Source organism: Psychrobacter sp. SC65A.3, assembly GCF_025642195.1.
Classification (GTDB): Bacteria; Pseudomonadota; Gammaproteobacteria; order Pseudomonadales; family Moraxellaceae; genus Psychrobacter; species Psychrobacter cryohalolentis.
This window is the reverse complement of sequence record NZ_CP106752.1, coordinates 2,249,188-2,479,873: the sequence shown is the minus strand read 5'-3', so window position 1 is coordinate 2,479,873 and position 230,686 is coordinate 2,249,188. Positions and strand designations below refer to the sequence as shown.

Annotated in this window: 203 protein-coding genes, 10 tRNA genes and 3 rRNA genes (2 of these 216 running past the window's edge); 150 read left to right on the top strand and 66 right to left on the bottom strand. The window is 42.1% G+C overall.

Features of this window, described 5'->3' with window-relative positions; all coding sequences use genetic code 11:
• The 7 genes from OEG80_RS10525 to rimI form a co-directional block, all read left to right on the top strand.
• On the top strand, nucleotides 1–836 hold the 3' portion of the coding sequence (locus OEG80_RS10525; RefSeq protein WP_263240733.1) for an FHA domain-containing protein. It extends 298 nt beyond the left edge of the window; the window shows 836 of its 1,134 coding nt (coding positions 299–1,134); its start codon lies beyond the left edge, outside the window; it ends in the stop codon at nucleotides 834–836.
• A 491-nt stretch (nucleotides 837–1,327) separates the two neighbouring features.
• Nucleotides 1,328–1,403, top strand: a tRNA-Thr gene (locus OEG80_RS10520).
• 67 nt (nucleotides 1,404–1,470) lie between these two features.
• A tRNA-Tyr gene (locus OEG80_RS10515) sits at nucleotides 1,471–1,554 on the top strand.
• An 85-nt stretch (nucleotides 1,555–1,639) separates the two neighbouring features.
• Nucleotides 1,640–1,713, top strand: a tRNA-Gly gene (locus OEG80_RS10510).
• A gap of 117 nt (nucleotides 1,714–1,830) precedes the next feature.
• Nucleotides 1,831–1,905: transfer RNA gene (locus tag OEG80_RS10505), tRNA-Thr, on the top strand.
• Between the two features lie 483 nt (nucleotides 1,906–2,388).
• On the top strand, nucleotides 2,389–3,579 hold the full coding sequence (gene tuf, locus OEG80_RS10500; protein ID WP_011512793.1) for an elongation factor Tu: 1,191 nt from the start codon (nucleotides 2,389–2,391) through the stop codon (nucleotides 3,577–3,579).
• Nucleotides 3,580–3,741: 162 nt separating this feature from the next.
• Complete coding sequence (gene rimI / locus OEG80_RS10495; RefSeq protein ID WP_149492851.1) at nucleotides 3,742–4,218, top strand: ribosomal protein S18-alanine N-acetyltransferase; 477 nt, start codon at nucleotides 3,742–3,744, stop codon at nucleotides 4,216–4,218.
• An 85-nt stretch (nucleotides 4,219–4,303) separates the two neighbouring features.
• Here rimI and OEG80_RS10490 read toward each other — a convergent pair whose 3' ends face one another.
• The 3 genes from OEG80_RS10490 to trxB all read right to left on the bottom strand — a co-directional run bounded on the left by OEG80_RS10490 (nucleotide 4,304) and on the right by trxB (nucleotide 6,738).
• On the bottom strand, nucleotides 4,304–4,738 hold the full coding sequence (locus OEG80_RS10490) for a MerR family transcriptional regulator (protein WP_149492852.1): 435 nt from the start codon (nucleotides 4,736–4,738) through the stop codon (nucleotides 4,304–4,306).
• Nucleotides 4,739–4,890: 152 nt separating this feature from the next.
• Nucleotides 4,891–5,715: a leucyl/phenylalanyl-tRNA--protein transferase gene (gene aat / locus OEG80_RS10485; protein ID WP_263240732.1), complete on the bottom strand. Its 825-nt coding sequence runs from the start codon at nucleotides 5,713–5,715 to the stop codon at nucleotides 4,891–4,893.
• On the bottom strand, nucleotides 5,716–6,738 hold the full coding sequence (gene trxB, locus OEG80_RS10480; protein ID WP_011512797.1) for a thioredoxin-disulfide reductase: 1,023 nt from the start codon (nucleotides 6,736–6,738) through the stop codon (nucleotides 5,716–5,718).
• Between the two features lie 715 nt (nucleotides 6,739–7,453).
• Here trxB and OEG80_RS10475 point away from each other — a divergent pair.
• Together OEG80_RS10475 and OEG80_RS10470 are read left to right on the top strand one after the other, a co-directional pair.
• Nucleotides 7,454–10,753, top strand: a complete 3,300-nt coding sequence (locus OEG80_RS10475) for a DNA translocase FtsK (RefSeq protein ID WP_263240731.1) — start codon at nucleotides 7,454–7,456, stop codon at nucleotides 10,751–10,753.
• 284 nt (nucleotides 10,754–11,037) lie between these two features.
• Nucleotides 11,038–12,531, top strand: coding sequence for an amidase (locus OEG80_RS10470; protein WP_263240730.1), 1,494 nt, complete (start codon nucleotides 11,038–11,040; stop codon nucleotides 12,529–12,531).
• Between the two features lie 42 nt (nucleotides 12,532–12,573).
• Here OEG80_RS10470 and OEG80_RS10465 read toward each other — a convergent pair whose 3' ends face one another.
• From OEG80_RS10465 to dapC, 8 genes are all read right to left on the bottom strand, one after another.
• Nucleotides 12,574–13,488: a DODA-type extradiol aromatic ring-opening family dioxygenase gene (locus OEG80_RS10465; protein WP_263240729.1), complete on the bottom strand. Its 915-nt coding sequence runs from the start codon at nucleotides 13,486–13,488 to the stop codon at nucleotides 12,574–12,576.
• A gap of 92 nt (nucleotides 13,489–13,580) precedes the next feature.
• On the bottom strand, nucleotides 13,581–14,069 hold the full coding sequence (gene rlmH / locus OEG80_RS10460) for a 23S rRNA (pseudouridine(1915)-N(3))-methyltransferase RlmH (RefSeq protein ID WP_263240728.1): 489 nt from the start codon (nucleotides 14,067–14,069) through the stop codon (nucleotides 13,581–13,583).
• 246 nt (nucleotides 14,070–14,315) lie between these two features.
• Entirely contained in the window at nucleotides 14,316–14,858 is a 543-nt protein-coding gene (locus OEG80_RS10455; RefSeq protein WP_263240727.1) for a DUF421 domain-containing protein, read from the bottom strand.
• 122 nt (nucleotides 14,859–14,980) lie between these two features.
• Nucleotides 14,981–15,496, bottom strand: coding sequence for an ABZJ_00895 family protein (locus OEG80_RS10450; protein ID WP_149409948.1), 516 nt, complete (start codon nucleotides 15,494–15,496; stop codon nucleotides 14,981–14,983).
• A 39-nt stretch (nucleotides 15,497–15,535) separates the two neighbouring features.
• Nucleotides 15,536–17,587 carry a D-alanyl-D-alanine carboxypeptidase/D-alanyl-D-alanine-endopeptidase gene (locus tag OEG80_RS10445; RefSeq protein WP_263240726.1) on the bottom strand — a complete coding sequence of 684 codons (2,052 nt, stop codon included), beginning with the start codon at nucleotides 17,585–17,587 and terminating at the stop codon, nucleotides 15,536–15,538.
• Nucleotides 17,588–17,720: 133 nt separating this feature from the next.
• Complete coding sequence (locus OEG80_RS10440; RefSeq protein ID WP_263240725.1) at nucleotides 17,721–18,332, bottom strand: 3'-5' exonuclease; 612 nt, start codon at nucleotides 18,330–18,332, stop codon at nucleotides 17,721–17,723.
• Nucleotides 18,333–18,358: 26 nt separating this feature from the next.
• The gene (locus OEG80_RS10435; protein ID WP_263242513.1) at nucleotides 18,359–20,302 is read right to left on the bottom strand and encodes a DUF294 nucleotidyltransferase-like domain-containing protein; all 1,944 of its coding nucleotides are present in this window, start codon (nucleotides 20,300–20,302) and stop codon (nucleotides 18,359–18,361) included.
• A 324-nt stretch (nucleotides 20,303–20,626) separates the two neighbouring features.
• On the bottom strand, nucleotides 20,627–21,865 hold the full coding sequence (gene dapC / locus OEG80_RS10430; RefSeq protein ID WP_263240724.1) for a succinyldiaminopimelate transaminase: 1,239 nt from the start codon (nucleotides 21,863–21,865) through the stop codon (nucleotides 20,627–20,629).
• 294 nt (nucleotides 21,866–22,159) lie between these two features.
• Here dapC and OEG80_RS10425 point away from each other — a divergent pair, with 294 nt between their 5' ends.
• Entirely contained in the window at nucleotides 22,160–22,828 is a 669-nt protein-coding gene (locus tag OEG80_RS10425) for a hypothetical protein (protein WP_263240722.1), read from the top strand.
• An 8-nt stretch (nucleotides 22,829–22,836) separates the two neighbouring features.
• On the opposite strand, the gene glnD is transcribed toward OEG80_RS10425, so the two are convergent.
• On the bottom strand, nucleotides 22,837–25,578 hold the full coding sequence (gene glnD / locus OEG80_RS10420; protein WP_133105457.1) for a [protein-PII] uridylyltransferase: 2,742 nt from the start codon (nucleotides 25,576–25,578) through the stop codon (nucleotides 22,837–22,839).
• Between the two features lie 173 nt (nucleotides 25,579–25,751).
• Nucleotides 25,752–26,543 carry a type I methionyl aminopeptidase gene (gene map, locus OEG80_RS10415; protein ID WP_379607884.1) on the bottom strand — a complete coding sequence of 264 codons (792 nt, stop codon included), beginning with the start codon at nucleotides 26,541–26,543 and terminating at the stop codon, nucleotides 25,752–25,754.
• 311 nt (nucleotides 26,544–26,854) lie between these two features.
• Here map and OEG80_RS10410 point away from each other — a divergent pair, with 311 nt between their 5' ends.
• The 6 genes from OEG80_RS10410 (at nucleotide 26,855) to OEG80_RS10385 (ending at nucleotide 31,678) form a co-directional block, all read left to right on the top strand.
• Nucleotides 26,855–27,910, top strand: a complete 1,056-nt coding sequence (locus tag OEG80_RS10410) for a lipase family alpha/beta hydrolase (protein WP_263240721.1) — start codon at nucleotides 26,855–26,857, stop codon at nucleotides 27,908–27,910.
• Nucleotides 27,911–28,061: 151 nt separating this feature from the next.
• Nucleotides 28,062–29,174, top strand: a complete 1,113-nt coding sequence (locus tag OEG80_RS10405) for a lipase secretion chaperone (protein ID WP_263240720.1) — start codon at nucleotides 28,062–28,064, stop codon at nucleotides 29,172–29,174.
• A gap of 350 nt (nucleotides 29,175–29,524) precedes the next feature.
• The gene (locus OEG80_RS10400; RefSeq protein ID WP_263240719.1) at nucleotides 29,525–30,013 is read left to right on the top strand and encodes an META domain-containing protein; all 489 of its coding nucleotides are present in this window, start codon (nucleotides 29,525–29,527) and stop codon (nucleotides 30,011–30,013) included.
• A gap of 241 nt (nucleotides 30,014–30,254) precedes the next feature.
• Entirely contained in the window at nucleotides 30,255–31,277 is a 1,023-nt protein-coding gene (locus OEG80_RS10395; RefSeq protein ID WP_263240718.1) for a Xaa-Pro aminopeptidase, read from the top strand.
• 29 nt (nucleotides 31,278–31,306) lie between these two features.
• Nucleotides 31,307–31,477 (top strand): DUF2256 domain-containing protein, encoded by a 171-nt coding sequence (locus tag OEG80_RS10390; protein WP_010196547.1) that lies wholly within the window; start codon nucleotides 31,307–31,309, stop codon nucleotides 31,475–31,477.
• Between the two features lie 51 nt (nucleotides 31,478–31,528).
• Nucleotides 31,529–31,678 (top strand): DUF2256 domain-containing protein, encoded by a 150-nt coding sequence (locus OEG80_RS10385; RefSeq protein WP_263240717.1) that lies wholly within the window; start codon nucleotides 31,529–31,531, stop codon nucleotides 31,676–31,678.
• A 24-nt stretch (nucleotides 31,679–31,702) separates the two neighbouring features.
• Here the strand turns inward: OEG80_RS10385 and OEG80_RS10380 are convergent, their stop codons facing one another.
• Together OEG80_RS10380 and metH are read right to left on the bottom strand one after the other, a co-directional pair.
• Nucleotides 31,703–35,431: a PIN domain-containing protein gene (locus OEG80_RS10380; RefSeq protein WP_263240716.1), complete on the bottom strand. Its 3,729-nt coding sequence runs from the start codon at nucleotides 35,429–35,431 to the stop codon at nucleotides 31,703–31,705.
• 24 nt (nucleotides 35,432–35,455) lie between these two features.
• Nucleotides 35,456–39,268, bottom strand: coding sequence for a methionine synthase (gene metH, locus OEG80_RS10375; RefSeq protein WP_263240715.1), 3,813 nt, complete (start codon nucleotides 39,266–39,268; stop codon nucleotides 35,456–35,458).
• Nucleotides 39,269–39,822: 554 nt separating this feature from the next.
• Here metH and OEG80_RS10370 point away from each other — a divergent pair.
• Both OEG80_RS10370 and OEG80_RS10365 read left to right on the top strand, forming a co-directional pair.
• Nucleotides 39,823–40,377: a fasciclin domain-containing protein gene (locus OEG80_RS10370; protein WP_020442781.1), complete on the top strand. Its 555-nt coding sequence runs from the start codon at nucleotides 39,823–39,825 to the stop codon at nucleotides 40,375–40,377.
• Between the two features lie 338 nt (nucleotides 40,378–40,715).
• A complete protein-coding gene (locus tag OEG80_RS10365; RefSeq protein WP_149492873.1) occupies nucleotides 40,716–41,318 on the top strand; it encodes a fasciclin domain-containing protein in 603 nt (200 codons plus the stop codon).
• Between the two features lie 286 nt (nucleotides 41,319–41,604).
• On the opposite strand, the gene OEG80_RS10360 is transcribed toward OEG80_RS10365, so the two are convergent.
• Complete coding sequence (locus tag OEG80_RS10360) at nucleotides 41,605–43,155, bottom strand: alanine/glycine:cation symporter family protein (RefSeq protein ID WP_020442782.1); 1,551 nt, start codon at nucleotides 43,153–43,155, stop codon at nucleotides 41,605–41,607.
• Between the two features lie 968 nt (nucleotides 43,156–44,123).
• Between OEG80_RS10360 and OEG80_RS10355 the strand changes: the two genes are divergently transcribed.
• The 4 genes from OEG80_RS10355 to OEG80_RS10340 all read left to right on the top strand — a co-directional run bounded on the left by OEG80_RS10355 (nucleotide 44,124) and on the right by OEG80_RS10340 (nucleotide 47,886).
• Nucleotides 44,124–44,756 (top strand): LemA family protein, encoded by a 633-nt coding sequence (locus tag OEG80_RS10355; protein ID WP_263240714.1) that lies wholly within the window; start codon nucleotides 44,124–44,126, stop codon nucleotides 44,754–44,756.
• Nucleotides 44,757–45,016: 260 nt separating this feature from the next.
• Nucleotides 45,017–46,180, top strand: a complete 1,164-nt coding sequence (locus OEG80_RS10350) for a TPM domain-containing protein (protein WP_263240713.1) — start codon at nucleotides 45,017–45,019, stop codon at nucleotides 46,178–46,180.
• Nucleotides 46,181–46,271: 91 nt separating this feature from the next.
• Nucleotides 46,272–46,796 carry a TPM domain-containing protein gene (locus tag OEG80_RS10345; RefSeq protein ID WP_020442785.1) on the top strand — a complete coding sequence of 175 codons (525 nt, stop codon included), beginning with the start codon at nucleotides 46,272–46,274 and terminating at the stop codon, nucleotides 46,794–46,796.
• Between the two features lie 91 nt (nucleotides 46,797–46,887).
• Nucleotides 46,888–47,886: an adenosine deaminase gene (locus tag OEG80_RS10340; protein WP_263240712.1), complete on the top strand. Its 999-nt coding sequence runs from the start codon at nucleotides 46,888–46,890 to the stop codon at nucleotides 47,884–47,886.
• An 11-nt stretch (nucleotides 47,887–47,897) separates the two neighbouring features.
• On the opposite strand, the gene OEG80_RS10335 is transcribed toward OEG80_RS10340, so the two are convergent.
• Nucleotides 47,898–48,698 carry an NAD-dependent deacylase gene (locus tag OEG80_RS10335; RefSeq protein WP_263240711.1) on the bottom strand — a complete coding sequence of 267 codons (801 nt, stop codon included), beginning with the start codon at nucleotides 48,696–48,698 and terminating at the stop codon, nucleotides 47,898–47,900.
• A 35-nt stretch (nucleotides 48,699–48,733) separates the two neighbouring features.
• Here OEG80_RS10335 and OEG80_RS10330 point away from each other — a divergent pair, with 35 nt between their 5' ends.
• Nucleotides 48,734–49,093 (top strand): hypothetical protein, encoded by a 360-nt coding sequence (locus tag OEG80_RS10330; protein ID WP_020442788.1) that lies wholly within the window; start codon nucleotides 48,734–48,736, stop codon nucleotides 49,091–49,093.
• A 191-nt stretch (nucleotides 49,094–49,284) separates the two neighbouring features.
• Here the strand turns inward: OEG80_RS10330 and OEG80_RS10325 are convergent.
• A tRNA-Arg gene (locus OEG80_RS10325) sits at nucleotides 49,285–49,361 on the bottom strand.
• Nucleotides 49,362–49,659: 298 nt separating this feature from the next.
• On the opposite strand from OEG80_RS10325, the gene OEG80_RS10320 reads away from it, so the two are divergent.
• The 4 genes from OEG80_RS10320 to queF all read left to right on the top strand — a co-directional run bounded on the left by OEG80_RS10320 (nucleotide 49,660) and on the right by queF (nucleotide 53,440).
• A complete protein-coding gene (locus OEG80_RS10320; protein ID WP_263240710.1) occupies nucleotides 49,660–50,328 on the top strand; it encodes a c-type cytochrome in 669 nt (222 codons plus the stop codon).
• A gap of 239 nt (nucleotides 50,329–50,567) precedes the next feature.
• Nucleotides 50,568–51,515, top strand: a complete 948-nt coding sequence (locus tag OEG80_RS10315; RefSeq protein ID WP_149492904.1) for an ABC transporter ATP-binding protein — start codon at nucleotides 50,568–50,570, stop codon at nucleotides 51,513–51,515.
• Nucleotides 51,516–51,694: 179 nt separating this feature from the next.
• The gene (locus OEG80_RS10310; RefSeq protein WP_011512829.1) at nucleotides 51,695–52,468 is read left to right on the top strand and encodes an ABC transporter permease; all 774 of its coding nucleotides are present in this window, start codon (nucleotides 51,695–51,697) and stop codon (nucleotides 52,466–52,468) included.
• Between the two features lie 114 nt (nucleotides 52,469–52,582).
• Complete coding sequence (queF, locus tag OEG80_RS10305; RefSeq protein ID WP_263240709.1) at nucleotides 52,583–53,440, top strand: NADPH-dependent 7-cyano-7-deazaguanine reductase QueF; 858 nt, start codon at nucleotides 52,583–52,585, stop codon at nucleotides 53,438–53,440.
• A 103-nt stretch (nucleotides 53,441–53,543) separates the two neighbouring features.
• On the opposite strand, the gene OEG80_RS10300 is transcribed toward queF, so the two are convergent.
• Nucleotides 53,544–55,262 (bottom strand): proline--tRNA ligase, encoded by a 1,719-nt coding sequence (locus OEG80_RS10300; protein WP_263240708.1) that lies wholly within the window; start codon nucleotides 55,260–55,262, stop codon nucleotides 53,544–53,546.
• Between the two features lie 749 nt (nucleotides 55,263–56,011).
• On the opposite strand from OEG80_RS10300, the gene OEG80_RS10295 reads away from it, so the two are divergent.
• Nucleotides 56,012–56,779, top strand: coding sequence for a DUF4230 domain-containing protein (locus tag OEG80_RS10295; protein ID WP_263240707.1), 768 nt, complete (start codon nucleotides 56,012–56,014; stop codon nucleotides 56,777–56,779).
• A 172-nt stretch (nucleotides 56,780–56,951) separates the two neighbouring features.
• On the opposite strand, the gene OEG80_RS10290 is transcribed toward OEG80_RS10295, so the two are convergent.
• On the bottom strand, nucleotides 56,952–58,577 hold the full coding sequence (locus tag OEG80_RS10290; RefSeq protein WP_263240706.1) for a cryptochrome/photolyase family protein: 1,626 nt from the start codon (nucleotides 58,575–58,577) through the stop codon (nucleotides 56,952–56,954).
• 137 nt (nucleotides 58,578–58,714) lie between these two features.
• Here OEG80_RS10290 and OEG80_RS10285 point away from each other — a divergent pair, with 137 nt between their 5' ends.
• The 8 genes from OEG80_RS10285 to OEG80_RS10250 all read left to right on the top strand — a co-directional run bounded on the left by OEG80_RS10285 (nucleotide 58,715) and on the right by OEG80_RS10250 (nucleotide 67,364).
• Nucleotides 58,715–59,398: a phosphoribosylanthranilate isomerase gene (locus tag OEG80_RS10285; protein ID WP_263240705.1), complete on the top strand. Its 684-nt coding sequence runs from the start codon at nucleotides 58,715–58,717 to the stop codon at nucleotides 59,396–59,398.
• Nucleotides 59,399–59,578: 180 nt separating this feature from the next.
• On the top strand, nucleotides 59,579–60,781 hold the full coding sequence (trpB, locus tag OEG80_RS10280) for a tryptophan synthase subunit beta (RefSeq protein ID WP_173936725.1): 1,203 nt from the start codon (nucleotides 59,579–59,581) through the stop codon (nucleotides 60,779–60,781).
• A gap of 184 nt (nucleotides 60,782–60,965) precedes the next feature.
• Complete coding sequence (locus OEG80_RS10275) at nucleotides 60,966–61,454, top strand: HNH endonuclease (protein WP_181210824.1); 489 nt, start codon at nucleotides 60,966–60,968, stop codon at nucleotides 61,452–61,454.
• A gap of 23 nt (nucleotides 61,455–61,477) precedes the next feature.
• Entirely contained in the window at nucleotides 61,478–62,296 is an 819-nt protein-coding gene (gene trpA / locus OEG80_RS10270) for a tryptophan synthase subunit alpha (protein WP_263240704.1), read from the top strand.
• Between the two features lie 262 nt (nucleotides 62,297–62,558).
• Nucleotides 62,559–63,512, top strand: a complete 954-nt coding sequence (accD, locus tag OEG80_RS10265; RefSeq protein ID WP_263240703.1) for an acetyl-CoA carboxylase, carboxyltransferase subunit beta — start codon at nucleotides 62,559–62,561, stop codon at nucleotides 63,510–63,512.
• 226 nt (nucleotides 63,513–63,738) lie between these two features.
• Nucleotides 63,739–65,112 carry a bifunctional folylpolyglutamate synthase/dihydrofolate synthase gene (locus OEG80_RS10260; RefSeq protein WP_263240702.1) on the top strand — a complete coding sequence of 458 codons (1,374 nt, stop codon included), beginning with the start codon at nucleotides 63,739–63,741 and terminating at the stop codon, nucleotides 65,110–65,112.
• A 230-nt stretch (nucleotides 65,113–65,342) separates the two neighbouring features.
• On the top strand, nucleotides 65,343–66,530 hold the full coding sequence (locus tag OEG80_RS10255; protein ID WP_263240701.1) for an SPOR domain-containing protein: 1,188 nt from the start codon (nucleotides 65,343–65,345) through the stop codon (nucleotides 66,528–66,530).
• Nucleotides 66,531–66,833: 303 nt separating this feature from the next.
• Nucleotides 66,834–67,364, top strand: a complete 531-nt coding sequence (locus OEG80_RS10250; protein WP_263240700.1) for a DUF2726 domain-containing protein — start codon at nucleotides 66,834–66,836, stop codon at nucleotides 67,362–67,364.
• Between the two features lie 25 nt (nucleotides 67,365–67,389).
• Here OEG80_RS10250 and OEG80_RS10245 read toward each other — a convergent pair whose 3' ends face one another.
• The 7 genes from OEG80_RS10245 to gatC form a co-directional block, all read right to left on the bottom strand.
• Nucleotides 67,390–68,346, bottom strand: a complete 957-nt coding sequence (locus OEG80_RS10245; RefSeq protein WP_263240699.1) for a DUF1853 family protein — start codon at nucleotides 68,344–68,346, stop codon at nucleotides 67,390–67,392.
• Nucleotides 68,347–68,448: 102 nt separating this feature from the next.
• Complete coding sequence (locus tag OEG80_RS10240; protein ID WP_181210831.1) at nucleotides 68,449–68,628, bottom strand: hypothetical protein; 180 nt, start codon at nucleotides 68,626–68,628, stop codon at nucleotides 68,449–68,451.
• Nucleotides 68,629–68,761: 133 nt separating this feature from the next.
• Complete coding sequence (locus tag OEG80_RS10235) at nucleotides 68,762–69,469, bottom strand: hypothetical protein (protein WP_263240698.1); 708 nt, start codon at nucleotides 69,467–69,469, stop codon at nucleotides 68,762–68,764.
• 203 nt (nucleotides 69,470–69,672) lie between these two features.
• A tRNA-Pro gene (locus OEG80_RS10230) sits at nucleotides 69,673–69,749 on the bottom strand.
• Between the two features lie 114 nt (nucleotides 69,750–69,863).
• Entirely contained in the window at nucleotides 69,864–71,393 is a 1,530-nt protein-coding gene (gene gatB, locus OEG80_RS10225) for an Asp-tRNA(Asn)/Glu-tRNA(Gln) amidotransferase subunit GatB (RefSeq protein WP_263240697.1), read from the bottom strand.
• Entirely contained in the window at nucleotides 71,393–72,889 is a 1,497-nt protein-coding gene (gene gatA, locus OEG80_RS10220) for an Asp-tRNA(Asn)/Glu-tRNA(Gln) amidotransferase subunit GatA (RefSeq protein WP_263240696.1), read from the bottom strand. The genes gatB and gatA overlap by 1 nt, the downstream gene beginning before the upstream one ends.
• A 65-nt stretch (nucleotides 72,890–72,954) precedes the next feature.
• Nucleotides 72,955–73,269 (bottom strand): Asp-tRNA(Asn)/Glu-tRNA(Gln) amidotransferase subunit GatC, encoded by a 315-nt coding sequence (gatC, locus tag OEG80_RS10215; protein ID WP_011512845.1) that lies wholly within the window; start codon nucleotides 73,267–73,269, stop codon nucleotides 72,955–72,957.
• 683 nt (nucleotides 73,270–73,952) lie between these two features.
• Here gatC and OEG80_RS10210 point away from each other — a divergent pair.
• From OEG80_RS10210 to rplQ, 33 genes are all read left to right on the top strand, one after another.
• Nucleotides 73,953–74,990 carry a rod shape-determining protein gene (locus OEG80_RS10210; RefSeq protein WP_041752960.1) on the top strand — a complete coding sequence of 346 codons (1,038 nt, stop codon included), beginning with the start codon at nucleotides 73,953–73,955 and terminating at the stop codon, nucleotides 74,988–74,990.
• A gap of 245 nt (nucleotides 74,991–75,235) precedes the next feature.
• Complete coding sequence (mreC, locus tag OEG80_RS10205) at nucleotides 75,236–76,096, top strand: rod shape-determining protein MreC (protein ID WP_263240695.1); 861 nt, start codon at nucleotides 75,236–75,238, stop codon at nucleotides 76,094–76,096.
• A 142-nt stretch (nucleotides 76,097–76,238) separates the two neighbouring features.
• Nucleotides 76,239–76,724 (top strand): rod shape-determining protein MreD, encoded by a 486-nt coding sequence (gene mreD / locus OEG80_RS10200; protein WP_263240694.1) that lies wholly within the window; start codon nucleotides 76,239–76,241, stop codon nucleotides 76,722–76,724.
• Nucleotides 76,725–76,864: 140 nt separating this feature from the next.
• Nucleotides 76,865–77,545, top strand: coding sequence for a Maf family protein (locus tag OEG80_RS10195; RefSeq protein WP_263240692.1), 681 nt, complete (start codon nucleotides 76,865–76,867; stop codon nucleotides 77,543–77,545).
• Nucleotides 77,546–77,769: 224 nt separating this feature from the next.
• Complete coding sequence (locus tag OEG80_RS10190; protein ID WP_263240690.1) at nucleotides 77,770–79,356, top strand: Rne/Rng family ribonuclease; 1,587 nt, start codon at nucleotides 77,770–77,772, stop codon at nucleotides 79,354–79,356.
• A gap of 487 nt (nucleotides 79,357–79,843) precedes the next feature.
• Complete coding sequence (gene rpsJ / locus OEG80_RS10185; RefSeq protein ID WP_010196670.1) at nucleotides 79,844–80,155, top strand: 30S ribosomal protein S10; 312 nt, start codon at nucleotides 79,844–79,846, stop codon at nucleotides 80,153–80,155.
• Nucleotides 80,156–80,203: 48 nt separating this feature from the next.
• Complete coding sequence (gene rplC / locus OEG80_RS10180) at nucleotides 80,204–80,842, top strand: 50S ribosomal protein L3 (RefSeq protein WP_011512851.1); 639 nt, start codon at nucleotides 80,204–80,206, stop codon at nucleotides 80,840–80,842.
• Nucleotides 80,843–80,856: 14 nt separating this feature from the next.
• On the top strand, nucleotides 80,857–81,459 hold the full coding sequence (gene rplD, locus OEG80_RS10175) for a 50S ribosomal protein L4 (protein WP_011512852.1): 603 nt from the start codon (nucleotides 80,857–80,859) through the stop codon (nucleotides 81,457–81,459).
• Complete coding sequence (gene rplW / locus OEG80_RS10170) at nucleotides 81,456–81,806, top strand: 50S ribosomal protein L23 (protein ID WP_011279789.1); 351 nt, start codon at nucleotides 81,456–81,458, stop codon at nucleotides 81,804–81,806. The genes rplD and rplW overlap by 4 nt, the downstream gene beginning before the upstream one ends.
• Before the next feature lie 11 nt (nucleotides 81,807–81,817).
• Nucleotides 81,818–82,645: a 50S ribosomal protein L2 gene (rplB, locus tag OEG80_RS10165; RefSeq protein WP_011512853.1), complete on the top strand. Its 828-nt coding sequence runs from the start codon at nucleotides 81,818–81,820 to the stop codon at nucleotides 82,643–82,645.
• A 12-nt stretch (nucleotides 82,646–82,657) separates the two neighbouring features.
• Nucleotides 82,658–82,933 carry a 30S ribosomal protein S19 gene (gene rpsS / locus OEG80_RS10160; RefSeq protein ID WP_011279791.1) on the top strand — a complete coding sequence of 92 codons (276 nt, stop codon included), beginning with the start codon at nucleotides 82,658–82,660 and terminating at the stop codon, nucleotides 82,931–82,933.
• Nucleotides 82,934–82,943: 10 nt separating this feature from the next.
• A complete protein-coding gene (gene rplV, locus OEG80_RS10155) occupies nucleotides 82,944–83,273 on the top strand; it encodes a 50S ribosomal protein L22 (protein ID WP_010196689.1) in 330 nt (109 codons plus the stop codon).
• Nucleotides 83,274–83,276: 3 nt separating this feature from the next.
• Entirely contained in the window at nucleotides 83,277–84,005 is a 729-nt protein-coding gene (gene rpsC, locus OEG80_RS10150) for a 30S ribosomal protein S3 (protein WP_011512854.1), read from the top strand.
• A 3-nt stretch (nucleotides 84,006–84,008) separates the two neighbouring features.
• Entirely contained in the window at nucleotides 84,009–84,422 is a 414-nt protein-coding gene (gene rplP, locus OEG80_RS10145) for a 50S ribosomal protein L16 (RefSeq protein ID WP_011512855.1), read from the top strand.
• Nucleotides 84,422–84,619 carry a 50S ribosomal protein L29 gene (rpmC, locus tag OEG80_RS10140; protein WP_011279794.1) on the top strand — a complete coding sequence of 66 codons (198 nt, stop codon included), beginning with the start codon at nucleotides 84,422–84,424 and terminating at the stop codon, nucleotides 84,617–84,619. The genes rplP and rpmC overlap by 1 nt, the downstream gene beginning before the upstream one ends.
• On the top strand, nucleotides 84,616–84,891 hold the full coding sequence (gene rpsQ / locus OEG80_RS10135; RefSeq protein WP_011512856.1) for a 30S ribosomal protein S17: 276 nt from the start codon (nucleotides 84,616–84,618) through the stop codon (nucleotides 84,889–84,891). Before rpmC ends, rpsQ begins: the two co-directional genes overlap by 4 nt.
• A 181-nt stretch (nucleotides 84,892–85,072) precedes the next feature.
• Nucleotides 85,073–85,441: a 50S ribosomal protein L14 gene (gene rplN / locus OEG80_RS10130; RefSeq protein ID WP_010196702.1), complete on the top strand. Its 369-nt coding sequence runs from the start codon at nucleotides 85,073–85,075 to the stop codon at nucleotides 85,439–85,441.
• Between the two features lie 8 nt (nucleotides 85,442–85,449).
• On the top strand, nucleotides 85,450–85,767 hold the full coding sequence (gene rplX / locus OEG80_RS10125; RefSeq protein ID WP_011512857.1) for a 50S ribosomal protein L24: 318 nt from the start codon (nucleotides 85,450–85,452) through the stop codon (nucleotides 85,765–85,767).
• A 21-nt stretch (nucleotides 85,768–85,788) separates the two neighbouring features.
• On the top strand, nucleotides 85,789–86,325 hold the full coding sequence (gene rplE / locus OEG80_RS10120; RefSeq protein ID WP_011512858.1) for a 50S ribosomal protein L5: 537 nt from the start codon (nucleotides 85,789–85,791) through the stop codon (nucleotides 86,323–86,325).
• A gap of 12 nt (nucleotides 86,326–86,337) precedes the next feature.
• Entirely contained in the window at nucleotides 86,338–86,643 is a 306-nt protein-coding gene (gene rpsN, locus OEG80_RS10115) for a 30S ribosomal protein S14 (RefSeq protein ID WP_011279798.1), read from the top strand.
• Between the two features lie 11 nt (nucleotides 86,644–86,654).
• Nucleotides 86,655–87,053 carry a 30S ribosomal protein S8 gene (gene rpsH / locus OEG80_RS10110; RefSeq protein ID WP_011512859.1) on the top strand — a complete coding sequence of 133 codons (399 nt, stop codon included), beginning with the start codon at nucleotides 86,655–86,657 and terminating at the stop codon, nucleotides 87,051–87,053.
• Nucleotides 87,054–87,227: 174 nt separating this feature from the next.
• The gene (gene rplF, locus OEG80_RS10105; protein ID WP_011512860.1) at nucleotides 87,228–87,761 is read left to right on the top strand and encodes a 50S ribosomal protein L6; all 534 of its coding nucleotides are present in this window, start codon (nucleotides 87,228–87,230) and stop codon (nucleotides 87,759–87,761) included.
• Nucleotides 87,762–87,772: 11 nt separating this feature from the next.
• On the top strand, nucleotides 87,773–88,123 hold the full coding sequence (gene rplR / locus OEG80_RS10100) for a 50S ribosomal protein L18 (protein WP_011279801.1): 351 nt from the start codon (nucleotides 87,773–87,775) through the stop codon (nucleotides 88,121–88,123).
• Nucleotides 88,124–88,125: 2 nt separating this feature from the next.
• Nucleotides 88,126–88,641, top strand: coding sequence for a 30S ribosomal protein S5 (gene rpsE / locus OEG80_RS10095; RefSeq protein WP_010196711.1), 516 nt, complete (start codon nucleotides 88,126–88,128; stop codon nucleotides 88,639–88,641).
• A gap of 20 nt (nucleotides 88,642–88,661) precedes the next feature.
• Nucleotides 88,662–88,841 (top strand): 50S ribosomal protein L30, encoded by a 180-nt coding sequence (gene rpmD / locus OEG80_RS10090; protein WP_011512861.1) that lies wholly within the window; start codon nucleotides 88,662–88,664, stop codon nucleotides 88,839–88,841.
• A complete protein-coding gene (gene rplO, locus OEG80_RS10085; RefSeq protein ID WP_011512862.1) occupies nucleotides 88,841–89,281 on the top strand; it encodes a 50S ribosomal protein L15 in 441 nt (146 codons plus the stop codon). The genes rpmD and rplO overlap by 1 nt, the downstream gene beginning before the upstream one ends.
• Nucleotides 89,282–89,300: 19 nt before the next feature.
• Complete coding sequence (gene secY / locus OEG80_RS10080) at nucleotides 89,301–90,632, top strand: preprotein translocase subunit SecY (protein ID WP_011512863.1); 1,332 nt, start codon at nucleotides 89,301–89,303, stop codon at nucleotides 90,630–90,632.
• A gap of 32 nt (nucleotides 90,633–90,664) precedes the next feature.
• The gene (gene rpmJ / locus OEG80_RS10075; RefSeq protein ID WP_010196721.1) at nucleotides 90,665–90,781 is read left to right on the top strand and encodes a 50S ribosomal protein L36; all 117 of its coding nucleotides are present in this window, start codon (nucleotides 90,665–90,667) and stop codon (nucleotides 90,779–90,781) included.
• 257 nt (nucleotides 90,782–91,038) lie between these two features.
• Complete coding sequence (rpsM, locus tag OEG80_RS10070; protein ID WP_011512864.1) at nucleotides 91,039–91,395, top strand: 30S ribosomal protein S13; 357 nt, start codon at nucleotides 91,039–91,041, stop codon at nucleotides 91,393–91,395.
• A gap of 20 nt (nucleotides 91,396–91,415) precedes the next feature.
• Entirely contained in the window at nucleotides 91,416–91,805 is a 390-nt protein-coding gene (gene rpsK, locus OEG80_RS10065) for a 30S ribosomal protein S11 (RefSeq protein WP_010196728.1), read from the top strand.
• 48 nt (nucleotides 91,806–91,853) lie between these two features.
• On the top strand, nucleotides 91,854–92,495 hold the full coding sequence (rpsD, locus tag OEG80_RS10060) for a 30S ribosomal protein S4 (RefSeq protein WP_011512865.1): 642 nt from the start codon (nucleotides 91,854–91,856) through the stop codon (nucleotides 92,493–92,495).
• Nucleotides 92,496–92,576: 81 nt separating this feature from the next.
• Nucleotides 92,577–93,584 (top strand): DNA-directed RNA polymerase subunit alpha, encoded by a 1,008-nt coding sequence (locus OEG80_RS10055; protein WP_011279808.1) that lies wholly within the window; start codon nucleotides 92,577–92,579, stop codon nucleotides 93,582–93,584.
• A 19-nt stretch (nucleotides 93,585–93,603) separates the two neighbouring features.
• Nucleotides 93,604–93,963: a 50S ribosomal protein L17 gene (gene rplQ / locus OEG80_RS10050; protein WP_011279809.1), complete on the top strand. Its 360-nt coding sequence runs from the start codon at nucleotides 93,604–93,606 to the stop codon at nucleotides 93,961–93,963.
• Between the two features lie 121 nt (nucleotides 93,964–94,084).
• Here the strand turns inward: rplQ and OEG80_RS10045 are convergent, their stop codons facing one another.
• Nucleotides 94,085–94,702 (bottom strand): L-threonylcarbamoyladenylate synthase, encoded by a 618-nt coding sequence (locus OEG80_RS10045; protein WP_263240686.1) that lies wholly within the window; start codon nucleotides 94,700–94,702, stop codon nucleotides 94,085–94,087.
• Between the two features lie 210 nt (nucleotides 94,703–94,912).
• Nucleotides 94,913–95,710 (bottom strand): elongation factor P hydroxylase, encoded by a 798-nt coding sequence (locus tag OEG80_RS10040; protein ID WP_263240685.1) that lies wholly within the window; start codon nucleotides 95,708–95,710, stop codon nucleotides 94,913–94,915.
• Nucleotides 95,711–95,884: 174 nt separating this feature from the next.
• Here OEG80_RS10040 and OEG80_RS10035 point away from each other — a divergent pair, with 174 nt between their 5' ends.
• The 6 genes from OEG80_RS10035 (at nucleotide 95,885) to lysM (ending at nucleotide 100,505) form a co-directional block, all read left to right on the top strand.
• Nucleotides 95,885–96,478, top strand: a complete 594-nt coding sequence (locus OEG80_RS10035; RefSeq protein ID WP_020442816.1) for a YceD family protein — start codon at nucleotides 95,885–95,887, stop codon at nucleotides 96,476–96,478.
• A 321-nt stretch (nucleotides 96,479–96,799) separates the two neighbouring features.
• Nucleotides 96,800–96,982 (top strand): 50S ribosomal protein L32, encoded by a 183-nt coding sequence (gene rpmF / locus OEG80_RS10030; RefSeq protein ID WP_011512869.1) that lies wholly within the window; start codon nucleotides 96,800–96,802, stop codon nucleotides 96,980–96,982.
• A 484-nt stretch (nucleotides 96,983–97,466) separates the two neighbouring features.
• Nucleotides 97,467–98,435, top strand: coding sequence for an ACP S-malonyltransferase (gene fabD, locus OEG80_RS10025; RefSeq protein ID WP_011512870.1), 969 nt, complete (start codon nucleotides 97,467–97,469; stop codon nucleotides 98,433–98,435).
• Nucleotides 98,426–99,160: a 3-oxoacyl-ACP reductase FabG gene (fabG, locus tag OEG80_RS10020; RefSeq protein ID WP_226939375.1), complete on the top strand. Its 735-nt coding sequence runs from the start codon at nucleotides 98,426–98,428 to the stop codon at nucleotides 99,158–99,160. Before fabD ends, fabG begins: the two co-directional genes overlap by 10 nt.
• 313 nt (nucleotides 99,161–99,473) lie before the next feature.
• Nucleotides 99,474–99,710, top strand: coding sequence for an acyl carrier protein (gene acpP / locus OEG80_RS10015; protein ID WP_011279816.1), 237 nt, complete (start codon nucleotides 99,474–99,476; stop codon nucleotides 99,708–99,710).
• Between the two features lie 288 nt (nucleotides 99,711–99,998).
• Entirely contained in the window at nucleotides 99,999–100,505 is a 507-nt protein-coding gene (lysM, locus tag OEG80_RS10010) for a peptidoglycan-binding protein LysM (protein WP_011512872.1), read from the top strand.
• A gap of 134 nt (nucleotides 100,506–100,639) precedes the next feature.
• Here the strand turns inward: lysM and queG are convergent, their stop codons facing one another.
• The gene (gene queG / locus OEG80_RS10005; protein ID WP_263240683.1) at nucleotides 100,640–101,857 is read right to left on the bottom strand and encodes a tRNA epoxyqueuosine(34) reductase QueG; all 1,218 of its coding nucleotides are present in this window, start codon (nucleotides 101,855–101,857) and stop codon (nucleotides 100,640–100,642) included.
• 222 nt (nucleotides 101,858–102,079) lie between these two features.
• Here queG and OEG80_RS10000 point away from each other — a divergent pair, with 222 nt between their 5' ends.
• The gene (locus tag OEG80_RS10000) at nucleotides 102,080–103,840 is read left to right on the top strand and encodes an NAD(P)H-hydrate dehydratase (protein WP_263240682.1); all 1,761 of its coding nucleotides are present in this window, start codon (nucleotides 102,080–102,082) and stop codon (nucleotides 103,838–103,840) included.
• Nucleotides 103,841–103,888: 48 nt separating this feature from the next.
• Here OEG80_RS10000 and OEG80_RS09995 read toward each other — a convergent pair whose 3' ends face one another.
• Nucleotides 103,889–104,377, bottom strand: a complete 489-nt coding sequence (locus OEG80_RS09995; protein WP_263240680.1) for a DUF4124 domain-containing protein — start codon at nucleotides 104,375–104,377, stop codon at nucleotides 103,889–103,891.
• A gap of 889 nt (nucleotides 104,378–105,266) precedes the next feature.
• Between OEG80_RS09995 and OEG80_RS09990 the strand changes: the two genes are divergently transcribed.
• The 7 genes from OEG80_RS09990 (at nucleotide 105,267) to OEG80_RS09960 (ending at nucleotide 112,336) form a co-directional block, all read left to right on the top strand.
• The gene (locus tag OEG80_RS09990) at nucleotides 105,267–106,979 is read left to right on the top strand and encodes an acetolactate synthase 3 large subunit (protein ID WP_011512876.1); all 1,713 of its coding nucleotides are present in this window, start codon (nucleotides 105,267–105,269) and stop codon (nucleotides 106,977–106,979) included.
• The gene (ilvN, locus tag OEG80_RS09985) at nucleotides 106,979–107,476 is read left to right on the top strand and encodes an acetolactate synthase small subunit (RefSeq protein ID WP_020442822.1); all 498 of its coding nucleotides are present in this window, start codon (nucleotides 106,979–106,981) and stop codon (nucleotides 107,474–107,476) included. The genes OEG80_RS09990 and ilvN overlap by 1 nt, the downstream gene beginning before the upstream one ends.
• A gap of 152 nt (nucleotides 107,477–107,628) precedes the next feature.
• Nucleotides 107,629–108,645, top strand: coding sequence for a ketol-acid reductoisomerase (gene ilvC, locus OEG80_RS09980; protein ID WP_011279823.1), 1,017 nt, complete (start codon nucleotides 107,629–107,631; stop codon nucleotides 108,643–108,645).
• A gap of 272 nt (nucleotides 108,646–108,917) precedes the next feature.
• Nucleotides 108,918–109,343 carry a hypothetical protein gene (locus tag OEG80_RS09975; RefSeq protein ID WP_133105423.1) on the top strand — a complete coding sequence of 142 codons (426 nt, stop codon included), beginning with the start codon at nucleotides 108,918–108,920 and terminating at the stop codon, nucleotides 109,341–109,343.
• A 377-nt stretch (nucleotides 109,344–109,720) separates the two neighbouring features.
• Nucleotides 109,721–109,933 carry a cold-shock protein gene (locus tag OEG80_RS09970; RefSeq protein WP_010196799.1) on the top strand — a complete coding sequence of 71 codons (213 nt, stop codon included), beginning with the start codon at nucleotides 109,721–109,723 and terminating at the stop codon, nucleotides 109,931–109,933.
• A 589-nt stretch (nucleotides 109,934–110,522) separates the two neighbouring features.
• On the top strand, nucleotides 110,523–111,272 hold the full coding sequence (locus OEG80_RS09965; protein WP_263240679.1) for an electron transfer flavoprotein subunit beta/FixA family protein: 750 nt from the start codon (nucleotides 110,523–110,525) through the stop codon (nucleotides 111,270–111,272).
• Nucleotides 111,273–111,403: 131 nt separating this feature from the next.
• Nucleotides 111,404–112,336: an electron transfer flavoprotein subunit alpha/FixB family protein gene (locus OEG80_RS09960; RefSeq protein ID WP_263240678.1), complete on the top strand. Its 933-nt coding sequence runs from the start codon at nucleotides 111,404–111,406 to the stop codon at nucleotides 112,334–112,336.
• 100 nt (nucleotides 112,337–112,436) lie between these two features.
• On the opposite strand, the gene OEG80_RS09955 is transcribed toward OEG80_RS09960, so the two are convergent.
• The gene (locus OEG80_RS09955) at nucleotides 112,437–113,231 is read right to left on the bottom strand and encodes a TrmH family RNA methyltransferase (RefSeq protein ID WP_263240676.1); all 795 of its coding nucleotides are present in this window, start codon (nucleotides 113,229–113,231) and stop codon (nucleotides 112,437–112,439) included.
• Nucleotides 113,232–113,329: 98 nt separating this feature from the next.
• Nucleotides 113,330–114,313: a class 1 fructose-bisphosphatase gene (locus OEG80_RS09950; protein WP_263240675.1), complete on the bottom strand. Its 984-nt coding sequence runs from the start codon at nucleotides 114,311–114,313 to the stop codon at nucleotides 113,330–113,332.
• A 404-nt stretch (nucleotides 114,314–114,717) separates the two neighbouring features.
• On the opposite strand from OEG80_RS09950, the gene OEG80_RS09945 reads away from it, so the two are divergent.
• The 3 genes from OEG80_RS09945 (at nucleotide 114,718) to OEG80_RS09935 (ending at nucleotide 117,619) form a co-directional block, all read left to right on the top strand.
• The gene (locus OEG80_RS09945; RefSeq protein WP_263240674.1) at nucleotides 114,718–115,791 is read left to right on the top strand and encodes an aspartate carbamoyltransferase catalytic subunit; all 1,074 of its coding nucleotides are present in this window, start codon (nucleotides 114,718–114,720) and stop codon (nucleotides 115,789–115,791) included.
• 90 nt (nucleotides 115,792–115,881) lie between these two features.
• Nucleotides 115,882–117,063: a dihydroorotase gene (locus OEG80_RS09940; protein WP_263240673.1), complete on the top strand. Its 1,182-nt coding sequence runs from the start codon at nucleotides 115,882–115,884 to the stop codon at nucleotides 117,061–117,063.
• A complete protein-coding gene (locus OEG80_RS09935; protein ID WP_263240672.1) occupies nucleotides 117,056–117,619 on the top strand; it encodes a DUF2127 domain-containing protein in 564 nt (187 codons plus the stop codon). The genes OEG80_RS09940 and OEG80_RS09935 overlap by 8 nt, the downstream gene beginning before the upstream one ends.
• A 92-nt stretch (nucleotides 117,620–117,711) precedes the next feature.
• On the opposite strand, the gene OEG80_RS09930 is transcribed toward OEG80_RS09935, so the two are convergent.
• The 4 genes from OEG80_RS09930 to OEG80_RS09915 form a co-directional block, all read right to left on the bottom strand.
• A complete protein-coding gene (locus OEG80_RS09930; protein WP_263240671.1) occupies nucleotides 117,712–118,986 on the bottom strand; it encodes a cation:proton antiporter in 1,275 nt (424 codons plus the stop codon).
• A 34-nt stretch (nucleotides 118,987–119,020) separates the two neighbouring features.
• Nucleotides 119,021–120,643 carry a DUF2254 domain-containing protein gene (locus OEG80_RS09925; protein ID WP_263240670.1) on the bottom strand — a complete coding sequence of 541 codons (1,623 nt, stop codon included), beginning with the start codon at nucleotides 120,641–120,643 and terminating at the stop codon, nucleotides 119,021–119,023.
• A 330-nt stretch (nucleotides 120,644–120,973) separates the two neighbouring features.
• Nucleotides 120,974–124,042, bottom strand: coding sequence for a M66 family metalloprotease (locus tag OEG80_RS09920; protein WP_442792466.1), 3,069 nt, complete (start codon nucleotides 124,040–124,042; stop codon nucleotides 120,974–120,976).
• 173 nt (nucleotides 124,043–124,215) lie between these two features.
• Entirely contained in the window at nucleotides 124,216–125,784 is a 1,569-nt protein-coding gene (locus tag OEG80_RS09915; protein ID WP_041752973.1) for a YihY family inner membrane protein, read from the bottom strand.
• A 252-nt stretch (nucleotides 125,785–126,036) separates the two neighbouring features.
• Here OEG80_RS09915 and wrbA point away from each other — a divergent pair, with 252 nt between their 5' ends.
• Both wrbA and OEG80_RS09905 read left to right on the top strand, forming a co-directional pair.
• Nucleotides 126,037–126,654, top strand: a complete 618-nt coding sequence (wrbA, locus tag OEG80_RS09910; protein WP_020442831.1) for an NAD(P)H:quinone oxidoreductase — start codon at nucleotides 126,037–126,039, stop codon at nucleotides 126,652–126,654.
• Nucleotides 126,655–126,706: 52 nt separating this feature from the next.
• Entirely contained in the window at nucleotides 126,707–127,189 is a 483-nt protein-coding gene (locus OEG80_RS09905; protein ID WP_020442832.1) for a hypothetical protein, read from the top strand.
• Nucleotides 127,190–127,311: 122 nt separating this feature from the next.
• On the opposite strand, the gene OEG80_RS09900 is transcribed toward OEG80_RS09905, so the two are convergent.
• Nucleotides 127,312–128,082 (bottom strand): DUF3108 domain-containing protein, encoded by a 771-nt coding sequence (locus tag OEG80_RS09900; RefSeq protein WP_263240666.1) that lies wholly within the window; start codon nucleotides 128,080–128,082, stop codon nucleotides 127,312–127,314.
• 506 nt (nucleotides 128,083–128,588) lie between these two features.
• Between OEG80_RS09900 and OEG80_RS09895 the strand changes: the two genes are divergently transcribed.
• On the top strand, nucleotides 128,589–128,882 hold the full coding sequence (locus OEG80_RS09895) for a co-chaperone GroES (protein WP_025652227.1): 294 nt from the start codon (nucleotides 128,589–128,591) through the stop codon (nucleotides 128,880–128,882).
• A gap of 94 nt (nucleotides 128,883–128,976) precedes the next feature.
• Nucleotides 128,977–130,626, top strand: coding sequence for a chaperonin GroEL (gene groL / locus OEG80_RS09890; RefSeq protein ID WP_011512893.1), 1,650 nt, complete (start codon nucleotides 128,977–128,979; stop codon nucleotides 130,624–130,626).
• A gap of 204 nt (nucleotides 130,627–130,830) precedes the next feature.
• Here the strand turns inward: groL and yaaA are convergent, their stop codons facing one another.
• The gene (gene yaaA, locus OEG80_RS09885; RefSeq protein WP_263240664.1) at nucleotides 130,831–131,631 is read right to left on the bottom strand and encodes a peroxide stress protein YaaA; all 801 of its coding nucleotides are present in this window, start codon (nucleotides 131,629–131,631) and stop codon (nucleotides 130,831–130,833) included.
• 474 nt (nucleotides 131,632–132,105) lie between these two features.
• Here yaaA and OEG80_RS09880 point away from each other — a divergent pair, with 474 nt between their 5' ends.
• The 6 genes from OEG80_RS09880 to OEG80_RS09855 all read left to right on the top strand — a co-directional run bounded on the left by OEG80_RS09880 (nucleotide 132,106) and on the right by OEG80_RS09855 (nucleotide 136,761).
• Nucleotides 132,106–133,263, top strand: a complete 1,158-nt coding sequence (locus OEG80_RS09880) for a Re/Si-specific NAD(P)(+) transhydrogenase subunit alpha (protein WP_263240662.1) — start codon at nucleotides 132,106–132,108, stop codon at nucleotides 133,261–133,263.
• A gap of 115 nt (nucleotides 133,264–133,378) precedes the next feature.
• Nucleotides 133,379–133,714 carry a proton-translocating transhydrogenase family protein gene (locus OEG80_RS09875; protein WP_263242510.1) on the top strand — a complete coding sequence of 112 codons (336 nt, stop codon included), beginning with the start codon at nucleotides 133,379–133,381 and terminating at the stop codon, nucleotides 133,712–133,714.
• Nucleotides 133,711–135,111, top strand: a complete 1,401-nt coding sequence (locus OEG80_RS09870; protein WP_413786612.1) for an NAD(P)(+) transhydrogenase (Re/Si-specific) subunit beta — start codon at nucleotides 133,711–133,713, stop codon at nucleotides 135,109–135,111. The genes OEG80_RS09875 and OEG80_RS09870 overlap by 4 nt, the downstream gene beginning before the upstream one ends.
• 154 nt (nucleotides 135,112–135,265) lie before the next feature.
• The gene (locus OEG80_RS09865) at nucleotides 135,266–135,829 is read left to right on the top strand and encodes an acyl-CoA thioesterase (RefSeq protein WP_263240661.1); all 564 of its coding nucleotides are present in this window, start codon (nucleotides 135,266–135,268) and stop codon (nucleotides 135,827–135,829) included.
• Nucleotides 135,830–135,928: 99 nt separating this feature from the next.
• Entirely contained in the window at nucleotides 135,929–136,138 is a 210-nt protein-coding gene (gene iscX / locus OEG80_RS09860; protein WP_011279849.1) for a Fe-S cluster assembly protein IscX, read from the top strand.
• 98 nt (nucleotides 136,139–136,236) lie between these two features.
• Nucleotides 136,237–136,761, top strand: a complete 525-nt coding sequence (locus OEG80_RS09855) for a GyrI-like domain-containing protein (RefSeq protein WP_263240659.1) — start codon at nucleotides 136,237–136,239, stop codon at nucleotides 136,759–136,761.
• A 65-nt stretch (nucleotides 136,762–136,826) separates the two neighbouring features.
• Here the strand turns inward: OEG80_RS09855 and dapE are convergent, their stop codons facing one another.
• Complete coding sequence (dapE, locus tag OEG80_RS09850) at nucleotides 136,827–138,050, bottom strand: succinyl-diaminopimelate desuccinylase (RefSeq protein WP_263240658.1); 1,224 nt, start codon at nucleotides 138,048–138,050, stop codon at nucleotides 136,827–136,829.
• Between the two features lie 81 nt (nucleotides 138,051–138,131).
• The gene (locus OEG80_RS09845) at nucleotides 138,132–138,890 is read right to left on the bottom strand and encodes a 2OG-Fe(II) oxygenase (RefSeq protein WP_263240657.1); all 759 of its coding nucleotides are present in this window, start codon (nucleotides 138,888–138,890) and stop codon (nucleotides 138,132–138,134) included.
• A gap of 150 nt (nucleotides 138,891–139,040) precedes the next feature.
• Here OEG80_RS09845 and OEG80_RS09840 point away from each other — a divergent pair, with 150 nt between their 5' ends.
• The 12 genes from OEG80_RS09840 to OEG80_RS09785 all read left to right on the top strand — a co-directional run bounded on the left by OEG80_RS09840 (nucleotide 139,041) and on the right by OEG80_RS09785 (nucleotide 151,084).
• Nucleotides 139,041–139,916, top strand: coding sequence for a 23S rRNA (adenine(2030)-N(6))-methyltransferase RlmJ (locus OEG80_RS09840; RefSeq protein ID WP_011512902.1), 876 nt, complete (start codon nucleotides 139,041–139,043; stop codon nucleotides 139,914–139,916).
• Nucleotides 139,917–139,926: 10 nt separating this feature from the next.
• Nucleotides 139,927–140,874 (top strand): CDP-diacylglycerol--serine O-phosphatidyltransferase, encoded by a 948-nt coding sequence (gene pssA / locus OEG80_RS09835; RefSeq protein WP_263240656.1) that lies wholly within the window; start codon nucleotides 139,927–139,929, stop codon nucleotides 140,872–140,874.
• Between the two features lie 360 nt (nucleotides 140,875–141,234).
• Nucleotides 141,235–141,714, top strand: coding sequence for a hypothetical protein (locus OEG80_RS09830; RefSeq protein ID WP_263240655.1), 480 nt, complete (start codon nucleotides 141,235–141,237; stop codon nucleotides 141,712–141,714).
• Nucleotides 141,715–142,372: 658 nt separating this feature from the next.
• Nucleotides 142,373–143,911, top strand: a 16S ribosomal RNA gene (locus OEG80_RS09825).
• A gap of 85 nt (nucleotides 143,912–143,996) precedes the next feature.
• Nucleotides 143,997–144,073, top strand: a tRNA-Ile gene (locus OEG80_RS09820).
• Nucleotides 144,074–144,079: 6 nt separating this feature from the next.
• Nucleotides 144,080–144,155, top strand: a tRNA-Ala gene (locus OEG80_RS09815).
• A 380-nt stretch (nucleotides 144,156–144,535) separates the two neighbouring features.
• Nucleotides 144,536–147,397: ribosomal RNA gene (locus OEG80_RS09810) — 23S ribosomal RNA — on the top strand.
• A 180-nt stretch (nucleotides 147,398–147,577) separates the two neighbouring features.
• Nucleotides 147,578–147,691, top strand: a 5S ribosomal RNA gene (gene rrf, locus OEG80_RS09805).
• The 16S, 23S and 5S rRNA genes sit together here with 2 tRNA genes alongside, the layout of an rRNA operon.
• Nucleotides 147,692–147,995: 304 nt before the next feature.
• Nucleotides 147,996–149,225: a DUF262 domain-containing protein gene (locus tag OEG80_RS09800; RefSeq protein ID WP_263240654.1), complete on the top strand. Its 1,230-nt coding sequence runs from the start codon at nucleotides 147,996–147,998 to the stop codon at nucleotides 149,223–149,225.
• Nucleotides 149,226–149,428: 203 nt separating this feature from the next.
• Entirely contained in the window at nucleotides 149,429–149,839 is a 411-nt protein-coding gene (locus tag OEG80_RS09795) for an OsmC family protein (protein WP_263240652.1), read from the top strand.
• Nucleotides 149,840–149,891: 52 nt separating this feature from the next.
• On the top strand, nucleotides 149,892–150,356 hold the full coding sequence (locus OEG80_RS09790; RefSeq protein ID WP_263240651.1) for a flavodoxin family protein: 465 nt from the start codon (nucleotides 149,892–149,894) through the stop codon (nucleotides 150,354–150,356).
• A gap of 74 nt (nucleotides 150,357–150,430) precedes the next feature.
• Entirely contained in the window at nucleotides 150,431–151,084 is a 654-nt protein-coding gene (locus tag OEG80_RS09785; protein WP_442792433.1) for a DUF938 domain-containing protein, read from the top strand.
• 240 nt (nucleotides 151,085–151,324) lie between these two features.
• On the opposite strand, the gene OEG80_RS09780 is transcribed toward OEG80_RS09785, so the two are convergent.
• Nucleotides 151,325–152,128, bottom strand: coding sequence for a dienelactone hydrolase family protein (locus tag OEG80_RS09780; protein ID WP_263240650.1), 804 nt, complete (start codon nucleotides 152,126–152,128; stop codon nucleotides 151,325–151,327).
• A gap of 445 nt (nucleotides 152,129–152,573) precedes the next feature.
• Here OEG80_RS09780 and OEG80_RS09775 point away from each other — a divergent pair, with 445 nt between their 5' ends.
• The gene (locus OEG80_RS09775) at nucleotides 152,574–154,661 is read left to right on the top strand and encodes a catalase (RefSeq protein ID WP_263240649.1); all 2,088 of its coding nucleotides are present in this window, start codon (nucleotides 152,574–152,576) and stop codon (nucleotides 154,659–154,661) included.
• A gap of 280 nt (nucleotides 154,662–154,941) precedes the next feature.
• Entirely contained in the window at nucleotides 154,942–155,724 is a 783-nt protein-coding gene (locus OEG80_RS09770) for an MBL fold metallo-hydrolase (protein WP_263240648.1), read from the top strand.
• Nucleotides 155,725–155,781: 57 nt separating this feature from the next.
• On the opposite strand, the gene OEG80_RS09765 is transcribed toward OEG80_RS09770, so the two are convergent.
• The 7 genes from OEG80_RS09765 to leuS form a co-directional block, all read right to left on the bottom strand.
• A tRNA-Lys gene (locus tag OEG80_RS09765) sits at nucleotides 155,782–155,857 on the bottom strand.
• Nucleotides 155,858–156,013: 156 nt separating this feature from the next.
• Nucleotides 156,014–156,089, bottom strand: a tRNA-Lys gene (locus OEG80_RS09760).
• Nucleotides 156,090–156,427: 338 nt separating this feature from the next.
• The gene (locus tag OEG80_RS09755; protein WP_020442854.1) at nucleotides 156,428–158,425 is read right to left on the bottom strand and encodes a MacB family efflux pump subunit; all 1,998 of its coding nucleotides are present in this window, start codon (nucleotides 158,423–158,425) and stop codon (nucleotides 156,428–156,430) included.
• Nucleotides 158,426–158,519: 94 nt separating this feature from the next.
• The gene (locus tag OEG80_RS09750; RefSeq protein ID WP_263240647.1) at nucleotides 158,520–159,896 is read right to left on the bottom strand and encodes an efflux RND transporter periplasmic adaptor subunit; all 1,377 of its coding nucleotides are present in this window, start codon (nucleotides 159,894–159,896) and stop codon (nucleotides 158,520–158,522) included.
• Between the two features lie 247 nt (nucleotides 159,897–160,143).
• Entirely contained in the window at nucleotides 160,144–161,220 is a 1,077-nt protein-coding gene (gene holA / locus OEG80_RS09745) for a DNA polymerase III subunit delta (protein ID WP_263240645.1), read from the bottom strand.
• A 73-nt stretch (nucleotides 161,221–161,293) separates the two neighbouring features.
• Nucleotides 161,294–161,953: an LPS-assembly lipoprotein LptE gene (locus tag OEG80_RS09740; RefSeq protein ID WP_263240644.1), complete on the bottom strand. Its 660-nt coding sequence runs from the start codon at nucleotides 161,951–161,953 to the stop codon at nucleotides 161,294–161,296.
• 113 nt (nucleotides 161,954–162,066) lie between these two features.
• A complete protein-coding gene (gene leuS, locus OEG80_RS09735) occupies nucleotides 162,067–164,766 on the bottom strand; it encodes a leucine--tRNA ligase (protein WP_442792432.1) in 2,700 nt (899 codons plus the stop codon).
• Between the two features lie 226 nt (nucleotides 164,767–164,992).
• On the opposite strand from leuS, the gene OEG80_RS09730 reads away from it, so the two are divergent.
• Complete coding sequence (locus tag OEG80_RS09730; RefSeq protein WP_263240642.1) at nucleotides 164,993–165,364, top strand: arsenate reductase; 372 nt, start codon at nucleotides 164,993–164,995, stop codon at nucleotides 165,362–165,364.
• Nucleotides 165,365–165,395: 31 nt separating this feature from the next.
• Here OEG80_RS09730 and OEG80_RS09725 read toward each other — a convergent pair whose 3' ends face one another.
• The 6 genes from OEG80_RS09725 to OEG80_RS09700 form a co-directional block, all read right to left on the bottom strand.
• Nucleotides 165,396–165,629: a hypothetical protein gene (locus OEG80_RS09725; RefSeq protein WP_055124538.1), complete on the bottom strand. Its 234-nt coding sequence runs from the start codon at nucleotides 165,627–165,629 to the stop codon at nucleotides 165,396–165,398.
• Between the two features lie 27 nt (nucleotides 165,630–165,656).
• On the bottom strand, nucleotides 165,657–166,556 hold the full coding sequence (gene argB / locus OEG80_RS09720) for an acetylglutamate kinase (protein WP_263240639.1): 900 nt from the start codon (nucleotides 166,554–166,556) through the stop codon (nucleotides 165,657–165,659).
• Between the two features lie 100 nt (nucleotides 166,557–166,656).
• Nucleotides 166,657–168,471, bottom strand: coding sequence for a phosphomannomutase (locus OEG80_RS09715; RefSeq protein WP_263240638.1), 1,815 nt, complete (start codon nucleotides 168,469–168,471; stop codon nucleotides 166,657–166,659).
• Between the two features lie 114 nt (nucleotides 168,472–168,585).
• Entirely contained in the window at nucleotides 168,586–169,050 is a 465-nt protein-coding gene (gene dut / locus OEG80_RS09710; RefSeq protein WP_020442863.1) for a dUTP diphosphatase, read from the bottom strand.
• 150 nt (nucleotides 169,051–169,200) lie between these two features.
• Nucleotides 169,201–170,604, bottom strand: a complete 1,404-nt coding sequence (gene mgtE / locus OEG80_RS09705; RefSeq protein ID WP_149493050.1) for a magnesium transporter — start codon at nucleotides 170,602–170,604, stop codon at nucleotides 169,201–169,203.
• 102 nt (nucleotides 170,605–170,706) lie between these two features.
• A complete protein-coding gene (locus OEG80_RS09700) occupies nucleotides 170,707–172,740 on the bottom strand; it encodes a UvrD-helicase domain-containing protein (RefSeq protein ID WP_011512923.1) in 2,034 nt (677 codons plus the stop codon).
• Between the two features lie 995 nt (nucleotides 172,741–173,735).
• On the opposite strand from OEG80_RS09700, the gene ndhC reads away from it, so the two are divergent.
• The 14 genes from ndhC to OEG80_RS09630 all read left to right on the top strand — a co-directional run bounded on the left by ndhC (nucleotide 173,736) and on the right by OEG80_RS09630 (nucleotide 191,065).
• Nucleotides 173,736–174,359 (top strand): NADH-quinone oxidoreductase subunit A, encoded by a 624-nt coding sequence (gene ndhC / locus OEG80_RS09695; protein WP_263240635.1) that lies wholly within the window; start codon nucleotides 173,736–173,738, stop codon nucleotides 174,357–174,359.
• A 112-nt stretch (nucleotides 174,360–174,471) separates the two neighbouring features.
• Complete coding sequence (locus tag OEG80_RS09690) at nucleotides 174,472–175,140, top strand: NuoB/complex I 20 kDa subunit family protein (protein ID WP_011512925.1); 669 nt, start codon at nucleotides 174,472–174,474, stop codon at nucleotides 175,138–175,140.
• A 130-nt stretch (nucleotides 175,141–175,270) separates the two neighbouring features.
• A complete protein-coding gene (nuoC, locus tag OEG80_RS09685) occupies nucleotides 175,271–177,046 on the top strand; it encodes an NADH-quinone oxidoreductase subunit C/D (protein ID WP_011512926.1) in 1,776 nt (591 codons plus the stop codon).
• Between the two features lie 153 nt (nucleotides 177,047–177,199).
• On the top strand, nucleotides 177,200–177,709 hold the full coding sequence (gene nuoE, locus OEG80_RS09680; RefSeq protein WP_149493047.1) for an NADH-quinone oxidoreductase subunit NuoE: 510 nt from the start codon (nucleotides 177,200–177,202) through the stop codon (nucleotides 177,707–177,709).
• Nucleotides 177,706–179,130 carry an NADH-quinone oxidoreductase subunit NuoF gene (gene nuoF, locus OEG80_RS09675; RefSeq protein ID WP_263240631.1) on the top strand — a complete coding sequence of 475 codons (1,425 nt, stop codon included), beginning with the start codon at nucleotides 177,706–177,708 and terminating at the stop codon, nucleotides 179,128–179,130. The genes nuoE and nuoF overlap by 4 nt, the downstream gene beginning before the upstream one ends.
• A 10-nt stretch (nucleotides 179,131–179,140) precedes the next feature.
• Nucleotides 179,141–182,260 (top strand): NADH-quinone oxidoreductase subunit NuoG, encoded by a 3,120-nt coding sequence (gene nuoG, locus OEG80_RS09670; protein WP_263240629.1) that lies wholly within the window; start codon nucleotides 179,141–179,143, stop codon nucleotides 182,258–182,260.
• A 58-nt stretch (nucleotides 182,261–182,318) separates the two neighbouring features.
• A complete protein-coding gene (gene nuoH, locus OEG80_RS09665; RefSeq protein ID WP_041753375.1) occupies nucleotides 182,319–183,314 on the top strand; it encodes an NADH-quinone oxidoreductase subunit NuoH in 996 nt (331 codons plus the stop codon).
• A 55-nt stretch (nucleotides 183,315–183,369) separates the two neighbouring features.
• Nucleotides 183,370–183,918 carry an NADH-quinone oxidoreductase subunit NuoI gene (gene nuoI, locus OEG80_RS09660; RefSeq protein ID WP_011512931.1) on the top strand — a complete coding sequence of 183 codons (549 nt, stop codon included), beginning with the start codon at nucleotides 183,370–183,372 and terminating at the stop codon, nucleotides 183,916–183,918.
• Nucleotides 183,915–184,658 (top strand): NADH-quinone oxidoreductase subunit J, encoded by a 744-nt coding sequence (nuoJ, locus tag OEG80_RS09655; protein ID WP_263240627.1) that lies wholly within the window; start codon nucleotides 183,915–183,917, stop codon nucleotides 184,656–184,658. Before nuoI ends, nuoJ begins: the two co-directional genes overlap by 4 nt.
• A 98-nt stretch (nucleotides 184,659–184,756) precedes the next feature.
• On the top strand, nucleotides 184,757–185,065 hold the full coding sequence (gene nuoK / locus OEG80_RS09650) for an NADH-quinone oxidoreductase subunit NuoK (RefSeq protein WP_041753378.1): 309 nt from the start codon (nucleotides 184,757–184,759) through the stop codon (nucleotides 185,063–185,065).
• A 4-nt stretch (nucleotides 185,066–185,069) separates the two neighbouring features.
• Complete coding sequence (gene nuoL / locus OEG80_RS09645) at nucleotides 185,070–186,944, top strand: NADH-quinone oxidoreductase subunit L (protein WP_263240624.1); 1,875 nt, start codon at nucleotides 185,070–185,072, stop codon at nucleotides 186,942–186,944.
• Between the two features lies 1 nt (nucleotide 186,945).
• Nucleotides 186,946–188,571, top strand: a complete 1,626-nt coding sequence (gene nuoM / locus OEG80_RS09640; RefSeq protein WP_149409791.1) for an NADH-quinone oxidoreductase subunit M — start codon at nucleotides 186,946–186,948, stop codon at nucleotides 188,569–188,571.
• 3 nt (nucleotides 188,572–188,574) lie between these two features.
• Nucleotides 188,575–190,053: an NADH-quinone oxidoreductase subunit N gene (locus tag OEG80_RS09635; RefSeq protein WP_263240622.1), complete on the top strand. Its 1,479-nt coding sequence runs from the start codon at nucleotides 188,575–188,577 to the stop codon at nucleotides 190,051–190,053.
• A 181-nt stretch (nucleotides 190,054–190,234) separates the two neighbouring features.
• Complete coding sequence (locus OEG80_RS09630) at nucleotides 190,235–191,065, top strand: ferredoxin--NADP reductase (RefSeq protein ID WP_263240620.1); 831 nt, start codon at nucleotides 190,235–190,237, stop codon at nucleotides 191,063–191,065.
• 161 nt (nucleotides 191,066–191,226) lie between these two features.
• Here the strand turns inward: OEG80_RS09630 and OEG80_RS09625 are convergent, their stop codons facing one another.
• On the bottom strand, nucleotides 191,227–192,036 hold the full coding sequence (locus OEG80_RS09625; RefSeq protein WP_263240618.1) for a hypothetical protein: 810 nt from the start codon (nucleotides 192,034–192,036) through the stop codon (nucleotides 191,227–191,229).
• A 254-nt stretch (nucleotides 192,037–192,290) separates the two neighbouring features.
• Between OEG80_RS09625 and OEG80_RS09620 the strand changes: the two genes are divergently transcribed.
• Both OEG80_RS09620 and OEG80_RS09615 read left to right on the top strand, forming a co-directional pair.
• A complete protein-coding gene (locus OEG80_RS09620; RefSeq protein ID WP_263240616.1) occupies nucleotides 192,291–193,235 on the top strand; it encodes an energy transducer TonB in 945 nt (314 codons plus the stop codon).
• Nucleotides 193,236–193,300: 65 nt separating this feature from the next.
• Entirely contained in the window at nucleotides 193,301–194,176 is an 876-nt protein-coding gene (locus OEG80_RS09615; RefSeq protein ID WP_263240615.1) for a mechanosensitive ion channel family protein, read from the top strand.
• On the opposite strand, the gene ybeY is transcribed toward OEG80_RS09615, so the two are convergent.
• Together ybeY and OEG80_RS09605 are read right to left on the bottom strand one after the other, a co-directional pair.
• Nucleotides 194,173–194,781: an rRNA maturation RNase YbeY gene (gene ybeY, locus OEG80_RS09610; protein ID WP_263240612.1), complete on the bottom strand. Its 609-nt coding sequence runs from the start codon at nucleotides 194,779–194,781 to the stop codon at nucleotides 194,173–194,175. The two genes, OEG80_RS09615 and ybeY, sit on opposite strands and share 4 nt — an antisense overlap.
• A gap of 95 nt (nucleotides 194,782–194,876) precedes the next feature.
• Entirely contained in the window at nucleotides 194,877–195,962 is a 1,086-nt protein-coding gene (locus OEG80_RS09605) for a PhoH family protein (RefSeq protein WP_263242503.1), read from the bottom strand.
• A 678-nt stretch (nucleotides 195,963–196,640) separates the two neighbouring features.
• On the opposite strand from OEG80_RS09605, the gene OEG80_RS09600 reads away from it, so the two are divergent.
• From OEG80_RS09600 to OEG80_RS09580, 5 genes are all read left to right on the top strand, one after another.
• Complete coding sequence (locus tag OEG80_RS09600) at nucleotides 196,641–197,942, top strand: UbiH/UbiF/VisC/COQ6 family ubiquinone biosynthesis hydroxylase (protein WP_263242501.1); 1,302 nt, start codon at nucleotides 196,641–196,643, stop codon at nucleotides 197,940–197,942.
• 95 nt (nucleotides 197,943–198,037) lie between these two features.
• Complete coding sequence (locus OEG80_RS09595) at nucleotides 198,038–199,315, top strand: FAD-dependent monooxygenase (protein WP_263240610.1); 1,278 nt, start codon at nucleotides 198,038–198,040, stop codon at nucleotides 199,313–199,315.
• Nucleotides 199,316–199,342: 27 nt separating this feature from the next.
• The gene (locus OEG80_RS09590; RefSeq protein ID WP_263240607.1) at nucleotides 199,343–199,849 is read left to right on the top strand and encodes an OmpA family protein; all 507 of its coding nucleotides are present in this window, start codon (nucleotides 199,343–199,345) and stop codon (nucleotides 199,847–199,849) included.
• 126 nt (nucleotides 199,850–199,975) lie between these two features.
• The gene (locus tag OEG80_RS09585; protein ID WP_111034557.1) at nucleotides 199,976–200,971 is read left to right on the top strand and encodes an IS4 family transposase; all 996 of its coding nucleotides are present in this window, start codon (nucleotides 199,976–199,978) and stop codon (nucleotides 200,969–200,971) included.
• A 230-nt stretch (nucleotides 200,972–201,201) separates the two neighbouring features.
• The gene (locus tag OEG80_RS09580; RefSeq protein WP_263240605.1) at nucleotides 201,202–201,849 is read left to right on the top strand and encodes an OmpA family protein; all 648 of its coding nucleotides are present in this window, start codon (nucleotides 201,202–201,204) and stop codon (nucleotides 201,847–201,849) included.
• A 29-nt stretch (nucleotides 201,850–201,878) separates the two neighbouring features.
• Here OEG80_RS09580 and OEG80_RS09575 read toward each other — a convergent pair whose 3' ends face one another.
• The 4 genes from OEG80_RS09575 to tnpA all read right to left on the bottom strand — a co-directional run bounded on the left by OEG80_RS09575 (nucleotide 201,879) and on the right by tnpA (nucleotide 206,688).
• Entirely contained in the window at nucleotides 201,879–202,790 is a 912-nt protein-coding gene (locus OEG80_RS09575) for a lysine exporter LysO family protein (RefSeq protein WP_263240602.1), read from the bottom strand.
• Nucleotides 202,791–202,997: 207 nt separating this feature from the next.
• Entirely contained in the window at nucleotides 202,998–204,896 is a 1,899-nt protein-coding gene (nadB, locus tag OEG80_RS09570) for an L-aspartate oxidase (protein ID WP_263240599.1), read from the bottom strand.
• Between the two features lies 1 nt (nucleotide 204,897).
• Nucleotides 204,898–206,037, bottom strand: coding sequence for a quinolinate synthase NadA (gene nadA / locus OEG80_RS09565; protein ID WP_442792431.1), 1,140 nt, complete (start codon nucleotides 206,035–206,037; stop codon nucleotides 204,898–204,900).
• Between the two features lie 252 nt (nucleotides 206,038–206,289).
• On the bottom strand, nucleotides 206,290–206,688 hold the full coding sequence (gene tnpA, locus OEG80_RS09560; RefSeq protein WP_263240597.1) for an IS200/IS605 family transposase: 399 nt from the start codon (nucleotides 206,686–206,688) through the stop codon (nucleotides 206,290–206,292).
• Between the two features lie 74 nt (nucleotides 206,689–206,762).
• Between tnpA and OEG80_RS09555 the strand changes: the two genes are divergently transcribed.
• The 4 genes from OEG80_RS09555 (at nucleotide 206,763) to OEG80_RS09540 (ending at nucleotide 211,337) form a co-directional block, all read left to right on the top strand.
• Nucleotides 206,763–208,067, top strand: a complete 1,305-nt coding sequence (locus OEG80_RS09555) for an RNA-guided endonuclease InsQ/TnpB family protein (RefSeq protein ID WP_263240595.1) — start codon at nucleotides 206,763–206,765, stop codon at nucleotides 208,065–208,067.
• Between the two features lie 132 nt (nucleotides 208,068–208,199).
• Nucleotides 208,200–209,276, top strand: a complete 1,077-nt coding sequence (locus OEG80_RS09550) for an NUDIX hydrolase (RefSeq protein WP_263240593.1) — start codon at nucleotides 208,200–208,202, stop codon at nucleotides 209,274–209,276.
• A 164-nt stretch (nucleotides 209,277–209,440) separates the two neighbouring features.
• Nucleotides 209,441–210,301: a carboxylating nicotinate-nucleotide diphosphorylase gene (gene nadC / locus OEG80_RS09545; protein ID WP_263240591.1), complete on the top strand. Its 861-nt coding sequence runs from the start codon at nucleotides 209,441–209,443 to the stop codon at nucleotides 210,299–210,301.
• Nucleotides 210,302–210,695: 394 nt separating this feature from the next.
• On the top strand, nucleotides 210,696–211,337 hold the full coding sequence (locus tag OEG80_RS09540) for a MarC family protein (RefSeq protein WP_083759462.1): 642 nt from the start codon (nucleotides 210,696–210,698) through the stop codon (nucleotides 211,335–211,337).
• A 127-nt stretch (nucleotides 211,338–211,464) separates the two neighbouring features.
• On the opposite strand, the gene OEG80_RS09535 is transcribed toward OEG80_RS09540, so the two are convergent.
• Nucleotides 211,465–212,067 carry a LysE/ArgO family amino acid transporter gene (locus tag OEG80_RS09535; RefSeq protein ID WP_263240563.1) on the bottom strand — a complete coding sequence of 201 codons (603 nt, stop codon included), beginning with the start codon at nucleotides 212,065–212,067 and terminating at the stop codon, nucleotides 211,465–211,467.
• A 144-nt stretch (nucleotides 212,068–212,211) separates the two neighbouring features.
• Here OEG80_RS09535 and OEG80_RS09530 point away from each other — a divergent pair, with 144 nt between their 5' ends.
• From OEG80_RS09530 to OEG80_RS09520, 3 genes are all read left to right on the top strand, one after another.
• Nucleotides 212,212–212,985, top strand: a complete 774-nt coding sequence (locus OEG80_RS09530; RefSeq protein WP_263242497.1) for a hypothetical protein — start codon at nucleotides 212,212–212,214, stop codon at nucleotides 212,983–212,985.
• A 315-nt stretch (nucleotides 212,986–213,300) separates the two neighbouring features.
• Entirely contained in the window at nucleotides 213,301–213,945 is a 645-nt protein-coding gene (locus tag OEG80_RS09525; protein WP_263240560.1) for a hypothetical protein, read from the top strand.
• A gap of 57 nt (nucleotides 213,946–214,002) precedes the next feature.
• The gene (locus OEG80_RS09520) at nucleotides 214,003–214,560 is read left to right on the top strand and encodes a hypothetical protein (protein WP_263240557.1); all 558 of its coding nucleotides are present in this window, start codon (nucleotides 214,003–214,005) and stop codon (nucleotides 214,558–214,560) included.
• 105 nt (nucleotides 214,561–214,665) lie between these two features.
• On the opposite strand, the gene rluB is transcribed toward OEG80_RS09520, so the two are convergent.
• Nucleotides 214,666–215,598 (bottom strand): 23S rRNA pseudouridine(2605) synthase RluB, encoded by a 933-nt coding sequence (gene rluB, locus OEG80_RS09515; protein ID WP_263240553.1) that lies wholly within the window; start codon nucleotides 215,596–215,598, stop codon nucleotides 214,666–214,668.
• A gap of 428 nt (nucleotides 215,599–216,026) precedes the next feature.
• Here rluB and OEG80_RS09510 point away from each other — a divergent pair, with 428 nt between their 5' ends.
• From OEG80_RS09510 to OEG80_RS09465, 10 genes are all read left to right on the top strand, one after another.
• On the top strand, nucleotides 216,027–217,127 hold the full coding sequence (locus OEG80_RS09510; protein WP_263240552.1) for a polysaccharide biosynthesis/export family protein: 1,101 nt from the start codon (nucleotides 216,027–216,029) through the stop codon (nucleotides 217,125–217,127).
• 19 nt (nucleotides 217,128–217,146) lie between these two features.
• Nucleotides 217,147–217,578, top strand: a complete 432-nt coding sequence (locus tag OEG80_RS09505; protein ID WP_149409809.1) for a low molecular weight protein-tyrosine-phosphatase — start codon at nucleotides 217,147–217,149, stop codon at nucleotides 217,576–217,578.
• A gap of 74 nt (nucleotides 217,579–217,652) precedes the next feature.
• Nucleotides 217,653–219,914, top strand: coding sequence for a polysaccharide biosynthesis tyrosine autokinase (locus OEG80_RS09500; protein ID WP_263240549.1), 2,262 nt, complete (start codon nucleotides 217,653–217,655; stop codon nucleotides 219,912–219,914).
• 61 nt (nucleotides 219,915–219,975) lie between these two features.
• Nucleotides 219,976–221,928 carry a polysaccharide biosynthesis protein gene (locus OEG80_RS09495; protein WP_263240546.1) on the top strand — a complete coding sequence of 651 codons (1,953 nt, stop codon included), beginning with the start codon at nucleotides 219,976–219,978 and terminating at the stop codon, nucleotides 221,926–221,928.
• A gap of 101 nt (nucleotides 221,929–222,029) precedes the next feature.
• Nucleotides 222,030–223,088 carry a dTDP-glucose 4,6-dehydratase gene (gene rfbB / locus OEG80_RS09490; RefSeq protein WP_263240544.1) on the top strand — a complete coding sequence of 353 codons (1,059 nt, stop codon included), beginning with the start codon at nucleotides 222,030–222,032 and terminating at the stop codon, nucleotides 223,086–223,088.
• A complete protein-coding gene (rfbA, locus tag OEG80_RS09485; protein ID WP_263240541.1) occupies nucleotides 223,088–223,963 on the top strand; it encodes a glucose-1-phosphate thymidylyltransferase RfbA in 876 nt (291 codons plus the stop codon). The genes rfbB and rfbA overlap by 1 nt, the downstream gene beginning before the upstream one ends.
• A complete protein-coding gene (locus OEG80_RS09480) occupies nucleotides 223,963–224,817 on the top strand; it encodes a WxcM-like domain-containing protein (protein WP_263240540.1) in 855 nt (284 codons plus the stop codon). The genes rfbA and OEG80_RS09480 overlap by 1 nt, the downstream gene beginning before the upstream one ends.
• Nucleotides 224,818–225,921 (top strand): DegT/DnrJ/EryC1/StrS family aminotransferase, encoded by a 1,104-nt coding sequence (locus tag OEG80_RS09475; protein ID WP_263240538.1) that lies wholly within the window; start codon nucleotides 224,818–224,820, stop codon nucleotides 225,919–225,921.
• Entirely contained in the window at nucleotides 225,922–227,172 is a 1,251-nt protein-coding gene (locus OEG80_RS09470) for an O-antigen translocase (protein WP_263240535.1), read from the top strand.
• Nucleotides 227,173–227,295: 123 nt separating this feature from the next.
• On the top strand, nucleotides 227,296–228,240 hold the full coding sequence (locus OEG80_RS09465) for a glycosyltransferase family 2 protein (RefSeq protein ID WP_263240533.1): 945 nt from the start codon (nucleotides 227,296–227,298) through the stop codon (nucleotides 228,238–228,240).
• Nucleotides 228,241–229,452: 1,212 nt separating this feature from the next.
• On the opposite strand, the gene OEG80_RS09460 is transcribed toward OEG80_RS09465, so the two are convergent.
• Both OEG80_RS09460 and OEG80_RS09455 read right to left on the bottom strand, forming a co-directional pair.
• Nucleotides 229,453–229,617 carry a hypothetical protein gene (locus OEG80_RS09460; protein WP_263240530.1) on the bottom strand — a complete coding sequence of 55 codons (165 nt, stop codon included), beginning with the start codon at nucleotides 229,615–229,617 and terminating at the stop codon, nucleotides 229,453–229,455.
• A 33-nt stretch (nucleotides 229,618–229,650) separates the two neighbouring features.
• Entirely contained in the window at nucleotides 229,651–229,833 is a 183-nt protein-coding gene (locus OEG80_RS09455) for a helix-turn-helix domain-containing protein (protein WP_263240528.1), read from the bottom strand.
• A 711-nt stretch (nucleotides 229,834–230,544) separates the two neighbouring features.
• Here OEG80_RS09455 and OEG80_RS09450 point away from each other — a divergent pair.
• Nucleotides 230,545–230,686: the beginning of a glycosyltransferase family 4 protein gene (locus OEG80_RS09450; protein WP_263240526.1), read on the top strand. Its footprint extends 974 nt past the window's final position; the window shows 142 of its 1,116 coding nt (coding positions 1–142); the start codon lies at nucleotides 230,545–230,547; its stop codon lies off the right edge, out of view.

The window sequence follows — 230,686 nt, the reverse complement described above, 5'->3', positions numbered from 1 at the left end:
GGTTTGCAAGCTTTATTTTTCAGGTAAGTGCGCCAGTGTCTGCTACCGTTATTCATGAGCAAGCAGTTGCAGATAAACCAACGTTAATGTTGAGTCCTGATACTGAAATAGCACCTATCGTTGAAGCAGAGCCAGTGGTTAAAGAAACGATAATCGAAGAGATATTACCTGTCGAAAATTCTTTAGAAGCAATGCCTATTGCTGCTGTGCAAGCAGAGCCGATTGTTAGCGCTGCTCAAACAGATGAGCCAGTGATTAAAGAAACAGGCATCACTGATATCTTAGCCGCCGCAGATAAAGCTGAACCTGTATTGAGCGAAGTAGAATATAGTCCTACTGAAACTTCAAGTGTCCCTAGCGTGGCTGCTGAGCCCGAAGTAATAGAGTCTACCCCAACCGAAACTACATCAATGCCTTCTGCTCATCAAGAATCACTTGTAGAGCAGCCCGTCTTATCTGATGAGCCTTTGCTACATAAAGACGCTGTATCCGAAACCCTTTCAGAAACGTCTCCTGTAAGTGAGGCGCCAGTCATTGAAGCAGCTATTGAGCCAGAGCATGACAAAACCACTAAGACGGCCTTGCAAGAAGAAGCAGATCCAGATGTACTGCGTGCTAAACAGGCAGCCACTTCACAGTTTTCGGGCACAGCCAATCTAGGTCAATCTCGCGATTTGGGTACTACAGGCAATAATGCGATGGATCAAGCACTGGATAACCCTGCCACTACTGGAGCAGTTGAAAAGAAACCGAGTGGTAGTTGGTTTATATGGGTGTTTGTCGCAATTATTATTATTGGCTTAGCACTATGGTTGTTTAATACAGGCATGGTATAGCCAATTTTTAACAAGAGAGCTATCTTTGTTTATTTAAATAATAAATTGGTCAACTGGTAAAAGTTGTAGTTGATTGGCTTTAAGATATTTTTGCTTTAAGAGATTAGTGCTATGTTAGGATAAATTTTGCATCGCTTTAAATAGTAATTTTATAGCGAACAAGTTTTGTCTTAGCATCGTAGGAATCACAAGTTTTAACGGTATCTTTTCAAAATTCTGCCGCTGATAAGTATTAGCGCTTGGCAGGTTTACATAATTATTGAAGGTTTCTAGCAATGAATAACCAATCCACAGAAGTTAAGTGACTAGGTTTTTTGGCTAAAAGATAGACCGTTGAAGTAAGAGCAGTAAAAGTAGCTATTTTCAAAAAATAAAAACCCTTTTATAATCAGTTGTTTGAGATTTTTTATTAAAATAAAGTCAAAAATACTAAAAAAGGGCTTGCGCATCTCAAAATATTTGATAGAATAGCCACCACTTTGAGAGAACAAGCCGACTTAGCTCAGTTGGTAGAGCAACTGACTTGTAATCAGTAGGTCGCCAGTTCGATCCCGGCAGTCGGCACCATCTCTCTCAAAGTAGCTTTTTATGAATATGTCTTAAACTAAAGCCATTTTTGTTTAAAGCAACCTAAGGTGGGATTGGGGAGCGGTCAAACCCAACAGACTGTAAATCTGTCGCGAAAGCTTCGAAGGTTCGAATCCTTCTCCCACCACCATATTTTTCTAAGTTCGTCTTAGCGCCAAGCATACTCTATATCAATCCATGATTCTTTATCAGAGTCAACCCAGATAAGAGTAAATGCGGGTGTGGTATAATGGTAACACCTTAGCCTTCCAAGCTAATGACGCGGGTTCGATTCCCGCCACCCGCTCCATATATGTACCATTGCACAAATCATCAATACTCATCACGACAGTCAGTTATTATTGCTGTATCGTGATATTTTTTTTAGTGCAACTTAGTGGTTGGCTACTGTAGTTGTTAAAAACATGCTCATATAGCTCAGCGGTAGAGCACTCCCTTGGTAAGGGAGAGGTCTTGAGTTCAATTCTCAATATGAGCTCCATTTATTGTTCCATTATTTATATTCGCTTTGCTAGTGCTTGTCCATAGCTCAGTATTGGTATCAAAATTATAAAATATCGAAAATTATACATACAGTGTGGCAGAGAATAATTCAAAGGTGACACTGAGGTGTTGCCTTTTTGCGCTGTCAGTTTATTAGTAGGTGTTATCTTTACCTAATAAATGAGCTGTATAAAGAATTAAATGAATAAGAGTTAGATAAAGTAGTGCAATAGCAGTACTGTATATTAACTTGTCATGTTCAACAGATTGAAAAGCACGTATAATGCCCCTATTTATACGCTTAACAGCTAAAATATCGAATATAAAGATAGTATAGCGTTATAGCTAGTATTTTAATAAATATTGGTTTAATAGAAAAAACACAGTGTCAACGGTTTGATGGTCATACATCATAAGCCGTCAAACAGTTATTTACCGATCTTTGATTGATAAATATTCACCAAAAAAAGAGGAAATACCCATGGCAAAGGCCAAGTTTGAACGTCTAAAACCACATGTTAACGTCGGTACCATCGGACACGTTGACCACGGTAAAACCACCCTTACCGCTGCAATCGCAACCGTAGCTGCAATCACCTCTGGTGGCGAAGCCAAAGACTACGCGTCTATTGACTCAGCACCAGAAGAAAAAGCACGTGGCATCACCATCAACACCTCACACGTAGAATATGACACCCCATCACGTCATTACGCTCACGTTGATTGCCCAGGTCACGCCGATTATGTTAAAAACATGATCACTGGTGCGGCTCAGATGGATGGCGCAATCCTAGTTGTATCAGCAACTGACGGCCCTATGCCACAAACCCGTGAGCACATCCTGCTTTCACGTCAGGTTGGCGTACCGTACATCGTTGTATTCATGAACAAATGTGACGTTGTTGATGACGAAGAATTGCTTGAACTCGTAGAAATGGAAGTTCGTGAATTATTAAGCGACTATGACTTCCCAGGTGATGACACCCCAATCATCCATGGTTCTGCAACTGAAGCCCTAAAAGGCTCACAAGAAAAATATGGTCAACCAGCCGTTGTAGAACTATTAAACGTTCTTGACACCTACATCCCAGAGCCAGAGCGTGACATCGACAAAGCATTCCTAATGCCAATCGAAGACGTATTCTCAATCTCAGGTCGTGGTACTGTTGTAACTGGCCGTGTTGAATCTGGTATCGTACGCGTTGGCGACGAAATCGAAATCGTCGGTATCCGTGACACTCAAAAAACTACCTGTACTGGTGTAGAGATGTTCCGTAAACTGCTTGACGAAGGTCGTGCAGGCGAAAACTGTGGCGTACTATTACGTGGTACTAAGCGTGAAGACGTACAACGTGGCCAAGTACTAGCTAAGCCAGGTTCAATCACGCCTCACACCAAGTTTGACGCTGAAGTATATGTATTGTCAAAAGAAGAGGGTGGTCGTCACACACCATTCCTAAACGGCTATCGTCCACAGTTCTATTTCCGTACCACTGACGTAACTGGCGCAATCCAATTACAAGACGGTACTGAAATGGTTATGCCTGGTGATAACGTTGAGATGGGCGTAGAGCTTATCCACCCAATCGCTATGGACAAAGGTCTTCGCTTTGCAATTCGTGAAGGCGGCCGTACTGTAGGCGCTGGTGTTGTTGCTAACGTATTGAACTAATACTTAATGCTGTCAGAGTAATCTGATCTTCGTTAATCATTAGTCAAAAGCCATCCTCGAAAGAGGGTGGCTTTTTTTGGGTATGGTTTGCTAATAGAATGACAGTGTCGACAATCAACGATAATATAACTGATATTAAAGCCAGCAAATAAAGAGGCACTGATGTTCGATATAAAGATGCTATTAGATGAACCAGATAAGCGTAAAGAAATGGTCGAAGCAGTTGCTACTATTGAAGTCATGGTTCAGCTACAAGACCCTTGGACATCTCAAGCAATAGGTGACCTGCTCGAACAGGATAGTATCAGTCTGATGGTTGTTACTGATAATTCTGCAAACGAATTGATTGGCTACTGCTTATACCAATTATTGTTTGAGCAAGCAGAGATTTTACGCATTGGCACTCATCCTGATTATCAGCGACAAGGTATAGCATCACGAGTTTTTATTAGACTAGATGAGGCGTTAGAGGCCAATCAAGTAGAGAGTCTTTTATTAGAAGTGCGAGCAGACAATACTGCTGCGATCGCGTTATATGAGCAGCAAGGATTTACTGTGATTCATACACGTAAAAGCTACTATCAAGCAGCGCATCAACCGGCAGTCGACGCGCTAATCATGCAGCGTATTTATAATTAATCTTAAAAAATATTAGCAGCTTTTATTATTTGAGATTTAAAACAATAACAAATAATAAATGCAGTGTGGTATCGAGGTTTCCTTATCAGGATAAAGGCAGTGTCTTTTTACACACATCAATGTCGAGTTTATAATCACTATCAGCCTTCATATGCTCAAGAATATCAATGCGTTCGGTCAACATTTCTATCATCAAACTGATGGTCGTTTGTTGTTTTCTGATTTGAATCAGTTTTTGCTGGGTAATGTTCAGCTGTAAGTCAATATCGAGCTGCCCATCGTAATAATCATTGAGGCTGTCTTTGATTTCAGTCAGAGTAAAGCCAATTGCTTGCGCGCTTTTAATTAATTCGATACGTTCAACACATTCTGGATGAAACTCAGTATATAGCCGCGAACCTGCCTGACGCTTACGAGACTTCAGCAGCCCCAATTGATCATAGTGACGAACTGTATCTTTGGTGGTGTTGGCTTTGGTTGCCAGCTTACCTATTAATAAAAAAGAGGTATCAGGTGCCATAATGTACTCATGATCGTGATAAGTAAGTTACTGATTTATGAAAACATTGCCGATTAAACGTAACAGTAATAATCATACGTGCTCAATCGAGTCGCGCTATTTTAACTATCGATTAGCCAGATCAACTTTAGATTTTAAAATAAAGTAATAAACTAGAGGTTTAATTGCCAAGGTTGCAAACTCCCTAGCAGCGATACCGCCAGAGGATTATGCGAATTTTTGTGCCAATTATCTGAACTATTAGATATTAATATATCTAGTTGAGTCAAAAACTCAGGACGTGACAAGGTGATAGCACCTAAACTCGTGAGATGATCGTTAGGGAGTTGACAGTCGACAAGATTAACATTGCTTTGCTCACATAAGCGCATCAAGCCCCAAAATGCTAGCTTTGATGCATTAGAAGCGATATGGAACATCGATTCACCAAAATAAATACCGCCTATTTTTAAGCCATATAAACCGCCAACGAGCGTGCCTTTATCATCCCAAACTTCAATACTATGCGCAAAGCCTTGAGCATGTAGCTCAGTATAGGCTTCAATCATCTCATCATGAATCCAAGTATGTTCGCCTTCAGGCTGACTTTCATTAAGATCGTTATTAACGCCATTACTACGCGGTAAACTACAAGCGTGTATGACTTCATCAAAAGCTTGATTCAGTGTCAACTGCCAACGACTACGGTTTGCTAGCTTACGTAGCGATTTACTGGGCTGATAGTCTGTCGGCTGCATCACACATCTGGGTTCAGGGCACCACCAAGCAATTGGCTCATCGTCATTAAACCAAGGAAATAGACCCTGTGCGTAAGCAGAAATCAGCGTCTCAGGAGCTAAATCTCCCCCGATAGCCACAATACCCATACCTTCAGGATCTACTATCGCTGGCTCTGGAAAGTCATAACGCCCAAGACTTTTGATATGTTGAACAAAAGCCTTAGGCGTTGTATGACCATCGTTAACAAAATCGCTCATTTACGCTTCTTTGTCAGCTGTCAACGTTGAAGCATAAGTATGATCTTGAGCGACCGTTTCGCCTATTGCATCTAGGTACTTTTCAGCATCAAGTGCTGCCATACAGCCCGTACCAGCAGAGGTGATCGCTTGACGATAGACGTGATCTGCGACGTCACCTGCGGCAAAGACACCTTCGATACTGGTTTGGGTAGCGTTACCATTGAGACCGCTGTTGACGATCAGATAACCGTCTTTCATCTCTAGCTGACCTTTAAATAAGTCAGTATTCGGCTTATGACCAATGGCAACAAACATACCAAACACGTCCAGTTGCTTGGTGCTGCCATCAATCATAGATTCAATGACCACGCCATTAACGCCCATATCATCACCAACCACTTCTTTTACGCTGTGGTTCCACTCGATTTTGACATTACCATTTTTGGCTTTTTCAAATAGTTTATCTTGTAGGATTTTTTCTGAGCGTAAGCTATCACGGCGATGGACTAAAGTGACTTCAGCGGCGATATTTGATAAATACAGCGCTTCTTCAACGGCCGTGTTACCACCACCGATAACTGCCACTTTTTGGTCTTTATAAAAGAAGCCATCACAAGTTGCACAAGCAGAAACGCCAAGACCACGGAATTTGGTTTCTGACTCTAGACCTAGATACTGTGCTGATGCGCCGGTTGAGATAATAAGAGCATCACAGGTGTAATTGCCGTTATTACCAGTCAGCTCAAAAGGACGCACATTTAAATTCACAGCATTGACATGATCATAAACCAGTTCAGTACCAAAGCGTTCGGCATGGGCTTTCATACGCTCCATCAATGCAGGACCAGTCAAATCATGTGCATCACCCGGCCAGTTATCAACTTCGGTCGTCGTCGTGAGCTGTCCGCCGACTTCCATACCGGTGACCATAACAGGCTTTAGGTTGGCGCGTGCTGCATACACAGCGGCAGAATAACCAGCAGGACCTGAACCTAAAATAATGAGTTTTTCGTGGCGTGGAGCAGTATTGTCAGTTGCCATAAGATTTCCTTGCTAGAGCAATAAAAGTGAAAGGGTTCAACGTTAAAATAATAAGTAGATATTATAAAAGATAAGCGTAAAAATGACGACGTATCTGGTTATTATGGTTGCTATGTGATAATAACATAAGGGCTAAGAGCAAAAAGTGCAAGTTTGCTAAAACAAATATGGGTATCATTAGAACTAAAGTATCTGAAGCTTGAAGTTTTAGTACCAAAAATGAGCCCATATTCAAATATAGTCAGTGAAAAGTGATATATAAACATCACGTACTGCTGGTATTAATTTGTCTTGCTTCCTGTGCCTACGCAGACAGAGGCTATAAAAAATTTATACCAGCAGTAACGTAGAGCTTTAATATATTTTGGTTAGATGCTAATGCAAAAAGAACAGGCATCATTTTTCACTAGCTGCATTTTTGGCTAAATCACTACTGGATTGATTTTCTTATGCGCTTTATTGATAACACGGTCGCCATGGCAGCTATGTATTTGTTATTATAAGAAGTTGTATGCCGCGCACAAAACAAAAACAGCAATGCGGTCAATATTTTGCCGTAGTATTTTAGATAAAGTTTTTGTGTTATTACGCCACATCAGTCGTAACCTATTACAGCAGTTTCTATCAAGAATTTATGTCAGCATGATTAAGCTTAATCATGGTTTGACGACTATTGAGTATTCATGACGAGTATTAACAACAAGGCAGATCTTACGTGATATCAGCACCAATTATTGATTACTTAAAAAAGGGCATATTTACCCTACTGGGATTACTCCTCGCGGTTTATTTGTTTGTTATTTTGATGACTTATACCGGTAATGATCCTAGCTGGTCGCACATCAGTAGTGATATGACGACCATTAATAATATGGGCGGCGAGATGGGCGCATGGCTCTCAGATTTGCTGTATAGCTTCTTTGGTTTTGGTGCATGGTGGTTACTGGCGTTTCTGGTTTATGAGTCAGTACTGATTTGGTGGGATAATAAACCGACGTTTTGGTTATTACGCTTGGTTGCTTACGTGTTTTTAATATTGAGCAGTAGTGCATTATTTGCCCAACTGATCGCATTGGTACAGCAGGTAGCAGATCCAATATCATCAGGGCTCAAAGGAGTTGCGGGCGGTATTATTGGTCTTGAGCTACAAGCGAGGCTAGCACAGCTATTATCGCAGTGGGGGAGTGTGACGTTTTTGGCAGTGTTTGTCGCTATTACGACCACCTTTGCCTTTAATATTCATTGGATGAGTATTTACGAAAAAATTAAAACTTTGTCTTGGTTTGGGTCAGGTGTCAAAAACCTTGATAGCAGCCTTGATGCTAGTCAAATAACACAAGAAGACAATGCTAATAGTGCTGCCGATAAACAAGGTCGTGATATAGCAATAAGTGATACTAATACTCCAGAATATGAGCAATTGCCTCTTGAGTTGCAAGTGGATGAACAGGCTAAAAATAAACAGCAAGACAATAGAAGTGGTCGTTTTAATAGCGCATTGACAGACTTTTTATCGTCTTCAGGATTGGGTGCCAGTGTAAAAGCTTCTATGGCAGCCGCTGCGCAAGTCGCCAGTGAAAGTACCAAACGAGAAGAGCAGTTGCAAACTGCAGCCGCCACAACGATTAGCAATAGCGCTTTTAATCTGAATAAAACATCAGTACCTGCTACCAATGCTACGCCAATGCCTATTAGAAAGGTTGAGCCAAGCTTTGCATGGAACGATGCAAATACTGTCGCTGATTTATTAGCAAACCAGATAGAAAATGAGCAAGATACGATACCTTACGATGTCGTAAATGTTCCCTATTCAGAGGCACCAGCTGCTGCTTCTGTTGACAGCTTAAATACTGACATTTCTTCTGCTAGCCCTGTTCTTAATATCACTCAAGAGGATACTCAACAAGTAACTCAGCAACAAGCAACACATTCGTTAGATGATTTTGCTGCAACCCTTCCGACAGATCAGATAGATGTTCCTGAATCAGCGCCTAGTGTCGATAGCTTAGTGGATGCGTGGTTGGCAGAACATGCGGCAGTGCCGGAAGCGACTGATTTTAGCCATGAACAAGAATTATCTGCCATAGAGACATTAACAGAAACTGCAGCTGCACCTGTTCAGCAGCAAACTACTATCTCACCAAACGACACTACTGACGACATTCCTAATAATGCTGCAAATGACTTGTTGAACGATTTGGAGTCTTTTTCTGATGCTGATGTAGAGAATACATCAGAAATAATAGATATGACACCGACCAATACCCCGCCTGCAAATCCAAAAGCGTCACCAATGGCAGAAAGTATGTCTGCCATATCAACTATCGAGTCAGCCACAGTAACCAAACCAACTATGAGTTTTGCAGTCCCAGAAGGTGATAGTAGCAATCATATTACGGATATGATGCCAGAAGACGACAATGTTTATGATAGCACTGACGAGATTGATGCTCCCGTTATGCCTCATATTAGTGATGATGTTGCATTCAGTCAAAAATCACGCTCGATGCAAACGGCTGCCTATCGTAGTAGTCTGTCGCCGATTCCAGAGATGTCGATCTTAGATAAGCCAGACCCCAATCGCCAGCCAAGCTATACGCTTGCTGAGCTTGAGCAATTATCAGAGCTACTGGAAATCAAATTACAAGAGTTCAATGTCAAAGCAAATGTTGTTAATGCGATTCCAGGACCTGTCGTCACTCGCTTTGAAGTAGACTTAGCGCCTGGGATAAAAGCCAGTAAAGTCACAGGGATTTCACGCGATTTGGCACGCTCATTATCAATGGCATCTTTACGTGTGGTTGAGGTCATTCCTGGCAAGCCGTACATTGGCATTGAAGTGCCCAACAAACAGCGCGAAATGGTACGCTTAATTGAACTATTGGATACGGAAAAATTTAAAGATCCTAAAGCGCAAATCAGTATGGCGATGGGTAAAGATATTGGCGGTAAAGCTATTATTACTGATCTTGCACGAGCGCCGCATATGTTGGTCGCTGGTACGACGGGTTCTGGTAAATCAGTCTTGGTCAACGCGATGTTATTATCGATGCTGCTCAAATATACGCCGAACGAGCTGCGAATGATTCTTATCGATCCTAAGCAGCTTGAGCTTGCCAACTATAATGATATTCCGCATTTACTGACCCCAGTCGTTACCGATATGACTGAGGCGGCAAGTGCCTTGTCATGGTGCGTCGCAGAAATGGAACGTCGTTATCAGCTTATGAGCTTGCTAAAGGTGCGTAAACTAAATGAGTTTAACAAAAAAGTGATCTCTGCTGAAAAATCAGGCAATCCAATGCTTGACCCATTATGGCGACCCAATGACAGTGTAAGTATTAGCCAAGCACCAAAGCTAAAAACCTTACCGATGATTGTCATCGTTGCCGACGAATTTGCCGATATGATTATGCAGGTCGGTAAGCAGGCAGAAGAGTTAATTACACGCTTGGCGCAAAAATCGCGGGCAGCAGGGATTCATTTAATCCTTGCGACTCAGCGTCCTTCAGTTGATGTGATTACTGGTTTGATTAAAGCCAATATTCCGGTAAGAGCAGCGTTACGAGTCAACTCAAAAGTCGATTCACGGACTATTTTGGATAGTGGTGGCGCAGAAGATATGCTTGGTAATGGCGATATGCTGTTCTTAGGGCCTGGGCAGATCGAACCTGATCGTGTCCATGGCGCTTATGTCAGCGATGAAGAAGTCAATAGCGTCTGTGATGCATGGCGTGAGCGCGGTGCGCCTGATTATATCGACAATATGGCAGGCAATTTTGAATTGTCTAGTCCTAGCGGTGGCAGTAGTGCTGCCAATGCCTCTGGTGAAGATGATGACCTTTACAACGAAGCCGTTGGTTTTATTATGGAGACTCGTAAAGTTTCCGCTTCTAGTATTCAGCGTAAATTTAGCATTGGCTATAACCGCGCCGCGCGTATTGTTGACTCGATGGAAGAGGCTGGACTGGTCAGCTCAATGGGTAAGAGTGGTAAACGTGAGCTACTAATGTAAAGCTTATGTTTGACTGGATGGTAAAAAGACGATTTACGAAAGTAACTCGTCTTTTTTATTGAAGATATTAAAGAATTTTATGTAGTAAAAGGTTTTAGGAGTATTAGTTTCAGGCTATCAATTGCCCCTATCAAATAGGATTCTAAATACCGTAAATGACTAATGAGTTTGTTTATTCATTATAAACAGTAAGGTTTTATACTAAACTGGATGCTGTCTATAAATCGGATACATATTAATCTTTTCAAAATTTTAATTTGATTATTCTCCAAGGAAGGTCGGTTATGTTTAAAGAATATACCCAATACGATGCATTAGCACTCGCGGCATTGGTCAATGCTGGGGAAGTCAGTACCAAAGAGTTGCTGGATGCAGCAGTCTATCAAGCCAATCAGCTCAATCCTAAATTGAATGCTATCATTCATCGTTTTGACGAGCGCGCTTATGCTGCAGCGCAGGCGGGACTGCCAGCTGGTGTATTTAACGGCGTCCCTTATTTGTTAAAAGATTTGTCATTTAGCTTCACTGATGAGCCGATTACGATGGGCAGTCGTAGCGTCAATATCATATCAAAAAGCGATAGCGAAATCGTCAAGCGTATGAAAGCTACGGGTGTGAACACTTTTGGTAAGACCAATACCCCAGAATTTGGCTTGATTATCACCACTGAGCCAAAAGCGCATGGCGTGACACATAATCCTTTTAAAAAAGGCTATAGCTCTGGGGGCTCATCGGGTGGTAGTGCGGCGGCAGTGGCAAGCGGTATCGTACCGATGGCAGGCGCGGGTGATGGTGGCGGCTCGATACGCTTTCCTGCCGCGTGGTGTGGTACGTTTGGACTCAAACCCAGTCGTGGACGTAACCCAATGGGTCCCTTATTTGGTGAAGGCTGGGAAGGAGCAGTAGCCGATCATGTAATTACACGTAGCGTGCGTGATAGTGCCGCGATGCTTGATGCGACTAGTGGTGCTGAGATTGGGGCGCCTTATGTCATCGCACCACCTAAAGGTACTTTCTTAGAAGCGGCGATGCGCGCACCACGACAACTGACCATCGCCTTGCATCAACAGCCGTTGGTTGCTAATACTATGGTCGATAAAGAAGTACTAGTCGTATTAGAGCAGACCGCTAAGCAGCTAGAAGCCATGGGTCACCGCGTAATACCGGCTGAACCTAATATTAATATTGAACAATTCTGGCATAATTTTTTAGTCGTTGTTTGCGTGCATACTGCGTTTACTATTGATAATATTGAGCGTTGCTATGGTGCGCAGCATATACAAAATCTTGAACCGCAAACGTATAACATGGCGATGTTAGGACGTTCACTATCTGCTGTTGATTTGGCGCACGCCAAGCATGGCTGGCATGATAGCCAATATCAAACCGGTCTTCTGCTAGAGACCTACGATATGATTTTGTGCCCAACCGTTCCAACACCGGCAGTAAAACATGGCGTATTACCACCAAGTCGCATGGACGAAATGCTGATGCGCAGCGCTGGTTTGCTAAATAAAGGCATGGATATGGGCAAATACGCTTTTAGCTCAGGCATGATTGAAAAGTTAAGCTCGCCAGTGCTTGGGAAGATGGGTTTTACCTTATTGGGTAATATTACAGGCTTGCCAGCCATGTCGTTGCCTGTCGGTATGAGTAAAAAAGGTCTGCCGATTGGCATGCAATTGATTGGGCGTATGAATGATGAGACGACGTTATTGAGTGTAGCAGGCGAAATGGAGCGTGCAGGTTTATTTACTAAACTTGCTTTTGAAAAGTAGTGTGGTATACCTGCATATATCTATCGCTTTGATTGAGAGCCTTTAATCAAAGCGATAGATATCCATACCTAAGCTATGATGCGCCATACTTTGATGCACGACTGAGACACGTTGACCGGCACCTAAGGCAAAAAATAGCGGCAGTAAATGCTCATCACTTGGGTGAATGTCCTTATAATCAGGATATTGCTGCCAGTCTAAGGCGCTTGGGATATCAGTTTTGAGCTGTTGTAGCAGCCAAACTTTAAAATCTTTTGCGGTTTGATCAATACTGTCTGCTTGCCAGCGTAGCGCTTGCAAATTGTGGGTGATATTCCCTGAACCAATAATCAGAATTTGCTCATCACGCAGCCGTGCCAGTTGCGCGCCCAATTGATAGCAGGCGATACTGTCATAATACTGTGGCAAGGATACTTGTACGATAGGAATATCAGCCTGTGGATACAGGTGTAAAAGTGGCGCCCATACCCCATGATCACTGACACGTAAGGGATTGACCCTACAAACAATACCACGGGCACTCAGTTGCTGCGCCAAGGTCTCAGCAAGTGCTGGATGACCAGTAGCAGGATATTGCAGCTCATATAGCTCTGGAGTAAAACCTGAAAAATCATGCCACGTTTTTGGCTCAGGATTGCTGCTGATCTCAAGTTTCGCTGACTGCCAATGCGCGGACATAATGACGATGGCACGAGGTTTGGGTAAGTTTTGTCCTATACGAGCTAGCGCGCTCGTCGTAGCAGATTGCTCGATAGCCAGCGTCGGTGCACCATGCGATATAAACAGCGCCGGTAACTTAGGCCGCTTTGCCGCGCTCGATATGATAGGCGTATCTGTCCAAGCCGCCGCTGCTGTAATTGGCGTCGGTATCAGTGGGCTATGCAAATCGTCGCGATTATCATCGCGTTGCGGATTGATACTGTGGGCATTGGGTGTTGCAGGTTTAGGATGTCTCATGTGGCATTTATTAGGGCGCGCGTCCATTTTTCAATCTGTTGTGTCACTGTGATTGATGATGTTTTCCTACGGGATAGTTTTCTATTGCTACTTTAATTACCACGGTGATAAGGGTGGTTATGATTGATACTCATCGCGCGATATAGCTGCTCCATGAGGACAACGCGCACTAAAGGATGCGGTAGCGTAAGCGCTGATAACGACCATTTTACATCAGCTTTCGCTAACACTTCGGGCGATACCCCGTCAGCACCACCGATGACCAAGGCAATATCATCGCCTTGCTGCATACCATCAGACAATTTATCTGCCAAATTTTCGGTCGATAGCATCTTACCTTTGACATCAAGTACCCACAATTGCTCACGTCCTGCTGCAGCATGAGCGGCTAAGATCGCCTGACCCTCTTGCTCACGGTATTGAGCTAAATTGGCATCCGATGGATTCTTAGCACGTTTTGCCGCCGCAATTTCAACGACTTCGGTAGTGAGCATAGGCTGAATACGCTTATGATACTCGTCAAAACCAGTTTGTACCCACTTGGGCATTTTATTACCTACGGTCAAAATTCTTACTTTCATAACAGCTGCCATTTTAAGAAGTGGTTAAATAAATGTAATAAGAAAACCTGTTAAATACTAGACTCTTTGCTCAAGACGTATTTGATAAATAATTATTCTGTATGATTTTAATGCTTTCAAAGCCCACTTACTTACTAATAGTCCAACAGCCACCTAAAAAGGATAGAGTAAGACAAAGAGAAGAGTCATGCTGCTCTATCCTTTTTAGAGCTGATCAAGTTTTTAATAAAAATTTTATCAACTGTACTACATAAGCGGAGCAATCGTCTCTGATACCGTATCATCTGCTTCTTGGTTATTACTATAAGAAGGACTGGGCTTTGGAATAATAGTCAGTTTGGCATCCGACTCAAAAACAACGGCTTCAACCTCATCAAAATTATGAATACCCTCAGAGCGCATAGCACATTCAATTTCTTGGCGGGTCAAACGCTCATCACGCATGGCATCTGGCAAAAACTGTCCTTGGTAAAAAACAATGCGTGGCTCAGACAAAATAAAGCTGCTAAATTGCGGCGAAACAGAGGCGTATTTGGTGACCAAAAACTGTAATAAATACAGTGAAAGAATAGCCGCCATACCTTCGATAATCGGAATGTCTTTGAGTAAAATCGTACTGGCACTTAATGACCCAATCATCACTGTGACAATCCAGTCAAAATTATTTAGCTGAGAGGTTGAGCGTTTGCCTGAAATTTTAGTAAACGTAACAATCAAAACGTAGACCACGACTGTGGTCAGAATAATACGCCCAAGCTTATCAACATTGTCAAAAAAAATCATTTCCATGGTCTTATCTCCTATTCATCAAAGTTCATCAGCGTAAATACAGCGTAACGGAATTTAGAGATGAATAGGGCAAAAACTTTGTAGTTGCTTGTTTATAACGTTCAATTGTTGAAAGTAAGCAATTAAGCGCCCTTGCGATTGGGATCAAGCAAGTGGTTAATTGCCCAAATGCTGATACGTGCGCTCACCAAACTCAGCACCAATATCATGATCAATGCAGAAATTAGCGGTAAAGGCTGCTGCATGCTCATCTCAAGCAGCACTTCACGGCTGATGGAATCGAATAAAAATACCCATATCCCCAAAAAGTAAACCATAGTGAGTAGCCAAACCACGATCACGCCGCCAAACATTAAGCGGTTGATCTCGTCTCTATCTAGTGCACGCTGTTGGTGCTTGATAAACTTATGCACGGCAATATAAGCGCCCAAGACAATAGACAGCACAGTGACCAATTGCGCATTGAGAGCAAGCTTGGTTTGAATCATCATAAATACAGCGCTGGCAAGCATATAGCCAACGGCAAAAAACCCAATATAGAGCATCAATTTGGGTTGAGTGGCAGTTGTATTTAAGTGTGATCCTTTACGTCCTGATGGGGTGATAGGTTTGCTAAGTGACGCGGGCTTACGTGACATAAAATGTCCTTTATAAAGTAAATAATCTGGCGTAAAAAATTAATGCTGCGCTGTCCAATCTAGCATGGCGTCCAGTACCGTTCTTGCTGTATAAGTATTTAGCGCTTGCTCATTATTGATCAATCCCACTACCACATAATCCTGTCCTGATAAGCCTTTGACATAGCCTGCCATCGAAGTGACATTGTTTAAAGTACCTGTTTTTATCCAAGCTCGACCAATGGCGTTTGATTTTGGTAAACGCTCGCTATGTGTCAAAATGGTGCCACTGACGCCAGCGATACCTAACGAGTTTACATAAGCATTAAAGCTTGGGTGAGCGTAAGCATAAGTCAGCAGCTCGCTTAGATTAGCAGCGCTGATGGTACAATCACGGCATAACCCTGAACCATTGGTCAGATGTGGCGGCGGCGTGCTTAGATGCGTTTGCCACCATTCGTTGATGGTTTGTAAGGCAGCAGGGTAGCTCGTTGTCGCAGGCTTACCAAATTGATATAAGCTGTGCTGACTATTAATAGCTTTATCGACGTTTTTATTAATGGTTGGATTAACGGTTTCATCTTTGGGTTTATGATAAGCGCCTATTGATAGCGCCACTTGTTCAGTCATCACATTATTAGAGAAATGATTGATATCATAAATTTGCTGCGTTAAGTTTAAAGAAGGATAACTAACAATTGGTAAAGGCGACATTGGTAGAGCTGCCAAACCGCGCGCTGATATGGATTTCTTATTCTTATATGGTGTTTCTTGAGCGACAACGTTGCCCGTTAGCGTATTATCCAGTGCTTGCCATTTGGCTTTGATCACGCGAGCCGCAAAATCTTTGGCATCAGGATAAGCGACATAAAAAGCATGGTTGCCGCAGTTATCGGGTAAAGAAGTCTCAAAGGTCAGCTGAGTTTTTTGCCACTGCGGTGCTAAGCTATAACGTGCTTGACCACAGGCAGAGGGGCGTATATTTATCTTACTTGGCAACTTATAATCTGCCAGCTGCGGCGTATAAGTCAGCTGTGCTTGGGCATTATCCAATGGATAGCTTTGGATACCAATAGTACTGAAATTTACCAAAAAACCATCGGGACTGGCGTTATAAGGACGTAAAGGCGCGTTATCAAATGCCGCAGGATCTTTACTGACATGGTTAAAAATAGTGCTATCTACAATGATATCGCCATCGATATGACGGATGCCTGCTGCTTTCACTTTATAGAGCAATTGCTGTAAGCGCTCATGGGTCATTTTTGGGTCGCCACTGCCTTGAATTAACAAATCACCAAGCAATGTATCACCAATGATAATACCAGTATGATAAACACGCGTATGCCAGACAAAGTCAGCGCCCAAGATATCTAAGGCAATAAAACTAGGAACGAGTTTCATCGTGCTGGCGGGCGTACGCGCAATATCAGGCTGATGATTGAGTAATGGTGAAAACGATATTTTTATTGAGGTCTCACTGTCAGCTTTTTTATTGTCGCTGTTATTATTATCTGCGCCATTAGCACTGATATTGTCGTTCTGACGGGAAGAATAATTAGCAGTGTTTAACACGTTTTCTGGCAGTAATGACGGAGTACTCATCAAGCTTTGATGGGTATAAGGATCATCAGTATAAGCGTGTAATTGTCTGTCGTGCTGTCTGATGGTTTGCTTTTCGATGGTTACTAACGCGCTTTGGTAATTGGCTAACGGTTTAGGGCTCTGCTTGTTTTGCACCAGTTTTTGCTTGCTGTTATTGGCATCAGTATTTATCTCGTCTGAGCTTGCAGGCTGCAATTGATGGACCGCCTTTTTACTATCGATAACCTGAATGGCAGAGGGCAAGCGGCTGGCGTTTTTATCTCCCACAGGTGTGATAACGATACTGATGTCTGCTGCGCTTAAATGGGCTCGCGCTAATGTCGTTTCAATCTCTTGCGGTAAGGCAGCGTGCACCTGTAATGGCGCTAAAGAAGGAGCGACAACTAATGCTAATAAAGATAAACGTTGACCGATATTTTTCGGCGTTTGCAAATATTGGCTAATGGCTGTTGTGCGTATAGAAGAATTATGAGTTCTAAGTAGAGTTGGTTTTACTAAGGAGCGCATGAGCAGCCTATCATCAGGTGGCAAAAACAGGCTATGGTAACATGAGTTGCTGTTTTCGCGTAGCTGTAGCATGTAGTTGTAAGCGTGCTTTTATCTTAAAGCCTTGTCTAAATAATGCATTTTAACCATCATATTAGCGCATATGCAAAAATGCCATTGCCGTCATGATGGCGTCATTATAAGCATCGTGGGTGCCAAGCTCAGGAATATTATAATGCGCTAAGATACTATTCAAATGCTGTGCTTGGCTTGAAAGCCCTTGGCTACGACCCATCATACGCCGGCTATAAAGGGGGCGGATATCGATAATCTCATTGGGCAAATGAGTACCCATATAATGCTTTACTAAAGGGTTTAAGAACCCGACGTCTATTTGCGGACAAAACCCCACAAGTGGCCGATTGCCCATAAAAGGCAATAGTAACCCCAGCATCTCATCATAACTCATTGCATGCTCAACATCGGCGGTGCGCAGTCCATGAATGACAATGGTATCGCCCTCAGGCATGACAGGCGGTCTGCAAAGCAGATGCAGCCCATTTCCCGTATCAATCTTATCGCCATTGATATGAATGGCAGCTACTGATAGCAGGTGATGTTTTTTTGGATTGAGTCCGGTCATCTCACAATCAATCGCGACCCACTGTTCAGTGACAGGTGCCGTAAACATTGATGCCAGTTCAGGTCGCTGTAATTGGTTTTTTTGCCAAGCAGTAGACAGCTGTTTTACCCAGTTCATCGTCATCTATCTCCAAGGCTAATCGGTTTAGCTTAACCAAATTCAAGCTGATAATGTCGGCTTAACTGGTCTTTAAAGCTTTTTACTACCGCCAAACACTCTTTTAATAAATCACGCTCAAGGGCAGACAAGGTCGTTGGATTGACTTCTTTTGCATGCTTATTGTCTGTCAATAAAGCAACCGATAGGCGCTGCGCCATAAAGAACTCTAATGCCTCAAGTAAGGTGTCGGCACGCTCTTGGGTTAAGGCCCGCGCTTGAACCAAAGCTTTCAGACGACCTTTGCTGCTAGCATCGGTAAAGAGATCGTTTTCTAACGCCAAGGTACGGATACCATGTACCAATGGAAAGATACCCGCTTTTTTGAGGTCAATAGTATAAGCGCTTGGTTTACCACCTAATAACGGTACTAGCTTTTGCCACCATTGATTGACATCGCCGAACTGTAGCGCTGCTCGTGCAAATTGGCGCACGAACATCAAGTCTGACTGCCTATGGGCCGTCTTTATATGTTCACGAACCTGCGTCAATAGCGTTTCATCACCGCAGACATATTCACCATCAAATATAGCGGATAAATAAATACTGTGCATCGGGTCAGTGTTTTTAAACCATAGACTAATCTGCGCTTTAAACGCTTTTAATGGTTGCCGCCACATGGGATTATTCATCATAATGTTGCCGTCGCATAGCGGATAGCCAAGTTCTGCTAAGTGCTGGTTAAAGGTATCGGCAAATTGTGCCAGCTTAGGGTGGTCATAACCATCACGCATGATGAGCGCATTGTCTTGATCGGTACGCATGATTTGCTCGCCGCGACCCTCTGAGCCCATGACGATAACACAGGTATTCTCCATTACTTCATCAGGAACGATGAGTTGCCAAAGTTTGGTAAATACTTGCGCGTTAAGGGTTTGTACCATGCGACTGACGTTGCCCATTTTGATACCGTTTTGATGCTGAGCACGTATATATCGCCCAATGAGTTCAACTGCGGTCGCCAAACTTGGCAAATCTGTGGCTTGGTTAATTTGAATACTAATCAGCTGAGAATGATGACCAATGTGAGCAAGCATATCGCCTTGTGCAAGCACACCGATGACTTTACCATTAGTATCTATCACTGGTAACCTGTGAATGCGATAGCGAGTCATGGTCAGTAACGCATCACCAATCTCATTATCAGCGTCGATGGTTCGCAGATTAAAACTGGCGTAGTTTTGACAAGGCGTTGTAACAGTGTTTTGTTGGTCGCTGACGGCGCGGCAGATATCATTATCGCTGAGGATACCCAAGGTACGATCGGAGCTATTTTTATCTTGTAAATGTCCTGGTGGGCGTATCAAAACATGCTTCAATCCAGCCTCAGTCATGGTACGTGCTGCTTGATATAGACTATCGTCTGCGTCAACGATATGGACTGGTAGTAAAGTAATATCAATCACCGGCTGTAGCATGATTTGCTGTACTTCCTGAGGGTCGTCATAGCTGGAAGCGTCAAGTTTTTTCCCACCATGCCTCAGCTGTAAAGCTTTTAAACGCTCAGGCAGATTTTCTGATAATAATTGGCGTACGAAATGGTTTTGGGCACCGATTTTATCAATGGTTACCCCATTTACTTGCAGCAATAAAGTATCTTCGACAGCGCGAAACTGATAAGCAGCCGGCTGCGAATCAATGTTTTTATCTTCTTGCAGCCTATCTTCTATGAGCGACTTTGGTGAGCGTCTGCTATCAAACCAATCATTACTATTAAGATGGGCAGTATGGTTGTTGCCCAAATAAGAGGCGACAAAATCACCATCTAACAGCTGCTCGACATGACCTTTAAGCACCACATAGAAGTACTGCAAATCATCCGCTGGTAACATCTCATCTTTGGCAAGATAACGCACTTGGGTATTTTTTTTGATACTTTGGCGTTCAGCGGCATTTAATACATCAAATGGTGGTTGGGTAAAATCAAGATGGGGCATGGCATCATCCTTGATGGCATAAGCAATAAGAGGGATGTAAGTATGATAAATACAGTCAGGGAAAAGTAATATCGATACATCAAGTACTGCTGACATTCATTTTTCTTGCTTGCTGTGCCTACGCAGACAGAGGCTGCAAAAAATTTATATCAGCAGCACTGTAGCGTTTTTGAGATATTTTGACTATATATCATCAAATGGCGGTGCTGTATGATTCGGCTATAAGACTTACTATAGCATTCTTTAACAGAAAACCGCCAATAACCATAATATTATTATGGTTATTGGCGGTTTGTTAAGCTTAATGCGTTTTAAATAGGGATTTTAAGCACCGAGTAATTGACGAATCCGCTTGATTGCCTCGCGACTTTCTTCGACGCTTGCCACCAAAGCAATACGCACATAGCCTTGCCCCGGATTTTCACCATTGACCTCGCGTGATAGGTAACGTCCGGCAAGCGCGTGAATATTGGCATCCTCATAGAGTGCTTTGACAAAACGCTCATCATTACCACCGAATTGCTCAGGCGCTTTTATCCAAAAGTAAAATCCTGCCTCAGGCATACGTAACTCCAGTAATTCTCCAAGCTCCGACATCCAGAGTGCAAACTTTTCTTGATACAGCGCTCGATTGTGCGCCACATGCTTCTCATCTTCCCAAGCGGCGATAGACGCCAGCTGATGAGGTATCGGCATCGCGCAACCTTGATAGGTGCGGTATTGTAAATAAGCCTGCAAGATAGCGGCATCGCCTGCCACAAAGCCTGAGCGCAAACCGGGTAGGTTTGAGCGCTTCGATAAAGAGTGAAACACCAGACAATTTTTGAAATCGTGTCGACCAAGAGCCGCGCAGGCTTGCAGCAAGCCTATTGGCGCTTTATCAAAATACAGCTCGCTATAACACTCGTCGCTGGCAATGATAAAGCCATATTGGTCTGATAGGCGCAACACTTGCTCCCAGTCATCCATCGTCATCACTGAACCGGTTGGGTTGTTTGGGCTACAGACAAATAAGAGCTGTGTACGCGTCCAGACGTCTTTTGGCACACTACGAAAATCACCCTTAAAGCTATTGTCTGAGGTGCAAGGGATAAAATAAGGCGTTGCTTGCGCTAATATCGCCGCCCCTTCATATATCTGATAAAAGGGATTGGGCATAACTACTATAGGCGTAGGAGTAGGCGATTGGTTGAGCGTTGCCGTCTGACTAACAATCTCTGTCTCGTGATTAATCACTGCCTGCACGATACTAAATATTGCCTCACGTGTGCCCATTACTGGCAATACTTGCGTATTAGGGTTGAGGTGATTTAAGAAAAAGCGCTTCTCAAGCCAATGAGCAATGGTTTGACGCAGCTCAAACAGTCCATTTGTGGTCGGATAATGGCTTATTTTGTCCAAGTTTTCGCGTAGTACGTCCAGAACAAAGGCTGGCGGTGCATGTTTTGGCTCACCAATACCCAGTTTGATTTCATCATAGCTATGGGCTGGAGTACTATCAGCCAGTAAAGTGGCCATCTTAGCGAATGGATAAGGGTGTAGGGACGTCAAGTTGTGATTCATAGGCAGGCTAACTATAATAGACAGTTAATAATAAAGTTATAAAGAAAAATTACATTTAAGCAGTGTAGCACTTCTCTTATTTTTTGTCTTTTTCTTCTTATATTTCCTTATAGTGCTTTGTAATGGCTTGGCTAGAGGGTATTTAAGCATTGTTATTTTAACTATATGGCTGTGTAAATAGGTAATGATGTGACTATATCGTAACGCGTTATTATAAAAGCGATGTTATGTCTGTATTACTAAGTAAAGATAAATGCTGGCTTTTCTGACAGCGTATTTTAGGAATAATTTGATATGTCTAGTATGTTAAAAACGGACAGTCTCGATGCTAAGGATATCAATGAAAAATACTTTGATAATCATGAAAGTCTTGACGTTTATAAGCAGTTAAAGCAGCGTGAACAGACTTGGTGGAAATCACGCCAGCAGTTGACACTATTACGAGAACGTCAAATGTTTTGGTTTGGCGATAACAGTTTTATGATGTGGCTGCTCTGGCAATTGGTTAGCTACATAGTCGTTGCTATGGTACTCATGCTGCTTAGCAAGTTGCTAGATATATCGTTACCTCTGTGGCAATACATCGCTTTATTTGTCATACAAACCTTAATTTTTATTGTGATGCTGAGTTTTAAAGACAGACTTGCTAGGCAGTTGCAATATAAGATCAATCAAGCCGATTTGTCGCGTGAAGAGATGCTTAATGAGATGACTATCTTGGCTTCTGATAGCTTGTATCGCGATGTCCACGCCAAAGCCCCTATTAGTTTGAAGCAAATCTACCGATATTATAATGCAGAATTTCGTTTGGCCAGCTTGCACCGCCTCCTACAAAAGGAGGTCGATGCGGGACGCTTGATGTATGGCGACCAAAAGGTGGAAGCCGATATACTGCCTCTAGAGCTTGCCGATGATGCGCTGAAGGAATATGCACGTGGCATCATCTATAAAAGTTTGATATAGAAAATAAGCTAGACTCTATCATTACGGACACTAAGACTGTCTATCAGTGCCGTTTTTAACGTCTTAAGTTTATCAGCGCTCAGTGCTTGATCATTTTGATCGCTGATATAAAACATGTCTTCTGCACGCTCGCCAAGTGTAGTAATACGCGCGGCATGTACCTCAATCTGCTGCTGCAAAAATACTTGTCCAACACGGGCAAGTAAACCTGGCTGATCAAGGGTCTCTAAGCTCATGATGTGCTGACTTGAGGCATCATTGAACTCAAAATTGATCGTCGTTGCTACATCGAAATGTTTGAGCTGGCGTGGAATTCGTTTGTGCGTCAGTTTGGGCGCGGTAGGATTTTTAAAGGCATCAATCAATCGTTGCTTAAGCTCTTGCTGGCTATCGCTATCGACCAGTAAAGTACCGCTACGGTCGAGTAGTACATAAGAATCCAACGCAAAATCACGGGTCGCTGTGATAATACGGGCATCCAATACATCAAGATTCATCTGATCGAATACGGCCATAGTCACCGCAAACAAATTGACCTGATCTTGGGTATAAACAAAAACCTGTACCGCATCAAGCGCTAGTTCTCGATGCTCACGTAGAACGACTAATGGCGGACTATCAGCATTTGACGCTCGACCTATAGGCGGATGATTCAAAATTGCCTCAGTATGCCATAAGATATCTTCTGCAATTTCACGCAAAAAATACTCATCGCCCAAATCATCCCACAATCTCAGCACCTCATCGCGATTCATATGCTGATTGTCGACGTTATCTAGCATCACTAGTGCTTGCTTGCGTGTGGCACTAATCATATCTTGACGATTGGTTGGGGCATCAATATCCGCCCGCAAAATACGGCGCGTTTGCGAATATAGCTGCTTCATAAGTGTCGCACGCCAGCTGTTCCAAAGTTGTGGATTAGTGGCGTTCATATCAGCGACGGTTAAGACATACAGATGATTTAGATGGGTGACGTTACCGACCAAATCTGCAAATAGTGTCACAACCTCTGGGTCTGAGATATCTTTTTTCTGAGCTGTCATTGACATCAGCAGATGATAACGGGTCAACCAGCCAACCAGATTAGCGTCTGCAGTACTCATACCATGAGCCAAACAAAACTCAATCGACTCGATTTCGCCAAGTTGACTATGGTTGCCGCCACGACCTTTGGCAATATCATGAAACATCGCCGCTAATACCAAAATCTCTTTGCGCTCGATGCGCTGAAAGATGGAGCTCACGAGCGGAAAATCTTCATAAAAATGTGGATCCGTAAAACGGTGCAGAATACGAATCAAAAATAAGGTATGGGCATCAACCGTATAACGATGGAACAAGTCATATTGCATCAAACCAGTGACTTGAGCAAAGGCGGGGATATAGTTGCCAAGCACGCCATAGCGATTCATGGTACGCAGGCGATGAAAGAGATAATTCTGCTCTTTTAAATTGGCTAAAAATAAGGTTTGGTGCGTAGGATTGTCGCGATAAGCCTGATCAATACCACGCGCTGCAATTTTTAGCGCGCGCAAAGTATGGGTACGGACATTCTTGATGCCATACTGACCCATAAGTAAAAACATCTCTAAAATCGACTCGGGATGCTGCGCAAATACTCTGTGATGCGCCATTGCGATTTGGTCGCCGACTTGGTTAAAGCGGGCATTGATAGGCTGTTTTTTTGGGCGTTCTTCATCAGGCAACTGCGCCTCGATGATGGTTTCGTAATAGTGATTGGTTAGCATTTCAGACAATGTTGATATTTGCATCGCACAGCGGTAATAATCGCGCATAAAGCGCTCTACCGCAGCATTTGGTTGATCATCTGTCTGGGTATCATAGCCCATCAGTTGAGCAATCTCACGCTGATAATCGAATAACAGCTTGTTTTCATTGCGACCAGTCAGTTCGTGCAGGTAGTGCCGTATCTGCCATAAATAGTTTTCTGAAAAGCTTAATTCATCGAATTCCTTTTCAGTCAAAAAGTTCTGTTGTACCAGGTCATAGAGCTTACTGACCCGAAAATAGCGTTTGGTCACCCAGCCAATAATATGAATATCGCGCAGACCACCAGGGGCGGTTTTTATATTGGGCTCAAGATTATATTCTGTGGCATTGTGCTGTAAATAACGTGCTTTTGCCTCATCGATTTTTACGTCATAAAACGAGCGCGGGGACCATTGATTGTTTACTATTTGGTGCGGGACATTTTGCAAGGCGTCATTGCCTATTAATAGGCGAGCCTCTAATAATGCACTGGCAATAGTATGGTCAAGCGCCGCCTCCAAGCAGTCACTGACGCTGCGTACTGATAACGCAGGCTCAAGTCCAATGTCCCATAAGAGTGCCACCAAGTTATCAATTTTACTACTGGTATCAGCGTCAATATCATGTGGCATCAGTAGCAAAATATCGATATCTGAATGTAGCGATAACTCACCGCGACCATAGCCACCAGTTGCAAACAGTGCCAAATCCGTCTTATCAAGCCCAAAGCATTTAAATAATTCGATCAATAAATCATCAATCACGCAAGCACGCGCGCTAACCAGTTGCCGGATATTGACGCCACGTTCGAGTGCGCGGCTGATATCATCATTTATTTGAAGCAACCATTCAGGAATACCAAATAGCGATTTTTCTACCACGCTCGTGTCTGTTGATAAAGAGGCAGTTGTCATATTGTCTGCTGAAAACAAAGGCATCGGTGTCAAATCAATAGCGGTGACATCACAGTTAAACATGAGATTTATCCAGTTAAAAGTTTGAAGTCTAGTTCAGTAAATAAGGCTCGCTAAAAATAAAAAGCGATCAGTAAGATACAGAAAGTATAAAGATAAAAAACCATCAAGAATAGTGGGGGACAACCATTAATAATAGACGAAAAAAAAGACCGCCTAAGCGATCTTTTATTGTATTACTGAGTCAAAAAACTCAAATCTTCTTCAGGGCGCGTGGTAAATACTTCACAGCCATTGTCCGTTACGACCATGGTATGCTCCCACTGAGCGGATAGCTTGCGATCTTTGGTAATCGCCGTCCATTCATCCGGTAAAATCTTAGTCTGCCATTTGCCTTCGTTAATCATAGGCTCGATGGTAAAAGTCATGCCGGTTTTTAGCTCAAAGCCCGTACCTTTTTGTCCATAGTGCATGACTTGTGGCTCATGGTGGAACTCATTACTGATACCGTGACCACAGAACTCACGCACGATACTAAAACGCTCAGGCTCAACCACTGCTTGGATAGCCGCACCAACATCGCCCAAACGCGCGCCGTTTTTGACCACGCTCATGCCAGCATATAGGGCGTCTTGTGCTACTTTGCAGATACGCTGCGCCATGATAGAGCCATTGCCGACGATCCACATTTTTGAGGTATCACCATAATAGCCATCTTTAATCACGGTCACATCGATATTGATGATGTCGCCGTCTTTTAGCAATTTATTTTCAGATGGAATACCGTGACAAACCACGTGGTTAATCGAGGTACAGATAGATTTTGGAAAACCATTGTAGTTAAGCGGTGCAGGAATAGCTTGTTGCACATTAACGATATAATCATGGGCAATTTGGTTCAGTGCTTCAGTACTGATGCCCACTCTGACGTGCTCATCAAGCATCACAAGGACATCGCTGGCAAGTTTACCAGCCACGCGCATTTTTTCTATGGCTTCAGGAGATTGGATAAGAGATTTTTTAGTCATCATCGTCGTACTTATAGTTATAGAATTTAGGTCATCAATTATAGCATAAACGCACAAGTTGCTGCTTGAATGCAAGTTATTGAATATTTCAATCGTATTGATATTAAATGACTTTATATACGCTAATGTGACTATATAGTCACTAGGATAGAGCTGCTAATGTCAAAAAAAAGTTGAATGTTACAGAATATATAAGTATTGTAATTTTGTTCGCTAAATGATTTAGCAGACCTCTTTATAGCTTTGTGCAGGATGCAAGAGATAAGGCAATATAAAGATAGAATCACGTTTACAATAACAAGGATGTTGTTATGACTCTAAAACCTTCTCTGCGCGCTGTGCTAACGCCGAGCGCATTTTTACCGTCATTAGGTGCCATTGTCACCGGTGCGCTTTTGATGACTATGCAAGCTACCTCTGCTCAGGCAGCTGGACAGTATTATAACTGCGCCAATGCTGACGGCTGCCAGCTCGTAAGTAGTCAATATTTCACCTCAGATTATACCAAAACCAAATACCCAGTAGTACTCGCACATGGTATGGCAGGGTTTACTAAGATGTTCGGCTTGGTTGATTATTTTTATGGTATTCCTGAAACACTCATGAGCGGTGGCAGTCAAGTATATACCACAAAAACCTCCTCTTTTAACAATAGCGAAATTCGTGGCGAGCAGCTTTTACAGAAAATAAAAACCATCAGTGCCATTTCAGGCAGCCCAAAAGTGAACTTATTGGGTCATAGCCAAGGTGGTATTGATATTCGTTATGTCGCTGGCGTGGCACCAGAATATGTTGCTTCTGTCACTGCGATTGGCAGTCCAGAGCAAGGATCAAAAACGGCGGATGCTGTTATGCAAACACTTTCTGAGGATAGCTTGGCTACCCAAGCGGTATCTGTGTTCTTTCAGCTATTCGGTGGCGTTACGGATGTCGGTTCAGGTACGAGCCCGACAGAACTCAACAAACAAGAAGCTTGGAATACAGCTGTCGCCTTATCAACTGATGGTGCTGCCAAGTTTAATGCTAAATTTCCTGCGGCGATGCCGACCAGCTATTGTGGCCAGCCTACTGGCACTGAAGCCAATGGTATCAAGTACTACTCATTTAGTGGTGTTGGGCAAATAACCAATGGTCTTGATCCTAGTGATTATATGCTCGCGCTGACAGGAACAAGTTTTGACAATGATCCAAATGATGGCTTGGTATCTGCCTGCTCAAGCCGACTGGGTTATGTGATTCGAGATGATTATCGTATGAATCACTTAGATTCAGCCAACCAGCTTTTGGGTTTGACCGCATGGGGGCAGCCTGATCCAAAAACCTTGTATCGTGATCAAGTCAATCGCTTGAAAAAAGCCAATTTATAGCGTTTATAGACGAGTTAACAGATTCACAGCTTTTATGATTCATAGCTTTTATAAAAAAAGGGTCAATACTAAAATGACCCTTTTTCTTTATCCATTTTTATTTATCATAAATCTCTACATAAACCGATTGATTAAATAAGATATTGTCGTTATGTCAAATAATCGCCGTTCACCCTTATTGTCCATTATTATTGCTGTGATAGTCGTTCTAATAGTAGCGATTATTTGGTGGTTCAAGCCTGTTAACAATAGCAACGCTTTTTCTCAAGCGGATTCTATAACGCTAGACAATCAAGCTAACGCTAATACCGTAAATAAAGCGAGCTCTGATAGCACTATGAGCCAACAATCGAATCAAAACATAATTAAATTTACCACAGGACTTGAGAGTTTACCGCGTTCCTTGCAAGGGACAGATGTCGATGGTGAGATTATTATTGATGAAAACAAGCAACTGGTCATTACAGAAGGCTTAAGGCGTTTGTTTGATTATTTTTTATCAGCGCTTGGTGAAGAAGAGGAATCAGCTATTTACGCTCGCGTAGAGAGTTATATTCGCAGTCATACGCCAGAGCCAGCCGCCAGTCAAGCGGTGGCTATATTTGATCAATATGTGGCTTATCTCAAAGCCATACCTGAGATTGAGAAAAAATACGGTACGCTGCAATTGCAAGCGACCCAAAGTGGCGAGCTGGATTTAAGTGTCGTCGCTCAGCAGAAACAAGATGTCGCTAGATTGCGCCAACAGCATTTTGATAAAGAAACCATTACCGCCTTCTTTGGGACAGAAGATGAGTATGACGACTATAGTATGGAGATGGTCAGAATCAGTCAGAATTCTCAGCTGTCTGAGGCGCAAAAAGATGCCGCAAAACAAGATTACATCAGTCGTATGCCAGACAATGCAACCAAAACCAATATCGCCCAGCAAGCCAATCTAAATGAGCTGATGACGCGTACAGAGCAAATGCAAGCAAAAGGTGCCACACCTGAAGCGCTATATAATATGCGTCGTGAGCTGGTCGGTGCACCAGCGGCAGCACGCTTAGCGCAAGTAGATCAAGCAGACGCTAGCTTCGATAAGCGTTTCAAGCAGTACCAAGCACAAAAACAGCAGCTTCTAAAACAAAGTACCAGTCAATCACAGACGCAATCACAAGCTCAAATAAATCAGATTGAAAGGCAACTGTTTAACGACTCTGAACGCAAGCGTTTAACAGGTTATGCCGCCCTACAGCAGCAGAAAGCTGCCGATACAAATTAACCAAAAAGACAGGCTATAGATATGAATTTAAAGGTAAGTAAAAACCGTAAATATAGCTTGATAGGCTTTTAGGCAGTAAAACAATTCTTAAGAATCAGACAAAAGATTATGTGTTAGCAGTTAATAACTGGCTTAACAAGGCATGTTAGCAAAAATACCGTAAAATGGTACAAATATAGCGTTAATTGGTACTCAATCTATCATGATAGGCTTATGAGAAATGGGCATAATAGCCCCATTGTTTAGAATAAAGAAAACAACAAATTGATCAGAGCAAACGCTACTGATTAAAAAATAAACAATGAATATTTTATTTTGTATATTAATATTTGAAACTTATAGGAGTTTATATGAAAAACATGACTAAAATGATGATGGCTGCGACCCTTGCTGTAGGTACATTGGCCGCTGGTTGCCAAACTGCTCCTACCGTAACGGCACCTGTGACTCAACCAATTACTGCTAACGCTCTACAAGCATATGATTGGCAGCTTGTTGATGCAAAGCGCGCAAATGGCGATAAAGTCACTCAGTTATTCTTTGATCCAGCCAAACCACTTACCCTAAAATTCTTCAAAGACAACGGCAATGACCGTGTTGCGTTTGTCAATACTTGTAATAACATGGGTTCTAACTATAATGTTGTGAATGGCAATGTTGTATTAGGCAATGTTCTATCTACTATGATGGCATGTCCTGAGCCACAAGCTAGCTTTGATACAGCGACGCTTGCTACGGTACAAGGTAAATATAGCATCAGCACCAATGCAAACAACACGCCTATCTTGACCATCAAAAATAGCAGTCAAGTCGCTCATTTTAAAGCGGTTGCTAAATAATAGAGACAGTCAGTTACTATCGTTATATTATAACTGTATATAAAAAATGCCTCACTTAGCAGTGGGGCATTTTTTCGTCTAAAATTTTTGTTTAAAAGAAGATACCAATCTGCGTTACACTAGCGACATCGCTGTTCCTGATGACTTATATTTCATTCAGCACTCTTCTACTTGATATTATTAATAGTAAGTTGCACGTTTTAAATAGCTCATATCGAATGGATCTAGAGGACTTTATCTTATGTTAAAAACCACTGTCTTAAAACCGACTGTTAATATTCGTAGGCTAAATAGTACTGTTCCTATTATCATGCTTTCAATGCTGGCGGTATTAACAGGCTGCCAGACCATGCCAACTGCTTTGTCCAAAGCGCCTAGCGCGATGGCTATGAATAATCCGCTCACTATTGGCATGCCAGCAATAGATCGACAAGGCTATATTGCTTATGTAGAGGAGCAAGGCGTGGGTGCTGCCAAGGTCTCGACGCTATATCGTATCCGCCCCGATGGTAGCGGGCGTCAATTGATTGATCAGCTAAATGGCTATATCTACGCGCCTACGTGGTCAGCGGATGGTCAAATGCTCGCTTATAGCAAACAAGCCGCGCGTCAGCATCCAAAGATTTATATTTACGATGTCAAAAGTGGTAGTCATAATTTGGTCGTCAATGTAGAAGGTAGCAATTTATCACCGTCATTCTCACCCGATGGTAAAAAGCTGCTTTATAGCTCAACCGTTGGCGGCAATGCCGATATTTATGAAATGCAGCTCAGTGATGGCAGTACCAAACAGCTTACCACTTTACCGAGTACTGAAGTGCAGCCAAGCTATGCCAGCGATGGGCAGAGCTTTGTCTATACCAGTGATAAAGTCCGCGCTGGTCGCCCAAGCATTTATCGCTATAGCTTTGCCACGGGCAACGCCGCGCTGATATCGACGGGAGGCTATGCTGCCAGTCCTCAGCTTAGCTTAGATAGTCAACGTTTGGCATATCTCAATGGTCGCAAAGCGGCAGTAATGATGCTTACCACAGGACAAGTCATCAATCTGGCAGAAACGGGACTCGATGAGCCTGCGCGACTGTCGCCTTCTGGGCAATACGCCATCTATCCGACGCGTCAGTCAAATTTGGGTGGACAAGTAGGCGGTCAAAGCAGTCAAAGTGGCGGCAGCTTGGTTATCCATTCTTTAGCAGGTAATACCAGTTATGCAATTAGTAGTAAAACGGGCGGAGTAGTGCGCTCACCAATTTGGGGTCGTTAAGCGATTTTTTTAATTTAAAGGTAAATATCATGGCGCATAAAAAGAAGAACGTCCGCAAAAAACTCTGTCCTGTCTGCGAACGCGAATTTAGTTGGACTAAAAAGTTGGATAAAAACTGGGAGAGCATGGTCTATTGCTCCGACCAATGCCGTCGCGTTAAGAAGTATGAAGGGCTTGATCATCAAAAAGAAGATAAATAGGCAGTAATAACTAACCATAGATATTAGATATACGGCACAAGGGGGCAGACGATGGCACACAAAAAAGTAAACCTACCGCAAAAAACCTGCCCCGTCTGCCAGCGCCCTTTTACTTGGCGCAAGAAGTGGGAGAAGGATTGGGCACAGGTGATTTATTGTTCGGAGAAGTGTCGGCGGAGTAAGTGCAAGGGTGGTAATTGATTGATCTGTCATGTGTAAAATATATTAATCTATATTTCTTGCACATAGCAAAGGTCGTGAGGTTCCATATATTGTATATAATGTATTATCTTTCACAGTTTTCATGCTTTCAAAGCTCTCTACCCTTATTGGACGACGATGGAAGTACATTTCAAAGTAAGAATTAAGAGTCACCTTATGGTTATCAAAATCTAACTTATTGTAGTTAGCCAAATTACAAAAAAGTATTTCGCAAATTCTTTCAACAAAGCCGTTAGTAGGCATAATTTTTTTTGACATTATGATCTTTATTAAAATACCCAATTGCTGCAATATTAAATCGAAATCATAATGCAGACTCATATGATTTATAAACTTATTAATGACTATATTTAATGAGTTGTTACTTTTTAATGCAAAATCTAGCAAATTATGAATTTTGAAATCAGCAGCATTTCGGTTATCAACAAATTGTTTAGTTTGGAAGTCTATGTATCGACTTTTATCAACCGAAGTACTTAATAATAAATAGTCGTGAAAATTTATCGTATCCACTCCAGCTTGATGAGCAAGCGCTCTCAATCTTGCGTCAAAAGACAGAAGCGGTATGCTCTTTTCTTGACACAGTCTGATAATGGACTTATCTGTTTCAGGAAGAAAACTATTGAGCGCTTCTATAATTTTTGAGTTTGAGTTGTTTCCATAAGCAGGAGTAATCTGCATATTGCTTTCGACATATTCAACTAAAAACTTCAAATCATTTGAACGCTTTTCAAGCAACTGTATATCCATTTCATTCACAGTAAAATTGTTATCGTTTGAATGGATCGATAAGGGCTTATCACCTCCTTTATATTCATATATATGCTTATTACTTAGCGCTTTTAAATTTGTAAGCAGGATTTTGGGAATATATATAGACAGATTTGAAGTAAGAAAGTCTAAACTTTCTAAACGCTGTAACTCCAATAACGTAAATAAATCGATCACTACTGTAGATTGTTTTTCTAGCAAAGTTTCTAGATCGTCGATGCTAATATCAACAGTATAGTGATCATCAATTGTTCTCAGAGTGAATCGAGAATCACTTAACCAACTATATGTAATTTCAGAAATATCTTTTCCAACGTAATCCGCTAGACACATTATTGTCATTGGATTTTCTTGATATGCTTTTAACTGTCGCTCTAATTGTTCATTAGAACGTGAAGTCTGATTGATATCCTTAATAAATTTTGCTATGCCTTCTTCTGTATTAAAGTCTGCTGTGAAAGAAACCATGTTAAAAGAGTTGTTGATGTCTGATGTCATCTCCATATTCTTTCTATATATCGCTAAAGGTATAGATAAAATTTCTTCAATTTTAATATTCCGTCTTACACCAAACTTTCCTATAATTTCAAACTCTTCACCAACAGCTTTACCTAAAAACTGCTGACCTAGTTCATCGTTAGGTGAAATTATAATATCTAAGTTCTTGCCTGAAGACTTAGAATCGATATATTTCCCTTTAAGTTCGTTTTCTTCAAAATATGAAACAAAGCAACCATCAACGACTTCGGCAAAATTTAGATCAAATAAAGGATTTGAATTATTTGGAAGTTTGCGAGAAAGCATTGTATCAAGAAGCAAATCTTGAATGGCTGAGAGCACTTCTAAGTCAGTAGGGTTTGAGCGCCAAAGATTGATAACTCTTTCAATAGCTTTTTCTTGTTTTGAATATCGTAGTTCGTAAGAAGCTAACCAGCATATATCCGCAGGATTATTGTCTAGATCTAATGGAATTAGTCTCGTATCTTTTTTCAACTGACCTATATTGTCATTGTGAATACTTAAAAAAAGCTTTAAACGCCAATACCAAGATAAGTTGCTGTACTTATCAAGTCTGGGCAGTAGCATTTCAGCAGCACTAAAATCTTGAGTCTTATTACCTAACTTACTAACTAAACTAGCAAAATCGCCAAGATACTTATCAAAATTATAACTATTCTGATCTACGAAATCTTTAGCCTTTTGATATTGAAAGCTTTCAATCAAAGAATGAATTTGGATGATTAACAGATACTCTTCATTAGATTCATTGATAAGATTATCTAATGTATCACTACAAGCTCTGTACTGCTTAGTTTTAAAGTAATAGTCAGCTAGTAACGTTTTTAGATCGTTATCAGGTGTATTAATAGAAGAGATAGTTCTATTTAATTTATCGAATTTCTCATCGTTAGTACCATATAACCTTAAACCTAAGAGAGCCAAGCCTCTAAGGGTATTAGTACTAAATAAATCTACTTCATCTACAAGTTTTAAAAAATCAATATTGTTAAGTTGGTTAACTGCAACAAAAGATCTTATTTCGTTAGTTAAAGGTTCTCCAATCTCGATGTTCGAGTCAATTATATAATTTAGTTTATCCATTTCACCGAAATTATATAAGCCGTCAACCAAATATTTTATTATTTCTGAATCAGAATGATCTTTATAGACCTTTAAGAAAAACAATTTATCTGAGTTTCTTTTAGTGAATGAAACAAGGTTAATAATGGTTTCTGGAAGTATCCCACATTGGGTAGTTTTCGTTAGTTTGTAATAATGCTTAACTGATTCTTCGTTATTTATGACGCAATTTGCAGTAATAATGCTGTTTATCGCATACTTTTTTAATGAGGGTACGTCAATCTGGTTTATATTTAAGTTTAGTTCTAGGGAGTTCAACTCCGCTTCAATATAATGATGTTGGTTTTTAGGTGTAGCATATCTCAGCAGAGAGGATTCAAGAGATAGAATGATAAATGAAGGCTTTGAGCGTTCATCTTTATCAATTAGCTTCTCTATTGCATCGTATTTATCAAACTGATTATGATTCGAATAATATCTCATATAGTTAAGTTTGACAGAGTATGTATTCTTTAAAGCTTCAGGTAAATTTTCGAAGCCTGTAATATTACCTTGATTGATTTCTATTAAGTATTTTAGAGCTTGATAGCGAGTATTATCAGGGTCTTTACTAATATAACTTTCAACAATCTTTATGGCATTATCAGTATAATTACATATGATATTTTCTATGATTATTAGTACATTTCGCATTTCATCACACCACTCAAAATCTTTAACCTTTGAAGCATAGTGAGTGAATTTATCGTTTTGCTCTATCAAGTAGTAACAGTTTGCTAAGAGGTAATAAGCTTCATATTTCTCTATATGATTCATTAATTTAATATCATCAACTATTAATGAGCTTATAACTTCAGAATATCGTTCTTTATCAAAATTTTCTTTCGCCTGTTTTATTTTTTCTGAATAGTTACTGTTTGAATGGTATCTTTGACTCAAGACAATCGAATTAGCAATGTAGTTCTCTACATCATTCCAAAACTGGATTTCTACTGGAAATTTTCCATTATTAACTCTTTCGTCTGACAAAGCGTTCACAGCATCAGTCAGTTTCTGGTCAGATGGTAAAGTGGTAGCTATTATAAGTCGTGAGATTTGTTGTTTACCACTGTCAGCTTTTTCAACTTCTTTAACAACAGTAACTTTCGCACTACCATCAAATGGAAGTGCTTTAACGTGCTTACATTGAATTCCAGTTCGATTACTTGCTTTATTTAGATTATCTTTATAGACAAGCACATCTAAACCATATTGCTTTTGACCTCTGCGCCCATACATTGCAGGCGTATTACAGTTATAAATTTCACCATATACATGTGCGCAAAAAGCCTCAAACTCTTGTTCTGTGCTTGGTGGAAGAATTTGAGGTTTATAAGTCATTATGTTTACTTCCTTTTAAGTAAGTTACAAGTTCGGATTTAACCACTTCTCAGCAGTCTTCATATCCCACCCTTTACGCTCAGCATAGCTCTCTAATTGATCGGTGCTAATTTTACCGACGTTAAAGTACTCACTATCAGGATGTGAGTAATAGAAGCCGCTGACTGATGACGCAGGCCACATCGCATAGCTTTCGGTCAAGGTTGTACCGATCGCATCTACCGTACCTAGCCAATCAAACAACTTGCCTTTTTCAGTATGCTCAGGGCAAGCAGGGTAGCCAGGTGCAGGGCGGATGCCGACGTATTTCTCTTTAATCATCTCATCATTGGTTAGACTCTCATCAGCCTGATAGCCCCAATACTCTTTACGGATCAGCTCATGCAAATGCTCGGCAAATGCTTCTGCCAAACGGTCAGACAATGCCTGTACCATAATGGCATTATAGTCATCACCTGCCGCTTTATATTGCTCAGCCAGTGCTTCTGTACCGACGATAGAGACGGTAAAGCCGCCCAAGTAATCGGTATGCGTCTCTGATGGCGAGATGAAGTCTGCCAAGCTAAAGTTTGGCTTACCACTGGCCTTGTCGCTTTGCTGACGTAAGTGCTCGAATTGATATTCTGCTGCACCACCTTCAGTGGCATGGTCATAGACAGTAACGGTATCGGCACCAGTACGGCGAGCTGGCATGAGTTTAAACACCCCTTTGGCGACGATTAATTTTTCATCAATCATCTTTTGCATCAGCTCATTGGCATTATCGAACAAATCGCGTGCCGCTTCGCCCACCACATCGTCTTGCAATATCTTCGGATATTTACCGACCAGTCCCCAAGAGATAAAGAATGGTGTCCAGTCGATATAAGGCAGTAGGTTAGCGATTGGATAGTCGTCAAATATCACTTGCCCCAGCTTATTGGGGACTGGTGGCACATAGTTTTCCCAATCATACTGAAAACCAATCTTGACCGATTCGGCATACGTGACCTTCGCCGCCTTTGGCTGACGCTTGGCAAGGCGTTCACGTACTTTGACATACTCTTCGCGAGTTTCATCGATAAGCGCTTGACGGTATTCTTTGGAGAGCAGTTTGGTGACTACACCGACTGAGCGTGAGGCATCCGCCACATAGATGACACCATTGTTTTGGTATTGTGGTTCGACTTTGACCGCCGTATGCGCTTTTGAGGTCGTTGCACCACCGATCATCAATGGCAAAGTCATGCCACGCTCTTGCATTTGCTTGGCGACATAGACCATCTCATCAAGGCTTGGGGTAATCAGACCTGATAAGCCAATAATATCGACTTTCTCAGCTATCGCGGTATCAAGGATTTTCTCACAAGGTACCATGACGCCCAAATCGACAATATCATAGCCATTACAACCAAGCACCACGCCGACGATATTTTTACCGATATCATGGACGTCGCCTTTGACCGTTGCCATGAGGATTTTACCTTTCTTTTCACCCTCGACTTTTTCCGCTTCGATATACGGATTTAGCCAAGCGACCGACTGCTTCATGACGCGCGCAGATTTCACGACCTGCGGTAAGAACATTTTTCCGGCACCAAATAAGTCGCCGACGATATTCATACCGTCCATCAGTGGTCCTTCGATGACCTCCAGTGGGCGCGGATATTTCTCCCACGCTTCTTTAGTATCCGCTTCGATAAAAGTAGTAATACCTTTTACCAACGCATGAGCAATCCGTTCTTCGACGGTGCCTTCACGCCATGTCATATCGACGGTACTGTCTTTTTTCTTACCGCCATCTTGATAGTTTTCAGCGATGGTCATCAGGCGTTCGGTGGCATCTTGCCCAGTTTCGCCTTGGTTGCGGTTAAGCATCACATCTTCGATAGCGTCACGAGCTTCCTTTGGAATATCATCATACAGCTCAAGCATGGCAGGGTTGACGATACCCATCGTCAGACCATTCTGAATCGCATGATAGAGGAATACGGAGTTGATGGCTTCACGAATTGGGTTGCCACGGAAACTAAACGAGACGTTAGAGACACCACCTGATACCATCGCATTGGGCAGGTTTTCGGTAATCCATTTGGTCGCGTTGATGAAGTCGGCGCCGTAGTTATTGTGCTCAGTGATACCGGTAGCAACCGCAAAAATATTGGGGTCAAAGATAATATCTTCAGACGGGAAGCCTACTTCATCGACCAACACATCATAGCTACGTTTACAAATTTGAGTTTTACGCTCAAAGGTGTCCGCCTGTCCATCTTCATCAAATGCCATGACGATGATGGCTGCGCCGTAACGCATACAGAGCTTGGCACGTTCGACGAACTCAGCGTGACCTTCTTTTAATGAGATAGAGTTGACGACACACTTACCTTGAGTGCGCTTAAGACCTTCTTCGATAATGTCCCATTTCGATGAGTCCAGCATCAACGGCACACGGCTGATGTCTGGCTCGCCTGATACGAGGTTAACAAAGTGAATCATCGCTTGTTTAGAGTGAAGCATCCCTTCGTCCATATTGATGTCGACGATTTGTGCGCCGCCTTCAACTTGGTCACGGGCAACGTCAAGCGCCTCAAGATAAGCTTCGGTTTTGATTAGGCGTAAGAATTTCTTCGAACCCGTGACGTTGGTACGCTCACCAACGTTGACGAATAGACTGTCTTTATTGATGGTAAATGGCTCAAGACCAGATAAGCGGCAGGCAGGGGCAATCTCAGGAATGATGCGCGGTGGGTAATTTGCTACCATATTAGCGATTTGACGGATATGCTCAGGTGTTGTACCACAACAGCCGCCAACGATATTTAAGATACCAGCTTTGGCAAAGCCTTCAAGCAGTGCAGCTGTTTCATCGGCAGTTTCATCATATTCACCAAACTCATTAGGCAGACCGGCATTTGGATGCGCAGAGACATAAGTATTGGCAATATTCGATAGCGTTTGGATATGCGGACGTAGGGCATCAGCACCCAAGGCACAGTTAAAGCCAACGGATAGCGGTTTGGCATGGCGAATCGAGTTATAAAAAGCTTCCGCCGTTTGCCCAGATAGCGTACGACCTGACGCATCAGTAATTGTCCCAGATATCATAATCGGTAACTCGAAACCGATATCATCAAAGACGCCTGTGACGGCAAAGATTGCTGCTTTGGCGTTGAGCGTATCAAAAATAGTCTCAATCAAAATGATATCAACGCCACCTTCCATTAGCGCCAAGGTTGCTTCGCGATAGTTCAGCACCAATTCATCAAAGGTAATATTACGAAAGGCGGGGTCATTAACGTCAGGTGATAGCGAGCAAGTACGCGATGTCGGACCAATAACCCCAGCGACAAAGCGTGGTTTTTCTGGATTCTTCGCAGTGTATTCGTCAGCGGCTTCACGTGCGATTTTAGCAGCCGTTTTATTTAGCTCAGGCACGAGATACTGCATATCGTAGTCTGCCATCGACAGCCGTGTACCATTAAAGCTATTGGTCTCGATAATATCAGCGCCGGATTCCAAATGCGCCAAATGAATCTCTTTAATCATATGCGGCTGCGTCAGCACCAATAAATCATTATTGCCGCGGACATCTTGCTTGATATCAGCAAAGCGCTCACCGCGATAGTCCGCTTCTTCCAACTTATAGTTCTGAATATGCGTGCCCATGGCGCCATCGAGCATCAAAATCCGTGCTGCCATTTGCTCCGTGATACGTGCGCGTGCGGTTAGCTGCTGATCCTTATAAGGGAACACAGCAGGCGGCGTTAATATAAAGTCATTGGGATTGGCATTTGGGTTACTGGTATCAGTTAGATTGGTTGAAGAGGTATCAGTTTGAGAACGGGCTGTTGGAGTCATAGGAGCGCTGCTTATAGAGTCAAAGTTATAAAAAAGAAGAGGAAAAAGTCGTTATAATTTTTAATAGAGAAGACGTCAAAACCATCAATGCCAGTAAAAAATAGTAAATAAATACAGATGATTTTAGCAGAAAATATATTGCCAATGTCAGGTTATCAAAGTCTATTGCATAAAGCGTGTGAGCACAAATGAATATCATTTATCCTTAGGGTTACAGAAAGCTTTACTTATGATTATAAACGTAAAAGTATCACTTTATAATGCAAATACAGATTACATGCACACCACAAAAAGTAGCGTAAATAGCCGTTTACGCCACTTAAGGATATGTTAATTTAATTTCAGAAGGATTGATGTTTCATAAGCAGTGCTTATTAGTAAGGGTTGATGATTTTATTTGCAAGTTTGCCTATATATTATTTTTCATGGCTAATCATGCATTATCAAATCAGTGATTAGATCGTTAAGCGTTGCTGCTAAGGAAAGCCAATCTCATCTGACCTACCAGATAAAAACCAACAGATTATAGATATTTACTCATTAAGGATAATGTTATGAAAATCATCAAAATCGCTGCTATTGGTACTTTAGCTGTTTCAATTGCAGGTCTAAGTGCTTGTAACAATATGATGCCAGCCAAAAGCGCTCCTATGAAAGCGCCCATGCATAGCCAATCAATGGCAAAAATGAATGTAGTACAAATTGCCCAAAGCAATCCTGACTTCTCTGTACTCGTAGAAGCTGTCGTTGCCGCTGATTTAGCGGGCGCGCTCTCTAATCCTAATGCCAACTATACGATTCTTGCGCCAACCAATGCTGCCTTTATGCAAGCGTTACAAGAAAATAACATGACCAAAGCACAGCTCTTTGCCAATAAACCACTATTGACTAAAATCTTAAGCTATCACGTGATTAACGCTGCAGCACCTATTTATGCCAAGGATGTTAGACCAGGCAATATAACCATGCTAAGCATGGACACGCTTATGGTCACAGCCCAAGGCAAATTGATGGATGAAAGTGGACGTACAGCAAATCTTTTAAAAACGGACATTACTGCCAGTAATGGTGTGGTACATGTGATTGATAGAGTTCTAATGCCTAGATAGTCTTTTGGCAAGGTTTTATAAACTAGCCATTATATGCGTATAAGATCAATCGTTTAAGAGCTGTTCTAAGCAGCTCTTAAATTCGTTATAGATTCAGATAACGAAACGCCTGTGTTATATACGTGATTGCTACAGTGCTACTACCTAAGAATATATCAATTAAAAATCAATCAGTTAATATTGTAGATGATTTCAGATAACGTCCCTTTAAAGAATGTCATATTCTAAACAGTATTGTGCATTTAAAAAAACTGTTTATGCAAAAATTATTACTTATCGAATCAGTACTTATCAAATTGTTATTCACTCAATAGTTATTAATATCAAAGGAATGTCTTATGTTAAAAAAGAACTTACTATCTATCGCCGTTGTGGCGGCAGCAATGTCATTAGCAGCTTGTAACGATAAAGAAGTCGTTGCTGAGCCAGTTGAGCCAGAAGCAACCACTGATGTAGTCGTTGAGCCAGAAGTCGCAGCTGAACCAATGGTTGAAGCGGATGTTGCCCCTGAAGCAGCAGCTACGCAAACTATTGGTGAGATGGCAGCTGGTAATAAAGACTTGACCATCTTGACCGCTGCACTACAGGCAGCTGGACTTGATTCGATGCTGATGGCTGAAGACAAGTACACAGTATTTGCCCCTACTGATGATGCCTTTGCTGCTTTATTGACTAAGTTGAACATTACCAAAGAAGAATTACTTGCTGATCAAGCGACGCTAAAAAGTGTGCTTCCATACCATGTCGTACCTATGGTTGTAAAAGCCGCTGATATTCCTTACGGTACTGCGATTGAAACGGCGAATGGTCAAACCATCACGATTAGTGATGCCAATGTCATTACAGATTCAAATGGTAATACCGCCAACATCGTTGGCACTGATATGATGGCAACCAATGGTGTAGTGCATGTAATTGATACAGTTTTATTGCCTAAATAAGTTTTGGTTAATAGACTTACTAAGTCTTTCTTGTAAACAGTAAATGATGTAAAAATACCTAAAGCCCAGCCATTGAGTTGGGCTTTTTGCTGCCTATTAATTGCTGCTAATAATTTGAGTCGATGCAATGTAAAAGGAATCCAGTAGTGCCTTATAACATTTGTATTTCTTTTATTTAGGACCGAATATGGTAGAAAAGAGGCAAGAGCGCACATACAAAAAAGCCCAAGACAATGGTCTCGGGCTTTTTTGATAACTGGCTAGTAGGCAAATACTTTACAGAGGATTAACGATGCTCTTTATTTAAAGGATCTTGTGCCGCTATTCTTTGTTGCTCTTTTAGATGACGCTCTTCCCAATAAGGCGCGTTTTTGATACCGAATTTTGCAGGATCAAATGTATAGCGCGTTACACCAGCTTTACGCTGTGCTTCATAGTCTTTAAGCATGGTAAGCGTCGGACGTGCCACAAAGAAGATAACAAGAATACCAACAATATTGAGCCAAGCCATAAGACCAACACCAATATCACCAATTGCCCAAATATAACCGGCTGAGTTAAGACCACCATAGGCAACCATCACCATGATTAGGACTTTAACTAAAAATAGACCAGTTTTGTTGGCACCGCGACCGATAAAGCGCGTCAAGTAAGCAACGTTCACTTCAGCGATGTAGTAGTAAGCCAAGATGGTTGTAAAGGCAAAGAAGAAGACGGCGATAGCGATAAAGGTATTACCAAAACCACCATAGACAGATTCCATTGCCATTTGCGTAAATGCTGGAGCGTTGATTTCAGTCGTAGCCGCTACATTCTGGACGATGAATTGACCATCTGGTAATGTACCTTGGATGTTATAAGTACCCATCGTTAAGATCATAAATGCAGTAGCAGAACAAACCAGTAACGTATCAACATAAACTGAGAAGGCCTGTACCAAACCTTGCTGTGATGGATGCTCAACTTCAGCAGCAGCAGCAGCGTGAGGACCTGTACCTTGACCGGCTTCGTTAGAGTAAATACCACGTTTTACACCCCAACCAATCGCTGCACCAAAACCTGCTTGAGCAGTAAACGCATCACCAACGATTAAGCCAAATACTTCTGGAATCATCTCAAAGTTAGCAAACATGATGATCAGTGCAAGGATAATATAGCCGATTGCCATGAAAGGAACCGCATACTCGGTAAACGTTGCGATACGCTTGATACCACCGAAGATGATGATACCTAATACCACAAGAATAATACCCAATGCTACTAACCGCATAGAGCCAACTTCTAAGGCTCCAATGTTAACGATAGAACCTTCACCCATTACCTGCGCAAAAGCACTGATAACGCCGTTTGCCTGTACGCCTGGTAGGAACATACCACAAGCAAGGATAGATGAGATTGCAAAAAGGATGCCGTACCATTTTTGACCAAGTGCGCGCTCAAAATAGTAAGCAGGGCCACCGCGATATTCGCCAGTGATTACATCTTTTTCTTTGTAAATCTGAGCCAGTGTCGACTCAACATAAGCAGTAGATGCGCCTAGGAAAGCAACTACCCACATCCAAAATACAGCACCAGGACCACCGAAGCCGATAGCGGCTGCTACCCCTGCGATGTTCCCCATACCCACACGACCAGCAAGCGAGACGGCAAGTGCCTGAAACGATGAAATGCCTTGTTCACTAGATTTACCAGTAAATAGCAATTTGATCATTTCACCGAATAAACGTACTTGTACAAAGCGCGTCATGATGGAGTAAAATAGACCTGCGCCCAAGCATAAGTAAATTAATGCGGGGCTCCAAATAATTCCGTTTACTAAATTGACTAAACCTTCCATATATCTATTCCTTCAACTGTCTCAAAATGACTATATATGAGGATGCATAGAGTGAGTTAACGGTTTAATATCCTTATTAAAGCCAACCACTCAAATTATCTGCATGTACTTAAACAATGATTTAAGCTTCATATGTACATAGTCACCAAGAATGGACTGTAGTTGTCTGTGTTTATCCGCTTGGTTTATTATCAAAGTTTGGCTGTATTTGCTCATCTCTTGATATCATTTATATATAAATATCAATCGATTGGCGATGGTTGCCATCTTTTTACTGTCTCTTTACTTTGGTAATCCGTCATCCTGCCATAAACATAAACGCTGTTATAAATAAACCAGTGGATAAAACAGGCGGTTATAATTTTAAATACCCATCATCGCGATGGTATTCAGCTTACTATGAGCAGTATCGGCTAAGTACAATTGCGTAATAGAGTCATAAAGCGATGATTTATCTGTCTATTAATCCTTTTACATGATAAATAAACGAATCGCTAGTACTATGAAGAAAATAAGTCCACTACCAAATGTATGCAAACCGTACAGCTACGTAACTGCAATTTGCCATATTTTTTACCCAATTACTAGAAATTTCTTCTTAGCAGCAGCTATATATATGTTATGGCAAGCTTTATTATGACAACAAGTACCGTAGAATATAGCATAAGGGCGATTTATCTCAGTTTGGATGATTTTTCAATAATTCATGATAATTCAGGTTATATAGATACATAGTCAAAACAGAGCGAGAGATTATGCTACAAGTCGTTGCTTGCGGTTGTGTTTTGGTAACGATGAATTGTAAAAAAAGCGTTATAGCGCCATTATTAGCACAACATATTGTAGGCTACAAAATATAAGCTTATATAGTCATAGTATTGAAGTCAGTATCAAAAAAAGCAGTCAAAAGCCATTTTAAAATTTTGTTATCAGTTGTTTGATATTTATCATTATTAGGAGAATCCACAATGACCCGTAAATCCATTGTAAAACCCATCTTGCTATCAGCTGTATTAGCCACGTCTACTGTCGGCTTGACAGGTTGTGGTTATAATAATCTTCAGGCTCAAGATGAGCAAGTGACGGCTTCGTGGTCAGAGGTGGTCAACCAATATCAACGTCGCTCGGATTTGGTGCCAAACTTGGTAAAAGTAGTACAGCAGTATGCCAAGCAAGAGCAGGAAGTCTTTACACAAGTGGCTGAAGCCCGCTCACGCGCTGGTGGTATTACCGTAACGCCAGAAGTACTTAATGATCCTGAAGCGATGGAGCGTTATGCGGCGGCGCAAGAACAGATGACGGGTGCACTATCACGTTTGATGGCAGTGTCTGAGCGTTATCCTGAACTGAAATCTGATGCGCTATTCCAAGATTTGCAAGCGCAATTAGAAGGTACTGAGAACCGTATCGCCGTTGCTCGTAACCGCTATATCCAAGAAGTACAGGGCTACAATACGACTGTACGTCAATTCCCAACCAATATTACGGCAAAAGTATTTGGGATGAGTGCTAAACCAAACTTTAGCGTCGCGAACGAAAAAGAGATTTCTACTGCACCAAGCGTGGATTTTGACAATGGCGAGTCAAAGACGGCTCAATAGCAGCAAGTCAATAATGATGAATCATGCGTTTATTTCACGCGGGTATGCTTCATCTATTAAACGAATTGTGTAGCCGTCCTAGCGTTTCTTACTGGTATGAATAGGTTGCGTCTAATATTAAATATAAGCGTCTCTTAAAGCCTATTTATATCGTTAAGGCATTAAAAACAGGTAGAGCATCAAGTACCGATTAAATACTTACTGATTGCCGCTCTATTTATTAATTTAGTAAAGATCTGACTTGAGGTGGTATACAGTTAATGACTCATTTAAAAACACCCCTAGCAGCGTTGTTATTCGCCCTTACTATTGGTAGCGCGTCTACATTGTATGCGGCGCCCGATGACAGTACGCTTGCTGCCGATAGCACCACGCAAAATCGCAGTGTGGAAGACTTAGTGGCTATTGCAAAAGCCGCTGAATCCAATGAAGCTATTAATGATGCTGTTTTAGGCAATGAGGCGATTAACGAAACCATACTCGGTAATGAAGCTATCAATCCTAATGCGTCCAATAATGAGGGCGTGGCAGAGGCAAATGCGACCAAACGTCCCCCTGTTAAATCAACTGCTGACAGTGTCGATGTAGACAAACTGATTTTAAACAATCCTGTCATCGACCAAGCTAATATCTTAAACCCACAAGAGAAGCAGCGCTTAGAAGCACAGCTACGTACAATTTATCAGCAAGGTTTGGCACAAGCAGCAGTGGTGATTGTCCCAACTACCAATGGCATGCCTATCTTTGATTATGCCTTGCAAGTTGCTGAAAAATGGCAGCTGGGTAGTAAAGATATCGATGATGGCTTGCTTGTGGTTGTCGCTGTCAATGACCGTGATATGTATATATTGACAGGTTATGGACTCGAAGGTGTACTGCCAGATGCGGCGGTCAATCGCATCATTCGAGAGGATATTACCCCATTATTTAAGCAAAATAATTATGGAGCAGGGATATTGGCAGGCGTAACGGCCTTACAAAGTCGTTTATCTGCTGATCCTGAAGTGCTTGCTCGTGCCGATGCGCAGGCAGCTGAACGTACTACCCAACAAGGCTCAGACGAGCTGCCATCTCCTATTTTTCTATTCATCATGGCGATGATATTTGGTAGCTTTATTACCAGTATATTTGGTCGAGTATTCGGTTCAGTGCTGACGGCCGGTGGTTTTGTTGCAGGTTCACTAGCATTGGGCGGTGGTCTATTTATGACCATCATCATGGCGATATTTTTATGGCTGTTCTTGATTTCACGCGGCGGCGGTAAAGGCGGGTCTGGCGGCGGTAAAGGAGGTAGAGGCGGTGGTATGATATTCCTGCCGGGTATGGGCGGCGGCGGTGGCTTCGGCGGCGGTGGTTTTGGTGGTGGCGGTTTTGGTGGTGGCGGTGGCGGTTTTGGTGGTGGCGGCGCTGGCGGTTCTTGGTAAGCATTAGCCCGTTGTTTTTCAGTGGCTTCATAGCTACCTAGTAAAGACACTAAATAACCATTAGTAATGACGTACTTGAGGAAATAGTATCATGGCAGAGAATAACGCTTCAAAATCCAGCTTTGCCCGCTGGTGGCGACAAGTCTTATTTATCCCCGTTTTGCATAGTAAATGGTTAACGCCCGCGGCAAAAGCTCGGTTGACAGAGCGGGTGACACTTGCTGAGCAAGGTCACCGCGGCGAGGTATTTTTGATCGTAGAAAATCATTTGCCTATTCAAGAGGCCTATCATAGCGACTGCCGTGACCGTGCGATTGATTTATTTAGTGAGTATCGAGTGTGGGATACTGAAGAAAACACGGGTGTGCTGATATACGTCAATGTTTGCGAGCACAAGCTTGAAATCGTCGCTGATCGCGGTATCAGTGCCCATGTTAGCCCAACAGTTTGGCGCGCAATGTGTGACAAAGCGGTAGTCGGTATTGCCAATCAGAAGACAGAAGAAAGCTTGACTGAATTGCTCGATGAGGTTGGTCAAGTACTGCGCCAGTATTATCATCTGGAGCAAAACCCATCAGGTAATGAGCTGTCTGATACGGTGGTTTTTTTAAAATAAACCCTGACGGCCATCAGCATGAAAGATTACACTAAACACTTATCGCTATATTTAATAAATAACCGATATATAACGCCAATACTGGAATATTATGATTGATCTAATAAAAAGACTGCCAAAAGCAGAACTGCATTTACATATTGAAGGCTCGCTCGAGCCTGAGCTTATGTTTAGATTGGCAAAAAAGAACCAGATAGAGATTCCTTATAAAGATATAGAAGATGTGCGTAATGCTTATAACTTTACCAATCTGCAGACGTTTTTAGACATCTATTATGCCGGTGCCAATGTCATGATTACGCAGGATGACTTCTACGATTTGACATGGGAATATATTCTCAAATGTGTTGAGGACAATGTCATTCATACAGAGATATTTTTTGATCCGCAGACGCATACGGCAAGAGGCGTGGCGTTTGAGACAGTCATAACAGGCATCAAACGTGCACTGGCTGATGCCAAAGCACAATACGGTATTACCTCTTGTATTATCATGTGCTTTTTACGGCATTTATCACAAGAAGAAGCATTTGAGACGTTAGAGCAAGCATTACCATTTAAAGACGATATTATCGGTGTCGGTTTAGATTCTTCAGAATTAGGCAATCCGCCATCGAAGTTTATAGAGGTATTTAAAAAGGCAAAAGAGGAAGGCTTTAAGTTGGTTGCCCATGCTGGCGAAGAAGCGGATTTCTCTTACATTTATGAAGCGTTGGATTTATTGGATATCAGTAGAATCGATCATGGCGTGCAATCTATTAAAAGCGCTGAGCTGATGCAGCGTCTAAAAGATGAGCAGATGCCGCTCACCGTATGCCCGAATTCTAATATCGAGTTGAGAGTATTTGACAATTATAAAGAGCACAACATCAAAGAGCTGCTAGATTATGGTCTAAATATCACGGTCAACTCAGATGACCCTGCTTATTTTAAAGGCTATATCAATCAGAACTTTATTAATATCAGTGAGAATTTGCCATTAACAGAAGATGATATTATCACCTTGGTAAAAAACTCTTTTAGATCGTCATTTATCAGTGATGAGCTAAAGCAGCAGTATTTGGACAAAGTCGATCAAGCGGTAGGTTAATGGTTTGTCTATTATAGTACGCCCATTCTTTTTACTAACTCTGGCAGGATGACACCAGCTTTTGCTGCCAGAGTAATATCGACTAGCGTATTTGGTGTCGGATAAGGATTTATCTCGATAATTTTGGCACCGTTATGTTTTGCCAGTTGTGCCAATCCAGCAGCGGGATAGACGAGGCTAGAAGTACCGATACTAATAAATACATCACAATTCGCGGCAGCTTCCTCTGCTGTCTGCCATGCCCGCATCGGTAACGACTCTCCAAACCACACAATATCAGGTCTGATATAACCATCACAATGCTGGCAAGTCATTAGAGCTTCATCAAAGCTGATGCTATTCTCGCTGTTATAAGCGCCTTTTAATTGGATTGTATAAGGTGTCTGACATTGACTGCATCGGTTACGCCATAGATTGCCATGCAGGTGGGTAACAGCGCTACCTGCTTGCTCATGCAAATCATCAACATTTTGAGTAATGAGGGTCAGTTGCTGATTAGTCGATTGACTGTGATACTGCCACTGTGCCAATGCTGTATGGGCAGGATTGGGTTTTTTACTAGCCACGAGCTGTCTGCGCCATTGATACCATGACCAAACCAGCTTTGGATCGCGAGTAAAGGCATCTGGTGTCGCCAAGTCCTCAGCCCGATAATTCTCCCACAAGCCAGTTTGCTTATCACGAAAAGTCGGAATGCCGCTTTCTGCTGAAATCCCTGCGCCAGTTAAAAGGCAAATATGCTGTTTTGATTCTAATAGTTCGGCAGCACGCTCTACTTCTGCTATTAACGCTGATGATAATTCTGCTAACATAAGCTAACCCTTGCTAATAATGGATATCCTTTCTTATGATAGACGGAATTTGGTGGCTTGTCATATTGACGGCAGTTATCGTTGGATTATGGTTTTTTGCAAAATCACGTGCACCAAATAACTTGCATGATACAAAGTCAAAAGATAAGAAAAAACCGATAAATGACGCCTTACAAAAGACGGCGGAGATGATTAAGCAGTATTTTCCTGATTATCGAGTGACACGAAAGGGCAGTCATTTGCTCGTTACTCGACAAAATATAAAAATCGCGATGATTACGATCGACCCCAAGCTTGCTGCTAGTCAACGCCGTTTGGGTGATATACCAGTGATTAATTATCAGCGTGTACCTAGCCGTGCGCAACTGGATGCCAATTTGCAAGAGGCAGAGTAGATTGGTACGAATATTTAGCTAGGAGAAGTAACACTCCGTCATAAGTCAGCATAAAATGGAATTGACAACAATATATACAACATTTTATAGGTATTAACAGACGAGCTTATTAATGATAAAAACTTCAAGGTTTTGTTTTAAATGATTTTATCGATGTTAAGTAATGCTAGGGAAGGGGGTAATACGATGATTGGTGCGCTCGGCGGGAATCGAACCCACGACCCTCGGCTTCGGAGACCGATACTCTATCCAACTGAGCTACGAGCGCAAAAGTGCCTAGAAATAAAGACCGCTTAGTCTAACAAATAAAAGTCATAAAGCCAATGAATGAAGCCAGCTATTGAGGTTTTTTAAGAAAAAACAGCATAGTCCGCAAACAGGCATGGCAATCTACCCGTCTTTTCCCTTATAATGTCAGGGAGAATCCATATTTATAATCACCGATTACAAGTGCGCTCGCATGCGGGATGGCTGTTTGCTATTGACAACGGTTTGTTGTCAAAGGAGGACAGACAGAATGTCTAAGTCTTGCTGACCCTTGTATACGTAATAAGAGAACGTGACGAATGAGAAAAGTAGTTATGTTATCGGCAGCTGCCATTCTAGGAATCGCTAGTATCGCTGTGAGCCAAGCTGAAAGTGCTATAGATACACCCGTTACTATATCTGCTGTCGCAGAAGGCAAAGAGGTTGTCGAAAATGCCCCTCAAAAGCTAGGTGATGAGCCTCAAGCGGCGGCTGACACCACGGATGGCGCTGCTTCTGCTGATGCAACTGTACAAGCAGACGCGACAGCAACAGATACACCAGCTGCGGCAGCCGCACCAGCTGTTGTTGAAGAGCCAATTCCACAAGATACGCCGCAAGTACAGAAATTGATTGCGTTATATCCGAACCTGATTGCTCGTATTCAGCCTGTTGCCAAAATATGTTTTGAAGAAGATGAAGTTTGTGACGTGACGGCTCGTTCTGCTGGTCCAGCTGCAGGCGATGGTCCTCGTGATGGTAAAGCAGTCTATAACGCGGTATGCCAAACTTGTCATGCGTCAGGACTGCTTGGCTCTCCTAAGTTAGGTGATGCGGGTGCTTGGGGACCTCGTATAGCAAAAGGTAAAGATACCCTATATACCCATGCTATCAATGGTTTCAATGCTATGCCTGCCAAAGGCGGCGCAGATATCCCTGATGAAGAAGTGCAAAATGCCGTTGATTATATGGTTGGTGAAGCCAGCTAGTTTTTATGGCTAAGGTGCTTTAATATCGCACTTTAAAAGGCAATAAATAAAAAGCACCTATCTCATAGTGAGGTAGGTGCTTTTTTATGTATGATTGATAGGACTCATGTCGTCGTTATGATATACCACCGTTGAAATAGCTTCCCTTAAGCCTCACATTAATACACGACAGCAACAATTATAAGAATTGGCATGCTGATACAGCATTTTTTAGATTAATCATTCATAAAGAGGTATTCATGTCTGAAGTACCAGCACTATCGATTCAGAATTTATCCAAAACTTATAGCAACGGATTTTCGGCATTAAAAGATGTCAGTCTTACGGTTCCGCAAGGGGGATTTTTTGCATTACTGGGACCAAATGGTGCTGGTAAGTCAACGATGATTGGCATCATCAGCTCGCTCTTTAAGCCAACAGCGGGTAGTGTCCATATCTTTGGTACGGACTTGTTATCTGATCCCTCAAAAGCCAAGCAATTTTTGGGCGTAGTACCGCAAGAGTTTAACTTTAATCAGTTTGAAAAAGTTGAAGACATTCTTATTACTCAAGCAGGCTATTTTGGCATTGCAGCAAAGGAAGCAAAACCGCGTGCAGAGAAGTTGCTCAAAGCTTTGGGACTTTGGGACAAACGTGACAGTAAATCGCGTGAGCTCTCAGGTGGTATGAAGCGTCGATTGATGATTGCACGGGCGCTCATACATAAGCCACGTCTATTGATATTAGATGAACCGACTGCTGGGGTTGATATTGAGCTACGCCGCTCAATGTGGGAGTTTATGGAACAGATTAATATTGAAGAAAACACCACCATTATTCTAACTACGCATTATCTTGAAGAAGCTGAGCAGCTGTGTAAGCGTATCGCGATTTTGGATCACGGTGAAATTCGTATCAATACTGAAATGAAAGACTTGCTTGCGCAGTTATCGGTTGAGACTTTTGTCTTTGATGTGGCGACTCCGTTAACACATCAAATAGTATTAGCTGGTGTGACGGATGTCGTGCAGCCGGATGATTTGACGATTGAGGTAACATTGACAGAAGGTGAGTCGTTAAATGGTGTCTTTACTCAATTGTCTGAGCAAGGTATTACGGTTGCGAGTATGCGTAATAAAGCCAACCGTTTAGAAGAGCTGTTTATGCGTCTGGTAGATAAAAGCCTACATGAGCCTTTAAGCTCGTAGCTCTTTAGCATTAGCTACCTTTGAAAGTTGGGTTTTATAACGAATTTTTATGAATAACAAGACCGTATTAATAAGTCTTCATTCAACATGTATATTAAATAGAATAATCAGATAGGCAACTCTGTTTGCACTAGAGACTATTTACTCTAGCAAGCATAGGCGCTTAGGAGAGATACCGCATGAACTTTGCACAACGCTGGATTGCATTTCGCACTATTTTGGTCAAAGAAGTGCGCCGAATTCTACGTATTTGGCCGCAGACGTTATTGCCGCCAGTCATTACCATGAGCCTGTATTTTGTCATCTTTGGTAAGATGATTGGACCACGTGTGGGTGAAATGGGCGGTGTGCCGTATATGCAGTTTATCGTGCCTGGTTTGATTATGATGGCAATCATCACTAACAGCTATTCTAACGTGGTCTCAAGTTTTTTTAGTGCCAAATTCACCGCCAGTATCGAGGAGCTTTTGGTCTCGCCCGTATCAAAACATGCTATTTTGATGGGCTATATCAGCGGTGGTATTTTCCGCGGATTAGCGATTGGTATCATTGTCTCGATTGTGGCGCTGTTCTTTACTGATTTGGGTATTGAACATTTATTTGTGACCATATTTACTGTCCTTGGCACCTCTATTCTGTTTTCATTGGGCGGCTTTATTAATGCTGTATTTGCCCGCTCTTTTGATGATATCTCCATCATTCCAAGTTTTGTATTAACGCCGCTGACCTATCTTGGCGGGGTGTTTTACTCGATGGAAAACTTATCACCATTTTGGCAAAATATCTCATTATTGAACCCAATCGTTTATATGGTCAACTCATTCCGTTATGGGATTTTGGGCTATTCTGACGTCAATGTCTGGTATTCAATGGGCGCTATTTTTGCTTTTTGTGCGATATTTTATACCATTGCCTATCGACTATTAAGTGACGGCTCGCGCGTACGTTTGTAGGAAGAGTAAGGTTTATATAAATCTTTCATTCCATTTGAGCACTTGAACTGGTTAATAATCTTACTAAAACTTTAAATATTATTTAATTTCAATCATTACTATTAGGAAATACCAATGAGTATCCACGGTATCTTGGGTGAACAAACCACTGATTATCCAACTGAGTATAGTCCAGAGACGTTATATCCTATTGCTCGTAGCATGGGGCGAGAGGTCATTGGTTGGCAGGATGATAAGCTAGAGATAGGTATCGATTGGTGGCAGGCATTTGAGCTGTCATGGTTAAATGAGCAAGGTATATCGCAGGTCGCGATAGCACGCTTTGGCATTCCGGCAAGCTCGCCATTTATTGTTGAATCAAAGTCATTGAAGCTTTATCTAAATAGTATCAACTTTACTGAATTTGGTAGTTGGGAAACAGTACAAACGCTGATAGCGAAAGATTTGTCGAAATGCGTACAAGCTGAAGTTAATGTTGAATTGTTTGATTTAGAGGATGAGCATTCAGGGCTATTGATCGCCCAGCCTGATGGCATTTGTATTGATGATGCACTAGCGGACAGTACTGAGAAAGTAGCATTAACGCTGCATCCTGATGCGTCATTATTAGAACATAATTCAAGTGACGCTCACATAGTAGATGGTAAAGCTTTTAGCTTTTATTCTAATCTATTACGTAGTAATTGTCCGGTGACCAATCAGCCAGATTGGGGGACATTGGCAGTTTCGATAACCAGTAATAAGCCCATTAATAACGCAAATATGCTGCGTTATATATTAAGTTTCCGTCAGCATAATGGCTTTCATGAGCAGTGTGTTGAGCAGATATTTGCTGATTTGAGTCAATGCTATGAGCCAAGTGAGCTCATGGTTCGTGCTTGGTATACACGCCGTGGTGGCATTGATATCAATCCTTGTCGTGTGAGCGATATTGCATTATTGCCTGTGCCTAGTCGTTTGATTCGTCAATAATAAAAGCATTGTGAATGGTTGTTAAATAAATCTCTAAGAATAAAAAGCGCCTATCTCATTATATGAGATAGGCGCTTTTTATGGTACTAATTTTATCGTTGCACTATTTACTGCTGACTTTAGCAACTACTTCATCACGGCTAAGTAGTTGCTTTTCACTATCACGGCGATTAACGTATTCGTACTTGTCTTCTGCCAAGTTACGGTCAGATACTACGATACGATGCGGAATACCAATCAGCTCAAGGTCAGCAAACTTCACACCTGGGCGCTCATTACGGTCATCAAGCAATACATTGATACCAAGAGCTTTTAGCTCCTCGTACAATGCCGTTGCTGTTTCCATAACGGTGTCTTCTTTTGATTTCATTGGTACGATAGCGACTTCAAAAGGTGCTAAAGAATCACTAATATCTGGCGTTGATGGCCACATAATGCCGTTTTCATCGTTGTTTTGCTCAATAGCAGCAGCGATAATACGGCTGACGCCAATACCGTAACAACCCATCATCAAAGTGACCGGCTTGCCATCTTCACCTGATACCGTGCAGTTCATCGCTTGTGAGTACTTATCACCCAACTGGAAGATATGACCGACTTCGATACCGCGTTTGATCTGTAGCGTACCTTTACCATCAGGAGAAGGATCGCCTTCGTGTACATTGCGAATATCAACAATACGGGTGATATGCGCGTCACGCTCCCAATTCATACCCGTCGTGTGCTTGTTAATTTCATTGGCACCAGAGACAAAGTCGGACAATGCCGCTGCTGCACGATCTACAAAGACGGGCATATTAAGCTCAACGCCGATATAGCCTTTGTGCAGACCAGCGGCTTTTAGCTCTTCTTCCGTTGCCATCATTAAAGGAACATTGGCCTCTTCAATTTTTTCGGCTTTTATGGTGTTTAGTGTATGGTCGCCACGTAATACTACAGCGATAAGCTGCGGCTCACCTTCTGGCGTATGACCTTGCACAATCAATGTTTTGACGGTTGTAGCAAGTGGGACATTTAAATGCTCAGCAACGGCTTCACAGGTTGGCATATTGACGGTATCAATATTCTCGCGAGCCATCGTCGCAGGCTGGCGTTCTGCCGTACTCACAGATTCTGCAAGCTCAACGTTGGCAGCATATTCAGACGAATCAGAGAAAGCAATATCATCTTCGCCGCTGTCTGCTAGGACATGGAACTCGTGAGAGGCAAAGCCACCTATTGAGCCAGTGTCGGCTTGTACCGCACGGAAATCAAGACCTAAGCGCGTGAATATGCGTGTATAAGCGTCATACATCTCATCATACGTCTTTGCCAGTGACGCTTGGTCAACGTGGAACGAATAAGCATCTTTCATGGTAAATTCGCGTGCGCGCATCACACCAAAGCGTGGACGAATCTCATCACGGAACTTATTTTGAATTTGAAAGAAAGTAATCGGTAATTGCTTATAACTGCGCAGCTCGCCTTGGGCAAGATTGGTGATGACTTCTTCGTGAGTCGGTCCCAATACAAAATCGCGGTCATGACGGTCTTTAAAGCGTAGTAGCTCAGGACCATAGTCGTTAAAACGTCCGGTCAGCTGCCAAAGCTCAGCAGGCTGAGTCATCGGCATAAGCACTTCTTGAGCGCCGATATTTTGCATCTCTTCGCGAACGATACGCTCGACTTTTTGCAATACGCGCAAACCCATTGGCAACCAGATATATAATCCAGAAGCGATTTTGCGAATCAGACCGGCTCTAACCATTAATTGGCTTGAAGCGATATCTGCATCACTGGGTGTTTCTTTTAGCGTGGCAAATAAAAATTGACTGGCTTTCATAAATAAAGCGGAACCTTATCGACGATAAAATAAATAAGAAATAGTAGGATATTGAGCGTGTGGTTTGATAGCCGACGCAAGATGACCTGTTATTACTTGGTAATAGTGTAGGACATGCCCTAGCTAGAAAATACTACAACAGACAGTACGCTAGTGAGCAGTGCGTTCGTAAACAGCATTTAAAAAAGGATATAACATATTATTTTGTATAAAAATATCAGACTTCATCGAGCGCTGTCTTTAGCATAAAGCTCGAAAAATACCTGTATACCGATGTTTTAAGCATACAACCTGACTATGTTAGGTAAAGTTCGCCTAAGACGCAATGACTTTTTGTTTTTTCAGAGCGAAGGTTACTTAAAGGGTTGAATCAGACAGCTATAACTCGATTATTTACCAGTTCTAAATGTATTTATAGCAAATGAATAAGTGGTTTTTTGAAAAGTGTATTATTGGTAATTATGTAGAGTATTGGTAGTCATTACTTGAAGTTGCTGCTTAAAAACAGCATTTATTATTTAGTACGTGATTTTTTGTGTAGTTCTAATAATAGGTATAGTGAATTCAGCATTAAAACAATATAGCGGGACTGAAATGAATTTTACGCAGCCTCTGTCAGCGTAGGCATAGCATGCCAGTAAAGTTTACAGCAGTTCCGCGTTGGAATATAACGTATCTGTTCTATTTGGAATCGACTATAGTTATAAAAATAATCGATAAAATTATGATAAAACCATAAAGGTGTTTATATGAACAGTTCTGATAATCGAACTCCTCTTGATACGACTGATTCAAAAGCGAAAAAATCTATCGCTATGATGTCGTGGATCGTATTGCTTGCTGGTCTCGCAGCCATCGTTTTCGCTATCTATACTGTGCAGAATATTACCAAAGAAGAGCCCATAGAAACCATCACTCGTGAGGGTGTGGTGACACAAATTCAGAAGTTAAATCGTTTGGAGACGGTGGCATTCAGCGTTGATACGGTGATTACTAGTCAGCGTTCAGGCAGTTGGATGAAGCTATGGCAAGATGAGCAAAAGGCGCTATTTATTGCTCGTGGTCGCGTAGAGGCAGGCATTGACTTGAGCGCATTGACACCTGAGATGGTACAAGTGATACAGCCTACCGAGTCGGAAATAAATAATGCTGAAAACGCTCATGCTAATGCCTCCATTTCTATTATGCCCCAAATTAATATTACGCTGCCGCCATCAGAGATATTTTCAGTCTATCTAGATGATATCGAGATTTACGATTGGCAAACGGGGGCTTTTGGTATGATGCAAGTCGATCCAAAAATCCTAAAACAAGCACAAAGCATGGCAAAAGCCGAGGTGCTTGAACGTGCTTGCCGCGGTGATGTCATGACAATGGCGTTAGATAACGCGCAAACTCAGTTACAGCAATTATTTGCATTAACTGGCGCCATAGTGACTGTCACCACGCAAGGTGCTGGTTCATGCCAGTTGTCTTCAGTCGCTTCAGCATCGGCAACTGCTACGGTTAACAAATAATTAAACCCATTCTCAGCAGATAATGGTTGTATAGTCAGGGAACAGTAATATCGATACATCAAGTACTGCTGATATTAATTTTTCTTGCTTGCTGTGCCTACGCAGACAGAGGCTGCAAAAAATTTATACCAGCAGCACTGTAGCGTTTTTTGAGATATTCTAACTATAGATACTACTCTTTTTTAAATTCAGCAATCGCTAATTGGCGTGCCAGTTTATGCTCAATGATTGGCACAAGATAATTAATATCTGCAAAGGTACCATTCTTACTCAAAGCCTTGCGCATTTTATCCTCGCTATGCAAGATGCTGGTAGGAATCGATTTTAACTCAGGTATCCAAGTCTTAATAAATATCCCATCAGGGTCATGGCTTTTAGCTTGGCTAAAGGGATTCATAATACGAAAATAGGGCGCAGAATCTGTACCTGTTGATGCGCTCCACTGCCAGCCACCATTATTAGACGCAAAGTCACCGTCTATCAGCTGCTGCATAAAGTAACGCTCACCCCAGCGCCAATCAATCAATAAATCTTTGGTCAAAAACATCGCCGTCACCATGCGCAAGCGATTGTGCATAAAGCCTGTCGCATTAAGGCAGCGCATCGCTGCATCGACTAAGGGCACACCCGTTTTGCCCTCACGCCATGCTGCAAAAGCATCTTCATCATACGACCAGTTGATTTTCTTATCAGTCTCATATTTATAAGCCTGATGGCGGATAAGCTCAGGCTTATAGTCTAAAACATGGCGATAAAAATCTCGCCAAGCCAGCTCGCTTATCCAGCGGTTGATGTCATTATTGTCACCGCTGTCAAAGTTGTCACCATCATTTCTATGTAATTCCCCTAGTGCCTGAGTAGCTTGTAAGTAGCACAGTCTAGGACTGATTGTTCCAATAGTAAGGTAAGCGGATAGCTGACTGGTCGCCTGTAAGCTTGGCACATCGCGGCTCACATCATAGTTATTGATATCATCCGAGATAAAGTGCTCTAATCGATGACAAGCAGCAACTTCGCCAGCAGGATAGGCAAGGCGCGCTTGGCTAATTTGCTTGTCTTTATCTATATGTTGATAGGATTTATGAGTTTGTAGATATTCTTGATAGTCGTGGACAATTTTTTTGCACAATGCCTCTATATCTTGAGTAGGATTTGCACTGTTTTCTGATAATGTTAAATTAACTTGTTTATTATCTATGATGGCAAGGGCTGTATGAATTTGTATGTCACTAACCTCCAAGGTCTGCCGCCATTTTTTATAAAATGGGGTAAACACTTGATACATGCTGTCATCATTGGTAGTGATACTTTTCGGTGGTAAGATACATTGGTCATGCCAGCGGATAAACTCAATTTCGTTGTTTGCAAGTTGTTTGGTTAACAGTTCATCCCGCGCAACCTCATTACCTTCGTACTCATGATTTGCCATCACGCAGCTGATATTATTTGACTCACATAATGCGCTCAACATAGTTATACAATCAGTAAAACTAGGGCAGACCTGCACGGTTAAAATGATGTTCAACTGGTGCAGTTTTTCTGCGAGGATAGGAAGTGTTCGCGCAATATGATCAAGCTGTGTAAGCGACATATTATGTGTCTGCCACTGCTCAGGGGTGAGAAAAAAAACCGCGCTGAGCTGAGCATTGTCTTCGTTTGCACGCTCACAAATGGCAGCCAAAGCAGTATTGTCATGAACGCGTAGATCACGGCGAAACCACATGAGGTAATGCAACTGATGACTATCCTCGACTTTGTTGTGTGAATTATTTTTTATCGCTACCGCCGTTTTAGACATTCATCTATTCCCATATTAATCAATCGCAATCATAAACAAAACTATGAATAAAAGTATGCTAGGATAAGTTTTTGGATGCAATTGATTTGCTCCTTTATTAACAAATCATCATATTCAGTCTTTAGCAAGGTCACCTCATGCACGTTAAGTTTTGTGGATTTACTCAACTTGATGATATTAAAGCTGCTGTTAAGCTCAATGCGGACGCCATTGGCTTGGTGTTTTATCCACCAAGTCCTCGTGCGGTTACAATCGAGCAGGCGCAAATATTGAGTGCGGCAGTACCGGCTTTTATCAGTGTGGTGGCTTTGATCGTCAACATGCCTGAAGATGAGCTTATTGAACTGGCAAATCATGTCTCTTTTGATATTATCCAATTTCATGGCGATGAAACGCCCGAGCAGTGCCGTCAGCTGGCAAATCTCGTCAATAAACGTTGGATTAAAGCGTTGCGTGTCAATACTGAACAGGATGCGCTTGAGAGTGTGAATATGCAAATTGACAGTTTTGCCGCAGCAGGCGCAAGCAGCATTTTACTAGATGCCTACCATCAGCATAAGTATGGCGGTACAGGCGCACGCTTTGACTGGAGTCTGATACCGAATGACAGCTCACTACCGATTATCTTAGCCGGTGGACTTGATGCCGATAATGTCGCTGCCACTTATGACTTACCAATTTATGCCGTTGATGTCAGCGGTGGGATTGAGTCTGATAAAGGCAAAAAAGACGTTGGAAAAATGCATGCCTTTATGAAATCAGTCAAACGCGACCGATGGCAAAACGAGACGCTTAGCGAACCTTCGAATATAAATAGTTAGCTTTGCCGCTGTCAAATTGCCAAAGCAAACTATGTAAACAGTTTTCCCTATAGTTTTTCCAAAAAACAGCTATCCTAAAAAATACCACTTATTACAGTAGGAATTACCATGAGTCATGTCGCTAACAAAGATGTATCTGCCACCGCACACGCTATTAATAGCTTTACCAATCCAGAAAGCGTGCAAGATTTTAACCAGTATCCTGATGCGCGAGGACATTTTGGCGTCCACGGCGGACGCTTTGTCTCTGAAACCTTGATGGCAGCGTTAGAAGAGCTAGAAACGTTATATAACACAGTCAAAAAAGACCCTGCATTTTGGGAAGAATATCACAATGATTTGGTCAACTATGTCGGACGTCCAACGCCTTTATATCATGCCAAGCGTCTAAGTGATGAGATTGGCGGTGCGCAAATTTACTTTAAGCGTGAAGACTTAAACCATACTGGCGCTCATAAGGTCAATAATACTATTGGTCAAGCGCTTCTTGCCAAAATGAGTGGCAAAAAACGTATTATTGCAGAAACTGGAGCAGGGCAACATGGCGTTGCGACGGCGACGATTGCCGCACGTTTGGGACTAGAGTGTATCGTTTATATGGGCGCGGACGATGTTGAACGTCAAAAGATGAACGTCTATCGTATGCGCCTACTTGGTGCGACAGTTGTGCCGGTAACATCTGGCTCACGTACTCTCAAAGATGCGATGAATGAAGCTATGCGTGATTGGGTTACCAATGTGGATAGCACGTATTATATTATCGGTACGGTTGCAGGTCCGCATCCTTATCCGTTACTCGTACGCGACTTCCAAGCAATTATTGGTAAAGAAGCGCGTATTCAGCATTTACAAATGACGGGTAAATTACCAGATGCGCTAGTCGCTTGTGTTGGCGGCGGCTCAAATGCCATTGGTCTATTCTTTGATTTCTTAAATGATACTGATGTCAAAATGTATGGCGTGGAAGCAACAGGTGATGGTATTGAGACGGGTCGTCATTCTGCACCATTAGCTGCTGGTCGTATTGGTGTATTACACGGTAACCGTACTTACTTGATGGCCGATGATGAAGGTCAAATCCAAGAAACCCATTCTATCTCCGCAGGTCTTGATTACCCTGGTGTTGGTCCTGAGCATAGCTTCTTAAAAGATATGAAGCGTGTTGAATATGTTGGTTGTACCGATAAGGAGTCGTTAGAGGGCTTCCATGAAGTCACGCGTAAAGAAGGCATCATTCCGGCGCTTGAATCTGCTCATGCGGTTGCTTATGCGCTGAAGCTGGCTAAAACCATGACTCCTGATCAAACTATTATCGTCAATATGTCTGGTCGTGGCGATAAAGATTTGCATTCGGTGATGAAGGCAGAAGGGATTGAGCTTTAGAGTCATTTTCTAGCTTAAAAGTTATTAGTATATTATTCATTAAGTTTCATAATGCCCTCTATTAAATCTAATAGAGGGTTCACAATATAAATTTATATTATTCGATTTTGAAAAACGCGCTAGATAGCCTATTAAGAAGGGTTTTCCATTATAGAATTTTTTGAAAAAGCAGAGGGTTAGCAAAATGGCAAAAGTCACACCTTCTATGGCAAAAAATCAGATTAAACGTAGCCTATTACAAGTTATAGACACTCATCCTAATAAGTCCCAGAAGCAGCAAGTTTGGAATTACTTTGATAATAAATGTGCTTACTGCAATATAGTTATTGAGCCTAATAGTCGCAAAGGTCATCTTGACCACCTGCATGCTGTAAGAGATGGAGGTAGCAATGACGTTTATAACTTTGTGCTGGCATGCAATATTTGTAATGGTGATGAAAAAAGAGAAATGCCTTGGCGAGAATTCTTAGTTATTAAATGTCAAAATCTACCCAATTCGGTTTATGTAGAACGCTTAGCATATATTGAGAATTGGCATCAGAAATCTCTTATTAGTCAGTTAGATGCTGACTTAGTCTTTCAAGTCGATGCCATTATAGAAACCGCCCAAGCGAGTTTTGAGAATTCTATTAAACAGATGCGTGCCTTACGCGATTCAATGACAACAAATTAATTTTAAAATTATAAGAGACCACTATGACCCGAATTGAAAGCACCTTTGAAACCCTAAAAGCACAAAATAAAAAAGCACTCATCCCTTATGTGATGGCAGGCGATCCCAATCCAAGCAACTTTGTTGGCTTGCTGCATGATTTAGTCAAGCATGGCGCAGATATGATTGAAGTGGGCTTACCATTTTCTGACCCAATGGCAGATGGCCCAACGGTCGCATTGGCTGGTGAGCGCGCTTTAGCAGCGGGTACGAGCACTCGTGATGCACTAAAGATGGTCAAAGAGTTCCGTCAGCAAGATACGCAGACGCCAATTATCCTGATGGGTTACCTCAATCCAGTAGAGATTATCGGTTATGATAACTTTGTTGCGCTATGCGAGCAGTCAGGCGTCGATGGTATTTTGATGGTTGATTTGCCGCCAAGCGAGGCGGGTAGCTTTACCCAGCATTTGACTGAGCACGCGATGAATGAGATTTTCTTATTATCACCAACTACGCTGGCTGAACGTCGTCAGCAAGTATTGACCCATTGCGGTGGTTATATCTACTACGTGTCTTTAAAAGGCGTGACGGGTTCAGCAACGCTAGATACTGACGATGTTGCAAGGCAAGTACAAGCCATTAAAGCAGAGACGGATTTGCCAGTATGTGTGGGCTTTGGTATTCGTGATGCAACTTCTGCCAAAGCAATTGGTGCTCATGCGGATGGTATTATCGTCGGTAGTGCATTGGTGCAGAACTTTGCTGATATCGATGCCAATGATATCGCTGCAGTCGCTAATGCTCAGCAAAAAATTATGGCAAAAATGGATGAGTTACGCGGCGCACTCGATAGTTTATAAGCACCCGCTCAAAAAGTTGGGCAAGTTATCGTCACAATATTTATGAGGCTATTTATAACAATGTTTATAAAGACACAGGCAAATGGCTTTGCTAAAGTTAGTTTACGTGTGTAAACTAACATCACATATAAATGGTCACAGTTATGCATTAGCGTGCCTTATAATTGCTAAAGTCATGAGGATATGTGACGATTAAACTGATTCTTATAAATGGACTCTTACGGACAAGTGCACAAGTGAGCTTGCCAATAAGCCTTAGATAATGGCGAATAATATGACTGATACGATGACAAAACCTGATATAAATAATGATAGTACAAGCCTGCAGCAGAATGGCAATAAAGCCGGTCAATCATGGTTTGAGCGCCCGATTCCGGGTATCAAACAGCAATTAACGGCGCAATTGACCGCTGTAGAGACAGAGCTTTCTACAAAATGCAGCAGCTGCCATTCGATCATTACCAATACAGCGCTGATTTTTAACTGTTACGTGTGCCCGCATTGTGACCATCATTTACCGATGAGTGCTCGTGAGCGCTTGAACTGGCTGCTTGATCAAGTAGAAGGCGAGCTTGGGCAAGAGTTTACCGCCAAAGACCCGCTAAAGTTTGTAGACAGTAAGCCGTATCCAAATCGCATGGCAGAAGCACAAGAAAAAACGAAAGAGAGTGAAGCGTTGATTGTGCTACATGGCAAATTACGCAATCTCGATATCGTAACTTGTGCGTTTGACTTCCGATTTATGGGTGGCTCTATGGGCTCGGTGGTTGGCGACCGTTTTGTTCAAGCTGCCGAAAAAGCCCTCGCAGATAGAGTACCTTTGGTCTGTTTCGCTGCCTCTGGTGGTGCGCGTATGCAAGAAGGCTTGCTATCACTCATGCAAATGGCAAGAACAGCAGCAGCAATTGAGCGTTTGAGAATTGCTGGCGTGCCATATATCGTGGTACTGACCAATCCTGTTTATGGCGGTGTGACCGCATCTCTTGCGATGCTTGGTGACATTCACTTAGCAGAACCAAAAGCCATGATTGGCTTTGCTGGTAAGCGTGTGATTGAACAGACAGTACGTGAGACACTAGAAGAGCCGTTTCAACGTGCAGAGTTTTTGCTAGAGCATGGTGTGGTTGACGAAGTGGTACATCGTCATCAAATGATTGATACTATTTATCGTCTGCTGGCAAAACTGTGTAGCGTACCCAACGTTGATGCTCAGTAGGTAGTAAAAATAAAAACACGTGGGTTAGATTCAAGCAGCTGTTTTATAATTTCACTGCATAATGATCGAGCGGCGTGCTAATATCTGCCAAATATGTAAAACTAATGAATAGCATTTATCGTGAATAACGGTAAATGCTATTTTGCTTTGTAGCAAGCTAGTCATACTGTTTTTATTTTTTTATAAGTTTTATCTTTTATCTCAAACTTTGATATAGGTTCTGTCCATGTCTGATTCTTTAGCGTCTCATAGCCCTAGTAGTACCCCTGACAACCAAGCCACTTTAACCGAATGGCTGAATTATATGCAGCAGATTCATGTTTCGGCGATAGACATGGGGCTGTCACGTGTATTGCCAGTCGCTGAGGCATTGGGAGTCGTACAATCAGCCAAAGATGACGCCTATGTATTTACGGTTGCAGGTACTAATGGCAAAGGCTCGACGACTGCGGTCATCGCGCAGATGTGCCAAGCCGCAGGATATAAAACTGCCTTATATCAATCGCCGCACTTGAGCGTCTTTAACGAGCGGGTACGGATCGATGGCGAGATGGTCAGCGATGAAACCCTGATTGCTGCCTTTAGCAAGGTAGAAGCGGCACGGTTGCAATGTGATTTAACATTGTCATTTTTTGAGATGACAACACTGGCAGCATTGTTGATATTCGCGGAAGCGGATTGCGATGTTTGGGTGTTAGAAGTAGGGCTGGGCGGTCGCTTAGATGTGGTCAATATCATCGACCCTGATATGGCAGTGATTACCAATATTGCCATCGATCATGTTGATTGGTTGGGTGATAATGTGGAAGCCATCGGAGCGGAAAAAGCAGGTATTTTACGTGATGGGATTAGCGTCATTTACGGTGCTACAGAGATGCCAAATAGCGTACAGCAAGCGATAGATAAGCATCAGGCGACTTGTTATCAAGTCAGTAAAGAGTTCAGCTATTGTGAAAATAATTCGACTACGTGGCAATATAGCAATGCCGCTGTCACTCTACAATTGCCTCGACCCGCACTGTCATTGACCAATACTGCCAATGCTCTGTCAGCAGTACTTGCAAGTCCCTTAGACGTCGATACCAATGCTATAGAGCAAGCGCTAAAAACAGTTAAGCTTGCCGGTCGCTTCGATTATCGTGAAGTCCATGAGCGTCATTGGCTATTTGATGTGGCGCATAATGATCAAGGCGTTGAGTTTTTATTGGCACAGCTAGTGCCGCTTTGGCAGCAGCATTTAACACAGCAAAGTATATCTGAACAAGTTAATCAAACTTCAGGTGAACCTGCTACCATTAAAATGTTGTTTTCTATGCTAGGTGATAAAGATATTAATAAAGTGGTGCAGCGTTTGACGACAGCAGGCTTACCAATCAGTGATTGGTTCATCGCTGAAATTGATTATCCACGTGCTGCCACTACGGAGCATTTGCAAGGTATCTTAGCGAGCTATGTCGATGATGCTCAGATACATGAGTTTGCGCGTTTGCAAGAAGCCACTCATGCGATTATAAATGCCAGTCAGCCACAAGATTTGATTGTAGTCTGTGGCTCTTTTCATACGATTGGAGAGGCATTGTCTACGCTTGAAACGCGATAATTTACGTTAAAACATTGACTGTTTGATGTTAGTCTTAGTAATAGCATGGTGGCAGACAGCATGAAAAATATGCTTTATAATCAAAGTGATTAAAACCTAGCGCATTAGTATTAACACGGATGGAAGCAACTGGCGCTAATAGCTTGCTGATTTAAGCTATCTATAATATAGTTTAAAACAATAACCGCGCCGCCCAATCAACCTTATTACTAACTAAGAGACGTAAACGGATGAATTTTTCGAGACAAGCCTTATTGGGCATTGGGATGATTATCGGTGGTAGCGTGATGCTATACGCCATGGTACAACAAATTGGTGATACCAATAAATCACAGCCGGGATCGGCAATGATCGATCAACCGAGTGCTGAGCCTACGTCTGTACAACCACTGACAACAGATATCGAAACAGAAAAACGTATCTTGGCACAAAAACAAAAAGAGCGTGCCGCTCGCGTTGCAGAACAAGAAAAGCGTGCTCAGCAGTTCTTAACTGAACAAGAAGCGGCAGAGGCGCAAGCATTGGCAAAAGCACGCGCTGAAAGTCAGCAATATCTGGCGAGCACCACACCAAGTATCGAAGATAACGCTGATACTAACAGTACTAATAAAGAGGCGACGAAGAACACACTTGCAACACCTATATCAGCGCCTTCTAGTGCAGAGACGTCCACTGATGGTGCTGAAGCAAAGAAGAAAGCACTAGCGGAGCAGCAGGCAGATGAAAGACAAGCAACTATTAGAGAGCAAGCTGCTGCTAAGAAATTAGCAGATAGCAAAAAAGAAGCAGACGTTAAAAAGCAGGCTGAAGCGCAAGTAGCTGCGGAAAAAAAGCGCGAGGCGGATGAAGCCGCAAAAAAGACCCCACCTAAGTCGCCCTCTGACTATCAAGTCAAAAGAGGAGATGGGCTGATTAAACTGGCACGCCAGTACGATATGCCGGTAGAAGTCTTAGCTCAAGCCAATAATCTCTCACCATCAACATCGCTAAATCTTGGTCAAACCATTACGATTCCATCGCGTAAGCAAGTAGAGCGTTTAGAGCGAGAAGCGACGGCGGCTGAACAGGCACGTGAAGAAAAGCGTCAAAGAGAAGAAGCTTTAGCAAAAAAGTCAGCAGATGCTAAACGTGATGCTCAGCAAAAACTCAGTGAAGCCCGCAAAGAAGTCAAAGAAACCGATGCTAAAGGTAGCTTTGGGGTACAAGTAGCGTTAGCAAACGACCAATCCAAAGCGGATGAGATGGCAAAAAAATTCCAATCTGCAGGTTATCAAGTTAAGACCAGCCCGACGAGTCGCGGTGTACGGGTTATTGTCGGTCCTGAGCGTGGTAAAGTAGCTGCTTTAGCCTTGAAGGATAAGATTAATAGTGACCCTAAAGTGAATACCACCAGCGCTTGGGTATTATACTGGCGCTAGATTTTGTTAAACTGCTAAACGCATGATAATGAAATAGCAGCTAAAAATTTAATGAGAGTGCTTTCATTTATTGTCCTTTGATGCCTCTATGATTAAAACACGACATCTATTGTCGTGTTTTTTGTTTTAGTGTTTGTCCATTTACTCATACTTAGCTACCATGAGCACCATTTTTGTTTCTCTCTGTATAACCTGTTAGCCCATAAGGGTCGACCTGCTGCAGTTAAAGGTAGTTTGTTATGTTGGCTAGGCTAGCATATAGGCGAGCTATCTAACTGCTTAGATATTGTATAAGGTAAAACCATGTCATTTGGCGTTATATTTTTAATATTGGCAGTTGGCTTTTTGGGGCTGATTACCTTACCAAAATTATTTTCTAATAAACAAGCTGTTGAACCAGATCCGCCACCTGTACGCGGTGATGAGTTGGCTATTTGGCCGTTTGCGCCGATGCCTATCATGACCCCTACTGAAGTGATATTTTTTAATAAGTTAAAAAATGCATTACCGGAATATCATATTTTTGTGCAAGTACAGCTGTCACGGATTATCGAAGCGAACAGTAATGAGACGTCTGAGCGCAGTTTTTGGTTCAATCGTATCTGCCGCCAAAGTGTTGATTATGTGATTGTTGATATTGATGCGCAGACTACCTTGGTTGCCATCGAGCTTGATGATTGGACACATAGCAGTAAAGCGAGGCAAAAAGCCGATGACAAAAAAGACAAGGCGCTTGCCAGTGCGGGCATTGCTATCGTGCGTTTTCATGCGGAGCGCATGCCGAGTGCCGACATGCTGAGATATGAGCTGATGCAAGTGATTGAGAGTTATTAAAAGCTATTAAGATGATGATAAAAGCTTAAAGTTTATTTTCTACTTGTTCGGTCTGCTTAGGGTAAATGACAATCGGTCTATCGCCTGCAAAATATAAACCTGTTTTTAATATATCGTTTTTAGAATTGTTCAGTGGCGACTGACGGTCATCATAAAAGTCGCGTTTACTAAACCATTCAATATAATGGGCGGCACGCAATGCGGTTATATCAATCATCGCAAGACTAGCCGTATCATTGCTATCACACCATTCATGTATCGGAAAATTTGGTGTCAGCCAAGACGGATAAGTAAAATTATAGGTATTTATCGGCAAAAAGAACCGTCCTTTTATCACGCCATAGCGCTTATCAATTTTAATTTGACCATGTTTTTCCGTATCAACCCAAATGCTACCAAACTGCTTGGTTTGCATGTGGGTCATTTTACGCTGTAGATTGTCATTGGAATTGATACCGACCCAGTTCTCAGGGGCAAAAGGCGCTGATCCCATAAAAAACTTAATCGCCAGCTCCCAATGCTCGACCAGATTTTCTGCATGATTATGTAAGATTAAATCCAGCTCACCCGTCGTCTGCTTGCCGTTAAATAATTGCACATTATTAGCGAGTGTTTCATACGGATGCAGCTTACGCGCAAACCCATCCTCTAACCAAAATGACAGTAATCCTTCAAAGTGAAAACCCAGTCGATTGGGACTTGGACGCGTCAGTAAATAGCGGGTCAGCGCCTGATAAGCATTGGTAGTATCCAACTCCTTTAACCGCTGCTGATACACCGCAAACTGTGATTGCCAAAAGTGTGCGCTATGTACCGACACGGTATGTGTATTCTGATGCGGCGCAAAGTTCAGCCATTCGGTTAAAACGTTAGGGCATGCCAGCACATACGCCAAATCACGTACATAGGGTCGCTGATACGCCTCCCAAGGGGCAGCATCTATAAGGCGGCTAGATGTGGGCTGATCGACAGGCTCGGACATATGATAAACCACCGTAATGTTGTAGCATTCACCCTAACTGTTGGCTCTATAAAAGTCTATAGATGACAAGTATCCGCTAGGGTAGTACTCAGTTTTTTGGCTTTAAAACAGGATATTAATGTGATGAATATGAATGCTGATATCAGGCGGTGATAGTAAGTAAGGCAAAAGAATGCTAAGTATCATTTTTAGTATTGGCAGTAGCCGTTTTGATAAGTTGCTAGGCGCGTTATGCGGTGGCTGTTGTTCTAGATTAGGTGGGATATGATCTTGCTGTGTCATGTTTAGCTCCATGTTATGCCGTTACACAACGGTGAGTAACGGTTCATGGATTTATGTTATAGGTTGTATGGTTATAGCTAAATACTTATGCATGCATAGCGTGTTGTATGCCTGCATACCACAGTATGATAGGTTATGAAAAATCGCCTTTGTTGGCTTGGCTTAACCATCGTTTGATAGTGTCATAAGATGGTTTTTTATCTGTTTCAATGTGCTGTTTAATATATTCGGCTGTTTCAGCAAAAGTAGTGAAGTTCTGTTGATCCATAATTTCTAGGTATAGTTTCTTTTTTTCAGGTCTGGTTTGATTGTGTTTTGACCATCTTTTATTCGCTTTTGTCTTGTTGGACTTTGATAGTTTTTTTTGAAAATCGTTATCACCTCTAACTTCATTTGTTCCTGCACCAAAAACATAGCCAACTAAGTTGATACAGTCACATAGTTTATGAAAGTTCAAGCATTTAAGCTCCTTTGACTCTAAGTAAATATCTTTGTTACTGAGCATAATATGAACAGATAATCCTCTATACATAATAGATTCTTCTTTCTCAAAATCTACACGATAACCCTGTTCTTCTAAAAGTCCTTTGCAGTCTTCAATAGCAATATTCTCTATCTTTTCTATTAGCTCATGAATGATTGATATTCTCTTCCTATCTTTATAACCTACGTCAAAAAAATGACGACTTAGTAAAAAATTAGGTGGGCTATCTAGTAATTCTTTTATAAATACTGTGGGTATAGTTGTTCTATGTTGCAATCTTTCAAACTCTATTCGTTCGGCTTGTTCGAGAATTTTTTGAAGGTCAGCATCTGAAAAACCCTCTCTAGAATTAACCATAATTTACACCTTTACACACCCTTAAATTATAGTAGTTGCAAGTCAGTACCAGCCTAAAGGTGTGTGGCTGGCTGGCTTTTGAGTAATGAATCCTAGCCCTGCTCAAATTTTACTATTTCTTTCTTTAATTATCAGCCAAATTTATCACAAAAAAAAGCCAACCATTGAAAACAATGATTGGCTTCTCTCTTTACTACTATGTTTGGTCGGAACGGCAGGATTTGAACCTGCGACCACTACACCCCCAGTGTAGTGCGCTACCAGACTGCGCTACGCCCCGAATGACTGACTATTTTACGCAAAATTATGTATATTGCAAGAGCTATTTATTTTAGCCAAAATCTACAATTGCATTTTACATATCATAGCCAGTATAACCAATGAGCAGTCAACCTTAACCCAGTAACTCTTTTAGGATTTGGTTGACTTGCTGTGGATTGGCACTACCGCGACTGGCTTTCATTACTTGACCAACTAAACCATTGAAGGCTTTTTCTTTACCGCCGCGATACTCTTCAACCATCGCTGCATTCTTAGCGATGACCTCTTCAACGATGGCTTTGATAGCGCCCGTATCAGTTTCTTGCTTAAGACCTTTTTCCTCGATGATTTTATCTGCTGCATCATCAGCATCGCCGCCTTCGCGCTCATATAAGGCGCTAAATACTTTCTTAGCCAATTTGCCAGATAGAGTATCGTCTTTGATGCGTGATAGCATACCAGCCAATTGCTTGGCGCTGATAGGGGAGTCAGTAATTTCCTTATCATCTTTATTCAACGCACCGAGTAGGTCGCCCATTACCCAGTTAGCTGCCATTTTGGCATCTGCTTGCCCAACTTCTGCGACCACATTTTCAAAGTAATCAGCAATTTGACGGCTACCAGTCAAGATACGAGCGTCATATTCTGAAAGACCAAGCGCTTCTTCAAAACGCGCACGGCGGGCAACCGGTAGCTCAGGCATCGCTGCACGAATGCTATCAACCGTATGCTGCTCGATACGCACAGGTAGCAAGTCAGGATCAGGGAAATAACGATAATCGTTGGCGTCTTCTTTAGTACGCATAACACGAGTTTCATCGCGCTCTGGGTCATAAAGCATCGTTGCTTGTACAACTTTACCGCCGTCTTCTAAGATGTCGATTTGACGCTCGATTTCGCGATTAATGGCACGCTCGATGAAGCGAAACGAGTTGAGGTTTTTGAGCTCAGTACGCGTCCCCAACTCAGCACCAGGTTTACGGATAGAGACGTTACAATCACAGCGGAATGAGCCTTCTGCCATGATAGCGTCTGAGATACCCAGCCAAGTCACCAGCTGATGAATGGCTTTGATATAGGCCAGTGCTTCGTGAGCCGAGCGCATATCAGGTTCAGAGACGATTTCGATCAGCGGCGTACCAGCACGGTTAAGATCCACACCTGTCATACCATCGACAGCATCATGGACAGATTTACCAGCATCTTCTTCTAAATGCGCGCGGGTGATACCCATGCGCTTAGGATATTCGTTCTTTTCACCTTCATTGACGACGACATCAATATAGCCTTCACCAACGATAGGATTGGCCATCTGAGTGATTTGATAGCCTTTCGGCAAGTCAGGGTAAAAGTAGTTTTTGCGGTCAAAAGTATTAAATAGACCCAGCTCAGCGTTGACGCCGATACCGAATTTTAGCGCACGATCAACCACACCAGCATTTAGCACTGGCAAGACACCCGGTAAGCCTAAATCTACAATACTGGCTTGGCTGTTTGGCTCGTGACCAAAGTCAGTCGGCGCGCTCGAGAATATCTTACTTTCTGTGTTCAGCTGGCAGTGAATCTCGATACCGATGACCACTTCATAACCATCGACGAATAGCTCTTTACGAACATCGTGTTTGCGAACGGCGTTGTTATCAGTAGTAGTTGCTGTATTCATTATACCGTCTCCTTCGCGATGGTAGAGTGTTGCAGATGATGATCTGTATGCTGCTGGAATAAATGAGCAGTAGAGAGCAATTTGCTCTCTTGCCAATATTGTCCAATCAATTGCAAACCAATAGGCAATCCAGCTGAGGTTAAACCAACTGGCTGACTAAGCGCAGGTAGACCCGCTAAGTTGACACCAATGGTATAAACATCACCCAAGTACATCGTTGCAGGATCAAGGTCTTCACCAAGTTTATAAGCCGCTGTTGGCGCCGTTGGACTGGCGATCACATCACAGTTGGCAAAAGCATCTTCGAAGTCTTTGATAATTATGCGGCGCACTTTTTGGGCCTTAGTATAATAGGCATCAAAGTAACCAGCAGATAGCGCATAAGTCCCTGACAAAATACGGCGCTGTACTTCAGGACCAAAGCCTTCAGAACGCGAGCGCGTATATAAGTCAATCAAGTCTTTAGGGTTTTCACAGCGATACCCAAAGCGCACACCATCGAAGCGTGATAGGTTTGATGATGCTTCAGCTGGTGCGAGCATATAATAGGTAGCAAGGGTGATCTCTGGATCAGTGATTGTCACCTCTACAATGGTCGCGCCAAGTTCTTCGTATTTCTTTAACGCTGCACGAGCTGCTTGTTCGACTTCAGTATCAAGTCCTTTACTAAAATATTCTTTAGCAACGCCAATACGTAAACCGGCAAACGGTTTATCACCAGCGCTGGTAGCAGCGTCATTTAAATCTTGTACATAATCAGGCATTTCGTATTTGATAGAAGTCGCATCGCGTGGGTCATGACCAATCATTGGCTGTAATAGGAAGGCACAGTCCATGGCACTGCGACCCATACTACCGGCTTGATCAAGACTCGAGGCATAAGCAATCATACCAAAGCGCGAGACGCGACCATAAGTAGGTTTGATGCCCGTTAAGCCGCAAAATGAGGCAGGCTGACGAATAGAGCCACCAGTATCACTACCAGTCGCAACGGGTACAAACCCTGCTGCAACGGCTGCTGCACTACCACCTGATGAGCCACCAGGTACATGTGCTATGTTCCAAGGATTGTGCACCGCACCATAATATGAGCTTTCATTATCCGAGCCCATCGCAAACTCATCCATATTGAGCTTACCAAGGCTGATCATTCCAGCTTTATCAATGTTAGTGACGATGGTCGCATCATAAGGAGAGATAAAGTTATGCAGCATTTTAGAGCCACAGGTCGTCAATACGCCTTGAGTACAAAAAATATCTTTATGCGCCATGGGTACGCCAAGTAATGGGCGTTTGTCCCCTTGTACACGCATCTCGTCCGCCGCTTTTGCTTGCGCGCGCGCTGTCTCAGAGGTATGAGTGATAAAACTGTTGATCTTGGTATCAAGCGCGTTGATACGTTTGATGTAGTGGTCAGTCAGCTCAAGGCTACTAAATTGTTTGTCTTGCAGACCAGTAATGAGCTGCTGGGTACTTAATAAATGAAGTTCAGACATAAGGTGTCGTCCGTCAAAATGTTAATAGCATAAAGTAAGATACGAAATCAGAGAGCGACAGCCGCCTATTCAATCACTTGCGGTACCAAATACAAGCCATCTTCGACAGCAGGGGCGACCGATTGATTGCGTTCACGATTGATATCGTGTTTAGCGACATCAGCACGCAAATCTTGGCAAGCTTCATGAATGTTTGATAAAGGTTTGATATCAGTGGTATCGACATTACCAAGCGTGTTCATCAGCTTAAGTATTTTAGAGATATCAGCAGCATAGCTATCGGCAGTATTTTCATCGACACCTAAACGGGCAAGATTGGCAACTTCTAGGATTTCTTCACGGCTGACAGTGTTGTCAGACGTTAATGGTTGCTGTGACATAGTGTCTCCAGTTACGGACAGTTTTTGTTAGAGTAGAATATGACTAAAACAGATAAGCACTAAAATAAGCGACTTATATAAAGATGTAAGTATACAGTGGCTTTATTATAAAGCATCTGACCGAAGTTTACAGAGCAGGACACTTGATTACAGCACAATCTTTACTCACAAGATTGCTTAAAAGGGCTTTATTCACGACTCTTCTATTAAAAAAGGCTCAACTTAATAAGCAATTATGCAAAGCTGACTGGATAGTAAAAAGTTGATGGTCAATAGCTCCCCATTTAATGACGAAATACGTTACAGTGGGTAGCTGCTGCTAAGCAAGTTATCAAGCAAATTACTTAGTAAGTATCATAAGACGGTAGCTGCTTGTGAGTGATTGAATTAAAGGCTGTTTCATCAAAGCGGCTGGTATGGTCTGCGATTTCAAACTTTGTAACAACTTTTAGCGCATAAGCGCAAAATCCTAGCGTACTGATGCAAATATCTGTGTTTTTTTTGAGCCAAATCGGTATAATTTAGCTCAGTTTTTTCATTTCATCATTATAGCTTCGGTTTGACTTGTTACGATGATAAACTCTCGCCACGGGTAATGTCTAAAGACGACCTGCTCAATACTGACGAGTAATCCCTCGGTCACTCTCATTTGCCTCATTCGCCTCATTTGTAATACGCTGGAAATATTAGTCATGAACCTGTTTGGATTTTTATCAAATAATATCGCAATCGACCTCGGTACTGCGAACACCCTTATTTTTATTCCTGGTAAAGGCGTGGTGCTCGATGAGCCTACGGTGGTCGCTTTAAGAAGCAATCGCACACAGAACCCTACCGTTGCTGCTGTTGGTATTGATGCCAAGCAGATGCTGGGTCGTACGCCTGCCAATATTACGGCTATCCGCCCTTTAAAAGACGGCGTAATTGCTGACTTTGAAGTGACGCAAAAAATGCTTAAGCATTTTATCGCCAAGGTAAAAGCTAAGCGTTTTATGGCACAGCCTAATGTGGTGGTTTGCGTGCCTTGCAAGTCTACCCTTGTCGAGCGAAAAGCGATTCGTGAAGCGGTATCGTCAGCTGGCGCCAGCAAAGTATTGTTACTAGAAGAGCCAATGGCAGCAGCGATTGGCGCCGGCATGCCGGTTCATGAAGCCAGCGGTTCGATGGTCGTTGATATCGGCGGTGGTACCACTGAGATTGCCGTTATCGCTTTGTCAGGTTGTGTCTATGCTGAGTCTATCCGTATCGGTGGCGATATGTTTGATGATGCCATTATTACCCATGTGCGTCGTATTCATGGCTGCGTGATTGGTGAAACTACTGCTGAGCGTATCAAACAAGAAGTTGGCTCTGCGCTAAATGAAGACAGCCAGTTAGAAGTAGAAGTACGCGGACGTAGCATGGCAGAAGGCGTACCAAAAACCTTCACGGTCAACTCAGAAGAAGTGCAGAAAGCTTTGAGTGATCCGTTAAGTGGTATCGTCAGCGCGGTAAAAGCAGCACTTGAGCAGACGCCACCAGAGTTGTCATCAGATATCGCTGAACGCGGTATTGTCTTGACCGGTGGCGGCGCACTATTACGTGACCTAGATAAGCTCATCTCAAGAGAGACAGGCTTACCAGTTACAGTCGCTGAAGATCCATTAACTTGCGTGAGCCGTGGTGGCGGTATTGCGCTTGATTTTATCAATAACAAAAGCCTAAATATGATTTTTGTATAAATCACTGTTTATCAAGCATTGTCATACTAGCAATGTTAGACAAGGCTGAAGTTAACGATAAATAAGCATGAGAAAGGTTGGATAAATAACATTGAAGGTAGCCAAAAAGGTTGCCTTTAATATTATCAATAAAGGCAATCAATATCTGATAGATACTGAGCTTTTCTTTAATATCCACTGCCTTTTATATAGTGCTATTCAGTGCTGGCTAATGCCCACATTAAAACCTCTACATTAGACGAACTATGACTCCAAGTATTTTTGCTCGCCAGCCACTCGCGCTTCGTATGACTGCTGTTTTATTAATAGTGGCATTGATATTGATGTGGTTTGATAGCAAAAATCCAGAATGGTTCAAGCCTATACGCTCAACGAGCCATGCCGCAATGCAGCCTATTTACGAGCTATCATTATTACCCAGTTATGCACAACACTGGTCAAGCGGTAGCCTACAATCAAAAGAAACGCTGCGCCGCGAAAACATGCAGCTCAGATCTCAACTTATTCATGCGCAAGCTAAGTTGCAGCAGCAAGATTATATCTTGGCGCAAAACGCTCGCCTGCAAGGTATTCTATCGACCACACGCCCTGAACAATTTGATTTAAATTTGGCACAGGTAATTGGTACTGACACCAATCTACTGCGTCAAATTGTGGTGTTGAATAAAGGGGAGCAAGATGGGGTACAAGTTGGGCAAACGGTCATTGATGAAAACGGCATTTTAGGGCAGATTATCAATGTCTATCCTAATACCAGCCGTTTATTGCTTATTACTGATGAACAGCAGTCCGTTGCTGTTACTGTCAAGCGGACAGGTCAGCGCGCTATTGTCACCGGTCAGGGTATACCTACTTCATTGAGCCTTGAGTATGTCTTTAAAACCTCAGATGTACGCGTCGGGGATGAGCTGGTCTCGTCTGGATTAGGTGGGCGTATCCCTACAGGCTACCGTGTTGGTCGTATCGCCCATATTGAAGACACGCAAGCGGATAATTTTAGAAGCATTGATGTCATACCTGCTGCAAACTTTGTCGATAATGCTTATGTGCTGATATTGCAAGACAAGCTGGCTAATAAAAACAATATTGGCATCAATGAGTCTTGATGGTCATTGTTAGAGATAATCATTGCCCGATAATCAGCCGCTATTCTATTTAAGTGCGCTGTTTTACTCCTCGTTTTTTATTCCCTGCAATGCTGAATTCATTATTAAGTAGCTGCTAAACATCCGCTAAAGGTACGTATTCATGGCATATCCTGATTCTGATCATGCAAATGGGCTGCTGCATGCCGTGATTGTACTGAGTTTTATTATTGCCTCATCGCTCAGTGTTTATCCATTAAGTCCTAGTATGGCCACATTGCGTCCTATGATCATGATCATGGTATTGATTTTTTGGTTATTGTTTCAGCCGCGTTATGTAGGCATTTCTAGCGCCTTTGCTATTGGCCTTATTGCTGATTTGCTGATGGATACTCATTTAGGACAGCAGGCTTTTTCTGCTGTGGCAGTGGCGCTTATGATAAAGGTGACCAGTATCTATATCAGACAGCTAAATACGATTAGTGCATGCATAATAGCGAGTTTGGGATTATTTGTATTTCAAGCGAGTCTGTGGATGCTACAGATGTTTGTACAAGATGTCTTTGTTGCCCAATCTACTTTCTCTTTGTTGATGAGTATTATTAGCTGGCCATTGGTACTATTGACGTTACGAAAATTTGTGCGTTAATCAGATTGATTATTACATCGATTATCAATACAAGTATTTTCATCACACATGGTCTTTACAAGCATCTACGATAGACGACCCTCGTTTATTTATGACTAAACCTATCAATATCAAGTTTCTACATAATATAGAGAGTAGTGATGGATATTATCTTAGCATCCGGCTCGCCGCGTCGTCGCGAGTTACTAAGTAGAGTGCAACTAGAATTTACGGTCATCAGCGTGGATATCGATGAAACGCCTTATCAAGATGAGTCGCCCAAAGATTATATTGTCCGTATGGTCGCCGCCAAAGCAGAGGCAGCAACCGCGCAGCTAAATAGACAGTTAAAGAATAACGACGCTCACTTATATCAATCACTCTTGTCGAAGCCCATTATTTTATTGACCTCTGATACCATTGGGGTATTGCCAGATGGCAAAACAGTCTTGGTCAAACCAAATAATCGCGAAGATGCTTATCGTATGTGGCAGCAAATGTCTGATAGTACTCATGAAGTATGGACGGCGGTACAGGCAACGCAACTCTCATTACAGCCTAAACGTTCTGATGGGTTCGATAATGAGCAAGTATGGCAAATCATCAATCAGCAACAAATCATTGAACGCACAGAGGTCACCTTTGTAGCGCTTACCCTAGAGATGATGAGTGATTATTGGGACAGCGGCGAGCCTGTAGACAAGGCAGGTGGCTATGGTATTCAAGGTTTGGGTGCGGCTTGGGTTAGCCGTATCAATGGCAGCTATACCAATGTGGTAGGCTTACCGCTTGCCCAAACGCTGGCATTGATTAAAGAGATGAATGACACTGATACGCTTTAAAATTTTGATGCCTAAATAGATAATACCTAATAAAGCTTACATGCTCAAAACGTTTAGAGCAGGGGTATGGATTCAGCAGTGCTTTAAGATGAAGCTTGATATTAAGCCATCTGCACATAATGACACGCTTGTGTCATGGGCAAAAGCAAGTGGCATTTGTTACACTGTTAGGCTACCAAACTATGAATGCTTCACCAGAAAGCTAAGTGATAAGAGAAAATACTATGTCCGAAGAGCTGCTGATTAATATTAGTCCCATGGAGTCCCGTGTTGCCGTACTAGATAACGGTATCTTGGGCGAGATTTATATTGAGCGTCATCATAAACTGGGTTTGGTTGGTAACATTTACTTGGGTACAGTGGTACGCGTTCTGCCGGGTATGCAGGCAGCCTTTGTCGATATTGGTCAGTCACGTACTGCATTCTTACACGTTAATGATATGCAGCGTGAACCTCGTCCAGCTGCCAAAAGCAGTAAAGTCGAAAAGACTGATGATGAGCGCACTATTGTAGAGGTAACCGCTGACGATTTAGCCATTACGCCGCCTGTAATAAGTACGCAGAACACAGAAGTTGTACCAGTTTCGAAAACTCTCATCCAGCATCGCCTACACGAGAGCCAACGTATCTTAGTTCAAGTCACTAAAGATCAGCTGGGCAGTAAAGGCGCGCGCTTAACCACCAATATATCACTGCCATCTCGCTATCTGGTCTACTTGCCATCGAGTGAGCATATCGGTATTTCGCAGCGTATTGATGGTGAAGAAGAGCGTACCCGTCTCAAGACTGAGCTTACTAGCCTGATGCAAACCGTCAATCTCAAGGGCGGTCTTATTGCACGTACAGCGGCAGAGCGTGTCCCCGTTGATAAACTTGAAGAAGACATCTACTATCTCTTGCAACTATGGCGAACGATATGTGCTCGTCGTCAAGAAATGAAGCCTAATCAAAGTTCAGAGCTTATTTATCAAGAATTATCGTTACCACTGCGTTCTATCCGCGATTTGGTACACGCTGGTACCGAAAAAGTCGTAATTGATAATTCACAGATATATGAGCAAGTTAGATACTTTGCCAAAGAATTTGTGCCTTTTGTCTATGATCGCATAGTACATTATACCGCTGAGCAGTCGCTGTTTGATGTGCACCGCGTCGAAGATGATTTACGTGATGCGCTCAAACGCCGCGTTGATTTAAAGTCGGGCGGCTATCTGATTATTGACCAAACCGAAGCGATGACCACCATTGATGTCAATACTGGCTCATTCGTTGGTGGGCGTTCATTAGAAGATACCGTCTACAAAACAAATCTAGAGGCAACACACGCGATAGCCCGTCAGCTGCGCTTACGTAATCTAGGCGGTATTATTATCCTAGACTTCATCGATATGCTTGAGCAGCAGCACAAGGATGATATCTTAGAGAGCTTGCAGTCACAGCTAGTACAAGATTATGCCAAGACCAAAATCACTCAAGTCAGTGAGCTTGGTTTGGTTGAGATGACCCGTAAGCGTACCCGTGAATCGCTTGGTCAGCAACTATGTGAGCCTTGCTCGACCTGTCAAGGGCGCGGCTTTGTCAAAACTGCTGAAACGGTCTGCTTTGAGATATTTCGTGAAATCATGCGCTGTGCTCGTACTTATAACTCTCCAAAGAAGTTTACGGTGGTTGCCCATGCGGCAGTGATTGATTTATTACTGACGTCAGAATCGGATACCGTGGCAGATTTAGAGTATTTGCTTGGTAGAGTGATTACCTTTGATGTTGAGAATTTATATACCCAAGAACAATACGATATAGTATTAGATTGAACGTCAAGGCGGGATCTGAATAGTAAGTATTACCGTCAAATGTTGAAAACTTAGGGCATTTAATGGGACGGTTTAGCTTTGATGCTTAGTAAGCAATTGGTTAAAAGTTAAGAGAATCTGTTTTAAAAACCAATATTTATATCAAACAGTTGTGTATATCATTGTAAATAAGCCCCTTGCAATCATCTGATTATTATGTATAATACAGACCACTGAATTATATATGCGCAGCCAATCAAACAGCTGGCGCTATGACAGCTAGAGCATCGTTTCTAGCACTATTTCATTATGCCTTTGCTGACATCCTACAATGGAAGGGTCGGCGGGGCTTTAAACTATTTTGCTTTTGGCACGCTATAAGTTCGGATAAAGAACTCATTCTGGTTTAGAACAGAAGGCCGCTTTAAGTGAATATTTAACCAAACGGCTTTTGCTCATATCCTTGCAAAGCAAGAATGACAAAAGCACATATTAGGAGCTTGCTGGCATGGCTAACCAGAGAATCCGTATCCGTCTTAAGTCTTTTGATCATCGTCTGATTGATCAATCTGCACAAGAGATTGTTGATACTGCAAAGCGCACCGGTGCGCAAGTTTGTGGTCCTGTACCGTTGCCGACTCGCATTGAGCGCTTCAACGTTCTAACTTCACCACACGTAAACAAAGACGCTCGTGATCAGTACGAAATCCGTACTCATAAGCGTATGGTTGACATTGTTCAACCTACCGATAAAACTGTGGATGCGCTAATGAAGCTTGACTTAGCGGCGGGTGTTGACGTTCAAATTGCTTTGGGTTAATGCACATAAACACCCAACCCATTAATATAAGATATAAAGAGGTCTAAAATGGCGATCGGTTTAGTCGGTAAAAAATGCGGCATGACCCGTGTCTTCACTGAAGCAGGCGCATCTATCCCTGTAACAGTGGTTGAGATCAGTGCTAACCGCATTACTCAAGTAAAAAATACTGATGTAGATGGCTATCAAGCCATCCAAGTTACCACAGGCACCCGTCGTGACAGCCGCGTAACAGCAGCTCAAAAAGGTCACTTCGCTAAAGCCGGCGTTGCCGCTGGTCGTGGTGTTTGGGAATTTCGTGCCAATGACAGCGATCTTGAAGGTCGTGAGATTGGTGGTGAGATCCTAGCTGACTTGTTCGAACAAGGTCAGATGGTTGATGTCACAGGAAACAGTAAAGGTAAAGGCTTTCAAGGCGGCGTGAAGCGTCACAACTTCAGCATGCAAGATGCCACTCATGGTAACTCAGTATCTCACCGTGCCATTGGTTCAACTGGTCAAAACCAGTCACCAGGTAAAGTCTTCAAAGGCAAAAAAATGCCAGGTCAGATGGGTAACAAACGCGTTACCGTTCAAGGCCTAGAAGTGATATCGGTTGATGTTGAAAATGGGTTACTTGTCATCAAGGGTGCTATCCCAGGTGCCACCGGTGGCGATGTCATCGTACGTCCGTCAGTCAAAGCCTAAGCAAGGGGATTAACGTGGATTTAAAAACAGTTACAGGGGCGGCAGTTGAGCTTTCTGATACGGCTTTCGGTCGTGAATTCAACGAAGCATTAGTGCATCAAGTCGTCACCGCATATCTTGCTGGTGCTCGTCAAGGTACACGCGCTCAAAAGACCCGTGCCGAAGTTTCTGGTGGTGGCATTAAGCCATGGCGCCAAAAAGGTACTGGTCGCGCTCGTGCAGGTTCTATTCGTAGCCCAATCTGGCGTGGGGGCGGTCGTGCATTCGCGGCTAAGCCACAAGATTGGTCACAGAAAGTTAACCGTAAGATGTATCGCGGTGCTATGCAGTGCATCCTAGCCGAATTGATTCGCCAAGAGCGTCTGATTTTGGTTGAAGAGATAAGCGTTTCTGGTCCTAAGACCAAAGAGCTGATCGCAAAGTTAGGTGAGTTAAATGCATCACGTGCATTGATCGTCACCAAAGAAGTTGACGAAAACTTATACTTAGCTGCTCGCAACATCCCACATGTCAATGTACTTGATACAAGTGAAGTGGATCCAGTGAGCTTGATCGCTTTTGATAAAGTGATCATGACAGTCGAAGCTGCGAAACAATTTGAGGAAGCACTAGCATGAATAACGCAAGACTTTATCAGATCCTAAGAGGACCTGTATTCTCAGAGAAATCTCAAATGCTTGGCGACTCACTTGGTGTGCAGGTATTTAAAATTGACTCTAAGGCTACTAAGCTTGAAGTTAAAAAAGCAGTTGAGATGATGTTTGAAGGTGTTGAAGTTTTAAAAGTAAACACATTGAACGTTAAAGGTAAGACAAAGCGTTTTGGTAAAAGTATCGGCCGTCGTAATGACTATAAAAAAGCCTATGTTACCTTAAAAGCTGGTCAAGATGTACAAATGGCTGATGCTGGTGAAGAGGTCGCAAATACGACTGCTTCTACTAGTGAAACAGCGAATAACGAATAAGGATTACACTCATGCCTATCGTAAGAGCAAAGCCAACATCACCAGGCCGTCGTTTTGTTGAAAAAGTAGTGCATCCACACCTTTATAAAGGTCGTCCGTTTGCAGCGCTTCTAGAATCAAAAAGCAAGACCGGTGGTCGTAACAATAATGGCCGTATTACTACTCGTCACATCGGCGGTGGTCATAAGCAACATTATCGTATTATCGATTTTAAACGTACTAAAGACAATATCCCAGCTACAGTAGAGCGTATTGAATACGATCCTAACCGTACTGCGCATATTGCTTTACTTAAGTACGCTGACGGCGAACGTCGTTATATTATCGCTGCTAAAAAGCAAGCAGTTGGCGATACTGTAATGTCAGGTGAATTATCACCAATTCGTCCAGGTAACTGTTTACCGCTAAAAAACATACCACTAGGTACTGTGATCCATAATATCGAACTTAAAATCGGTAAAGGCGCACAGATGGCTCGTGCTGCGGGTGCTAGCGTTCAGCTACTAGGTCGTGACGGTATTTATGCAATTCTTCGTTTGCGTTCTGGCGAAACTCGCCGTGTACACGTAAATTGCCGTGCTGTTATCGGTGAAGTTTCTAATACTGAAAACAACTTGAAATCACTTGGTAAAGCTGGTGCTTCACGTTGGAGAGGTATTCGTCCTTCTGTTCGTGGTGTCGCTATGAACCCGGTTGATCACCCACATGGTGGTGGTGAAGGTCGTAACAAAGGTCGCCATCCTACTAGCCCTTGGGGTCAGAAGTCTAAAGGACTTAAAACGCGTCACAATAAGCGTACTGACAACATGATCATCCGCCGTCGCGCCAAGAAGAAATAAAGGAAGAATTTCATGCCTCGTTCATTGAAAAAAGGTCCATTCATAGACGCGCATTTATTTGCTAAAGTTGAAACTGCATTAGAAACCAACTCACGCAAACCAATTAAAACTTGGTCGCGCCGTTCAATGATTCTGCCACAAATGGTTGGCCTAACTTTATCTGTTCACAATGGCCGTACTCATGTACCGGTTATCGTAAGTGAACAGATGGTTGGTCATAAACTAGGTGAATTTGCCCCGACTCGTACATATCGTGGTCACGGCATTGACAAGAAAGCTAAGAGATAAGGTGCTTACCATGGAAGTAACTGCAAAATTACGCGGTGCCGCCATATCGGCACAAAAAGTTAGACTCGTTGCTGATGAAGTTCGTGGCAAATCTATTGAGCGTGCTTTGGATATCCTAACGTATAGCAATAAAAAAGGCGCGGTTTTTGTTAAGAAATGTCTTAACTCTGCCATCGCCAATGCTGAAAACAACAACGGTTTAGATATCGATACTCTCAAAGTATCAACCATCTACGTTGATGAAGGCATTACGCTAAAACGTATCCTACCACGTGCTAAAGGTCGCGCTGATCGTATCAGTAAGCGTACCTGTCACATCACTATAAAGGTAGGGGAATAAGTTATGGGACAAAAAGTACATCCAATCGGAATTCGTCTTGGTGTTGTAAAAAAGCATAACGCAAACTGGTATGCTAGCCCTAAACAATACTCAGAATACCTAATTAACGACATTCAGGTTCGTGAATATCTGCGCAAGAAACTTGATAGTGCTATGATTAGCAAGATCATGATTGAGCGTCCTACTGGTGCTGCTAAGATTACCATCGCCACTGCGCGTCCTGGTATTGTTATCGGTAAGAAAGGCGAAGATATTGAAAGACTTCAAAAAGAATTGACCAAAATTATGGGCGTACCTGCTCAGGTTAACATTGAAGAAATCACCTCGCCTGATCTTGATGCTCATTTGGTAGCGGAAGGCATCGCAAGTCAGCTTGAGCGTCGTGTTATGTTCCGCCGTGCTATGAAGCGTGCGGTACAGAACAGCATGCGTTCTGGTGCTAAAGGTATTAAAGTTGAGCTGTCTGGCCGTCTTGGCGGTGCTGAGATTGCTCGTACTGAATGGTACCGTGAAGGTCGTGTGCCACTGCATACACTACGCGCTGATATCGACTATTCGTCAGTACGTGCGGAAACCACTTACGGCACCATCGGTGTAAAAGTTTGGATCTTCCGTGGCGAAATCCTTGACGGTATGAACAGTGTATACAATCCCGTTAAAGAAGAGCAGACTCGTGCGCCAAAACGCCGTGGTCGTGGAAACGGAAACCGTCGAAACACAGACAGAGGTTAAACTATGTTACAGCCAAAACGTACCAAGTTTCGTAAAATGCACAAAGGTCGTAACACTGGGCTAGCTCATCGTGGAAGCACCGTTGCATTCGGACAAATTGGTCTAAAATCTTTGACTCGTGGTCGTATGACTGCCCGTCAAATTGAAGCAGCACGCCGTACCATCACTCGTAAAATTAAGCGTGGCGGTAAGATTTGGATTCGCGTTTTCCCAGACAAACCAATTACCAATAAACCATTAGAAGTACGTATGGGTAAAGGTAAAGGTCCTGTAGAATATTGGGTATGCGAAATCAAACCTGGTAAAATACTATATGAACTTGAAGGGATTTCAGAAGAGCTTGCTCGCGAAGCGTTAACGCTTGCTGCAGCTAAACTGCCCTTTAAAACTACCATTGTTAAGCGGACGATAATGTAATGAAGATCAGTGAATTACGTGATAAATCATTAGAAGAACTGACCCAGTTACTTGATGAAAAGCAACTTGATGCTTTCCGTATTCGTATGGCTAAAGCAACTGGTCAGTTGGGGAATACCCATGAAGTACGTGTCAATCGTCGTGCGATTGCTCAGCTTCAGACTTTGATTAACGAGAAACAACGAGGCGACTCATGAGCGATAACAATCAAGCAACGACCAATGCTAGTGTTCTGACAGGACGAGTTGTCAGTGACAAGATGGACAAGTCCATCACGGTTTTGATTGAGCGTCTGGTTCGTCATCCTTTATATGGCAAGCAGCTTCGTCGTTCTACTAAAATCAAAGCACATGATGAGAATAATGTTTGCCAACAAGGCGATCTTGTCCGCATCAAAGAAACGCGTCCAATCTCAAAAACCAAGTCTTGGACTTTGGTTGATGTGGTTGAAAAAGTAGAAAAAATCTAAGTAAATTGCATTAAAAGCCAGAAGCTGTTAAAATAGCTGCCTTTTTAAGGATACTGATTGCGCCGAGCGTATATCACTCACATTAAGAGTAGCAGCGGTTATTAATATTAAAATGCCGACTACTCATACTGTGCTAGCGGCAGCAACTGGTTTTTATTGCTCATACGTGTGGAGTAACGCTATGATTCAGGTTGAATCTATGCTGGAAGTTGCAGATAATAGCGGTGCAAGACGAGTTCAGTGCATTAAAGTACTGGGTGGCTCTCATCGTCGTTATGCATCAGTTGGCGACATTATTAAAGTAACGGTTAAAGAAGCCATTCCTCGCGGTCGTGTTAAAAAAGGCGACGTGATGAATGCGGTAGTTGTACGTACCAAAAAAGGCGTTCGTCGTCCTGATGGTTCGGTATTACGTTTTGACGACAATGCTGCGGTATTGTTGAACCAAAACAAAGCGCCGATTGCAACTCGTATTTTTGGACCGGTAACTCGTGAACTACGTGGTGATCAGTTTATGAAAATTGTATCACTAGCACCAGAAGTATTGTGAGGTAATCCATGTCAAAATTACGTAAAGGCGATACAGTTATCGTGATTGCTGGGAAAGACAAAGGCAAGCAAGGTACTGTACAAGCTGTAAAAAACGATCGTATTAAAGTTGAAGGCATTAACATTGTCACTAAACATCAGAAGCCAAATCAGGCAACTGGCGTTGAAGGCGGCATTCTTAAGCAAGAAGCTTTTCTGCATATCTCAAATGTCGCAATCTTAAATGCGCAAACCCAAAAAGCTGATCGTATTACTTATCAGTTCGGCGAAGACGGCAAGAAACAACGCCTGTATCGTTCGAACGGTGAAGTAGTGGCGACTGCGTAAGACACTAAGGGTGTAATGGTAATGGCAAGATTAAAATCTTTATATAACGAAGAATTAAAACAGCAAATCAAAGAAGAACTTGGTTTGGCGAATGTGATGCAAGTGCCAAAAATCACTAAAATCACACTAAATATGGGTGTAGGCGGCGCGTCTCAAGACAAGAAATTGCTTGAAGGTGCTGTGGCTGATATGACTGCTATTGCTGGTCAAAAACCTGTAGTCACCAAAGCGCGTAAATCAGTTGCTGGCTTTAAAATTCGTGAAGAATGGCCAATTGGCTGTAAAGTAACGCTACGCGGTGAGCAAATGTACGAATTTTTAGATCGTCTCATTGCCATTGCAATTCCTCGTATTCGTGATTTCCGTGGTTTTTCTCCTAAAGCCTTTGACGGACGTGGTAACTACTCATTGGGTATCAAAGAACAAATCGTATTCCCAGAAGTAGACTTTGACAAGATTGATCGTATCCGTGGTATGGATGTGACAATTACTACGTCAGCTCAATCTGATGAAGAAGGTCGTGCGTTGCTTAAAGCTTTCGGCTTCCCATTTAAATAAGGTAAAGACGTTATGGCAAAGAAGAGCATGATTAACCGCGAATTAAAGCGCGAAAAAATGGTTGCTAAGTACGCTGATAAGCGTATCAAGCTAAAAGAAACTATCAGTGATATGACTGCAAGTGACGAAACTCGTATGGAAGCGATGCTAGAGCTACAAGCTTTACCACGTAACGCATCACCAGTACGTCTGCGCAATCGTTGTGCTATCACGGGTCGTCCTCACGGTTACTTCCGCAAGTTTGGCTTATCACGCAATATGCTGCGTGAGCGTGTCATGCAAGGCGATGTGCCTGGTGTTCGTAAAGCAAGCTGGTAAGGGGTAACTATATGAGTATGCAAGATACCGTTGGGGATATGCTAACCCGTATTCGTAACGCACAAATGGCTAATAAAGTATCGGTAGCAATGCCGAACTCTAAGCTACGCAAATCAATCGCTGATTTGTTGGTTAACGAAGGTTATGTTGCTAGCGCTGTTGTTACTGAAGAAAACAACAACAAAGCAACTTTGACCATCGTATTAAAATACTTCGAAGGCAAAGCTGTCATCGAGACGATTCAACGTTTTAGCCGTCCTGGTTTACGCCAGCATCGTGGTAAAGACGCTATCCCTACTGTTAAGCAAGGTATGGGTGTTGCTATTGTATCAACTAGCCAAGGCATCATGACTGATCGTGCTGCACGCGCTGCTGGTATCGGTGGTGAAGTCGTCGCATTTGTAGCGTAAGCTACACGACGATAAAGTCTATTTGACGCTGTTAGGCTTCTCTCAATGTGGTAGTGATAAATTATTTAACATTGTTAGGTGTCTAACGCGATCAACTATGCTAAACTAACACGCTTTTTAGCCTGTTAGTTTTTTCGCTAATATAAAGAAGTTAATTTTCTAAGGAATATTCCTATGTCTCGTGTGGCTAAAGCCCCAGTGACGCTGCCAAACGGCGTAAGCGTTACTTTGAACGATCGGCAGGTCGAAGTTAAAGGCAAGAACGGCAATATGTCTTTACGCCTGCATGAATTGGTCGAGCTGAAACAGGAAGATGATGCAATCATTTTCTCACCTACAGTCGATTCAAAAGAAGCGATGATGCATACTGGCACCATGCGCTCTTTACTAAATAATTTAGTAATAGGCGTTAACGAAGGCTTTGAAAAACGTCTTCAGTTGATTGGTGTTGGTTACCGTGCTCAAGCTGCTGGTAATAAAGTAACCCTAAACGTTGGTTACTCACATCCAGTAGAATATACGTTACCTGAAGGTGTATCAGCTGAAACCCCAACGCAAACTGAAATCGTTTTAAAATCAAACGATAAGCAGCAGCTTGGTCAAGCAGCAGCCGATATCCGCGGTTTCCGCCCACCTGAGCCTTACAAAGGTAAAGGTATTCGTTATAGTGACGAGCATGTGATTCGCAAAGAAGCCAAGAAAAAATAAGGTGAGTTGAAATGTTTGATAAAAAAGCAGCTCGTCTACGTCGAGCTAAGAAAACCCGCGCACATATCCGTTTTTTGGGCGTTCATCGTCTAACGGTTAATCGTACGCCAAGACACATCTATGCCCAGATTATCTCTCCGAACGGTGGTGAAGTGATTGCTCAGGCATCTACCTTAGACAGCAGCTTGCGTTCAGGCGCGACTGGTAACGCTGATGCAGCGACGTCTGTAGGCCAAATGATCGCAGAACGCGCAAAAGCAGCTGGCATTACTAAAGTTGCATTTGACCGTAGTGGTTTTAAATATCATGGTCGAGTAAAAGCTTTAGCTGAAGCTGCTCGCGAAAACGGATTGGAGTTTTAATCATGGCTAGAAATGATAAAAATGATAAAAATGAACAGACTGACGGTCTAGTAGAACGCTTAGTTACCGTTGATCGCGTTGCAAAAGTTGTTAAAGGTGGTCGTATTTTCTCTTTCACTGCGTTGACCGTAGTGGGTGATGGTAATGGTCGCGTTGGTTTTGGTCGCGGTAAAGCACGTGAAGTGCCAGCTGCTATTCAAAAAGCACTAGAAGCTGCCAAACGTAATATGATTACTGTTGAGCTAAATGATGCAACTTTGTATCATCCGATCAAAGCACGTCATGGTGCTAGTAAAGTCTATATGCAACCTGCATCTGAAGGTACTGGCGTAATCGCTGGTGGCGCAATGCGTGCTGTATTAGAAGTTGCTGGTGTCAAAGATGTTTTGACTAAATGTTATGGTTCTACCAACACTGCTAACGTTGTTCGTGCAACGTTTAACGGTTTACGTGATATGTCAACTCCAGAAAAGATGGCAGCAAAACGTGGTAAATCTGTAGACGAAATCTTGGGTTAACTTAGACTAGGTGAGTTACGATGAAAAAAATGAAAGTCACTCAATTCAAATCGGGTGCCCATCGCCTCAAGAGCCACAAAGCATGCTTGAAAGGATTGGGTTTACGCCGTATTAATCATTCTGTTGTAGTAGAAGATACTCCTTCAACTCGTGGTATGGTCAATCGCGTTAACTACTTGGTAAAAGTGGAGGAAGCGTAATGGGTCTTAGATTAAATGAATTATCACCAGGTGTTGGCGCAAAGAAAACTGCCCAACGTCGTGGTCGTGGTATCGGTTCAGGCCTTGGTAAAACTGGTGGTCGTGGTGTAAAAGGTCAGAAGTCTCGTTCAGGTTCTAGCATACGCTCAGGATTTGAAGGTGGTCAAATGCCTTTATATCGTCGTCTACCAAAATTTGGTTTTACCAGTAAAATGGCTATGACGACTGCTGAAGTTCGTCTGTCTGAACTGAGCCAAATTGAAGGCGATGTCGTTAGTATTGAAACTTTGAAAGCTGCTAACCTTATCCGTCGTGACATGAAGCGTGCGCGCGTTATGTTGTCGGGTGAAGTCACTAAAGCTTATACTTTTAAAGGTATCAAAGTGACTAAAGGCGCTAAGCAAGCAATCGAAGCTGCTGGTGGTAGCATCGAGGAGTAGTAACGTGTCAAAGCAATCAATGTCATCGACTGGTATACCGCTTAATCCTTTTGCCTTTATACGTAAGTATGATGAGCTATGGACGCGTTTGTTATTCTTAATCGGCGCATTGATTGTTTATCGTTTTGGGTCGCATATCCCGGTACCGGGTATCAATCCGGTTAATTTGGCTGATCTGTTTTCGCGCAACGAAAATACCATCCTGAGCATGTTTAATATGTTCTCAGGTGGTGCACTAGAGCGTATGTCCATCATGGCACTTGGTATTATGCCATATATCTCAGCATCGATTATTGTACAGATGATGTCTGCGGTATTGCCATCGCTTGAAGCTCTTAAAAAAGAGGGCGAAGCGGGACGACGTAAGCTAAACAAGTATACCCGTCAAGGGACACTTGCATTAGCTCTAGTACAGTCATTAGGGATGTGTGCTGGCTTAATCAGTCAAAATCTTACTTTATCTTCTGGTCTGACTTTCTATATTCCAGCGGTTACTTCATTGGTAGCTGGTGCTATGTTCTTAATGTGGCTTGGTGAGCAGATTACAGAGCGCGGCGTAGGTAATGGTATCTCAATGCTCATTTTTGCGAGTATTGTGGCTGGTACGCCAGGTATGATTTCGCAGTCTATTGAACAGGTCAACCAAGGTCAAATGAACTTGATTGTCCTCTTTATCTTTGCACTGTTAGGTGTCGCGGTTACTGCGGGTATCGTCTATATTGAACGTGCTCAGCGCCGTGTTCCTGTCAATTATGCGCAAAAACAACAGCAAGGTCGCAAGATTTACGCTCAGCAGCAATCACATTTGCCGTTGAAGCTAAATATGGCAGGGGTTATTCCTGCTATTTTTGCTAGTTCATTGCTATTGTTTCCTGCAAGTTTAGGGCAGTGGGTTGGTCAATCGCCTGATCCTACCTTGACGCAAAAGATATTGCAAAATATGGCATTGGTGTTGTCCCCAGGACAGCCGCTGTATCTCGTTCTATTTGGTGCAATGATTATCTTTTTCTGTTACTTCTACACGGCATTGGTATTTAGTCCGCGTGAAGTGGCTGAAAACCTTAAACGTAGTGGTGCGTATATCCCAGGTATTCGCCCAGGACAACAAACTCAGCGTTACCTCGATCATGTATTAAACCGATTGACCTTTATTGGCGCGATGTATATGACGGTTATTTGTTTAATGCCAATGGTCGTGCAGTCATCGTTTGGTGTGCCGTTTCAACTTGGTGGTACGTCGTTACTGATTATGGTGGTTGTGGTAATGGACTTCATCTCGCAGATTCAAGCGCATTTGATGACCCATCAATATCATGATCAGACGTTAATTCAATCGCCCACTCAACCTTAAATGAGCGGTACGATATCTCAAAGGAGTATGCTATGAAAGTTCAAGCATCAGTTAAAAAGATTTGTGGTAGCTGTAAAGTTGTGCGCCGTAAAGGCCGTGTACATATCATTTGTACCGCAGAACCTCGCCACAAGCAACGCCAAGGTTAATAATTTAAGCAAGTCAGTTTTAAGTGATTGGCTTGCTTATTAAATTAATACTTGAAAAATGACGGCGGATGCGATATCATCCGCCACTTGCCGTAGTTTATGCAAAATCTTTTATGAAATGATCAATGAATAGATTGGTTTACCAACTCGAAGCAGCGATAATAATTATAAAAGCTTTAGTATTGACAGCAACAAATCTGAAAAATAACACTTTATTTTAATCAATAAGGGTATTTTTCTTTAATGGAGAGAAATCAATGGCTCGTATTGCCGGCGTAAACATTCCGGATAATAAGCATGCTGTTATTTCACTAACTTACATCTTTGGTGTAGGTCGTACCACTGCTCAGAAAATCTTAGAAGCAGTTGGCATTGCCCCTAGTACTAAAGTCAGTCAGTTAGATGATACACAGTTAGATGCTATCCGTGCACAAGTTGCAGAATACATGACTGAAGGTGATCTTCGTCGTGAAGTGTCAATGAATATCAAGCGCTTGGTTGATCTTGGTTGTTACCGTGGCATCCGCCATCGTCGTAACTTACCAGTTAGAGGTCAAAACACCAAGAACAACGCTCGTACTCGTAAGGGTCCGACACGCCCTCTCAAAAGATAATTAACTTAGGAAGCTAAAAGATGGCAAAAGACACTCGCAGTCGCAAAAAGGTGGCTCGTCGTTCAGTATCGGAGGGCATTGCCCATATCCATGCGTCTTTTAATAACACCATTGTTACGATTACCGATCGTCAAGGTAATGCATTGGCTTGGGCCACTTCAGGTGGACAAGGCTTCCGTGGTTCACGTAAATCTACACCATTTGCAGCTCAGGTTGCAGCTGAAGTCGCTGGTAAAGCGGCTCAAGAATATGGTGTTAAGAACATCGATGTTTTGGTCAAAGGACCAGGACCGGGTCGTGAGTCTGCGGTAAGAGCACTAGGTGCATTGGGTTATAAAGTTAACAGCATCTCTGATGTAACCCCAATCCCACACAATGGTTGCCGTGCGCCGAAAAAGCGCCGCGTCTAATATTAAAGACGAAGCTTTTTATAATAGAAGCTTATAGGAGACATAACAATGGCCCGTTATATTGGACCAAAACTCAAATTATCACGTCGTGAAGGCACTGACTTAGGTCTTAAGTCTGGTGTTAAACCATACGACGTAAAAACGAAAAAATCGGCTCGTCCACCTGGTCAACATGGTGTTAGCCGTAACAAAAGCTCAGAGTACTCTCTACAGTTACGTGAAAAACAAAAAGTTAAGCGTATCTACGGTGTATTAGAGCGTCAGTTTGCCAACTACTACAAAGAAGCTGCTCGTAAGCGTGGCGCTACTGGTGAAAACTTGTTAGCAATGCTTGAGAGCCGTCTTGATAACGTAGTATATCGTATGGGCTTTGGCTCTACGCGCGCTGAAGCACGTCAGTTAGTTAGCCATCGTACTGTTATGGTGAAAAAAGCTGGCCGTGATGAGTTTATTCGTGTGAATATTCCATCAATTCAGTTGCAAGATGGTGATGTCATCGCTATCCAAGAGAAGTCTCGCGAGCAATTACGTATTAAAAACGCAATTGAGCTGGCTACCCAACGTGGTATTCCAGAATGGCTAGATGTTGATCACAGCAAACTACAGGGCACGTTCAAAAAAGCGCCTGATCGTATTGATCTACCTGCTGAAATCAACGAAAGCTTAATCGTTGAGCTATACTCTAAGTAAGTAACGTACTGCTCGATGCTGTTCACATGGCATTGAGCAATTAACGTTAATTAAACCAGTTTAATAAATCGAGGTGACATCATGATGCTAAATGCAACTGAGTTTCTAACGCCGAACGCCATCAACGTGGATACGGTTAATGAAACGATTGCGAAAGTCACGCTCGAACCGTTAGAACGCGGCTTTGGGCATACCTTGGGTAATGCCTTACGTCGCATCTTGTTATCTTCATTACCTGGTGCTGCAGTCATTGAAGCTGAGATTGATGGTGTTGACCATGAGTACTCAACGCTTGAAGGACTACAAGAAGATGTGCTTGATTTGCTTTTGAACTTAAAAGGCTTAGCAATCACCCTTCATGACCAAAATGAAGTATTTTTGACCTTGGATAAACAAGGTCCAGGCACTATTACTGCTGCAGACATCACGTTACCGCACAATGTAGACATCATCAATCCAGAATTGGTATTGGGTACATTGAGTGACCGTGGTCATCTAAAGATGCGTTTGCGCGTAGTGATGGGTCGTGGATATGAGCCAGCAAACCAGCGCCGTGAAGATGGTGATACTAAAGCAATTGGACGCTTGAAGCTTGATGCAAGTTTTAGTCCTGTGCTTCGTGTTGCTTATCAGGTTGAGAACGCACGTGTAGAACAACGTACCGATCTTGATCGTCTTATCATTGAGCTTGAAACAAATGGCACTATAGATCCAGAAGAAGCAATTCGTAAAGCAGCCACTATATTACAACAACAGATTTCTATCTTTGTTGACCTAGAAGCTGAAGAAGCGCCTGAGCCTGTGAAAGAAAAAGAAGAGGTTGATCCGGTGCTATTACGCCCTGTGGACGATCTTGAACTAACGGTTCGCTCAGCCAACTGCTTAAAAGCTGAAAACATTTACTATATCGGTGATTTGGTACAGCGTTCAGAGACTGAACTTCTAAAAACCCCAAATCTTGGTAAGAAATCATTGACAGAAATCAAAGACGTACTAGCGTCTAAAGATTTGGAGCTTGGTATGCGCCTAGATAACTGGCCACCAGCTGATTTACGTGTTGATGATCGCTTTTCTTATCGTAGCCGTTAAACTTTAAGGATTTTTGACTATGCGCCATCGTAAGAGTGGAGTCAAGCTGGGTCGTACCGGCAGTCATCGTAAGGCAATGTTTCAGAACATGACCAACTCATTATTTGAGCATGAACTGATCAAAACAACTTTACCAAAAGCAAAAGAGTTACGTCGCGTTGCTGAGCCATTGATCACTATGGCTAAAGAAGACAGCGTTGCTAACCGTCGCTTGGCATTTAGCCGTATGCGTAGCAAAGCTATGGTAGGCAAATTATTTGGTACTCTTGGTCCTCGTTACCAAGCTCGTCCAGGTGGTTATTTGCGTATCGTAAAATGTGGTTACCGTGATGGTGACAATGCGCCTATGGCTTATGTAGAATTGGTTGATCGCGACTAATTTTACAATAACCAAAATATGTACATAAAAAAGCTCCAATTGAATTGGAGCTTTTTTTCGTTTAAATTTTTGTATGATCGTTAGGGAAGTGCATATTTAAATACTTACAGTATGTCTATATCTACAGCAATGAGCTTACATCAGCAGCACCTTGCCGAATGATTTCTGGCTGGCTACTAGTCATATCGACGATGGTCGTGAGTTTGGTGGTTTTAATGCCAGCATTAATGAGCCCATCTATCTGATTGCCTAATAATTCTTCGATCTCGAAAGGGTCATCTAATATATCATCACGATTCGGTAGTATTAATGAGCTGGTCAAAATAGGTTCATCCATCGCTTCTAATAAAGCTTGGGCAATAGCATTACTTGGAACACGAATACCAATGGTTTTTTTCTTTGCATGTGCCAGCTTCTTAGGTACATCTTTGGTGGCGTTTAAAATAAAGGTAATTGGTGCTGGTGTATGCGCTTTAAGCTGTTTAAATTGTACATTGTCTACTGCAGCATAATTCGCAATCTCACTTAGATCACGGCAAAGTAGGGTGAATTGATGTTTATCATCAAGTGCGCGTATTTTTTTTAGTTTCTCCAAGGCATCTTTTGCGCCCAAGCGACAGCCGAAAGCGTAACTGGTATCAGTCGGATAAATAATCAATTGATCTTTACGTAATAAATCCGCTACTTGCTCAATCAGCCGTGGCTGTGGATTTTCTGGATGAATATAAAATACTTGCATAATAATTCCTTATTTTATAATTATTAGAATTTGATTGATGAACTTTGCTTTTTGTACTAAAGATTAAAATACGGCTTTATTAAGTAGTATAGCGTAAAGTAAATATAAGTTTATGGGCAAGGCGTTAACGTAAGTATAAAATCGTTAACAATAGCCAGTCGTGTAATGAGTTTTGATGACAATAATAAAACTCTTACATTGTAGGTTTAGCTAAGATATGGCGCAGATAGTGAGTAAAGCTTGTAGCAAGGTTTTAGCATCAGATGGTAAGGTATCTGGTTTAGTAATATATGTTTGAACTTGTTGATAAACATCTTGAGCAAAAGTACTACCACTGGTATCAAAATCTGCAAATAAATTGTCTTGTGATACTTGAAAAGGTCGTCCACAAGCTAAGGTAAACAAACACTCTATAGCTTGTGGCTTAACCTCAACACGTTCGAATGCCTGCTGCTGAGCCGCTGAGCGTCCGTCAGGTGCATACCAGTAGCCAAAGTCAGGTAGTTGTCTACGTCGTTCACCTGCCATACAAAAATGGCTTATTTCATGCAATGCACTAGCAAAAAATCCATGAGCAAACTCAATTCTTGCGGGTTGATTGCTCTGGGCAGGAAAGTATTCGGGCTCGCCAGTACTACGAACCAAGATAACCTGTTTGCTGATAAATAAATGATTAAATAGATCAATAAGCCAATCAGTCAGTGCTCGCTCAATACCTTCAAACGATAATTCATTTTGTAAATTAAGATCGGTTAAACTATTTTGAATAAATTCGCATACTTTGATAGGCTCAATGATCTCTTTAGCAGAATGAATCAAATAGTTATTAGCCAAATATTGCCACTGTAATGACAGTTTTTTTAATGAGGCATCTTCCTCAAGATTGATACTATGTTCAGTAGGATTTGTTTTCTGACTTTGCAATTCATTCAAACGGTGTAATAAATTTTTGGCATCAATAGTAGATAATAAATTGGAAAAATCAGGAGAAACGGTAGGCGATATCATAAATAAAACTTTAACCAAGTAAAGGATGATAGAGCAGGATGTCCTATCTCTTTAGGTAAACAATGACAAGGAAATTGCCAAAAAATATTAACATACTAGCGCTAGCGCAACAGGGCGCTTTCCGTTAGTATGGCAGGCAATATTATACACCGTTTTTGATCAATGAGGCCGCGTATGTCAAGCACCCAAGATAACAAGCCGTCAGCGCTTCATGCTAGTAACGTACAAGTGCCTACGTCAACCAGCATGCCTGATAACATCTCTTTAAATAAGTGGGAAGACACTGGCTTTGAATGGGCAGGTGAAGAAGCTCCCAGCTCTTTTGAGCGTCTTGCGACTATTTTAGCTAGCGAGCATGAACAATCAAATATTGTGCTAAATACCACTCTGTATCGTCGTAACAATGTACTGCATTTGGCTTTCACATTGACTGGTGAAGTCTGGCTGACTTGCCAGCGCTGTCTGCAACCGATTGCTATTGATTTGAGTGATGAGTATGATATTGCGCTTCTTGATAATGAAAGCCAAATACGCCTAGTTAATGAAGAGCAAGATTATTTATTGTTAGACGAAATTGTCACTGAGCAATCGCCAGAGCGACTATTACCATTTAAAAAATTGGTAGAAGATGAAATTTTGCTCAAAACGCCAATGGCGCCAAAACATGATGACTGTGAAATGAGTGTTGAGCAGTTTGGTGAAATACCTGAAGAAGAAGAAACCGAAAATCCTTTTGCTGCTTTAGCATCTTTGAAAGGTAACTTATAACGCTATAAACGGCATTTATAAAAGATATGTTCTATTATATTTTTGCCCGCTTTATGCAGAAGAGTGAAAAGCAGGGCTTTATTAATCCGTTAAACATGCGTATAATGTCCCGTTTATTGCATTCTAGCAATCTGCCATTGGCAGAGAGAAGCTAACCTTGCAGACTAACTATAGATTTTAGACGTAATCAACACTTTAATACGTGGCAATCTATTTAACTAATGATGCGTAAGACTTAGGTTGTTGTGATTATATAGCCTCTGTCAGTGTCGATTAAAGCTGAATTTCAAGCTTATCCCTTTTAAGTATAGGAGCTATATCATGGCCGTTCAAAAAAGTCGTAAAAGTCGTTCACGTCGTGACATGCGCCGTTCACATCATCGTATGGAAATCGCTGAAATAAGCGTTGATGCTACTACTGGTGAAAAACATCGTCGTCATCACATGACCAAAGATGGCTTTTATCGTGGTCGTCAGTTGTTTAAAGTAAGTCAAGACGCTTAATTTATTGTTATTTGATGGCTGCTAAAGATGATGATGGTTTTCATGACTGTCGATGTTCTTTATAAGGCTATTATTCAGCAATTGGTTTGAGCTAATGAAAGCCAAGTTATTTCGCTATCATATATTATGTGGCTAGATAACTTGGCTTTTTGCTATGGGTTTTTTAGTAATAGTTTTCATTATTAGTTTTTAGTACTATTTATTGACTGTTAGCTGTTGACGGCCGTTTTAACGCATCAGTTATGAAGAATTAGCTATCTAGTATAAGTCATATCAAAGGATTTATCGAAGCGAGACAAACAATTAACTTTTTAGCAGCTTTGTTAATTACCGATGTCAGTGTATAGTTTCATAAGAGTATGCTGTCTTAAAGGACTAGTGACAGTAACTGCTCTATAAAATTACTATCCTATTATAGTCTTTAACTCTACGATTAGCCCCATTCACGCTAGGGGTGTTTCCAATCAAATAAGGAATATTGGTTATGGGCTCTGTACCCGATATGATAAAAAAACAACCAACCCGTATTGCAATACTGTTTCCTGGGCAAGGCTCACAAGTCGTCGGTATGACAAGCGAGCTTGCTGATACCTATCCTGAAATTCTTGAAACCTTTACTGAAGCAAGTGCGGCATTAGGCGAAGATTTGTGGGCAATCTGTCAAGATGAAGAAAAACTTAATCAAACGCACTATACACAGCCTGCCTTATTGACCGCTAGTATCGCTATTTGGCGCATCTTACAACAAAAAATAAAGGATAAGCCTTGTTACCTAGCTGGTCATTCCCTTGGCGAATATAGCGCCCTTTGCGCAGCTAACGTGCTGTCACTTGCTGATGCCGTGAAACTGGTACATAAGCGTGGTCAATTGATGCAAGACGCTGTAGTGGGTATTGATACGGCTATGGCAGCAGTACTAGGTTTGGAAGATCACCGAGTCGAAAATCTGTGTGAGCAAGCAACCGAGCATGTAGATGATGCGATTGTTGGCGCAGCAAATTTTAATAGCCCAGGGCAAGTTGTGGTTTCTGGTAATGCTGCAGGCGTTAATGCAGTCATTGATAAAGTACAAAATACTGGCAAAAAAGCCATTCCATTAAAGGTAAGTGTGCCGTCACATTGCGCTTTGATGGAGCCGGCCAGTAAAGCGTTGGCAGCAGAACTTGCCGCGATTAAGTTTGATCAAGCAACGATTCCTGTGATTCAAAATCGTCATGCACGTGTTGAAACAAGTGCGGCAGGTATCAAAGAGGCATTAACCGAACAATTAAGTCAGCCAGTACTGTGGTCAAAAACCATGCAAGAGCTGGCAGATAAACAAATTAATATTTTAATTGAGTGTGGTAGTGGTAACGTCTTGAGTAATTTGGCGAAGCGTCAAGCGCATCCAATTATGAGCTATCCGACTGACAAGCCCGCTCGTCTAGATAAACTGCTGGAGGTATTATCATGAGCCGTACGATCACATTAGTCACAGGCGCAAGCCGCGGTATCGGCAAAGCCGTCGCCAAACGCTTTGCTAAAGAAGGACATTTTGTCATTGGGACAGCCACCACCGAGAAAGGGGCTGCACAGATTGATGACTATCTAAATGATAGTGGCGGTATTGGTCGTGTTTTAGATGTACGCGATACTGCGCAGATTGACAAGCTGTTTGAAGAGATAGAAAGCGTTTATGGTGCTGTTCAAGTATTGGTAAATAATGCTGGTATCACTCAAGATGGCTTATTGATGCGTATGAAAGATGAAGATTGGGACAATGTGATAGATACCAATCTAACTTCTGTCTATCGTATGAGCAAACGTGCTATCCGCGGCATGATGAAAGCACGCCGTGGTCGTATTATCAATATTACCTCTGTGGTTGCTCAAATGGGCAATGCTGGTCAATCTAACTATGCGGCGACTAAAGCTGGCGTAGAGGGTTTTAGCCGTACGCTCGCGCGCGAAATTGGTTCACGTCAAGTAACCATTAACTGCGTCGCGCCAGGTTTGATTGAAACAGACATGACTGATGAGCTTGATGAGCGTTTATTGAACTCGATGTTAGATGCTGTACCTATCAGCCGTTTAGGTCAACCAGAAGATATCGCTGCTGCTGTACTGTTTTTAGCCAGTGACGAAGCCAGTTATATCACAGGTGCTGTTTTGCCGGTCAATGGCGGTATGTATATGTAGCAGTTTGCTGTCGCATTTTTCCTACATGCGATAGCAATTAGTGCTGAATCCCAAGCGTTACATACTTATAATAAAAAACTGTGTGAACGAGTGTAAACTATAATAAAGGGTGCTATAATGTCGAATACTTTTAAGTCAAAGCCATGTATGATAGCAAGGCTTTACTAGATATTAGTACAGAATGTATAACTTGTTATAGTACACTCAGATGGCTATATGGATCTGAAAATCCCATTTATATACAATACTATAGTGGCTAACCACGTGATTATAGTAGTTTGTCAAAATAATAGATCAAAAAGGAGAAATCTACATGAGTAATGATACCGAGCAAAGAGTTAAAGCTGCTGTAGCTGAGCAACTAGGTATGAATGTTGAAGACATCAACAATGATGCTTCATTTATGGAAGACTTAGGCGCTGATTCACTGGATTTAGTTGAGTTGGTTATGTCATTTGAAAGCGATTTTGGCATCACGATTCCTGACGAAGATTCAGCAGAATTAACGACTGTTCAAAAAGCAATCGACTACGTACAAGCACAGCTATAATTAGCGACTTGCTCAATAGGTTCGATATGACCGCTTATCTTAATAGATAGGCGGTTTTTTTATGTTTGTCATTTCTCTTTATTGTTATTACACTTATAACAACTGATTTAATATTAGCGTTAACATTGGCTACGCCAAATCAACATTACTCAACATACTCTTACTGTTTATCGCTCATGCCTTTGCTTATACTCATAATGGTAAGCAAAAAAGGGTGATAACCGATATGCGTTATCATCGAAACAACAATGATGCATAATAATTAATAATATTTTAAGGAGCAGTTATATGGGTATGTTCAGTTTTGCAAAAGACATTGGTGATAAAATCTTTAATCGTGATGACGCCAAGCATGACGCTAAAGTAGAAACCAAAGCAGACGCTAATACACCAGTACAGAGTACTGAGCCTTCAGCGCAATCAGTAGCCAATATTTTACTTCGTCGTATTCAGCAGCAAAATCTAAATATTAGTGATTTAAAGATTAAGTATAATGGGTCAACCGATACTGCAGAAATTAGCGGTAAAGCTAAGACTCAAGCTGATCGCGAAAAAGCTATTATTGCCATCGGTAATGTACAAAACGTGGCTAAAGTCATTGATAATATCGATATTGAAGAGCAGTCACCTGAGTCGACTATGTACACTGTAAAATCTGGTGATAGCTTATCTAAAATTGCAAAAGATGTTTATGGTTCAACTGGTGATTATATGAAGATATTTGAAGCCAATAAGCCGATGTTGTCTGACCCAGACAAGATTTATCCTGGTCAAGTACTACGTATTCCTAAATAGTTATCATTTTTTAAGTCGTTATAAGTATCGAAACACTCATAGTATTTTGGATACTTAGAATTTGGCTGTATAAAGACACCTCAAAATATGAGGTGTTTTTTTATGTATAAAATATAGAGTTAAAAATTAGGCTTCTAATTATTAATAAGTAAGATATCCAATTTATGACGCTGTTCAGCGATCGCCCAATCTATATGTTCGTCAAGCATCGTGTTATGTAGCCCCAGTTTTGCTTGTAATGCTTCGATGATTTCTTGATTACCAGTGGCATTGCCAAGACCGATAGCGATATTACGCAGAAAATTCACATAACCGGTGCGTCTAAGTGGGCTACCTTCGGTCTTTTTCATAAACTCTGCTTCTTGCCATTGCCACAATTCCAGCAAACTGCTGCTATCAAGGCGATGCCTTGGCGCAAAATCCTCTACGGGCGTCAGATTGGCATAACGGTTCCATGGGCAAATCAGCTGACAATCATCACAGCCAAAGATACGATTACCAATAGCGCGGCGGTATTTTTCATCGATAATACCGTCATGTTCAATCGTAAGATAAGAGATGCAAGCTGATGCATTAAGCTCATAAGGGGCGACAATGGCTTGAGTGGGACAGATATCAATACAGGCGCTGCAACTGCCGCAATGCTCTTTAACTGGCTCATCGTCAGGTAGTTCAAGGCTCATAAACAGCTCTCCGAGCACAAAGAACGAGCCGGCTTGTTTGTTTATGAGTAATGTATGCTTGCCAGTCCAGCCAAGACCCGCAGCATCAGCAATCGGTCGCTCAAAGATAGGAGCTGAGTCACTAAAAGGTCTAAAAATAAAATCTGTGTCAGCGCCAATATCTAGATGTTGCCATTCAGGAAGCATTGCCTCGATTTTTAACGCCAGCTGCTTAAGGCGACTGCGCATGGTTTTATGATAGTCGCGCCCTCTGGCATAACGCGCAATGATACCTTGGTTAGGATAATCATTGTCAGTCACAGTACGTGGTGTTGGGGTTTGAGTAAGATAGTCCATACGTACACTGATAATAGTTTTTGCGCCTTCTACCAGTTGCTCAGGGTGTGCACGCAGATGATGATTGCTGTGCATAAACTGTAATTGTGCTTCATAGCCTTTGGCCAACCACTGTTTTAACTGTTCAGTCTGCTTAACAAACAGAGGGTGATGTACCGATAAAAAGCCGCAATCTGCAAACCCTAACGATTGCGCTGTCTCTTTAATCCAGTGTTTAATATCTGATGTAGTAGTAAAATCATGCGTATTATTGATAGCAATCTTTTTAGCAGTGACGCTAGTAGGCAATGATGGCATCTGCGTTTGAGAGTTTGTTTGAGATTTATTGCTCATATCTGATGATCAATGATAATGTGAATATGGATATGATAAGCCAGTGAGCGAAGAGCGCAAGTATCAAAGTGAATAAATCCATATAAATATAGATTTATATGGATTAAACCTAATTAATTGACCTTAAAGTCAATAGCAGCAAATACATACATCAATTTTGGTTTGTATCGATAATAAGTTATAAACTCAGCCAAATCTTATAAGAGTAATCGAGGGTTAGTCATGCCAACGTCAAATGAATTGTCATCGAAAACTACCATGCCTGTCGCTCTATATAGCAGCAAGCAGCTCTATGCGATGGAACAAGCATGGTTTGCACAAGGCAATAACAGCTTTGCTTTAATGCAACAAGCGGCTTGGCAAATGGTGAAGCATATTGAGATACTTTATGAAGAAAAATGTTTGAATGAGCAATTAGCAAAGCAGGGCATTGCCTCTCGTCCTGTTAATCGTCCGTGCCGTGTCAGTGTTTGGGTCGGAAAAGGTAATAATGGTGGCGATGGGTGGCTTGTTGCGTATTATTTACAGCAGAGAGGCTGGCAAGTACAAGTCATTACGGTTGGCTTTGAGAAACAAGATTTTGTTATAAAAGATAATATAGAAAGTTCTAATGAAGATAATAAAAACCCAATTGCTGATGCGACAAAGGCGTTACAGCTGGCACTATCTGCTGATTGTAAATATCAATGCTTTGAAAATATCGATGATAGAAGCATGAGCGCTTTGCCGGCGGATGTTTATATCGATGCGATATTTGGTATTGGATTCAATCGTGCAGCGAGCGCTATTTATCAGCAAGCAATTTGCGCTTTCAACGAAGTAACAGAGCATGTTAAAGCATTGGTCATCGCGGTTGATATCCCAAGTGGCTTGGTTGCCTCTACTGGTCAGGTATTTGAGCGTGTTGCGATAGCCGCAGATGTGACCTTATGTCTGATCGCACGTAAATTTGGTCTGCATACCAAAGACGGGCTCGATTATAGCGGCGCCGTGATTGATATACCGCTGATACCTCATCTAGCAAATAATAACGCGCTTATTCCTATCGCCACCCTTATTAATTCGCCTTATCGATTAAAGCCACGCAGACAAAACAGCCATAAAGGCAGCTATGGGCATGTATTAATCATTGGCGGCAATCGTATTGATAACTCACAAGGCATGGGCGGAGCAGCCATATTATCGGCATCGAGCGCGATGGCGACGGGCAGTGGTAAAATAACAGTTGCCTGCCATAAGGCTTACCATGGGGCTTTATTAACCTCGCTACCAGATGCAATGAGCATGGATTTGCATGATACCAAAGGAGTAAAACGCCTAATTAAAGAGGCCGGTGTGATTGCTATTGGTATGGGCCTGGGGCGTGATGAAAAAGCAAAATTGCTATTTACTGAATATCTGCAGGCTGCGGTAGCCGAAGGTAAGCCTATAATCATTGATGCCGATGGTCTTTATCATTTGGCTTCATTGCATCGGGAAAACCATATGCTGATAGCCGAGCTAAAAACACATAGTAAAAATTATCAAGTGTGTTTAACGCCACATAGTGGGGAAGCTGCTAGATTATTAAATAAAAAGGTAAATGAGATAGAAAATGATAGATTGGCTGCAATAACAGAGTGTGCAGCAATTTATGGCGGTGATTGGGTGTTAAAGGGAGCAGGGTCGTTAATTCTGGAGCAGCAATCAGCTCAACCGCAGGTTTATGTATGCGGTGTGGGCAATGCTGGCATGGCGACCGCTGGTATGGGTGATGTACTTGCAGGTGTCATTACTGGACTATGGGCACAAGATGATTTAAAACATGAACTACGCAGTTTGCACCAAGCAGTCATTATCCATGGATTAGCAGGCGATGTTCTAGTCAACCAGTCGAGAAATAACGATGATAATTTATTATTGGTGGGGCAGCGAGGTCTGCAAGCTCAAGATATGCCAGCAGCTATCCGTCATGTGATGCATCTCATAATAGATAGCCTTTAACGATTTAATGTCACCTTAGCTAAATGTGTTTAAACATCAAATTGAAGATTAGCCACAATACTGGGTAATGGCTTGTTGGACACGTTCACGCTTAAGCTCAATCTCACGACCATCTAGATATTGACGTTTGCCATTGGCATCCATCTCATAAATACGTCCGCCCACATTTAGATTGGTTAAATTATTGCGTAACGATTGACAACGCTGGGCATTCGCTTGGGCTTCTTGCTCTTTGATGCGTGCTTCTAATTGGGCAACGCGCTGTTCTTCTGTGCTTTGCGGCGCACTCTGATTGGCTTGGGTTTTACCTGCCAGCTGTCCAGCATTGCTCTGTCTACCGTCACTACGAAACTCGATAACTTCGATATTCCTACCATTTTGCGGCGCATATTGGCTGTATTTGACTTCGCCATGTGCGCCAATAGATTTGTATACCTGAATGGCATGAGTGGCGCTCATTGGTAGCATGAACATACACGCAGTGCTGACACTGATAAGTAGTTTGGTAGCAGTGCTTATCGTAGACGCTTGTGCCATAGTAACAGCCCTCTTAATGGGTAAAAAATACAGCTATCGTTCAGTTAAGCATAAGGGTTAATAGAATCGATAACAATATAAATACATAATGGCTTGATTCTAGCAAATAATACTTATGAATGTACATTGTTTAATAACCAATAGTTGGGGATAGGGTTTAGAAGTTTTTCTTGACAATAGCTCACAAACCATCGAATATAATAGCAGTTGATTGGTCAGTGAGCGGCTTTTATGATATTGCCGTGGCACTTGAAAATAAGGACTACGGGTTGCTTATCGGTAGCTTGCTTAGCCTTATTATCTTTGTGACAATGATATAAAATAAATAGCGCTTGTAATAATGCTATTCAAATCTATATTTATTGTCTCCGGACTTATCTGTCTACAATGACTAAGATAAACTTATTATTACTGTGTCTCGTAAGATTTTGCTGTTGCAAAAATAGAGTGTCATGTGTGTTTTTAACATCTCCTCATCAAACAGGTTATAAGATTTCGTAATCATATAACATGATATAAGCTATAAAATATAAGCTTTGAGATTTGTTCTATCATTCTGTATCCGTCTATTTGTCATTAGCGCAACCTTATATGCACTACAAATAATAAGCTTCTTTTATAGATGCACTCGCATCTTGTCACTGTATATCGATAAAATCCTGTCGCAAAGCTGACCTTAAATATATTGCTATGTTTGAGTAGTATGCTGTCTTATAACACAGCGTAACTTAGACGTAGCGGGCACATATTCTTGCCACAAAAAAAGGTGACGACAGTGACGCAAACCACGCAAAGTCCGAATATGACTGGACATACCCAAACGGGTCATGCTGCCAAGAATTTCCCTGAAAAGCAGCAACGCCTTGCCGAAGGAAGCAATGAGCCTGTCATGCTATCTGGCGCTGAGATGTTGGTGCAAGCACTAACGGATGAGGGCGTCAAATACATTTTTGGTTATCCAGGCGGTGCGGTTCTTCATATCTATGACGCCTTATTTCAACAAGACAATGTTGAGCATATTCTGGTACGTCATGAACAAGCCGCAGGTCACATGGCAGATGCTTATTCAAGAGTAACTGGCAACACGGGTGTGGTGCTAGCGACTTCAGGTCCTGGTGCGACCAATACAGTGACAGCTATTGCCACTGCTTTTATGGATTCTGTACCGATGGTGATCATCGCAGGTCAGGTGCCTAGTAGTCTGATCGGTGAAGATGCTTTCCAAGAAACCGATATGATTGGTGTGTCACGTCCAATCGTGAAGCATAGCTTTCAAGTTCGCCATGCTAGCGAAATCCCAATGATTGTCAAAAAAGCCTTTTATATTGCACAGTCTGGACGTCCGGGTCCTGTTGTCATCGATGTGCCAAAAGACATGACTGCGCCTAGCGAAAAATTTGCTTATGAATATCCAAAAGAGGTATTTATACGCTCATATCAGCCGTCATTAAAAGGTCATAGTGGTCAAATCAAAAAGGCGGTTGAAACCTTACTTGCGGCTAAGCGCCCGATTATCTATTCTGGTGGCGGTGTGGTTTTAGGTAATGCCTATAAAGAATTAACGGCGCTTGCCCATCGTTTAAACCTACCAGTCACCAATACCTTAATGGGTTTGGGTGCTTTTCCTGGCTCTGATGAGCAGTTCTTGGGTATGCTTGGTATGCATGGCACTTATGAAGCCAATATGACCATGCATCATTCTGACGTTATATTGGCAGTTGGGGCACGCTTTGATGATCGCGTGACCAATAACGTCAAAAAATTCTGTCCAAATGCGACGATTATTCATATTGATATTGACCCAACGTCTATCTCAAAAACGATCTTTGCTCATATTCCTATCGTTGGCGATGTGAAATCAGTGCTTACTGACATGATAGACATTATTGGCGAAGATAAAGAGTTAGACCAACCGGCGTTATTGGATTGGTGGTCACAGATTAATGAGTGGCGCAAGCGTCATGGTTTGCGTTATGACACCAGTACCGATAATGGTATTAAGCCACAAGCGGTCGTTCAAGCTTTAGATAAAGTGACTAATAGTAATGCGATTATCACGAGTGACGTGGGTCAACATCAGATGTTTGCCGCGCTTTATTATACCTATAATGAGCCACGTCAATGGCTGAACTCAGGTGGTCTTGGTACTATGGGCGTTGGCTTGCCATATGCGATGGCAGCCAAACTTGCTAATCCTGAGCGTGATGTGGTTTGTATTACCGGTGAAGGCTCTATTCAGATGAATATCCAAGAACTGTCTACCTGTTTGCAGTATGATTTGCCAGTTAAAATCCTAAACTTGAATAATGCACAGTTGGGTATGGTAAAACAGTGGCAAGATATGCTGTATGAAGGTCGTCACGCACACTCTTACATGAATTCTTTACCAGACTTTGTCAAGCTTGCTGAAAGCTATGGTCACGTCGGTATCAAGATTACTGATCCTGCGACCATGGAAGCACAATTGGCTGAAGCCATGGCAATAAAAGACAGGTTGGTATTTATCGATGTTTACGTCGATCGTAATGAGCATGTATATCCGATGCAAATCGCTGGGCAAACGATGCGTGATATGTGGTTAACAAAAGGGGAGCGTACCTAATGCAACAACAACATCTGATTTCGGTATTGATGGAAAACGAAGCGGGTTCGTTGTCGCGTTTAGTCGGCTTGTTCTCACAACGTGGCTACAATATCGAAACACTAAACGTCGCGCCTACTGATGATCCAAGTATTTCACGTCTGACAGTAACGACAGTCACGTCACCTGAAAAAATAGAACAAATCACCAAGCAATTGCATAAATTGATCGAAGTGGTTAAAGTGCTTAATCTCTCAGATACCGTACACGTCGAACGTGAGTTGATGCTAATAAAAGTACGTGCGACGGGCGGTGTACGTGAAGAGATCAAACGCAGTGCCGATATTTTTCGTGCACAGATCGTTGACGTCAACGCGAACTTATATACGATTCAAATCGTCGGCGATAAAGCTAAGCTCGATGGTTTTATTGATGTTATTGGTCGCGAACGTATCATGGAAGTAGTACGTTCAGGCGTCATTGGTATTGCTCGTGGTGACAAAACGCTAAGCCTATAATCAGCGTTTATGATCTTCAAAATATAGTATTTCAAACTTATTTATTCAACATCAACATAGCGCTTATCTCACCAATCACTTCGATAAGGTGACTATAATTTAAGTGTTTATTTATCCATGGTACGCCATGATTTAGGAAAAGGACTCTGTTTATGAACGTTTATTATGATAAAGATTGTGATCTATCAATCGTCCAAGGTAAAAAAGTTGCCATTATTGGTTATGGTTCACAAGGTCATGCGCACGCGCTTAACCTACAAGATTCAAACGTCGATGTGACGGTCGGTCTACGTGCAGACTCAGGCTCATGGAAGAAAGCAGAAAATGCTGGCTTAAAAGTTGCTGAAGTAGAAGAGGCGGTAAAAGCGGCTGACATCATCATGATTTTGACGCCTGATGAGTTCCAAAAAGAGCTTTATAACGATGTGATTGAGCCAAACATCAAGCAGGGCGCGACACTGGCCTTTGCTCATGGTTTTGCGATTCATTATAACCAAGTTATACCACGTAGCGATCTTGACGTCATCATGGTGGCACCAAAAGCACCAGGTCATACCGTTCGTTCAGAATTCGCCAAAGGCGGTGGTATCCCAGATCTTATCGCTATCTATCAAGATGCGTCAGGTCAAGCCAAGCAATTAGCACTATCTTATGCTGCTGGTGTTGGTGGTGGACGTTCAGGTATTATCGAAACGACCTTTAAAGATGAAACTGAAACTGACCTATTTGGTGAGCAAGCGGTTCTTTGTGGTGGCGCAGTAGAGCTAGTAAAAATGGGCTTTGAAACCCTAACTGAAGCTGGCTATGCACCAGAAATGGCTTACTTTGAGTGCTTACATGAGCTAAAGCTTATTGTCGACTTGATGTATGAAGGCGGTATCGCTGACATGAACTACTCAATCAGTAACAACGCTGAATATGGCGAATATGTGACTGGTCCTGAAGTGATCAATGAGCAATCACGTGAAGCCATGCGTAATGCGCTAAAACGCATTCAATCTGGCGAATACGCAAAAATGTTCATCAGTGAAGGCGCAACCAACTATCCATCAATGACGGCTCGTCGTCGTAACAATGCAGAGCATCAAATTGAAATCACGGGCGCTAAGCTACGTGGTATGATGCCTTGGATCGGTGGCAATAAAATCATCGATAAAGACAAAAACTAATTTGCTATTGATGAATTAGTAAAGAAATCAGTCTAAAGAAGCCCATGTTATCAGTGATAGCATGGGCTTCTTATTTTTAGTAGGCGGTGTTTTATAAAGTATTTTTATCATCGCCAGTCTGTACTGGTTGAAAATCTGACTTCGCTGCCTAATATAGGCAAGCATTATCATATCTATTAACGGCTTACTCGGTTAAATAGGTATCGCTATTTTTATTCTTGCAATATAAATGCCAAGGATTCTTTTATTCTATAAATTACAGGTTGTCTGTTGTGCAAATATCTTATCCTGATTGGCTAACACCGCAATTCATATACATTACTCTGAGCGCTGTCGTTGCCGTTTTGATTTGGATCGAAGGGGAAATGCTCAAAAAAACCGGCGGCAAACTACCCAACTCTAAGTTCTTTCAAATCAGCTCAATTCTAGATACCTCATGGTTTTTCATCTCAGTAGTGATGCTATATACGATTGATTTGACACCACTAGCCGTTGCTGTACCAGCGGCTTACGGTCTTTATACGACCTTTGGCTGGATCTATGGCGCACGTTTATTGAAGCGTAAAGGCATTCCTGACTCTCCGAAAGACTTGGTCATACCTGCTAAATATATCGCTTATAGTCAGTCATTTTCGCTGATATTTTTTGCGCTATGTTTATTGGTATTGAGCTCACCGTGGTTGCCGATTGCTGTATAGTTTGCTTTTAATAAAGTAGCAAATATAATTCCTATCACTGGGATTTGTCGAAAGCGATATCTAAGTCCATAGTAAATCTCGAAAGGTAAATGGTAAAAAAACATTCTATATCAAAGTATTAAGTCTCAATTAATTAATAGTAATAATTATTTAAAATTGACTTAAATAGGTTACAAAAATCATCAATTTAAGCTGTTGCGCTTAAAAAAAGCTGTTATAATCAGCTTGTACTCAAAGGATTTCGGGTAAAAATATTAAGATCTCTATTAGAGGTTTCAATTATTTCATCCACGCATTCTGCAAGAAAAACTTAGGTATATATCAATTAATCGGTGATGACACACGTCTCGCCAACAGTTAAAGAGTTAGGAAAATTTATGTCAGATAAAGTTGAAGGCACTGTAAAGTGGTTTAATGAAGCTAAAGGTTTTGGTTTTATCGCGCAAGACAACGGCGGACAAGACGTATTCGCTCACTACAGCGCTATCCAAGGCGGTGGTTTCAAAACTCTAGCCGAAGGCCAAAAAGTGTCTTTCATCTTAGGTGATGGCAAGAAAGGCCCACAAGCTGAGCAAATCGAAGCTATCTAATCTCATTTGACATTGAGTAAGCTGTTCTTCAGCGCGCTTAATGAAAGTAAGATTATCAATATGCATTGATGCCTTTGTTTGTTAAAACAATAAAAATACTGTTTAGACTTTAAAAAAGAGCAACCTCTGATCAGGTTGCTTTTTTTATGATCTTTTTTTGATTCAATTCTTATAATAACGAGATAGTATTGGTTTATATTAACGGTTATAAACGACTTAGATAGCTTGTAAAAGTCAGAAAAGAATAAGAATAATGATAAGAAAATGGTGTGACTAGGCGCTTATAAACTGTTTATTGTAGAATGGTGACAAATTTATGACGCATTATTCACGGCGTTGTCTTGACCTTAGGGCTGAGCTCACGCAAGATACATAGGTCTGATAATAACGGTTGGCTTAGCTTTGGCAGATTTTATAGATAGAGAGTGTGATGCCAGTATATTGTTTATGGTCTGATATTTTTTATTACATTATAGATGCTGACGCAGCAATCAACCTTGAGTACTATTTCGAACGACGATTTTAAAAAAATGAACCTTTGGTTCTTAACTGGCAATTTTAATTCATAACATTAATAAACGAGGAACGTATGAAAGCATTAGTAGCGGTCAAGCGTGTCATTGATTACAACGTAAAAGTTCGTGTAAAAGCTGATAATTCTAGCGTAGATTTATCTAACACTAAAATGTCAATCAACCCTTTTGATGAAATTGCAGTAGAAGAAGCGGTTCGTCTTAAAGAAGCGGGTGTGATTGATGAAATCATCGTTGCCTCAATTGGTCCAAAAGAGTCACAAGAGCAGATTCGTGCCGCTTTAGCACTGGGTGCTGATCGTGGCATCTTGGTAGTAACTGATGCAAAACCTTATCCTCTACAAATCGCTAAAATCCTGAAAAATATCGCTGAATCTGAAGCTACCGATATTATTCTACTAGGTAAGCAAGCGATTGATGATGATAATAACCAAACGGGCCAAATGCTAGCTGCATTGATGGGTATCGGTCAGGGTACATTTGCATCAGAAGTAAAGGTTGAAGGCGATAAAGTTAATGTAACGCGTGAAATCGATGGTGGTTTGCAAACGGTTGCGCTTGATTTGCCAGCGGTTATTACCACTGATTTACGTTTGAATGAGCCACGTTATGCAAAATTGCCTAACATCATGAAAGCGAAGAAAAAGCAGCTTGATGAAAAAACACCTGCTGATTTTGGTGTTGATATGGCATCTAAGCAAGAAATCATTAAAGTTGTACCACCTGCTGAGCGTAAAGCTGGTATCAAAGTGGGTTCAGTTGATGAGTTGGTCGATAAGCTAAGAAACGAAGCAAAAGTCATTTAATACTTTGCTAGTGCCTATCTACTGCAAAGCCATGACGTCCTAAATAAGTTTTATTGAACTTGGACATAATAGGGCTTTGTGTACCAACAACCTCATGAATAGATGATACGAATAAATAAAGGACAAAAACAATGGCAATTTTGGTATATGCAGAACACGACAATGCCAGTCTAAAAAAGGCAACTTTGAATACGATCGCTGCTGCTCAGCAAATTGGCGGTGATATTCATGTATTGATAGCTGGTAGTGGTGCGCAAGCAGCAGCTGACGAAGCAGCAAAAGCAGCAGGCGTTAGCAAAGTATTACTAGCAGACAACGCAGCTTATGAGCATCAATTGGCAGGTAACTTAGCGCTATTGGTCGCTGATATTGCTGGTGAGTACAGTCATATTCTTGCACCTGCTACAACCACTGGTAAAAATTTCTTACCACGCGTTGCCGCATTACTTGATGTGAGCATGTTATCAGAAATCTCTGCTGTGGTAGATGCACAAACGTTTGATCGTCCTATCTATGCTGGTAACGCAACAGCAACGGTTAAGACGTCAGAAGATAAAGTGGTATTAACCGTACGTACTACTGCTTTTGATCCAGTAGCAAGTGAAGGTGGTTCAGCCGCTGTTGAAACTCTTGACAATGTGCAAGAGCTTGGCAAATCAAGCTTTGTTAATGAAGAGATGGCTAAGTCTGACCGTCCAGAATTGACGTCAGCCAGCATCGTGGTTTCTGGCGGTCGTGCCCTAGCAAATGGTGAAAACTTTACTAAATATATCGAGCCATTGGCTGATAAGCTTGGCGCTGCTGTTGGTGCATCACGTGCCGCAGTTGACGCAGGCTATGTACCAAACGATATGCAGGTTGGTCAAACGGGTAAAATCGTTGCACCAGACTTATATATCGCAGCTGGTATTTCAGGCGCTATTCAGCATTTAGCGGGTATGAAAGATTCTAAAGTCATCGTTGCTATCAATAATGACCCAGAATCACCTATCGCTAGCGTTGCCGATTACTTTTTAGAAGCTGATTTATTTGCAGCCTTACCTGAACTGACCAGTAAAATCTAAGTACTTGTTAGTGAAAGTAAAATAAAAAACCCGCTATCATTGATTGCGGGTTTTTTTATATTCGACTTAAAAATCGTCTTGCTGATTCAGTTAAATGATATTAGCTATAACTTCTTTGACGTAATGTCTCATACAAACATAGTGAGCCTGCAATCGCAACATTGAGGCTTTCTTGCCCATTGGGCTGTGGTAGAGCGATAGGGGTTGCGCACTGCATCAGCTCGTCACAAACCCCTTGACCTTCATGTCCCATAATCCAAGCGATTGGTTTTTTTAAATTATGCTGATAGATGACGGTATCAGTGTGCGAGCTGGTGGCAAATAGAGGGGTTTGTACATGGTCTAAAACCTCTTGTACACTTAATCCCTCATATATATTTAAGGCAAACTGGGCACCCATTCCTGCCCGTAATGTTTTTGGTGACCAAGCTTGCGCAGTAGCGCTGGTGCAAAGTATGTTTTTGATTCCAACAGCTGCTGCGGTGCGCAGTAATGTGCCGACATTACCACTATCTTGAACGTCATTGAGAATCAAGCAGTCATCATGAATCATAGATAGGCTAGGGGTTGGCATCTTAATCACTGCCATAATATCAATCCCAGTACCTAAGCTACGAATACTTTCATAAAGCGCATCCGACAAGGTTAAGATAGGCGTATAAGTGGGCAAGCGAGTGAGAACTTGCTGCACCTCAGGATGGTGATGTGCAGACTCTGCTAGCAATATTTGCACAAATGGATAATCACTACGAAGGGCAGCATCAATAAGATGAATACCTTCAATGACAGTTTGTCCATGTTTGTTACGTTGGCGAGCTTGCGTCAATAACGCCTTTACTAGCTTGACCGTTGTATTCTTATCTGAGGTAATAAGCTCGGTGGGGTTTGCTACCATAATAGATCGCTTAGAGAAAAAGTATAAAATATAGACAGCGCCTATAAATTGATGAGTGATATGGCTTTATAGGTGCTGTCAAAATGTTCTTGATTAGCTTACTTATCACTGTAGTTTAAATGCAACTCTTTAATATAGTCGACTTCATTTTTACTGCCAAGCACTACAGGCACGCGTTGATGAATGTCAATCGGCTCTATATCTAAAATGCGATTGACTGCATCTGTTGCCCCGCCGCTAGCACGTTCAATTAATAAACTCATGGGATTGGCTTCATACATGAGACGTAATTTGCCTGCTTTATTGGCGTATTTGGTATCAAATGGATATGTGAATAAACCACCGCGGCATAGAATGCGATGAACATCACCAACCATGGCGGCAACCCAGCGCGTATTAAAATCGCGACCACGTACGCCTGTCTCGCCAGCGATAAGCTCATCGATATATTGCTGCATTGGCGCGCGCCAGTAACGGTAGTTTGAGGCATTGATAGCATATTCGCTAGTATCGGCATCGATGGTGACATTTTCTTCTATTAATACATAGTCATTAGTATCTGGATCTAGGCTAAACATGACTACATTATCTGTGATAGTCAGCGCAAGAACGGTAGAGGTGCCATATAGTAAGTAACCGGCTGCTAGCTGCTGATTACCCGCTTGTAAAAAGTCGCTATTTTTACTAACTTGACCTTGACGCTGGTACGGTAAAATCGAGAATATGGTGCCGACAGCCATATTGATGTCGATATTAGACGAGCCATCGAGTGGGTCAAACAATACCAATAAACTGCCATCAACATTGGCAGGAGTAGCGTCATCAAGCTCTTCTGAAGCAACACCAGCACAATGGCTGTTTTGTGCCAATGCATCTAACAATAAATCATTGGCCAATACATCTAACTTCTTCTGGTCTTCACCTTGCACGTTTTGATTACCCGCTTCACCAAGGATGTCTGCTAAAGCGCCTTTTCTTAAGAGCTGTGAGATGGTCTTGCCGACGTCAGTAACGGTAGTGATAACGTCATTGAGGGCAGGAGTGGTGGCATTAGTGTTCAAATACTGTACTAAGGTTGTCATAGTGTTTCCTAATGAATAATTCTGATAAAGAGTGGTATAAGCTAAGCATGGAATGCGTGTTTAAGAATTGATTACGTTATATTGATATGAGAGATATTGTTAAATACTGACTAAGGCGTCTTTGTCCTGACCTGAAAATCAGCTACACTAACACTATTATTATTCAATTATGGTTTAAGAGGCTGTCTTTTGATACGGTTGCCAAATGATGTGCTGCTATTCTCTAAAATGAGAGCCGCATCTATTTTAGTATTGTCTATATCACTGCGGTAAATTGTAGCAAATAAGCAGCAAAATGTCCTTGTCTGTATGCATGTCTGCCGTATTATCGAGTCAAAACCGTTAAAAAAACGAATGATAACTTATTATAAAATCATACAAACCCTTAATGAAGACGTGTCCTTATGTCAAATTCTATCGATAGCCAATCACTACCTACCGTTTCGCCGACAGACTACGCAAGATTTGATCCTGATACGATTCATGAAAAACTTGATGCGTCATTGAGTCGTCCGCAGCTCAATACTGATGGTAGTATTCGTCATTTTTTAGGTATCGAAGGTCTTAATAAAGCCCAGCTGCAGGCGATTATCGCTAAAGCTGAGTCATTTTTTGATGATAAGGGACAGCTGATTAACCGTCCTGAGCTTGAAGGCTATACGGTGATGAATCTGTTTTTTGAGCCATCGACGCGCACACGTACCACGTTTGAAGTAGCAGAAAAACGTTTAGGTGCTAATGTATTAAATATCGATATCGAACGCTCTAGTGCCAAGAAGGGAGAGAGCTTACGCGATACGTTATGGAATCTGCAAGCGATGACGGCAGATATCTTTGTGGTACGTCATTCAGCATCAGGTGCGGCACATTTTATGGCGACTGAAGTGACGCCAGATATTGCCATTATCAATGGTGGTGATGGCTGGCATGCGCATCCAACGCAAGGCATGCTTGATATGCTGACTATTCACCGTGAGGCACCGCGTCCTTTTGAAGAGCTGTCGGTTGCAATCGTTGGCGATATCAAACACTCGCGAGTAGCACGCTCTGACATCAGTGCGCTACAAACATTGGGTGTAAAAGACATTCGCGTCTGCGCACCTCGTACGTTATTACCAAAAGGGATTGAGCGTTTTGGTGTGCAAGTATATGAGAATATGAATGAATGCGTGACAGACTGTGATGTCATCATGGGCTTGAGAATTCAAAATGAGCGTATCGGCTCACCGCTACTCGCCTCATCGAGTGAATACTATAAGCACTATGGTATTACTCCTGAGCGCGTGGCACTGGCTAAGCCTGATGCTCTAGTGATGCACCCAGGACCGATGAACCGCGGTGTTGAGATTGCCTCAAGCGTTGCAGATGGTGCGCAATCTGTGATTTTAAAACAGGTTAATAACGGCATTGCTATTCGTATGGCGGTATTGTCGCTTGCGATGGAAGGTCAGCGTGCGCATCAAGCGGCTGGTCATTAATATTTAGCTCGCCTGTTTTATTCTTATTTATCCCATTTTATTGATACGGTAATAACGCTCATGGTTCACATTACGAATTCAGATGTTCATATGCACGACTTACTTCCAAAAGTATTTAAAGAATCACTGTCACAAATCGCCACTGCTCAGTTAGCAAAGCTGACGAGCGAGCGCGAGACATGGATATTACCACCGTTGGTTGATCTATGTGCCCGCTTGCGGGAGCCGGGTCAACAGCAGCATGGCACGTTAGAGTCAGAAGGGCGTGCAGCACATGCCAATGGTTTTTTGCATGTGGTGATTCCGCCCGATACCAATCCTATTTTAGAGAACGGTTCATTGTTAAAAGGCTTGCGCGAGCGTGCACTCGATGATGGCGGCATCTATTTGCATATTTTGGGTGCGTTGACTGCTGGCTTAGAGGGTGAACGTCCGTCTAATATTGCAGGACTTAAAAAAGGCGGCTGTATTGCTGTCTCCAATGCTCGCAGACCCTTTCAAAACGATTTAGTGCTCTTACGTACACTCGAGTATGCGGCGACGTTTGGCATGAAAGTATTCTTTTATCCTGATGAGCCTAGTCTATCTGGTGATGGCGTTGCACATGAAGGCTATATCGCTTCTTATCACGGTCTGCAAGGTATTCCTTGGATTGCAGAAACCGTCGCTTTATCAACGCAGTTACTTATGGTGGAAGAAACGGGTATAGCTGCTCACTTTAGCCAATTATCTTGTAAGTCGTCAATTGAGCTGATGCGCTGGGCGAAAGATAAAGGTTTACCAGTTACTTGTGATGTGGCAATGCATCAGTTGTATTTAACCGATGATAATCTGGAAGGCTTTAATGCTCAAGCATATGTATTACCCCCTTTGCGTAGTAATACTGATCAGCAAGCGATTCGCCGTGGTCTAAAAGATGGCACAATTGATGCAATTTGTAGTCATCATGAGCCGTTAAACAGTACCGCGAAGAAAGCTCCATTTGCAGAAAGTACGCCCGGCATCTCAAATTTTGATACCTTTATGGCGCTGGCGTGCCAGCTGGTAAAAGATGAGGTGTTAACACTTGAGCAGCTAGTCGATAAAATCTGCTTAAATCCTGCGAAAATTGCGGGTATCAGCGAGCAATATGAGACTATCGGGGGCGCAGTACTGGTTGATCCCAATCTTGAATGGCAGGTGACTAGCGAATCCATGTTATCAAACGGCAAAAATACGCCATTCTTTAACCAAATACTGCAAGGGCGCGTTGTGGAGACTTTCTTTGGCTAATTTGCCTAGGCAGGATGATAGTCTAGAGTCTTCGTCAGAGGGCAATTCATCAAAAGATAACCATCCGTCTTTAGACCCACGACAAAATGAGCCTCGCACGACGTCAAGCGAATCTATCAAAGCAGTAGCAATCTATGAAGTCGTAAAGGGTATTGGCGCACTACTAGGTGCATTGGCTTTATGGTCGTGGCATACCGACCTTGAGCATTGGCTCATTACAGCGACGGCTTCTTGGCAACAAGTATTTGGTCAGTTATTAGCGCCGCAAGTTGACAGTGCGGTACGTATTGCACAGATGGCAAGCAAAAACTGGTCGGTATTCTTATTATTGATTTTTGCTTATGCCAGTTTGCGTTTTGTCGAGGCATATGGCTTATGGCAAGATAAAACATGGGCTTACTGGTTTGGGGTACTGGGTTATGGAATATTTATTCCTATTGAACTCTACTATCTGATTGTGAGTCCGTTTGATTGGTTCAAACTTACCATATTGGTGTCGAATATTATTATTGTGATTGTGGTTTATCGTAATATGAAACGAAAGGGTTTAATCTAATCAGGTTTCCTTAGGCTCAAATGACAATTTAGAAAGCCAGCTTAAGATATTTATCTTAAACTGGCTTTTTTATAAATAACGTAATCTAAGATTTATATATCGGCTGTTTTTTTATCAGTACGAATGCTTTTGGCAACTTTGCCTACACTTAACCCTTGTACCAGTATAGAGAATATAACGACTGCATAAGTTAGGGCCAGTAGTATATCGCGTTCAGATCCTGTTGGGAGTTGCAATACTAAAGCAACTGAAATACCACCTCGTAGTCCACCCCATGTTAGCACCTTCCAAGCCCCTGCTGGCAAGTCAAGTTGTCGATGAAAGGTTTTGGTGGTCATGCCGACCACAATAAATCGAGCAAGTAAGGCAATCACAATCGTTAAGGCGCCAGCGATAAATAAATTGGCTGAATAAGCAATCATCACCACTTCAAGACCGATTAATACAAATAAAATTGCGTTCAAAATCTCATCGATCAATTCCCAAAACAAATCAACATAATGGCGCGTTTTATCACTCATCGCTAGTGCTCGTCCGCGATTACCAAGCATCAGCCCCATCATTACCATTGCTAGTGGTCCCGATAAATGCCAATGACTGGCCAGCGCATAGCCGCCTATGACACCAGCAAGGGTCAGTAGAACCTCTTCTTGATAGCTATCGATGCTTTTGAGCATGTAATATAAAATCGCGCCAAGTACTAAGCCAAAAATAATACCGCCACCAGCCTCGACTGCCAAGGTGTGCACCACATAATTGGCGGTTGGGATATCACCGCTCGATAAAATACCGAGCAGCAGTACAAAGATGACGACGCCGATACCATCGTTAAATAGCGATTCGCCCGCGATGACCGTCTCTATGCTTTTTGGGGCGCCAGCAGAGGCTAAAATACCCATCACTGCAATAGGGTCGGTTGGAGATATCAAAGCGCCAAATAGTAAGCACCATAAAAAAGACAGCTCGAAACCAAACAGCGGCAACATTAGATATAGAGCACCTGCAATCAGCAGTGCTGATACTAAAGTACCTATGAAAGCTAGAATACCAATAGGCAGCTTATAACGTTTTAGATCACCAATATTGACGTGCAAAGCGGCAGCAAATAAAAGCATAGACAGCATGCCATCAAGTAAGACTTCAGTGAAATCAAGCTGGCCTAATAGACTGACTTCATAATCAATAAGCTGATCAAACCCTAAAAATCCTAAAAATATCGCCCCGATCGACAATAATATCGAGATAACCATTACACCGATAGTTGTTGGTAGGCCAATAAATCGATGGTTAACGTAAGTTAATAGGGCAGTGATAGATAAAAATATCGCGCTAATTTCGAGTATGGTCAGGCTGCTCGTAGGGTCCATAAAAAAGTCTCAAGTGGGTAATAAGAGGTGTCAACTATGCTCTAACTTGTTTCGATTGGGTTTGTAGTGCCTGACGAATATGGGCATCAAAATCACTGACATAATGGAAATAGTGATGCTGGGCGTTTTCACTCATAATAAATTTCTCTGCTTGTTGGCACATTGCGGTCAAATCATCAGCGAGTTGATGGTAATTTAAATTATCCGCGCCGGCACGCTCAATCAATTTTATCTCATGTATGAGCGTTTGCTGCTGCGCCTCATTAACCCTAGCATAATTCAAGTCAATCATTGCCTGACATAGCGCCTTTAATACCATCAAATCTGCTGCTGCATAACGCCGTATCTCACCAAGTGAGCTATCAATAAAATCTGATATTTTAGGGATACGTGTAACAACGGCAAGGATGGCTGACGGCTGATGGCTGATAGTATCTGGTGTATCTGTCTCATCTAACGGTTTATAAAAATGATACGGCGTCGGCGGTTGACAGCGCATCATAATGCTCAGACAGCTGGTCAGCGATTGAACACAGTTAACCGCTGTTTTTGGGTCATTGATACCTGGTGACAATGCGCGGACAGCAATTTCAGTCATTTGCCCTAAGCTATAGGCAATATCATTAGATTGCGTCAAGCGCTGTTCAAGGCGTATACAACCAGCAAAACGTTGCCAAAACAGCCCATCAGGCGAACGTGGCACAAGCGCCAAATGCGGCGTTTTTGTTTTTTGTAGGTTAGTTGGATGGTCTGCCGGACGCTGATAAAAATAGCCAATCACATTTTTATCGGTGACAAAGTGACCGAGACTGCTATTTATTTCTACCACGCCGCCATAATCTTGCGATAGGGTAATGAGCGATTCAAAATAAATCTGCTGCAAATAGCCCGAGTACGGTGGATAAATAGGCGTCGCAGACCAGTGATGAAATTGTTCGATATCATGATGCTCGATATTACGTTGGTGCTCGATATCGCAGCGGTCGCTATACCAATAATGAATGTTTTTAATTGCCTCATTGCTGGCACCTTCAATCACATGCGATGCCTGAATGGCATGTACCATATGCTGTACAAAATAGACCAGTAGAAGGGCACAAATAATCGCCATAATAATGGCAAAGGTCACCGACAATTGCGGCACACCAAAACCAACATCGTATTTATGAATGGCTTTTAACACCAGCAAGCTATAGCTAAACGTACCGATGAACGCGCCCAAAACGAACTGATTGGGCGTATCAGTCAAAAAGTTACGGAGTAATCTAGGACCAAATTGTGAAGATGCCATTGATAATACAGCAATGGTAATCGAGAAAGTCGTGCCTGCCACGCCAAGTACTGCACCAGCAATGGTGGTCATAATAGCGCGCGCGGCGTCATCATCGCCAGTGAAGGCAAAGGTAATCTCTCTGACCATGTCGCGATCAAAATGCTCATCGATCGTTACAAGGATAGGAGCGAGCAAGATGCCTACCAGCACACAGGCAGTCGGTATAAACCAGTAAGAGCCAATCAGCTGTTGCCACAAATTCGTTAGGCGATCGGGTAAATTGGTAAGCGTTTTTAGCGACCATAACTGAAAAAACTGCCGCAGTCTTTTGAGACTTGACGTTGATAGACGCTTAAATAAGTTGTCTTCAGCATGTTTAGTCAACGTGAGCAGCTCCAAAAATGATCGTAGTATTTCTTTTGTTGTCAGCAGTTCTATAGAATCAGACTGCTGACAACAAAAGCTCTTAAAAACAAATTACCTGATTCACTGCAAATAATCCATTAAAAACAGGATAAAAAAATAAGCCTCATTGAGACTTATTTTTCAGTATTGGTTATTTTTATACCCATGAGCGTTATTGTGTATTCATGCTATGAATGATTAACTTTAAAGCATCACTAATAGTGGGCACTATTAAATTTGAATTTTACTGCATTGAAGCTCATTTCTGATTACCGCCACCATTATCGTTGACAGTCATTAAATCTCATATTAACTGAACAAATCATCAAGAAACGTGCTTATCGCGGTGCCTACTTTTGCTAGTACTGAAGGATCTTCTTTGCTATCCACATTCAATGACTGAACTTGCCTACTGTTCTTCATTGCTGTCTGTTTCTGTAGGCTCTTCACAATTAATGGCAGATTGTTACCAACTGTGGCTAAGATAAAGCTTGGATTTTTAGTCAGTATCGTCCATTTTTGATTACCGCCACCGTTGCAACCATAACGAATTAAGCGTGCGCGATTATCTTTTAAGTAACCACCTTCTAAATCAAAACATTGATTTCCTTGCTTAATTTCTTTAGTGCTAGTAACCATTTCCCAGTGCTGCGCATCAATATTAAGACTACAAGCTGCCAAATTAACCACACCACCTTGAGTTGTTAGACACTGATCCATCGCCATTTTGCTATGAATTTTACCCTTCGTATCTTGAATCCATTGCTCAGAGTCATCACCGGTACAGGCACTTGGACCACTAATAAAGGCATTTAACTTACTATCTTCTAACTTTTCTACTTTAAGGCAGTTTTTACCGTTAAGCAGGGGAGTGGCGTTTTCTAGAGGCCTGTCATCCTCTAGTCCTAACGCTTTAACAAACTTTTGAAATTCGGTAAGGGCTTCAGGCTCGTTTTTAATTAAATCAGTACGATATACATTGACCCAACGATTTAAGCGGTACATGGTTTGTTGTTGCTGCTCATAACGCTCTAATGTTTGGAATGCGAGAGGGCTAAGCTCATTAATGAGCTCGTCACGATACATTTTATAAGAATCATATAACAACTGACTATTAATATCTAAGCTCACCGTCGAGTTTTCAGCTTGAGCAAGGAGTTTCTGCTCTAAGATTGGTAATTCAACTTTTCTAAGTGCTGTATAGCCATACTCTTTACCAAAGGTAACAGCGGGCTTAATCGTATCGCTATATTGACGAATATCAATGGTTGAGAGCTGTACTTGTGCTTCATTGGTCTTTTTACAATACAAATCTACTTTTTTTGGATTTTCAGCAATGGCTAAATTAACATGGAATTTATTGGCATTGCCATTCATTCGATTAGGCGCCAGAGCAATAGTATTAACCGCGTTATTACTGTAAGTAACGCTCAACCAGCAGCTTGCTGCTTCAAGAGAATTATTTGGTTTCGGTAAATCAAAGACGTTACCCCAGTTACCGCGTGCCTCAGGATAAATGATGCCTTTTTGTGTTACAGGGTCATAACCACCTAAAATAGTAAAAACAGGCACACCTTGTAAACGTGGTTTTAAGTAATTACCGTCGGCACTGTTGTACCAAACGTTTTTAGAACCTTGCCATACTTTAGGCTGGATGACTTCCATCTTTCTAAGTTCAGCATTCCATTTCTTATAGCCAGTTGGTGAATCAGCGTCAAATACTGCTTTATCAAATGCTGGCTGTATCTTAATTTTTGTACTATAACCCGTGTAATGAGTGTAGCTTGAATAAGCGCCGCTATGAGAGCCACCAGACATCGCATCACGACCGTAACCATAGGTGGCTAAGAAAAGCGGTTTGCCATTAAGACCATCACCTTCGACTTGTCGTGGCCAGTCTAAGTTACTGCGCATTTTATTTCGAACACCGTTATAGCCCCAACCACTATTGGCATGATGCTCTGCCCAAAAGTTATCTCCGTTTACTGCGCCAGGATAATGCCCTAAGCCATAATGATGACCGATTTCGTGACTGAACTCATTACCTTGAGAGTCAATTAAGGTCAGCATGCCATTACCACCGCTTAAGCCGTGATTATGTTCGCCATTAGTATATTTGCCGCGGGCATGATGCGCATTGACGTTTTGGGTCAATTGTGGCTGCTCTTGGCTTTGCATTGAGGCACTGGTGACACCCCAGTTTGCTAAGTTAATGCCGACACCAAAGGTTGATTTACCAGTGTTTTCGCGCATATCGCCATCATAAACGCCACCATTTGAGTGACTCACCGAATCATAAATAGTGCCATTGGCAACCATTACTCGATCAAGCTTGAGGTCATCATATTTAGCAACGGTCATTTGTGCCGCTGGAATGGTTTGGAAGTAGTCTGAGCCAGCCCTTTCTGGGTCGCGTAACATGTAATGCCCCCAAGATTGAGGTGCATCCGTTAGCATACCCAGACGGATATTGGTCAATACCAGCTCGCCTGGTGCAGCAAAGTCTATTTTATCTTCTAACAGTTCACCGCTACGATTTTTGTCATCCATAATCCGGATTTTGAGACCACCTTGTACCTCATCCCAATTGAGCTTGGTTGACCATCCACGGTTACTATAAGAAACGCGAGGACGTTGGTCAGCATTGGTCTGATCCGTATCTGGAATTTGAGTAGGATCGACTAAATTGATAGCTCGCAATAAAACCCCATCTTTATAAATTTCAGCCACTAATGTAGTAATGTCACCCATTTCAAGAGTAGGCGTCACTAACAACAGAGCTTCTTTTTCTGCCGTCAGGCGCGGCATATTTTTTGCTTCGTTACTTTGTGGATCAACCACATGGTTCTGTCCAAACTGAACCATTGCTTGGAAATCACCAACCAAGTCTGGACGAATCGTACGAATTTCACCCGCTCTACCATCATGATCAAAAAACCCTAACAAATAAAAATCAGCAATATCCTTTTTTGGTTCTGGATATTTGACTGGCGTACTTGGCTCAAGCGGCGTAGCAGGAATACTGGTTACTGGCGGCTTAATAGGGGTACTTGGCTCAAGTGGTTTAACAGGAATACTGGTTACTGGCGGTTTAATAGGCGTACTTGGCTCAAGTGGTGTAACAGGAATACTGGTTACTGGCGGTTTAATAGGCGTACTTGGCTCAAGCGGCGTAGCAGGAATACTGGTTACTGGCGGCTTAATAGGCGTACTTGGCTCAAGCGGCGTAGCAGGAATATTGGTTACTGGCGGCTTATTAGAAGGCGGAGTTATTGCTGGAGGGTTTACTGTTGTTTGTGTGTTTGCATCACCTTCACCACAAGCAGCAAGTATAATAGAAAAAATACCGATACTTAATGCTTTTAGTGGAAATATTATTGTAGCTTTCAATGAAATATCCTCATTTTTATGATGAGGATAATATAACAGCTATGTTAATATAATGTACGACATTTGTTCAATAGATAAGTATTATTATTACTTTAGCATTTCATTGAAAGATTTTTGTTATGTTTCGACAAAAAGGTAGTATATCTTTTATGCTTAGACACTCAAATCGATCTTGGGTTATCGGCTTCAGTAATAATATCGCGTTTAGCATTAGAAAAATTAGCGTTTATTTGATTTTTATCGTCAATGCTGTCTTGTGGAATAAGAATTTCACGATTGTGCTCGTCACGCTCTATGTCGCTATCCTTATCATAAGCGACTGGTTCAAACTTCGGCATATCATCCTTACTATCTAGAGGCTCTTGTAATAAATGACTGGAGGTAGCTGCGCTAGATTTCCTAAAAAACTCATTTTTCTCTTTTTGAAGCTTTTCGTTTTTATGGTTAGTGGATTTGTCATCAGAGGTTTTCTTACGTGGTTCACTATGGGCAAAAATAGCACCGAGCGGCACATTCAATTGTGCTTTGGCATAGGCTTCGGTATTTTCAAAGCGATTAACCAATAAGCTAAGCCAAGGTTTTTGGTCTTCTAGGCTCATCTCATCAAGTTCATCTTTGATAGGCAATGGATACGGCAGGGTACGATAAAAATCCCACAAGGTCATTTTGCTCAAATCTCTTTTGAGTACATAGTGCTCATCTTCTGTCATGGTAATCAAGTTGCTGTCTTGCAGATAATTGATATAGGTATACCATTTTGGCAGCTCTTTACGTCCGAGGACATTGCGTAGCGCTTGTTCGCTCACCGCTTCGCCTTTTAAGTGATGGGTATAAACGAGATTTAACATATCAAGCAAGCTTAAAAATGGATGGCGCGGATAAACCTCTTTTGTCTCAAATATCGTTAGGGTATAGCTGATCTCAACCCCTAATAAAATCAGATTCCATGACAGATATATCCATAATAAGAAAATCGGCAGCGCAGCAAATGCGCCATAGATCGCTTCATAACTGGTAAAGTTCGCCATCACTGTACCAAATAGATGTTTCATCAGCTCAAAGACAATCGCTACAAAGACACCTGCAATCGCAGCATTTTTTGCTGGTACTCGCGCTTTTGGAATAAACCAATACATACTGATAAAACCAGCGATCGTAACTGCAATGGATACTATCTGTACCCAAAACGACCAATCAATACCATAGCCGCCAATTTGTCTATTTAACAAACTCAGGCTTTGTACAGCACTTGAGGCGATGAATGCCGTACCCAATACCAAGGGTCCTAACGTGACGATGGTCCAATAGCGCAGCATACTTCTCATGCCGCCAGAACGATCTTCTACGCGCCATATTTGGTTGAAAGCGCGCTCAATGGTGGTCAAAGTCATGATGGTAGTAAAAAGTAAGAACATCGCTCCAATGATGGTGAGGTTTGATGATTTTTCAGCGAAGTTATTGATATATTTACTGACTTGCAAGCTCGATTGTGGCAGCAAGTTGCTATAAATGACTTCATAAATCTGCGCCCTAACTGAAGCAAGTGCTGGTACTGAAGACAAAATCATCAGCAGTACGGTTAATATAGGCACAATCGACAACAAAGTCGTATAGGTTAATGATGCAGCTTTTTGCTGACAGTTATCCTCAAAAAAGTGCCGCGTCAAAAAACGTAGGAACTGAAACCAACGTTGGTGTAAAAAAGGTATTTTTTTTAATAGATTTTCCATAACGACCATCTAACAAGGATAATAGAGTGCGGATAGTGTAACAAACATGCTCTGTCTGAATCTGCGCGTTAATTGTGTCAATATGCATTAGATTGTATTGAGTCGTTAAGTAAAGTACTGCAGATGATTTGCTTGGCTGCTAGGTTAAGTATGCTGCCAAGTAGCAGGGTTTGTTTGCATGTCAGTGAATGACTCGGGCATAATGGGCAATATCTATATTACTGTTAACGATTTTATAAGGAAGTTTTGCTAATGAGTCAGACCGCCCCTTATGTTTTGGTACTCTATTATTCAAATTATGGTACGACTAAGACATTAGCCTATGCTATCGCTCAGGGTATCGAAGAGGCGGGCATGACCGTGCGTATCCGTACGGTGCCTACTGTTGCACCTGAAACCACGGTAAGCAAGCCTGCGATACCGGACGACGGTGATTTGTATTGCACGATGGAAGATCTAAAAAATTGCAGCGGTCTGGCACTTGGTAGCCCAACCCATTTTGGTAATATGGCCGCGCCCATGAAGTATTTTTGGGACAATACCGTCACTATTTGGCTGGCAGGCAATCTACAGAACAAGCCAGCGTCAGTATTTACCGCAACAGGCTCTATGCATGGCGGTCAAGAGACGACGCTACTGACGATGATGTTACCACTGTTACATCATGGCATGATGATTGTGGGCGTGCCTTATGCTGAACCTGCTTTAAACCGTACCACGCGTGGCGGTTCACCTTATGGTGCCAGTCATGTGAGCGGCGCCTCCCATGATCAGCCTGTATCTGCTGATGAACGCGAGCTTGGCATCGCTCAAGGGCGTCGTTTAGCGATTACGGCATCTGCATTAGCGCAAGCTAACTGGAGCCGTTAATGCACTCATCTATTACTGTTTGGCATGAACAATTAGGAAATACATACCTCTAATGGCTACTAACCTTTCTCATGATGACAGTCAACAGCAAATATCCGAAACAAGCAGTCAATCAACCCAGCTGTTGAAACCGATTATGCCTGTTCGTCAGCGCCTGATGGTGACATGGCTGGTTTGGTTAACCTTTCGATTGCTCGCTTTGCCTCTTTTGATCAATATCTTTAATCCTAGTCACCCTGATATTATCGGCGGTATTGCATGGCAAGCGCTATGGTTAGTACCAGCATTTGTCTTAACACCATCGATACTACGCGGGCGCTCGCCTTATGCGCTATTAATAGACAGTATGTTTACTTTGGTATATTTAGGGGCAAGTGGGGTTGTATTGTTCACACGTGCTTATGGCAGTAGTTGGGCAGAAATCGCTGTTTATTTCATTGATTTCGTCCTACTATTTGCGATTAATATCTGGCTGTTTATCTTATTAAAGCGCCTACCTTCGATGAATAATGTGGTTAAACAGCCACGCTCATAAGTCATTGATATCTATTCAAATGCTATTTTTCTGTAGTGCTTAATAAAAAATTTACATTAAAAAATCGGCATGCTATTTAGCATGCCGATTTTTTAATGTTTTAAGCCGTAGAGTTTAGGCTCTTAGTTCACTTTAGACAATTCTAAATCCATCTTCTTACCATCATTAATCTGGCTTACTTTTACCGGTAAGTAATCTAAGCTTGGTGCCAACCAAAAACTGGTCGAACGGCTATTGTCATCATGGATACGGTCGACACGCACCGTATCAAAGGTACCAGCAGGGACCGTTATCTTGGTATTACCAGATTTTTTAAACGGCGTTTTTTCGATTTTGTCATGTTTTGCCATGTAGTAATTGCCAGAGAATTTACTATTTAACAAGTCTTGGCGAATTTGCACCTCAAGGCTCAAATCATCAAAGGCTTGCTGCGCCATATTTAACGTAGTCGACTTGCCTCTATAATTACTCACGACTTTTTTACTACGGGAATTAAAATCGAGTTTATGCGTACGACCGATACCCAGTAGTTTATAAGTGGTACTGGCTTGTGTTGGAACAACCGCATTACCGTTGATAGTAAATGTACTATGTTGCGCAGCACTTGCGATACCGGCAACCCGTGCATCGACATTATATTTCCATGTGTTGCCTGACTTATCTAAAGCACGAGTGGCAGTACCTTTATACTTGTCTTCAATCGTAAACGTATAGTCGGCGCTCGACGGTTGAATGTCTTTTGCACTGGCAATCGTTGGTGCAGCCATACTTAAAGCGCTGATAGCCGCTATGCTCGCTCCAGTAGTCAACGCAGTTAAGAATTTAACCTTACCGTTATTTTTGTCATTGTAATCGGTTATGGATGGTTTTTTATTGGTAAATGAAAAACTCATGAACAGTCCTTAATAGATTGATATCAAATAACTTATTTAAGTCGATTCGACCTTACTGTTAACTAATATTATATTTTCAATGCTTATAATGGTCATAATCTGTTACATTTTCAAGAGGGAGAACTTACGCTGACGTTTGGCTCTTGTAGTTGATGTTACTATCTTAAGTAATGCCGCTCCTATGAGTAACTTGCTGTAAATTTAGTAAGAATAGGCGTATAGAATACTGGTATTTTCTACTGGATTATTACTCACTTAATGCCTTTATTGCATAATACTCCCAGAGATTCAGTATTGCTTATCGACAAACACCCCTCTAATTAAGAAATTCTTGTAAATTTTTGGTCTTTACACTTGAAGCTACCTCGCTATGCCCCCACTTTTTGAAACAAGCTCAAGGCTTATCTTAATAAAAGCATTTTTATAAGATGGCTTTTGAAGATAGGATGTTGAGACTAACAAACCAAATAAATTTTTAACTTAAACAACCAATTATTGGAGACATATTGATGAATATTCGTCCTTTACATGATCGTATTGTTGTCCGCCGCATAGAAGAAGAAACAAAAACGGCTGGTGGTATCTTGCTTCCTGGTTCAGCGCAAGAAAAGCCTTCACAAGGTGAAGTGCTAGCAACTGGTAACGGTCAGATTCGTGACAACGGTGAAACTCGCGCGTTAGATGTAAAAGCTGGCGACAAAGTATTGTTCGGTCAATATGCTGGCCAAACCGTGAAAGTTGACGGCGAAGAACTATTGATTATGAAAGAATCTGATGTATTGGGTGTGTTAGAAGGCTAGTCCTTTTTGAGTATTTTTATACTCAGCGCATTTTGACAATATCATTGAAATATTTAATTGCATTCTCATACTTATAATAGTGGAGTAATTTAACATGGCAAAAGACGTAAAATTCGGCATTGATGCCCGTAAACAAATGATGGACGGCGTAAACGTTCTAGCAAACGCAGTACGAGTAACACTAGGCCCTAAAGGTCGTAACGTGGTTATCGATAAGTCATTTGGCGCACCTACCATCACTAAAGATGGTGTTTCAGTTGCTAAAGAAATCGAGCTTGAAAACAAATTTGAAAACATGGGCGCTCAATTGGTCCGTGAAGTCGCTAGCCGTACCAACGATGTTGCTGGTGATGGTACAACGACTGCGACGGTATTGGCTCAGTCAATCTTGCAAGAAGGCATGAAATCAGTTGCCGCTGGCATGAACCCAATGGATCTAAAACGCGGTATCGATAAAGCGGTACGTGCGGCTGTTGAGCAAATTCATTTGCTATCTACTCCAGCTGATGATTCAAAAGCGATTGCCCAAGTTGGTTCTATCTCTGCTAACTCAGACACCAAAATCGGTGAATTGATTGCGCAAGCGATGGAAAAAGTCGGTAAGCAAGGCGTTATCACTGTTGAAGAAGGTTCAAGCTTTGAAGATACCTTAGAAGTTGTCGAAGGTATGCAGTTTGACCGTGGTTATATCAGCCCGTACTTTGCGAACAAGCAAGACAGCTTGACCGCTGAATTTGAAAATCCATATATCTTGCTCGTTGACAAAAAAATCAGCAACATTCGCGAAATCGTGCCATTACTTGAGCAAGTTATGCAGCAAAGCAAGCCATTGCTAATCATCGCTGAAGACGTAGAAAACGAAGCATTGGCGACATTGGTTGTCAACAACATGCGTGGCGGCTTAAAAACTTGTGCCGTTAAAGCACCCGGTTTTGGCGATCGTCGTAAAGCGATGTTAGAAGATATCGCAACGCTAACTGGCGGTACGGTTATCTCTGAAGAGATTGGTCTAAGTTTAGAGACTGCTACTTTAGAGCAACTTGGTACGGCTAAAAAAGTCACTGTCGGTAAAGAAAACACCGTTATCGTTGATGGCGCTGGCAACTCTGCGGATATCGAAAACCGTGTTGAATCTATCAAACGTCAAGTAGAAGAATCAACGTCTGACTACGACAAAGAAAAGCTTCAAGAGCGTATGGCTAAACTGGCTGGCGGCGTTGCCGTTATCAAAGTTGGCGCTGCGACTGAAACTGAAATGAAAGAGAAGAAAGACCGTGTTGATGATGCGTTACATGCCACTCGTGCAGCGGTTGAAGAAGGCGTTGTCCCTGGTGGCGGTGTTGCGCTAGTTCGTGCCATGAATGCATTGTCTGAGCTACGCGGTGATAATGACGACCAAAACGCTGGTATCAATATCTTACGTCGCGCGATGGAAGCACCATTACGTCAAATCGTGACCAACTCTGGCGAAGAAGCTTCAGTGGTAGTAAACGAAGTGAAGAGCGGTACTGGTAACTACGGTTACAACGCAGCTTCTGGCGAATATGGCGATATGCTAGAGATGGGTATTCTTGATCCAGCCAAAGTAGCACGTTCAGCGCTAGAAAACGCAGCATCTGTTGCCGGTCTAATGCTAACCACTGAAGTCATGATTACTGATTTACCGCAAGGCGATGACGGTATGGCTGGCATGGGCGGTGCTGGTGGAATGGGCGGTATGGGTGGAATGGGCGGTATGATGTAATTTTACTTCTACTACAAAGCGATTTCTCTTTGTCAGACGTGCTCAATGTACAATAGGTACTATTTTCGCGCGTCTTCCTCGACAAATCGATTTTTGCTAGAAGTATGACTTTGTCATAACGTACTTGTTAAACCTAGTTCAAATAAAACCCCGGTAGGCTGAGCTTATCGGGGTTTTTTATGTGTATCATAAAAGCATTAAATATTACTGATTCACTTCATCCCGTCTAAACGTCCACGTCTTATCATCAGAACCGGTTTCACAGTAATAATATCCCGCTAAATCAAATTGCTTTAGCTGTTCAGCATTGGTCAGTTTATTATCCGCAGCATATTTCACCATCAGTCCACGTGCTTTTTTAGCATAGAAGCTAATCACTTTATATTGCCCATTCTTTTCATCTTCAAATCTTGGCGTGATAATTTCCGCATTCAGCACTTTCTTTTTTATCACTTTAAAATATTCATTAGAAGCTAAGTTAACCAAAACTTTGTCATCGCTATCAGACATGCGCTTATTAATAATCTCAGTGATTTCTTCGCCCCAAAACTCGTATAAATTATCGCCACGCTCATTTTTCAGCTTGGTGCCCATCTCTAAGCGATACGGCTGAATAAAATCCAGTGGCTTTAGCACGCCATAAAGACCGGACAAGATACCCAAATGTTCATTGACGTAAATGGCGGTGTCTTTATCCATGTTATACATATCAAGTCCAGTATAAACATCGCCATCGAACAAATAACCAGCTGGTTTGGCATTGTCATCCGTAAACAGTTCGTTATCACTCCAAGCCCAATCTTGATTGCGTTTAGCATTTAGCTGCGACAAATCATCAGAGATACTCATAAGCTCTTGTAAATCGATCGGCTCCTTCGACTTCAGTATTTTCATCAATGCTTGCGAGTGTTCGATTAGCTCAGGCTGACTATAGTAGCTGCTAATATCCACTGGGGCAGTATCTGTTTCATTCAAAGATTTGGCAGGAGAGAGTAAAAAATACATAATTATTCCTTATTATAGTGAAGTGATAGACACTCCATTAACGTTTCAAGCTTTTTCATTATACGATACCTACAGGTTTAACTTGACTTACGCGTGGCTGTTTTGTACTTTTAAGCCTCATCATGGACATATATCAACTATTATAGGCATTGTGATAACTCGTGTAAGCCAATAGCCTAAAGGCTTCAAGCTACTTAAGAATAAATAAAATTTTTTAATATAACAACAAAAGTTATGATAATGTTATAAATAGCTAACTTTTATTTTACTTGCGGGTCATCATTAGACAATGAAAGTTGGCAGACGATATATCTATAATAAAACGGCATGATGGCAAACGAGCTATCATTTATTAAATTGATAATCTTTGGTTTTAAGTATTAAGCTAACCCTGACCAAAGATTTTTTTGTCCCCTGTGCTTTTTAGAGGTGCGTTAGGGTATTAAAAGTAGTCATTAGACGTAAGGAGACGGTATGAAAATTGGTGTTATTAGTGCAGAGAGCGCAAGCGAGAGTCGGGTGGCATTAACCCCAGACGCGGTAAAAAAGTTACGCAAACTTGGGTTTGAGGTTGTCATCCAGTCAGGTGCAGGTCAAGCGTCTTATTATGCGGATGAATTATATCAGGCTGCGGGTGCTGATATTGCCAATAGTAGCATTGACGTCGTCACACAGTCTCAGATTATTACTACCGTCAATGATTTGCCGACGTCAACGACTGCTAGTTTAACGTCTGGTCAAATTATTATCGGCATGCTTGATCCCTATCGTAATACCCAAATGGATACTTATGCTGCTAAAGGGGCTACCGCCTTTGCCATGGAGCTATTGCCACGCACCTTATCACGCGCACAGAATATGGACGTCTTGTCTTCACAAGCCAACCTTGCCGGTTACAAAGCGGTGTTACTCGCTGCCAATGAATATTCGCGTCCGTTTCCGATGTTTATGACCTCAGCTGGTACGGTTAAGCCTGCCAAAGTCGTTATTCTAGGTGTTGGGGTTGCGGGTTTACAAGCGATTGCGACGGCGAAGCGTTTAGGTGCTGTCGTTGAAGCCAGTGATTTACGTCCGACCGCTCGCGAGCAAGTGGAGTCATTAGGTGGTAAATGGCTTGATGTCCCGATGAGTGCGGAGGAGGCTGAGACAGCTAAATCTACAGGCGGCTATGCGTGGACGCCATCTGAGCAATATATCAAAGACCAAGCTGCTATTGTTGATAAAGCCTTGAGCAATGCTGACATCGTCATTACGACTGCACAGATTCCGGGTCGTCAAGCGCCGCGTTTGGTACACCAATCAACCATTGCTAAGATGAAAGCTGGTTCGGTACTGATCGATATGGCTGCTGGCACTGGTGGAAACGTTGAAGGCAGTGTCCCTGATGAAACGATTACGACGTCAAATGGCGTGCGTATTGTCGGTGCAGCTAATATTCCCTCACAGTTGGCGGCGCAATCATCAGACTTGTATGCCAATAACCTCGTTAATTTTATCACCACTTTAATTGCGCCTGCCGCTACAGATGACGCTACAGCAAACACAATGGCACTCAACTTAGACATGGAAGATGAGATTCAAGGCGCATTAGCGGTAACGCATGAGAATCAAGTACGTCTTGCTAAACGCTAAGTGCTAAATTTCAGGTCTTGATACTTTCATTATCGTACATTTGCCAGACACGAACAAATTTTAGGAGGATAAGATGATTGCCACTATTTTAGCGGCAGCGCCAGCCGGTGCGGCCATGAGTAGCACGCCATTCGTAGCGATTTTTACCGTATTTGTACTGGCTATCTTTGTCGGATACTACGTTGTTTGGGGTGTAACCCCTGCACTGCATACGCCTTTAATGGCTGTAACCAACGCTTTATCAAGTATTGTTATTGTCGGTGCAATGCTACAGACCGTCACTATTGATAATTCGATATTTACGCCGACCAGTTTACTTGGGGCTTTTGCGGTATTTTTAGCCAGTATCAATATTTTTGGTGGTTTCGCCGTGACTGAGCGTATGCTGTCGATGTTTAAGCCAAAAGTGAAAAAAGTAGTAGTAACAACGGATACTGGGGGTGACGCATGAGTGACTTATCAAATATGATTGCGGCTAATGCGGACTGGTTTTATCTGGTCGGTGCCATTCTTTTTGTTTTGACGTTACGGGGTTTATCTAGCCCAAAAACGGCGATTCGTGGTAATCGATTGGGTATGGTTGCCATGGCGATTGCCGTTGTAACAACGTTCTTCCTAGCAGAAGGTCCAGTGCTTTGGTTAATCATCGGTGCGATGGTATTGGGTGCTATCGTCGGTATGTGGAAAGCAAAGACGGTCGCCATGACCCAAATGCCAGAAACCGTGGCTTTGATGCACTCGTTTGTTGGTTTGGCAGCGGTGGCGATTGCATTAGCAACGGTACTGCATACTGAACAACAGCATGGCGCGGTTGCTCGTGTTGAATTGTTTATTGGTTGTTTCATCGGTGCGATTACTTTCTCAGCATCTGTCTTTGCCTTTGGTAAATTGGCAGCTAAGAGCTGGGCTAAAACCTTGGTTGGTAGTTGGGTCAAACCAGTACAAGCACTACTATTTATTGCAATGATTGCTTTTGGTGGCGTGTACTTCGTTACTGATTCATTACCCGCCTTCTATGCGATGGCAGTAATTGCGGTCATCTTTGGCTGGATGTGGATTGCCCCAATCGGTGGCGGTGATATGCCAGTGGTTGTGTCTCTACTGAACTCATTTTCAGGGTGGGCAGCAGCAGGTATTGGTTTTACCCTTGGCAACTCGATGTTGATTATCGCAGGTTCATTAGTTGGTTCGTCAGGTGCGATTCTATCTTATATCATGTGTAAAGCCATGAACCGCTCATTGCTTAACGTGCTATTTGGTGGTATGGGTACATCAGCGGTCGCAGCTGGCGGCGATGATGGCGCGCCGAAAAATTACAAAGCAGGATCAGCAGAAGATGCTGGCTTCCTTATGGCAAATGCTAGTAGTGTGGTGATTGTCCCAGGTTACGGTATGGCGCAAGGTCGTGCACAAAACGCTGTAAAAGAATTGTATGAGCTGTTAAAAGAAGAAGGCGTTAATGTTCGTTTTGCCATTCATCCAGTTGCCGGTCGTATGCCAGGACATATGAACGTCCTATTGGCAGAAGCCGATGTGCCTTATGATGATATTTTAGAGATGGATGAGATTAACTCGGACTTCGCGAGTACGGATGTGGTATTAGTTATCGGTGCCAATGACGTGGTAAACCCATCTGCGAAAGATGATCCGACATCGCCAATCTTTGGTATGCCAATTCTAGAAGTGACTAAAGCCCAAACGGTTATGGTTATCAAGCGTTCTATGAGTACAGGTTATGCCGGTCTAGATAACAGCTTATTCTATATGGACAAGACCATGATGATCTTTGGTGATGCGAAGAAGATGGTCGAAGAGATGGTACGTAGTATCAACGGCGCTGGTCATTAATCTTTAAAATAGGTCTTACACATCATTTTTTAAACAGAAGCTTTCACATAAAAAAGTCACTGAGGTGGCTTTTTTTGCGTTAGAGTATTGCCCATCTAAAGCTATCTACAATGTATTTTCTCATTATCAATATTATAAAATAAGAAGGTTTCTTATGAATATGCTGCTGCGTTTCTTTATTATGGTAAGCCTACTCAAACAACAACTTAAGCAGCAATCGACAAGCAATCACCTGAGTATTGAGACATTGACAGCACCAACTGTGCGTCAGTATCGGGTATTACCACATGACATGGGTTTTCGCGATCATCTGCCTAATTATCGATATTTATCTTTTATTGAGCTAAATATCACCAAATGGCTTATGTCATGCTGTCATCAAAAAGGGATTAAAAATCTCGGCTGGATTATCGCTATGCAGGAGATGGTCTATCTTAAACAAATTAAGTTTCTAGATAAGATAACAGTCAATAGTATGCTTGTCGGTTGGGATAAAAAATATGTCTATTTTGAGCATCGATTTTTTGTTAAAAACCAGCTGATGGCAGTGGGTATGACCAAGTTTGTTTTAACCAATAAGCAAGGTAAGTGCGCAACTGGGGTGCTAGATATGACGAGTGAGCAGCTGACAGAAGTTATTGAGTCATGGAATCAGCATCAAGTGGCGATTAAAGCTGCTCAATCTACTGAGTTGACTAAATCAACAAAGGCTGCGTAACCAACTTGCCTATAATCCTATGATGAATTTTGGTAGGATAGCGCATATATATTTTATAATGCTATTTTATAAAAATAATTGAAAACATAAGGAGCTACTATGACCCCGCAGAAGTTAAAATGGACAGACAGCTTAGATATCGCTATTGAGCTTTATGAAAAATTCCCAGAGACCGATCCGCAGTATATTCGCTTTACGGATTTGCATCGCTGGGTGACGGAGCTTGAAGGCTTTGACGATGATCCCCAACGCTCCAATGAAGGTATCTTAGAAGCGATACAGATGAATTGGATCGACGAAGCTGACTAGATTGATCTTTTGACTATTTTTTAGTAATTAGCATAGCCTTAATAACAAACATAGCTTTAATAAACATAATCTCAAATGAAAACAGGACATATTGTCTCATGACTGCACCAATCCAAGAACTAACCGACGTACAAACTTGCACAGGCATCAGCGTACGTACCACCAACACCGATGAAATCAGCCATGAAACGGCAAAGTTAGGCAAGCTATGGCAAAGTTTTTACAAGAATCACGTGAGCCAACTTGAAAAGGGTCAGGATATCTATGGTATCTATCATAACTATGAGAGTGATGATGTAGGCGCTTTTGATGTGGTTGCGAGTTGGAAGGTGGAAAGTCATCAAAAACAGTCAGACAATGACGATACGACCAATACTGTCAAAGCTACTAAGAATAAAAATACAAGCAACCTAACAACGGTCACTATTCCTGCAGGAAAATACATGGTGTTTTCTGAATACGGTAACATGCCTAATACCGTGATGAATGCATGGGAAAAAGCGTGGACGTATTTCAATGATCCAAGCTGTGAGCATACTCGAACTTATAACGTTGACTTTGAGCGTTACGTTGAGGGTAAGTTAGAATATGGTCAAGTCGAGCTGTATATTGGTATTGAGTAAGTAATTAATATCTATAATAAAAAAGCGCCATCCGTATGAGATGGCGCTTTTTTTACTATTGCTTATTAATCTAATAGTAAATTCTCTAAAATCCCTTCATAAATCTGCGCCAATTTCCCTAAGTCATCTACTTCAACTTTTTCATCAACCTGATGAATAGTGGCATTACGCACGCCAAGTTCGACCACTTGCGCACCCGTTGGTGCAATAAAGCGTCCATCTGATGTGCCGCCAGAAGTTGATAATGTCGTATCGGTTCCAGTCACAGATTTAATCGCTTGCTGGCATGCTGAGACCAATTTACCTTCAGGCGTCAAAAAAGGCTGACCAGATAATTTCCAATGAATATCATAAGCTGCTTTGCTATCAGCGAAATATCTATCAAAGATAGCGTGGGTTTTTGCTTTTAGTTCATCTTCAGACGTTTCTGTTGAAAAGCGGAAGTTAAATACAGCTTCTAAGGTTTCAGGAATGACGTTGGTCGCGCCCGTTCCACTATTGATATTAGATATTTGTAGTGAAGTCGCAGGGAAGTAATCATTGCCATTATCCCAAGTAGCATTGGTCAGTTCTGTGAGTGCCGACATAGCCGCATGAATGGGATTTGAGGCAAGGTGCGGGTAGGCAACATGACCTTGTTTACCAGTGACGGTAAGTACTGCGCCGAGTGAGCCACGACGACCATTCTTGATGATATCGCCTAATGTATCCGTGCTTGATGGTTCACCAACCAAGCAGTACGTAATTTTCTCATTGCGCGCTTCTAGCGCTTCTACTACCTTGACTGTGCCGTTAATAGAAGGGCCTTCTTCATCTGAGGTGATTAAAAAAGCAATAGAGCCATTGTGCTCAGGATGATTGGCAACGAAACGCTCAGCAGCGACGGTAAAAGCGGCAATGCCAGTTTTCATATCCGCAGCACCGCGTGCCCATAAATAGCCATCTGCAATAGTTGGCGTAAATGGCGGATAAGTCCAGTTTTTTTCATCGCCTGTTGGGACGACGTCAGTATGACCGGCAAAGCAAATCACAGGATTGGTAGTACCACGGCGCGCCCATAAATTTTTAACCTCAGCGTGTTCGCCTTTTGCCTGTCTATCACCGTAATACATAAATTCACATTCAAAGCCTGCTTGTGTCAGCCGTTCAGACAATATGTCTTGGCAGCCATCATCATCTGGGGTGACAGAAGGACGTTCAAGTAAGGCGATACTTAAGTCCAATGTTGCTTGTTGATGAGTTGCTTGCTGATGAGATTGAGAAGTTAAGTTTTTATCAAAATCTGACATGGGAAGCCTTTTTTATTATAGAGGGATAGATAGTATGGTTAGATGTAGCTGGCAAGAGAGTCTTTATGAATATTACAGTACTTAAATAACGTCTTCAATAAAAGGTACTAAGCCATCACGGCGCATCCAAGTCGCGATAGAGTAGCGCTGACGATGGGCGATTTGCACTTGATGTTGTAAGTCACTATCAAATATTACAAGCCTATTAGCGACAGGCATTACATTATGATGGACACCATGTTTATCAACGATTTCTAGCGCGCCGCCGTCATTCGCTGTCCAGTCATCATTAAGATAAAACACTGCCGAGATAACGCGTTCATTACGTCCATCCGGATTATCACTATGCCATAGATAGCCAAAACCTACTGGATAACAAGCATAATGCGCCTCGCTATGGCGAATACCAGCGTACAAGCTTTGATTGAATAAAGCAGCAAGCGCATTGATACTGTGTAGATAATGAAATCCTGCAAAAAAGTCTTTGGTAATCCAGCGTATTTTATCACCGCGAATATCACTGATACGAATACCGGCAGTCAACTGGGCATCACGATAGTCAATAAAGCCACTTTCCGCTTGCAGTGCTAATAAGGCTTTTCGTGCAAAGACATCGTCAATAATGAGCCAACCATCATCAACAAACGTATCCAACTGTTTATCTGTCAGCTTGTGTTCCCAATTAACCGCAAAATCAGAGGATTGTAATAAATGTTGGGTGGGCGGCGCCTGATTATTATAGTTAGTAGGATGTACAGATAACAGTGGCGGATTCTCCTTACTTATTGGATTATCAACCACCAACGTTGTCACATCAAGATTGCTAATAATCTTCGTCATTTTGTCTCGCTATCGTCCATTATCTGTCATTACACTGTCAATCTATACCTTTACCCGATCAATCTATGCCTTTTTACCAAAACCATCGTTATCTTTTAGCCATCCTATGCTACCATAGATGCAATTTTTCTTATTTAAACTTTTGAACTTATGAATTATAAACACGCCTATCATGCTGGTAACTTTGCCGATGTTGTTAAACACATTCTATTGGTACAACTACTGAATCAAATGGGGCAAAAAAACAAACCTTTTTATGTGCTTGATGCTTATGGCGGTCGTGGACTGTATTCGCTCGGCAGTGAAGAGGCGCGCAAGACTGGTGAAGCCAAAGGCGGTATCCAAGCTTTGGTAAAAGCCGATGTCGAAAAAGCACCAGCTGCCATCAAAGACTATATGGAAGGCATTAAGCAAGCCCGTTTTACCTATGACAAAAAAGTCTATCCGGGTTCGCCATGGTGGATTGCCCATCATGTTGAAAAAAATCCAGATGCTGGCGTGCGCGGTGAAGCGTTTGAAGCCAAAGCCAGTGAATATGATGCACTGAACTATCAGCTACATAAATTGCCAATCGGTATTCATCATCGCAATGCTTTTGAAGGTATCGCTGCCGTGATTCCGCCAAAAGAAAAGCGCGGCTTGATATTTTTAGATCCTCCTTACGAGCAGGAGCATAAAGACTTCACGCGTCTAATCGATTTGTTGGTGCATTCTTATAACAAGTGGCCACAAGGCACTTATGCATTATGGTTCCCAATCAAGAACATCGATGCGGTTGAGCTGTTCTATAAAAAGCTCAAGCGTACTGAGATGAGACGTCAGCTGGTTTGTGAGCTAAATATTTATCCTAAAGATATCGCTGTCGGTCTAAACGGTACAGGGCTACTTGTGATCAATCCGCCATGGCAGTTCGATAACCAAGCGCGTGAGATACTACGTTTCTTACAGCCTGTATTAAAAGTTGCTGATGCACCAGATTTAACACCTGATAGTGCAACCACCGTCCGCTGGTTGGTTGGCGAATAAGGATATTGTTATGACGACTGATCAATCATCACGTAGCCTTGAAAAAAATAGTCTTGCAAAGGGTAGTCTGGTCACTGATAAAGTGATGAATGACGGTTTGATTAAAGAGCCCTTATTACAAGATAGCGCTGCCACTCAACCGCCTTTTATGGATGAGCATGATTTCGATATTCGCTTGGCGGATAATGAGAACTATGATGGGCTGACGTTCGAGGTGATTGAAGCAGAAGTCGCTGAAGGTAAGCGGGTGGTCAGTCGCGGTGTTTATTTAGCACCCAACTTAATCACCACTTTATCGCTGCTGTCAGGCTTTTATTCTATTTTAGCCAGTACCCAAGGTGAGTTTTATAAAGCCTCTTTAGCGATTTTCTTATCGGCTATTTTGGATGGCGCAGATGGCAGGGTAGCGCGTATGCTTAATGCGCAAAGCCCCTTTGGTGAGCAGTATGATTCGCTTGCCGATATGTTAGCCTTCGGTGTTGCACCGGCAATCTTAATTTATAGCTTTGCTTTGCAGCCATTAGGTCGTATTGGGCTTGGCTGTGCGTTTGTCTTTACTGCCTGTGCCGCCTTCCGTCTAGCGCGTTTTAACGTTCAGATTGGTGAGGTCGATAAAAAATACTTTGTTGGTTTGGCCAGTCCGCTTGCCGCTATTTTGGTCACAGCGGCTGTTATGGTTGCCGTTGATCACAATCAATGGATCGGACAATACGATACGCTTGTGATGTTTTTATTTGCTGCTTGGGTCGTTATTTGCGGTTTGCTGATGGTTAGCAACGTCAAATACTATAGTTTTAAAGAGTTTGATAAGAAGAAAGTCCCTTTTGTGGTGCTTATCGTTGGTGTATTGGTCATGAGTATCGTGTTATATGATATTCCAGTCGGCATTTTAGCGATTGGTGTTATTTATGCCTTGTCAGGTATTTTTAGCACCTTACAAGCCAAAGCGACCAGTTAATACTATAGCTTTTTATAGTAAATATTAACTTAAGACACGCAAACAAAAACCGCTTATTTTTTAATAGGCGGTTTTTGTTTGCGTATTAGTTTTCGAATCTATTGGGCACTGAAATATAGCTCTGATAGAGATAACCACAACAATAGAAAAGTTAAAATAAAACACTACAAATAGCTATTGATTGGGTGCAATATTAAAGCCTTATCCAATGCTATTGTCTGTAATCTATATAAAGTTTATACGATGAGCCTTCCTATAACGCCATTTGATAACTAAGCTGAGGTTATTATGCTGAACTTACCTATTTTTAATCGCCTATTACCTGCTTCAAGGACCTCAAACAATTTGTTAAGAGGTTTGATGGCAAGCGCTTTATTTTCGTTGTCATTTATTTCAGTTTCTACATATGCCACTACTAGTAATTCAGTAAGTACAATATCTCGCGCTGAAGCTGCCAATCCAGCTAATTTTAAGCATTTAAACATCAATGGTAATGCAGTAACTTCCGCATCAGCACCATGCTCTATTAAAAAAGGGCTGATTGCTTGTGGTCTTGAAAAGCTTAAGCTAATCAATAGTAGTATTAACGAGATAGATGCGGATTATGATTTGGCACAAGCTTTTTACTATCCATCAAAATCGCAGCCTAAGACAGCGGTTGTTGTCATTACCCGTTCTGGTCTCATGGATGATAGTGTGAGTGCAGAACGTTACCGTATTAGTTTTACCTTAAAAGGCAAGCCGTCTGATTTAAATTGGCAATGGGTACAGTATGGGGTGCAATATCAATGTGTTCGCGGTAATAAAGTAGGGAAATGGACGAAAAGTCTTTGTTCTTAATGGAATCTTGCATTGAATGCCAAGCCTAGTGTTTTCAACCAAGTAAAAATAAACCCTAATAATCCCTTGACCCTCTACTAAAACAGCGTATACTGCCACCCAGTCGGAGAGGAAGGCGGGTTGGAGTGGTTTACCGCTTAGACAATTTAGCCAACCGGAAAAATTACTTTTAAGTTAACTCAAATTAAAATAATTTACTTCTTGACTTACTAATTAAAGCGTCTATAATACGCACCTCATTAAGACGAACCGGAATCAGCTACTGTGTGATTACACAATAACTAACCAGTTAACTTAAAGAAACAAATTAAGAAAAGAAGTTGACAGACTATTAAAACATGATATGATGGTCAGCTCGCTAAATAGGATAAGCCAGATTGGTTTAGCACATTTAGTCAGAATACTCTTACTGGACGACAGTAGAGACATTATTTAAAAGCATAACTAAAGAACAACTTGTGTGGATTTTTGCTGATTCAGAATGCTAAAAAATAAAGTTGGTTGACTATCTTTTCGATAGGATTCTAACTATAAAAATTATCATTTAAGACAGTAAAAAAACTCAAAGTTAATTCATTACGAACATAATTTTTAGCGATTTTGCCAGATTAGATGAGCCAAGTTTAGAAGTCTCTTTAAAGGACTTCATAGCAAGATTAAACTGAAGAGTTTGATCATGGCTCAGATTGAACGCTGGCGGCAGGCTTAACACATGCAAGTCGAGCGGAAACGATGATAGCTTGCTATCAGGCGTCGAGCGGCGGACGGGTGAGTAATACTTAGGAATCTACCTAGTAGTGGGGGATAGCACGGGGAAACTCGTATTAATACCGCATACGACCTACGGGAGAAAGGGGGCAGTTTACTGCTCTCGCTATTAGATGAGCCTAAGTCGGATTAGCTAGATGGTGGGGTAAAGGCCTACCATGGCGACGATCTGTAGCTGGTCTGAGAGGATGATCAGCCACACCGGGACTGAGACACGGCCCGGACTCCTACGGGAGGCAGCAGTGGGGAATATTGGACAATGGGGGAAACCCTGATCCAGCCATGCCGCGTGTGTGAAGAAGGCCTTTTGGTTGTAAAGCACTTTAAGCAGTGAAGAAGACTCTTCGGTTAATACCCGGAGACGATGACATTAGCTGCAGAATAAGCACCGGCTAACTCTGTGCCAGCAGCCGCGGTAATACAGAGGGTGCAAGCGTTAATCGGAATTACTGGGCGTAAAGGGAGCGTAGGTGGCTCGATAAGTCAGATGTGAAATCCCCGGGCTCAACCTGGGAACTGCATCTGATACTGTTGAGCTAGAGTATGTGAGAGGAAGGTAGAATTCCAGGTGTAGCGGTGAAATGCGTAGAGATCTGGAGGAATACCGATGGCGAAGGCAGCCTTCTGGCATAATACTGACACTGAGGCTCGAAAGCGTGGGTAGCAAACAGGATTAGATACCCTGGTAGTCCACGCCGTAAACGATGTCTACTAGTCGTTGGGTCCCTTGAGGACTTAGTGACGCAGCTAACGCAATAAGTAGACCGCCTGGGGAGTACGGCCGCAAGGTTAAAACTCAAATGAATTGACGGGGGCCCGCACAAGCGGTGGAGCATGTGGTTTAATTCGATGCAACGCGAAGAACCTTACCTGGTCTTGACATATCTAGAATCCTGCAGAGATGCGGGAGTGCCTTCGGGAATTAGAATACAGGTGCTGCATGGCTGTCGTCAGCTCGTGTCGTGAGATGTTGGGTTAAGTCCCGCAACGAGCGCAACCCTTGTCCTTAGTTACCAGCGGGTTAAGCCGGGAACTCTAAGGATACTGCCAGTGACAAACTGGAGGAAGGCGGGGACGACGTCAAGTCATCATGGCCCTTACGACCAGGGCTACACACGTGCTACAATGGTAGGTACAGAGGGCAGCTACACAGCGATGTGATGCGAATCTCAAAAAGCCTATCGTAGTCCAGATTGGAGTCTGCAACTCGACTCCATGAAGTAGGAATCGCTAGTAATCGCGGATCAGAATGCCGCGGTGAATACGTTCCCGGGCCTTGTACACACCGCCCGTCACACCATGGGAGTTGATTGCACCAGAAGTGGATAGCTTAACCTTCGGGGGAGCGTTCACCACGGTGTGGTTGATGACTGGGGTGAAGTCGTAACAAGGTAGCCGTAGGGGAACCTGCGGCTGGATCACCTCCTTATAGATGGCATTCGGTCAGCAAGAATTCACAACAAGTTGTTCTTTAGTTTAAGCTAGTTTATTAGCTAGAGGTATATGCCTCGTACAGGCCTGTAGCTCAGCTGGTTAGAGCACCGTGTTGATAACGCGGGGGTCGGCAGTTCAAGTCTGCCCAGGCCTACCATTATTAGGGGCCATAGCTCAGTTGGTAGAGCGCCTGCCTTGCACGCAGGAGGTCAACGGTTCGACTCCGTTTGGCTCCACCACATAATAAACTATTCTTTAGATGCTAATAAATAAATAGGTATCAAATAGAAACAAGTGATTCGTCTTAGTAAAGACAAGATTACTTCTTTCTGTTTTATACAGAATCTGTGACTCGACGAGAGCACAGAGACTATTTAAAAACATAGATATGAGTCTGGGTTAGGAACACGTGTTCACGCGTTGTTTCTAACCTTAATAACTCACTACTTAACGACATCAGTTGTTATCCCAGTGGTGAGTTATTAAAAAAGTAAAGAGAACTGAATCAAGCGTATAAAATTAGGTGATATCGTTATCATAATTAGACTTATATAGCACTTAGAAATCTAACTCCTATCTTTAGTAATAAAGGTTAGAGAAAGACTACTTGGGGTTGTATGGTCAAGTAATGAAGCGCACATGGTGGATGCCTTGGCAGTCAGAGGCGATGAAAGACGTGACAGCCTGCGATAAGCTTCGGGGAGGCGGCAATATCCTGTGATCCGGAGATTTCTGAATGGGGAAACCCACCTACCATAAGGTAGGTATCTTGTACTTGTACAAGAGGCAAACGAGGGGAAGTGAAACATCTCAGTACCCTTAGGAAAAGACATCAAATGAGATTCCCCAAGTAGCGGCGAGCGAACGGGGAGAAGCCGATTAATGCTAATGTAGAAGAACAGCGTGGGAAAGCTGACCGTAGTAGGTGATAGTCCTGTATTCGAAACATTAGCGTTAACATATTAAGTAGGGCGGGACACGAGAAATCCTGTTTGAAGATGGGGGGACCATCCTCCAAGGCTAAATACTCCTGACTGACCGATAGTGAACCAGTACCGTGAGGGAAAGGCGAAAAGAACCCCTGTGAGGGGAGTGAAATAGAACCTGAAACCGTGTGCGTACAAGCAGTGGGAGCCTTAATTTATTAGGGTGACCGCGTACCTTTTGTATAATGGGTCAGCGACTTATGTTCTGTAGCAAGGTTAACCGTTTAGGGGAGCCGTAGGGAAACCGAGTCTTAATAGGGCGTTTAGTTGCAGGGCATAGACCCGAAACCGAGTGATCTATCCATGAGCAGGTTGAAAGTGCCGTAACAGGCACCGGAGGACCGAACCCACTATCGTTGAAAAGCTAGGGGATGACTTGTGGATAGGGGTGAAAGGCTAATCAAACTCGGTGATAGCTGGTTCTCCCCGAAAGCTATTTAGGTAGCGCCTCGGACGAACACCATTGGGGGTAGAGCACTGTTTCGGCTAGGGGGTCATACCGACTTACCAAACCGATGCAAACTCCGAATACCGATGAGTGATATCCGGGAGACACACAGTGGGTGCTAACGTCCATTGTGGAGAGGGAAACAACCCAGACCGCCAGCTAAGGCCCCAAATTCCTAGTTAAGTGGGAAACGAGGTGGGAAGGCATAGACAGCTAGGAGGTTGGCTTAGAAGCAGCCATCCTTTAAAGAAAGCGTAATAGCTCACTAGTCGAGTCGGCCCGCGCGGAAGATGTAACGGGGCTCAAACTAGGAGCCGAAGCTGCGGATTTGAATTTGTTTTCAAGTGGTAGGGGAGCGTTGTGTAAGCCTGTGAAGGTGTGTCGTAAGGCATGCTGGAGGTATCACAAGAGCGAATGCTGACGTGAGTAACGATAATGCGAGTGAAAAGCTCGCACGCCGGAAGATCAAGGGTTCCAGTCCAACGTTAATCGGGGCTGGGTGAGTCGACCCCTAAGGCGAGGCCGAAAGGCGTAGTCGATGGGAAATCGGTTAATATTCCGATACTTGTTTATAATGCGATGGAGGGACGGAGTAGGTTATGTCAGCCTGGCGTTGGTTGTCCAGGTGAAAGGATGTAGGCAGACAGTTTAGGCAAATCCGGACTGTCATTATGCTGAGATCTGATAGCAAGCTGTACTTGTACAGCGAAGTGGCAAATACCATGCTTCCAGGAAAAGCTTCTAAGCAATAGTTATAAACGAATCGTACCCTAAACCGACACAGGTGATCAGGTAGAGAATACCAAGGCGCTTGAGAGAACTCTGCTGAAGGAACTAGGCAAAATGGTACCGTAACTTCGGGAGAAGGTACGCTGCCGATGGTGATAGGACTTGCTCCTTGAGCTGTTGGCAGTCGCAGATACCAGGCTGCTGCAACTGTTTATTAAAAACACAGCACTCTGCAAACACGAAAGTGGACGTATAGGGTGTGATGTCTGCCCGGTGCTGGAAGGTTAATTGATGGGGTTAGCGTAAGCGAAGCTCTTGATCGAAGCCCCAGTAAACGGCGGCCGTAACTATAACGGTCCTAAGGTAGCGAAATTCCTTGTCGGGTAAGTTCCGACCTGCACGAATGACATAATGATGGCAGCGCTGTCTCCAGCAGAGACTCAGTGAAATCGAAATCGCAGTGAAGATGCTGTGTACCCGCGGCTAGACGGAAAGACCCCGTGAACCTTTACTACAGCTTTACATTGAACTTTGACCTGACTTGTGCAGGATAGGTGGGAGGCTTTGAAGCAGACACGCTAGTGTTTGTGGAGCCAATCTTGAAATACCACCCTGGTCATGTTGGGGTTCTAACTCAGGTATAACAATACCGAGGACAATGTATGGTGGGTAGTTTGACTGGGGCGGTCTCCTCCTAAAGAGTAACGGAGGAGTACGAAGGTGCGCTCAGACCGGTCGGAAATCGGTCGTAGAGTATAAAGGCAAAAGCGCGCTTAACTGCGAGACCCACAAGTCGAGCAGGTACGAAAGTAGGTCTTAGTGATCCGGTGGTTCTGTATGGAAGGGCCATCGCTCAACGGATAAAAGGTACTCTGGGGATAACAGGCTGATACCGCCCAAGAGTTCATATCGACGGCGGTGTTTGGCACCTCGATGTCGGCTCATCTCATCCTAGGGCTGAAGCAGGTCCTAAGGGTATGGCTGTTCGCCATTTAAAGAGGTACGCGAGCTGGGTTTAGAACGTCGTGAGACAGTTCGGTCCCTATCTACCGTGGGCGTTGGAAATTTGAGAGGATCTGCTCCTAGTACGAGAGGACCAGAGTGGACGAACCTCTGGTGTTCGGGTTGTCACGCCAGTGGCATTGCCCGGTAGCTACGTTCGGATGGGATAATCGCTGAAAGCATCTAAGCGAGAAGCCCACCTCAAGATTAGATTTCCCTAAAGAGCCGTTGAAGACTACGACGTTGATAGGCAGGGTGTGGAAGCACAGCGATGTGTGTAGCTAACCTGTACTAATTGCTCGTTTGGCTTGACCATACAACACCCAAGTGGTTTGTATGAAAGCTCTAATTAATCTATCTTGTATAGCCTAGGCTATAGAATATATAATTTCGATATCACCTTTAACCTTGATTCAGTTAGGTTACAAGTTGGTCGACCAATAGATAATATCTTGACGTCAAAACAATAATAACAGACTCATATCTAACCCCCTTTGCTGACGACAATAGCACGATGGAACCACCTGATCCCTTCCCGAACTCAGAAGTGAAACATCGTCGCGCCAATGGTAGTGTGGTTCGCCCATGTGAGAGTAGGTCATCGTCAGCTCTCTATTCCTAGATAAACCCCCAACGTTAATTCGTTGGGGGTTTTCTTTTGCCTGACGTTTGGAAAGGGTGGTGAAAATACGTGGGTTTTACAATTGGTTTGAAAGGTTAAAAACTTAGAAGCTATGGATTAAAGACTTGTTTGCTAACTTCCACTAACGGAGTTACGAGGACTAGCAATGACTTATGCAAGAGGTCTAATAATTATCCTTAATACAATATTAAAGCTTCTTTATCGGTCAAAATGCCAACAAGTGTGGAATAGTGTATGATATGAATTATTCTATTTTTAGCTGGGAAAATTTATGGCTGCTAAATCAAATTTGGTAAATCTTGATGCAATGATCAAAAGAGCTGATTTTGCACATAGGCAAGATGAAAACTCATCCTTTGAAACGTTCAATAGCATTCCTGCAAGAGAGTTAGCTACAGGAAGTCCAATAGTGGCTTTGCTTAGGAAGCCTGATTTCCAAAGGGAAACTAATCATTGGACGCCAAATCAGGTTGTATCTTTGCTTGAATGTTATATTAATGGTGATCTAATACCTTCGGTAATTTTATGGATGTCGCCTTCATATTTATTTGTGATTGATGGTGGTCATAGATTGAGTGTTATTCGTGCTTGGATGGAAGACGATTACGGAGATGGCTATATATCACACAAACTATTTGGTCATGATATTTCGATTGAACAAAAGAAAGCTGCAGACAAGACTAGAAAGTTAGTAAAAGAACAGATAGGGACCTGGAATTACTATAAAAGTCTTTTAGATGACAATGACAATGATGATATAACGCCCGAACAAAGAAGAAAACTTACTACTTTAACCGCTCGTGGATTACCCGTTCAATGGGTTAAGGGTGATACTAACAAAGCTGAAACATCATTTTTTAATATTAATATGAAAGGAACTCCATTAGATACACTTGAAGAGCTGCTATTAAGAAATCGTAAAAAACCTGTTCCTATAGCTGCTAGAGCAATAATTAGAGCAGGCAAAGGACATCGTTATTGGTCTCTATTCGATCAAGAAAAAGCAGAAAAAATAGAGGAGCAGTCGCTTAAGTTACATAGACTTTTATTTGATCCTGAAATTAAGAAACCTATTAAAACACTAGATCTTCCTCTCAGTGGCTCAAAGGGTATACGAACTGCACTCCAAATACTTATTGAGTTTATTGCTATATCAAATTCAAACCAACAAGACGGTATAACTAAGTTGGAAGACCATCCAGACGATATTAATGGAGATGGGACTCTAAACGTATTGAAAAAGACAATAAGTTTAGCTTCTAGGATAACGGGAAATGATCGTGGTAGCTTGGGCCTTCATCCTGCAATCTATTTCTATGGCCCTACAGGTCGTCATTCAAGTGCTATGTTTCTTGGGGCAGCATCTCTTTTTAATGAAAAACTAGATGTCGATAAATCTGTATCTTATGATCATATTAAAAGAGTTAGAGAAGGTGGTGATGGTCGTTCTGAGAATGTACAACTTACGCATCCATATTGCAATCAGTCTATTAAACAATAAATAGTTTATATGACACCTTCGTTGCACCCTACTTAAACATTGCACATTGCACATTGCACATTGAATATTTATATAGAAGTCCCCGCGTTTAAACTTTCAAGTTTTGACTAAAATATCTATAGTAATTACTATATATCAAAGAGTTATTCAAAAATATTTAAAGAGTTAATAATCCAACAATAATAACTATCAAAGAGAACCCCATGACAACTTCAAAAGTAACCTATCAAGGCAATTTACGTACCCAAGCCATTCATCTACAGTCAAATAATGAAATCATTACCGACGCGCCTACTGACAATCAGGGTAAAGGCGAAGCGTTTTCACCGACTGATTTATTGGCGACCAGCTTAGCCAGTTGTATGCTCACTATTATTGGTATCAAAGCTCGTGATATGGAGATTGATATCGCAGGCACTACCGCTGAAGTAACGAAAGTAATGGCAGCTGACCCAAGACGCGTTAGTGAAGTGCATATTGCCATTACTTTTAATCAACAATTAGATGACAAGACGCAAAAGATATTCTATAACACTGCGCTCACTTGTCCGGTTGCGAAAAGTATTCATCCTGATATTATGCAAAAGGTGACTATTAATTCTAAGAGCTATTGATTCCAAGAACTACTAATTCAAAAACCTAGTAACCTCTATAATGGTGATTAATATGGCTAGCAAAACCTTGCTTATCGTCGCTCATGCGCCATCGCCTAATACCAAAAAATTGGCACAAGCGGCTTACGATGGTGCCAATCATCCCGATATAGATATTAATGTCATATTGAAGTCGCCACAAGATACCCAGCCTGATGATGTGCTGGCAGCTGATGCGCTGTTATTAGGGACGACTGAGAACTTGGCTTATATGGCAGGACTGACCAAGGACTTCTTTGATCGCTGTTACTATCCTGTGTTAGAGAAGAAACAGGGTATGCCATTTGCGTTATATATTCGTGCAGGACATGATGGTACGGGCACCAAACTTGCGATGAAGACGATTACCACTGGACTGCGTTGGGAATGGATTCAAGAAGCGCTGATTTTACAAGGCGATTGGCAAGAGGCATTTACTGAGCAAGTCGAAGAGTTAGCGATGACGCTGGCAGCTGGAATAGAGGCAGGTATTTATTAGTTTTTTTAATGCTTTGCTTGTAGTCATTATTTCTATCAAAGCTGTGATAACGAAGGCATATAAGGATATTAGCAGTGTTTAATAATGATTTAGATAATAGCCAATCTATTGCTCCTGTTGGTATGCCGTTTTCTCAAGCCTGTGAAAATAATAAGCAGCCAATTTTAGAAATTTTACAGCAGGAATTGCAAGATTTTAATCATGTATTGGAAGTGGGTTCAGGAACAGGACAGCATAGTGTGTATTTTGCACCGAGATTGGCGCATTTAACATGGCAGACTAGTGATGTGTCAGCGCATCATGCCACTATCAGTGCTTGGCATACTGCTTATCCTGTGCCCAATTTATATGCACCACTGGCTTTTGATTTGGCAGTGGATTCACTACCGATGAGTCTTGCTAGCAATCAGCCCTATGATGCGGTATTTACTGCTAACACTCTGCATATCATCTCATGGTTGCTGGTTGAGCAATTATTTAAGTTAGTAGGTGAGGCTTTACCTATAAATGGAAAGTTAATCGTATATGGACCATTTAATGAAAACGGACATTATACCAGCGCGGGTAATCAGCAGTTTGATAGCAGCCTCAGACAACGCGATCCAAAGAGCGGCATTCGTCATTTAGAAGACATAATAGCTTTGGCAAAGACATATCATCTAAACCTATCTGATAAATATGCGATGCCCGCTAATAACCAGCTATTGGTATTTCAAAAAATTGGATAATGAAGCTTTGGCATAAAAAGACCTCTTAATCGATCGTTATAAGATCTTGATTGAGAAGTCTTTTTTTTATATCTATAATTGATCCCAAATAAAAAAGATGCGTTATATTGCAACGCGGAACAGGTACAAATATTTCTGGCGTGCTGTGCCTACGCCGACAGAGCCTACGAAAAATTTATTCCCATTCCGCTGTATCGTTTTAATACTGAATTTACTATATTTAAATTATATACAGTCAAATTATTTATAGGCTTCTGCTAAAAAATCTAAATAACGTTTCCAAGAACGCTCATCAGCACGGGCATCATATCTATCGCTTCCGAACACACTAAAGGCATGTGGCGCACCACTATAGGTTAGCATCTCATGTGGCACTTTTGCCGCTTCTAACGTCTTACCCAAAGTGGCAAAGCTTTCAAGGGAGACGGATTCATCCGCAGAGCCATGAAATACCAATATCTCGCCAGTCGTCTTATCATAACTTTGACCTATTGGGGTGTCAAAGGCACCATGGAAAGGGACAAACGCTTTTTGTGGGAATCCTGAGCGTGCTAGCTCTAAAGCAACCGTACCGCCAAAACAATAGCCCATCGTTACACCTGTGCGTGCATCATTGCCTTGCTCTTGGCCAGCGTTCAATGCGCCTTGAAGTAGGCGGCGCATTTTGCTGCGATCGTCATATAGTGCACCGGTTAAGCGTTTATTGTCTTCAATAGTTGACGGGCGGATACCTTTCCCAAACATATCAGCAGCCAGTACGTTATAGCCCTCACTTGCCAACATATCAGCGCGCTTGCGCTCATAATCTGTTAGCCCATCCCAATCATGAATCAGTAATATAAATGGCGCATTGGGTTTATCTGCTTTGGCGTAATAGCCCTCATAGGGTTGATTATCTACTGTATAAGTGACATTTTTAGTGGTAATCGCTGCTGCTGTTTGGCTAAGTAGTAGTGCTGTTAAGCCTAGAGAGGCGCTGTACAATAACTTTTCGCCGTAGCGCTTAGATGATTTGGGAGAAGTGGATGTCAATGTGAATGTCATGAGTAGCCTCATTATGTTAGTTAAAAAATGTCAATGAAAAATAGCGTATTTCAAAACCGATCCACCCTTTTAACCCTAATGAGCAGACACCTTTTACAGGATAGCGTAAAGAATAACGACATAACAACGCTATATTGTTAAAAATAATAGACGTTATCATTGTTTGTAAGCTTAACTAATGCCTGATTTTCTTAACCAAATATCAACACGCTTAACCATATAGTTGACATACCTAAGCAAAATTTTTGAGTAAGATAATTGTTGAGCTCAGCATTGCTATCTCAAGAGTGCTTGAATCAGTTTTTATCTTTAACCGTGCTACAACACAGAAAATAAACGGACATTTGAAGTCGCCACTATTGCTACGGATATAAAAACTGTGTTAGCGCTTATTAAATGGTCTAGTTATAGTCCATTTTTACTCATCAGCTAGCTAGGATATTTTATGAATAAGAATATTGATCATACCGACCCCGCTAAAGACATGAATATGGAACGTGGCAATGGTGGTGAAACCCATCAACGTGCAGGTGATGACACCAAAGTACTCACCACCCAACAGGGTGTACCAATTTCGGACAATCAAAACTCACTCAAAGCAGGACCGCGCGGTCCAACGCTATTAGAGGATTTTGTCTTACGTGAAAAGATCCATCACTTTGACCATGAGCGTATTCCTGAGCGTATTGTGCATGCGCGTGGTAGTGCCGCACACGGTTATTTTGAGCTGACCGAATCATTAGAAGAATATACCACGGCTAAAATTTTGACTGAAACGGGTAAGCAAACGCCACTATTTACGCGTTTTTCAACTGTTGCCGGTAGCAAAGGCTCAAAAGATACACCGCGTGATGTACGTGGCTTTTCAGTCAAAGTTTATACCGAAGAAGGCAACTGGGATTTGGTCGGTAATGACATGCCGATTTTCTTCATCCAAGATGCAATGAAATTCCCAGACCTTGTCCATGCAGTCAAACCTGAGCCGGATCGTGGTTTTCCGCAAGCAGCGTCCGCTCATGATACGTTTTGGGATTTTGTCTCATTAAGTCCTGAAACCATGCACAACGTCATTTGGTTGATGAGTGATCGCGGGATACCACGTAGCTTACGCATGATTGAAGGTTTTGGTATTCATAGTTATCGCCTAATTAATAAAGAAGGCAAAAGTACCTTTATGAGTTTCCACTGGAAACCAGTGCTTGGTGTACAATCAACGACATGGGATGAAGCGGTAAAAATCTCTGGTGCCGATCCTGATTATCATCGCCGCGATTTGTTTGAATCGATTAATAACGGTGATTTCCCTGAATGGGAATTTGGCGTGCAATTATTCACGGAAGAAGAAGCCAATGACTTTCCGTTCGATCATTTAGATGCGACCAAGCTGATTCCAGAAGAAATGGTGCCCGTCAAAATCGTTGGTAAAATGGTACTAAATCGTTATCCTGATAATTTCTTTGCTGAAACAGAACAAGTGGCTTTCTGTCCATCGCATGTACCACCGGGTATCGATTTTAGTAATGATCCCTTATTACAAGGTCGTCTGTTCAGCTACTTGGACACTCAGTTATCGCGCTTAGGCTCACCAAATTTTGCACAAATTCCAATCAATGCACCAAAATGTCCGTTTGCTAATAATCAGCAAGATGGTCATATGCAGATGCAAGTACCAAAAACGCGCGTGCTTTATGAGCCACAAAGTCTTGATCCTACCAGACCACGTGAGAGTGTGAAGAAAGGCTTTGCGTCTTTTGCTGAGACGCTAGATGATGGTGTTAAAGGTCGCGTGCGCGCTGAGAGCTTCGCGGATCATTATAGTCAGCCACGTATGTTCTATCGCAGCCAAACGACAGTTGAACAAGCACACATTGCCTCAGCCTATGCTTTTGAGCTAGGTAAAGTAGATACAGCGCATGTCCGTAGTCGTACGCTTAGTCATCTACGTAATATCGATGAAGATTTGGCAAGTCGCGTAGCAAAAGCGTTGGGTATGGAGCTGCCGGAAGCTGCTGAATCTGCCGCACCTATTCAAGATATGGAAATCTCTCCAGCCGTAAGAACGATTGGTCTGTCACCTAAGAGCTTAAAGGGTCGCATGATTGGTATTTTGGTAGCGGAAGGCTCAAAGCATAGTGAAATAGAGAAGTATGAGAAGGCAGCGCAAGCACAAGGTGCCAGTGTCAAAATTATTGCACCGAATAAAGAAGTCAAATTGGACGATGATACCATCATACAAGCTGATGAGCGTGTAGCAGGGGGTCCATCCGTGATGTTTGATGCCGTGGTTAGTATCATCATGCCTGACCAAGCTAAGAAGTTGGCTAAAGACAGTGCTACGTTAGATTGGTTCACCGACGCTTATGTACACTGTAAAGCGATTTCTTATTGCGGGGCAACGGACGAGTTTATCTTAAGTAAACTACCGATTGAAAAAGATGCCTTTGTCACGCCACTATCTGATATAGACGTCTTTATTGAAAATGCCAAATCGCGCTTATGGGAACGTGAGCCAAAGGTTCGTGACTTAGCTTAATTTGGCTTAATATATTCGTATGTAAATCTCCAACAATGAACTCAGCCACTGTGCTGGGTTTTTTTATGAGAATTTTTTATTCTTCAGCCTAAATAATTTTTAGTCACAAGCGTTCACTGAATATTACTTCTAAACCGTTATTGAACGTTATAATCATTAATCATATTGTTTAATAACATCAAGAATACGGCAATGAATAAGCTGGTTAAATATAGCCTTTGCTTTCATATATGGATATTTAAATGGCTAATATAAGCGTTATATTAGATAAAGGGATATTATGAGTTTAGTAGATATCGTTGCGATAGAGGGATATATTCAGACAACGTATATGGCGGTTTATCCTGACAAGTTATTATTGTTAGATTCAGGGTGTCGATGTGATGTCGATAAGATTTTAGCGTATATTACCGACACTCTAAAACGTCCAGTTGAGCAACTTAAGACCGTCATGGTCACGCATATGCATCCCGATCATGCGGGCGGCGCTAAGCTGTTGCAGCAAAAAACCGGCTGTCAGATAGTTACCGCAATGTCCGAAAAGCCTTGGTACCATGGTGTTTTGGGTAGAATTGCCCATCTGAATGATTTGGGATTGACTTATTATGTCGCCAGTCGCCAAGGTAAGTCCATGACCAACGTCTGGTACCACCCCATTTTAAAAGCGGATATCACTGTTGAAGATGGCGACCGTGTGCCAAATTTTGACGATTGGATCGTCTTGGAGACGCCAGGGCATACCGATCGGGACTTGTCTTTATGGCATCCGCAAAGCAAGCAGGCGTATACCGCCGATCTGATATTAATTATCAAAAATAGATTTGTCTCGCCTTACTTAATTACTTTACCTGACGCTTACCGCGCGTCATTGGACAAGGTAAAAGCACTACAACCAGATACTTTATTACTGGCGCATGATAAAAGAGTTAAGCTTAGCGATAAAGACTTTGAAAAATTGATAGAACGGGCACCGAATGAACTACGCAAAACAACGTTACAAAATGGTTTTAAGCTCATGCTTGCACAAGTTAAATTTGCTCGTAAAAGAGTAGATACCCCTTAATCAAATAATACAAACAAAAAAAAGCCCAATCATTAAATGATTGGGCTTTCCTAAATATGGTGGGCCGACCGCGACTCGAACGCGGGACCAATTGATTAAAAGTCAACTGCTCTACCAACTGAGCTATCGGCCCTGAGAAGCGTTAAAAAATTGTATGACAATTTTAGCTTCGCAAGATAAATTTCCTTAAAGGGAAATTTATTAAAACTAGACATCAAAAAGGATGTCTTTAAACTTATTACATCACTACCGGATAGGGTAGCATACATAAGAAGGGTAATACTAAAGATGGTGGGCCGACCGCGACTCGAACGCGGGACCAATTGATTAAAAGTCAACTGCTCTACCAACTGAGCTATCGGCCCTAAAGAGTATAAAAAAAGCACTGCTTTTTTGACTCTACAAGTGAAAATTCTTTTAAGGGAATTTTCGGTAAGTTTAAGGTCTTTCTTTATTGACTGCTCAATATCAAAAGAGGCATCAAACTTGTTTCATATTTAGATAATTTGTATCTCTAAACGTGAGAGCACATTATATATATAATTAAGACAAATACAACCCCGAATCAGCAAAAAAGTTAAAAATCTTAGATAATAATGAATGTTTTTTAACTTTGACTCTTATTTGGCTATCGAGTCACCTATTATCGCGGATAGTTTGTTATTTTAAAAATGATGTTTGAAAATTTTTGCTTAAAATCTTACTAATCTCTAGAGAGCGCTTCAACAGGATCCAATTTGGCGGCATTACGGGCAGGCAAGAATCCAAATACCACGCCAATAAGTGTCGAACAAACAAAGGCGGCAATAATGGAGGTCGAAGAATAAATGACTTTAAAACTATCACCACCAACACGGTTAATCAGCTCACCAATAGCAAACGCCATACCAATACCTAATAGACCACCTAATATACAGACCAAAATGGCTTCAATCAAAAACTGCTGCATGATATCGCTTTGACGAGCACCGACTGCCATACGTACGCCAATCTCATTGGTGCGCTCGGTCACGGATACCAGCATGATATTCATGACGCCAATACCGCCGACAATCAGAGAGATAATGGCGATAGAGGATATCAGCAAGGTCAATGCTGCCGTTGTAGATTCAATGGTTTGACGGATAGAGTCGGAGTTACGTATGCGAAAATCATCGGTACCGTGACGGCTTTTCATCAGATCTGAGATGGCAGACTCAGCGGCAGAAGAGGAGATGTTATTATCAATCAGCGCAATAAAACTCTCGATATAGGCGCTGCCTATGAGCCGTGACATCATGGTGGTATAGGGCATATATAAAGTAGGGGTGTCGACGCTTCTACTAAATCCGCCTTCGTTTGGCTCCAGTACCCCAATCACGCGTCCAGGAACACTACCTATCAATAGTACCTCACCGATAGGGTTTGCTATAGTAGGAAAGAAGGTTTTATGTGCATTGCTGTCGATAATAATATCTTGGGTGCGGCGTAAGATGCTTTGTTCATCAAAGCCTTGACCCATTGCCAATGTTTCACCACTGACATCGAGATAATCTTTACCTACTCCGCTGATACTGGCGGCTTCTTGGACATTACGATAGCGGACGCTCATATTGCTATTCAGCTGTGGACTGACACTAAGTACATAAGGCTGATCTGCAACCGCTTGGGCATCCTGTGGGGTCAAGTTATCATCATTATACTGACGTCTAGGATCGCCGTAAGGGTAGCCGTCGGTGACGGTGATGGTATTGGTACCTAGTGAGCTGATATTAGACAATATCTGCTCTTGTGAGCCTTTACCGAGCCCGACAACCGATACCACAGAGGCAATACCAATGATGATACCTAGCATTGTCAGCAGAGTACGCATTTTATGCGCCCGCATAGCAAGTAAAGACATTTTAAACGATTCAAGCAAGCGGTCGATAAAGCTGCCAAACGCGCTCTTACGGTGTTTGTCTATTATCGACGCAGGTTGTGCTGCTGGACGCTGATAGTCTTCGTTTTTATAATCGGCAATGATATAACCGTCTTTGATTTCAATCACGCGCTCAGCTTGAGCAGCAAGACTGGGGTCATGCGTTACCATAATAATGGTATGACCTTGCGCATTTAAGTCTTTCAAGATTTGTACGACATCTTTGCCTGACTTGCTATCTAGCGCGCCTGTCGGCTCATCCGCTAAGATAATATCACCGCCGTTCATCAATGCCCTTGCGATAGACACACGCTGCTGCTGACCACCCGATAACTGGCTTGGGCGATTATTGACTTTGTCCGCCAGTCCCAAATCTGATAAGAGCTTCTCGGCACGCTCATTGCGCGCTTGCCCATCCATCCCTGCATAGACGGCAGGCACAGAGACATTGTCACGGGCACTGATGTCACCCAATAGATGGTAACGCTGAAAAATAAAACCAAAGTGTTCACGGCGCAGCTTTGCCAGTTCATCAGGGGCTAAACGATTAACGGATTGACCAAATACTTGATAATCGCCGGCAGTCGCTTGATCCAAGCAGCCCAAAATATTCATCAAGGTTGATTTGCCTGAGCCTGATTGTCCAATAATAGCCACCATCTCGCCTTGATGGATGGTTAGATTGATATCGTGCAATACACGAATGGTCTGCTCGCCGGCTTTAAACTCTCTAATCAAGCCTTTGACTTGCATCAAAGGCTTATCAGTAACGGCGTTAGCATAAAGATCTTGGCTGCTCATTTACTATCCTGCTTATCTTAATCAATATCAAAGCTGATTTGTCGCTCGTTTGAATGTCATTTAAATCTTGTTCTATCTGATTTTGGAGTTAAGGCTAAAACGGTCTGCCGCCTCTGCCACCACTGCCTTTGCTGCCACTATCTGGTCCCTCTTCGCTTAAGATAACCTCGTCACCTTTTTTAAGACCACTCAATATCTCCGCATTGACGCGGTTATTGATACCAACTGTGACAGCTTGTTCAACCACTGTGCCATCAGCTTTAAGAACGCGTACATTTGCCATAGTCGCCGTAGAATCACTGTCAGCATTCGCCGTAGTATTCTTAGTAGTCAGATTTTTTGAATTTTTAGATTTCCCAGTTTTACTGGCAGGTTGCAGTGCGGCAGAAGGGATAAGCAGCGCGTCTTTTGCTTGGTTAATGATGATATAAACTTGCGCGGTCATATCGATACGAAAGCGGCGCTCGGTATTGGGCACTTCGATATAACCAACGTAATAAATGGCGGCATCGGTCGAGCTGGTATCACTGATTTTCTCAGGAGCCGGTTCAATCGCTTTAAGGATCGAATCATATTTTTGGTCGGGATTACCGATGATATTAAAATAAACAGGCAAGCCCGCTTTGACATTAATGACGTCAGCTTCAGAGATTTGAGCATTGATGCGTACGGTAGATAAATCAGCTAAGGTAACAATGGTCGGTGCACTTTGATTGGCATTGACCGTTGTCCCTTGCTCAGTCGTTACCGATACTACAGTACCTGACATCGGCGCGCGAATGGTGGTGTAGCTTAAATCTTCTTGCGCGGTGCTGACGTTGGTTTGAGATTTACGTAATGCTGCCTGCTGGCTGTTAATATTCGCTGCAGTAGTGGCAATAGCGGCTTTAGCCGTATCGATAGAGGCACGCGCATTGGCGACTGCTGCCTGCGCAGTTTGTACCTTTGTCCCTTGAGTATCATAATCCTGCTGTGATATCGCGTCGATAGCGAGTAAGCCTTGCAAGCGTGAAAAATCTGCTTGCGCTTGTCTTAACTCAGCTTGGCGGCTGGCAAGATCTGCCTGCACACTTTTTAAACCTGCTTGACGACTTAACGACTCAGCTCGTGCACTTTGTAGCGCCGCTTCACTTTGCTCAAGGCTTGCTTGCTCATTGCTTAGACTGTTCTTCTGCGTTACTTGGTCAATCTGCGCAATCAAATCGCCTTTTTGCACTTCATCACCGACTTCAACGAATAGTCGCGTCACTTCACCAGATACTTGCGCACCAACATCGACGGTATTTAAAGCTTTAACTTTACCCGATGCCATAACGTTGTTTTCGATATCGCCAATCTCAGCGGTCGCTGTTAGATAGTTGGGTGTTACTTCTTTTGGTTTTAAGGTTTTGTAGGCTAAAACCCCTAAAGCGATGATGACGAGGGCAATAATGCCCCATTTAATAGCAGAGTTTTTGCTAATTTTGCGCATGACGACAATCCAATAACAAGAAAATCAAATGTAACTATAAATGTCACTATAATAGAGGCTCGACGGACAAAAGGGAATGGGAGTTAGTTTGCGAAAGGTTAAGAAGAGATATTGAGGCAGGTTTTGCAGAGGAGATTTGGATTTGTGCAGGAAGTTTATCGTTGAAAAAGCAGGTTAAGAAATAATATCGTTCTTATAGGTATTATTGGTTACTGACTGATAAATAACTAAGAATTCATCACTCTGGTCATTTAGTAGGGAACAAACGTTTTCCTGATAATTCTAACGCAGCTTGTAGTAATAGCTCCCATGCTGGCTGGATAATAAGACCTTTGATTGCCTGATCACAGCGATAAAGCAGAGCAGGCCACGCGGCTGATTGCGCTTTTGACTGACGACGACAGGCTTGCTGATATAAGCCTTGTTTACTGCGCCAAATACCTAGGGCTTGCGGATCTTGACCATCCATCAGTTGCATGATTTGTCGCATGTCTTTACTGATTGCCCATAATACTAAGGTTGTTGGCTCATCCGTGGCTTTGAGCTGAAATATGATTTTAGCGACTTGGGCACTATTGCCAGCAAGCATCGCATCGGACAAATCAAACACGCTAAACTGCGCATCGCTGACCAATGCCGCTTGTAAGTCATTAATATCTAGTGCGACCTGTGATAGGTGCGGGCTAGAGTTTGTAGTTTCTTGAATGGCAGCATCATTATTTGCCATGAGTTGTGGGGCAAACAAATAGGATAAACGCCATAAGGTTTGATAGGCACTGAGCAAATGATGTTCAGTATGTGACATGAGTAGCTGCCACGCTTCTTGCGATAGCTTTAAGCCAAACTGCTGCGCTTGTATCTGCAATAACTGCTGACGCTGCTGCTCATTATACAAATTACAGTCGATGACGTGACCATATTGCGCAAATGGCGTGAACCACTTGCTGCTCTGAGCGCGTTTGTCTTGTTTTGGGGTCAACCATAATAAGCTATGACTGTGGCTGCCTGCTTGAGCGTCCTGTGCAAAGCGTTCAAGTTCTGTAATGACTGCCTTATCAGGTTTATGGTTGCCTGTGACAATCAAGGCACTGGCATCATCAAATAAAGACTGGCTGCCAAGCTCTGTCAATACTTCTTGCCAGCTCTTAACTGATACCAGCTCAATACGCTTAATGGCGTAATTCTGCGCGCGCCAATGTGGACGCAGCGCATCGATGAGCCATTGACTTAATAATGGCTCGTCACCATGTGCTAGCCACAAGCCTGCTACAGCAAATGAGGATCGCTGTAGTTTTGGATAAGCTTGTATAAAAGTATCTTGCATAAAAGGCTAACGCACACAAAGTTGTGAATAAAAAAGCAAAGCCAAAAAATTGCTAAGCTACATTTGAGCCATATTAAGGTTTGGGTACAAGAATCGCCGTAGCGCCTGTACCTTTACCGATTTGCGCAGAAGTAGTGGCGCTGGCAGGTGTCACCTTTGGCAATGCAATCGCGACATATTGATCGGTGATACGTCTTGCTAAACTGTCATAGAGCCATTCACGAATTTGATCACCTTGCTGATCGTCGGTGCTCACTGACGCTTCGTTATACTGATAGCTACGTTCAACTTGAATCGGATTACTGAGCGTTATAGGCTTACCATTATCTATGCTTTGATAGCTAACATCGGCTGATATCACTAAACGAATTTCTGTTAATACGCCGACCAATTCATAACGCTTAAAACGTACGTTATTGACAGTAATCGCAGCGATGGTTTCAGCGCCTACGTTTTGATTGTTACTAGCGACATCAGTCAATGTCATGTTAGTAATGACATCAACGCCCAATGCCTCAAGGCGCTTTGTGAGCGGCAGCTTCAGTGGGAATGCAGTGCGATTGTCTTCGATAATTACCGCGGTCTTCGCCACATCAAACAGCATGGGCGCATCATAACCGCGTAGTTGAAAGCCGCAGCCACTAAGACTGGCAGTCGCCCCAACGATGGCAAGCATTGGCAGAGATGCAAGTAATGCGGTCGCTAGTTTCTGTCTATTCGACTTATTAGGCATGGGCTTTTTCCCTTACATGTTGTTTGATATGACGACATAGCATGGTGCTTATCCGTCATAATTGCTATTCTTATTATGATAAGAAAACCTAAAACATCTGCGTTTAATTATCTCTAGCCAGCAACCACGATATTAACCAGTTTATTCGGTACAACGATCTCTTTTTTGATATCACCGGTCAGGAACTTTGCCACACCTTCAATCGCGCGTGCCTGTGCTTTTAGCTGCTCAGGGTCGCTATTAGGTGCCACATCCATTTTGCCGCGCATTTTTCCATTGACCTGAATCACCATGGTAATCATATCTTGTACCAGTGCGCGCTCGTCTACCGCAGGGTAATTTAGGGTGACGGTATCAAGCCCTAATTCCTCAAGTAAATGCTCGCCAATGTGTGGCGCATATACCGACAGCATAATCAATAAATCAGTCAAGGCTTCGTGCTGTACTTGCAGCTCTTGCTCGCTATTAGCTTTAAAGTTACTCAGCTCATTAGCAAGCTCCATTAGGCTAGAAACTGGCGTATTGAGTGCTAGACGTTTACCCAAGTCACTATCAATCTTGCCAATGGTTTCATGCGTCTTACGGCGCAAGGTTTTAGCTTCTTTGCTTAAGCTATCCGTATTTAAAGCATCACTATTGAGCGATTCAAGACTTAAGTTGGTATCAGTTAACGCTTGGATATGCTCAGAAGCAATGCGCCATACTTTTTTAACAAAATTATAAGGGCCTTTTAGCGCATCATCTGACCATTCAAGCGTTTGATCGGCAGGGGCTGTAAACAAAGTATATAGACGAACGGTATCCGCGCCATATTTATCAATGGTAAGCTGCGGGTCGACACCATTATTTTTTGACTTTGACATTTTTTCGATTTTGCCAATCGTTACCGGCTGTCCATCTGATTTTAGGATGGCTTTAATCGGCTGACCGCGCTCGTTAAAGTCAATATCGATGTCTTCGGTAAAGTAATAAGTGGTACTGCCATCGCTATTCACGCGGTAGAAAGTACCCGCAAGTACCATTCCTTGAGTCATCAAATTGGCAAATGGCTCATCGCCTGATACTAAGTTTTCATCACGCATGAGCTTGTGGAAGAAGCGCGCATAAAGCAGATGCATCACCGCGTGCTCGACACCGCCGATATATTGGTCAACTGGCAACCATTTATTGGCGGCAGATTTATTGACCATGTTGGTCGTATCATTTGGGCTGGCAAAGCGCGCGTAATACCAGCTCGATTCAACAAAAGTATCAAAGGTATCGGTTTCGCGCTCAGCAGGATTGCCACATTTAGGGCAAGTGGTATTCACAAATTCTGGAATATTTTTTAGTGGATTACCGCGACCGTCAGGGACGACGTCAGTTGGCAAGACAACCGGCAAGTCTTGTTCTTCAACTGGCACGGTACCGCAATGTTCACAGTTGACCATTGGGATAGGGCAACCCCAATAACGCTGGCGTGAAACACCCCAATCACGGAGACGGTATTGAATTTTTTTCTTAGCAAGCTCCTTAGGCTCAAGCTTAGCAAGCATCGCTTCAAACGCTTGCTCAAAATCCATGCCATCAAACTCGCCTGAGTTGACTAGAGTATTGCGTTCGGTATAAGCACGATTGTCATTACTTTCTTCTACATCATCAAAGTACCCTGCAGGAATCTCAATCACTTGTTTGATAGGCAGGCTGTACTTAGTAGCAAACTCATAGTCGCGCTCATCGTGAGCAGGTACTGCCATGACCGCACCTGAGCCATAGCTCATAAGTACATAATTGGCAACCCAAACAGGCACTTCTTCGCCAGTCAATGGATGGGTCACGGTTAGACCTGTATCCATACCAATTTTTTCGGCTTTAGCAAGGTCTGCCTCAGCGACTGAGCCTTTCTTACAAAGGGCACAAAACTCTGCAATCGCTTTATTATTCTCGGAGGCATATTGGGCTAGCGGGTGCTCTGCGGCCACTGCCACATAAGTGACACCCATCAAAGTATCAGGACGAGTAGTAAAGACGTCTAAGCTATTGCTTTGACCAGCCAGCTCATAAGGGAAATGCACTTCCATACCTGAGCTACGACCGATCCAATTGCGCTGCATGGTAATCACTTCAGATGGCCAGTGACCCTCTAGCTGATCCAAATCATCAAGCAACTCATCAGCATAATCAGTGATATTAAAATAATACATCGGAATATCGCGCTTTTCGACCATAGCGCCACTGCGCCAGCCTTTACCATCGATGACTTGCTCGTTGGCTAATACAGTATTGTCGATTGGATCCCAGTTGACGGTCGCAAGCTTTTTATAGACCAAGCCTTTTTTGTATAACTGCAAAAACAACCACTGCTCCCACTGATAATATTCAGGGCTACAAGTGGCAAATTCACGTGACCAGTCAATAGACAAGCCAAGCAATTTTAGCTGGGCGCGCATGCTGTCAATATTCTCAAACGTCCATTTAGCAGGCGGCGTCTGATTGGCAATCGCGGCGTTTTCTGCTGGCAAGCCAAAACCATCCCAGCCCATTGGCTGCATGACTTCATAACCTTTGAGACGATAATAACGGCTTAATACATCAGAGATAGTATAGTTGCGCACGTGACCCATATGCAGCTTACCACTTGGGTACGGGAACATTGACAGCATATAACGGCTTGGTTTAGCACTTGGCTCATTGCTCACTTCAAAGCGCTTATCTGTTGCCCATTTGGCTTGCTGCTGCGCTTCGATAAGTTGCGGCTGATATTGGGTCTTGTCGCTAGAAGTATTATTAGTATGGTTAGTATTAGCAGTTTCTGCTGTTACGGCGTTGGTCATAGTTGGCTCGGAATCGGTTATTACAGATAAATGGGGTGAAATTTTATAATGCCATAGCATAGCGTAATTTGGCGAAAATTGCGACGATAGGATGTCGCCTTTCATTGATTACCTAGTGGCTTTTCGGCTTGCATTCGCTGCTTTCCGATATCCACATTTGCCATGTGCCAGCTTCGAGCATTATTTGAGTATAATAAACAGTAACGTTCATTGACAAGGAGACATTATGACCATCACCATTTACGGTATAAAATCTTGTAGCACCATGAAAAAAGCCTTTACCAAGCTTGATGAGTTGGGCGTTAGCTATAACTTTCATGATTATAAAAAACAGGGTATTGATAAAGAAACGATACAGCGCTGGGTGGATAGCCTAGGTATTGATAAAGTATTAAACAAGCGCGGAACGACATGGCGTAAGCTAGAAGATGCTCAAAAGCAAGCTGCGGATAGCGATGTGGATAAATCCATTGATTTACTTATTGAAAATACAAGTATGATTAAGCGTCCGATAGTTGAAGGCGCGCGGGTAGATAAAAATCAGCCAATATTATTATGCGGCTTTAGTGAAGCTGAGTTTGATAAAGTTTTTTCGTAAAAGCATACTGCTACCATTAATAAAGCCCGAGCTAAGAACCTCTTAGCTCGGGCTTTATAACACCTAAAATAAACCAAATCACACTTGCGAGCCATATAAGCAAGACGTAAAAGCGAATTTGTTCGGCATTCCAATCTAGTGCAAACCACTCAATGAGGAAAAATGACTTCCACCCTTCTATCCATTTTGCGCCACCATAGCCAATAATCCACCAGCAGTACAGGCTTTCCAAGATAAAAAGTAGACACCAAAGCCACAATGCCATGATTCACTCCTGTTATTCGGCCAATGATTAGCCTAGATCTCGACTGATTAGTGTACCAACACCTTCGTTGGTAAAAATCTCTAACAACGTCGCATGCGGTACGCGGCCATCGACGATAACGGCACTTTTTACGCCACTACGAACCGCATCAAGCGCACACTGAATTTTAGGAATCATGCCGCCTGAAATCGTACCATCTTCAATTAGGCTATCCACAGTCTTAGGCGTCAAACCAGTCACGACTTCGCCATCACGACCCAATACCCCTTTGATATTGGTTAATAGCATGAGTTTCTCTGCCTGCAAGAATTCGGCGACTTTACCAGCGACCAAATCGGCGTTGATATTATAAGTATTGCCTTCTTCGTCGACGCCAAGCGGGGCGATGACAGGAATAAAGTCGGAAGCAATCAGCATGTTAATCACGTCTTTATTAACACTCACTACGTCCCCGACAAAGCCTAAATCTATTGGTACAGCAACACCATCTGCTCCAATCTTTTCCATTATCAGTTTTTTAGCTAAGATTAAATTGGCGTCTTTACCCGTCAAACCGATGGCGCAGCCGCCATGTTTATTGATCAAGCTCACAATCGATTTATTAACATTGCCGCCAAGTACCATCTCGACGATATCCATGGTGTCCTTGTCAGTAACGCGCATCCCATCGATACGGTCTGAGTGCCGCCCAAGCTCTTTTAATAAATTATCCACTTGTGGACCGCCACCATGTACGACCACAGGATGCATACCAACAGTTTTGAGTAGGACGATATCTCGGGCAAATGAGCTTTCAAGCGCAGGATCGGTCATGGCATTGCCGCCGTATTTGACCACAATGATTTTATCGACGAAGCGTTGAATATAGGGCAGGGCGGTGGTCAAGACTTCAGCAGTAATTTTGGCTTCATCTAAATTCAAGGTCATTATAAACTCCTACAATACGGTGTTAAGCGGTTGGTTGTTGTTATAAAAAGTCATAAATAACAAAGTTACATTTGTGATAAAAAATAGTTTTGATAACTGACTACTGAGGGGAAATAGCTACAATCTGCGCAGCTAGATTTTCATCAAAAGGAAAACATAGCGCGGCAAATTTTGCTTGAATATCTTGTAGGTGTGCCATGCTGTCTCCTGCAAAGCGCGCGGTTAAATTGTGACTGGTATTAGATTGACGTATGACCCCAAAACCATGGGCGAAATCTAGACGCACGCCATCAATACAGCTCAGAGTTGTACCTATTGGCAATAAGTCTTTGGCTTGCTCTATGCTAATAGGGAGGTTTTTTATAGAGCAACTACAAAGCGTCCGCTGACAAGTACTGAGTACTTGATATTCAGCCTGAGTAGGCAGTGGAGCAATTACTTTTATGAGTTGTTGTAAGTACACGCATAGTCGAGTTAGCTGCTCAATGATTGAGCAATCGGTTGACACACTTACTGGCAGCGGTAAATAATGATCGGCAGTACTGACAATGTTTGGTAATTGATAGATGATATTAGCAAGATTTGTTGTAGGATTTAGACTATTTGAGTTATCAGCTGCCAGCCAATGCAACAGTCTTAAAGCTGCATATATGGCATCATCATAGACAATAAAGCGACTGTCGTTAAAGATAAAATGCCCCGATAACTCTCCAGCAAATACGATTTGCCCCGCAGAGTCCTGCATCTGTTGGCGCATTAGACTACTGCCAGTTTTGCTGATGATAGGTTCTGCGCCAAGCTCAGTCAGTAGCTTCGGCAAATGATGCGAACATTTAATATCAAAGAGAATTTGTGGCGGAGATTGCAACTGGGTACAAGCGACTGGACGCTCAGTCAATATCACCCTTGCTAATAAGTAGAGCAAGTGATCGGGTGTGACTACCTTACCTGTATTATCGACGATCATTAGTCGGTCGCCATCACCGTCAAAGGCGATACCTATATCTGCCTGATGATTAACGACGCTTTGCTGCAACTGTGTGAGCCGATTTGGCTCGGTAGGATCGGGATTGCCAGCAGGAAAATCTCCGTTTGGGACGTTATTAAGCATGATGACATTTTGGCAATATCGCTCAAATAATTGCTGAGCGATATGACTGGTCGCACCATGCATACAATCGATAACAACCACCAAATCTACCTTAGTAAGAAATGATTGGTTATCATGTGGATAGAGTGCTTTAAACACTTGCACAATAGCATCGATATAATGCGCTGCTACTTGCTCAGGCGATAAAGACATTTGCTGATTGCTAATAGGGTTATCCACTACATGTCGTGGAGTGCTTGACGCTTTATAGCCTTTTTGATTGTCTTTTTTAACGATCACTTTTTGAAAATCAGTGATTTCAAAACCAGTTTCTTGCAGACCATCTTTAGGCAAACCACTTTTTTCAAGCATGCTGTTGTCTAAAGAACGTACAGTTAACTGCTGCTGAGTGACTTGCTGGTAAAGCGTCTGAATGTCTTCAACACTAGGAGATTGATGGTTGACCAACCACTTAACACCCAAAATATCTTTGGCCGAATGACTGGCAGTTACGATAATACCGTGTCCCTGATATTGCTCTGCCCAAAATACCATCATAGGCGTGGTAATCAGTCCCAATTGGATAACTTGTAGACCGCATTCGCTCAATATAGTAGCAAGGTTTTGAGCAATAACGTCACTATCACGACGTACATCATAGCCAATCACGACGATATTTTTTTTGTTATCACTGTCTTGTTGAACGTGATAAAGATGCGCCAAGGCATACCCTAAAGCTTGAACAAAGTCAGTGGTAAAATGCTGGCGTGAACCGCGAATATCATAAGCACGAAATAAAGAGTGCTGCGCAGCAAAAAACGGCATCTTTTACTTCCTTATTATCGTGATAAATATGAATAATAAATAAATCGCTGATAGTTTTTTATACAGCTTAGGTTATGCGATTTAGACTATATAATTTAGAGCAAATGATAATGACTACTGACGACCGGAGTGTCCAAAACCACCAGCACCACGTGCGCTGGTATCACTAAATTCTGTCACGACTTCAAATTCAGGACGGGCAACAGGGACAACCACATATTGTGCCATGCGTTCTGCAGGACTCAATACAAAGTCTTCCTGACTACGATTCCAAATACTGACCATCAGCTCACCTTGATAATCAGCATCGATAAGTCCAACCAAGTTACCCAAAACAATACCATGCTTATGTCCAAGACCTGAACGCGGTAAAATCATACCTGCAAAGTTAGGATCTTGTATATAAACCGCCAAACCAGTACCAATCAAATGGGTAGCACCCGCTTTAATCGTTAAAGGCTCATCAATACAAGCGCGCAAATCAATACCTGCGCTGCCGTCAGTGGCACGAGTAGGCAAAGAAAACGCTTTATCTTCAGTGATTTTAGGGTTTAAGACTTTAACTTGTACAGCTTGCATAACGCACTCACTTAACGATTTAATGGTTTTATAAACAGAATGAATTTAGGGCGGGCCCTAATTTTTAAATTTAATTGCTTAACAACAACTATTTTTATAAATAGCTGATGATTTTTAACTTTTGGTTTCTAAATTTTAATAAGCGATTGATTAAAGAATCAGTATACTTGCTAGGCCCAAAAACGACATAAAGCCAACAATGTCCGTTACCGTGGTGAGGATAACAGAGGCAGACAACGCCGGATCAATATTCATGCGCTTTAGCATCAGTGGAATACTAATGCCCGAGACATTAGCAGCGGTCATATTAATCGCAATCGCTAGACCGATAACCGCGCTGATTTTAATGTTATGAAACCACAATTGCGCAATAAACGCCATAATTATCGCCCATATGATACCGTTTATCGCCCCAACCCACAGCTCTTTATTTAATAACCATACGCGGTTAGAGCCACCGATTTGTCCCATTGCCATACCGCGAATGACGACGGTAAGCGTCTGCGAGCCTGCAATACCGCCCATACTGGCAACTACGGGCATAAGAATCGCCAGTGCCACCACTTTTGCTAATACGGCTTCAAACTGTCCAATTACAGCAGCGGCTAATAGTGCCGTACATAAATTGATACCAAGCCAAATACTACGGCTTTTTGCACTGGTCAAAATAGGTGCGAACAGCTCTTCGTCTTGACTGACACCAGCAAGGTTTTTCATGGTGCTATCGACATCATCTTGGATAATCTCCATGATGTCCTCACCGTTTAGTTGGCCAACCAGTTCGCCATGACTGTTAATCACTGGGGCAAAACGAATGTCTTCTGAGCGAAAAATCGCCGCCGCATCCTGAATGTCCAAGCGATCATTGATGGTAATAGCGCTATCAATCAAATCAGCAACTAAGGTACTTTGGTCATGCTTAATCAAATCAGCCAGACTTAATAAGCCAAGCAGTTGCTGGCTTTGATCGACAACCAATAGCTCTTGGCTTTCATCATCAAGCAGCTCAATATCTTCTCGCAGCCAGTTTTGAACATCAGCCAGCGTCATGTCTTCTTGGACTTGAATAAGCTCAGGATCCATATAGCTGCCAACTTCCCAGTCGGCATAGGTATCGAGTTTATTGACCTGAATGCGTATGTCTTCATCCAAAGTCGCCATCACCGAAGTACGCACGCTTTCGGTAACGGTGTCTAAAATCTCTGAGATATCTTGTGCATCAAGATCTTGAGTAAACAGCGATATCTCTTTTGACGAGATATTTTCCATCAATGGCTGGCGTGTATCAAACTCTAGCTCAGCTAATACTTCACCTTTGATATTTTCTGGTACTTGTGCCCAAATCAGTAGTCGGCTCTGAGTCGGGAACGACTCTAGTAAGTTGGCAATCTCATATTCTGACTGCTTCCCTAAAAACTCAGTAATCGCCTCATACGCCTTGTCCGCAACCAACTCTTGCAAATAGAGTAATTTATACTCAGCGTTAGATTCAGCCGGATTATAATCTCCCTGTCGTGTTGATGGTCGTGCAGAATTCGGCGTAGGAGCGGGCATAAAAGTTCCAAGTTTTCAAAATGTATAAATAATAATGACTAAGATCTAAGCTTAACGTTCAATAAGTGAGTTATATTTGTTAGCTTTTTTAATGATTAAACATTATCGATTGCCCAATAAAGCCCGAATATTAGCCAAGTATTCATCAGCAACTGCTGCAGGATCTTTGGTGGCTTTTTGTTTTTTTGCTTTGGCAGGCCAATCGATATGATCCTCTGGCAACTCATCTAAAAATCGTGATTCAGAAGTGACGCGCATTTGACCACCAGCGCGGCGCTGAGTGGCTAGTGTCAAAGTTAGCTCGCGACGCGCGCGAGTAATGCCCACATACATCAAGCGCCGTTCCTCTTCGACCGTCTCGCTTAGGATAGAGTTGCGATGTGGTAGCATCTCTTCCTCAAGCCCCATGATATAAACAAAATCAAACTCCAAACCTTTTGCCGCATGTAAGGTCATTAGATTAACTTTATTGGTATTTTCTTCTTCCTGCTGCTGCTCCAGCATATCAAGCAATACCAGCTTACGAATGATGGTATCAATAGTACGGTCTTCGTCTTCTTCGGCGCGATTAATCAGCGATTGAATACTGGTATAAAGCATATCGATATTATCGATACGGTTTTTTTCTTGTTGCGGCGTTTTTGAGTCGCTACGAACAAAGTCAATATAGCCGGTTTCATCAATCATTTGACGGACGATTGGCACAGGGTCAGGATGTTGATCAAGCTCACGAGTATAATGTTCAATAAAGTCGCCAAACTCCTTTAAAGTACTATAAGATTTCGACGGTAAAACGTGGGCCAGACCGGCATGCGTACAAGAAGCCAGTAGCGAGATGCTATGTTCTTGTGAAAATAAGCCAAGCTTCTCAAGCGTGGCTGGTCCCATACCGCGCTTGGGCGTATTAATCACGCGCAAAAATGCACTGTCATCTTCTGGGTTTAAAATCAGACGTAAGTAGCTCATAACGTCTTTGATCTCACTACGGGCAAAGAACGACTGACCACCCGATAATTTATAAGGCACTTGCAGTTGACGCAACTGTGCCTCTAGCATCCGCGCCTGAAAGTTACTGCGATAAAGAACGGCATATTGTTCCCACTCATTACCAAAGCGCAGCTTGTGAGTGACGATTTCTTTGGCGACGCGCTCAGATTCATCGTCATCATTACGACAGTTAATAATGCGAATTTTTTCGCCTTGACCTTTATCTGACCAGAGTTTTTTTTCAAATAAATGCTCATTGTTGGTAATAACCGCATTTGCAGAGGTCAAAATACGGGTAGTTGAGCGATAGTTTTGCTCAAGCATGACGATTTTTAATTTTGGGAAATCCTCTTTAAGTAATCCCATGTTTTCAGGTTTAGCACCGCGCCATGCATAAATAGATTGGTCATCATCACCAACGACCGTAAAGCGCCCTTGCGGTCCGACTAAGTATTTAATCATCTCATACTGAGCGGTATTGGTATCTTGATATTCATCGACCAGCAAATAGCGAATACGGTTTTGCCATTTATCACGTAGCTCTCGATTTTCACGCAGTATTTTGGTCGGTAATACAATCAAATCATCAAAATCAACCGCGTTATAAGCCCGTAGATTGCGCTCATATAAAGCATAAAGCGTCGCAAAAATCATATCTTCTGGATCGTCTAAGGTTTCCATCGCCTTATCCGGCTCAATCAAATCATTTTTCCAATCAGAAATCATCTTGATTGCTTTACCAACCAACTCACGACTCTCAGCGCCGCTTAAGTTATCACGCATCATAAGCTCCATTAGCAAACGCTTGCTATCGTCGCTGTCCATAATGGAGAAATTGCCTTTCAATGGCGTATGAAGCAGCTCATATCGCAGAAACTGGAGCCCAAATTGGTGAAAGGTTGAAACCGTTAGACCACGGGTCTTTTCACTCGGTAGTAGCTTACTGACTCGAGCTTTCATTTCACGCGCCGCTTTATTAGTAAAGGTCACCGCCGTGATACGCTCAGCAGGCATGTTGCATTCTTCGATCAGATAAGCAATCTTGCGGGTAATCACTGACGTCTTACCGGAGCCGGCACCTGCTAACACCAGTAGCGGACCAGATACGTAGAGCATGGCTTCTTGTTGTTTGGGATTAAGTTGACTCATAACGTGACCTGTAAGACAAAAGCAAAAAGAGGGTAGCAGTAAATCGTAAAATGCCACTAGCTGCCATCAAGCGAAAAATACATTCGTTAAAATAGAGGGCATATTGGCATTTTAAATAGAGTAACTCACAGAATAATTTTAAAGTTTTAGGCAATCTGCGAGCAAAATTAGGTGAGTTATTATAAAGCAAAACTAAGGCTTTTGGGCAGGAGTTAGTAGCGTGGAATATATAAGATTATGAGGTATATATAAGGTAAGTCTTAAAAAATGACATAGAGAAACATTTTGTTTCAATGGAAACCGTCGAAAATTTGGCTAATACAAGCTCATTTCCTGTGAATAAAAATAAGGAGGTAGACTTAAGTCTTATCCATTACGGAAGTGAAAGTGAAATAATTACAAGCTGTGACTAACTGCGCGTTTTATATAGATTTTTCATCTTAGTTAGCAGTCAATTAATAATACATTCTTTAAACTTTTAGAAGCTTTTTAGAGAAGGATGATGAATAATCTATAGCATAGTTTGCGGATAAAAAAACCTATTTTTTTTGCCGATAAAGTGACCGCTCAATGCAGTTAAAAACTAGCTTTTGATTACCGATATGCGTATAGTACGTAAATAATTTATGCCAGTTGTCACGTCATTGTTGACCACGTGTAATGAGCTATTAAATCAATTAAATAAATTATCGAATATGACATTGATTTAATACGTTGATCTTACGTTGTTAGAAGATGCGTTGGGCGACCAGCCTTTATCCGCATATAGAGCGGACACTCTACAGTTGGTCAGATCTGACATCGTCGTCAATAAGCTTGATAATTGGTTGTTACCAGTACAGAACCTAACATGTGACTCAATGACAGTTACTTAAATACAGTGACAGTTGCTTTGTGTTTTCGTCTGCGTTATGCCTGTTGCTTGACGACCTTAATATGTGGGTCGGTGCTTGCGCGGCGTGTAACACTCGATTGGGTGAGGAGCACGTATTATCATGTCTGCTTTTAATTGGTCAGCCATTGCTTTTATTTTAGCCGCCATTGGGCTAGTTGTGTTTATGTTGGTTGTCCCGCGTCTACTTGGCGGTCGCTCACATGGCTCACAAAAAGAAGAGATATTTGAAGCGGGTGTTGTCGGATCTGGCAACGCCCGTATTCGTTTGTCTGCCAAATTCTATTTGGTGGCGATCTTCTTTGTTATTTTTGATCTAGAAGCCCTCTACTTATATGCTTATGCAGTCTCAGTTCGTGAAGCTGGCTGGCTTGGTTTTGCTGCGGCCGCCATATTTATCACCATCTTGATCATTGGCTTGGTATACGAGTTGAGTCTGGGTGCGATGAACTGGGCACCGGCTGATAAGCTACGCAAAAAAGCGCGCCTATATGCTGTACCCGCAGGCTTTAGTTTAGCTGATATCACCAAGTTCGATGGTGTTGATGAACTTATGGTCGATCCTACGGGCAAGATACCTGCGCAGTCCTCCGGTCAGATTAATGTCTCAAACAATATTGAGACCAACCGTCGTCACTTACAAAACATTGATCATATTAATACCACGGGTAATGTCACTTCTGTGGACTTTGCGACGTCTGCACAAACAGATAAAATGACGCGTTAATGAATAACAGTGCGTGTTAATTAGTGAATAACAAAATTATTTAATAATGAAGTTAAGGCAGTAGTGAGGGCAAATCATTGCCGCACTTTGTTTAACATAAAGGTTGTATGTTATGAAATACACATTAACAAAAGCCAACCCTGATGCAGATGTCTATCCTGCTCAGACAAGCCAAACTGTCAACGATCCAATGGAAGATGAAGTCAACAAAAACGTCTTTATGGGTCGTCTAGAAGATCTTGTGCATTCAACAGCAAACTGGGGGCGCAAGCACTCACTGTGGCCATTTAACTTTGGTACCTCATGTTGTTATGTCGAATATGCGACTACTTTAACGGCGGTTCACGATTTGTCACGCTTTGGTGCCGAAGTTATTCGCGCCTCGCCACGTCAGGCAGATGTGATGATTGTTGCTGGTACTTGCTTTGTTAAAATGGCACCCGTTATTCAACGTCTATACGAGCAAATGCTTGAGCCAAAATGGGTCATCTCGATGGGTGCTTGTGCCAACTCGGGAGGTATGTATGACATCTATTCAGTCGTGCAAGGCGTGGATAAAATTATCCCTGTCGATGTCTATGTGCCCGGTTGTCCGCCACGTCCAGAAGCATTGATTCAAGGCTTGATGTTATTACAAGAATCTATCACTAAAGAACGTCGTCCGCTGGGTATCCATGTCAATGATCAGGGTGTCTATCAGCCGCAGATGACGCCTGAGCGTGACCGTAAGCAAGCAGATCGTATCGCTGTGAAAAACTTACGTAGCCCAGATAGTATTTAGTTAAGCAGTTTGGCGTAGTTATTAATAATTGTTAGAAGTGCGCGTACGCTCATCATAGTTTGGTTATGATTATCATCTTTTATTATGGTTGTCATGGTTCAGTTATGATTAATGAAGGAAGACATCATTCATGGTCACGGTAGTCGAAAATACAGATCCTAAGATCAAGCCTGTCCCAGCAGTTATCAAAGAGCTGGAAGAAAAATATGCTGGTAAGTTCGTTGTACAGCACACGGTTGACGACATTCCAACGGTTTGGGTGGCACGCGCTGATTTATTAGACGTTCTCTTATTCTTACGCAAATTGCCAAAACCTTATGTCATGTTATTTGACTTGTCAGCGATAGATGAGCGTCTACGTCAGCATCGTCAAGGTTTACCTGACAGTGATTTTACGGTGTTTTATCACTTGATGTCGCTTGAGCGTAATAGTGATGTACGTATCAAAGTCGCGCTCAGTGAAGAAGATTTAAACGTTCCAAGTGCGACACAGATTTGGCCCAATGCCAACTGGTATGAGCGCGAAGTCTGGGATATGTTCGGTATTGTCTTTACTGGTCATCCGCATTTAACGCGTATCTTATTGCCAAAATACTGGGAAGGTCATCCACTGCGCAAAGAATATCATGCGCGGGCAACTGAGTTTACTCCGTATTTCTTGAATACCGCCAAACAACAATACGAGCAAGAAAACTTGCGCTTTGTCCCTGAAGAGTGGGGCATGAAGCGTTCAGGTCGTGATGAAGACTTTATGTTCTTGAACATCGGTCCTAACCATCCATCGGCTCACGGTGCATTCCGTTTGGTACTACAGCTTGATGGCGAAGAAGTTGTCGATTGTATCCCTGATATTGGTTATCACCATCGCGGCGCAGAAAAGATGGCTGAGCGTCAAACCTGGCACTCATTTATTCCTTATACCGACCGTATCGACTATCTCGGCGGCGTAATGAATGAGCTACCGTATATCATGTCAGTTGAAAAGCTTGCTGGTATTACTATTCCGCCGCGTGCTGAAACCATCCGCGTGATGATGAGTGAGTTTTTCCGTATTACCAATAACTTGCTGTTCGTCGGTACCTTTATCCAAGATGCCGGTGGTATGACGCCAGTATTCTATATGTTTACCGATCGCCAAAAAGCCTATGACGTCATCGAAGCCGTAACCGGTTACCGTATGCACCCAGCATGGTTCCGTATTGGCGGTACAGCGCACGATTTACCGCGTGGCTGGCAGCGTTTGGTACGTGAGTTCTTAGATTGGATGCCAAAACGCTTGGATGAGTATGTCAAAGCAGCATTGCAAAACAGTGTGCTTAAAGGTCGTACTCAAGGCGTTGCCCAATATAATACTAAGCAAGCACTGGCATGGGGCGTTACTGGCGCAGGTTTGCGTGCAACAGGTTTGGATTTTGATTTGCGTAAAGCGCGTCCGTACATGGGCTACGAGAATTACGACTTTGAAGTTCCAGTCGGCTATAACGGCGATGCTTATGATCGCTGTATGGTAAAAGTTGAAGAAATGCGCCAGTCGCTACGTATTATCCGTCAATGTATGGATAATATGCCGCAAGGTCCTTATAAGGCGGATCATCCATTGGCAGTACCGCCACCAAAAGACCGTACCTTGAATGACATCGAAACCTTGATTAATCACTTTATCTCTGTTTCTTGGGGTCCTGTGATGCCAGCGGGTGAGTGCACCACGATTGTGGAAGCGACTAAAGGTCTAAACAGCTATTACATCACCTCGGATAAAGCGACGATGAGCTATCGTACCCGTATTCGTACGCCGACATTCGCGCATTTGCAGCAGATGCCATCAGTCATTAATGGTTCATTGGTATCCGATGCCATTATGTATCTGGCGTCAATTGATATTGTGATGGCGGATTGTGACCGTTAGAGCGTCTGTGGTTATACGTTTATCATTATCGTTTATATATTAAAAGTACGACGCGTTCATTAACATATTATCGCCAAACTGGCACACCAAAACACTGTCATTGCGCCGTGAGCGTAATACAAACAGTGGGCTGAGTGAGGAAAGAAAAAGATTATGAAAATTGTTTCCGATAAAATGCCAAAAGTAGATGTGGCAAGTATCCTAACTGCAGAAGAAATTGCGGCTATCCATGAGTTTATGCATCATTATCCCCATCCACGAGCAGCGTCTTTAGATTCGCTGAAAATCGTGCAAAAGCGTAACGGCTGGGTTGATGATGCACAAGTGAATGCGATTGCTAATATTTTAAATGTACCTATGACCGATATGGATGGGGTAGCAACCTTCTTTAACCGTATCTATCGTCAGCCAGTTGGTCGTCATGTCATCCTTGTTTGTGATTCGGTCGCTTGTTATTTAACAGGCTATGAAGCACTAGCAGCTGAATTAAAGTCGCAGCTGGGTATCAACTATGGTCAAACCACTGATGATGGTCGTTTTACGCTATTGCCGATTTGCTGTTTAGGTAACTGTGACAAAGGTCCTGCGGTATTGATTGATGAAGATACCTATGGTCCTGTCCAGCCTGAAGAAGTCGCCCAATTGTTGGAGCTATACGCATGAGATTAACTGTTTCAGAGCAGATTGCTCTTCGTAATCAAGGCAAAGCGCCAAGCCAACTTAATGAACAGCGTATTCCTATCTATGGCGATAGAGCGACTGCTACCAGTGAAACCAAACCACTGACATGGCGCTTAGCGCATCATGATGCTGTGCTTGATTTGGCCACTTATGAATCATTACGTGGTTTTGAAGCGTTAAAGATAGCGTTAAACCAATCGCCAGATGATACGTTAAATACTATCAAAGAAGCGGTGGTAAAAGGTCGCGGAGGTGCAGGTTTTCCAGCAGGTATTAAATGGTCGCTAATGGCACCACCTGATGGCGGTCCACGCTATCTAGTCTGTAATGCTGACGAGATGGAGCCGGGTACGTTTAAAGACCGTTTGCTCATGGAGCGTTTGCCACTTCAGCTTATTGAAGGCATGCTTATTTCTGCCTATGCGATTGGTGCAACAGCCGGTTATATCTTTATCCGTGGTGAATACATCTTAGCGGCAGAGCGTTTAAGTACAGCGATTGAAGAATTGCGTGCCAATAACTTAATTGGCGATAATATTTTAGGCTCAGATTTTAGTTTTGATTTACATGTGCATACGGGTGCTGGTCGTTATATCTGCGGTGAAGAAACGGCATTGATTAACTGCTTAGAAGGTCGTCGTGCTAATCCGCGTACCAAACCACCATTTCCACAGGTAGCTGGTGCATGGGGTCGACCAACCGTGGTTAATAACGTTGAAACTTTACATAATGTTTCAGCGATTATTTTGCATGGTAGCAAGTGGTATCAAGATTTACCAAAAGCCAAAGGTGTGGTCGAGACCCCCGGTACAAAGCTATTTGGCTGTTCTGGTTTGGTCAATGACCCCGGTCTTTGGGAATTACCATTTGGTTATACGGCGCGCGAAATCATCGAAGATTTCGCCGGTGGTATGCAGGAAGGTCGCACACTTAAGGCTTGGTTACCAGGCGGCGCATCAACGGATTTTTTAACCGCTGAGCATTTAGATACTGTCGTTGATTTTGACACCATTCAAAAAGCGGGTAGCCGTATGGGTACGGGTTTACTTATGGTCGTTGACGAAGAACAAGATATGGTGCCATTGGTACGTAATCTTGAGATTTTCTTTCAGCGCGAATCGTGTGGTTGGTGTACGCCATGCCGTGATGGTTTACCGTGGGGCGTCAAAATCCTTACCGCTATCAATGATGGCGAAGGGCAGATTGGCGATATTGAAAAGTTAGAAGGTTTAACCCGTGACTTATGGATCGGTAAAACCTTTTGCGCGCACGCCCCTGGTGCGATGGAACCACTGATGAGTGCAATTAAATATTTCCGTCCTGAGTTTGATCAAAAGATTGCGCAGGCGGTTGGTGAAGATGTCATTGAGGCTGCAGCCAATCAACAGCTAGATGTGAAATAAGGAGAGCGGCATGGCAGTCATACATATTGATGGAACCACTGTCGAAGTAGATAGCGCGGACAATTTGCTACAAGCATGCTTGTCCCTCGGCATTGATGTGCCGTATTTTTGTTATCACCCAGCCCTTGGTTCAGTAGGCTCTTGCCGTCAGTGCGCGGTTAAGCAATATATGACCAAAGAAGATATGGAAGCAGGTCGCGGTCGCCTTGTGATGTCCTGTATGGTCGCCCCAGGCGATGATATGTACATCTCAGTGACTGATGATGAAGCGAAGGCGTTCCGTAAGTCGATGGTTGAGCTGTTGATGATTAACCATCCGCATGACTGCCCAACCTGTGAAGAAGGTGGACACTGTCATTTACAAGATATGACCTATATGTCAGGTCATCATCGTCGTCGCTACCGCTTTACTAAGCGCACTCACCATAACCAAGAACTTGGTCCGTTTATCGCGCATGAGATGAACCGCTGTATCGCTTGCTATCGCTGTGTCCGTTTTTATAAAGACTATGCAGGCGGCGAAGATTTGGGTGTTTATGGCTCAAATGAACGCGTTTATTTTGGTCGTGATAAAGATGGTCAGTTTGAAAGTGAGTTTTCAGGTAACCTAACGGAAGTCTGTCCAACGGGTGTATTTACCGATAAGACACATTCGGATCGTTATAACCGTAAGTGGGATATGCAGTATGCACCAAGCATCTGTCATGGCTGCTCAGCAGGTTGTAATATTTCTGCTGGTGAGCGCTACGGTGAATTGCGCCGTATCGAAAACCGCTATAACGGTGAAGTAAATCGTTATTTCTTATGTGACCGTGGTCGTTTTGGTTATGGCTATGTCAATCGTGAAGACCGCCCAACCCAAGCGCTTGAACGTATCAATGATAAACACGTCAAAATCAATATTGACTATGCTCTTGATGAAACTATTAAGCGTATTAAAGACAAAAAAGTCATTGGTATTGGTTCGCCACGTGCCAGTTTAGAGACCAACTTTGCGCTTAAAAACCTCGTTGGTTTTGATAATTTTTCAACGGGTCTTAATCATCAGCAGCAAGCATTGGTCAATAAATGTATTGAAGTCTTGAGTACTGAGGGTATTTATAACCCAGGTATGACCGATATTGAAAGCCACGATGCGGTACTGATTTTGGGTGAAGATATCACTCAAACGTCATCACGTGTGGCACTCTCTATCCGTCAAGCGGCGAAAAATGAAGCCATAAAAATGGCGGCTGCTACCAAAACGCAATCGTGGTTGGCTGAGCCAGTCAAACGTATTGCTCAAGGTGCACAAAGCCCAGTATATGTCATTGATGTGACTCAAACCAAACTTGAAGATATCAGTAAAGTTAGTGTCGTAGCGACTCCTAAAGACATCACTAAACTTGGTTTTAAAGTTGCGGATGAAATTGCTAAATTTGCTGATAATTTAGCAAAAATAGTCGACCCGCAAAGCAATGAGAAAGAGGCTAATGCCAATATTGGCGCTGATCCTATGCAAGCGCTGGTACAGCAAATCGCTTATGACTTGATCCAAGCGGACAAGCCGTTGGTTGTCTCTGGTAGCAGCTTATCGTCTATTGCTTTGATAGAAGCAGCAGCGCAAATCACGCAAGCATTAAGCCAAAAGCGTGCAGCGATCAAAGCAACTGAGCAGTATGAAGTTGAGACACATAATGCCAAAGTTGCAGCAGCTGAAGCGCAAGCACAAACAACAACGGCGCAGCAAACAGAAGATAAAGATCTGTCTGCCAAGCCAAATAAGCCTGAAACGGGCGTTAATACTGAAGCACAAGACGATGTTGAACGTCAGCCTGCAACCAAACTTGAGCTAAAAGAAGTCAATAAAAAGTATCATGCTCAAGCGGGTATCTATTTAGCAGTGACAGATGCTAATAGTATCGGTGTTTGTTTACTCGGCGGTCATTCAGTTGAAGAATTGCTGGCGACTGATTTTGATGTGGTGCTAGTCGCTGAAAATCAGCTGACTGATGCTATTGATGCGAATAAATTAACACAGCTATTGACTGATAAAACCGTCATTGCGTTAGATCATCAATTGCTGGATTGGCACAAAGACGTCGATATTGTATTGCCAGCAGCCACTTTTGCTGAAGCAGACGGCACGCTTATTTCTGCCGAAGGTCGTGCGCAGCGCTTCTTCCAAGTTTATGATAATGACTATTATCATCCGCTTAGTAGTATTAAAGAAGGTTGGCGCTGGTTGCATGCCGTACATAGCAGCTTAGAAGGTCGCGATGTTGATTGGACGCAGCTTGACGATGTTATCAATGCTTTGATAGCGACCCATCCTAAGCTTGCTGGTATCAAAGAAGCTGCACCCGATGCTGATTACCGTATGACGGGTCTAAAAATTGCCCGTCAGCCACGTCGTTACTCAGGTCGTACTTCTATGCGCGCGCCTGTCTCTGTCCATGAGCCAATGCAGCCAAAAGATTTGGATACCGGTTTAACCTTTTCAATGGAAGGCTATAGCGGTAAGCAAACCCCAAGCGCGATGATTCCTTTTGCGCAATCTGCCGGTTGGAACTCACCGCAAGCTTGGAACAAATACCAAGATAAAGTGGGTGGTAGTCTTAGAAATGGTGATCCGGGTGTGCGTTTGTTCGATCAGTTAGAGCGTTTAGCTACGCGCCAATATGTTGCGCCAGAAGTTAGCTCAGTAGCTACGACGGATATGCATCAAGGGCAAGCCAAATTGGTGCCTATTTATAACATTTATGCCAGCTCAATGATGGCATCGCGTAGCCCAGTCGTTGCTGAACAATTACCAGTAGCTGCATGGCGTATAGGGATTGATGACGCAAAAGATTGGAATATCGTGGCTGGTGATTATCTAGCGATTGAGATTGATAAACAGCAAATCACGCTGCCAGTAGAGCTTGTTGGTTATTTAGCCGAAGGTTGTATCGGTTATCCTGTCGGTCAGGTGAGCATTATTCATCCATCGATGCCAGCGTCAGTACGTAAAGTCGATGCACCTATTACGATGATGGGCGGCTTGGCTAATGACGCTATTGGCAATTCTGAAAATGGCAGTGCTTTAAACAGCTTTGAAGATAACAATAACCGCGCCGCGCCAGTAAGCACAGCGCCGACCACCACATAGGAGGTGTAATATGCAAGTCACTCGTATTATCCCTGATGTGCCAAGTTTTTTGGCGAGTATGATGACCTTTGATACTTGGTCCATACTTTTTATGGTCGTACAATCGCTGGTCATCTTTTTGGTAGTGGTCATTGTAGCGGCAATGATGATTATCTATGAGCGCCGGATGCTAGCACTCTGGCAAGACCGTTATGGTCCAAACCGTGTCGGTCCGTTCGGTTCGTTGCAATTAGTCGCCGATATGCTCAAAATCTTCTTTAAAGAAGATTGGACGCCAAATTTTACCGATAAGTTTATGTTTACTCTGGCGCCTGCGGTTGCCATGTTTACCGCTCTGGCTTCATTTGCCATTATTCCTATCTCACCAACCCTTGGCGTTGCTGATTGGGATATTGGTATTTTATTCTTTTTTGCCATGGCTGGTATTGCAGTCTATGCAGTGCTGTTCGGTGGTTGGGCATCAGCCAATAAATTCTCATTACTGGGCGGCTTACGTTCAGCCGCGCAAACCATCAGTTATGAAGTGTTCTTAGGCTTGTCGTTGATGGGCGTTGTTGCCTTGACTGGCTCATTTAACTTACGTGCCATTGTTGAAGCGCAGGCTGATGGTTGGTATATCATTCCACAGTTCTTTGGCTTTTTAACCTTTGTCGTTGCTGGTGTTGCGGTCACGCATAGACATCCATTTGACCAACCAGAAGCTGAGCAAGAGCTGGCAGAAGGGTATCACGTTGAATATTCTGGCATGAAGTTCGGTATGTTCTTTATTGGCGAATACGTCAATGTTGTATTGATTTCTGCTTTGATGACCTGCTTATTCTTTGGTGGTTGGTTGGCACCTTTTAATTTAGATATTCCGTTTATTCCACCAGCTTTTTGGTTCATGATTAAGACGCTTTTCTTTATGACTATGTTTGTTTTAGCTCGAGGCTCACTCATGCGTCCGCGCTATGATCAGGTGATGAACTTTGGCTGGAAAGTCTGCCTGCCCGTAACCTTGATTAATCTATTGGTTACTGCTGCAGTCATTTTGATTTTTTCCCCAACGTTGTAATCATCACTAGCCATCACTGATGAACTAGGGTAAAGCTGAGAAGGATAATAATCCCATGTTTACTACGATAAAAAAGACCGTCATTGGACTATTTACCATTGTCCGCAGCATGTGGATGGTCAATAGTCATGCGCTCAGACCACGCGACACCATTCTTTATCCTGAGGTGCCAGTACCAGTGCCGCCACGTTTTCGTGGACGTATTATATTGTCGCGTGACCCTGACGGCGATGAGCGCTGCGTGGCTTGTAACTTGTGCGCTGTGGCATGTCCAGTTGGTTGTATCTCACTGCAAAAAGCGGAACGTGAAGATGGACGCTGGTATCCAGAGTTCTTCCGTATTAACTTTTCACGTTGTATTTTTTGTGGCTTGTGTGAAGAAGCTTGTCCTACGACAGCTATTCAGATGACTCCTGATTTTGAGATGGGCGAATACGTCCGTCAAGACTTGGTTTATGAAAAAGAGCATTTGCTGATTTCAGGACCGGGTAAATATCCCGATTATAACTATTATCGCGTGACGGGTATGGCGGTAGCAGATAAACCAAAAGGCGCGGCGCAAAATGAAGCGGCACCGATTGATCTAAGGAGCTTGCTACCATGATGAATATTTTAAATAATCCTGAATTGGCAGGGTTTTACTCATTAGCAGCGGTAGCAATATTTGCCAGTTTGCGCGTGGTAACCCAAGCCAATCCAGTGCATGCTATTTTATCAATGATTGTGTCATTACTGGCAATCGCTGGCATATTTTTTGTGATAGGTGCGCCGTTTGCTGGAGCACTTGAAATTGTCGTTTACGCGGGTGCCATTATGGTGCTGTTCGTCTTCGTGATTATGATGCTGAATTTAGGCATGCGTAATGATGAGCGGGAAGAGCGTTGGCTTGATGCCGGTACTTGGGCGATACCGACGGGCTTGACAATTATTATTGCGGTTGTGCTGTATGCAATGATTGGTCTCAATCATAACGAAGCTGCTGTAATTGGCGGTACTACGATTTCAGCCAAAGCAGTGGGTACGGTGTTATTTACCAAATATATTATGTTGATAGAAGTAGCCGCATTGCTACTACTCGCGGCCTTAGTTGCGGCTTATCATTTAGGCAAAGAAGCTATCGATGACGAGATTATCGGTAATGATAGTCTAGTAGCCAGTCCAAATGTCGGTAGTATTGAGCTGTACGAAAACGACAGCATGCACACCAATAACGATGTAGTAAAGATGGCAAAACCATACGAATATAAAGATGTCGACCCGCATGATTATGTGGGCATGAAGGTCGGCATGAAAGCAGGTACGCAGAACGGTATGAAGAAAGTCACGCGCAAGGAGTCAGACTGATGGTACTAGCAGCAAGCGTGGCACAAGATATTGCCAATGTGCCGTTTGCCCATGAAGTAGCAGGCTTAGTGCAGCCGGTTGCTGAGGCGCAAAATGTACTGGGTCTGATACCCATGAGCCATGGATTAATCTTGGCGGGTATTTTATTTGCGATTGGTCTGTGCGGTGTTATGGTACGGCGTAATTTTCTATTTATGCTAATGAGCCTTGAGATCATGATGAATGCGGCGGCACTAGCATTTGTGGTAGCAGGTAGTCGTTGGGTCGATCCAGATGGACAGATTATGTTTATCTTTATCTTGACCTTAGCAGCAGCAGAGGCCGCTATTGGTTTAGCAATATTATTGCGTTTTTATCATCAGCGTGGGCATCTCGATGTCGACAGCGCCAATGAGATGAAAGGATGATGTCATGAGTTTATTACCATTAACCTTTATATTCCCGCTCGTTGGCTTTTTGATTCTAGCCTTTATGCGCGATAAATTAAGCGAGCAGGTGGCAGCGATTGTTGGTGTCGGTAGTATGCTGCTATCAGCGCTCTGTACGCTGATCGTCAGCTATACCTTTTTAACAAGCAACCCTGCCGGTACGGTTATCGAGATTCCGCTATGGACTTGGTTCCAAGTCGGGGATTTTGCGCCAAATTTTGGCTTAAGCTTTGATGGCTTAGCATTAACGATGACGGGTGTTATTACCGGTATCGGCTTTTTGATTCATCTGTTTGCCGCATGGTATATGAAAGGTGAAACAGGCTTTGCGCGCTTCTTTAGCTATATGAACTTATTCGTCGCCAGTATGTTATTACTGGTGTTAGCGGATAACTTGTTCTTGCTATATCTTGGCTGGGAAGGCGTCGGTATCTGTTCTTACTTGCTAATTGGTTTTTACTATCATGACCGCGCTAATGGTCGAGCAGCGATAAAAGCCTTTACCGTGACCCGTGTTGGTGATGTGTTCTTAGCATTTGGTTTGTTTTTATTATTCCGCGAATTTGGCACGCTTAATATTCAAGAGATTATTACCCGTGCCCCGGAAGTATTTGATATCAATAATCCAACCATGATTCTAACTACCATGATGTTGGTTGGTGGGGCGATGGGGAAATCAGCGCAGCTACCATTACATACATGGCTGGCTGATGCAATGGCAGGTCCAACGCCAGTATCGGCATTGATTCACGCAGCGACGATGGTTACCGCTGGTGTTTATCTGATTGCCCGTCTACATCCGTTATTTATATTAACACCTGGTGTACTATTGTACTGGGTTGGGGCAGTGGGCGCATTAACGCTGGTTATTGCAGGATTCTGTGCGTTGGCACAAACGGACATCAAGCGTATCCTTGCTTATTCGACTATGAGCCAAATTGGCTATATGTTCTTAGCACTCGGTGTTGGCGCATGGCAAGGTGCTATCTTCCATTTGATGACCCATGCTTTCTTTAAAGCGTTGTTATTCTTATCATCAGGTGCAGTCATCCTTTCGGTACATCATGAGCAAAATATCTTTAAGATGGGCGGCTTACGTAAAAAGATTCCATTGGTTTTTTGGTGCTATATCGTCGGTGGCGGTGCACTTGCCGCGATACCTTGGGTCACCGTTGGTTTTTACTCTAAAGAAGCCATTCTTTGGGAGAGTTATGCAACTGGTCATATGGTCTTATTCTATATGGGCGTATTCGGTGCTTTCTTAACCGCGCTTTATACCTTCCGTATGATTTGGATTATCTTCTTTGGTGAAGAGAAAACGCATGCCCATAAACTATCTGGTGTGTCATATTGGCTGCCGCTTAGTGTGTTGCTCGTATTATCTACGGCAGTGGGTGCATTTATTACCCCGCCATTGCAAGGCGTATTGCCAGAAAGTGTTGGGCATTTATTAGAAGTTGCTGGTCAAGCACATGGTAAGCATACGGCTGAGTTTATCGCGATGGGTGCGATGGCAGCAGGCTTGATATTGGCGGCGCTATTATATGTCGTTAATAAAGGTCGACTGCTGACCAGCTTTAAGCGCACGCGTATCGGTGGGGCGCTGTATCATTGGTGCTATCACGGTATGGGCTTTGACGCGCTATACGATATAGTTTTTGTAAAACCCTTTTTGTTCATCGGCCGCTTATTTAAAGCCGACCCTATCGATAAAACGTGGCTGTTATTACCTAAGCTGGCATCAGCGGGTAATAAGGTATTGTCTGCGACGCAAACAGGGTCACTTCGAGGTTATGCTGCAAGCTTTGGCTTGGGTATGGCTGTATTGCTAGTGCTGGTAATGATGACGGTGGTATAAGATGATTGAGTTACAACAAACGTGGATGCTACCAGCATTAATCGCCATTCCTTTTATTGCAGGATTGCTATGTTGGCTGGTTGAACGCTTTAATAAACGCTTGCCGCGCTGGATTGCCTTAATTGGTATGACGTTGACCTTTGTGTTGTCAATGGTACTGTGGCAATACGGTGATTTTTCTGGCATGAGTCAGCAAGTCATTGCGCCAGATGCAAATGTGCCTTGGGTGGCTGAATTTAGTGTGCCTTGGATACCTAGTTTCGGTATCAGTTTTCATTTGGCGTTAGATGGTTTATCGCTAATGATGGTTGCATTAACTGGTCTGCTCGGTGTTGCCGCAGTTGCCTGTTCGTGGAATGAGATTCAGCGTCGAGTCGGCTTTTTCCATCTCAACCTTTTGTGGAGTTTGGGCGGCGTCATCGGTGTTTTCTTAGCCATTGATATGTTCCTATTCTTCTTCTTTTGGGAGATGATGCTGGTTCCTATCTACTTCTTGATCGCTATTTGGGGTCATGACGTCGTTGGTAAAACCAAAGAATACGCAGCAACTAAGTTCTTTATATACACCCAAGCTTCTGGGCTAATCATGCTCGTCGGCATTTTGATATTGGTCATTATCAGCTACGCCCAAAAAGGCGTGGTCAGCTTTAACTATAATGATTTACTCGGTACGTCACTTGGCGGCTGGGAATATCCGATCATGCTGTGCTTCTTTATTGGCTTTGCGGTGAAGCTGCCAATTATTCCCTTCCACGGTTGGTTGCCAGATGCCCATGCGCAAGCACCAACGGCCGGTTCGGTGGATTTGGCAGGGGTTTTGATTAAGACCGCTGCTTATGGTTTGATTCGTTTTGTCCTGCCATTGTTCCCAGCTGCATCACAAGATTTTGCTCCGATTGCTATGACCTTGGGTACGATTGGTATCTTCTATGGCGCGTGGCTTGCCTTTATGCAAACCGATATGAAGCGTCTGCTTGCTTATACCAGTATCTCGCACATGGGCTTTGTAGTTTTGGCAATTTATGCCGGAACCTTACTTAGCTTACAAGGTTTGATGATTCAAATGCTTGCACATGGTCTAAGCTCCGCAGCGCTGTTTATTATGGCAGGGCAGTTGTATGAGCGCTTACATACGCGCGATTTGACCCTGATGGGCGGTATGTGGGGTCAGTTCCGTTATTACGCACCAATATTAATGTTCTTCTGTGCCGCCTTACTTGGTATTCCGGGTACAGGTAACTTTATCGGTGAATTCTTGATCTTGTTTGGTGCCTTTGCTCAGTATCCTGTGTTTGTGGTCTTAGCAACCTTTAGCCTAGTATTGGCAGGTTTATACTCACTTATATTAATTCATAAAGCGCTATTTGGTATCAACAACATTAAAGAAGTGGCATTAAAAGAAACCAAATCGCATGGTCTGCCGACGCGTCCGTTAAAAGATTTGGGTAAGCGTGAGCTATCGTTGCTGTTAATGCTAGCGGCAGGCTTGGTCTGGCTCGGACTATATCCACAGCCTTTCCTTGATACCTCAAGTCATGCGATGCAATGGATTAATAACGCTTATATATATAGTCAAGTAACACAAGTAGATGCCTCGCAGCTGCTTGATGCAATGGAGGCACGTTAAGTCATGAACGATTTTACGATGAATGATTTGATGGGGCTATTGCCTTATGCACCAATCATTGCGGTAGTCATTACGGTATTGGCGGTGATGATTGCCATCACGATGAAGCGCTCACATATGGTGACCGGTACAATTTCGGTCATCGGTCTCAATATCGGTCTGTTTATTTTGCTTGGGCAAATGGCAGGTATAGTCGATAGTGGAACGCTTGTGCCAGCGGCTGAGCAGTTATTTGTGATTGATAATTTTGCTCAGTTTAACATGGTGATTATTTTTATCTGTGCATTGGCTTGTTGTACGTTGTCTTATGCGTATTTAGCAAACCTCAAAGATAATAAAGAAGAGCTGTATTTGCTTATGTTGTTATCGACGATTGGTGCACTGCTTATGGTTTGCGCCCAGCATTTGGCATCATTCTTTATGAGCCTTGAGATGCTATCGATACCGCTATATGGCATGTTGTCCTATACCTATATGCGCACCCGCTCGCTTGAGTCAGGGCTGAAATACTTAGTCCTATCAGCGACTGCATCAGCAACGCTGCTGATGGGTATGGCATTTATCTATGCAGAAGTTGGCTCACTGGCATTTAAGCCTATTAGTTTAACTTTGGCTGATACGTTTGAATCGCCGCTGTTAATCTTAGGTGCAGCGATGATGATGTTTGGTATTGCCTTTAAACTTTCTGCTGCGCCCTTTCATATCTGGACACCTGATGTCTATGAAGGCGCCCCTGCACCTATCGCGACTTATCTGGCCTCGGTATCAAAAGTAGCGATGATGGCATTGGCAGTACGATTTTTAATTGATACCTCATTATTGGCATTGCCATCGGTACAGATGCTGTTGATGGTGATGGCAACTTTATCTATTTTGCTAGGTAACTTACTTGCGGTACGCCAAACCAGTCTCAAACGCTTGCTTGGTTATTCATCGATTGCCCATATGGGTTATGTGTTAATCGTAATTGTGAGCATTGGCTCTGCTGCTGATAGTATCTCTAGTATGTATATGGCAATTTATGCCTTTACCTCTATCGGTGCCTTTGGTGTCGTGACCTTGATGTCTAGCCCTTATCGCTTATCTGGTGAAGCCGATCAATTGATTCATTATCAAGGGCTGTTTTGGCGTCGTCCGGTATTGACTGGTGTCATGACTATCATGATGCTATCTCTAGCGGGTATTCCATTAACCGCAGGCTTTATCACGAAGCTATTTGCGATTCTTGCTGCAGTACAAGGTACCAACTGGTTCTTGGCAGCGATGATTATCCTCGGCAGTGCGATTGGCTTGTTCTATTACTTGCGCGTCTTGCTCACGCTATTTAAACGTCCAAAACAATTTATTGAATTTGACGTCTCGAAACAGTGGGGTCTACGTACTGGTGGTATCATGGTCATTGCAGTCACGGCGATCATCTTGTTCTTTGGCGTATTACCAAACAGTATGATTGAATGGGCAAGTTTGGCTCGTATTTGGTAAGCCTAAAAAATAGGGATACAAAGCTGAAATAAGTAGCGCTATATCCATACTACTACTTATTGATTGTTACGGTTCGAAAAACAAGATGCGCCCGCTTTATGATAAGCTTGGCGCATCTTTTTTTCGTGTTGTTTAAATTTTATAAAAATAAATGTTAATAAAATATAAGTGATTTATGACTATGAGCGACAATATTCAAACCTTAACAGTGCTAAGCAAAACCACTTGGACGCCAAATTTATTTAGCTTTACCGTCAGCCGTCCGGATAGCTTTAAATTTACGGCTGGGCAATTTGTACGTTTGGGTGTTAATCCCAGTCATTTAAACTACTATAAGCAGCAAGGCGAAGCAGGCAATGATGTCTCTAATGACGCACTAAACGAAGATATTTTTCGCGCTTATTCGATTGTATCTTCACCCTTTGATGAAGTATTAGAGTTTTTCTCTATTGTCATTCCTAATGGGGCATTTACCTCACAGTTGCAGCACTTAGAAGTAGGCGATGAGCTGCTGCTTAATACGATGCCTTTTGGCTTTTTAACATTGGCGCGTTATCAAAAGCCATTACCAAAAGATTTATGGTTGCTGGCTACGGGCACTGGTCTTGCGCCTTTCTTATCGATGCTGCAAGATTTAAAGACTTGGGAAGATTACGAGCATATTATCCTCGCATATAGCGCGCGCTCGATAGAAGAGTTGGCGTACGTTGATAAGATAAAAAGTCTGCAAGAAGACTTTGGCTCCTTGGTTGATAATCCTGCAAAATTAATCTTTATACCTGTTGTTACTCGTGAGCCTATCGAAGGTGCACTGACAGAGCGCCTGCCAAAATTGCTACTAGATGGAACGCTACAAGAGCGCGCAGGCATTGCTCTAGATGTCGATAGCACGCACATTATGCTATGTGGCAACCCAGATATGGTAGAAGATACCAAAGAGACGTTAAAGAGCTTAGGACTGGTGATGAATCGCCGCGGAGAAGGCAACATTGCGGTAGAAAATTACTGGTAATGAATGTCATAAAGTGTGATCGAGTTGCATTCTTTTAAAATTTTTAGCAAAAGAAAAATGCTGTATCTTGAAGACTCTCGTCTGGCAAGATACAGCATTTTTTTATAATAGTTGACAGTTATCAGATAGCAAAGTAATAAGAGCTAAGAGGTTATGATATTCTAAACTTGGCTTGCTACATTTTCTGTATCTAGTGGATGGACAGGACCTTGTACTTGTACTGGCTCGTCTTTTTCGCTGATAATATCTTCATTGCTATTTGAGGATAATAAATCACGATAATTAATCTGCGCTTTCAAAATCAATTGTTCTTCTTCAAGCTCACCATAGTTAACTTGTGCCTTATGTAACATGCCGATAATTTTCTTATTACTCTTCAGCCAACGATTAATATCAATATAAATAATCTCATTTTTGGCGCGTGCAATATCGATATAAGATAGGATAAAGCCCAACGGGTCTTTTTTCAGGATACGGTGGTAAAACCAAATAAATAGTTTGATACCTTGACGTTTAAGATAGGACTCACAGCGCAGATTTAGGATATCGGTATAGGTCAGTTGCCCAAAGACAAAGCGCTGTACATTGCGATCGAGCTGAGCATGTACCAGACGAAAGTTACTCGCCACCTCTGCATAAATGCCACCGGCATCGACCGTGCAATACAAGCGAAACCAGTCTTCATGTATCTCAACACGCAGCTCTAAGATGGCTTTGACATTATCCGTGACATAAGTTTTTAGCGCATCATTGACGTAGGCTTGTGTCAGCGGTAGCGCCAGCTCATCTTCTAGCTTATCGGTTGTACGGTTGTATAAGTCTTTAATAGATTGGGTCAGGCGATCCCAACCATCGCTGAATGATTCATCAAAGCGGTAGCCGAGATTCTCGAAAAAGTCATCAAAGTTGTCTGAATGATCGACATTATCACTCATGTTATTAAAGCTACTCAAACTTATTATCCTTATCATTATAAAAGCGTGACCGATATCAAACAGTATATATCAAAAACGAGGCGGGCAAAATGAACGTCTATTACTCATCAGCATACCTTTATTTTCGATATCAAATGCGCTGGGCTTATGCGATGAGTACAAGTTAGAACATACCTCTCACTGTAAGCAATGATAAATTGTTGAGAAGTTACTGTGAATTTACGGTATACGGTTGTGCTAGCGAGACAATTCTATGTCATGTTATGATGGCGCCGGCATGGGCAATAGATATGGATATTAACACGTTTATTGATGACCGCCTTTATATTCATAAGCTGAGACTGACTGCGGTGTATATTAAAGACTCACAAAGCTACCATTTTTCAGCGCAAGCACCAAAACGTGATATCAGCTTGCCGATGGCGATTGTTATTGCCATTAGCGTGCATGCGTTGATTATTTTCGGTATCAGTTTTTCGATGGGGCAAGACCCTGCCGGATTGATGCAAGACGTTGCTAAAGCCCTAACGGATAATAAGCAGCCAAATGAAGATGCGCAATTTATTGCTAATGCTTCGCAACAAGGCGGCGGTACAGTAAAAGAGCAATTGCGTCAAGAAACCGACCAAAGCAGCCCGTTATCCGCTGATCAAATGAGTGAGACGCAAGACGTGATTCGCTTGCAGCGGCAAGTACGCCAGCAGCATTATCAAGAAAGCTACCTGCGTACCACGCTAAGCTGGCGTCATGCAAGCGTAGAGTCTGACAATGATAGTAAGCAAGCGCAAGATGATATGAGGGTGCAAGAAGAGCGCCTACGTAAGCAGATTGCTACCTTAGAGGCGCAACTGTCTCAGCGTCAGCAGACTTATGCCACCAAGTCAAAAGTGGTGACCATGGACAGTAACTCAACGACCCATGGCGCGGCGGCCGATTATATCAATACCTTTCGTGAACACGTTGAGCGCGTTGGTAATCTGCAATATCCTGCCCAAGCACGGGCACAAGGTATCACGGGCGAAGTGCGTTTAATGGTCATTATCGCCAATAACGGTAATATCAAAGCCATTCGTTTGCTTGAGAGCTCAAATTCAACTATCTTAGATGAGGCGGCCAAACAATCAGTCAGGCAAGCCGCGCCATTTGGCAAATTTACCGCCGACATGAAAGACATCGTTGAGCTGCGTCTGATACGTACCTATCGTTATAGTGATACGGTAGAGGTGACGTATTAGCACCAGTAGCCCTGTATCTTAAAGTATTAAACAGATGAAACCCTGATATAGAATAAAGAGTTTATATGGAATTTTTAGGTTTTACCCTTGATATTGCTACCTTAACCAATAACGCTTTGAGTATTGCGGCCAAGGTTGCGCTAGCGCTGCTGATATTTGTGATAGGGCGCTGGCTTGCCAAAAAAGCCGTCACCTTTGCTCACGGTATGATGTTACGTGGTCGTTTAGATGAGACGGTCGCTAGCTTTTTAGGCCGCTTGATTTATGGTGTGCTATTGGTTGTGGTCGTTTTGGCAGCCTTGAGTAAAGTTGGCGTGCAGACCACCTCTGTCGTTGCTATCCTAGGCGGTGCAGCGGTTGCAATAGGTTTGTCGCTTAAAGATCAGCTGTCAAACTTTGCAGCGGGCATTATGATTGTCACTTTTCGCCCGTTTGTGCGCGGCGACTATGTGCAGATCAGCAGTTATACCGGTACCGTGACAGAGATTACTTTGGTAAATACCCATCTAACGACGATTAACAATCACGATGTCATCATTCCCAATAGCGATATCACCACTTCAGCAGTTACCAATTATACCTCATTGCCCAACCGCCGCGTCGATATCACCGTTGGTATCGGTTATGATGCTGATATCAAGACTGCCAAGGATGTCATGCTAAATTTGGCAATCAGTAATCCGAAGGCGTTTACTGATCCTGCACCGGTTATCCGCGTCACCAACTTGGGCGATAACTCCGTTGATTTAACTTTAAACGTTTGGACGACTAATGACGACTGGTGGTCAATGCAGTGCGATCTATTGGAACAGTTTAAATACGCGCTGGATGATAATAAAATTGATATTCCCTTCCCGCAGCGTAATGTCCATGTTAAAGGGCTTGACCAGATGATTAATCAGATGGACCAAGCACAAAAACTATTAACTAAAAAAGATTAGTTATAAGGGTTTGGGATATTGAGCCCTGCCAAAATTTCAATCTCAAAGCGCTCCATCTCATCTTGCTCGGCTTGGCCGAGCTCATGATCGAAACCGAGCAAATGCAGTATGCCATGAATTAATAAGTGGCTAATATGCTGCACAACTTCTTTGTTTTGCTCTGCTGCTTCACGTATCATCACCGCATGGCAAATGATTAGCTCTCCAAGCGGTAGCGTTGGCATCAGTCCAATAATTGCTGCTGGCAGGTCGCTTGGATAAGAGAGGATATTGGTTGCATAATCCTTTTGACGGGCTTCTAAATTCAGCTCGCGACCTTCATCTTCATCCGTAATATAAATATCGAGCACCTTAATCTTCTCTTGCCACTGCTCAGCATCGATATCGTCAAAGTATGGCAGTATCAGACCACCTTTTACCTGCTCATCAATATAGTTAAGTGTCGCCGCCATTACAGACAGCATCTGCTCCCGACTGTAAAAACTATCAAGTGTCTGGTCATCGATAAGCTCACTGGCACTAATATCAAGCGCGTCTAAGCTATTGTTCTCATTAGAATTATCATTAATGTTGTTGCTATCATCACTATTGCTGTCTTGGCTCATACCCTAATCCTTTTTATATCAATTAAAAAATATCTAACAGTAAAAAACCGGATATAAAATCCGGTTTCTTTCTAATATAGGCTTATCAAGATAGATTAGAATTTGGCTGCTGCATCAGCAACTATCTGTTTGCGCTCTTGCTCTTTGATACGTTCAAACTTGCGCTTTTCCTGCAAGGCAAACTGCTCGTCATCATAGACATCATAAGCTTCAACGATTTTCTGTACCAATTGATGACGTACGACGTCTTTTGAATCAAACTTAGTGATATGAATCTCTTCAATACCACTTAAGATTTCCATCGCTTGTGCCAAGCCTGACTTGCTGCCACGTGGCAAATCTACCTGTGTGATGTCACCGGTAATGACCGCGCGCGAACCAAAACCTAAGCGCGTCAAAAACATCTTCATTTGCTCAGGTGTGGTGTTCTGCGCCTCATCCAAGATCACAAACGAGTTATTTAAAGTACGACCACGCATATAGGCAAGTGGGGCAATTTCAATGATTTGCTTTTCAATCATCTTACCGACTTTCTCAAACCCAATCATCTCATATAGCGCATCGTATAAAGGACGCAAGTATGGATCGATTTTTTGCGTCAAATCACCCGGCAAAAAGCCCAGTTTTTCGCCAGCCTCTACCGCAGGACGTACGAGCAAAATTCGTTCAATCTCATTGCGCTCAATCATATCAACTGCACAAGCAACCGCGAGATAGGTTTTACCAGTACCGGCAGGTCCAATACCAAAGGACACATCAGACGATAAAATATCTCTGACATAACGCTGCTGATTGCCACCGCGTGGAATGATTTTGCCATTACGGGTACGCAAGCTGATAGGCGTAAATTCGCTTGGGGCGTCTAAGTCTTCATCATTATCCTCTAGCTGTGCTGCATCTTCTTCAATATCTTCATCGCGCGCGAAGCTTGATTGAATGATGAGATGCAATTCTTCGGCGCTGATGTCTTTGGTGTTTTGTGCTTCATCGACCATTTTATAAATAATACGTTCGCCGCGCTCGACACCCAATATATCGCCGCTTAGACAAAAGTCGCCTTGGCGTTGGCTGATTTTAATATCGAGGCGTTGTTGAATGTATTTCATGTGATTGTTGTATTCACCAAGCACGGTTTTGAGCTGTGCTGGGGTCAAGGATTCAAATTTTATACGGCGGCTCATGGAGTCAGTCAAGCGATTATCCTTGTGTTGGTTGCCCGCTGCTATGTATTGCTTCTATGCTGCATAGTCAGACGAACTTCAGAGATAAAATAGTTAGTCGTGCTTTATGTTCTTTGGTTTAGAGCTTTTAGCGTACGGCTTTTAGATAATAGAAAATGACGGCAAAGTAGCTGTTAGTTTAATGAATAGTAAGTTTGATGAATGATAAATAAATTTCCTGCCTTCATTATGGTAGATAGAATTTAAATTTCAAGCTATATAGATGTATGCATGGCTTTGTTTTTGTATGGCGATTGCAACGATAGATAAAAGCATTCAGCAGTCACACTGAAAGAATTTTTTATAGCTGCTACAGATACCGTCAAGACCACAGAATAATAGGCAATTTGTGGTAATCTATTGTTTAGGCGATAACGCTATAGTCAGTTTTAAATGAAAAAAATACAAACATTATAACGTGCTACTGGAATTAATTTTTCTTGCTTGCTGTACCTAGGCAGACAGAGGCTGCGAATAATTAATTCCAGTAGAACTGTATTCTTTTAAAGGTGCATCTACTATATTAGAAATTTTTTAATATGTTCAAAGAACAATAGGTTTTTCAATAAAATAAAATTTTGAGTGAATAATAATCACGTATAAATGCGTGCTAAATCGGCAATGATAGGAATAATAATGATGCAAACTACTGAAGAAAATCTGTCAAAATCTAACAATATTAAACACACTGCTATGACTGAGCAGCAGGTACTTATCGCTGGTGGCGGTCATGTCGGTTTGTCGTTTGCGTTGCTACTAGCAAACCATGGTATCGCCAGTACGTTGCTAGAGAAAAACAGCTATCCAACCATCAGCCCAAATGATGATAGCAATCGCAGCCACTATTTAGACAGCCGTAATACGGCATTGTCACGGCGTACAGTACAGATTTATCAAGAGATCGGGCTGTGGGATGAACTACAAAGCCATGCCTGCCGTATCGATGCTGTACAGATTAGTGAACAAGGTAGCTTTGGACGCGCGCAACTCAATAAAAAGGATGAACAAGTTGAGTCGTTTGGACAAGTGATGGAAAATGCGTGGCTTGGGCGTAAGTTGCTCCTTGCTGCTCAGCAAGACCCACTGATTACGCTCATTGATAATGCAAATGTAATAGCCGTTGACCAGAAAAGTGATAGTGTAACCCTAAGTTTTAGCTATTATGGTGAAGAAGAGCATGAGCAGCAATTGCAGGGTAGTGTGTTGGTCGCCTGTGATGGGCGCGACTCTACCGTGCGTCAGTTATTAGATATCGGTACGACTACTTATGACTATAAGCAAACGGCTATCGTCGGCGTGGTAGAAACGGACAAACCACATGAGCATAATGCGATTGAACGTTTTAGTCCTGCCGGACCACTGGCAGTGTTGCCATTAACGGATCCAGAAGGCGACGGTAATGACGAATATCAGACTGGCTATAGACGTTCAGTCGTTTGGGTTTGCCGAACCGGAGAAGAGACGCAATACTTAGAGGATGACGCGCATTTCTTAGCGACTTTGCAGCAAGCTTTTGGTCAGCGTGCAGGCACGTTTAAAACTGCTGGTCGCCGTGGTGCATATCCATTGACACGGGTGCTGGCAGATAAACAAGTGGATGGTCGCTGCGTTATCATGGGTAATGCAGCGCACACCCTGCATCCAGTAGCAGGACAAGGGTTTAACCTATGTATGCGTGACGCTCATGTACTGGCACAAATGATGAGCGCGCAAGTACTAAAAGGCGAAGACATCGGTAATCCTACATTACTAAAGCGTTATGAGAAAGCCCGTCAAACTGACCAAAAACGTGTCATACGCTTTTGTGATGCAGTGGTACATGGCTTTACGCATCCAAATCCAGCAGTCAAGCTGGCACGTAATGTCGCTTTGGTTGCCTTTGATAAGTTACCGAATATTAAGCCATTAATTGCCAATTATGCGATGGGTCTAAAGTCTTAGTATTGGTAAGCCATTAAAAAAATTCAAAAATCTAACTGCTGCTAATTATTAAAAATATCAGCGGATAATTCAAATAGCGACACAAAGGATATTTTATGAAAAATAACCATACGCTGATTATCGGCGGCGGTATCGTCGGTGCAACGCTTGCGCTCAAGCTGGCACAAGACAATAAGCCGGTGACACTCATTGATGCGCGCCCAAAGCGTGACAAGGAAGATTGGCAGCAAGTACTGGGTCAACGCGATGCCCGTGTTTATGCATTGAGCCTTGCCAGTATCGAATTATTAAAAGAGGTTGGCGCTTGGCAAAAGATAGCAGCGTCAAGTCGCACAGCCGATTACTCACAAATGCAAGTCTGGCAACTAAACGGTAGAGGCGAGCTACTGTTCGGCGATAGTACTAATAATAGTAATGACACTAATCAAAATTCCGAGCCGAAAATACTTGGTAGTATGGTTGAGCCTGCTGTCATTGAATATGCATTATGGCAGCGTTTATTAGCGCCTGATGTCAGTCAATATCTAACCGTCATCGATGGGCAGAAGGTCGTTGATATGGACTGGCTAGGAAGCACACAAGGCTACCGTGTGACGTTAGATAACGGAAGCGTGATTGACGCGCGTTTATTGGTCGGTGCTGACGGTCGTGGCTCATTCGTGCGCAAGCAAGCAGGTATTGAGCTTGATATTCTTGATTATAATCAAACCGCGATCTGTTGTGCGATTCAAACTGAAAAGCCACATCAAGAAACCGCCCGCCAAGCCATGCTGCCGACTGGTACATTGGCATTATTGCCGCTCGCTGATATCACCGATGAAGACAAAGCCAATCCACAACATTGGCAGTCGATTGTATGGACATTACCACGTAATCAAGCATTGGCATTGATAGAAGAACACGCGCGCTATATCGCTGATAAATTGGCTACTGCCAGTCATTATGAGCTTGGTGCTATCCATAAAATTGAATCAATCGCCAGTTTTCCGCTAGCGGCGCAGCAAGCAAAGACTTATGTTGCGGATAATTTAGTATTGATCGGTGATGCCGCACATGGGGTGCATCCACTTGCTGGGCAAGGGCTCAATCTTGGGATGCTCGATGTAAAAGCATTAAGCAAACAATTGGCGCATGATTATAATCGTAGTGGCGGTACGCTTTGGGGTACCAATCAAACCTTACGTAGCTATGAGCGTTTGCGTCGTCCGCATAATAGTCTGATGATGCACAGCTTCTCTGCGCTTAATTGGCTTTTTGCAGGCTCGCTTGCTCAACTGCGTCCGATTCAACAACTTCGTAATGAAGGTATGTATCGCGTGGGCAAAATTAAACCGCTGATGCGCCTGTTTGCCAAGCAGGCGAGTGGGGTTTAGGGTTTTAGACTTAAGGAAGAGTAGAGTATGAACGTTAAATTATGGACAATAGCGCCGATGATGATAGGCGCTTTAGCTCTGACAGGTTGTCAAACGGCTGATCTGCCTAAGCAAATAAGTCAAACTATCAACATGCCAACGGTTGTAGTTAATTTGGATAGCGACAGTGATGGTGTGCTTGATGAGTTAGATGAATGTCCAGGCACACCATATAACATAGTTATAGATAAAAGGGGCTGTCCGCATTCCTTACTTTTTGGTGAGAACGAATTTATGATGGAAGCTAGAGCCTACTATGATGAAAATAGTAGTGAGATAAAAAGTGAGTATTATGAACAGCTAGATAACGCAGGCAAAAAAATGCAAGATCATTTGGACGCTGTCATGCATATCGAAGGGCATATATCCAAGCGTGAAGACAATAGTGACAATCAAACACTATCAAGATACCGGGTGGAAGGGATTAAAAATTATATGACCACGACCTCTGCACACGACAAAAAAACAAAAAAGTCTGTTAAAGCAAAGGCATAATAGTAATTTTTAAGACGAATCAGACCATGCCAAACTTTAACAGACTTAGTGAAACTTTAACCCAAAACCTGAGTATGAACAAGGCAAGAATCACATGTTTGAGCCTAATGATAATAGCCCTGATTACTGCTCAAAGCAGTAATCTTAAAAAAAATAGCAAGACACCTTCCTAAGGGTGGCAAGACCGACAGTCACTATCGCAGACTACAGCGATTTTTTGCCGAAGCGAGGATAGACTACGATCAACTGGCTTTGATGATATATCGACTATTTGGGCTAGGCAAAGTCACCTTAACCATTGACCGCACCAACTGGAAATGGGGTAAAAGTAACCTCAACATCTTTATGCTAGGGGTGGTATATAAAGGGATAGCCATCCCCTTATACTGGCACATGCTAGATAAGCGAGGTAATACAAACCATCTTGAACGCTGTGAACTTATTGAGCGGTTTATCAAACAATTTGGCAAAGATAACCTTGAGATGATAGTAGCAGACAGAGAGTTTGTTGGCGAAAAATGGTTTAACTGGCTCACCAATAATCACATACCCTTTGCCATACGGATTAAGAAGAACAGTAAAGTTAAGAATCATCATGGCAAGTTGGTACAGATTAAAGAGTTATTACGCCATGTTAGCCATCAAGAAACATATCGACATGGGCGAATACTGACTGTCGATGGTTGTTTGGTTCGAGTATTTGCCAAGCGTGATAAAGACTACGGTTTAGTGATTGTGGCCACCAATCAACTAGAAACAGTGGATGCGATGACAAGCTATGCTAAGCGTTGGGAGATTGAGACTTTATTTGCTTGTCTAAAGGGCCGTGGCTTTAATCTTGAAGATACCCACTTAACCCATCTTGATCGGGTCAGTAAATTAGTCGCAGTGAACGCCTTAGCATTTTGTTGGGCTTATCATGTCGGTATTTATAAAGACAAAGATAAGCCGTTAAAGCGCAAGTTAAAGTCAAACGCTCGACCTCAAGCCAGTTTGTTTGCGCTTGGCCTGGATGTGTTGATTGAGGGCCTTCACTTGGTGTTCTTTAACAATGATAAGACTGTATTTCGACAGTTAGTTAGCTTTTTAACCCCTAAACCTATGAAAATCGGGTGGGGATGATTTTTTTGTCGTGTGCAGAGGACCACGACATATAATATTGATCCTGATCGTATTAAGACCTTTTACTATGGATCAGAACGTCCAATTGCGCTAAGTGATGCCGAAAACAGTTGGCTCAACCAGCGTATTTATGCACTTATTAGCAATGTTAAGTAATATATTGAACGTTTCAAAAAATCGAAAATGATGGCAAATAAAGCTGTAAGTGATTCTTAATGAAGAGAATAACAATGACAAATAGAAACTACAGAAATTTATTGCTATTAGCATTATCTATAACGCTAGCTGGCTGTCAGACTATCGAAATTGTACCGTCAAAAACCACACCTCAATATGAAAACATCAGGACGATGCAAGCGGATAGCGATTTAGATGGCGATGGTGTTTCGGACAAATTGGATTATTGCCCAAACACACCTCCAAACGTTATGATAGATGAAAATGGCTGCCCACCTTCATTAGAAATTACTGACAAGAATTTCATAAAAGGAGAAGTTAGAGTCTATTATGATGAAAATAGTAGTGAGATAGATAGCAAGTATTTTGAAGAGTTAGATAGAGTCGGTGCGCTAATGCAAAAGCGCTTAGATATAGTGATAGTTATTGAGGCCCATATAAGTGCACGTGAAGAAAAGAGAGGTTATCAAACCCTTGCCAACAATCGTGCCGAAAGGTTTAAAAACTTTTTGATTTCTAAATATCGAGTCAATTGTAATCGCATTAAAACTTATGGTTATGGGGCAGAGCAACCTGTTGCTTCTTCTGATATTGAAGAAACTGACCGATACAACCGTCGCCTATATGCAGTGTTCATTGACACCAAAAATAATGTTGAAAACTTCAATAATAGTAATGGAGAAAGCTGTCAGTTATTTTGAATGTAGTGACTTATGAAAGTTGTAAGCAATCACCTCAAAGACGAAAACAATACCATTAGCACGGGCGCGACAATATTAATAATAAAACCAAAGCTAATCGCCAATGGCACCACTTTTAGACCGCCCGATTGCTGAATGATTGGCAAAGTAAAGTCTAAACTGGTCGCACCGCCAAGTCCAACCGATGCAGACGGATATTTACGCATAAAAACGGGGATAAATATCAACGCAAAGAACTCACGTATCAAGTCGTTAAATAACGCCACACTGCCCCAAATCGCCCCATAAGCATCGGTCATCACAATCGCAGATAGCGAATACCAACCAAATCCTGACGCTAGTGCTAAGCCCTTCGTCCAAGAGACATCGCTAAATATCAGCGCAAAGATAAGTCCGCCAACCAATACCGCTATCGTAAAGATAATACTCATCTCGACACCGCGTTTATTAAGCAGCACTTCTTTTAGAGTAATACCCGAGCCTTTTAGTCCAATACCAACCAGCAAGATTAATATCATTAGCATGACCGTCATGGTGTTTTCAGGCGGTATATAGTTGGCTGGCAAGAGATAACCGATCACAAAACCTATTACTACACAGATGACTTGGGTAAGGCTACCGCGAATACTAACGCGATGCTCTTTAGATTTAACACTGGGTTTTTTGGCATGCCACGGGCGCAAACGGTCAAACAGCATTAGCCCAAATAATCCAGTTCCAATTGTCAGTATTGATAATATCGTGACGTACAGTGCGATTTCACCTACCTGACTGCCAAGTCCTTCGACTTGTGCTAGCTCAATACCAATCAAGCCTAAAATAATAAAGACCAAATAAGACAAGCCTTTATCGGCAATTTTGGTCAGGGTTGGATTGGATGGAATGGCAAAGCCAATAAACATTGGCATTAAAACCAAGACAAGGGTAACTAAGCTTTGCATGGTAAAGGGCTCGCGGCATTTTTAAAAGGCGTTTTAACAAATTGTTTTTAGGAAGGGTTTTTTAATAAGGCAAGGATTGTAACATATTAGTATAATAATACTGACATGAGCAGACAAAATTCATTGAATTGCTGCTGGTCAAAGCTTTTTTTATGAGCTTCTCTATATGCTAGACCAGCAGTGCCGCATTGATTGAATATAAAGCCACTATACTGCTTGTTCGGATTGGACAGATTTATGATGTTTCTGAATTTCTGAAATGGGATTATTGATACCAATTATTGGGCGAATAGCTTGATTTGATAATGGCTCAATCACACTAATGCGAGCAGTGGCTGCTAGGTTGGGATAGTCTTTACGATAGTGTCCGCCACGACTTTCAAGGCGCTGCCAAGCAGACTGAACGATTAAAGTCGCTAATTGTAACTGTCTTGCTAATTGAAAGTGTGCAAGTTTATCAGTGGTCATAGCGTCGTCTGAAGCATTTATATTGGGCTGACTTAACTCAGATTTTTCAAGCCACTGTTGCCATTGCTGTGTCTGTATCAATATTTGCTCTAATGATTCGGCAGTGCGAGTAATACCCATATATGAGGTCATTAAAAATTTTAATTCTGTAATGATTTTGCTAGCCTGATTATTAGTATCTATATTGCTATCAGTGTCCTCGTAATCAGCTGAAGTCAATGGACGTGTAATAAAAGAAGAGAGCGTAATGGCTTGAATATCTTTGAGTGTTGGTGGTGTCCAAATGGTAGATGTTGGTAAATATGAGCGCTCATAAATGGCAGCAGTATCTAAATTCTCTAATGTTTTTAAATAGCGAGGCAAGTTAGCGGCGATATTACGCCCAACCACCACGCATTCCAATAATGAATTACTTGCCAAGCGATTTGCCCCATGTAAGCCTGTATAAGCGACTTCACCAGCGGCATAAAGACCTTCTACATCGGTTACGCCATTAGCATCAGTGATCACGCCGCCACAGCTATAATGGGCGGTTGGGGCAACCGGAATTGGCTCTTTAGTTATATCAATATCAAGTGCTAATAGTGTTTGATAAATCTGAGGGAAATGCTCTTGCAAAAATTCCGCTGGTAAGTGACTGACGTCAAGATGAACGTAGCCAAGTCCATTCTTATTAATCTGCTCAGCGATGGCACGGGCGACGATATCTCGCGGTGCTAACTCTGCACGTGCGTCAATCTCTAGCATAAAGCGTGTGCCAGTTTTTGGACAATATAAGCGTCCACCTTCACCGCGTAAAGCTTCAGAAATCAAAAAACTGCTATCTCCTAGTGCTAGACCAGTCGGATGAAATTGGATGAATTCTAAATTTGCCAAACGGCAGCCTGCTTGCCATGCCATCATAACGCCATCACCGACACAGACGTTGGGCGCGCTGGCTCGTTGAAATAATTGCCCTAAACCACCACTGGCTAAGACAACGGCGCGACTATGAAAGGTGATTTGGCGCTGAATAGTATGATCAAAAACTTGTGCCCCTTGGCAACGGTTATCACTGTTGTCAGTTAATAAATACAGTGCTTCATGGTAGGGCAACATAGTGATATTGGAAGCGGCTTGCACTTTTATAGTCAAGGCCTCCATGATATGTCGACCCGTTGCATCATCAGCATGGGCAACGCGTCTGCAGCCATGACCGCCTTCCTTGGTTAGATGTAAGTCGGCAGTTTGCAATTTAGTGAAGACTTTTTGCTCAGTATTGTATTTTTTGTTAGCTTGAGGAATCTGAGTAAAGGGTACGCCTTGTTCACATAGCCATTGAACCGCTTGTTGTCCAGCGCTGAGGATGTTTGTCGTATTATCCGCTGCACATAATCCTGCACCAGCGATTAGCGTATCGGCGATATGGTCAGCTACCGAATCATTTTTGTCCAAGCTTGCGGCGATACCGCCTTGGGCGTAATGGCTTGAGCAAACTTCCAATGCAGCTTTGCTTAATATGGTAATGCTCAGCGACTCTGGTAAAGCAAGCGCAGTGCTTAATCCTGCAAGCCCAGCACCAACGATAAGTACATCCGTTATCACGACAGCATCAGGGATCTGATGCACATTACAGTTATTTAACCAGCTCGCGCTCATATTATGCTGCTCCAACATTTGCAAACAATGCACGGTCTTTGACGATATCGCCGCTTGCTGTCACGCGTTGCTTCTGCGACTCAGCAAAATCGAGCATACGTTGTAATGGCTTTCTAGCTGCCGCTGCGAGCTCAGCCGTCATTAATACTTCACCGCTATTATTAATCAAGCATTGCTCGATACCTTGTAGACCATTCATCGCCATCCATGGACAAAACGCACAGCTCTTGCAGCTTGCACTTTCGCCCGCAGTCGGTGCAGCCAAGAAGCGCTTGTTTGGCGAGCGCTTTTGCATCTCATGCAAGATACCCAAGTCAGTTGCGACGATAAAGGTATCAGCATCCATCTCATAGGTGGATTGCAATAGCTTACTGGTCGAGCCAACCACGTCGGCAAGCGCCACGACACTATCTGGAGATTCAGGATGTACCAAGACTTTCGCTGTCGGATGTTCAGCTTTTAATTGTTCAAGCTCAGTGGCTTTAAACTCATTATGCACCATACATGAACCTTGCCATAGCAGCATATCTGCCCCAGTCTCACGGGCAATGTATTTACCTAAGTGTCTATCCGGACCCCAAATGATAGGCTCGCCTTGTTCATGCAAATGACGAATGATATCGATACCAACTGACGAAGTTACTACCCAATCAGCCCGTGCTTTTACTGCCGCACTGGTATTGGCGTAGACCACTACGGTACGCTCAGGATACGCATCACAAAAGGCAGAAAATTCGTCGGCAGGACAGCCCAAATCAAGCGAGCATTCTGCTTCTAAGTCTGGCATCAGTACTGTTTTTTCCATACTGAGTATCTTTGCCGACTCACCCATAAAGCGTACACCTGCAACTACCAGTGTTTGTGCACTATGCGCCTGACCAAAACGCGCCATCTCAAGCGAATCACCAACACAACCGCCCGTTGCCAATGCCAAATCCTGAATAAAAGGATCGACATAATAATGCGCGACTAAGACGGCGTTATGCTCTTTTAACAACTGCTTAATATTTTCTTCAACTTGCAGTCGCTCACTACGCGGCAAGTCTGCGGGCATTTTTGCTTTGGCATATTCGATATTCATTTGCGTGGCAATGCGATTATCGGCACTCATAATCGGTGCGTCATACGGATACGTTTTCATAAGTGCAAACCTTTCATGCAATAACGACACGTCAATTGCCGTTAAAAGTGGGTCAAGTAAATAGCGCTAAAAAATACACTGGTTTAATTATGCTCATTTTGAGCATAAACACAAGAAATTTTTTATACGTTTATTATTTATGCAGGACTCATTTTGTATAATTACAACCACAAGCTATGATAAGCATCGATTCAAGCTGTCAAAAAGCGAAAGAGTACTCCAACCGAGCTAGGGTGAATTTCGTATTTGTTTTTAGCCTTGTTGATTTTGAATATACTGCTTAATAACCTCCAATGACGCCCCACCACAAGACCCTGCAAAATATGAGCGAGACCAAAGTACAGGCTTGGAATAAGCCCTTCTTAAATCCAAAAATTCACCCCTCATTCGTCTACTTGTGACTGACTTCAGGTTATTAACCAACCTGCTCAATTGCACGGTTGGTGGGTACTGAATAAGCATGTGAATATGATCAGCCTCGCCATTACACTCCTTTAGTTCGGCATCGAATTTTTTGCATATCTCGGTGACACACTCATGGAAATAATTGTGATGTACCTCGCCAAGCACCTTCTTTCGATACTTGATAATAAAAATCAAGTGAACATGAAGATTGAAGGCAGCATGGCGATTTTTGTATATCTCACTCATTGCAATAAAAACTCTTAAATGCTAGCATTATATTGATAATATCAAATACATACTCATTAATAAAGAGAGTATTTATGAAGATCAACAAGGCGTACAAATTTAGGCTTGAGCCTAATGCGGAGCAACAGGTTATTCTAAATAACCTTGTTGGCTCTGCGCGTTTTGTTTGGAATCAAATGCTGGCAATCTCGCTTGAGATGTTTGCTAAAAATGAGTTTATTAATGCGACCAATCTCGTTAATAAAATCATGGAGGTTAAGAATAATCCTGATTTTGAGTTCTTAAAAACCCACTCAAATGCGGTATCCTTACAGCAAAAGATTCGTGATCTAGCATCGGCTTGGTCGCGTTTCTTTGATCCTAAAGTTCATATTAGGTTAAAAGAAAATAAGAAGAAACCTAAGAAAGCCAAGTTCTTTAAATTAGCTGATGGCACAGAAATTCAGCTACGCCCGTTGATGCCAAGATTTAAGCGCAAATCCGATGGCCGAGATTCAATCAGATTGGTACAGTTTGATAAATACTGCCGCATTGAGGGCAATCGTATCAAACTGCCTAATGGCATTGGTTTGGTGAAATTTAGAAAGTCGCAAGATATTATCGGCACCATCAAAAACGTTACCATTAGCAAGAAATCGGGGCACTGGTACGTATCGTTTGGCACTGAAAGCGAGGTTGAAAATCCACGACACCCTGCTACCAGCGCACTAGGTTTGGATTTGGGCATCACAAAGCTGATCACCACCTCAAACGGTGCGACCATCAAACCAAAGAATAGCTTCAAAGCCAATCAAGTGAAACTTGCTAGATTGCAGCGCCAGCTGGCAAAGAAAGTGAAATTCAGTGAAAACTGGAAAAAGCAAAATGGTAAGATTCAAAAATTGCATCATCATATCGCCAATGTTCGCCATGACTACTTGCATAAAATCACAACCACACTCAGCAAAAGCCAAGCCATGATTGTCGTTGAAGATTTAAAAGTCAGTAATATGTCGAAATCAGCCAGCGGGTCGATGGAAAACAAAGGACGTAATGTCAAAGCCAAGGCGGGATTGAATAAATCAATTTTGGATCAAGGTTGGGGCATGGCGCTTGATATGCTTGAGTATAAACAGCATTGGCGCGGTGGGTTGCTGATCAAAGTAAGCTCAAGATTTACCAGCCAAACCTGCTTTGAGTGCCAACATGTTGCTAAAGAAAACAGACAAACTCAGTCAAGATTTGAGTGCGTCAAATGTGGTTATATTGCGAACGCAGATTTCAATGCTGCGCGTAATATATTAGCGGCAGGACATGCCGCTTTGTCTGTGGAGGGAGGATGCAGTAAAGGTCGCCCGATGAAACAGAAAACTTGTGACACTCGTGAGAAAGTCACCTAAGAGCTAACGCTTTTAGAATCCCATACTTGAGCTTTTCGAAAGTGGCGGGAGTATGTCAAACTGAGCATATGGTCAATGGCTTAGCAGTTGAGCTATATTTCATAATTAAAATAAAAGGTAATCATTAACGTCATGACGTTGTCTTATTCACACGCCCATCAACAAGGTAGCGGTACGACTGAGGTTGTCGCAGTGCTGGTCGCGATTACCGAGCACACGGCGCGCGTTTTAACTGTTGATCAAGGCAAGCTATTGCCCAATGGTCCCCTCATGCCATTACATCGCTCGTTGCAAGCAGGTGTGCGCCAATGGGTTGAAGAGCAAACGCAGCAGCCACTTGGTTATTTGGAACAGCTATATACCTTTGTCGATACCAATAGACGCAATGATGATGGTCATGCGCTGGTTTACGTCAGCTATTTGGGTTTGGTGCAAGAGACGCAGACGCAATTACAAAGCCAAGCATTATGGCGTGATTGGTATGATTATTTCCCATGGGAAAATCACTTAGATGGTATGCCAGCTATCATTATGGACTATATCGTACCGGCATTATTACGTTGGGCAGATGCTGCAAAAAAGGTGGAGATTCAGCAGCGCCGGCGTCAGCGTATTGGTCTGTGTTGGGGCGTCAGTGAGACGATTCTAAATAATTGCTCTAAAAATAAAAGCGCGCATTCAAATGCAGAGAGCAACGATCAGCTGATAAATGACAAAGAATACGAGAATAGGGAATGGATTGCAGAACATGTCCTTCTGCGTTATGAGATGTTGTATGAAGCAGGTCTTATTGCAGAAGCACCGACCTATCCACCAAGCTATTTGTCTAATGCTCAATCTGATAATGTGTCTAAATTACCTGATAACTGGTCACAGCTTATAGGGTCGCCTATGTACTATGACCATCGCCGAGTAATTGCGACTGCTATCTCAAGGTTGCGCGCAAAAATTGAATATCGACCGCTTATCTTTGGTTTGATGCCAGATAAATTCACCTTGTCGCAGTTGCAGCAGAGTGTCGAAGCACTATCGGGTGTGCGCTTACATAAGCAAAACTTCCGCCGGCTGCTAGAATCGCAAAATCTTGTGCTAGAAACAGGGCAGAGTAGTAGCGCCCAGCGTGGTCGTCCCGCTAAACTTTATCGTTTTCGCCATGATATTGAATTGCAAAGTTTGCTGATGGATAGCAAATTGCCAAAACGTAAATAGTCGCCCAATCGTTATCAGCCTCTATCATTGCCAAACCCAATAAATTTATCGAAAATTTTAATTTAGGATATTTTCTTGCGAGACAATAAACTTTGCGTTATATTTATGCTCATTTTGAGTTTAAATAATATATATTCAGAATATAAGCATAATAAGGGCTAAAAATGACAGTTAAACGAGAGCCAGCACTGGCTGAATTATTGCTTAAACCGTTGGTTGAAACGGCATTAACAGAAGATTTGGGCAGACGTGGTGATGTCACTTCACAAGCGACCATTCCAGCCGATATGCAAGCGCAATTACAGATTAAGGCAAGGCAAGCAGGCGTGATATGTGGTATGGATTTAGCACGCTTATCTTTTGCTTTGATTGATGAGCAGATAGAATTCGTTGCTCAAGTCCATGATGGTGAAACGGTCGAAGCTGGCGCGGTATTAGCAACTGTGCGCGGCAATGCGCGTAATTTGCTGACAGCAGAGCGTACGGCACTTAACTTTATGACTCATCTTAGCGGTATTGCGACAGATACTAAGAAGATTGTTGATAGCGTGGCAGTATATCCAGCGCAAATTACTTGTACGCGTAAAACCATTCCAGGTTTACGTATTGTACAAAAATATGCGGTACGCTGCGGCGGCGGGCGCAATCATCGTTTAGGATTGGACGATGCGATTTTAATTAAAGACAACCATATTGCCATCGCAGGTGATATTAAAACAGCGATTGCGCAAGCGCAAGAATTTGCTGGGCATCTGATTCCAATCGAAGTGGAAGTCGATACATTAGCACAGTTAGAGCAAGCACTAGAGGCTGGTGTGAGCTTAGTGCTATTAGATAATATGGCGCCTGAGATATTGTCGCAGGCAGTCGCTATGTGTAAAGGTCGCGCTAAAACCGAAGCATCAGGTGGTATCACCCCTGAAACAGTGCAAGCCGTCGCAAAAACGGGTGTTGATTTTATCGCGATGGGTTATTTGACCCACAGCACGACTGCATTAGATATTGGTTTGGATTTTAGCGTTTAGCTTTAACGCTTGGTCTAAGTATAGTGAGTCCCAAACAGAAGAAGTGCAAATGTTATAAAGCACTGCTGGGGTTACTTTTTCTTGCTTGCTGTGTCTGCGCAGACAGAGGCTGCGAATAATTAACTCCAGCAGTGCTGTACTCTTTTAAAAATGGATCAACTATATAGACTTGTTTTAATGAAGTTTAATAGAGAATTAACCTTCTATTAAAAGGGCAGATTTGTATCGATATCCTATGGATTTGGTAAGGTGTAGGAATTAAGCGAAGTTAATGATTTAATAGGCTTATCTGCCTATGCTACAATGCCGCTGCTACCGACTATTAGGTCATTGATGCACTTGCACGATGGCCTTGTTTTTTGCCCGATTTGACTAATAGACAAGCGAGCGCTCAGTGAATACTGAAATTATTAAGATAATCCTAGCCTTTATGGTGTTGATTAACCCCTTTAGCGCATTGACATTGTTTTTAGATTCAACGCGTGGTTATTCAATGAATAATCGACGTAAAGTAGCGCGTGTTGCTTGTCTGACCATTTTTATTACTATCAGTTTCTTCACCTTAGCAGGCGAAACGCTCCTCAAAGTCTTGGGTATTTCAATCGGCTCGTTTCAGTTAGCAGGTGGTATCTTAGTGTTTCTAATCGCTCTCAATATGATGAATGGCGATGGTAATCCGGTTAAGCCTGATCAAGAAAACTTCGATGTTGACCATCTCCAAGGTGCGCCGCCAACGATGGCAGCCGCGGTTGTGCCGATTGCTATTCCTATGATGATTGGACCGGGTGGTATTTCAACCGTTATTATCTACTCATCACAAGTTTCCGGCATCTTGCAAATATCTGCCATTTTGATTGCGGGTTTGTTTATCAGTTTATTTTGTTATTTGGCATTGATGGCAGCTGGTCGTATCAGTCGCTTATTGGGTGATACAGGGCTTAATATTATGAGTCGAATCATGGGTATGCTATTGGCGGCAGTTGCTATCGAAATTATCGTTAACGGGCTACGTACACTATTTCCTGATTTGATTTAGTTTTTTAGTCTATAAAAGCGATTTAATAGCTCAAAAAACCAAATACTTTTTTAACAGTATTTGGTTTTTCTGTTTTTTAAGCGGTGTATTTTTTTTGGATAAAGGCTCTTGAGTAGAAAGCTCTGTTTTAGCTTTGGTATAAATGCCAAGCCAAATATAGCATCAATACGCCGACTAAGGCGTCAAGGATATTCCACGCTTTTGGTTTGGCAAATAAAGGTTTGAGTAACCGTGCGCCATAGCCGAGTGCAAAGAAGAAGCAGAATGAAGCGCTGACCGCTCCTACTGCAAAGGCAAGCTTACTACTGGCTCCTGTTGAAACCATACCGACCAGCACCAAGGTATCTAAATAGACGTGTGGATTGAGCCATGTAAAACCAAAGCATAGTAATAATGCCTTTTTTAGGCTGGTGACGACTTGTCCATCGACGGTAAGTGCGTGTGATAAGCGCATACTGGCATACAAGCTTTGCAGTCCATAACCTAATAAGAATATGACGCCCGCGACCTTGGCAATATTGACCACTTGCGGGTAGCGTGCCGTTACCGCGCCAAAACCGCCAACGCCAGCTGAAATCAACAACGCATCACTGACGGCGCAGAACAGACATACAAAAAATATGTGCTCGCGTTTCAGTCCTTGTTTTAGAACAAAGGCATTTTGTGAACCAATAGCGATAATCAGGGATAAGCCAAGCAAAAAACCAGAACTGTAATCGGTGATATTCATGATGGCTGTCTTATCCTTTAAAAATGCTGACGTTTGCTTACTGGTAGTATGGCAAAAAGCTGTTAAGATAAGGGATTGAATGGTCAAATGCAATCAGTAAATGGGCGAGGAGCAGGGTAAGTTATGGTCATAAGTTTGACAAGAATGCTACAGTCATTTGGGCAAGCACACGATGACCTGCCAACCGCCGCTGCTAAAAATGCTCAGCAAGCGGCTGCCAATAAACTTACTAATAATAAAAATGATACTGCCCATCGTAATAGTGGTGATAAGCAAGAAGATGGCAATAATTCACCGCCTAATGCTTCACCGCCTAATGCTTCACCGCTTACTGAGCCGCAGCGTACCGAACGTATTTGTGATGCTTTAGCGCAAGTGTCTGATATTCGTGCACCGACGCCATTGACCGATCGTTATTTGTCCAATCGTGCTCAAATGCGACCGAGTAATAGACCACCTTTTGACCCAGATACCTTATGGTTTCTTAAACATGGACGCTGTCCAATTATGACTGAGCTTGTGAATGTGGTCGATGCAGCCACACTAAATGCCATGCCGATTGAAGCAGTTGCTATATTAGATAGAATTAATAGCAAACTAAAACGCTATCGCGAGTGGAGTAGTGAGCTCAATGAAGAGCAAAAGCAGCAACATAATGAGCGGCAATTTGTCATTGATAAGCTGATATCTGAAAGTATTCCAGAAGCCTTGCGTCATTATGAGCAGCTTCAGCGCTTTAGCCCACATCGTACGAAGAATAATGTAGTACAGGGTAAAATGACCGCAGGCGATATGCTGACGGATTTGTTTTTAGAGATTGATTATGAGCTTGATGAATTGTTAGAGGAGCTGCATCAAACGGTGATGAATCGTCTGGCTTCAACCCATCGTTATGTCAAAAGCCGTACGCAAAATTAGGCGCCAGTTTCTTGTTCTGCTAAAAAATAAGCATCAGCAAACACAAACAACTCAATGCATAACAATATAGGGCTTTAATAGAGCCTTATTTTTTTGTTTAATAAAATCATTAAACACTATATTCAGTCTTAAATAAGAGAAATATGAATATTATAAAGTGCTACTAGGATTAATTTTCGCAGCCTCTGTCTGCGTAGGCACAGTAAGCAAGAAAATTGATCATAGTAGCGCTGTGTTATTGCAAAAGTGGAGCAACCATATCAAGAATAATAATAAATTTGCCAATTAATACTATTAAATAATAAGGATAATTTTATGACTCAAATCACTGCGATACTTGTCATGTTTGTTTTATATGGAGTGCTACCCGCAGCAGGTCTGTATTTAGGCTATCGTGGTATCAAAAAGGTGACAGCACCCAAAATGCTAGCGTATAAAGCAATGCCGCAATTGGGTTATATTCCTGAGAAAAGCTTACCAGTTGATGTTAAAGCTGCATTGACCCAAATTAATGAAAAAGGTGAAAAGCTGAGACTTATTTATGGTGATACCAATAATGATGGCAAAATAGATGATAGCGATGCAGTTAACGAAACTTATATTACCATTCAAAATCTGATGGATAAACATGTACCACAAGCAGTAGCAGATTATCGCCGTTTGCATGACTTAGATGTGGGGGATGGCGCACTTGCTGATAATACTAAAATTAAGCATTCTGATGTCACTGGTAAAGAAGCGCTGTTGGATATATTGGGAACTATTAACACCCAGTTTGATGAACTGCTTAATGCATCTTATCATCAAGATGGACAAAAACTGCTAGTAACCAATCGATATTTACAACAGCGTTTTGATAATCCTAATGTAGATATAGATACGCAGTTGTTTGACCATGCTGATGAAGTAGAGACGATCAAAAAACTTGCGGACGATACTGTTAGTAAGGATATGAGATAGAGAGTAGTAAATAGTTAAGAGAATCAATGACGGTTGAACGATTACGAGTAAATGGCTATGAGTGTATTAATAGGCGTTGGTGTCATAACGACAATGAGCCTCTTCTATCTAAGTAGAAAAGGCTGGCATGCTTTTCATAAAGCGGTTGGTATTACGCCAGGTGTACTTATTTATCAAAATGCTAATGCACCATTATCGTTATCTAATATAAGCTGGCAACAATTAAATCTTAATAAAAAGCATCTTAAAGCTTTAGCAGATAATCAGCTAAGCCAGCTACAACATATTGATGAAAAGGTAGCCAGTTATTATGACTATCAGGTAGAGCTAAAGTCACAAGAAAAGATGCCTGAAATCACTGAGGCACAGTTCGTATTGCATAAGATACTGCATACACGTTTACCTAAACTACTCAGTAGTTATTATCAACTGACGATTATTAAATCAAATGCTAAAAGCATTAATAATCAATCACGAGATGAAGCTGGCAAGTTGCTTCAAGACGTATTAGATAATATAGAACAACGCTTAGATAGCTTATTAGAACAAATGGAGCAGCAGCAATTACAGGATATGCGGGTAATGAAAAGCTATATTGATAGTCATAATCACTAATATGTCAGTGGCTAGAGAATACTTATTAATGCCACGTACAAAAAAGCTGCCAATGATTATGTATCATTGGCAGCTTTTTATTAATTATGCTAAATCTAAAACATATTAGCGTTTATCGTTGCGGTCACGGGTATTACGGGTGCCGCGACTGGCAGGACTTGCACTGCTTTTTGGTTTTACGCTACTAGTACTGTTGCGATTGTCGCCACGAGTGTCAGTACGACGTGCTTTCAGCGGTTTATTTCTGATACGCTCTTGCTTTTCTTTAGCAGCACCATGGAGACCTGTACCATAACGCGGGCGTAAGCTCACTAGGTCTGTTAACGTATTAATATCTTTTCTATCCAGCTCTAAGAAGCGACCTGTACGCAGCTCTTTCGGCAACGCAATATTACCGTAGCTCGTACGTAATAGACGACTGACTTTAAGACCTTGGGATTCAAATAGGCGGCGTACTTCACGGTTACGACCTTCTTTAAGCTGCACATGATGCCACTTGTTGACGCCTTCACCGCCGCCTTCTTTGATGTCTTCAAACTTAGCCAAGCCATCTTCTAACATGACACCTGTTGTCATCGCTCGTGCCATATCTGGGGTAACATCGCCCAGTACACGTACGGCATATTCGCGGGTCACTTCGCTAGAAGGATGCATCAAACGATGCGCCATTTCACCATCGTTAGTAAATAATAATAGACCAGTTGAGTTGATATCCAAGCGACCTACCATAACCCAACGATCATGAGTCAGCTTTGGCAAACGTTCAAATACGGTAGGACGACCTTCTGGATCATTGGCTGAGCACACTTCGCCTTCAGGCTTGTAATAAGCTAAAACGCGGCGACGTTTCTCATTTTCGGCAGTATATTTAATCTGACGACCATCAACGCGAATCTCATCACCTTGTTCAACACGATCACCAATGGTTGCCGGACCATTATTAACAGTTACACGACCTGCTTTAATGACTTCTTCCATCTGACGACGTGAACCAAGTCCCATACGGGCAAGTGCTTTCTGTAATTTTTCATCTTTCATAACGATTTCCTAGAATCGGTGGGTTTACATTTCTCAATGTATAAATTTGGACTGCATATTATACGCTATTTCTAAGGGTTATAGATATTATGTTTAATAATTTTCCACTTTAATATCTGAATAAGGTAAATAATTTTCATATCATTTGTCGGTTTAAATTGGTTAGTTAAATAAATGAGAAAAGATTTTTTATAATTTATATGAGCAATAACTATACGATAATTTTTGCTAAATATTAGGATTTTTCCATATAACCCATTTTCTGATAAATCGTAATTTCCATCAAAAATACATGATTATGGTTCAAAATTTAACCACCTATGTTATTATGGTTTTGTTTTTTTGCACATAATGCAACGCTTTGATATGGCTGTCTGATGTTTTAATGCTAGACGCTACTTATATCTATGATTTACAAAGGTCTTTTTATGTTTTTTAATTCATCAAAGTTACTAGGTATAACGTGTCTGTTGATAGTGGGTATGGTTTCAGGTTGCTCTAGTATCAATGCAGGTCTTCAAGCAGGTGAGCTGCCACCAAGTGGCGCATTCATCGCTGAAAACGGCCTTCATTTTAATATTCAACCGCTAAACCTAGCGACATTACCACCAAAACAAGCAGCCCTTCCAAACAGCAACTTAAGTCAGTTAATAAGAAACTCCGGTCGAGCAGAATATCGTATTTCTGAAGGAGATATCTTAAGTATTGTACTTACAGGCTATCCTAATATAACTCCTTTACCAGCTGGAGATGTTACTAATCCTTATGCAGCAGGTTTTCCTGTTGATCAGCAGGGGTTTGTTCAGTTTCCACTTGTTGGACGTATCAAAGCCAGTAATATGAGTGTGACGCAGTTCACCGCTAATTTACAGAAACAGCTACAGCGTTATCTTAAATATTCAGACCCGCAGGTTAAAATTGTTAACTACCGTGGTAATAAGTTTTTTATTGATGGTGAAGTTAAACAGCCTGGCGAATTTGCGATTAATGATTCACCAGTCTCGCTATACACTGCGATTTCTATGGCCGGTGGTGCAACGCCTGCAGGTGATTCAAACAATATCGTGTTCAATCGTAAAGGCGTCAACTACAATATTGGACTTCAATCCTTACGCCAGCTAGGGGCTTCTGCCAATCAAATCTATCTTCAAGATGGCGATTCTATCCACGTTAATAGTCAAGACCGTAATAAAGTATATGTTCTAGGAGAATTTGGACGTGTAGAACCTGTACCTATCAGAGAACAAGGCATCAGTTTGGCACAAGTATTAGGTGAATCAAAGGGTCTTGATTCTAATACTGCTAATGCTGCTAAGATATATGTCGTCCGCGACAACCTTAATACAAAAACGACAGATATTTATTATGTTGATATGCAGACAATTACCAGTTTTGCGCTTGCCAATCGTTTTGAGATGCGTGCCAATGATATCGTATACGTCGATCCTACTGGCTTAACGCGTTGGAATCGTGTCATTAGTGCACTACTACCATCTACCTCAGCAATCAGCGTTCTTTCTGGTCTATAAATAATAGGTAATAGTTATCATGGCATTTGATCATATTCTAGTTGTGTGTGTGGGTAATATTTGTCGTAGTCCAATGGCAGAAGCACTGCTAAAGCAGCGTTTTCCTAATAAAATTATTGACTCTGCAGGTGTGGGTGCTTTGGTTGGTCATCCTGCTGATCCTGCTGCCCTAGAGATTATGTCAAAACAGCAGATTGATATTACCAGTCATATTGCTAAGCAAATTGATGAGCAGTTAGCAAAAAAAGTGGATCTTATTTTCACTATGTCAGACGGTCAAACTAAGTGGATTGAAGAACGCTGGCCTTTTTGCCGTGGTAAAACCTTTAAACTAGGTCATTGGATAAATAAAGACATTGCTGATCCTTATAAGCATGAGATAAGTGCATTCGAGACTGCACATCAAGACATTGTTGAAGGTATAAAGCAATGGGCCGATAAAGTTAGCTAAGTGGCTATTGTGAATAAATAATTATTATAAAAGACTAATACTAAACGATTACCTCAAGTGATGAACCTACCGTTATGAATACAGATTCGAAGAATGTATCAAACTCTGCCTCTAAAGAAGACAATGACGAAATCGACTTAATGGCGCTACTTTTTGCCATTTTACGTGGCTGGAAAACCATTGTATTTTTTGCTGTTTTGGGTTTGATAGTCGGTATCTTGTATAGTCGGTATGTAAACCCTACTTTTCAATCAGATGCATTGATCCAGATAGATGAGCAGTCAAAGGGTATTTCTGCATTAGGTTCGGATATCTCTGAGCTGATAGGATCAGAAGCTAGTAAGGCTCAAACAGAGGCAGAGCTCATTAGATCTCGTATGATATTAGAGCCTGTTGTGAATTTACTGCATCTGCGTATAAAGCTTACTGATCCTACTATCGGCTATGTTGATAGAATAAAAAATGCTGTTACGCCTACTCAAATCAATAAACCTGAAGGCGTTTCACTTAAAACACAGGATGGTGAAGTACAAGTCAGTCAATTTAATGTCTCACCAGACTACCTAAATCAAACATTTACTTTGACACGATCTGCAACAGGGTTTGTATTAAGCAATGGTTTTGATGATTTTAAAGGTCAGATTGGTCAAGCGCATCAGTTTAGAGGCACAGAAGGTCAGATTCACATTACAGTAAATAGCCTCCCAGCTGATGGCTACCCTATTAATATTACTAAGCAGTCATTACATAATACAACAAATGATATTAATAATGTGCTTTCTGTAGTTGAAAAAGGCAAGCAAACAGGCATCATTGAGATGTCGATGACAGGCCCTAATCAACAACAGGTTACATCGATATTAAAACAAATTATTGTATCCTATGTAGATCAAAATCAATCACGCGGCTCTGAGGAAACTACTCAAACTATTAATTTCATGGAAACTCAGATTCCAACATTAAAGAAAAAATTGGAAGAGTCTGAAGAAGTATTTAATAGATTCCGTAAAAAGTATGGCACGATTGATGTTAGTAAAGAAGCTGAGCTGTTGTTAACAGAGAACTCGCAAATTGATGTCCAGCTTAATGAGCTTAAGCTTAAGAAAGCTGATTTGACTACATACTATACAGAAGAGCATCCATTAGTCATTCAAATCAATGAACAGCTCAAAGTGCTCAATAGTAGAAAGCAAGACATAGATAATACCATTTTAGGGTTGCCTGAAATACAAAGAGAGTTTTTACAACTCTCTGCTGATACCGCTATTAATAGAGAAATATATTTAACTTTACTAAAAAATTACGAACAGTTAAAAATCGTTAGAGCTGGACAAATTGGTTATGCACGTATTATCGATCTACCGATTAATACTTTTAAAGCGATTGCACCGAAAAAACTGTTGATTTGGGTATTGGCTACTTTACTAGGTACTATGCTTGGTACGATGTTAGTGCTTGTTAAAAACATGCTCAGAAACGTGGTCAAAGATCCTGAGCGTCTTGAAGCTAAGACAGGCGTACCTGTTATTGCTACAATTCCACGTTCACCAATATTGACTAGGCTGGGTAGAAAAAAATCACCCAATCGACTACTTGCCTATGCAGATAATAACAGCTTAAGTTACGAAGCCATTAAAAGCTTACGTACCAACCTTATGTTTGGGATGCCAACCCAAGGAAGAGCTGGTCAGCGTGCCAAAGTTATCTTAATTACTGGTGAAAGTCCGGGAGTAGGTAAGTCTTTTATCTCCTCTAACCTGACAGAAGTATTTGCTCAATTGGATAAAAAAACCTTAATTATAGATGCAGATATGCGTTTGGGCGAATTGCATAAAGTGTTTAATATGGACCAACATAATGGTCTGGCGGATTATTTAACGCAAGATACGACACATTTATCAAGAGATAAAACTCAGCTAGTAAAAATTGATGCTGTTCAAGAATCTAGTCATTTAGCAAGCTTTATCCATTCAACAGGTATTGATAATATTGATTTTATGCCACGGGGCGAACATCCTCGCAATCCGGCGTCGCTATTAGCTAATGGTAGCTTCGATCACTTGATGACTGAGTTAAATCTTCATTATGATTATATTATTATCGACTCACCACCGATATTGGCAGCTTCTGACGCTATGATATTAGCGCAGCATGCTGACAAAGTACTGATGGTGACACGATACGATGATTCTATAGAAGGACAATTGGTCTACGCTGTAAATCAGATGAATAAAGCTAATATAAAAGTAGATGGTATTATCTTAAATGATGTACAACAAGGCATTTTGAGCAAATATAGTTATCATTATAATTATGCTTATGGCAATAATAACTGATGTATTTTGATCATCTTGTATTGCCTTGCTTGTTAGTATTTAAACAAAATAGTTGCCTGTTATGTCAATAGATCCGAAAACAATCTCGAAAGAAGATAAGATCTCTTTTATACAGTCTAATAGTTTCGCTGAACGTACTGCTAGTATATTGTTGAGCCTACCTCGAGGCATTAAGCGTAGTATTTTGATGTTTGCTGATTTTATCATGTCAGTAGTTTGTCTTTTCTTGGCCGTTGCTGCGCGCTATGGATATCTAGACCATCATGTAAGTTTGTGGCTATTAAGCGTCAGTGCATTAATTCCAGTATTATGCCTATATGCTATTGGATTTTATAATGGCGTGGCACGTGGGTTCTTTGATGCGATGATGGGTAGCGTATTACAACTTTTCTTTGTACTCATCATTGTCGCCCAAACCGTTTTATATTTTAAATTACTACCAGGTATCCCTCGTGCAGTACCTATCTTATATCTGTTTCTATTTTTTATATGGCTATGGAATAGCCGCTTAACAATTAGAGAATTATTAGCAAGATGGCAAGGGCAAAGGCCGCAATATAAGTATGATGACTATGATAACGTTGTTATTTATGGAGCAGGAGAGGCAGGTAAAGAGCTTTTAGAAGGTTTGAAAAACTCTCATAAATATAATGTAGTGGCCTATATTGATGATGATCCGCAGCTCACTGGTGCTTATTTACTTGGTAAAAAGATTTATCCTGCTCATAGGTTGGTAAGTTTGGTCGATGAACTTGAGATTGCGCAGGTTTTCTTGGCTATTCCTTCTATAAGCCGTGGGCAAAAAAGGCAGATTATAGATAAATTATCTGGCATTGCTATCAAAATAAAAGAGCTACCAAGCTTAGAAGAAATCGCCGACGAAAAAGTCACTGTCAGCAGTATGCGTAAAGTTGATATTCTAGACGTACTAGATCGGCAGACTGTCGAGCCAGATGCGAAGCTATTGCAGTTGAATATTAAAGATAAGTGCATACTAGTGACGGGTGCTGGTGGATCTATCGGTAGCGAATTATGTCGCCAAGTGATTAAAAATCAGCCAAAATGTATTGTACTCTATGAGCTATCTGAATTCGCACTGTATAGTATTCATCAGGAACTAATAGCGAAACAAGCTAATGATTCTATTTATCAAGATATTGAAGTCGTCGCTGTCATCGGTAGTGTAACAAATGAAGACAATTTGCTGAGAATATTTAAGCTATACAGCATACAGACAGTCTATCATGCGGCTGCTTATAAACACGTTCCTATGGTAGAGCACAATCCTTTTGAAGGCGTTATCAACAATACTAAAGGCACTTATCATTGTGCGCGCGCTGCTATTAAAGCGAATGTTGAGACATTTGTACTTATCTCTACAGATAAAGCCGTGCGACCGACCAATGTGATGGGTGCTTCTAAGCGTTTAGCAGAGTTGGTCTGCCAAGCTTTAAGTCAGATAGATAGCCAGACCTGTATCAGTATGGTGCGCTTTGGCAATGTATTGGGTTCATCTGGTTCTGTCGTACCAGTGTTTACTAAGCAAATCCAAAAAGGTCTTCCTATCACCGTGACCCATCCTGATGTTACACGTTATTTTATGACCATTCCAGAAGCTGCAAATTTGGTGATTCAAGCAGGCGCGATGGCATTGGGCGGTGAAGTCTTTGTACTAGATATGGGTGAGCCAGTTAAGATTGTTGACCTCGCGCATAGAATGATACATTTAAGTGGCTTTGATGTTAAGGATGCCGCGCATCCAAATGGTGATATTGAAGTGATTTTTACTGGACTACGTGCAGGGGAAAAGTTGTATGAAGAGCTGATCATTGGTGAAGATAATGTTGAATCAACTAACCATCCTCTCATTATGCAAGCAATAGAGCATAGCTTCCCATTAGCTGATATTGAAAAAGTACTATTTGAGCTTACTGAAAAGCAAAAGCAATTTGATGTCCCTTGGCTAAAGCTGCAGTTTAAGCAGTTTGTAGCGGGCTATAAAGTAAATACATAGGCAACAAGATAAAGCCATTTAGAAAAATGATTTTAGATATTAAGCAACAAACATATAAAAGCGATTAATGTATTTTTGAATATAAAAAAATAGGTTTTTTCATGAAAATATTGGTTACAGGTGGCGCAGGCTTTATTGGTTCTGCAGTGATACGTCATATTATTAGTAATACTCAAGATAGTGTCATTAATCTTGATAAGCTCACTTACGCCGGTAACCTTGAGTCGCTTATCAGTGTAAGCGATAATGAGCGTTATGCTTTTGAGCAAGTAGATATCTGTGATGTAAATGAACTTAACCATGTTTTCGCTGAGCATCAACCTGATATTGTGATGCACCTCGCTGCTGAATCACATGTCGATCGTTCTATTGACGGGCCTGATGAATTTATCCATACTAATATAGTTGGTACTTACAATTTACTAGAAGTCGCCCGTGATTACTGGAGTACACTTCCAGAAACTCGCAAACAAGCTTTTCGATTTCATCATATATCAACTGATGAGGTGTATGGCGATTTAGAAGGCACGACTGATTTATTTACTGAAACTACGCCTTATGCTCCAAGTTCACCTTATTCTGCGTCTAAAGCCAGCTCAGACCATCTAGTTCGCGCCTGGCATCGTACCTATGGTTTCCCTATATTAGTCACTAACTGCTCTAATAATTACGGTCCTTACCATTTCCCTGAAAAGCTTATTCCGTTGGTTATCTTAAATGCTTTAGATGGTAAAGCTTTGCCTATATATGGTAAAGGCAATCAAATACGGGATTGGTTATTTGTAGAAGATCATGCACGTGCATTATATAAAGTGGTCACTGAAGGTGAAGTGGGTGAAACTTATAATATCGGCGGGCATAACGAAAAGCAAAATATTGAAGTGGTGAAAACAATCTGTCGCATCTTGGATGAATTACAGCCTCGGGCTGATGGTACTCAATATGAGTCATTAATCACATTCGTAAAAGACCGCCCAGGGCATGACCTGCGTTATGCCATTGATGCAAGCAAAATTGCCAACGAATTAAATTGGACGCCGACCGAAACGTTTGATAGCGGTATCAGAAAAACAGTCGAATGGTATTTGAACAATATGGACTGGTGTAGTCGCGTTCAAGATGGCAGCTACCAACGTGAAAGACTAGGAGCAGGTGAGTAATGAATACAAAAGGTATTATTTTAGCAGGCGGCTCAGGTACGCGTCTTTATCCCATTACCAAGGGTATTTCTAAGCAGCTGTTACCTATCTATGATAAACCGATGATTTATTATCCGTTATCGGTATTGATGCTCGCAGGTATTCGTGAGGTGCTTATTATCAGCACACCAGATGACATAGATGGTTTTAAGCGTCTACTTGGAGATGGTCAAGAGCTTGGCATCGATATCAGCTATGCCATTCAGCCAAGTCCAGATGGTTTGGCGCAAGCGTTTATTATCGGTGAAGACTTTATTGGTGATAGTAATGTCTGCTTAGTGCTTGGGGATAATATCTTTTATGGTCAAGGATTTACTCCATTGCTCCGTCAAGCGGTTAATCGTCAAAAAGGCGCAACCGTCTTTGGCTATCAAGTTAAAGATCCAGAGCGTTTTGGCGTCGTGGCATTTGATGAAGATAAGCGCGCGATTTCAATAGAAGAAAAGCCTGTCAAGCCTAAATCTAATTATGCAGTAACTGGTTTATATTTCTATGATAACGATGTCATAGAGATTGCGAAGAAGGTAAAGCCTTCTGAACGAGGCGAAGTCGAGATTACTACGGTCAATCAGATGTATATGGAACGTGGTGATCTAAGTGTGGAACTACTAGGTCGTGGATTTGCTTGGCTAGATACGGGTACACATGAGAGTTTGCTAGAAGCTGCGCAGTTTGTGGAGACTATCGAAAAGCGTCAAGGCTATAAGGTTGCTTGCTTAGAAGAAATTGCCCTCAATAACGGCTGGCTGACCAAACAGCAGGTTTCCGATATTGGTCAATCGATGAGCAAAAATGCGTATGGTCAGTACCTAATCTCTTTAGCAGAGGATAAGTGATGAGCCTAATAGAATGGGTTGAGCTACCAAATCTGGGAGATGATCGAGGTTCGCTCATAGTAGCTGAATCTAATAAAAACGTCCCTTTTGAGGTTAAAAGGTTTTATTACATATTAGATGCCAAACCTGATGTTCCCCGTGGATTTCATGCCCATAAAGAACTTATGCAGTTAGCTTTTTGTATAAAAGGTAGCTGCAATATGATAATGGATAATGGCGTAGAAAAGCAGCAAGTGCGCATTGATAAATCTAATGTGGGTTTAATGATTCCACCCATGATTTGGCATGAAATGCATGACTTTAGCGAAGATTGCGTGATGTTGGTATTGGCAAGTGCACAGTATGATGAAGCGGATTATATTCGTGATTATGATGAGTTTATGAATGAAGTTAATAAGCCTTTCATACATCCATTGTCTGATGTTATGTCAACTACGATAGGTCAAAAAACTAAAATCTGGCAGTATAGTGTTATTCTTCCTAAAGCAGTTATTGGAGAAAACTGTAATATTTGTGCGCATACCTTGATTGAAAATGATGTTGTAATCGGGAATAACGTGACGGTTAAATCAGGCGTCTATATATGGGACGGTATTACTTTAAAAGATGATGTTTTTATTGGTCCTTGTGTCACTTTTACGAATGATAAGAAGCCGCGCTCAAAGCAATATCCAGATGAATTTCCAAAAACCATTGTAGAGGAAGGAGCAAGCATTGGCGCTAATGCCACTCTTTTACCTGGTATTACCATTGGAAAAAATGCATTGGTGGGTGCTGGGGCCGTTGTGACTAAGAATGTTCCAGAAAACGCAATTATGGTAGGCAACCCTGCCGTTATTAAAGGATATGTATAAATGATCCCTTTTCTTGATCTAAAAGCAATTAACGCCCAGTATCGTGATGAGCTTGTAGATGCTTGTACTCGTGTTATTGACTCAGGCTGGTATATCGGCGGTAGTGAGCTCGAACAATTTGAGCAGCAATTTGCTAATTACTGCGGGACAAAACATGCAATAGGTGTGGCCAACGGTTTAGATGCGCTTATTCTTACTCTTCGTGCTTGGAAAGAATTAGGTAAGCTCAAAGAGGGTGATGAAGTTATCGTACCGTCTAATACTTATATAGCCAGCATATTAGCGATTAGTGCTAATAATCTAACGCCTATTTTAGTTGAGCCGTGTATAGACAGCTTCAATATCGATCCTAAAAAAATTGAAACGGCTATTACTAGCAGAACAAAAGCTATACTTCCTGTGCATTTATATGGTCAGTTAGCAGATATGCCAGCTATTATGGATATTGCTAAACGTCATGAGTTGTTGGTTTTAGAAGACTCTGCGCAAGCACATGGCGCCTCTATTGATGGTAAGAGAGCAGGGAGTTGGGGAGATGCATCAGGTTTTAGTTTTTACCCCGGCAAAAACCTTGGTGCATTAGGTGATGCGGGTGCAATCACGACGAATGATGAAGAGCTGGCTAATACTTTGCGTGCGTTACGTAATTATGGCTCACATGAAAAATATAAAAACCTTTTTCAAGGTGTCAATAGTCGGTTAGATGAGATCCAAGCCGCGATGCTTAATGTGAAACTAAACCATTTAGATAATGAGATTGCCCATCGTCGTAAAGTCGCGAATGAATATCTCAAAGGTATTAATAATAAAACAATTATATTGCCTACTAAAGAAAATGATAGCGCTCATGTTTGGCATGTCTTTGTTATTCGCTGTGAGCGTAGAGATGAATTGCAGAAATACTTAGCTGATAATGGCGTTCAGACACTCATTCATTATCCAGTGCCACCGCATCAACAGCCTGCATATAAAGAATGGAATGAGATGAATTATCCTATTTCTGAAGGCTTTCATGCAGAGGTATTGAGTTTGCCTATTGGACCTACCATGACTATGGAAGACGTAAACATAGTCATTCAAAAATGTAGTGAGTTCCAGTTATAAATGAATTTACTCAAAACTAGTGCCCTTAATGGTATAGCGGTCCTTATTAAGACCGTTACTATGTTTATTTTAAATAAAGTACTTGCGGTATATGTCGGCCCTTCTGGTTATGCCGTTATAGGTCAATTTCAAAACTTTATTCAGATAGTGACAAGCTTTGCTGGTGGAGCGATAAACACAGCGGTTATCAAATATACAGCACAATATTATGAAAATGAGAACCGACAGAGAGCTATTTGGCGAACTGCAGGAAGTATCGTACTGCTATTTAGTATAATGATTGCTTTTCTTATACTAATATTACAAAAGCAACTGTCTATTTATATATTTCAAACAGCTGAATTTCAATCTGTATTCGTATGGTTTGCAGTTTTCTTACTATTCTTTAATTTTAATGCGCTATTTCTGGCGATATTAAATGGTAAAAAAGAAATACTTAAACTTGTTATTGCTAATATTATTGGTAGTTTATTCTCTCTAGTTATAACGGGTGTTTTAGCATTTAAGTTTGGCTTATATGGAGCACTAATAGCATTGTCGATATATCAATCGACAGCATTTCTAGTGACTTTAGTATTATGCTATAAAGCTGACTGGTTCAAATTTAAATATCTGTTTGGCAAGATAGACCCAGATATTACGAGAAAGTTTGCAGGCTTTGCACTCATGGCATTAACCAGTGCACTTTGCGTCCCTCTATCGCAAATTGCCATTCGTACCTATATGACAGGTGAGTTTGGTATAGAGTATGCTGGTTATTGGGAAGCTATGATTCGTCTTAGTGGGGCTTATTTAATGCTGGTGACTACTACTTTAGGAGTTTATTATTTACCAAGATTGTCAGAATTATCAGCCATAAGTGATATTAAAAAAGAAGTGTATCTAGGATATAAAGTCATTTTCCCAGTTGCTTTGTTAGGAGGAGTACTGGTTTATCTATTAAGAGATTGGATAATTGGGTTGTTGTTTACCGATGCCTTTTTACCTATGCGTGACTTATTCTTATGGCAGATGATTGGTGATTCTCTTAAGATTGGTAGTTGGATACTAGCTTACCTGATGCTAAGTAAAGCAATGACTAAGTTATTTATCGTCACCGAAATCATATTTTCGGTTTCGTTAGTGATTTTAACTTATTTATGTACTACGATTTTTGGTTTTGAAGGCGTATCAATAGCATACTTAGTAAATTATGCATTTTATTGGCTAGTGATGGGTTTATTCGTGTTTAAAGCACTAAAAAGCGCTTAATTTTCTCTGATTATATAGAAATCATTATATATATTTAAATATAATAATACTTATTAAGATTTTCTATACTTTTATGAATTATTTATGTGTAAAATATTTAAATTTGAAATGGCAAAATAAATTATGAATATCTCAATTGCTGTTATTACGTATAATTCATCAGACACTATTATAGAAACTCTCAACAGTATCTTGAATCAGGATTATGGTGTTCAAAATATAGAACTAATTATTTCAGACGATGCTTCAAAAGATAACACTGTTAGAATCATTGAAGAGTGGCTAGATGTAAACGAAGAATCCTTTTTTAAAGTGGATTTTATTAAAAACTTAGTGAATATGGGTGTGACAGAAAATTGTAATACAGTATGGAAATCTTCTAACTCTGAATGGATAAAGACAATTGCTGGTGATGACATACTTGAAACTTACTGTATTAATGCCAATATTAAGTATATAAATACACATCCAGAATGCAAAGTTCTTTTTTCTAAAATGAGATGGTTTGGTAATATTGATAAAGTCACACCTAGTCCACATGATATTAATTTTTTCAAAAAGGATAGCGCAGAACAAAATAATTTGTTAAAAGTATTTAGCTTTAATATAGCGCCCACATCATTTATTAATAGAAATGCTTTAATCGATGTAGGATATGCTGACAAGCGTTATAAAACAATAGAAGACCTACCTCTTTGGCTAAAATTTACAGATAGTGGATACAAACTATATTTTTTAAATTCTATAACAGTTAATTACAGGACTTCCGAGTCAATATCTATGTCAGAATATAGATATGCTAATATCGATTTAATAAACAACTTGATTGCCATAAATAAAAATCACGTTATATCATTTATTAATCATCCAATTATTCAGTTATTAAGAATAGAGCAGCTTTTATCTCTTTATTTAACTGTTCTTATAAGTTTTATCTTCAAGAACAAAAAGACTAAAACAGCAATTTTATTGGGTAGAGTAATGTGGATATTTAGACCTATCCACTTTATAAGAAAAGTGGCAGTAGAAATTTACAATAGTATTTATTTATATTGGAAAAAATCATAATTAATTTATATAAATCTTTATAATCAGTTTAAATAGCTTTTTTTAAAAGATTAAAATAAAAATAATCTTTGAGTCTTTAAGTGAAAGTAGAAATTTTTTCTTAATATATTGCAGTATTCAATTTAAAATTCATTATAGTTAAGATCTTTTAATCTTAAAGATGCTATATTTGTTATTTAAATCTTCTCGATAATAGTCAGACATATACTAATTTTTGATATCAAAGCAAGATCTAGAATAATCTCGCTTTAATTTTTCAGGATATTTTTTGCTTTTTTTCATATTAGCTATCTGAAATTATTTTCACAAATGGTTAATAATAACTAAATTTAGTTTAAAAAATATAATTAAAAGTTTATATGAGAATGTAATAATATTATTTATATTTTGCTTATAATTAAAACGTTACTTTGTATATAGAAAATTATTGTCATTAAAAAAATTCTGCTTATTTAATTTATATTTCTTAAAAAATATTATATAGCTTTAAAAGAAGGTTTTATTATTAGAGAGTCTGTCAAGATATATAACTTAATCTGGCATTATATATAATTTAATTTATGTTCTGCTGCCTAAAAAGATTCTAACATAGGATATACTAAAAAAATTATTTAGGTAGTCAGGGTTGATTAAAAAATTTCAAAAAGTATCTAAATGATTATATCTATGATGTTAAGAGCTTTTGAACTATAGTAAGCTGGATTTCAAGTATAAAAGTATCTTTTCCTCACTTATAAAAAATATCTAAAATTAAGTATGATTAAAAAATTTAAATATTATCAAATGATTTATGTGGATGAGAGTGATTGTGAGGAGGAAAATATTAAGGCTATGTCCATAAAGCTATTGGTAGACCTTGCGTTTATTGGAAGTATATCTATTATAACTCTTACAAAAGCTATAGACTGACCTCGAAATTAACTAACTCTACAAAAAGCTTTATTCTCAAATTGTAACGCTGACGACGATTGCAGTAACGTTTAGCAACGATTTTGAACAGCTTAATCAGGCCTATTCTTTGCTCAACCAGAATACGACACTTAGCTAAATACTGTCTCACTTGTTTACATCATTCTAATAAATCACACCTTTTAGTTTTTTAAAAGTATAATCATGAAGCTTTGCGATACCTCGATAGCCACTGTTTACAGGTAGCCAATCAGGACGGGGTTTTTTATAAAGCTTAAAGTCATGCACAGACCCTTTGATAGTTTATACGTTGAGTATCAGACCCGTCTGCCAGTGCACTATAACTTGCGCTTTTAAGGTGTGTTGTTTTCTTTTGACGCTGTAGTAGTCGCTTTGGCTTTTTTTCGGACGCTCAATTAGGGTTTTAGTGGCATCGATAATGACCGCTGACCAGTGAATATCATCCACATCGTCTCGAGGTATTTTTTTAGGTGAGTAAAATTAACCGGATTTAATAAGAATATCTTCTACTTTACGAACGATACGACTGGCAGAGGATTCATAAATACCAAAGTCGATAGCAATATAATAAAGAGTTCGATATTCATGCCAATAGATCAGTGTTAGCGGTATCTGCGCTTCTAAGCTTGCTTGGAAGATCTGATTTGGTCTTGGCTGCTTCATATTTTTGCATAGATTTTAACATGGTATTAAAGATGGTTTTGTGAATACCAGAGTAGCGTTTAAAGCCTGCGTAGTTTTGCGTAAGTAGTTTTTTTATATTGGGCATGACAATCATCTGATTGAAAGTGATGCGGTTATTCTAAATCATGAAGCTGATTTTGCAAGAAGTCTATTGAAAAATAACAATGTTATTGTTGGTTCGTAATAAAAGATACTTAGTAGGTATTAATATCTTTTTTATTTATAATAAACTGAAATTTTAATCAACAAGATAGACCAAAATTTTATATAAGTAAGTTTCTTGTGTTAAGGTTAGATAGACAATATAGACAATTCAATTTAAAAAGAATACAGTACTGCTGGAATAAATTTTGCGAAGCCTCTGGAGTGCAAAGCGCACAGCAAGCAAGAGAAATTTACACCAGAATAATGCTATTCTGAACGTAACTCTTTTATATTAAACTCACTATAATATGACTAAGCTATTTTAGAAAATAAACTGGTATAATTTTAATTTTTAATTAACCATGTATTTAAGAACGTTATTCATTGGTTTAGCATAATGAACGTTCAAAGTTATAATAAACTCATTTATCCTAGAACAATTAGATAAATCTTATAAGATAAATAATAGTATGTTATTTAAAAATATATCTACTATTATTAATGACTTAAAGTTAGTATCTAATTTTTATTATTTTTTAAGTTATTATGTATACCATTATCTTTTATAATATCTCAAGTGGAATAAGAATGAAAAGTATATGTTTTTTAATAGGTGATTTTAATAACTCCGGAGGTACCGAAAGAGTAACAGCACTTATTTCTAATGAATTAGTTAGATATGGCTATG

What these genes read in the sequence shown, in the direction of transcription:
- OEG80_RS09830 (WP_263240655.1), top strand. Translation starts at nt 141,235, where the DNA reads ATGGCAAGCGCTTTATTTTCGTTGTCATTTATTTCAGTTTCTACATAT.
- mgtE (WP_149493050.1), bottom strand. Translation starts at nt 170,604, where the DNA reads ATGCCCGCTCCTACGCCGAATTCTGCACGACCATCAACACGACAGGGA.
- rfbA (WP_263240541.1), top strand. Translation starts at nt 223,088, where the DNA reads ATGAATACAAAAGGTATTATTTTAGCAGGCGGCTCAGGTACGCGTCTT.
- rplF (WP_011512860.1), top strand. Translation starts at nt 87,228, where the DNA reads ATGTCTCGTGTGGCTAAAGCCCCAGTGACGCTGCCAAACGGCGTAAGC.
- accD (WP_263240703.1), top strand. Translation starts at nt 62,559, where the DNA reads ATGGCGAATAATATGACTGATACGATGACAAAACCTGATATAAATAAT.
- OEG80_RS09915 (WP_041752973.1), bottom strand. Translation starts at nt 125,784, where the DNA reads ATGGAAAATCTATTAAAAAAAATACCTTTTTTACACCAACGTTGGTTT.
- OEG80_RS09875 (WP_263242510.1), top strand. Translation starts at nt 133,379, where the DNA reads ATGAGTAGCACGCCATTCGTAGCGATTTTTACCGTATTTGTACTGGCT.
- OEG80_RS09940 (WP_263240673.1), top strand. Translation starts at nt 115,882, where the DNA reads ATGCACGACTTACTTCCAAAAGTATTTAAAGAATCACTGTCACAAATC.
- OEG80_RS10345 (WP_020442785.1), top strand. Translation starts at nt 46,272, where the DNA reads ATGGCAGAGAATAACGCTTCAAAATCCAGCTTTGCCCGCTGGTGGCGA.
- gatB (WP_263240697.1), bottom strand. Translation starts at nt 71,393, where the DNA reads ATGAATACAGCAACTACTACTGATAACAACGCCGTTCGCAAACACGAT.
- OEG80_RS09605 (WP_263242503.1), bottom strand. Translation starts at nt 195,962, where the DNA reads ATGAGCCGCCGTATAAAATTTGAATCCTTGACCCCAGCACAGCTCAAA.
- queG (WP_263240683.1), bottom strand. Translation starts at nt 101,857, where the DNA reads ATGAGCAATAAATCTCAAACAAACTCTCAAACGCAGATGCCATCATTG.
- OEG80_RS09855 (WP_263240659.1), top strand. Translation starts at nt 136,237, where the DNA reads ATGACTGCACCAATCCAAGAACTAACCGACGTACAAACTTGCACAGGC.
- rpsN (WP_011279798.1), top strand. Translation starts at nt 86,338, where the DNA reads ATGGCAAAGAAGAGCATGATTAACCGCGAATTAAAGCGCGAAAAAATG.
- OEG80_RS10425 (WP_263240722.1), top strand. Translation starts at nt 22,160, where the DNA reads ATGTCTAGTATGTTAAAAACGGACAGTCTCGATGCTAAGGATATCAAT.
- OEG80_RS10235 (WP_263240698.1), bottom strand. Translation starts at nt 69,469, where the DNA reads ATGGTTAATTCTAGAGAGGGTTTTTCAGATGCTGACCTTCAAAAAATT.
- OEG80_RS10260 (WP_263240702.1), top strand. Translation starts at nt 63,739, where the DNA reads ATGTCTGATTCTTTAGCGTCTCATAGCCCTAGTAGTACCCCTGACAAC.
- OEG80_RS09590 (WP_263240607.1), top strand. Translation starts at nt 199,343, where the DNA reads ATGAACGTTAAATTATGGACAATAGCGCCGATGATGATAGGCGCTTTA.
- OEG80_RS10310 (WP_011512829.1), top strand. Translation starts at nt 51,695, where the DNA reads ATGAACTTTGCACAACGCTGGATTGCATTTCGCACTATTTTGGTCAAA.
- pssA (WP_263240656.1), top strand. Translation starts at nt 139,927, where the DNA reads ATGACGACTGATCAATCATCACGTAGCCTTGAAAAAAATAGTCTTGCA.
- OEG80_RS09715 (WP_263240638.1), bottom strand. Translation starts at nt 168,471, where the DNA reads ATGCCGTTTTTTGCTGCGCAGCACTCTTTATTTCGTGCTTATGATATT.
- trpA (WP_263240704.1), top strand. Translation starts at nt 61,478, where the DNA reads ATGACCCGAATTGAAAGCACCTTTGAAACCCTAAAAGCACAAAATAAA.
- OEG80_RS10455 (WP_263240727.1), bottom strand. Translation starts at nt 14,858, where the DNA reads ATGGAAATGATTTTTTTTGACAATGTTGATAAGCTTGGGCGTATTATT.
- rpmD (WP_011512861.1), top strand. Translation starts at nt 88,662, where the DNA reads ATGAAAAAAATGAAAGTCACTCAATTCAAATCGGGTGCCCATCGCCTC.
- OEG80_RS10190 (WP_263240690.1), top strand. Translation starts at nt 77,770, where the DNA reads ATGTCCGAAGAGCTGCTGATTAATATTAGTCCCATGGAGTCCCGTGTT.
- argB (WP_263240639.1), bottom strand. Translation starts at nt 166,556, where the DNA reads ATGACCTTGAATTTAGATGAAGCCAAAATTACTGCTGAAGTCTTGACC.
- lysM (WP_011512872.1), top strand. Translation starts at nt 99,999, where the DNA reads ATGGGTATGTTCAGTTTTGCAAAAGACATTGGTGATAAAATCTTTAAT.
- nuoM (WP_149409791.1), top strand. Translation starts at nt 186,946, where the DNA reads ATGATTGAGTTACAACAAACGTGGATGCTACCAGCATTAATCGCCATT.
- OEG80_RS10335 (WP_263240711.1), bottom strand. Translation starts at nt 48,698, where the DNA reads ATGTTAGCAGAATTATCATCAGCGTTAATAGCAGAAGTAGAGCGTGCT.
- OEG80_RS09900 (WP_263240666.1), bottom strand. Translation starts at nt 128,082, where the DNA reads ATGAGTTTTTCATTTACCAATAAAAAACCATCCATAACCGATTACAAT.
- OEG80_RS09800 (WP_263240654.1), top strand. Translation starts at nt 147,996, where the DNA reads ATGGCTGCTAAATCAAATTTGGTAAATCTTGATGCAATGATCAAAAGA.
- OEG80_RS09555 (WP_263240595.1), top strand. Translation starts at nt 206,763, where the DNA reads ATGAAGATCAACAAGGCGTACAAATTTAGGCTTGAGCCTAATGCGGAG.
- yaaA (WP_263240664.1), bottom strand. Translation starts at nt 131,631, where the DNA reads ATGTATTTTTTACTCTCTCCTGCCAAATCTTTGAATGAAACAGATACT.
- nuoJ (WP_263240627.1), top strand. Translation starts at nt 183,915, where the DNA reads ATGATGAATATTTTAAATAATCCTGAATTGGCAGGGTTTTACTCATTA.
- OEG80_RS09505 (WP_149409809.1), top strand. Translation starts at nt 217,147, where the DNA reads ATGGCATTTGATCATATTCTAGTTGTGTGTGTGGGTAATATTTGTCGT.
- OEG80_RS09740 (WP_263240644.1), bottom strand. Translation starts at nt 161,953, where the DNA reads ATGCCTAATAAGTCGAATAGACAGAAACTAGCGACCGCATTACTTGCA.
- OEG80_RS09780 (WP_263240650.1), bottom strand. Translation starts at nt 152,128, where the DNA reads ATGACATTCACATTGACATCCACTTCTCCCAAATCATCTAAGCGCTAC.
- rpmF (WP_011512869.1), top strand. Translation starts at nt 96,800, where the DNA reads ATGGCCGTTCAAAAAAGTCGTAAAAGTCGTTCACGTCGTGACATGCGC.
- OEG80_RS09620 (WP_263240616.1), top strand. Translation starts at nt 192,291, where the DNA reads ATGGATATTAACACGTTTATTGATGACCGCCTTTATATTCATAAGCTG.
- OEG80_RS10470 (WP_263240730.1), top strand. Translation starts at nt 11,038, where the DNA reads ATGTTTAAAGAATATACCCAATACGATGCATTAGCACTCGCGGCATTG.
- OEG80_RS09930 (WP_263240671.1), bottom strand. Translation starts at nt 118,986, where the DNA reads ATGGACCCTACGAGCAGCCTGACCATACTCGAAATTAGCGCGATATTT.
- OEG80_RS10275 (WP_181210824.1), top strand. Translation starts at nt 60,966, where the DNA reads ATGGCAAAAGTCACACCTTCTATGGCAAAAAATCAGATTAAACGTAGC.
- OEG80_RS10365 (WP_149492873.1), top strand. Translation starts at nt 40,716, where the DNA reads ATGTTAAAAAAGAACTTACTATCTATCGCCGTTGTGGCGGCAGCAATG.
- OEG80_RS10255 (WP_263240701.1), top strand. Translation starts at nt 65,343, where the DNA reads ATGAATTTTTCGAGACAAGCCTTATTGGGCATTGGGATGATTATCGGT.
- groL (WP_011512893.1), top strand. Translation starts at nt 128,977, where the DNA reads ATGGCAAAAGACGTAAAATTCGGCATTGATGCCCGTAAACAAATGATG.
- mreC (WP_263240695.1), top strand. Translation starts at nt 75,236, where the DNA reads ATGACTCCAAGTATTTTTGCTCGCCAGCCACTCGCGCTTCGTATGACT.
- rplE (WP_011512858.1), top strand. Translation starts at nt 85,789, where the DNA reads ATGGCAAGATTAAAATCTTTATATAACGAAGAATTAAAACAGCAAATC.
- rpsQ (WP_011512856.1), top strand. Translation starts at nt 84,616, where the DNA reads ATGAGCGATAACAATCAAGCAACGACCAATGCTAGTGTTCTGACAGGA.
- secY (WP_011512863.1), top strand. Translation starts at nt 89,301, where the DNA reads ATGTCATCGACTGGTATACCGCTTAATCCTTTTGCCTTTATACGTAAG.
- map (WP_379607884.1), bottom strand. Translation starts at nt 26,543, where the DNA reads ATGACTAAAAAATCTCTTATCCAATCTCCTGAAGCCATAGAAAAAATG.
- OEG80_RS09950 (WP_263240675.1), bottom strand. Translation starts at nt 114,313, where the DNA reads ATGACAACCTTAGTACAGTATTTGAACACTAATGCCACCACTCCTGCC.
- leuS (WP_442792432.1), bottom strand. Translation starts at nt 164,766, where the DNA reads ATGACCAACGCCGTAACAGCAGAAACTGCTAATACTAACCATACTAAT.
- OEG80_RS10250 (WP_263240700.1), top strand. Translation starts at nt 66,834, where the DNA reads ATGTCATTTGGCGTTATATTTTTAATATTGGCAGTTGGCTTTTTGGGG.
- ndhC (WP_263240635.1), top strand. Translation starts at nt 173,736, where the DNA reads ATGTCTGCTTTTAATTGGTCAGCCATTGCTTTTATTTTAGCCGCCATT.
- OEG80_RS09965 (WP_263240679.1), top strand. Translation starts at nt 110,523, where the DNA reads ATGAAAGCATTAGTAGCGGTCAAGCGTGTCATTGATTACAACGTAAAA.
- OEG80_RS10435 (WP_263242513.1), bottom strand. Translation starts at nt 20,302, where the DNA reads ATGCCCCATCTTGATTTTACCCAACCACCATTTGATGTATTAAATGCC.
- OEG80_RS10300 (WP_263240708.1), bottom strand. Translation starts at nt 55,262, where the DNA reads ATGAAAGCCAGTCAATTTTTATTTGCCACGCTAAAAGAAACACCCAGT.
- dapC (WP_263240724.1), bottom strand. Translation starts at nt 21,865, where the DNA reads ATGAATCACAACTTGACGTCCCTACACCCTTATCCATTCGCTAAGATG.
- OEG80_RS09730 (WP_263240642.1), top strand. Translation starts at nt 164,993, where the DNA reads ATGACCATCACCATTTACGGTATAAAATCTTGTAGCACCATGAAAAAA.
- OEG80_RS09725 (WP_055124538.1), bottom strand. Translation starts at nt 165,629, where the DNA reads ATGGCATTGTGGCTTTGGTGTCTACTTTTTATCTTGGAAAGCCTGTAC.
- OEG80_RS10360 (WP_020442782.1), bottom strand. Translation starts at nt 43,155, where the DNA reads ATGGAAGGTTTAGTCAATTTAGTAAACGGAATTATTTGGAGCCCCGCA.
- ilvC (WP_011279823.1), top strand. Translation starts at nt 107,629, where the DNA reads ATGAACGTTTATTATGATAAAGATTGTGATCTATCAATCGTCCAAGGT.
- rpsH (WP_011512859.1), top strand. Translation starts at nt 86,655, where the DNA reads ATGAGTATGCAAGATACCGTTGGGGATATGCTAACCCGTATTCGTAAC.
- OEG80_RS09475 (WP_263240538.1), top strand. Translation starts at nt 224,818, where the DNA reads ATGATCCCTTTTCTTGATCTAAAAGCAATTAACGCCCAGTATCGTGAT.
- OEG80_RS09480 (WP_263240540.1), top strand. Translation starts at nt 223,963, where the DNA reads ATGAGCCTAATAGAATGGGTTGAGCTACCAAATCTGGGAGATGATCGA.
- nadA (WP_442792431.1), bottom strand. Translation starts at nt 206,037, where the DNA reads ATGAAAACGTATCCGTATGACGCACCGATTATGAGTGCCGATAATCGC.
- OEG80_RS10355 (WP_263240714.1), top strand. Translation starts at nt 44,124, where the DNA reads ATGACCCGTAAATCCATTGTAAAACCCATCTTGCTATCAGCTGTATTA.
- OEG80_RS09600 (WP_263242501.1), top strand. Translation starts at nt 196,641, where the DNA reads ATGCAAACTACTGAAGAAAATCTGTCAAAATCTAACAATATTAAACAC.
- OEG80_RS09700 (WP_011512923.1), bottom strand. Translation starts at nt 172,740, where the DNA reads ATGAGTCAACTTAATCCCAAACAACAAGAAGCCATGCTCTACGTATCT.
- OEG80_RS10195 (WP_263240692.1), top strand. Translation starts at nt 76,865, where the DNA reads ATGGATATTATCTTAGCATCCGGCTCGCCGCGTCGTCGCGAGTTACTA.
- rplP (WP_011512855.1), top strand. Translation starts at nt 84,009, where the DNA reads ATGTTACAGCCAAAACGTACCAAGTTTCGTAAAATGCACAAAGGTCGT.
- nuoI (WP_011512931.1), top strand. Translation starts at nt 183,370, where the DNA reads ATGTTTACTACGATAAAAAAGACCGTCATTGGACTATTTACCATTGTC.
- OEG80_RS09635 (WP_263240622.1), top strand. Translation starts at nt 188,575, where the DNA reads ATGAACGATTTTACGATGAATGATTTGATGGGGCTATTGCCTTATGCA.
- rplO (WP_011512862.1), top strand. Translation starts at nt 88,841, where the DNA reads ATGGGTCTTAGATTAAATGAATTATCACCAGGTGTTGGCGCAAAGAAA.
- rplB (WP_011512853.1), top strand. Translation starts at nt 81,818, where the DNA reads ATGCCTATCGTAAGAGCAAAGCCAACATCACCAGGCCGTCGTTTTGTT.
- ilvN (WP_020442822.1), top strand. Translation starts at nt 106,979, where the DNA reads ATGCAACAACAACATCTGATTTCGGTATTGATGGAAAACGAAGCGGGT.
- rluB (WP_263240553.1), bottom strand. Translation starts at nt 215,598, where the DNA reads ATGAAAGATGAAAAATTACAGAAAGCACTTGCCCGTATGGGACTTGGT.
- rpsK (WP_010196728.1), top strand. Translation starts at nt 91,416, where the DNA reads ATGGCAAAAGACACTCGCAGTCGCAAAAAGGTGGCTCGTCGTTCAGTA.
- OEG80_RS09625 (WP_263240618.1), bottom strand. Translation starts at nt 192,036, where the DNA reads ATGATAAGGATAATAAGTTTGAGTAGCTTTAATAACATGAGTGATAAT.
- nuoC (WP_011512926.1), top strand. Translation starts at nt 175,271, where the DNA reads ATGGTCACGGTAGTCGAAAATACAGATCCTAAGATCAAGCCTGTCCCA.
- OEG80_RS09495 (WP_263240546.1), top strand. Translation starts at nt 219,976, where the DNA reads ATGTCAATAGATCCGAAAACAATCTCGAAAGAAGATAAGATCTCTTTT.
- rplC (WP_011512851.1), top strand. Translation starts at nt 80,204, where the DNA reads ATGGCGATCGGTTTAGTCGGTAAAAAATGCGGCATGACCCGTGTCTTC.
- fabD (WP_011512870.1), top strand. Translation starts at nt 97,467, where the DNA reads ATGGGCTCTGTACCCGATATGATAAAAAAACAACCAACCCGTATTGCA.
- OEG80_RS10340 (WP_263240712.1), top strand. Translation starts at nt 46,888, where the DNA reads ATGATTGATCTAATAAAAAGACTGCCAAAAGCAGAACTGCATTTACAT.
- OEG80_RS10390 (WP_010196547.1), top strand. Translation starts at nt 31,307, where the DNA reads ATGGCGCATAAAAAGAAGAACGTCCGCAAAAAACTCTGTCCTGTCTGC.
- rplN (WP_010196702.1), top strand. Translation starts at nt 85,073, where the DNA reads ATGATTCAGGTTGAATCTATGCTGGAAGTTGCAGATAATAGCGGTGCA.
- wrbA (WP_020442831.1), top strand. Translation starts at nt 126,037, where the DNA reads ATGAGTCAGACCGCCCCTTATGTTTTGGTACTCTATTATTCAAATTAT.
- ybeY (WP_263240612.1), bottom strand. Translation starts at nt 194,781, where the DNA reads ATGAGCCAAGACAGCAATAGTGATGATAGCAACAACATTAATGATAAT.
- OEG80_RS09455 (WP_263240528.1), bottom strand. Translation starts at nt 229,833, where the DNA reads ATGAAGCAGCCAAGACCAAATCAGATCTTCCAAGCAAGCTTAGAAGCG.
- OEG80_RS09750 (WP_263240647.1), bottom strand. Translation starts at nt 159,896, where the DNA reads ATGCGCAAAATTAGCAAAAACTCTGCTATTAAATGGGGCATTATTGCC.
- gatC (WP_011512845.1), bottom strand. Translation starts at nt 73,269, where the DNA reads ATGTCACAGCAACCATTAACGTCTGACAACACTGTCAGCCGTGAAGAA.
- OEG80_RS09520 (WP_263240557.1), top strand. Translation starts at nt 214,003, where the DNA reads ATGAGTGTATTAATAGGCGTTGGTGTCATAACGACAATGAGCCTCTTC.
- OEG80_RS10290 (WP_263240706.1), bottom strand. Translation starts at nt 58,577, where the DNA reads ATGTCTAAAACGGCGGTAGCGATAAAAAATAATTCACACAACAAAGTC.
- OEG80_RS10055 (WP_011279808.1), top strand. Translation starts at nt 92,577, where the DNA reads ATGATGCTAAATGCAACTGAGTTTCTAACGCCGAACGCCATCAACGTG.
- OEG80_RS10490 (WP_149492852.1), bottom strand. Translation starts at nt 4,738, where the DNA reads ATGGCACCTGATACCTCTTTTTTATTAATAGGTAAGCTGGCAACCAAA.
- OEG80_RS09595 (WP_263240610.1), top strand. Translation starts at nt 198,038, where the DNA reads ATGAAAAATAACCATACGCTGATTATCGGCGGCGGTATCGTCGGTGCA.
- OEG80_RS10465 (WP_263240729.1), bottom strand. Translation starts at nt 13,488, where the DNA reads ATGAGACATCCTAAACCTGCAACACCCAATGCCCACAGTATCAATCCG.
- tuf (WP_011512793.1), top strand. Translation starts at nt 2,389, where the DNA reads ATGGCAAAGGCCAAGTTTGAACGTCTAAAACCACATGTTAACGTCGGT.
- OEG80_RS10395 (WP_263240718.1), top strand. Translation starts at nt 30,255, where the DNA reads ATGTTAAAAACCACTGTCTTAAAACCGACTGTTAATATTCGTAGGCTA.
- OEG80_RS09970 (WP_010196799.1), top strand. Translation starts at nt 109,721, where the DNA reads ATGTCAGATAAAGTTGAAGGCACTGTAAAGTGGTTTAATGAAGCTAAA.
- nuoL (WP_263240624.1), top strand. Translation starts at nt 185,070, where the DNA reads ATGAGTTTATTACCATTAACCTTTATATTCCCGCTCGTTGGCTTTTTG.
- OEG80_RS10245 (WP_263240699.1), bottom strand. Translation starts at nt 68,346, where the DNA reads ATGTCCGAGCCTGTCGATCAGCCCACATCTAGCCGCCTTATAGATGCT.
- dut (WP_020442863.1), bottom strand. Translation starts at nt 169,050, where the DNA reads ATGCAAGCTGTACAAGTTAAAGTCTTAAACCCTAAAATCACTGAAGAT.
- OEG80_RS09955 (WP_263240676.1), bottom strand. Translation starts at nt 113,231, where the DNA reads ATGGTAGCAAACCCCACCGAGCTTATTACCTCAGATAAGAATACAACG.
- OEG80_RS09790 (WP_263240651.1), top strand. Translation starts at nt 149,892, where the DNA reads ATGGCTAGCAAAACCTTGCTTATCGTCGCTCATGCGCCATCGCCTAAT.
- OEG80_RS09880 (WP_263240662.1), top strand. Translation starts at nt 132,106, where the DNA reads ATGAAAATTGGTGTTATTAGTGCAGAGAGCGCAAGCGAGAGTCGGGTG.
- iscX (WP_011279849.1), top strand. Translation starts at nt 135,929, where the DNA reads ATGACCCCGCAGAAGTTAAAATGGACAGACAGCTTAGATATCGCTATT.
- OEG80_RS09995 (WP_263240680.1), bottom strand. Translation starts at nt 104,377, where the DNA reads ATGGCACAAGCGTCTACGATAAGCACTGCTACCAAACTACTTATCAGT.
- mreD (WP_263240694.1), top strand. Translation starts at nt 76,239, where the DNA reads ATGGCATATCCTGATTCTGATCATGCAAATGGGCTGCTGCATGCCGTG.
- nadC (WP_263240591.1), top strand. Translation starts at nt 209,441, where the DNA reads ATGACAGTTAAACGAGAGCCAGCACTGGCTGAATTATTGCTTAAACCG.
- OEG80_RS09905 (WP_020442832.1), top strand. Translation starts at nt 126,707, where the DNA reads ATGGCTACTAACCTTTCTCATGATGACAGTCAACAGCAAATATCCGAA.
- OEG80_RS10320 (WP_263240710.1), top strand. Translation starts at nt 49,660, where the DNA reads ATGAGAAAAGTAGTTATGTTATCGGCAGCTGCCATTCTAGGAATCGCT.
- OEG80_RS09630 (WP_263240620.1), top strand. Translation starts at nt 190,235, where the DNA reads ATGAGCGACAATATTCAAACCTTAACAGTGCTAAGCAAAACCACTTGG.
- rpsD (WP_011512865.1), top strand. Translation starts at nt 91,854, where the DNA reads ATGGCCCGTTATATTGGACCAAAACTCAAATTATCACGTCGTGAAGGC.
- OEG80_RS09990 (WP_011512876.1), top strand. Translation starts at nt 105,267, where the DNA reads ATGCTATCTGGCGCTGAGATGTTGGTGCAAGCACTAACGGATGAGGGC.
- rpsS (WP_011279791.1), top strand. Translation starts at nt 82,658, where the DNA reads ATGCCTCGTTCATTGAAAAAAGGTCCATTCATAGACGCGCATTTATTT.
- nuoE (WP_149493047.1), top strand. Translation starts at nt 177,200, where the DNA reads ATGAAAATTGTTTCCGATAAAATGCCAAAAGTAGATGTGGCAAGTATC.
- OEG80_RS09615 (WP_263240615.1), top strand. Translation starts at nt 193,301, where the DNA reads ATGGAATTTTTAGGTTTTACCCTTGATATTGCTACCTTAACCAATAAC.
- OEG80_RS10380 (WP_263240716.1), bottom strand. Translation starts at nt 35,431, where the DNA reads ATGACTTATAAACCTCAAATTCTTCCACCAAGCACAGAACAAGAGTTT.
- OEG80_RS10035 (WP_020442816.1), top strand. Translation starts at nt 95,885, where the DNA reads ATGTCAAGCACCCAAGATAACAAGCCGTCAGCGCTTCATGCTAGTAAC.
- rpmJ (WP_010196721.1), top strand. Translation starts at nt 90,665, where the DNA reads ATGAAAGTTCAAGCATCAGTTAAAAAGATTTGTGGTAGCTGTAAAGTT.
- OEG80_RS09465 (WP_263240533.1), top strand. Translation starts at nt 227,296, where the DNA reads ATGAATATCTCAATTGCTGTTATTACGTATAATTCATCAGACACTATT.
- OEG80_RS09690 (WP_011512925.1), top strand. Translation starts at nt 174,472, where the DNA reads ATGAAATACACATTAACAAAAGCCAACCCTGATGCAGATGTCTATCCT.
- OEG80_RS09755 (WP_020442854.1), bottom strand. Translation starts at nt 158,425, where the DNA reads ATGAGCAGCCAAGATCTTTATGCTAACGCCGTTACTGATAAGCCTTTG.
- rpsJ (WP_010196670.1), top strand. Translation starts at nt 79,844, where the DNA reads ATGGCTAACCAGAGAATCCGTATCCGTCTTAAGTCTTTTGATCATCGT.
- gatA (WP_263240696.1), bottom strand. Translation starts at nt 72,889, where the DNA reads ATGTCTGAACTTCATTTATTAAGTACCCAGCAGCTCATTACTGGTCTG.
- OEG80_RS10350 (WP_263240713.1), top strand. Translation starts at nt 45,017, where the DNA reads ATGACTCATTTAAAAACACCCCTAGCAGCGTTGTTATTCGCCCTTACT.
- OEG80_RS10370 (WP_020442781.1), top strand. Translation starts at nt 39,823, where the DNA reads ATGAAAATCATCAAAATCGCTGCTATTGGTACTTTAGCTGTTTCAATT.
- OEG80_RS09770 (WP_263240648.1), top strand. Translation starts at nt 154,942, where the DNA reads ATGAGTTTAGTAGATATCGTTGCGATAGAGGGATATATTCAGACAACG.
- rplX (WP_011512857.1), top strand. Translation starts at nt 85,450, where the DNA reads ATGTCAAAATTACGTAAAGGCGATACAGTTATCGTGATTGCTGGGAAA.
- OEG80_RS09865 (WP_263240661.1), top strand. Translation starts at nt 135,266, where the DNA reads ATGAATATGCTGCTGCGTTTCTTTATTATGGTAAGCCTACTCAAACAA.
- OEG80_RS10000 (WP_263240682.1), top strand. Translation starts at nt 102,080, where the DNA reads ATGCCAACGTCAAATGAATTGTCATCGAAAACTACCATGCCTGTCGCT.
- OEG80_RS09945 (WP_263240674.1), top strand. Translation starts at nt 114,718, where the DNA reads ATGTCAAATTCTATCGATAGCCAATCACTACCTACCGTTTCGCCGACA.
- OEG80_RS10285 (WP_263240705.1), top strand. Translation starts at nt 58,715, where the DNA reads ATGCACGTTAAGTTTTGTGGATTTACTCAACTTGATGATATTAAAGCT.
- OEG80_RS09550 (WP_263240593.1), top strand. Translation starts at nt 208,200, where the DNA reads ATGACGTTGTCTTATTCACACGCCCATCAACAAGGTAGCGGTACGACT.
- metH (WP_263240715.1), bottom strand. Translation starts at nt 39,268, where the DNA reads ATGACTCCAACAGCCCGTTCTCAAACTGATACCTCTTCAACCAATCTA.
- OEG80_RS10405 (WP_263240720.1), top strand. Translation starts at nt 28,062, where the DNA reads ATGTCAAATAATCGCCGTTCACCCTTATTGTCCATTATTATTGCTGTG.
- glnD (WP_133105457.1), bottom strand. Translation starts at nt 25,578, where the DNA reads ATGTTTAACTGTGATGTCACCGCTATTGATTTGACACCGATGCCTTTG.
- OEG80_RS10385 (WP_263240717.1), top strand. Translation starts at nt 31,529, where the DNA reads ATGGCACACAAAAAAGTAAACCTACCGCAAAAAACCTGCCCCGTCTGC.
- OEG80_RS09500 (WP_263240549.1), top strand. Translation starts at nt 217,653, where the DNA reads ATGAATACAGATTCGAAGAATGTATCAAACTCTGCCTCTAAAGAAGAC.
- rpsE (WP_010196711.1), top strand. Translation starts at nt 88,126, where the DNA reads ATGGCTAGAAATGATAAAAATGATAAAAATGAACAGACTGACGGTCTA.
- OEG80_RS10400 (WP_263240719.1), top strand. Translation starts at nt 29,525, where the DNA reads ATGAAAAACATGACTAAAATGATGATGGCTGCGACCCTTGCTGTAGGT.
- dapE (WP_263240658.1), bottom strand. Translation starts at nt 138,050, where the DNA reads ATGTCAGATTTTGATAAAAACTTAACTTCTCAATCTCATCAGCAAGCA.
- OEG80_RS09510 (WP_263240552.1), top strand. Translation starts at nt 216,027, where the DNA reads ATGTTTTTTAATTCATCAAAGTTACTAGGTATAACGTGTCTGTTGATA.
- trxB (WP_011512797.1), bottom strand. Translation starts at nt 6,738, where the DNA reads ATGGCAACTGACAATACTGCTCCACGCCACGAAAAACTCATTATTTTA.
- acpP (WP_011279816.1), top strand. Translation starts at nt 99,474, where the DNA reads ATGAGTAATGATACCGAGCAAAGAGTTAAAGCTGCTGTAGCTGAGCAA.
- OEG80_RS09870 (WP_413786612.1), top strand. Translation starts at nt 133,711, where the DNA reads ATGAGTGACTTATCAAATATGATTGCGGCTAATGCGGACTGGTTTTAT.
- nadB (WP_263240599.1), bottom strand. Translation starts at nt 204,896, where the DNA reads ATGAGCGCGAGCTGGTTAAATAACTGTAATGTGCATCAGATCCCTGAT.
- nuoG (WP_263240629.1), top strand. Translation starts at nt 179,141, where the DNA reads ATGGCAGTCATACATATTGATGGAACCACTGTCGAAGTAGATAGCGCG.
- OEG80_RS09840 (WP_011512902.1), top strand. Translation starts at nt 139,041, where the DNA reads ATGAATTATAAACACGCCTATCATGCTGGTAACTTTGCCGATGTTGTT.
- OEG80_RS09530 (WP_263242497.1), top strand. Translation starts at nt 212,212, where the DNA reads ATGCTACAGTCATTTGGGCAAGCACACGATGACCTGCCAACCGCCGCT.
- OEG80_RS09525 (WP_263240560.1), top strand. Translation starts at nt 213,301, where the DNA reads ATGACTCAAATCACTGCGATACTTGTCATGTTTGTTTTATATGGAGTG.
- rpsM (WP_011512864.1), top strand. Translation starts at nt 91,039, where the DNA reads ATGGCTCGTATTGCCGGCGTAAACATTCCGGATAATAAGCATGCTGTT.
- rplW (WP_011279789.1), top strand. Translation starts at nt 81,456, where the DNA reads ATGAATAACGCAAGACTTTATCAGATCCTAAGAGGACCTGTATTCTCA.
- OEG80_RS10450 (WP_149409948.1), bottom strand. Translation starts at nt 15,496, where the DNA reads ATGTCACGTAAGCCCGCGTCACTTAGCAAACCTATCACCCCATCAGGA.
- OEG80_RS09580 (WP_263240605.1), top strand. Translation starts at nt 201,202, where the DNA reads ATGACAAATAGAAACTACAGAAATTTATTGCTATTAGCATTATCTATA.
- rpmC (WP_011279794.1), top strand. Translation starts at nt 84,422, where the DNA reads ATGAAGATCAGTGAATTACGTGATAAATCATTAGAAGAACTGACCCAG.
- rplV (WP_010196689.1), top strand. Translation starts at nt 82,944, where the DNA reads ATGGAAGTAACTGCAAAATTACGCGGTGCCGCCATATCGGCACAAAAA.
- OEG80_RS10295 (WP_263240707.1), top strand. Translation starts at nt 56,012, where the DNA reads ATGAACAGTTCTGATAATCGAACTCCTCTTGATACGACTGATTCAAAA.
- rplQ (WP_011279809.1), top strand. Translation starts at nt 93,604, where the DNA reads ATGCGCCATCGTAAGAGTGGAGTCAAGCTGGGTCGTACCGGCAGTCAT.
- OEG80_RS09775 (WP_263240649.1), top strand. Translation starts at nt 152,574, where the DNA reads ATGAATAAGAATATTGATCATACCGACCCCGCTAAAGACATGAATATG.
- nuoH (WP_041753375.1), top strand. Translation starts at nt 182,319, where the DNA reads ATGATGACCTTTGATACTTGGTCCATACTTTTTATGGTCGTACAATCG.
- queF (WP_263240709.1), top strand. Translation starts at nt 52,583, where the DNA reads ATGAGTATCCACGGTATCTTGGGTGAACAAACCACTGATTATCCAACT.
- OEG80_RS10440 (WP_263240725.1), bottom strand. Translation starts at nt 18,332, where the DNA reads ATGACGATGAACTGGGTAAAACAGCTGTCTACTGCTTGGCAAAAAAAC.
- rplR (WP_011279801.1), top strand. Translation starts at nt 87,773, where the DNA reads ATGTTTGATAAAAAAGCAGCTCGTCTACGTCGAGCTAAGAAAACCCGC.
- OEG80_RS09960 (WP_263240678.1), top strand. Translation starts at nt 111,404, where the DNA reads ATGGCAATTTTGGTATATGCAGAACACGACAATGCCAGTCTAAAAAAG.
- OEG80_RS09845 (WP_263240657.1), bottom strand. Translation starts at nt 138,890, where the DNA reads ATGACGAAGATTATTAGCAATCTTGATGTGACAACGTTGGTGGTTGAT.
- OEG80_RS09795 (WP_263240652.1), top strand. Translation starts at nt 149,429, where the DNA reads ATGACAACTTCAAAAGTAACCTATCAAGGCAATTTACGTACCCAAGCC.
- OEG80_RS10040 (WP_263240685.1), bottom strand. Translation starts at nt 95,710, where the DNA reads ATGATATCGCCTACCGTTTCTCCTGATTTTTCCAATTTATTATCTACT.
- OEG80_RS10045 (WP_263240686.1), bottom strand. Translation starts at nt 94,702, where the DNA reads ATGCAAGTATTTTATATTCATCCAGAAAATCCACAGCCACGGCTGATT.
- OEG80_RS10240 (WP_181210831.1), bottom strand. Translation starts at nt 68,628, where the DNA reads ATGACACAGCAAGATCATATCCCACCTAATCTAGAACAACAGCCACCG.
- rlmH (WP_263240728.1), bottom strand. Translation starts at nt 14,069, where the DNA reads ATGAAAGTAAGAATTTTGACCGTAGGTAATAAAATGCCCAAGTGGGTA.
- nuoF (WP_263240631.1), top strand. Translation starts at nt 177,706, where the DNA reads ATGAGATTAACTGTTTCAGAGCAGATTGCTCTTCGTAATCAAGGCAAA.
- rpsC (WP_011512854.1), top strand. Translation starts at nt 83,277, where the DNA reads ATGGGACAAAAAGTACATCCAATCGGAATTCGTCTTGGTGTTGTAAAA.
- OEG80_RS09470 (WP_263240535.1), top strand. Translation starts at nt 225,922, where the DNA reads ATGAATTTACTCAAAACTAGTGCCCTTAATGGTATAGCGGTCCTTATT.
- OEG80_RS10445 (WP_263240726.1), bottom strand. Translation starts at nt 17,587, where the DNA reads ATGCGCTCCTTAGTAAAACCAACTCTACTTAGAACTCATAATTCTTCT.
- OEG80_RS09575 (WP_263240602.1), bottom strand. Translation starts at nt 202,790, where the DNA reads ATGCAAAGCTTAGTTACCCTTGTCTTGGTTTTAATGCCAATGTTTATT.
- rfbB (WP_263240544.1), top strand. Translation starts at nt 222,030, where the DNA reads ATGAAAATATTGGTTACAGGTGGCGCAGGCTTTATTGGTTCTGCAGTG.
- holA (WP_263240645.1), bottom strand. Translation starts at nt 161,220, where the DNA reads ATGCAAGATACTTTTATACAAGCTTATCCAAAACTACAGCGATCCTCA.
- OEG80_RS10315 (WP_149492904.1), top strand. Translation starts at nt 50,568, where the DNA reads ATGTCTGAAGTACCAGCACTATCGATTCAGAATTTATCCAAAACTTAT.
- OEG80_RS10410 (WP_263240721.1), top strand. Translation starts at nt 26,855, where the DNA reads ATGACTCTAAAACCTTCTCTGCGCGCTGTGCTAACGCCGAGCGCATTT.
- rimI (WP_149492851.1), top strand. Translation starts at nt 3,742, where the DNA reads ATGTTCGATATAAAGATGCTATTAGATGAACCAGATAAGCGTAAAGAA.
- tnpA (WP_263240597.1), bottom strand. Translation starts at nt 206,688, where the DNA reads ATGAGTGAGATATACAAAAATCGCCATGCTGCCTTCAATCTTCATGTT.
- OEG80_RS10330 (WP_020442788.1), top strand. Translation starts at nt 48,734, where the DNA reads ATGATAGACGGAATTTGGTGGCTTGTCATATTGACGGCAGTTATCGTT.
- aat (WP_263240732.1), bottom strand. Translation starts at nt 5,715, where the DNA reads ATGAGCGATTTTGTTAACGATGGTCATACAACGCCTAAGGCTTTTGTT.
- OEG80_RS09535 (WP_263240563.1), bottom strand. Translation starts at nt 212,067, where the DNA reads ATGAATATCACCGATTACAGTTCTGGTTTTTTGCTTGGCTTATCCCTG.